This is a genomic window from Leuconostoc miyukkimchii (assembly GCF_019656055.1).
GTDB lineage: Bacteria > Bacillota > Bacilli > Lactobacillales > Lactobacillaceae > Leuconostoc > Leuconostoc miyukkimchii.
This window is the reverse complement of sequence record NZ_BPKY01000003.1, coordinates 57,672-243,452: the sequence shown is the minus strand read 5'-3', so window position 1 is coordinate 243,452 and position 185,781 is coordinate 57,672. Positions and strand designations below refer to the sequence as shown.

The following is a 185,781-nucleotide window of genomic DNA, read 5'->3' as shown; positions in this document are numbered from 1 at the left end:
TAGTTGCCGGATCGCTGGCTGCGAGGATAGGAAGATGCGGTGCCGTACATAATGAGTGCTCTGAGAAGAGTACTTTTTTCGCGTGTCTATAAAATGGTTCATATACTTTCTTAAGGATATTTGTTATAATAGATCTAATGACTATTGACATTTAAGGAGGCAATATTTAATGGTTACACTGTTTTCATCACCTAGTTGCACTTCTTGTCGAAAGGCAAAGCTATGGTTGGAGAGTCACAATATTTCATATACTGAGCGTGATGTGAATAAAGTGCCATTACGGGCAGAAGAAGTAAAAGAAATACTTCGGTTAACAGAAGATGGTACAGAAGAGTTGATTTCTAAGCGATCAAAAGTATTTTCTAAACTAGATTTTGATATTGATACTATCTCGATTAATAATTTTATTCAATTGATTGTTGAAAATCCATCATTACTAAAGCGTCCGATTATTATGGATGATCGCCGTATGCAAGTTGGATATAATGATGATGAGATACGCCGCTTTTTACCACGAGATGTGCGGCAACGTGAACTCATACGTGCAACATTTCGAGCTGATTTGGAAGATCGGGCAAAATGCTAAGTTTGTGCCTTAGAAAAGTAGGTAGTATCACTTTTTTAACTATTTTTAATATTATGACGTTAAAGTATTCTTTATGAAGGGAACTATTAAATTATGGAAATGGAAAGAATTAATGATAATACAATTCGTGTAATGATTGAAAATACTGATTTGAAAGAACGTGGTATTTCTGTTATGGAGTTGTTAGGTGACCATGATAAGATTGAATCTTTCTTCTATAATATCTTATCAGAAGTAGATGTCGATCATGATTTTAGTGATGACGACCAAGTTAGTTTTCAAATATTACCTAATCGCAATGGATTAGAGTTATTTATTTCACGATTGGATAGTGAAAATCAGGTAGGAGACGTCATTAACAATTTAATGAACTATACTAAAAACAAATCAGAGAGTACAGATGAAATTTCTGATGAACGACGTACTGAATTACAACAAAATGATGATGGTGTATTAGTAGATGACTCACCTACTAATACAAGTAATGGTGAGACTGTACAATCCCTAAACACTGATTCTGAAGTGACCATTGTTCTAAAACTGGTTAATTTTGATTCGATCATCTCAATTGCTAAAATGATACAGACTGATAATGTGATTTCTAATCTATATCGATATGAATCTGTCTTTTATCTTACGTTAAGTTTTCCTACAGATTCAATGACTAAAGATATGATTAAAAACAAAATAGCAGTTGCAATTGAATTTGCTGAAGAAAGTAACATGGCTAATGAAGTACTACGAGAACATGCTGATTCAATTATGGAGACGGATGCCCTTGAGCAAATTAATAAAATTTTTTAAAAAAGCGCATAGGTTTGTTTTTTTTGTTATAATATAGAAATTAATGCTATTAGAAGAGGTAAGTTATGAATTTGTTAACAACTGTGATCGTAGTTGTTATTGCTTGGGGGCTTGTTGCCTTAGGTAGTTGGTTATGGATTTTCTTGTCTGCAAAGACAAGTGCTACCCTACTTAAGTCTACGGAATTTTCAGAAAAAATATTAACTGAAAATGGTCAAATTATTGATGTGCGTGAATCTGCAGCGTATAAACGCTCGCATGTCATGGGTGCTCGTAATATTCCGTCAACCAATTTTACGCAAGGTAAATCAGGATTAAGAAAAGACCGTGATATATTTTTATATGACGAGCGTTTACGCGATGTTGCTCGCGTTAGCAAATCTTTAAAAAAGCAGGGATACGATAAAAATAAAATTTTTATTTTGCGTGGTGGCTTTAGTAGCTATGAAGGCAAGAAAACAAATTAATTATTAGAATAAGATCAATATTTGGGAGGTTACTTTGCTCTCCAAGTATTGGTCTTTTTTTTTGAGGTCATCATATATTTAGTGGTGATGTGCACATCTAAAAACAAAGAAAAATCTACGTTAATTTCAGAAAACAGGTGTATAATATGTAATGTAAGCGGTTACAAAAGGAAGGGGGCGGACAATAATGCAATATATAAATTATTTTAATCAAGATGCATATACTAATATAGCTATGGATGCTTGGTTATTGAAAAATTTAAAACCTGAAAAACCAGTTTTTTCTCTATGGCAAAATAAGCGTGCTGTGATTGTTGGTGAAAACCAAAACACATTTTCAGAGGTCAATTCAAATTATATTGACACACATGATGTTCAAGTTGTGCGACGCGTATCTGGTGGTGGGGCTGTCTATCATGATTTAGGAAATATTTGCTTTACATTTTTTGTACCAGTATCTAGTAGTGCGGGTGTTGATTTTAGTCAATTTGTTAAACCTATGGCCGATGCTTTGGAATCACTTGGAATTCATGTAGATATTTCTGGTAGAAATGATTTGGAAATCGCTGGAAAAAAGATTTCTGGGAATGCCCAACGTTATGCTGGTGGTTATTTAATGCACCACGGTACATTACTTTGGAATACTGATGTCGATGCAATGGTTCGTTCACTAAATGTGGCGGATGAAAAGTTTATATCAAAGGCAGCTAAATCTGTTCGTTCACGTGTTGGTAATATAAAGGATTATGCTTCAAAAGACTTAACAATTGATAAATTTATAGCACAACTAAAATTTTATTTAACTGATGAAGACCGAGATGGTGAATATGAATTAAATGCTAATCAAAAGGCTGATATTTTGAAATTACGCGATGAACAGTTTTCACAATGGTCTTGGAATTATGGTAAAAGTCCGGAGTTCATGTATAACAATCATGCAAAATTTGGTGGTGGTAGTATTGATGTTCAGATTGATGTCCATGACGGGGAAATAACAGATATTAATTTTACAGGGGACTTCTTAGGTGTGCGTGATTGGCGAGAAATGAAGTCACAATTTATAGGATTGCCGTTTAAACGTGAAGTGATTGCTAGTATTCTAGAGCAAAATAAAGAGGGGCAATATTTTGGAAGTATTAAAAATAGTGAATTAGTAGAAACCTTTTTTCAGAAAGATGAGGTAGAAAATTATGACTGATATAGCAGTAGCGAATAAGAAAATACTTGATTTTGATGACCAACTTCAAGAACAAAATGATACTTTTCCCACACTCCAAATTTTAAATAGCAGTGGTGAAATTATAGATGATGAATCGTTACAACGCGCTAATTTATCAAGTGATGATTTAATAAACATTATGAAACGGATGATTTTAAGTCGACAGTTGGATATTAGATCGACAAAGTTAGCCAAACAAGGCAGATTTGGTTTTTTTGCACCGACAGCAGGTCAAGAAGCGTCCCAAATGGCATCTTCATATGCGTTCAAAGATGAAGATTGGTTAATGCCTGGATATCGTGATATTCCAGAAATTATTGTCAAAGGTTGGCCAATTTGGAAAGCAATTTTGTGGTCTCGTGGCCATGTCTTGGGAAACGTTTTTACAACAGAAGACGGCAAGCCTGTGAATTCATGGATGCCCCAAATTATTATTGGTGCGCAATATGTTGAAGCGGCAGGTATTGCACTTGGCATGAAAAAACGCCAAAAAGATGCTGTCGCATACGCCTATACTGGTGAGGGTGGTTCATCACAGGGCGATTTTTATGAGGGTGTGAACTTTGCAGGCGCATATAAAGCTAATGCAGTTTTCTTCATACAAAACAATGGATTTGCTATTTCAACACCGCGTGCTATGCAAACAGCAGCAACGCATTTAGCAGCAAAAGGTTGGGCAGCTGGCATACCAAGTCTAGTTGTCGATGGCAATGACCCAATTGCAGTTTATCTAGCTGCCAAGGAGGCACGTGCATGGGCAACGAGTGGGAAGGGACCTGTGTTAATTGAAACGTTGACGAATCGATTAGAACCACATTCAACGGCTGGAGATGATCCATTACGTTATCGTACACAAGAGGACATTGATGAATCTTGGCAAAAAGAACCATTAATTCGGATGAGACATTATATGACGCAACAAGGTATTTGGAATCAAGAGAAGGAAGATACTTATGTTAAAGAAGTTAATGAACATATTGACGAGCAAATTAAAATAGCTGATAAAGTGTCTAAACAAAAAATTTCTGATTTTATTAAAAATACACTTGAAGTACCTGGATTCGCTATGTCTGAACAAATTACCAGATTTGAAAGCGAGGGAAAGTAACATGGCTGTTAAAAGTTATATTGATGCTGTTCGTGAAGCAATGGATTTAGCACTTGAAAAAGATGATAACGTCCTTATTTTTGGTGAAGACGTTGGAAAAAATGGTGGTGTTTTCAGAGCAACGGATGGGTTGCAAGATAAGTATGGCGAGGCGCGTGTTTTTAATACACCCTTAGCTGAATCTGGTATTGGCGGTTTAGCAATAGGATTAACAACGCAAGATTATCGACCAATTATGGAAATTCAATTTTTTGGTTTTGTGTTTGAGGTGATGGATTCGATTGCGGGGCAAATGGCACGAAATCGTTATAGATTCAATGGTACGCGTAGCATGCCGATTGTCTTGCGATCACCATATGGAGGCGGTACGAAAACACCTGAGATGCATGCTGATAATCTAGAAGGTATGGTGGCTCAAATTCCTGGTATACGTGTCGTTATGCCAGCAAATCCTGCTGATGCCAAAGGCTTACTGTTAAGCTCAGTGGAATCAAATGATCCTGTTGTGTTTTTGGAAAATATACACTTATACCGGTCATTAAAAGGCGAAGTTCCCGATGGATATTACACAGTGCCATTAGATAAAGCAGCTATTGCACGTGAGGGAACAGATGTATCAATTATTTCCTACGGTGGAGGCGTACCGGTTGCATTAAAAGCTGCAGAGGAATTGAAGAAAGCCAATATTTCTGCGGAGGTTTTAGATTTGCGAACGGTATCACCACTTGATATTCAAAGTATTGGCAATACTGTTAGTAAAACCGGTCGAGTTGTCGTCGTTCAGGAAGCACAAAGGATGGCTGGAATTGGTGCCAACGTCATGAGTGAAATTTCGGAACGCTTCATATTAAGTCTGAAGGCACCAATTGGACGTATTGCTGCACCAGATTCTGTCTATCCTTTTGGACAGGCAGAAAATGATTGGATGATTAAAGCTGATGATGTTGTGGCAAAAGTAATGGAGGTTGTGAATTATGACTGAGATTTTTAAAATGCCAGATATTGGTGAAGGCATGGCAGAGGGGGATATTACATCATGGTTGATTAAGGTAGGTGATGTAATTGCAATGGACGATCCTGTTGCCGAAGTTCAAAATGATAAAATGATGCAAGAAATTTTATCACCATACAGCGGAAAGGTCACTAAGTTATTTGTTGAGGCGGGCACTACGGTTGAAGTTGGTGACTCACTGATTGAGTTTGATGGTAATGGTGGTGAAACACCTGAACAAGTTGAATCCAAGCCACAAAAAAGTGAAGAAATACAGACAATCGAGACGCCTGTTGAACCAAACGTAGCAGTAAATAGTAGTGATACTTCAAATGTTCAAACGGTAAACGGTCATGTATTGGCAATGCCTTCCGTACGACATCTTGCATTTGAAAAAGGGATTGACTTAACTCAAGTTCCGGCAACTGGTCGACATGGACATGTCACGATAGATGATGTGGTTAACTTCCATGATGTTTTGCCACAGCAAGAACAAGTGACTAACAATACTGTTCCAGAAACGGTATCAGCAACATCGACGCAAGCAGAAGTGACAACGAGTCACGTAACGATAGATGAGCCAGAGCCTCTTCATGAAGGTCGCCAACCTATGACTCCAATTCGTAAGGTTATTGCAAAATCGATGAGCGCACAACATACAACGATTCCCGCAGTGACAAATTTTGACAGTGTTGAAGTGAGCAAGTTAGTAGCGCATCGTCAGCAATTCAAAACGTTGGCTAATGAACAGGGTGTCCGATTGACATATCTTGCTTACGTCGTTAAGGCATTGACGGCAACTGCAAAAAAGTTCCCAGAGATTAACGCTAGCTTGGATATGAAAACTCAAGAAATTATATATCATGATGATGTGAACATGGGTATTGCGGTTAATGCACCATCTGGACTATTTGTTCCGGTGATTGCTCATACTGATAAAAAGTCGATTTTACAAATTGCACAAGAAATTGCTGAACTAGCTGATGCTGTTAGAGATGGTTCAATTAAACCTAAGCAAATGCAAGGTAGCACGATGACAATTTCAAATTTAGGGTCAGCACGAGGCACATGGTTTACACCGATTATTAATGGTCATGAGGTTATTATTTTAGGTCTGGGTTCTATTGTGAAAGAACCGGTTGTTAATAGTGATGGTGAGATTGTTATTGGGCAGAATATGAAACTGTCATTAACTTATGATCACCGTTTGATTGATGGTATGTTAGGGCAAACTGCATTGAATTATTTGAAACAGTTGTTGGCAGATCCAGCGTATATGTTAGTGGAGGTTTAAGATGGTTGTTGGCGCACAAGCACGTGAAATTGACACAGTAATTATTGGCTCAGGACCTGGAGGCTATGTTGCAGCAATTCGTGCAGCAGAATTGGGACAAAAAGTTACTATTATTGAACGTGAAAATATTGGTGGTGTTTGTTTAAATATCGGCTGCATGCCATCTAAAGCTTTAATTAATGTAGGTCATCACTACCGACAAGCACATGAAGATGAAACAGCTCCCTTTGGTTTACATGTTGGTGAACTGACATTAGACTGGCAAAAAACGCAAGAATGGAAACAACATCAAGTGGTGGATACGCTAACAAATGGTGTCAAAATGTTACTAAAAAAACACCACGTTGATATTATTAAAGGGGATGCGACATTTAACGATAACGAGACTCTCAACGTTGTTCAAAAGGATGGTCATGAGTTATTGCAGTTTAACAACGCCATTATCGCTACTGGTTCGCGACCAATTGAAATTCCAACAATGCCATTTGGTGGACGTATCGTTGACTCTACTGGGGCTTTGGAATTTCCGGAAATTCCAAGGCGACTCATTATTGTTGGTGGCGGTGTTATTGGTTCTGAATTGGGTGGCGTGTATGCTAATCTTGGAACTGAGGTAACAATTATTGAAGGTTTGGATCACACGTTAAATGGTTTTGATTCAGAAATGACGAAACCTGTTTTAACTGATTTTAAACAGCATGGCGGTCAAATTGTAACTTCGGCAACAGCAAAGTCGGCAACACAAACAGAAAATAATGTGAGTTTAACTTATGAAGTGAACGGTAAAGAACAAACAATAACAGGTGATTATTTACTTGTTGCTGTTGGACGTCGAGCAAATACGGATGATATTGGGCTAAATAATACTGATGTTAAGCTAAATGATCATGGGTTAGTTGATATTTCAGACAGCATGCAAACGACCGTGGCGCACATTTATGCAATCGGGGATATTACATCAGGACCACAATTGGCGCATAAAGCAAGTTTCCAAGGTAAAATTGCGGCAGCAGCAATTTCTGGTGAACCACAAGCACGAGACATGCATTACTCGCTACCAGCTGTTGCCTATACGCAATATGAACTGGCTACAACAGGTGACACACCTGAATCAGTGAAAGAAAAAAATCTTGATGTGATAATAGCCAAATTCCCATTCGCTGCTAATGGTCGTGCTATTTCAATGATTGAGACAACTGGATTTATTCGATTGATCAGTGACAAGTCAACGCATGCACTACTAGGTGCACAAATTGTTGGACCAAGCGCATCTGATTTAATCTCTGAATTGTCATTGGCTATTGAAAATGGTTTGACAACAAATGATATTTCATTAACAATTCATCCACATCCTACTTTAGGAGAAACCATTATGGATACTGCTGAATTAGCAGATGGCGTGCCAATTCATATTTAGTTGTTTTTAAAAATATAGTTGATAAAATAAAGTTGCCGTACTTTGGTAACTTTATTTCGGATTGGGGATAAAAATGGCAACTTTGACAACGCGTGATGATGTGACATTAGACTATCATACTTATGGACAGGGACAGCCAATTATCTTAATTGCTGGTTATTCTGGTAATCAAGCAACTTGGACCGCACAGATTCATGGCTTAATGGATATGGGATTACAGGTTATTACTTATGATCGCCGTAATCATGGAGCAAGTAGTAGTGTTTCTTATGGCATGCGAATGTCTCGACATGGGCAGGATTTGGCTGAATTAATCAAGATGTTACAATTAAAACGGCCAATTTTATTAGGGCATTCGATGGGAGCCAGTACGATTTGGGCATATTTATCGCTATATGGTGATGATAATATTGCAGCAATCATTACTGAAGACCAAGTACCATTGATGATTAGCCAAAAGGATTGGTCGTATGGTTTATTTGACGTCAATATGGCGGATCTACAAGTTGCTATTGAACGCTTACCTCAAACAAAATTAACACGATTAAAGTTGTCAGATGAGATAAAACTTGTGATTGGTCAAAATTATCAACCATTTGATTTTAAATTTAATCAACCGTTATTATTAAACAGCTTGATACAAGATTGGCGTGATGTTGTGCGTCGCGAGCAGGTTCCTCATTTATTTATTGCTGGTGATGCGTCTCCGTTATGGCCGGCTGATCATGCCAAAGTAGCATCAAACATGGCACCAAAGGGTCGTTATGCGATGGTGAAGGGTGCGGGACACATTCCGCATCTTGAAGATCCAGTGACGTTTAATACTATTGTGAGAAATTTTATTCGGGAGCTTCGTATTTAAAAAGCAAGGGAAATTAAAGAGGTGGTTCTACTATTTGTTAACACCAATTGACACTAATAGTCAGATTGTCAAATCCTATTAATAACTTTAGACATACAAGAGTCATTCTTTGACAGTAACAGTAAATCGGTATAAAATGTAACCGATTATAACTAAACAAGTCATTGGAGGCATAAAATGAGTGACGTACAAAATTTATTTGATTTAACTGGAAAAGTAGCAATTGTAACGGGTGGTGCTTCTGGGCTAGGAAAATATTATTCTCAAGCGTTACTTGATGCTGGTGCAGATGTTTTTGTGGTAAGTCGTTCAAAAAAAGGGTGGCAAGGGCTCCAAGATTTTGCTGCACAACGTGGCAGAAAAGTTGCATTTTTCACGCAAGACTTAACTGCTGATGGCGCAGCAAATCGTGTTATTCGTGAATTTAAGCAAACATTCCCAACGTTAGATATTTTAATTAACAATGCTGGTGTGCAAATTCGTAATGATTTAGTTGCGTATAAGGATGATGATTGGCAAAAAGTCATTGATGTTAACTTGAATGCATTGTACTATCTTTCTCACGAAGCTGCTAAAGTTATGATTGAGCAAAAATCCGGCAAAATAATAAATATTGGTTCAATGCAATCATTTCGAGCAGGAAAATTTATTTATCCATATGCAGCCAGTAAACATGGTGTTATTGGACTCACGAAGGCTTATGCAGACGCGTTGGCACCATATGGCATTCAAGTTAATTCATTGGCACCAGGATACATTGACACAGATATGACTAAAGCATTGCAAGAAGACGATGTACGTAACACAGAAATTTTAAATCATATACCTGCAGGTCATTGGGCAAAGCCATCAGAATTAGTTGGAACGATAGTTTATCTTTCAAGTGCAGCGTCTAATTATGTTACTGGCGCCACGATTCCGGTTGATGGTGGATATTTATTGCGTTAATTTGAAAAAGCAGCTAAAATAATAGCTGCTTTTTGTGTTAACATATGATCTTGTAAATTTGAGCGTAAAAAGTAGGATAGCAAATTAAAAAGCCTGACGTCTATTCCAAGTTTAGAACGTCAGGCTATTATTTTGCTTAATTTATTTAAATTTTAGAAACGTGATTGATGTGCGGCTACACTACGACGAATAGCTTGTTTTGAAACTTCTTCATGGTGTTCTTCTGCTTTTTGTGTTGGTTTAACAACTGTCTGACGGTAACCAAGTGCAGTAGCTGCAGCAATGGCAACTGAACTAAGTACACCAACGATGACACCTGATTTAAATGATTTCATAATATTAATACCCTCTTTCTTAATTTTTATTAAGTTTCCTTAAAGACTATTATCGACTATTTTAGTATATTTGTAAATGAATTTAGTATAATTAAATTATGAATAAAAAAACAGATATTATTGCTCACCGAGGTTATCGTGTTGTAGCACCAGAAAATACAATACCCGCCTTTGAAGCTGCCTTGGCTTATCAACCGGATATGTTAGAAATGGATATTCATCGTACGAAAGATGGCCATTTGGTTGTTATCCACGATGAAAAAGTTGATCGAACAACGAATGGCACGGGATTTGTTAAGGATCTTACTTTGGCTGAAATAAAATCACTTGATGCAGGCAGTTATAAGCAACCGATAATGCAAGATGTTAAAATCCCGACATTCACAGAGTTCTTAACTTTTTTACGTGATATCAATTTTGATCAGACATTATTATTGGAAATTAAAACAGACCATGTGAGTTATCCAGGCATTGAACAAGAAATATTGGAAATGATTACTAGCTTTCGACCAAAGTATCATATTATTTATCAAAGTTTTAACTTAGAAACATTGATAAGATTGCGTAAATTAGATGCTCATGTGACTATTGCGGCACTAGTTTTTTGGGCATCACCCAAAGTTTATTGGTTGAAAATACGGGGCATCTTTGACTATATTCATTCAGATATTCGTATTTTAAAGAAAAAGCCTAAGATGTTTTGGTGGCCAAATATTCATATGCGTATTTGGACTGTTGACAGTGAAGAAGATATGCGACGTGTGTTTCAAGCCGGATTAAAAGGAATGATTACAAATCAAGTTGCCTTGGCGACAAGAATACGTGAAGAAATACAAGGTGATCGACATGGCAAGTGAACCTAAAATATTAGTAATTACTGGACCGACTGCTTCAGGGAAAAGTGATTTAGCAATTGCTATGGCACAGCAATTTAATGGTGAAATTATTTCTGCAGATGCATTGCAGGTTTATCGTGATTTGGATATTGGTACAGCAAAGGTCAGTGTTGAAGAACAACAAATGATACCGCATCATTTGCTTGATATTTTAGATATGACGTCAAGTTTTTCTGTTGCTGAGTTTGTTCAATTAGCTGATCAGACCATTGCAGATATTGTGTCACGTGGTAAGTTACCAGTTATTGCTGGTGGTACAGGGTTTTATGTCAAAGCTTTGGTTGGACATCAGGCTTTAGATTTTGTGGCTAGTGAGCCACAAGAGATAGCGGCACTTCGACAACAATCGTTAGAAAGCCTAGTTACTGAATTAATGACACTTGATGATAGTCTTGCGCAACGAGTAGACCTTCATAATAAACAAAGAGTCATACGTGCAATTGAAATCGCACGTCATGGACAACATCATGATAGTATTGAACGGCCAAAATATGATGCATATATTGTTGCCGTGGACTGGCCACGTGATATTTTGTATGAACGCATTAATGCACGTGCCCATAATATGTTAGATGCTGGTGTATTAGATGAAGCGCGCAATATTCTTATGGCAGGTGGTGAAGAATTACAAGCAGGGAAAGCCATTGGTTATAAGGAGTTTTTTCCATATTTACAGGGATCAGTCTCTTTAGAGACAGCCATTTCAAATTTACAACAAGATTCAAGGCGCTATGCCAAACGTCAATTGACTTATTTACGGCATCAAATACCAGGATTGCTATGGATTCAAGGCGCAACAGCAAAAAATGAGTTAACGCAATTAGTTAAACATTGGCTATCACGTTAATAGTTTCCTTAAAAATAAGCATTGCCATTAATGGCAATGCTTATTTTTAAATTGGCTTGGATAGTTTGTCAGTCATTAAGAGACTGAACTTGTCGTAGTTGTTGTAATTGTAGGGTTTGTGCTTGATTAATTTCATTGTATAAAATGTTAGCAATACTATCAGAAATATGGCTATTCGTAAGCTCTTGTTGGATAAAGTTATATTCTGATTGAAATGCTTTCATATACAAAGCACTGTCTATAGCAGGTGCATCTTTTTTGTAATCACGTTTGATTGCAGAGAAGTAGCGGTCTAATTCACGACGGACATAAACAATATGCTGATTATCTGTCGCATGTTTTTCAAGACGTTGACGTAATAAATCATTTAAGTATGTGTGTACGACTATAATGACCTCGTCATTGAGTTTAAGAAGGGCATTTTTAGTATCCAACCACTGTTGTTGTGTATCTGTATATTTTGTTTGTATATTTTTTTGGAACAATACACCTTTATTGCGTATTTCTTTCCTGTGATGAAAATACCATTTGGTACGTTTATATTTGTTTTTCAGGCGCTGGTTTGTTTGCTTAAATAAATTAATTGGATTACGAGTTTGAACCGGTTTTAAGACACGATTAATGATTTTTTGATAAATATTAACGGTTTTTGCATCGTAACTTGAATTAACATGTTCGGTTTGAAGATAATTTAAAATGAATTGTGTTGTTTGTTCGAATAATTCTTGATAGTTTTTTGTAACTTTGTCACGCTGATTAATAGTTTTTGAAAAGCCTTTTTGTGATTGTAATTGGTCTGTTAATGTTTCGCGAATATTATGATCTTTCACAGTTTCAAGTGCTTCTAAGGTTGCATAGTCAACCATTTGATCGCGCACAGCATCAAGTGTTTCTGCTGTAAAGTTATTCGCTTTTGCAGGTAACATGATTGGTAGCGAAATTGCACTCACTAACATGCTAATTAAGATAACCATTGTGGCAACGATGATTAGTTCCTCACGGTACGGAAAAATTTGACCACCAATTCGATTAGGTAATGAAAATACCATGGCTAAAGTGACAGTCCCGTGAACACCGCTGATAGCAAAAAGCCTAGCATTGAAAATATGGTTTTTATCGCTTTTATCGCCAAAAAAAGTGATAGTATCCCTAGTATCGGCATTTCTCGCCCATAAGAAACGGACAACAAACATAGTTAGATAAATTAAACATGACAATACTAGTAATTGAGCTGAAAGAGAAAAACCAATACGGGCTATTTCATGCCAAACTGCGGGTAGAGACACACCTAAAATTAGAAAAACTATGCTATTTAATATGTTAGCAATGGTTCCCCATACTGTGGATTGCGTTAACTGAACACGGGTAGAAGTTAATCTTAGTTTGCTAGATTCCCAATTATGAACAATACCAGTTGCGACAACGGCAAGAATACCAGATGTACCAAAATATTCCGCCAGTAGGTAGACGGCAAAAGGGGTTAAGAGACTCAGCGGAATAATGGTTGTTTCAGGATCACTGGCTCGAAAATTCAGCATGGTTCGGAGCCAAACAAGCAAAAATCCACTGACAATACCAATAATAACGCCACCAGTAGCAACAAAAACAAAATGTTGCAATCCATTAAAAATAGAAAATGAGCCTTTTTCTAATACCGATAATGCCAAATCTAACATTACTAATCCAGTAGCATCGTTAAATAAAGATTCGAGTTCGAGTGCCTCGTCTACGCCATCTGGCATGTCGGTGCCAGAAGTAAATGATTTGACAGCTACGGCATCAGTCGGTACGACAATGGCAGCTAATGCGATGGCTAGCGGTAGTGTCCATGATACTTCAATATAATTTGCAAGCACACCAACAGCTGCCGCCGAAGCAATTGCCAATATAACAGAGAGGGATAAAATAATATTGAAACGTTTTTTGATTTTTTGAAATGATTGTTTTTGACCATCTAAGAACATCAGTGGTGCAATAACCATTAACATGAAAAATTCTGGTTCGAGTTCAAAATTTTTAAATATTGGTGTTAGAGACAAACATACACCAACAAAAATTAAAATAAATGCCTCAGGTATTTTAGGAATGAATTGTTGAATGATGTTAGTACCTATGACACCAATTAACAACAATGAGAGTGAATATAAAATAGTCATGAATCTATCCCCTATTTAGAATTTTATGATACAAGTATATACTTCAGAAAATTTAAAAGTGTTACCATGCCACAATTATAACAAACGATATTTACGATTGTTAGTCGATGTCTTATTATGAAGCAAAAGTGTATAATGAAATTATTCTAACAGCAGAAGGAGAAATCATGGCAATATTTGAAAGGCTTTATGAAAAATTTCAACCGGAGCATTATAATATATTTTTAGATATTAATCGTCAAACCAAAACGATCAGTGGAAAAACCACGATAACTGGTATCGCAACAACCAATCAAATTGCTTTACATCAAAAGTACTTAACAGTAAGTTCAGTTAAATCAAATGACTTAGAAGTGCCATTTACATTAGATAATGATCTCGACCTGATTAATATTGACCTACCTCAAGCAGGAGAAACAACACTATTAGTTGTATACACTGCACCATTAACAGATACAATGATGGGAATTTACCCTTCTTATTATGAAATAGATGGCGATAAGAAACAACTTATTGGAACGCAATTTGAAACCAATTTTTCTCGTCAAGCATTTCCCGGAATTGACGAACCTGAAGCTAAGGCTGTATTTGATCTTGCAATTAAATTTGATGAACATCCTGGCGAAACAGTACTAGCAAACATGCCAGAAACACGCGTCAATGATGGCGTCCATTATTTTGATACAACGGTACGTATGTCAACATATCTCTTGGCTTTTGCTTTTGGTGAGTTGCAAGACAAGCAAACAAAGACTAAGAGCGGTGTTAACGTGGGTGTTTACGCAACAAAAGCACATAAAGCAAAATCATTGGACTTTGCTTTAGATATTGCTAAGCGTGCCATAGAATTTTTTGAAGATTTTTATCAAACACCTTATCCATTACCCCAATCAAACCAGTTAGCTCTACCAGATTTTTCTGCTGGCGCTATGGAAAATTGGGGATTAGTGACATATCGAGAAGCCTATCTTTTACTTGATCCGGACAACACGTCATTGGATACAAAGCAAGTTGTTGCTACTGTTATTGCGCATGAGTTGGCGCACCAATGGTTTGGTGATTTAGTCACAATGAAATGGTGGGATGATTTGTGGCTCAATGAAAGTTTTGCCAACATGATGGAGTATGTCGCTATTGACGCTATTGAGCCGGATTGGCGTATTTGGGAGACGTTCCAAACGAGTGATGTGCCAGCAGCGCTAAGGCGAGACGCCACAGATGGGGTGCAATCAGTTCATGTTGAAGTAGCGCATCCGGATGAAATTGATTCGTTATTTGATCCGGCTATTGTCTATGCAAAAGGTGCGCGTATGCTAGTTATGGTGCGTTCCTTGATTGGGGATGTTGCTTTACGCAAGGGATTGAAAAATTATTTTGCGGCACATCAGTATGGTAACGCTACTGGCTCAGATTTGTGGCAGGCGTTAGGTGAAGCATCGGGAAAAAATGTCGAAGCCATTATGAATTCTTGGCTGGAACAACCAGGATATCCAGTAATCAATGTAAACGTTGTTAACGACCAATTAACTTTGTCTCAGCAACAATTTTTCATTGGCGATGGGAAGTCTGTTAATCGTCAATGGCAAGTGCCATTGAACAGTAACTACGATGTCGCTGAAGTGATTTTATCGGAAAGTACGACTGTGTTGGGTAATTATAAAAAATTGCGTGCACAATATGGTGAACCATTCCGTGTTAATATTGGTAATGACACACACGCTATTGTCAATTATGATAAATCATTGTTACAGGATATTTTAAGTGAACTGGACCAACTAGACACAGTTTCACAATTACAAATATTGCAGGATTTGCGCTTATTGGCTGAGGGCAGTCAGATTTCTTATGCTGATGTTGTACCATTATTACAACGTTTTGCAAATAGTACATCAACAATTGTTAACGACACTTTGTATCGAACGGTTGGTGATTTACGTCAATTTGTAACACCAGATACAGATGACGAACAAGCACTGAAACAATTCTATAGCAAACTAAGTACAAAGCAGTTTGAACGTCTTGGCTGGCAGTCAAAGCCCCATGAATCAGCAGATGATCAGTTGACACGTCCTTATATTATTTCTGCAGCATTATATTCTGAAAATACGAATGCGATTACACAAGGACATCATATTTTTGAAAATTATGAGAATAAATTGCTGAGTTTACCTGCAGATATACGGTTGTTAGTCTTGCGAAACGAAGTTCAAAACTTCAATAGTGAGTCATTGTTTGAACGGTTGCTGTCTGAATATATTGTTAACTCAGATTCTAGTTATAAACAAGATTTACGTGCTGCTATAACGAGTGTGAAGGAACCAGAATTCATTAAGACGTTAGTGTCTAAATTCGAAAATGCTGACATTATTAAACCACAAGATTTACGTGGTTGGTTTGGTAGTATATTGCACAATGTTCATGGTGAGCAAGCTGCTTGGGATTGGTTAAGGCAGGAATGGGACTGGCTTGAATCTAAAGTTGGTGGTGATATGGAATTTACAACCTATATTACTGTTGTGGCTGGTGCATTAAAGACAGCGACACGACTACAAGAGTTTATAGACTTTTTTGAACCAAAAATTGATCAACCTGGATTAACGCGTGAAATTAAAATGGACAAAACTGTTATTAGTAGCCGTGTGAAATTAATAGAAGCGGAAAAACAAGCTGTTAGAACTGCTATACGTAACAATGTTTAGCGCAAAATAGTGTGAAAAAATTGTGATTAAATATTTAATGTGATATACTAATAAAAAATTATCAAAAGAGGTTGATCCAGTGCGTAACTAAACTATTCATTCAAATTTCACAAACGGAATTGGAGAGAGTAGGATAAGTGCGCAAAAATCGACGGAAAGTCGCCTTTTTGTGGCGTTTACAAAACCAATTCTGTGAAAAACAGAGGAGGTTTTTTTATGTATGCAATGATTTTAAATCAACTTAATTACACTGTTGATGGTCGTAATATATTGACACAAGTTACTCAGCAAATCAAAATTGGTGAGCGTATTGGTATTATTGGCGCTAACGGTTCTGGAAAAACAACGCTAGCTCACCTGATCATAGGTGACTTAATACAAGACAATGGTACGATATCAGTGAACGGAAGAGTCGCTTATGTGCCACAACTATCGATTGATATTAGCAATCAGAGTGGTGGCGAAAAGATGATGCAGCGCATTAATGAATCATTGAACGATCAGCCAGATATTTTAATTTTAGACGAACCAACCGCCAATTTGGATATGACACATCAAAAATGGCTAATCAAACGATTATCACATTTCTATGGCACGCTAATTATAATTTCCCACGACAGCCATTTAGTTAATCAAGTCGTGACAAAAATTTGGTCTATCCAGGGCACTCGTGTTGCTGCATATTCAGGTAATTATGATGACTACATGATGCAAATTAATATGGCAAATGACACCCAAGCACAACTCTATCGTGTAGCTGTTAACAAGAAAAATCAACTTGGGCGGGCAATTGAGAAAGTGCAAACACGTGAAAAACAAGTCACAAAACGTCCAAAAAACATTAGTCCATCTGATGCACGCTTAATAAGTGGTAAAGGAAAAGCATTAAAATCACAGAAAAAATTGGGACAAAATGTCAAATCAATGGCGCGGCGTTTTTCAGAATTAGAAAAAGTTGATAAACCGTTTGCTACAAAACCTCTGAAACTTCAAGCAGTCGTTGATCAAGCCAAGAAATCAAGGGCCATTTTGAAAGTGATTGCTGAGACGGTTCAAATTGGTGACCGCGTATTATTGAAAGACGTGAATTTTAAATTGGATTCTGGTCAACGCTTGGCTATTCTTGGTGATAATGGTAGTGGTAAAACCAGTTTAATCAAACATGTACTGTCAAACTACCAAAAACCAGTGGGCTATTTTACGCAGGATTTGTCAGGCTTAAATGAAAATAGTACAGTCCTAGAAAATGTACTACTTAAATCATCCCAAACATCACAATTAGCGAGGGATTTTCTCGGTGCTTTTGGTATTAAAAGAGATAAGGTTTTCCAAAAAGTCAGGACACTAAGTGGTGGTGAGAAAGTGAAAGTATTATTGTTGCAAGTTCTATTTACGGACACACAATTACTTATTTTGGATGAGCCGACCAATTACTTAGATCTACCAGCACTTGATGCCCTAAATAATTTTTTGACACACTATACTGGTGCTGTTTTGATGGTGGCTCATTATCAGGATTTTGTAGATGCCGTTGCCACACAAAAAATGATAATTAAAGCACAACAATTACTACCAATTTGAAAATCTTGCAACTCTGCTATGACGATGATAAACTAGAATATATTAAAATAAATTGTTGATATAGTGTCGGATATTGGCCGACAGTTTCTACCCAGCACCAACATGTTGGACTATCATAAAATTGTGTGGTTTAATCCGCTCATCGTTTGTGATGGGTGGATTTTTCTATGTCATAGGGAGATAAATACACATGCAGAACTTTTTTCATCTCAAAGAGAATGGGACCAGTATCAAGCGGGAAATTACTGCGGGAATTACGACCTTTGTTTCCATGGCTTATATCTTTTTCTTGAATCCACAAATTCTTGGACAAGCTGGTATTCCTCAACAAGCAGTTTTTCTAGCTGCCATTTTAGTAGCAGTTTTTGGCACGCTGTTTATGGGTTTGTTTGCTAATGTACCCTTTGCTTTGGCACCAGGTATTGGTATGCAAGCCTACTTCACATATACGATTGTATTTGGTTTTGGTTTTAATTGGCAACAAGCCTTAGCAATTGTTTTCTTAGTTGGTGTGGTTGATATCATTATTACTTTAACGCATGGTCGTCGTGCCATTGTCAAAGGTATTCCTGCAGAATTGAAAGCAGCTATAGGTGGTGGAATCGGCATGTTTGTCACTTATATTGGGCTTAAAAATGCTGGTTTTATCAACTTTATTGTTGATTCTGGCAATATTTTGACTTTAAATGGCAAGCCTTTTACCGGAAAAGCGGCAGGTACGATCAATTCTATTTTGGCAAATGGGGGCGTGACACCTGAGCTTTCAAAGTTCAATTCAGCTTCTGTACTTTTAGCACTGATTGGCTTTATCCTATTAGTGATCTTGGTAATGCGGAAAGTGCCCGGTGCGTTCTTGATTACTTTAGTTGCAACGACTTTAATTGGTATACCAATGGGTGTTACGAATACACATATTTCAGCAGGGACATCCATTGGTTCGGCATTTGAATCCTTGGGACATGTTTTTGGGCAAGCACTTGGTAGTAATGGTTTGGGTTCATTATTTACTGATTGGCATCATGCATTGTTAGCGATTATTACAATTTTTGCGATGGGATTGACAGGATTGTTTGATGCAATTGGTACTTTAATTGGTATTGGTAATCAAACAGGTATTTTTTCTGAGTCAGATACCAAGGCGTTTGAAGAAGATAAGGGATTCAATTCAAAAATGGATCGTGCATTAGTTGTTGATACATTCACGACTGCTTTTGCTGGAATTGCTGGAACAAGTAACACGACAACCTTTATTGAATCTGCTGCTGGTGTTGCGGCAGGAGCACGTACAGGGTTAGCCAATATTGTTACGTCCATTGGCTTTGCTTTAATGATTATATTTGCGCCATTTGTTGGCGTAATTCCAACAGCAGCAACAGCACCGTTATTAATTTTGGTGGGAATTATGATGATGGGCGAATTTAAGAAGATTTCATGGGAAAATCTTGAGACAGCTTTACCAGCATTTTTCACTTCTATTTTTATGGCTTTTTCATATTCGATTTCTTATGGTATTGCCGCTGGCTTCTTATTTTTTATCATTGTCAAAGTTACTTTAGGAAAGTATAAGGAAATTTCACCGGTTTTAGTTATCGTGTCAGTATTTTTCTTAATAAACTTTATTGTATTAGCTTTTATCTAAAACAACGTTTAATAAAAAAGTTATCCATATGGATAACTTTTTTTTATGAGAGAGCATAACTTGCTACAAGTTAACGACCCAATTGTTGCTGACATATGCAATATAATGATAAAAAAATGAATGATACAGACCAAAGAGTATCATAAAATGTTAAACGTTTAATTGTAATTGATTGTTATTTATGGTTTAATATTTAACGGACAAAATAAAGGTTGCCAGTGAGCAAGCATTTTGAAAGGGAATATTTAATGATAAAAAGTCAATCCAGTAACATAGAAGAAAATCGTATGTCGAGTAAGATGACGCAGGAGCAGAAGGTGGTATTGGGGTCTACAACGTTAGGTTTTACGTTGGATCATATGGACGCAACGTTCTTGTCATTTGCTTTGGCACCCATGATTGCTGAATTAAACATTACTGGTGCACAGGGTGGTATCATTGCAGCGATGTCAAATTGGGGCGCGCTTTTGGGAAGTGTGTTATTTGGAATTTTAGCAGATCGTATTGGTCGTGTGCGCGTTTTGTCGTATACGGTAATGTTAGTAACGTTTGCGACTGTGATTCTAGCATTTTTGGATAATGCACATACAATTTATGCTTCTCGTTTCTTACTTGGCATGGGTACTGGTGGTGAATATGGTGTCAGTATGGCATTGATTGCTGAAAGTTTCCGGTCAAATCGCGTTGGTAGAATGAGTTCCATTACAGCAATTGGGGGTCAAGTTGGGGCTATTTTGGCGGCAATATTGGCTACTTTGATCATGCCAGCATTTGGTTGGCGCGGTTTGTTTATGATTGGTTTTCTGCCATTAATTGTTGTCTACATCGTCCGTCGCCACTTAAAGGAAACACCAGCCTTTGAGCAGTTACAATCAGATTATAAAACAGGTAAGAAAAAATTCAGCTTCAAATTTATTGCTAATACACCCAAACGTGCTTATACATCATTTGTTTTGATTGTTATGTTAACTATTCAAACATCTGGGTATTACGGCTTAATGAATTGGTTGCCAACAATCATGCGAAAACAGTTAGGTATTACAGCAACTGTTACAGCCGGATATGTTAATCTAGGCATGATTCCCATTATTATGGGAATGGCGGTTGGGATGATGACATTTGGTACTATTTTAGATAAAATTGGTCCACGTCAGGCATTTACAATATTCCTAATTGCTTCTGCGTTAATGATCTATGCTTTCACTTTTGCATATAACATGTGGACTTTGACCATCTTAGGTGCAATTGTTGGTTTCTTTTCAAATGGTATGTATGGTGGATTTGGGGCAGTTATCAGTCGCCTATATCCTGCAGAAATTAGAGCAACAGCAGCTAATACGCTAATGGGATCTGGTCGTGCAATCGGTGCATTCTCTTCAGTAGTTATTGGCTGGATAATGGATAATTATAGTGTGAGTGCAGTTCTAATGAGTTTGGCAGTGATGTATGTCATTAGTCTAGTCTTCATGCTTACTATTCCTGATTTTAAAAAATTAGGATTAAACTCTCAATATTCTGAAACAAACTAAATTTAAATGAAACGTAATCATTGGCATTTATGCTAATGATTACGTTTTTTGTTTAAAAATCATATTTTTAAGATGAAATATTAGTGGGTGTATAATGAGGATAAATGAAAAAGGTGATAAAATGACAAAAATAAATCAGTTTGCACGGCAATCGGTTGATAAGTCAACTGAGATATCAGAATTATCGACAGTTGGCTTCTATGATGCGCAGTGGGAAAATAATATATTTAATCATTTAATTCGTCGTGCGTTACCTGAACATCAAAGTATATCATCTGAAAATGGGTGGCTAGCGGAACATTTGGCAACGCCACACACATCCGTTTTAGATTTTTTAACTCGCCAAATGCCGTTAACTGAGACTGCTTTTTATACAATTGCTGCCCAACTACTTGGGTTTGATGAAGAATTGGTTGCTTATGGTCTTGATGGCCGACAAGTTTTTCAAACAGTTGGTCTTGAGATGGTGAATATATCAGATATTTACCATGCTTGGTATGTATTATTAAATACACATACAAAAAACGGCTTACTTTTTATTGATGATTTAGCCAGTCATGGCTACTTTGAATTGACAAATAAGCGGTTATTATTTAATGACAAATCCTTACCAACTTATGATACGAAAGACTTAATTCAAGAAACTGTATGGGTTGAAACATCAGTTGATTCTGATCAGGATGGTCAGTTTGACCTTGTACAAGTTGATATTCAAAGACCAAAATCTGTTGAAACAATACCCATACTATTGACAGCTTCTCCATATTATCAGGGTATGATGATTAAGGAAAGTGATGCAAAAGTACATGATGTTAACAAGCCATTAGAGCACAAATTATCAAATTCAGTAGTGTATGAATCAATTAAGTACCAAAACAATTCGGTTGTTCAAAATGTCAGTGCTAGAGTGATACAGGGACATACAACGGTGGCTACAAAAAAATTTACGACACTGGCTGGCAGTGCGTGGGATTTGAATAATTATTTTTTGTCACGAGGTTATGCTGTAGCATATGCTTCAGGTGTGGGTACAAGACATTCAGATGGTATGCAGGATACAGGATCACCAGAACAAGTTGAATCAATGAAAAATGTCGTAGAGTGGTTAGCTGGTAATCGTGTGGCTTTTACCGACCGAGATAGTCAAATTGCCATTTCTGCTGACTGGTCCAATCATAATATAGCTATGACAGGACGATCGTATTTAGGCACACTAGCAACTGCAGTTGCTACAACGGGCGTTGCTGGCTTAAAAACAGTTGTTTCAGAGGCAGCTATTTCTGATTGGTATCAATATTATCGTGACAACGGTTTGGTTGTTGCACCTGGCGGTTTTCCTGGAGAAGACATGGACGTACTAGCAGAGCTGGTTTATAGTCGTATTGCAGACACAGCAGATCGCATGCGAACCCAAAAGCAGTGGCAAGATTTTCAAACAAAAACAGTAACCCAGCAAGACCGTCAAAGCGGCAACTATAATCGCTACTGGGACGCTCGAAATTATCTTAATCAAGTTGAAAATATTAAAATTGATATGCTATTGGTTCATGGTTTAAATGATTGGAATGTTAAGCCACGTCAAGTGTATCGCTTATGGCAGGCAATAAATGACAACCAATACGGAAATAAATTAATTTTACATCAAGGGCAACACATTAATATTAGTAACAATCGTTCTTTGGATTTTGCTGATCAAATCAATTTGTGGTTTTCAAAAAAGCTTTTAGGTATCAACAATCATGCTGAAATGTTGTTACCAAATGTTATTTGGCAAGACAATACATCAGCAGAGACTTGGCATCAATTAAGAGAATGGGGTACACAGACTAATCACAAGACATATAATTTGGCACCTGATACATTGGTAACGGAAAGAGCAAATAGTGAAGCTAGTTTTACAGATTATCTACCTGAAACATTGTTCAAAAAATACACAAAAGATTTCAATTATTGGCGTGAGAAAGCAATTGAAGGGGCATCAGAGATAAAACCAACACAATTATCTTTTAAAAGTGAAATTTTAGAAGAATCTTGGACGCTTAGTGGCGAACCAGTCGTTCATTTACGTGTTAAAACTTCGCAAAATATTGGGCTTATCAGTGTCATGTTAGTTGATTATGGCGATGATAATTACTTGAAACCACACTTAACAAGTTACAGCACAATGATTGATAGGGGGATGAATTTTGCTCAAACAAATTTGAACGAATTCGAGATGAAAAAATCGCGATATAAAATGATATCTATTGGTCATACTAATTTGCAAAATCGAACGAATACTTGGCAAAATGATGATTTAGTAGCAAACGAATATGTGACATTGACACTGAAATTACAACCCACATTGTACACCTTAAGAAAAGGGCATCAGATTGGTTTGATTTTGTATGCGACTGACTTTGAAATGACGCTACGTGGTAATCAGAATGTGACGTACACAATTGACTATGGGGATAGTACCCTGATTTTACCCGAATTAAAAAAACTAAGTTAAATTGTATGAGACAAAGTCAATAGTCTAATAAAATTCACCCAGTTTTTTCAAGTTAAATGCTTTTTAGCTTTCAGGATTAGGTGTAGTTAAGGCATTATTGTGAATATAACTACGGAATGTTTTAAATGTGTCTGCAAAAAGTTCTTCGGGTTCAATATTTAACATTTCTTTTGGAAAATAGAAGCGCTTGTCAAAAGATACTTGGCCTTTAATGGCAGCTACTAAAGGTGATAATTCGGATAATTCACGATGTGAACCGTCATCTAATACAAAATCAATCTGTGTGCGTGGTTTTGCTACATTGGGTTTATAGTCATCATAGGGTAGGTCAAATGCGTCGTTACGAGCTGTATAGTACTTAGCATTATAACCGGCAATGCCAACAAGTTTTTCAAGATCTTCTAAGAGCGGAGCAGTTTCATCGTTTATAATAATAGATTTTAATGGTCGACGGTCTAAAAATCGTCGGGATAAGTCTGATAGAATTGGATCTGGATGGTGACGCCACATCGAGATGTAGGTCATGAACACGTGATCATCGATTTGTAAATAATCATAAGTACTGAGTGGATTACCGCTAAATAACGGTGTTAGAAGTGGGCCAACGAAATCACGTTCATTTGGTTGGCTTGCTTGGTATAATTCTTGGGCACGATAGAGTAAATGTTCTAGTAACACTTCCATGCCACGTGATACGGGATGAAAATAGACTTGCAAGTACATTTGATAACGACTGACAACATAGTCTTCAACAGCATGCATACCAGCAATATCAAAGGCGATACCATTTTGAGTTGGCTTCATTGTTCGCAAAATACGGTCAATATCAAATTCACCATACTTCGTACCAGTAAAATAGGCATCACGTAATAAGTAATCCATACGATCAACATCGAGTTGACTAGAAATTAATTGGACAACTTGCGGATTGTCGTAGGTTTTGGCGATAACACTGGCAACTTTATTTGGGAAATCTGATGAAACGCGTGATAATACAGTGTGTATTTCTGTATCCCCAGTAATAATTTCGCGCGTGATTGCTTCATGATCTGTACCAAACAAATGCTCAAAAGTATGCGAAAATGCACCGTGGCCAATGTCATGTAAGAGTGCTGCAACAAGTGTTACTAGACGTTCATTTTTTTGCCACAGTCCATCATTTGGTGTTGTAGACAGATAATATTGTTCAAAGTGCTCTGTAATGCGTCTCGCAATTTCATATGCGCCGACTGAATGTCCAAAGCGTGAATGTTCGGCACCATGAAAAACAGCACCTGTAATACCTAACTGCTGAACTCGTCGTAGTCTTTGAAACTCAGTCGTGTTAATCAAATCCAATATGATACGATCTTGTATGTGAATAAAATTGTGAATAGGATCACGTAGTACCTTTTCGTTCAATAATTTTTCTGTTAACATAATCTGCCCTTTTAGTCTTTCTTATATTATAATAGATTTCTAAAGAAAATAATAACAAAAGTTTTATTTATACGATTTTGTTGAAAATATCGCATACTGAATTTTAAAATAAGAGTTTTTGGCTTAAAAATAAATCACGTGAGGAATACATGGAAAAGAAAACAATCGACAATAATGTTAATATTTATTTAAAAACAACGATTAATCAAGAAAATGATAGTGAAGTGTTTGAGTTTGAAACGCAAGGGCAATTGTTAGTTAAAAATGGTGCTATATTTCTAAGGTATACAGAAATCATTGTTGGTCAAAATCAGACAAAAGTATTAATTAAATTGGAAAATACGACGATGCGGATTAATCGTCATGGTGATAGCTTGACTAAAATGGCTTTCATTGCGGGCAAACGCATGCCGGCACATTATCAGACGCCAGCAGGGCAAATGCAATTGGAAACCTACACGACAACTTTGTCCAGTGATATTAATTTGACACAATTAGTTGGCTCAGCAAAAGTAAGTTATGATCTCTATGCAAATAATGCTATTGTTGGACAATATGATATTTTGTTGCAATTTACTGAAAAATCTAGTAAACTTAATTAGTTAGAAACTCGAAAGGACGTGCACTATGGCACTCACACAATTAGGCAATCACCCAAAAGAAGAATTAGCATTGGTTGAAATTGCATCTGCAATTTTGGCAGAACATAAAGTCGTTATGCCATTTAGCTCATTAGTTCAAGAAATTCAGGACTTTTTGGCAGTCGATGCAGAGACGTTCCAGTCACGTCTCTCACAATTTTATACAGACTTAAACACAGATGGCTCATTTATTTCACTTGGAAACAATGAATGGGGTCTACGCGCTTGGTATCCAGTTGATGCAATTGATGAATCTATTCATGAAATTGACGATGATGATGATACACCAAAACGTAAAAAGGTTGCAAAGAAGGTTAACGTGTTTGCCGATGCCGCAACTGACGATGATGTTATTGATTATAACGATGATGATCCAGAAGATGAAGATTTTGGAGAAGTTAGTGACGAAGAAGTTGATGTGAATGATTCTGAAGTCGAAGTTGAAGACGATGATGAAGATGATATTGCTGTTGGCGATGATGAAAACATTGACGATAATTTGACAGAATTAACTGGTACAAATGATTTAGATGATTTGGGCGATGGCGACATTGAAAAATAAGTTTTAAAAAAAGTTGCGAAAGCGCTTTTTTTTTATCAAAAATACTGTCATATCAACGTTTTTAATAAAATAATACAAAAGTAATCAACGAATTTTAAAAAAGGGGTTGCTTTTTTAGAAGAATGTCTGTAATATATATAAATGTGCTACGGCATGTTTGCTCCTTTAACTCAGTTGGTTAGAGTAGGGGATTTTTAATCCCAAGGTCCTCGGTTCGAGTCCGAGAGGGAGCACTGATTTAACAATCAGGAGACCTTTGGGATATTCCATAAAAAGCAAGTAACTTAAAGTTACTTGCTTTTTATTTGTTGTTTTCATGATTTGCAAAAAAATAATATTCATAGTATTATTGTAATAAGCGTTAAGACGGATAATTAGTGAGATAACTTTTAAAGAGACATCATGTTTGGTGAAAGTGATGACTGTTGCTGGCAAATGAACTACCGTTGATGCATAATATGAGTAGGTATAATGCTGAAACTATTGTCGGTGTAATTGGTCGTTAACCCAGTTGTTTTAAGAAGTACGTACTTGTTACGTCTGAAATTGGGATGGTACCGCGCAAAAGCGCCCCTAGATTAAGTTCTGGGGGCGCTTTTGCGATGTCAAAGTGAAATTAATAAACAGCATGGTGGAGATAATTATGGCAGAGAAACAAAATAGAGAACTAAATAGAGATTTATCGTCTCATCAGATGCAAATGATTGCTCTTGGTGGAACTATTGGTGTAGGTTTATTCATGGGATCTGCTGCCACCATTAAATGGACAGGGGTATCTGTTATCCTTGCCTATGCGCTTGCTGGGTTCGTTTTATACTTAGTAATGAGAGCGCTAGGGGAAATGCTCTATGTTGACCCAGTGGTAGGATCTTTTGCGAATTATGCTACAAAATACATTCACCCGTTGGCAGGCTATTTAACAGTATGGTCAAATGTCTTTCAATGGATAACAGTGGGTATCTCAGAGACAATTGCTGTGGGACTGTACTTGAATTATTGGTTCACAGATCTGCCAGGTTGGGTATCGGCAGTTGTTGTGTTAGCAACACTCACTTTAGCTAATATGACTACTGTCAAGGCATATGGGAACTTGGAGTCGTGGTTCTCAATGATTAAAGTTGTGACAATCATTTTAATGATTATCTTGGGAGCCATGGTCATTGTTTTAGGTTTTGGTAATGGTTGGCATCCGCTGGGATTTTCTAATCTTTGGTCACATGGACCATTTTTTGCTAAAGGATTTAAAGGATTTATGTTTGCGTTGTCAATTGTAATGACATCGTATCAGGGTATTGAAATTATTGGTATTACTGCTGGTGAAACGCAAAATCCTAAGCATGCCATTGTGGCAGCTACAAAATCAATTGTGGCACGTATTTTAATTTTTTATATTGGTGCAATCTTTGTAATCATTACAATTTATCCATGGAATCAATTAGAACAAGTTGGTTCACCCTTTGTTGAAACATTTTCACGGGTGGGTATTACCGCAGCAGCAGGAATTATTAACTTTGTGATGCTAACTGCTGCCATGTCAGCATTGAATTCTGGTATATTTAGCTCTAGTCGTATGCTTTACACTTTGGCGTTGAATAAAGAACTATCACCACGGTTTCTGAAGCTTTCAAAGCATCATGTGCCAACATTACCAGTATTAGGAATTTCTGGGGGCATACTTCTTGGTATTATATTAAATGCCATCCTGCCTTTTTTTTGGAAAAGCAGTTCAAATATATTTGTGCTAGTTTATTCAGCTAGTACGCTACCTGGTATGGTTCCATGGTTTATTATTTTATGGAGTCAAATTAAATTTCGAAAAGAAAACAAAAGTCATATGGCTACACATCCATTCAAAATGCCTTTTTCACCATATAGCAATTATTTTGCAATATTGATGTTGTTTGTTACGCTAGTATATATGGTCATAAATCCAGATACAAGAATCCCATTATTTATTGGCGTAGGATTTTTAATTATAATGTCATGCATATTCTTTTGGACGCGCAGAAATCGTAAAATAAAATAATTCAGGCACGCTAATTATGTTGTTTAGACAAATGGTAAAATAAAGTCATACTGAATGTGGAGGAAATATATTTATCATTAGAAGGACGTGTTAATAATTGATGATAAGTATTTATAAAATGATGAAAATAGCAATAGACGCAATGGGTGGTGATTTTGCACCACTTGAAATTGTTAAGGGTATTGAACTTGCACGTGATCGTTATAATAATATTGAATTTCAATTATACGGTACTGAAAATGAGGTACGTCCATTAGTGAAGTCATGGGAGCGTATCACGTTGATTCCAACGACTGAAGTGATTCAAATGGGTGATGAGCCTGTTAAGGCCATGCGTAATAAAAAGGATTCTTCAATGGTTCGAGCTGCTATGGCAGTTAAAAGTGGTGAGGCAGATGCGCTATTTAGTGCAGGGAATACCGGTGCTTTGTTATCAAGTGCAATCTTTTTAGTTGGTCGTATTAAAGGTGTGGATCGACCTGCATTGGCAACAGCATTACCTAGTTTTGATGGTGTCAATAATCAATTTGTTTTTATGGATTTGGGCGCAAATGCTGAAAGTAAACCATCACACTTGTATCAATATGGTATTTTAGGCAGTTTTTATGCCACACATGTTTTAGGTATAACAAATCCTCGTGTACGATTACTAAATAATGGTGCTGAAGAAGATAAAGGTGACGAAGTTCATAAAACAGCACATATGCTAATGAAAGACTCACCTTCATTTAACTTCTTGGGTAATATTGAGGCCCGTGAGTTACTTGAAGGTACGGCAGATGTTGTCGTGGCTGATGGATTTTCAGGTAATGCTGCATTGAAGGCAACAGAAGGTACAGCTTTGATGATGCTGAAACAACTCAAACAGGCAATTCTATCAACCGGCGTTAAAGGTAAAATAGGTGGTGCGTTACTCAAGCCAGCGTTTAAAGAAGTGCAGAAAAAGTTGGATTACAATGAAGCTGGTGGCGCAGTCATTCTGGGTGTAAAAGCACCTGTTGTTAAAACGCATGGATCTGCAAAAGCTAATGCCGTGGCTAATACAATGGGTCAAATTAAGACCATGATTGATAATCAATTAGTGCCAGATATACAAACATACATTACCAATCATGGCAATGAACTTCAATTTGGCAAAGAATCTTTGAATGCACAGGTTAATGATTAGTGGTATACTATTTACTCGAGATGATTATCAAATAAATTGGAGAACCAGTAATGGCTATTGAAGAAGAAGCAATCTATAATATGATGGCTGACGAAATTTCAGAACGCTTTAATGTCAAGCGTTCTGAAATTACGCCTGACTTGAACTTTTTGACAGATGTTGATGCTGACTCTATTGATTTTGTAGAGTTAGTGTTAGAAGTTGAAGATATGTTTAATGTTAGCATTTCAGATGAGGATGCAGAAAATCTTGTGACGCTAAAACAAACAGTGGATTATATTGTGACGCATCAAAATTAAATAGAAATAACTATGATAGATTATATTTCAATAATAGTTCAGGAGGTGCGTCATAGTAGAAGCATCTCGCGTTCGAATTGACATTGATCTGATAGCGTTTGGCATTGCTGTGCAAATTGAATGTTTGTATGGTGATGCCTTTTTATATGATGATTGATTCAACTTAGACAAAGATTTTTAATTGGTATATTGTTATGGAAAATAAAAAAGGACAATGTTTAGGTGCTGGATTGGTAGAATCGAATTATTTGGATCAGCAACAACAACTTATGACATACGTTACCCATATTTCTACAAAATATTTTAATCGTGCGTTTCAGCATGAGGTACGTTTTAATAATCGTCTTAGAACAACAGGTGGTCGTTACTTGGTCAAGAGTCATAACTTAGAGTTTAATCCGAGGATGGCAAACCTGCCAGAATTTGAGGGAATTGTTAAACATGAGTTGGTTCATTATCACTTACACTTACAAAATCTAGGTTATCAACATAGAGATGCTGATTTTAAGAAACTGTTATCACAAGTGAACGGGTTACGCTTTGCACCAAATTTGAATGCCAAAAAAATACCAAACTATATCTGGCAATATCAATGTGAGAATAAACACGCTATTTTTCGGCAACGGCGGTTTCAAACGGATAATTATCGATGTGGTAAGTGTGGATCAAAAATTCATTTCATTGGTGAAGTTAGCAATACTTAGTTACATTCAGGTATAATGAATAAAGATACAATATGAAAGCGAGATTGATATGATACAATTGATTTTATCTGACCTTGATGAAACACTACTAAATGACGATGGCTCAATTAATCAAAAAAACATTGATGCTATTCAGAAATTCACAAAAAATGGTGGCTACTTTGTACCAAATACTGGTCGTTCTTACAAATCGGTTATTGGTACGCTTAAAGAACTCGGTTTAAATAATCAAACACAGTATGTGGTATCTTATAACGGTGGTGCAATTGTTGCCATTGAACCAGATGGTAGTGAAGAGATTGTTGCTCAACATGATATGTCACTTGATTTGGCTAAAAAAATATTTGATCTTGGACAAATTCAAAAAGATGTCGATACACACATTTATACACTGGATAAGTTGTTTATTTTTAATATTTCTCCTGCAGATAAGCAGTATATGGCTGAGAGAAATGTACCTTATACAGAAATAATTAGTAATGATTTGGCATTCTTAGAAAATGAATTCCCAGTTATGAAAGTGATTTTTGAACATAAAGATAGTGAGGTACGTCAAAAAATTGCTGACGCTGTGACAGCTGAACTAAGAGAGAATGTTTTATTAACGTTTAGTTCTAACCGTTATGTTGAATTCAATCCAAAGGGCGTTGATAAAGGCGTCACAGGTTTAGAGTTAGCAAGTATCCTCGGTGTTAAACGTTCAGAGACTGCTGCGTTAGGCGATAATTTGAATGATGCAGCACAAATTCTTGCTGCAGGAGTGGGTGTTGCTGTTGCCAATGCCAAACAAGAAATCAAAAAAATTGCTGATGTAGTCTTAACAACAACCAATAACGAAGCTGCTGTTGCTGATTTTATTGAAAATTATGCCAAAAAATAGGAAAAGTGTATGAAAAACTTAATAGCATGTATGATATTAAGTATCATAACTATCATATTATTTGTGATTGTTTTTACCTTATCAAATGAGCAACATTGGTCCACTCCTGTGACAATTGGAGTGGTGGGGATTTTATTCATTGTCATTAATCTCTGTTTTACCTGGTTATTTTGGCAATCGCGCAAAAAAATGAAGACAGAAGAGGATGAGTGATATTGCTTGACTTAACACAAAAACCAAATCCAAAGTACTTTTGGCAACGTGGCATAAATTTTTTCATCGTCACACTGTTAGTAATGATAGCGCCAATATTTTTAGCTATTGCTTCTGTTCAAAAGTCAATCTGGTTGCAGTTAGCGTTTGTCCTGATAATGGTTACATTTTATGTGGGTATAGGACTTTATGCCTACCATTTATTAAAAGCAACGACACCTCAACCGATTTTTCACAAACCAAACATCCGTGACTGGCGACATATTTGGTTTATAATTGGTAGTTTTATTGTCATGATAGTGTTAGAAGTCATAATTATCAAATTGCGTTTAAATTTGACTGGCACTCAGACGACCGAAAACCAAATTGCAATTGAACAATTAACAGCACATTTAAATATTACAATGATCGCCACGATCATTTATGGTGTATTTATGGCGCCAATTGTTGAAGAATTAATTTTTCGGGGTTTGGTGGTTAATTATTTTTTTCGAAATTCTTGGTGGTGGTCTAGTATTATTTTGTCAGGTGTGTTGTTTGCATTTCCACATATGGGTATGGTACCAACAAATTTGTCTGATGCACTGAGTTATTTAATATATACAGTAATGGGTATGACTATGGCATTTGTATATAAAAAAACTGGCCACCTTCAGGATAGTATTGCAATCCATTTCATTAACAACGCAGTAACTATGTTGCCATTACTAATTGTTGCTATTAATAAATCTATGTAATAGAAAAAGTTGCCCAGCAAGAACTGAGGGCAACTTTTTATTTTGTATATTAAAAGCTTAGAAGTGATTTGTCTGTATGTGTATAGGAAACGAAACCGTCGTGACTCATATAACCAGAATCCTCAATGCGCACACCAGCAATACCAGGAATATAGATACCAGGTTCAATTGAAAAGACCATGTTTTCTTGCAAAATAATATCATTGCCGGCCATGATTGAGGGGAATTCATGAACTGATGATCCAAGTCCATGACCTAAACGGTGAACAAAATACTGGCCATAGCCTGCTTTTATAATGACATCACGGGCAATTGCATCTAGTTCACTAGCTGTCATGCCAATTTTTGCTTGATTTTGGGCGGCAAGTTGGGCTTCGAGTGTGACAGAATAGATTTCTTTAGCCTTTTGACTCGGTTCACCAAACGCCACAGTACGTGTTGCGTCAGAGGCGTAACCTTGTGTCATTGTGCCTAAATCAAACAGTGCGAGATCACCAGATTGCAGTTGGCGGTTTGAAGTTGAACCATGTGGATCAGCTGCGTGATCACCAAATTGGACCAAAGTTTCAAAACTCATTGATGGCACACCGGATTTTTTGAGTTCATATTCAATCTGTGCAGCTACAGCTAATTCTGATATACCTTCATGCAAAGCATGAAAACCAATTTCAAAGGCTCGATCGGCATCATGACCAGCAGCAATCATTCTTTGAATTTCAGTCGATGTTTTAATTAAACGTTGCTGATTAATTTGATCAGTAATATCTGTATTAAAAGATGCTGAGGGGTAGGCTGACTGTAAAGCTTGAAAGCGTGATACGGTTAAATTATCAGCCTCAATTGCAAAAGAGGTTCCCGGTGTTGCTTTTTTAATATGGCTGACTAATTTTTGCCATGGATTTTCTTGATCCGCATAACCAAAAGCCGAATACTGCCAGCCACTTTCCTTCATACTATTGACTTCTAAAGCAGGTCCAAACAAAAATGGTTCATGTCCTGAAAGAAGAACTAAGGCTAGAACACGTTCAATCGGATCTGATTCAAAACCTGATAGGTAGGCGACACTATGATAATCTGTCAAAATTGCTCCGGAGAGCGAATTTTTTTCAATCCAAGTGGTTAACGTGGCTATTTTTTCCTTATTCATAACAGCTCCTTTTAAGTATAATAATAGATACAGTTTAACACTTTTAATGAAATTTTTCTTTTCTTGTAACAAACAGAAACATCAATGAAAACTTGTAAAATTAACGTTGTAAGCGTTTGCAAATTGTCTTTTTTTTGATATAATAGAAATTAGTATATTATAGTGTAAATTTTTTAATTGAATCCAATAATGTAAAGAAGGTTAAGTTATGAAAAAAAAAAGCTCAGCAACAATTTATGATGTCGCTCACCGTGTCGGCGTATCTTTAGCAACCGTTTCTCGTGTTGTTAATGGTAATAGTAATGTACGTGATAGTACAAAGCAAAAAGTTTTAGAGGCCATTGAGGAATTGGGTTATCATCCAAACGCTGTTGCTCGTGGATTGGCGTCCAAAAAAACAACCACTATTGGTGTTGTGATGCCAGATGTTACAGATGTTTATTATTCAGAACTAGCCCGTGGCATTGATGATGTTGCAAATATGTATCACTACGATGTTTTGTTGACAAATACTGACGAAGATCCAGTGCGTGAAACAATGGCTGTCAATAACTTAGCAAGTAAGCAGGTTGATGGTATTATCTTTATGGGAAACGATTTAGAACGAGAAGTATTAAATACTATTTCAAGTGCTAATGCGCCAGTGGTATTAGCAGGTTCTGTTGAAGGTGAAGGCAGATTGGCAAGTGTTAACATTGATTATATTGAAGCAGTTAAAGAGGCAACTGAAGCAGTCTTGAAAAATGGACATAAACGTGTTGCTATTGTGACTGGACCAATTACACATGCAATTAATGGTTTATATCGGTTGGCGGGTTACAAAAAAGCGTTAGAAGCCAATCAAATTGAGTATGATGACACTTTATTATTTACAACACATCAGGATTACAATGCAGGTCTGCAAGTAGCGCAAAAAATTCTTGCTGCTGGTGCTACAGCAGTTGTGACTTATGATGATGAAGTCGCGGTTGGTATCATGAATTATATACGTGACCAAGGTAAACGAATTCCTGAAGATTTTGAAATTATCACATCAAATGATACTAAATTAACAATTATGACACGGCCTCAAGTAACGTCTATTGGTCAACCCAAGTACGATATTGGTGCTGTTGCAATGCGAATGTTGACAAAATTGATGAATAATGAAGTATTAGATGAAAGTCAAGTTAAGTTACCTCATACATTGGAGCGTCGCGGTACAACAATTAATTAACTTTGTATATTTTAGAAATATAATTGTAATAATTGACATTTAAATGTAAAAAAAGTAAACTATTAGTAGTAGTTTACTTTTTATTTTGAATGATTTTACTGGGGAAGGTTCATGTTTCAAATGAAAGAACGACGTTATATTACAGGCTTGGATGGGTTACGTGCAATTGCTGTTCTTGGGGTTATTTCCTTTCACGTCATGCCAACTAAAATTGTTGGCGGTTGGTTAGGTGTGCCGCTTTTTTTTGTCTTATCAGGTTACCTAATTACTGATTTACTTATTCAAGAGTACGATAGCAAGCAATATATTGCGCCGGTTAAGTTTTATTTAAGGCGTTTGAAACGATTATATCCAGCGCTAGTTGGCATGTTAGTTGTTACGACGACTATTATTTTATTATTTGATAAGCAACTTATTTTCAACCTGAGATACATATTAATCACTAATTTGACCTATGTTTACAATTTCTGGGCTATTAATAATGGTCAATCTTATTTTCAACAGTTTGGCGGTGCATCACCTTTTACACATTTGTGGTCTTTATCAATCGAAGGACAATTTTACCTAGTTTGGCCATTTGTTGTGTGGGCTGTATTGAAGCTTAATATCAAACGACTGTATATGTCTGTTTTCTTATTTTTAATGTCAATAGCAAGTGCTATTTTAATGATGATTTTATATCAACCAGATGCTATTAATCGCGCATATTATGGCACGGATACAAGATTGTTTGCGTTGCTATTAGGTGCTTCGCTTGCATTTATTTGGCCATCAAGTCATTTACGGCAAACAGTTACAAAGAAAACTAAAAAAATGTTGAACGTGACTGGCAGTATAGCTCTAGTGCTGACTGTTTGCGGTTTACTATGGTTAGATGGTCAAAATAGTGCAACGTATTATGGCTTAATGTATCTTTTCACGCTGGTGATTACTGTCTTAATTGCTATAATTGTACATCCGTCTTCTTGGCTGTCAAAGAGACTTAATAATCGATTATTAAATTATATTGGAACACGTAGTTATAGTATTTATTTATATCAATTACCAGTATTTGTTTTTTATGAAAAAATGATACCTCATTACAAAGCATCATTTTTGAACGTCGTTATTGAGGTCCTAATCGTTCTTGGTGTGAGCGAAATAAGCTATCGTTATATTGAAAATAGTTTTCGTCGTAATAATCAAATAAAACGCATGATGAATTTTTTCGTAATGTCAAGCAATAGATTTTTTGCAGGAGTTATTTTGTTAGTGATATTTGTTTTCTTTTTGGGAAGTGGTTTAGCTGATTCAAGGGCAGGAATTGCATTACCGGAAACAAAATTACAAAAAGAACTCAAAAAAAATGAGACTCAGGTTGCTCAACGTAACGCGATTGCGGCAAAAGAATCACAAAACTCAAAAGAACACCAATCAAACAAGAAAACATTAAATGCTGAACAAAAAGTACTTGTTAAGACATATGATTTAAAATCAGACCAATTTCTGGCATTTAAAGATATGCCATTTAAGGCAGTGGGTGATTCTGTTATGCTTGATGCTGCGCCTTATTTGCAAGAAATCAATAACCATATGGTAGTAGATGCAGAAGTTGGTCGGCAATCGTATCAAACACCACAGATCATTGAGCAAATGGCCTCAAAAGGTCAATTAGCACCAAATATGTTGATTGGACTCGGAACAAATGGCGTGATTAAACGCCAAGATTTGGATCGTATGATGGCAACTTTTGGTAAAAAACGTCAGGTGTACTGGGTAAATAATTTTGTACAGAGTCGATCTTGGCAAAATGATAACAACAAAATGTTATCTGAAGCTGATAAACATTATCCAAATTTACATGTGATTGACTGGCACAGCCTTGCCCAACAGCACGTTGATTGGTTTGCAGATGATGGGGTACATCCGGGAGTTGCTGGAGACCATAACTATGTACGTCTTTTAGTTGAAAAAGTATGTCAAGTTAATGGGATTAAATAAAGTTTTGACGGTGATTGCCCGCAAAAAACAAATGAACCTTTACAGTATCATTTTGTTCGCTTAGAATAAGGTTAATATCAGAAATGGAGGAAGTGTGTTGATGATTGACACACAAGTATAAAATGACAAGTTTATTTCAACATGGTACGTTAGCAATGCTCATGGGAAAACAGATGCAAGGCACAATCACAGTCGGAGAACTGTTGCAGCATGGGGATACGGGTATTGGGACACTGAGCGGCTTAGATGGTGAGGTAATCATTTTAAATGGTCAAGTTTATCAAGCACAAAGCGATGGACAAGTGAACCATATTACAGATGAAACAACACTGCTGCCGTTTGCTTCAGTTCACTTTGATAAGCCAACCAAAAAATTACCTTTTAATACAGTAAATTTTGAGACGTTAAGTGACAAATTAAAAGATTCAAAATTACACAACATTTTTTCAGCTATTAACTTTCATGGCGAATTTCCGCATGTTCATGTGAGAATTGTACCAAAACAAATTGAGCCATTTCCAAGTCTTTTGGAATTATCGACTCACCAACCAGAATTTACAAAGGATAACATATCAGGCACTTTAGTTGGTTATTATGCACCAGAAATATTTAACGGACCAACTGCTGCTGGTTGGCATTTACATTTCTTGTCTGATGATAAAACTTTTTCTGGACACTTATTAGATTTTTCAGCAACAAATGTAATTGGTAATTTGCAGGTTTTTGATGAATTTGTGCAACATTTACCACTTGACAATACTGGATTTCGTAACATGGAATTAGATTTGGAAGGGTTACATTCAGGAATTGAAGCTAGTGAGGGTGGAAAAAAATAGTAACTCAAAAATTTCAGATAATTTTTAGTGTGAACGCGTTTCCTCAATGACGTTACGCATTGTGTCAACAACGTTTTGTGTGTTTTTAGATAACTGAGAACCAACAATCGTAAACAAGGTATCAATAATTGTGATTTGTGCAATGAGAGAACTCATTGATTCACTTCGAAAATTGATTTCCTCGGCGAGTGAAAGTAGGACCAGATCTGAAATTTTAGCTAATGGTGAATCTGCAAATGACGTAATTGCAATGACTTTTACGCCATTTTCTTTTAGTTTTCTTGCGATAAGTAGTGTATCTTTATTTCGACCAGAATGAGAAATCACAACAGCAGTATCATCAGAGTCAAGCTTGACGGCTTGCATGAGTTGAATATCATAGTCTGGGTGGGCAATGACATCGAGTGGTGTACGTAAAAATTTATGATAGGCGTTGAATGCAACAATAGAAGATCCGCCAATACCAAAAAAACCAACACGTTTTGCATTGATGAGATAGTGACTAGCAGTATCAAGTAAAACAGCTGTTAAATTATTGATTGTCGCATTGAGTGCATTGCTCGCTCCAGCAAAAACTTTTTTACCTATGGCTGCTGTGTCATCATCGTCAGTTATTTCACCAAAAAAGTCAGTTTTAGAAGATGCAGGAACACTTGCTAAAGCAACTGAGAAATCACGAAAAGAGTCAAAACCTATTTTTTTAGCAAAACGAGAAATTGTAGCTGTAGAAACACCTGACCCTATAGAAAGTTCTTTGATCGTTGCTTCTCTAGCACGCTCACTATCTGTGATAATGTAATCGATGAGTTTGTTCTCGGTTGTATTGTATTGTTTTTTTTGAGCACGAAGTTGCGCTATAATATTGCTTGGCATGAGGTGCAGCCTGCTTTCTAGTTAACATTATTGTCATTGGTATGGCTTTGTTAACAAGCCACGTGGTAATTTATTTCCGATATTAATTATGTTTAGTATACAAGATTAGAAAAAAATTTACAATAAAAGGTTGCAATGTGTAAAAAGTTTTCTTATAATAATAGTGTAGTAAAAAATACAAAAACATATAAGAGGTAAGTAAACCATGAAGTTTGCGATGATCGGCCTTGGTAAGATGGGCTTGAACTTAGTTAAGAACGCTGTTGACAATGGTCATGAAGTTGTTGCATTTGATTTGAATGCTGACTTTGTAAAAGAAGCAACTGACTATTCTGACAAAATTGAAGGTGCATCAGACATCGATGACATGTTAGCAAAGTTACCTTCACCTAAAGCAGTTTGGGTAATGGTTCCAGCGGGCGTGCCAACAAATTCAACAATCGATACATTGATTGCAAAGATGGATAAGGGCGACATCATTATTGATGGTGGTAACTCTAACTATAAAGATAACTTGGAACAAAATAAGCGTACAACTGCTGCAGGTATTAAGTTCTTCGATGCTGGTACATCAGGTGGAATGAACGGTGCTCGTAACGGTGGTAACTTCATGATCGGTGGCGATGATGCTGAAGCTTGGAAGATTATCGAACCATTGTTTGAATCAATCGCTGAAGAAGATGGTTACTTGTATACAGGCCGTTTGGGATCAGGTCATTATTTGAAGATGGTCCACAATGGTATCGAATATGGTATGATGCAAGCTATTGCTGAAGGTTTTGAAGTATTAGAAGCATCTCAATTCGATTACGATTATGAAGCTGTTTCAAAATTGTGGAACCACGGATCAGTTATCCGTTCATGGTTGATGGAGTTAGCTGAAGAGCAATTTGCCAAGGATCCTCACTTGGATGCTATTGCTGGACGTATGCACTCATCTGGTGAAGGAAAGTGGACAGTCCAAGAATCATTGGACTTGGAAGTACCTGCACCAGTTATATACTTGTCATTGGCAATGCGTTACCGTTCATTGCAAGATGATACCTTTACGGGTAAGGTTGTTTCAGCATTGCGTAATGGCTTTGGTGGTCACGCAATGGATTCAGCTAAGTAAAACGATAAAAAACTGTTCGTGTATTGAACAGGAGCTCCCGTTAAGGGAGCTTTTTCTGTATTAAGTAAATATTGTTCAACGATTATCAGGAGGTAAATTAATGGAATATATGATTGGTGTCGACTTAGGGACAACGTCGACAAAAGCAGTTTTATTTGATGACCAAAATCAGGTTGTTATGAGTGTCAGTAAAGGATATAAGTTATATCGTGATGTCTCAGATATGGCTGAAGAAGATTTAGATGAAATTTTTGATGCATTTATAGATGCTTTGCATGAAATTGTCCAAAAAGCTGATTTTCAAAAAACAGATGTTGTTGCGGCAGTATCATTTTCATCTGCAATGCATTCACTCATTGCTTTTGATGAAAATTGGAAACCCTTAACTCGTGTCATTACATGGGCTGATACACGTGCTGTCAAGTACACAGAAGAGCTCAAAAGTTCAGGTATTGGTGATGAGATTTACAAAAAAACTGGTACACCAATTCACCCCATGGCACCGTTATCAAAGTTATTATGGCTAAAGGCTGAACAACCTGATGTCTATGAACGTGCAGCGCATTACTTAGGTATTAAAGAATACTTGTTCCATCGTTTATTTGGTTCTAACAAGATGGATATTTCATTAGCATCAGGTACTGGGTTGTTTAATATTTTTAATCTAGATTGGGACCAACAGGCCTTAGAAGTTACTGGAATTAATAAAGAACAGTTACCACAGCCTGTCGAACCTTACGAATTCGAAACTAACATGGCACCAGAATATGCTGTAACGACTGGTTTACCTAGTAATACGCCATTTGTTTATGGCGCTGGGGATGGCCCATTATCTAATTTAGGCGTTAACGCTGTGAAACCTGGTGTTGCAGCGATTACAATTGGTACATCAGGTGCTATACGTGTTGTATCGGATAAACCAATAATTGATCCTAAGGGTCGTACATTTACTTATGCATTGGACAAAACGCATTGGGTTGTGGGTGGTCCGGTAAACAATGGTGGGGATGTTTTTCGTTGGGCACGTGATAACATGTTTGATGCAGAAAAATCTACTGCAGCTTTGCTTGGAATGGACGATTATGATTTAATGACACAAATTGCATCACGAGTGCCAGCAGGTTCAGAGGGATTAATTTTCCACCCATACTTGGGTGGTGAACGTGCACCGATTTGGGATGCTAATGCACGTGGTTCATTTTTTGGTTTAAATCATGGTCATACACGAGCTCACATGTTACGATCAGTTCTTGAAGGAATCACGTACAATGTGTACATGGTGAGTTTGGCGTTGGAAGAAGTTGTCGGAGATTTGACATCAATTCAAGCAACTGGTGGGTTTGCTCGATCACCATTATGGCGACAAATGTTTGCAGATATTTTTGAACAGCCCGTTACCGTTCCTGAGGCTTTCGAGTCGGGTGCTCTTGCAGCTGTTATTGTTGCACAAAAGGCGTTAGGTAAAATTGATGATCTCTATGAGATAGAAAAGTATGTGGGTTCCTCAACAACATACCAACCACTTCCTGAAAATTTTGAAGCATATCGTGAGTTGGCACCAATATTTATTCGATTATCACGTCAGTTACAAACAGAATATGAAAATATTGCTAATTATCAAAGAAAACATTCTAAAAAGTGATTTTAATAAATTGCGGAAAATAATAGTCATTCACATTTGTTGCTGTCTTTATTTATAGAGTAACAAGCGGTCGTCCAACCAATAAATTTTTATTGTGTTGTTATAATAAATAATCACTAGAGGAGAAAACGGGTTGTTAAATCAATACGTTAAATAAATTAAGATGGAATTCGTCATGTTGATCGTATCAATTTTGATCTTGCTGCTTTTGATCGCCAAGTTCAAGTTGAATACCTTTGTTTCATTAATTATTACAGCTTTCATTCTGGCACTGCTTTTGGGTATGAAGCCAATGGAAATTCCTGATGCTGTATTAGGTTCACAGGGTGTTGGTAATATTTTAGGTCCTAATTCAGTTATCTTCATTTTTGGTGGTATGATTGGGCGCTTAGTTGCAGATGCCGGTGGTTCATATCGTATAGCCAAGACACTTATTGATTGGTTTGGTGTTAAGCGCCTGCAATGGGCTGTTTTGATTGCTTCGTTTATTATTGGTATTTCAATGATTTTCGGTGTCGGTATGGTATTACTTATTCCTATTGTCTTTGCTGTTGCCATTGAGTCAGGCGTACCATTGTTATATCTTGGTGTGTCAATGACTGCTGCGCTATCATCTGCTCAAGGATTTTTGCCACCACAGCCAGCACCAACGGCAGTGGCATCTGCTTTGGGTGCAAATATTGGTATGATGCTCATATTTGGATTAATAGTATCAGTTATCACAGCAATTGTTGCCGGTCCATTATTTACAAAATTAGCACAGAAATACGCGCCCGATGCCTTTCAATTTAAAACTTCAATTGCTGCAGTTGGTCCAGTAAAAGAATATGATTTAAAGGCAACACCGAATTTTGGTTTATCTGTACTAACTTCAGTTTTTCCGTTAATATTTATGATCATTGCAACTATCTATAAGTTGATTTATACGGGAGGTGTGACGCCAAAGAATCCCAATTTGATGGATCAAATTATTGAATTCGCTGCTAATCCAGCTGTTGCAATGACAATTGCCCTTGTATTTGCAATTTTCACAATGGGTATTTGGCAACATAAGTCAATGACTGAAGTTGGTAAATCTTTGAATGAAGGAATGGCAGCTGTAGCTGGAATTCTTTTGATTGTCGGTGGTGGTGGTGCTTTACGTGGTGTCTTAGTGACATCAGGTTTATCTGATAAGATAGCATCTACATTCCAATCTGGCGGTGCCATGAGCCCAATTGCTATTGTGTTGTTTGCATGGGGTGTAGCAGCCATCCTACGTGTCTCAGTTGGTTCTGCTACAGTAGCTGGTATGACAGCAGCAGGAATTGTAACTGGTATATTAGCAGCTAATCCTGGAAATACATTGTTGCCAGTCTTTGTGGCATTAGCTATTGGAGCCGGATCATTGATTGCTTCTCATGTCAATGACGCAGGATTTTGGATATTTAAAGAATTTTTTGATTTGTCAGTAAAACAGACATTCCAAATTTGGACTGTGCTTGAAACCATTATTTCTATCACAGGATTAGTCATTATTTTGATTTTGACATCTATATTTGCATAAAAAGTTAAAACAGAATTCTTATTCTGTTTTTTTATTGACAGTAAGATTAGAAAATGTTAATATTATCAAGTAACTTTTGTCACTTTGGAGGGATAAATATATGTCTGAAACAAAATCAAAAAGTGGATGGTTTCATAAAGCCAAACCATCAAGCTTCGCTACTAGTGATGCACACTTACGAAAGACACTAGGGGTTAAAGAAATGTTGGCGTTAGGCATTGGTACAATTGTATCAACTGCCATCTTCACATTGCCAGGTATTGTTGCGGCTAATCATGCTGGACCAGCCGTAGCAATTTCGTTTGTCATTGCAGCTATCGTTTCTGGTTTGGCTGCCTTTGCGTATTCGGAATTTGCCTCAGCCTTACCATTTGCTGGATCAGCATATTCATGGGCAAACGTTGTTTTTGGAGAAGTATTTGGTTGGATCGCCGGTTGGGCACTACTTGCAGAGTATTTTATTGCCGTAGCCTTTGTCGCTTCAGGCTGGTCTGCTAACTTTAAGTTATTCCTTGCCTCACACAATCTCGTGTTGCCAAAGGCATTAGCTGGTTCGTTTGCAGCAGGTAATGGCGGTGTAATTGATATTTCTGCATTGTTTGCTGTTGTTGTCGTCACACTATTGTTGTGGCGTGGCACGAATACTACTGCACGTGTCGAAAACTTTTTGGTTATTGGTAAAGTATTAGTTATTTTGTTATTTATTGGTGTTGGCTTAACTGCAATTCATCCAGGAAATTATGTACCATTTATTCCTGCACATAAGGCGGGTACAGCATTTGGCGGATGGACTGGTATTTTTACTGGTGCATCTCAAATCTTCCTAGCATATATTGGTTTTGATTCAATTGCTGCAAGCTCAGCAGAAGCTAAAGATCCTGAAAAAACAATGCCACGTGGTATTATTGGCTCACTATTTATTGCAACAATTTTATTTGTAACAGTTGCGTTAGTACTTGTCGGTATGTTCCATTATTCTAGATATGAAAATAATGCAGCGCCAGCGGCATGGGCATTGTTAAATTCTGGTCATGAATTCACTTCAAACTTATTATCTATTGTTGCATTATTAGGTATGTTTACTGCAATTATTGGTATGATGTTGGCTGGTTCACGTTTACTCTATGCGTTTGGTCGTGACGGATTATTACCTAGCTTCTTGGGGAAACTCAATGATAAGGGGTTACCTAACAACGCATTGTTGATACTTTCAATTATTGCAATCTTAATTGGTTCGGTATTTAGCTTTACTGAATTAGCTGGATTAATTTCAGCAGGTACTTTAATTGCATTTATCATTGTATCGCTTGGTATATATGCTTTACGTCCACGTGAAGGAAAGGATATTCCGGTACCAGGGTTTAAAATGCCACTGTACCCAGTGTTACCTGCTTTAGCAGCGCTCGGATCAGGTTTCATATTCTTAATGTTAGATTCACAAGCTAAAATTTATGCCTTTGGATGGTTCCTTATTGGAATAATTATCTATGCAGTTTATGGTGCAAGGCACAGCAAACTTTCTCGTAAGTAAGTTCTTGAAGTCCTGTGAAAGCAGGGCTTTTATTGTAAGCAAAAGGGGTGGGGTGTACAATATGTCGGAAAATAAAGCTATTTTAAATGAAGAAAAGAAACATTTAGCTGATGCTTCTCGCGTCAAGTATTTTGATATTGTGATTGATCGCGGGCAGGGAGCAATAATTACTGATGCAGATGGACATGATTATATTGATCTTTTAGCAAGCGCAAGTGCAACTAACACAGGGCACTCACATCCGAAAGTTGTTGAGGCAATAACTAATCAAGCGCAAAAATTGATACAGTATACACCAGCTTATTTTGCAAATACAACCACAGCCAAATTGGCAAAAAGATTAACGGCATTAGCACCTGGTAACTTTGATAAACAGGTCGTTTTTGGTAATTCTGGATCAGACGCTAATGACGCTATCATAAAATTTGCACGAGGCTATACAGGCCGACCATATGTTGTGAGCTTTACTGGTGCTTATCATGGTTCAACATATGGTTCGCTATCAATCTCTAGTGTGAGTTTGAATATGTCGCGTAAAATTGGGCCACTATTACCAGGTGTGATTAAAGCACCATATCCTGATCAAACACAAAGACTACCAAATGAATCAGATGATGATTTTTCTGAACGTTTGTTTAAACAATTTAAATTACCCTTTGAAACATATTTACCAGCAGAAGAAGTCGCTTTGGTGATTATTGAACCTATTCAAGGAGATGGTGGTATAGTCAAGGCACCGCAGAAATATATGTCCTTGGTTTATGAATTTACTAGGGAAAATGGCATTGTTTTTGCTGTTGATGAAATTAACCAAGGCTTAGGTCGCAGTGGTAAAATGTGGTCTATTGATCATTTTGGCATTGTGCCAGATATAATGAGTATTGGTAAATCACTTGCAAGTGGTTTACCGTTGAGTGCGGTGATTGGGCGCACAGAAATAATGTCTAGTTTAGCATCGCCAGCGAATGTATATACAACTGCTGGCAATCCAGTTACAGCAGCTGCAGCTATGGCAACACTAGATGTTATTGAAAACGAAAATTTGGTCGAACGGTCTGAAAAATTGGGTATCTTGTCCAAAAATTTCTTTGACAACGCAGCAGAACGTTATTCATTTATTGGTGATGTGCGATTATATGGTTTAAACGGTGGTATTGATATTGTCGATTCAAAAAATCTACCAGATATACAAGCCACAACTAAATTGATTTATCGTATCTTTGAGTTGGGAGCAATTATGATTAGCTTGCGTGGAAATATATTACGTTTTCAGCCCCCATTGGTTATTACCGAGACACAATTAGATCAAGCATTTAAAATATTGACGCAAGCCTTTGACGAATTGGAAGCTGGAGAGTTGTCGTTACCAGAAACAGATAATCATATTGGCTGGTAATGTGCTATAATAATTTAAGAAATCTGAATATGCAAAATTTTTAGTACGTCATTTAGAAATGTGTTGGCTAATGTAAAACACACGTCATAAGTTTTGTGCTCTCAGATCATGTTGTAACTGAAAAGTTGCCGCGTCTCAGCGTTATGAGATTATGAAGGTAAAGATTAAAGATCATTACAAATTGCGGTGGTACCACGGTCACGCGTCCGCACTTTGTCATGGTCTTTTTAACGTTAATTGAGGAGAGAATTATGAAAGAATTAAGTTCTGCGCAAGTTCGCCAAATGTTTCTAGACTTTTTTGCATCAAAAGGACATGAAATTGTCCCTTCAAAAAACTTGATTCCACAAGATGATCCAACGCTATTGTGGATTAATTCAGGGGTTGCAACGCTAAAAAACTATTTTGATGGCACGGTTGTTCCTGATAATCCAAGAATCACAAATGCTCAAAAAGCGATTAGAACAAATGATATCGAAAATGTTGGTAAAACTGCACGGCACCATACATTATTTGAAATGATGGGAAATTTTTCAATTGGTGATTATTTCAAAGAAGAAATTATTCCTTGGGCTTGGGAACTATTGACTAGTCCGCAGTGGTATGGTTTGGATAAAGAATTGTTATATGTAACAGTTTATCCTAAAGATCAGGAAGCTAAAAAAATTTGGCAAGAAAAAACTGATATTGCAGATGATCATATTTATGAAGTTGAAGATAATTTTTGGGATATTGGTGAAGGACCTTCTGGACCAGATTCAGAAATTTTCTTTGATCGTGGAAAAGATTTTCAAAATTTACCAGATAGCGATCCAGAAATGTATCCAGGCGGTGAAAATGAACGCTATTTAGAAATATGGAATATTGTCTTTTCTCAATTTAATCACTTACCAGGTTTAACAGATAATTCGCAATATCCCGAATTGCCCCACAAAAATATCGATACTGGTATGGGATTGGAACGTGTTGTTTCAGTTTTCCAGAATGGTCGCACAAATTTTGATACTGATTTATTTTTACCAATCATTCATGCAACAGAGGCATTGACCGACGGGGTAACGTACGACAGTGCTATTGATTCAGACAACAATACAAGTTTTAAAGTCATTGCTGATCATATCCGTGCGATCACATTCGCTATTGGTGATGGTGCATTGCCTTCTAATGAAGGCAGAGGTTATGTTATTCGACGTCTATTGCGACGTGCGGTATTACATGGACAAAAATTAGGTATTCAAGGCGAATTTTTAACCCAATTAGTACCGGTTGTCGGCGAAATTATGAAGAGTTATTATCCTGAAATTTCTGAAAATACTGTTAAAATTCAAAAAACAGTTGCGGCTGAAGAGAAACGTTTTAATGCAACATTAGTTGGTGGTTTGACGCTTCTAAATGATGTTATTAGTCAAGCTAAAAAGGCAGGTAAAACCCAACTTTCAGGCGATGATGCTTTTAAGTTATCAGATACGTATGGTTTTCCTTTGGAATTAACACAAGAACAAGCAGCAGATGCCGGATTGTCTGTGGATACTAAAGGGTTCAACGAGGCACTACAAGCACAACGTACGCGCGCGCGTATGGCTCGTTCTAACGATAAATCAATGGGCGTCCAAAATGCTGTGTTAACGGATTTAAAGTTGGCTTCGAAGTTTGTTGGTTGGTCTGAAACCGTTGTCGATAATGCTAAAGTGATTGCTATTATTGGACAAGATGATCAAGGCGTCGACGCGCTACTTAAGCTGGCAACAGCTGGGCAGCAGTTACAGATTGTATTTGATGAAACACCATTTTATGCTGAAATGGGTGGTCAGGTTGCAGATCACGGGGAAATAATTGATAAAAATGGCGATAAAGTAGCACAAGTGATTGATGTACAACGTGCACCAAATGGGCAACATATCCATAAAGTGACGATTATATCTGATTTTAAATTAGACGATCATGTCACATTACAGGTGGATATGGTACGCCATATTGCAGTATCAAAGAATCATACAGCAACGCATATGCTAGACCAATCATTACGCAATGTTATAGGTGATGATGTACACCAAGCAGGCTCTTTAGTTGAACCAGAGTATTTGCGTTTTGACTTCACGCATGAAGGACCTGTTACTACTGCGGACTTAGATAAAATAGAGGCATTAGTAAATGATGAAATTGCTAAAAATTCACCAGTATCATGGCTAGAAACTGATATCGAATCTGCCAAAAAAATGGGTGCTGTCGCGGTGTTTGGTGAAAAATATGGTTCACTGGTACGTGTTGTAAGCATTGGTAATTTTAACAAAGAATTTGATGGTGGGACACATGCCAATACAACTGCTGAACTTGGTTTATTTAAGATAGTATCTGAATCAGGAATTGGCGCAGGCGTTCGTCGAATTGAAGCTGTTACAGGTCTTCAAGCGTTGGCATTGTACAAAGAAGAAGAAAACGCTTTGAAGAAAATTGCAGCTGATTTGAAAGTGCAAAAATTGACAGAGACCCCAGCTAAAGTAACTGATTTACAAGTGGCATTGAAAAATGCGCAACGTGCAGTGGAGTCACTTGAGTCACAACTTGCCAATGCTGCTGCCGACAAGGTATTTGATGATGTTAAAAAAAGTAATGGTCATTCATATATCACTGCACAATTACAAGTTTCTGGAATGGACGGATTACGCCAAGTTGCAGATAATTGGAAAGTAGATTATCCTTCAGAGGTTTTGGTGCTTGCTTCTGCGGTTGATAACAGAGTGAACTTACTTGTTGTTGCATCGCCAAGTGCAAATGCTGCTGGGATTAAAGCAGGCGATTTAATTAAAGCAATCGCCCCTCATATTGGTGGCGGTGGCGGCGGTCGTCCGGATATGGCACAAGCAGGTGGAAAAAATCCTGCTGGCATTAACGATGCATTTATTGCTGTTGATGCTTTCTTATCAAAAATTTAAGTTACTTTACTTAATTGTTATGTTATGGTTATAATAATTATGTACAATGTAGATATATGATAAGTATCTTGAATTGTAATAATGCTTAAACTATAAATTATATGATGGAAAGGAGCGTGTACTATGTCAGTAGGAGATGAAACAGCCATATTTGATTTTGGTAATCAAATGCCAAAAGACATTCATGAAACATTAGAAATTGTTTATAATGCTTTGGAAGAAAAAGGTTATAATCCAATTAATCAAATTGTTGGTTATTTAATGTCAGGTGACCCAGCTTATATTCCACGTCTCAATGATGCTCGAAATCTAATAAAGCGTCATGAACGTGACGAAATTATTGAAGAACTTGTGCACGCTTATTTAAAAAAATAATGCGGATATTAGGATTAGATGTCGGAAGTCGGACAGTTGGTGTTGCGGTGAGCGACCCAATGGGTTGGACAGCACAGGGTGTTGAAATTATTCGTATTAATGAAGACGCCCAAGAGTTTGGTTTGTTGCGTCTTGGTGAAATTATTAAGGAAAAGCAAGCAAAAGGTGTTGTACTTGGTTTGCCAAAAAACATGAATAATTCCGAAGGCCCACGTGCCGAAGCTGCGCGTAATTACGCAAAGATGGTTGAAGAAAGCTTTGGATTACCAACAGATTTTCAAGATGAACGGCTAACTACTGTTCAAGCTGAACGTATGTTGATTGAAGAGGCTGATGTATCACGAAAAAAGCGTAAGCAAGTGATTGACAAAATAGCTGCTGAATTTATTTTACAAAATTATTTGGATGCTAATGGAAAATTAACTAAATAAGTAAAAGCAACGTTTCTATACGAAACGTTGCTTTTACGTTATAATAGGATTATTAACTTTGAAGGGAACGTGCCAACAGTCTCACTATGATGTTTGATTGTTGGTGCTATAATAATATGGCAAATCCAGAAGAAATACAAAAAATTACATTAGTTGATGAGAATGGTGATGAATCATTATATGAAATTCTTTTCACCTTTCATTCTGATGAATACAGTAAAGACTATATTTTACTTGTACCAGAAGGCGTTGAGGATGACGAAGAAGTCGATATTCAAGCCTATGTCTTTAATCCAGATGAGAATGGTGACGCAACTGAAGAAGACCTCATTCAAATTGAAGATGACAAAGAATGGGACATGGTTGAAGAAGTTTTAAACACATTTTTGGACGACGATAACAACTTCCAATAAAGAATGAGACGCATATTGCGTTTTTTTTGTTACAAAAATTTAACAACTTTTCTCCTTATCAAGTGATAAACTAGAGAACGGAGATGGTACAGGTATTGACCTCAGTATCTTTATTATTTAAAATATATGATCAGTTTGTCCATTAACTTTTTTTGAGGGTGAAAAGAAGGCTGTTCAAAAATTTGGAGGAGCATATGGTTACATTAGTAGGCATTCTGGATTTAGCACGTTTTCAGTTTGCTATGACAACGATATTTCACTTTTTCTTTGTCCCAATGTCAATTGGTTTAGGGTTTGTGGTATCGGTCATGGAAACAATGTATGTCATTAAAAAAGATGACATATATAAAAAAATGGCGCAATTTTGGGGTAAAATATTTTTACTAAGTTTTGCCGTTGGTGTCGTTACTGGTTTGATTCAAGAATTCCAATTTGGTATGAATTGGTCCGCTTATTCACGTTATGTTGGAGATATTTTTGGTTCATTACTGGCTATTGAAGCATTGGTTGCTTTTTTTGCGGAATCAACTTTTATTGGATTATGGTCATTTACTTGGGATCGGTTTAAGCCAGGTATTCATGTCTTGTTTATTTGGATTACAACAATTGGATCAGCACTATCATCACTTTGGATTTTAGCAGCGAACTCATTTATGCATAACCCTGTCGGTTATGCTATTGATAATAAGATGGGGCGAGCTGAATTAGTAAGTTTTGGTGCGTTACTTAAAAACGAACAGCTCTGGATACAGTTCCCCCACGTTGTAGTCGGAACATTAGTGACGGCTGGTTTCTTAATTGCTGGTATGTCAGCATTTAAACTATTGAAGCTCAAAAAAGGTGACAGCGAGATTCTGTTTTTCAGAAAGTCAATAAATATTGCTTTGGTCATTGGTATGATAGGTCTAGGCGGCGCTTTTGTGACAGGTGATAGACATGCATTTGAATTACAATCTATGCAACCTATGAAATATGCTGCTATGGAGGGTGTCGATAAAACACTTAAAGCATCTGATCGTAAAGATAAGGCGCAACCATGGTCATTAATTTCTGTGACTAATCCTGATACACATAGAGTTATTGCTAAAATAGAAATTCCTTACGTACTTTCTATTTTAGGTCATCATTCTTTAACAGGTGGTGATACAGTTGGAACAACTGAATTGGAAAAACAGTTCCAAAAAAAGTATGGAAAAACACATGGTGATATTAAAAACTACTATGTTCCTGAAAACACCTTGTTTTACTCGTTTCGTGTGATGGCAATGGGAGCCGGTGGTTTACTTATGTTGGCGGTTGTTGCTTTATGGATGAATCGTAAAAAATCACAACTTATACTAACACAACGTTGGTTTCTATGGATAATGGGCATTGCAATTTATGTGCCTTTTGCATTAAATACGGCTGGTTGGTTGGTGACTGAACTTGGTCGTTATCCATGGGTAGTTTATGGTTTGATGCCAATTAGTGATGCGGTTTCTCCAAATGTTTCAGCAGCTTCGCTTTTAATTTCTAACATCGTATACTTTTTGACTTTTGCAGCAATTGGTGGTGTGATGGTTTGGTTATCACGACGTGTATTGCATGCAGGACCTTTTGCTGAAGAAGAGGTGCAAGTAGCACAAAATGACCCTTATAATCATTTGTCAGAAGGGAGTGAAGCTTAATGAGTACATTAGAAATTGTTTGGTTTGTTTTAGTTGGCATATTATGGGCAGGTTTTTTCTTCTTAGAAGGATTTGACTTTGGTATTGGAATGCAATTTATTTTTAATGCACGTGATCAAAAAGATCGTGAAGCATTATATCAAGCTATTGGCCCAAATTGGGATGCCAATGAGGTTTGGCTTGTTTCTGCTGGTGGAACGATGTTTGCAGCATTCCCATTTTGGTACGCTTCATTGTTCTCCGGATTTTATCTGATGTTATTTGTTGTACTGCTTTCATTGATCTATCGTGGTGTATCTTTTGAATTTCGTGAACAAATGCCGACCATTCAGGGAACACAGTTTTGGGAACGTTTGATTGGTTTGACTTCATTTTTGATACCTTTTTTCTTAGGTATGATTTTCACAGCCATGGTGTCGGGTACACCAATTGATGCCAATGGTGATTTAAGCGCAGGATTCTTTGATTATGTTACACCATTTACTTTAGTTGGTGGTGTGGCTGTGTCGTTAATGAGCTATGTTCACGGACTAAATTATACGCGTTTGCGTATTGATGGTGAGTTGAGAGTTCGGGCATTAGCGCAGTTAAAATATCTTTATCCTACTTTGTTAGCCGGAGAAGCATTGTTTGCAATATTAGTTTATTTCTATACTGACTTCTTTCAAACGAGAACGGTTATCACAGTGATTATTGTATTATTGATCGTTGTAACTACAGTTATAGGCTGGTTCTTAGCGGTTAAAAAGCAACAAGAAATGTTACCATTTATATTGTCAGGATTAACATTGATTGAAGTAGTAACATTGTTATTTGCAGGTCTTTTCCCACGTGTGATGGTAGCAAATAATCCACTACACACTTTAGATATCATGAATGCATCGTCGTCTCCTTACACCTTAAAAGTGATGACAATTGTCGTGATACTGGCTTTACCTGTTACACTCGTTTATCAAATCTGGAGTTTTTGGGTTTTCCGTAAACGAATTGTGTCGCATAAAGTGGTAGAATAAGATGGATAAAAACGTTTACAATTAAGTGTAGGCGTTTTTTATTTTAACAGATGGTATGTAAATCATGTCATAGACAGCAAAAAAATACAGGAATAAAGTAAAATGATTGATAAAAGGCTTTTCAAACTTAAAGGTATATTTCATACATTAATTAGTTTAATATTTATGACAGGCATTCAAGGCTTAGCTATATTAGCGCAAGGCATATTTTTGGCAAAGGCAATAGTTGATTTTTGGCAAGGAAAAGAAACGATGTCAACCGTTATAAATCTTACTTTCTTTGCTGTTGCTTTTCTTGTGCGTCAATTACTTGTTGTTATTAAAAATCAACATATGTCTTCTTATGCTGATGAGACAGTTGAGACGTATCGCATTCAATTATTAAAAAAATATACAGAACAAGGCACTACAATTGTGAGTGAGCAGGGAACAGGTAATGCTGTTACGACGCTTGGTGTTGGTTTGGATAACGTGAAAAATTATTTTCAACTGCTACTTGTTAAGGTGTTTGATTTGAGCATTATTCCTTGGTTAATTTTTTTATATATTTTCTATATTAAATGGGAACAGGCTGTATTTTTATTACTGATTTTTCCAGTTATTATCATTTTTTTCATTATTTTAGGCTTAGCAGCCCAAAGTAAGGCGGATGCGGAGTTTTTGAATTTTAAAAACTTAAATAATCGGTTTGTTGACGCATTACGAGGTCTACCAACTTTAAAGCAGTTAGGGTTAGCTAAAAAATATAGTGCTGAAATCTACCAAATTTCTGAAGATTACCGAAAAACCACAATGCGTACCTTACGTATTGCAATGATGTCAACGTTTGCCTTAGACTTTTTTACAACGCTTTCAATTGCTGTTGTTGCCGTTTTTTTAGGATTTGATCTTTTAAACGGTAAAATGACGCTTTTGCCAGCTTTAACAATTTTAATTTTGGCACCTGAATATTTTTTACCATTGCGTAATTTTTCAGATGATTATCATGCTACTTTGAATGGTAAAAATGCCTTTACTGATGTGTTGTCAATGATTGAACAACCACAGGTCGAAAATCAAAAGATACTTCAGTTATCTTCTTGGCACACAAAAAATCAGCTTAGTTTGAAAAATATTAATTTTTCTTATGATAATCAACCAGTCCTGAAGAACATCTCTTTTGAGACCAAAGGCTATCAAAAAATTGCCTTAGTTGGGGAAAGTGGTTCAGGTAAGTCGACCTTATTGAATATTATCAGTGGTTTTTTATTACCAAATAGTGGACAAATTAAAATTGATAATCAAGAATTACCTCATTTAGGGCAAGTTGATTGGCAAAAAAACTTTTTTTACATGCCCCAGCATCCTTATATTTTTCATGATACTTTACGTGAAAATATAAAATTTTATGCACAGCAGGCAAATGATGATGAAGTTAATACTGCTGTACAACAAGCAGGATTAACAAATCTTATTGACGAATTACCAGAGGGTCTTGATAGTATCATTGGTGAAAGTGGTCGACAAATATCTGGTGGTCAAGCACAAAGAATTGCCTTAGCACGTATGTTGCTAGATGATCAACGAAAAGTCCTATTCTTTGACGAACCAACGGCACACCTTGATATTGAGACAGAGTATGATTTAAAACAAACAATAGCACCAATCTTATCTAAACATTTGGTCTTTTTTGCGACACATCGTTTACATTGGTTAGATCAAATGGATTATGTTTTGGTAATGAAAAATGGCATGATCGTCGAGCAGGGAACACCAAAACAATTATTATCTGATGAACAAAGCCAATTAAATCAGTTAAGGTATGAACTAGGAGGTATAAAGTGAAACGGGTGAAGCAATTACTACTAAAAGACCGATGGATTGTGCCGTTTTTGAAATTACAAAAATCTGGCTTATTTTGGTCAATCCTGCTAACACTAATGACGATTATTGCTGCTGCTGCATTAATGTTTGTTTCAGGTTATTTAATTTCGCGAGCAGCACAACGTCCTGATAATATTTTAATGATTTATGTACCAATAGTATTAACACGTGGTTTTGGTATTGCCAGACCAATTTTTCGATATGCTCAACGACTCGTGTCTCATAATTGGGTATTACGTTTTGTGTCTCAATCTCGGCGACGCTTGTACGAAAGTGTTGCTAGTACGGCAAGCAACATTCGTGGAAAATTGCAGACAGGTAAAATTTTAAGTTTACTAGCTGATGATTTAGATCAATTGCAAAATTTATATCTGCGGACACTATTTCCTTTGGGTGCTGGTTTGTTGTTATATTTAATTTTTAGCATAGCATTTGGTGTAGTTGATTGGCGATTTATGCTTTGGTGGCTGTTTATGTTGACACTAATCACGATTATAGTGCCATTAATTAGTTTTTTTGCCAATCGCACCAGAGTGTATAAACAAAAACAGTTGCAATCACAGCTTTATACTGATGCGACTGATGCTGTATTAGGGTTACAAGATTGGATTTTATCCGGTCGCCAAAATGATTTAATTGCTAAGCAGGGTCGTATAATGACTCAATTAGCGAAAACAAAAAATGCTGGGATGAGATTTGGTTGGTGGCGTGATTTTTTGATTCAGGTATTGGTACTCGTTTTAGCATTGACAATTTTGATTTGGTCAGGTTTTCATTTTGCTGGGAATCAAACAGCTGTTAATTTCATTGCAGCGTTTACACTAGCTGTTTTCCCGCTTGTTGATAATTTTATAAGTGTTAACCAAGGTGTCAGCGAGATGTCAGTTTATGAGGATAGTATTGAGCGGTTAAATGCTTTGCCCGTTGCAGAAAATAAAGTGTCAAAGTATGAAAAAGTAACGCATACAACGATTAGTTTAAAAAATGTGACGTTTAAATATGATGGCAGATCAGTAATTGACAGTCTAGATTTGAGTATTAAACCAGGTGAAAAAATTGCATTGCTAGGTCGGTCAGGATCCGGCAAGACAACTTTATTAAAATTAATAGCTGGTGATGTCAAACCAATTGCGGGAAGTATCGAAATTGGCAATCAACCTGTGAGTTTGTTACAGGACCATCTGTCAAAAGTCATTGCCGTTTTAGATCAACAATCCTATTTGTTTGATACGACAATTCTAAATAATGTACGAATGGGAAATGTCACAGCCACAGACGATCAGGTTCAGGCAGCGATTGAAAAAACTGGATTAGGACCCTTAATTGATACGCTACCTAACGGTTATCATACACAAATGAAAGAGGCAGGTGCTCGTTTTTCCGGTGGAGAACAACAACGATTTGCTCTGGCCCGTGTCTTGCTACAAGACGCGCCCATTGTTATTTTAGATGAACCAACTGTTAGTTTAGATCCAAAAACAGAAAACGACGTGTTAAAGCAAATTTTTGATGTTTTGAAGGATCGTACGGTGATTTGGGTGACACACCATTTAACTGGTATTGATAATGTTGATCAGGTTTATTTTTTAGAAAACGGGCACTTTGTTTTGGGAGATACACCTGAAAAGCTGCGCACGACCTCAAGCCATTTTCGGCAATTATTAGCAATGGACGGACTTAATTAATGGCAAAAAAAAGAAGAAAAAAGCTAAAAAAAATAAAGAAGAGACTACCGAGATTAAATCTGTGGCTATGGGTTAGCAGTATTTTAATTATAGCGATTGGGGCCACATTTTGGTCTCAAACACTCATATACAACCATCAACAGACACCTAATCAAGATGCTGTGCGGCAACAAAAAATTGCCTGGATTAACCAATTAGCACCATATGCAAGACAAATGCAAGAAAAATATGGCGTAATTGCTTCGATTAGTATCGCACAAGCCATTTTAGAATCAGATTGGCATACATCAACGCTTTCAACACAGTACAATAACTTATACGGTATCAAAGCAGATGCTAGTCAAAAAAGTGTTGTATTGCCAACACAAGAATTTGAAAATGGTCAATGGATCACTATTCAAGGTCGTTTTGCAGCCTATGATACTTGGCAGGACAGTATGAAGGCGCATGCAGAACTTTTGTATCATGGAACAAGTTGGAATTCTGCGCAATACCAACATGTTCTAGCAGCGCGAGATTATAAATCAGCAGCAACAGCATTAACCAAGGACGGTTATGCAACAGATCCAACGTACGCTGAAAAACTTATTGCAATCATACAAGAATGGCATTTATCACGTTTTGATGTACCACAAAATTAAATGAGAGAAATCTCGTTTTTTTTATCGGTATTGCGAACTGATGTTCGTGTCAAAATCTGTTATAATAATAGAAGTTAATTTACACTTTAGGAGCACATATGTCAGTAGAAGAACTTATCAACGGAATGAATGATAAACAAGCCGAAGCGGTGCAAACAACACAAGGGCCACTTTTGATTATGGCGGGTGCTGGATCAGGGAAAACACGCGTTTTAACACATCGAATTGCACATCTTGTTCAAGACTTAAATGTTTTTCCGTGGCGCATACTAGCAATTACGTTTACCAATAAAGCCGCTAAAGAAATGAGAACACGAATTGGGTCATTATTATCTGAAGACGTGGCGCGCGACATCTGGGTATCAACATTTCATGCACTGGCGGTACGTATATTAAGACGTGATGGCGAAAATATTGGGTTATCACGTAATTTTACAATTATAGATACAAGCGCGCAACGAACGTTGATGAAACGTGTTATTAATGATTTAAATCTTGACACAAATCAGTATGATCCACGTACAGTTTTGGGAATGATATCAAACGCAAAAAACGATATGCTACGGCCACGCGACTTTGCAAAACAAGCTGATAATGCTTTTCAAGAGACAGTTGCTGATGTTTATACTGCATATCAAGCTGAATTAAAACGTGCACAAAGTGTTGATTTTGATGATTTAATTATGTTAACAATTGATTTGTTTCAAACTTCTCCTGAAGTCCTTGAACGTTATCAAAATCAATTTGAATATCTTCATGTCGATGAGTATCAGGATACAAACGATGCGCAATATACAATTGTTAACTTATTAGCAAAACGTTCGCAGAATTTAGCGGTTGTAGGTGATGCTGATCAGTCTATTTATGGTTGGCGTGGTGCCAATATGAATAATATTTTGAATTTTGAAAAAGATTACCCTAATGCCCATACTGTGCTATTGGAACAAAATTATCGCTCAACACAAAACATTTTAGATGCTGCTAATGCTGTTATTAACCATAACAATGAACGTGTACCCAAAGAATTGTGGACACAAAAAGGTAAAGGCGATAAGATTGCTTATTATCGTGCACAATCGGAGCATGATGAAGCTAACTTTATCTTATCAAACATCAAAAAAATGCGGGACGAAAACAACATGGCATACAGTGATTTTGCTATTTTGTATCGCACGAACGCGCAATCTCGTAATGTGGAAGAATCATTAGTAAAAGCGAATATGCCTTATACAATGGTTGGTGGTCATAAATTTTATGAGCGTAAAGAAATTCTAGACATTATGTCATATATGAACTTGATTACAAATCCAGATAATAACGCGGCGTTTGAACGGATAGTTAACGAACCAAAACGAGGATTGGGGGCTACGTCTCTATCGAGACTACGTGAATTAGCCAATCGATTGAACGTATCTTACATGACTGCAATTGATAGTATCGAATTGGCTCCAGAAATATCGACGCGGGCGACTTCTAGTTTTTTGGCGTTTGCGGAGATGATGCATGATTTGCGCCAACAATCTGAATTTTTAAATGTGACCGAACTTGCTGAATTGTCGATGACTAGGTCAGGCTATCGACAAATGTTAGCTGGTAAAAACGACCCAGATAGTCAAGCTAGATTAGAAAATTTGGAAGAATTTTTGTCTGTTACGAAAGAATTTGATGACAAGTATAACGCTGAAGATCCAGAAGCAGTGGACCCAATGACTGATTTTTTGGGCACTACTGCTTTGATGAGTGATTTAGATGACTTTGAAGAAGGCGACGGCGCTGTAACATTAATGACATTACACGCAGCTAAGGGATTGGAATTTCCAGTAGTTTTCTTGATTGGCATGGAAGAAGGTATTTTCCCGCTATCACGAGCAATGATGGATGATGATCAACTTGAAGAAGAACGACGCTTAGCTTATGTGGGCATTACACGTGCGATGAAAAAGTTATATTTAACTAATGCGTTTTCAAGATTATTGTACGGCCGAACTCAGGCTAATGAGGCTTCACGTTTCATTAATGAAATTTCACCCGAATTATTAGAAGTAATCGGCAGCAATACTAGAGGAACATTGGGTGATAAGGGAACGTATCCGTTTGATAAAAAAGTGCAACGTGCAACAACCACAACTTATAAAGCGAGTCCAGTTGTCAAAACAACTTCTGGTTCAACTGGTGCTGACAGCACATCTTGGCAAGCTGGAGATAAAGTATCGCATAAAAAATGGGGCATCGGGACAGTTGTGTCAGTGACTGGCAGTTCACAAGATCAAGAGCTAAAAGTGGCTTTTCCTGCTGAGGGTGTGAAACAGCTATTAGCAGCATTTGCACCAATTACGAGAGTGTCATGACGACTTTAATCATTATACGAGGTAATTCGGGCAGTGGAAAAACAACACTCGCTAAGCAATTACGTAGACGATTTACTAACAGTTTGTTAATTTCACAAGATGTTATCCGTCGAGAAATATTACAAGTAGATGATCATGCTGGCAACTTGTCAATTAACTTAATGAACACTTTATTGGAATTTGGTCGATTAAATGTTGATGTGGTAATTATTGAAGGTATATTGCGCCGTGATGTATATGCTGAAATGTTAGTACACCAGGCCGCTTTATTTCATAATGTTATTCCAATTTATTATAATTTATCATTGTCTGAGACACTTAATCGACACAAAACAAAGTCTGTAATTGATTTTACAGATAAGGACGTTAAGCGTTGGTATCGTGCTACTGATTATTTAGGTATTGAAGACGAAATTATTTTTGATCACGCTGTTACAGTGGAGATGGCTATTTATGATATCATAGAGCATATGAACAAATTTTGAGGTAGAAAATGTTTTCAGAATTTACACCAATTGAAAAATTGACAACAGCAGCTGCGCAACAAGAAATTACACATTTACAATCTCAATTAACAACTTATGGGATTGCTTATTATGAAAAAGACGCACCATTAATTGAAGATCATGATTACGATGAGTTATATGCACACTTGGTTGCTTTGGAAGCAGAATTTCCACAGTTTGTCACACCTGATTCACCAACTCAAAATGTTGGTGGCGATAGTATTAAATCCGAACTAGAAAAAGTTGTTCATCCTGCACCCATGTTGTCTTTGGGAGACGTTTTTAGTTTGGCCGAACTTGATGAATGGGATGCCCGTACAACCAAGTCATTAGGATTTCAATCTGATTATAATTTGGAGCTTAAAATTGATGGTCTGGCCGTGGCATTGACATATGTAAATGGTCAATTAATACAAGCGTCAACTCGCGGAAATGGGATCATTGGTGAGGATGTGACACGGAATGTGAAAACAATTAAAACAATTCCGCAGCAATTGACTGAACCGATTACCATTGAAGTTCGTGGCGAAATATATATGCCTAAAACTAGTTTTGCAAAGCTTAATATACAACGTGAAGCTGATGGATTAGAGCCATTTGCCAACCCACGTAATGCCGCTGCAGGATCGTTACGACAGCTAGATGCTAAAATAACAAAGGCACGAGAATTGGCTGCATTTGTGTATTATACGGCTGAACCTGAAGCATTGGGTGCCACAACACAAAGTGAGGCTTTAGAGCGTTTTTCTATACTTGGACTACCAACTAATAGCAAAAATCGTGTCATTTCTAGAATATCTGATATTGCTGATTATATCGCTGAATATACTACTAAACGTGATGAACTTGCATATGGTATTGATGGCGTTGTAGTTAAAGTCAATCAATTGGATTTACAATTCGACTTAGGGAACACTGTTAAAATTCCACGTTGGGCAATTGCCTACAAGTTTCCGCCTGAAGAAGCGTTAACGGTTGTTCGTGATATTGAATGGACAGTCGGTCGTACTGGTGCTGTGACACCAACGGCAATTATGGATCCTGTGAAATTAGCAGGCACGACAGTTCAGCGTGCAAGTTTACATAACCCCGACTACTTAAATTCAAAGGGTATTCGTATTGGTGATACTGTAACTTTGCATAAAGCAGGTGATATCATACCAGAAATTGGCCAAGTCATTTTAGCTAATCGGCCAAGTGATAGTCAAAAATATGATATTCCGCTTAAATGTCCAGCGTGTGACTCAGAACTTGTCCATATTGAAGGTGAAGTGGCTTTGCGTTGTATTAACCCATTTTGTTCCGCGCAAATTCAAGAAGGGTTAACACACTTTGCTTCTCGTAATGCAATGAATATTGAAGGTATGGGCCCAAGAGTTATTGGGCAGCTATTAAAATCCGATCTGATTAAGGATGTTGCATCTATTTATCATTTAAATAGAGAACAACTATTACTGCTAGATAAGTTTAAAGAAAAATCCGTATCGAATTTATTGACGTCAATCGATAAATCAAAAAGTAATTCCCTTGAACGGCTCTTGTTTGGATTGGGTATTCGAATGATTGGGGCAAAAGCAGCACGTTTAATTGCCGAAAAATTTAAGAATATCGAAACTATCGCAACTGCAACGGTAGAAGATATAGCTAATATTGATGGTATTGGTACGACAATCGCACATTCGGTGGTGCAATACTTTGACCTGCCAGAGTCAAAACAGTTAATTCAAGAACTATCTCGTGCAAATGTTAATTTGAAGTTTTTATCTGAGGTAGTTATTGATGAAAATTCTTTTTTCTATAATAAAAAGATTGTCTTAACCGGAAAGCTAGAACAAAGTAGTCGCCCAGTTGCCACAAAATGGTTACAGGATCATGGTGCAATTGTTGCAGGATCGATTTCTGCAAAGACGGATTTACTTATTGCTGGTGAAGATGGTGGTAGTAAATTGCGCAAGGCAAATGAACTTGGTGTGATGATTTGGACTGAACAGCAGTTCGTTGATGCGCAAGCAAAAGAAGGTATTGATAAATGAGACGTATAGGTTTTCGCGGGTACATGGTTATTGCCATAATGATCGTTATTGTTGCGATCGGTGGACTATATTTTTTTAATATAAATCGCGTTGCACCTACTGCCACAAAAAAAGTGAGCGGTGTGCAGATTACACAAAGAGCGCCAGGTCAATATCAGACAGTGATTAAAGATGGCCGCTATTTAGTAAGCGCTGCGCGTGGAATTACAGCAACATCCGAACCAAATAGTTTAGACGTGAAACATTTTGAATCGAATTTACTTGATTTGGCAAAATCACATTTTAAGACTAGTCAATATATTTTCCAAGAAGGTCAGTATTTAACATCGGACACAGTTACTAATTTATTAGGACGTAAGAGCAAAAATAATACTATTGGTTTAAATCCTGAAGATAATGGTAAGACAGACTCATCTCGTGAACCAATTTATGTTCAAACGCTAACTGAGCAAGATTTCATGACAAAACAGGGAAATGATTTAAAACTTGCGGGCATGGTTATTGGTGTGGCGATGAATACACAAGATGAATATCAAAAAGAACGTTATGGGGCAACTTATAATCAAGATATTTCAACTGAAGATCGCATTGCTTATGGTAAAAGAATAGCACCTCAGATCATTCAACAAGTACGTAAGCAATCAGGTGTTTCACAAAATGTACCCATTGTGGTAGCAATGTATGCTAACTCATCGTCAGATTCTCTAGCTCCTGGTAATTTCTATGCTGAATCGCAAAGCGATCAAGGCACTAACCTAACAAACTGGACAGATATAAATGAGCGATCAATTGTTTTGCCAAAAGAAGCTACAGACACATCTCAATTGGGAAACGATGAAAACAATGGCTTTGCTAATTTCCAAAATGACGTATCTAACTTCTTCCCAAATATTGCAGGTGCAACAGCCGTAGCTAATTTTAAAAAGAGTACATTGACTAGCTTAAATGTTACGGTGACAACGCAATTTTATAGTCAAACAGAGATTGATAGTTTTACTACGTATGTATCACAATCAGCTTTAAAGTTTTTGCCAAGTAACGTGCCAGTGCGTATTGTCATACAAACAGCCAACGAATTACAAGCAATTCTTGTTCGTAATGCTAATGATAAAACATTTACGATAACCACACTCGATTAAGCATAGCATGCTATGCTTTTTTGTATATATGCATAGAAATGGTATAATAAAACTATGTCAGAAACACAAAAGTATTTAACAATTAGTGCGTTAACATCCTATTTAAAACGTAAATTTGACGCTGATCCCTATCTAGAAAAAGTTTATATTACTGGTGAAATTTCCAATATTGGTAGGCGACGAGGTAGGCATTTATATTTTTCAATTAAGGATCCAAATGGTAATGCGCTAATTTCAGCTGCCATGTTTTCTTATGCAAGCCGGTTGAAATTTAAGCCGGAAGAGGGTATGAAGGTCAATGCTATCGGTCGTATCCAGATATATGAACCGAGTGGTACTTACGCAATTATCTTAGAACAAATGACACCAGATGGAATTGGCGAATTATTTTTAGCGTATGAGCAACTTAAACAAAAATTAGCTGCAGAAGGATTATTTGACTTACCAAAAAAGCAAATAACAACATTTCCAAAAAAAATTGCAGTTGTAACTTCACCAACAGGTGCGGTCATTGAAGACATTACACGTACCGTACAGAGGCGTTTTCCAAGCGCGCAAGTTGTGCTGTTTCCTGCGGTTGTGCAGGGTGAAAAAGCTGCCGCAACTTTGATTAAACAAATTCTTCGGATTGATAACTCTGGGCAATACGATACATTAATTGTTGGACGTGGTGGTGGTTCTATTGAGGATTTGTGGGCATTTAATGATGAAAAACTAGCGCGGGTGATTGCTGCAACGCATGTGCCAATTATTAGTTCAGTTGGTCATGAAACAGATAATACGTTGGCTGATTTTGTTGCAGATCGCCGTGCGGCAACACCAACTGCTGCCGCCGAGTTGTCTACACCAATTACGCTAGAACAAATAGTTAGCCGATTAAATGAATTACAAATTCGACTTAATTTGCGCATGAAACAAATAATTGATGTACGTCAACAGCGACTGGAACGCGTGGCACGTCATGTGATTTTCCAGCAGCCAGACAGGTTGTACACTGGTTATAATCAACGAGTTGATCAATTAGCTCATATGCTAACACAATCAATACAGCAGCGGTTAACAACAAAGAACCATGAGATTAAAGCTTTAGTTCAACGACAGTTACAAATTCGGAAAATATTGCTACAAGCTCCAAGCCAAAAAGTGAAATTATTGGCCGCTAAGCTTGATTTGATGAGCCCGCTTAAAATATTATCCCGTGGCTATGTCTTAATCGAAAAAGATGATCAACTGGTGCGTACAATTAAAGAGGTACATATCGATGATCATGTTAACTTGCGTTTACAAGATGGCACAGCAGAAGCTAAAATTATAGAAACGAGTGACCTTAAAAATGAGTGAACCAACAACATTTGAAGATAAACTACAACAACTGGAAAGTATTGTGAGCCAATTAGAAAAAGGTGATAGACCACTAGAAGGCGCCTTAATTGATTTTCAAAATGGTGTAGGATTAGTGAAAGAATTGCAGAATACTTTGAAAAATGCTGAAGAAACGTTAGCAAAAGTAATGGCTGATAATGACGAACTAACAGATTTGGAATTAACAAATGACTAAATTATCAGACTTTCAATCAGAGTGGACAGCTAAGATTAACCAACAATTAATAAGTGATTTGACATGCGCGTCGAGAGACAATGATTTTGCTGAGATGATGAAGTATGCCGTATTGAACGGTGGTAAGCGATTAAGACCCATGTTGGTGCTTGCAGTAATAGCCAGTTTTGGAAAAGAAATAACACCAAGTATTTTAAAAGCAGCAACCGCAGTTGAATGGGTGCATTCATATTCGTTAGTACACGATGATTTACCCGCAATGGATAATGATATGCTTAGACGTGGAAAGCCCAGTGTGCATGCGTTGTATGGTGAAGCAGAGGCAATTTTAGTTGGGGATGCTTTATTAACTGGGGCATTTCATGTGTTAAGTACGGCTAACGATAGTGCCAAACAAGATCAACGTATTAATGCTGAAGAACTATTGTTACTCTCAAAAATGCTATCTTTTCAAGCGGGGGGCAATGGTATGGTTATCGGTCAAATGCAGGACATGAAAAATCATGGCGAAAAATTTCAGGTTGATGATGAGTGGTTATTGAGCGAAGTATATGCTCCTAAAACTGCTGCTTTATTAAGCTTTTCTGCGTTGGCTGGTTCAAGGTTGGCACATCAAAATATGGTAGATGAAGATGGCAGTGAAGAATTGGTCCAAAATAGATTTAACACCAATGCAGCTATCTTTAATTTTGGATATAATTTTGGTATCGCTTTTCAAATCCAAGATGATTTAGATGATTTTGATCAAGACGATGATGAAAAAATTATGTCATTACCACATTTAATTGGTAAGCAAGAAGCGATTAATAAACGTGATGAATATATTGCTAGTGCGCATCAAGATTTGGCTGATATTTCTGCACATGATTCACAATTTAACCGTGCGTTATTAGATGATTTTTTAAACTTAATTGGAGATAGGGTATGAGTGCTGTAGAAAAAGAACGCGTTGATATTTTACTAGTTCAGCAAGGCCTTTTTGATTCACGTGAACAGGCAAAACGAGCGATTATGGCTGGTGAGATACTTGGAGAAAATGAAGAGCGCATAGATAAAGCTGGACAGAAAATACCAGTATCAACAGAGCTACATTTTAAAGGTGAAAAGTTAAAGTATGTATCACGTGGTGGCTTAAAACTTGAAAAAGCCTTGAATGATTTTGATATTACAGTGGCCGATAAGGTTGTATTGGATATTGGCTCTTCTACTGGTGGTTTTACTGATGTTGCTTTGCAAAATGGCGCTAAAATGGTTTATGCACTCGATGTAGGAACAAATCAACTTGCTTGGAAACTGCGTTCGGATGAACGTGTTAAAGTTATGGAGAATACAAATTTCCGCTATTCAACTTTAGCTGATTTTAAGTTTGGACAACCAGCATTTGCAACTATCGATGTCTCATTTATTTCTTTAGGGTTAATACTACCACCACTTTCAAAAATTATTAGCAATGGTGGCCATGTTGTTGCTCTGATCAAACCACAATTTGAGGCTGGTAGAGAAAATGTTGGTAAGAATGGTATTATCAAAGACCCAGCTGTCCATAAACAAGTACTACAGTCAGTGACCAAAATAATGGTAACTAATGGATTCAGTATTAAGGCGCTAACGTATTCTCCGATTAAAGGTGGTCAAGGAAATATTGAATTTTTGGCTATTTTAACACGAGATGAGTCTGCAACAGCCATTACTGATACTACTATTGATACATTGTTAGCACAAACGTATGCACAATTAAATCAAACAGGAAGTCATGTTGATGAATAAAAAGATCCGTCAAAAAACGCTACTGGCATTAATTCAAAACCATCAAGTGGGTCGACAAGAAGATATTGTGGCTCATTTTGAAACAATAGGTGAAACAGTTACCCAAGCAACTATTTCACGTGATATTAATGAACTTGGCCTAATAAAGGTACCCAATACACATGGTGGGTTTCATTATCATCTGCCTAAGCAAGATGATCGTCCCTACCTTCAACGTTTACGTCGTACTTTGCAGCAATCATTTTTAAGTCAGCGTGCACAACGTGGACAAATCATGTTAAAAGTTCAGCCTGGTAATGGGCAATTAGTTGCTAATTTATTTGAACAAGTAAAATTTCCAGAAGTTTTTGGTACTTTAAGTGACGATAGCTCAGTACTCGTACTATTAAAAGATGGTGTAGTTACGTCACAAATGACTAATACAATTCAAAAATTACTTGAAAAATAATAGAAAGAAAATGTGCGCACTAGCACAACAATTATTATGTTAGAAAATCTTCTTATTGAAAATTTTGCCATTATTGAAAAAGTGGCGTTACAATTTGATAGTGGTATGAGTGTGTTAACTGGTGAAACAGGAGCTGGAAAGTCAATTATAATCGATGCACTGATGATGTTGACTGGAGGACGCGGTAGTTCAGACATGATTCGTCATGGTAGTAAAAAAGCTGTACTTCAAGCGGTTTTTAGTATACCTCAAAATAAGAGTCTGATTAATCAGTTAAATGAACAGGGAATTGAAATTTCTGATGGTGAGCTAATCATATACCGTGAATTAAAGCACAATGGACGTAGCCTGATTCGTATCAATGGTGTGGTTGTAAGTTTGAAAATGTTGTCAAGTATCGGGCGTCAACTGGTTGACATTCAAGGTCAAAATGATACACAACAATTATTGAACTCAGATGAACATTTGCCACTATTAGATGCTTATGGTGGGAACGAATTATTGGTGACAAAGCAGGCATACCAAGAAATTTTTAATGATTTTCGTAGCATCACGCAACGTATTCGTCGGGTTCAGACTTCTCAACAAGAGATTACGCAACGTCTGGATTTGTTGCAGTTTCAACAACAAGAGTTGGCAGATGCTGATTTGCAGGCAAATGAAGAAGAGGATTTGCTAGATGCTCGCGGAAAGCTGCTTAATTATAAAAAAATTGCTGATCGGTTACAGCGTGCGCAACTAACTTTGAGTGGTGAAGATGGTGGTGCAGTTGATCGTTTGGCAGAATCAATGCAAGCATTACAAGAGATTGCTGAGTATGATGATAACTATGCTGATTTGGCTAGTACAATTGCGGATAGTTATTATGCTGCACAAGAGGTCAGCCGAGATGTTGATGAACAAATCAGTGACTTAACATATGATGAGGCAGAGCTCGTAAGAATTGACGAACGGTTACAACTGATTCACTCATTGGAACGCAAATATGGTACAACTGTTGCGGATGTTTTAATTTTCAAACAAAAAGTTGATAAGGAATTATCAATGAAAGACAATGATGAACTTGACGTGGAACAACTTCAAGTACGGCAAAATAATTTACGGCAAGTATTGCGTAAACAAGCAATTAAATTACGCGAGGTGCGGCAAAAAGTTGCTCGAGAACTTGAACAGGCAATTAATCAGCAGTTAAACGAATTACTTATGGTTGGTGCAGAATTTGAAGTGCATTTTGACCAAATTGAAGGTTTTGTTTCTTCTGGTACGGATAATGTTGAATTTTATGTGCAAACAAATGTGGGGGAAGGTATGGCACCCTTGGTTAAGATTGCATCTGGTGGCGAGACTGCTCGCTTGATGTTAGCTATCAAAACAGCTTTCACGAAACAACAACATATTATATCCATTGTATTCGATGAGGCTGATACTGGTGTTTCTGGACGTGTTGCACAAGCAATTGCCAAGAAAATGCTAACAATCGCTGCAGATTCACAAGTTTTTGCAATAACGCATTTACCTCAAGTGGCTGCGGCAGCAACACATCATTTTTTAATTGCAAAAGTAGCTGAAAATGAGCGCACTGTAACTCAAGTCACACCATTAGATGAAATCGGACGTGAACGTGCAATTGCAATGATGCTTTCTGGAGAAAATATTACTAAAACGGCACTGGCAAATGCACGGGATTTACGCAGAGAAGCCAAAAGTAACAGATAATTAATAAATTAAAAGCGCTTCAGCTTAATTGCTGAAGCGCTTTTAATTTTAAGAACAATATTAATGTGCAACAATTACTAAGAATAGGACAAATAGCACGGCTAGAAAATACATTAAGGGATGTACTTTTTTACCACGACCAGTTGCTATCATTGTTATAGGATACAAAATAAATCCTAATGCAATACCATCTGAGATTGAGTAAGTCAGTGGCATACCTATGATAATTAAGAAGGCAGGTGCAGCAATTGCGATATCATCCCAGTCAATTTTCCGTAAACTTTCTGCCATCAAAACACCAACCACGACTAGAGCAGGTGCAGTAACTTGTGATGTGACAACGCTCAATAGAGGTGAGAAGAATAATGCGAGTAGAAAGAATAATCCGGTGAAAACACTGGTTAATCCAGAACGACCACCGACTGCAATACCTGATGACGATTCAACGTATGCAGACGTTGGGGAAGTGCCAATAACAGCACCAACAGTCATACCAACGGCATCAGCCATTAAAGCACGACCAGCACGTGGCATTTCATTATTTTTCATGAAGCCAGCTTGTGTCGCTAAACCAATCATCGTACCAGCTGTATCAAAAAATGTGACAAGTAAGAATGTCACAACGACTGTGACCATTTGTAATGAATTAATGTCACCGATGTGCATAACGCCAGCACCAAATGTTGGAGCCAATGATGGTGCTGGGGAAACAATAGAGGTAGGTAACTTGATTAAACCAAACACAATACCAACAATTGAGGTAGCAACCATACCAATAAAAATGGCAGCTGGTGTTTTACGTGATAATAAGACAAACGTTAATATAATACCAAAAATTGACAAGAGTGATGTGGGCGTCGTTAATTTACCTAAAGACACCATTGTTGCATCGTTTGCAACAATTAGACCTGCATCATGTAGACCTATAAAAGCGATGAATAGACCAATACCCGCAGCAATTGCTAATTTCAAATTTTGAGGAATAATATTGATGATTTTTTCACGAATTTTAAATAAAGTTAAAACTAAAAAAATCAAAGCAGCAACGAAAACGCCAGCCATGGCTGTTTCCCATTTCACGCCCATACCAATAACTACTGAATAAGCGAAAAATGCGTTAACACCAAGTCCTGGTGCAATAGCAATTGGGTACAACGCTACGATACCCATGAAAAGAGTTGCAACGGCAGAGGCGACAGCAGTTGCTGTGAAAACGGCACCTTTATCCATACCCGCAGCACCTAACACAGAAGGGTTAACGAATAAGATATAGGCCATTGATGTAAATGTCGTCAATCCGGCAATGAATTCTGTACGAACTGATGTGTTTAATTCCTTGAGTTTAAAATAATTTGCAATTGCAAACATAATGATCTCCCAAAAATGTAGTAACGTTAAACGTCCTATTTAATTCTAGCAGTATAAAAGGAAAATTAAAACAAAAAACGGCTATATAAATAAGAAATTCTAATGTTTTTAACAAAAAAGCAAAATGAAAACGCTTTAAACACGAACTTATCATCAAAAAGTAACAATTTATACGCTTAATAATTGTGAGATGAAAAATTAATGATTTTAAAATCATCCAAATTTGTTGCATAGATTATACTAAAATAATTTAATTCAACTGAAGTATTTTTGAGCCGATGACTAGTATTTTGTTTAATTTTTAATGCTATAATAGAAACAACATTGATTTTTAAGGAAGTTAACTTATGGTATCTCAACTTGTTTTGGTTCGTCATGGGGAATCAACTGCTAATCGCGATAATGAATTTACGGGTTGGACAGATGTTCCTTTAACTCTGAAGGGTCGTCAACAAGCAAAAAAAGTTGGTGATATTTTAGCGCAAAAACATTTGTTGTTTGATGTTGTACATACATCTTATCTGCAACGCGCAATTACTACCGCAAATATTATTTTGTTTGAAACGAATCAATCATGGTTACCAATAAATAAAACATGGCGATTAAACGAACGACATTATGGCGCGTTGCGAGGTTTAAATAAAGACGATGCCAGAGAAAAATACGGAGTTGAAGCTGTCGCATTATGGCGTCGTAGCTATACAGAAGTACCGCCGTTGTTGGAAGAAGTATTGCCAAATAGACGTTATCCTAATCAAATTGAGCCACAAGGCGAAAGCTTAAAAATGGCGAGTGAGCGTATGTTGCCTTATTGGTTAGAAGTTATTAAACCCGGACTGCAATCTGGATGTAATCAGCTAATTGTTGCCCATGGTAGTACACTAAGAGCATTAATTAAATATCTGGAAAACATTAGTGATACTGCAATTGATGGTCTAGAAATCGGTAATGGTGAGCCAATTCGCTACACTTTTGATGATCAATTTAACATGAGCGAACGAGAATATTTAAAATAAAAACAGTTGAGTTTGAATTTTATGTAAGAAAGGATAGTTGGTTTTGGATAATAAGACATGGGAACGTATAAAAAAATATACAGAGTTACAAGGCACATCAGGGCAAGAAGTAAATATTAGACAGGCTTTTCGCCAAGAGTTATCACCATTAGTTGATGATATCAAACAAGATGGCCTAGGTGGCGTATTTGGTATCAAGGAAAATCCTAATGTTCATGCACCACGTGTTATGTTTGCGGCACATATGGATGAGGTTGGCTTTATAGTGACTCAAATTTTGCCTAGTGGGGCCTTGAAGGTAGAGGCTATTGGTGGGTGGAATCCTACTGTAGTATCATCACAACGTTTCACATTATTTACGGCCAAGGGGAATTATCCAGTCGTATCAAGTTCCATTTCACCACATCTTTTACGAGGACATGGTGGCGTACCAACGCTCCCTAAGGTAGAAGATATTTTATTTGACGCAGGATTTGTTGATAGGCAGGAAGCACAAAAATTTGGTGTATTTCCCGGTGATTTTATCGTGCCTGAAGTGACAACGATTATGTCTGCAAATAAAAAACGAGTTATTTCAAAAGCTTGGGATAACCGTTTTGGTTTAGTAACTACTTTAGATGCATTGGATGCATTAAAAGATGAGAACACGCCGAATACGTTAATTATGGGTGCCAACGTACAGGAAGAAGTTGGCTTACGTGGTGCTCACGGGGCAGTTAATTTACTGAAGCCAGATATTTTCTTTGCAATTGATTCCAGTGCTGCTGATGATATAGCAGGCAGTGAAGGAAGGCAAGGAATTTTGGATCATGGCACATTACTACGTGTCTTTGATCCAACTGTCATCTTACCATTGCGATTGAAGGAATTTTTGTTATCAGTTGCTGAAGATAACCACATACCATATCAATATTTTGTATCTAAGGGTGGCACAGATGCTGCAGCTGCACAAAGTGAGCATACAGGAATACCTTCTGTTGCTTTAGGCGTAGCGTCAAGATATATTCATACTCATCAAACAGTTTGGTCAATTGCTGATTATGAAGCAGCAAAAGACTTTGTTATTGCTATTGCAAAAAACTTAGATGAGACAAATTTAAAGACAATTTTAGGTGATTAATTTTGCATGTTTAAAAAATTACGAAAACTAGATTATTGGATAGCCATACCTTTTGTGATCCTTAGTATGCTTGGGATTATAATGGTCTTTTCGGCGACTCAGGGAACAACGGCTGCGCTGAGTAATTTTATTAAGCAAGCGATTTTTGTTGTAATGGGGTTAATTGGTGCATTATTTTTATACCATCTTAATCTAAAAAAATTACAGAATTTAATATGGATGAGAAATCTTCAAATATTAGTCATTGGTGCATTAATTGTAGCCAAATTTATCATGCCACCAGTCAATGGCGCACATGGCTGGATTAATTTGGGCGTAATAACGTTACAGCCAGCTGAATTTTTAAAACTTGCGATGATCCTTTACTTTTCAAATTTCTTTGCGCGTTTTCCATGGCAAAGTCGTTTGCGTTTGGCATTACAGCCAGTTAGTCGGTTTAAAGTTTGGGGATTACCAGCCTTTGCGATTTTGTTAGTTTTCATTATGCCGGATAACGGTAATGGCTTGATTATTCTGCTAATACTATTGTCTCTGCTACTAGCTTCAGGTGTTTCACGTCGTATAATTGCCTTAACGGCAGCTTTTATCGGTTTAGGATTTGGATTTTTACAAACAATTATTCGTTTTGCTAATCATTTTTTTGATTTAACAAGTAAAGACCACTATGCAATTGCCAGGTTAACAAGTTTCGTTAATCCGTGGGATCCAAATGCAGTTGATGCTAGTCGGCAGTTACTATACGGTTATTATGCCATAGCGCATGGTGGACTATTTGGGGTGGGTCTTGGTAACTCGCTTATCAAGCCATATTTACCAGAGTCCAATACTGATTTTATTATGGCAGTCATGACAGAAGAACTAGGTGCTGTTACAACAATGACTGTGTTAATTTTGATGTTAATCATGGTTGGACGCATGGTTATTTTAGGTATTCGACAAAAGAGTCAATATTATCGACTCATGTTGTTTGGTATTGCAACTCTCTTGTTTATACAAGTACTCGTGAATTTAGGTGGCGTAATTGGTATTTTACCAATTACTGGTGTGGTCTTTCCTTTCATTTCTGGTGGTGGATCGTCTTACATTGTGTTCAGCGCGGCCGTAGCTTTAACGTTAAATATTGCAGCAACACAAAAAAAGATTGTAGCGATTCATCCTGCTGATGTTATCGCTAGAAAGGATTTGAAATGACATTTGAATTACAACCCCGTCGTGCATTATATATTTATTTAAAAAATAAGCGTCATGCATCGCAATTAAAGAAGTTTGGTCAACTCACATACGTCTCTCAAAAAATGGATTTTGCCATGATTTATGTAGACGATATTAATATTGATCAAAAAATTGATAAAATTAAGCAATACAAATTTGTTAAAGATGTTGTTCAATCACCGCGTCCAGATATTGATCCAGACTTGGGTGATGTGCACGATGACATTTTCTTTGAAAATTATGATGAGGAGAGCGTAAACTGACGCAGTTTTAGTAACTAGCGCCAATTTTATGCATATAAAAAAATGCGAGTAGTATCAGGCCGTTTTCGTGGCACAAAATTAGACGCGGTTTCCGGTGACAGAACGCGACCAACAACAGATAAAGTTAAAGAAGCTATGTTTAGTATGTTGAGACCATATTTAAGTGGCGGATCAGTTCTAGACTTATATGCCGGAACTGGTGGATTAGCAATTGAGGCTGTGTCACAAGGAATGACGCATGCAACGCTGGTTGATCGTCAATTTCAAGCCATTAAAGTGATTGAAAATAATATTAAAAAGACACATGATTTGAATTCATTTACAGTCGTCAAGGCACAATCTCAACAAGCCCTTCAAAAATTTGTGACAGAACAGAAAACTTTTGATCTTGTTTTTTTAGATCCGCCATATGCCAAAGAAACAATTACTGCAGATATGCATTATATGTCTGATAATAATTTGTTAACATCTGGTGCAATTATTCTTGCTGAAAGTGATAATACTGCAAATTTACCTGATGCAGATCAGACATTTGAAATTATTCAGCAAAAAACATATGGTATAACGGTTGTATCCATTTATCGATACAATACTTGATGAGTACATATACAGAGAGGAAATGAACATGAGTATTGCATTGTTCCCAGGTAGCTTTGATCCATTAACGAATGGTCATTTAGATATTATTCGTCGTGCCAGTAAGTTATTTGATACAGTTGTTGTTGGTGTTGGTAATAATACGAGTAAAAAAGCACTATTCACACCGGAAGAAAAAATTGCGCTTATTTCTGCTACAGTAGCTGATTTAAATAATGTTGAAGTTGCCATCATGCATGGTTTAACGGTCCAGTTCATGTCAGAAATTAATGCTAAATTTATTGTCCGTGGTTTACGTAATAGCAAAGATTTTGAATATGAGCGAGATATTGCCGGATTAAACAGTGCTTTGGCTGATGTTGAAACAATCCTGTTACTGGCCAAACCAGAAAATCAAAACATTTCAAGTTCAATGGTTAAAGAGATTGGCAGTATGGGGGCAGATAATATGTCGAAATTCGTACCGCCTATTGTTGTTAAAGCTTTAAAAGAACGTTTGGAGTAATAAATAAATGCGAAGAAAAAGTAAAATAGTTGCAGCCATTGTCACAGTTTTTGTTATTGTTGGCTTGGTATGGCTTGTTCGACCACTTGATGGCTATATTGAAAGTCCTGGTGAGGCAGATGATTTATCAAAATTTGTCAAAATTGATGGGAAGCATGATACCTCAAAGGGGCGCTACAACATCACATCGGTATATTTATCAAAAGCAAATGGTTTTAGTTATTTACAGACAAAAATAAACCCGCATATGTCATATGATAAATCTGAAGATGTTACCGGTGGCGAGAGCTCAGAAGTGTTTAACGATGTTCAGAATTTTTATATGCAAAGCGCAATTGCCAATGCTGAGCAAGTTGCATTTAAAAAAGCAGGGCAAAAAATATCAACAACTTATCGTGGCATCTATGTGCTTAGTGTGAGCGATTCTTCCCACTTCAAAAAATCAATTAAAGTTGGCGACACGATTACAGCTGTTGATGGGCATCATTATGAAAACTCGGATGGCTTCATTAAATATCTTGCAAATAAACAAAAAGGCGTTAAGGTTGCTGTTGATTACTTACGCAATGGTAAACCAGGTCGTACTACTGGTGTCACAATTAAATTACCAAGTAGTAAATCTCCAGAATATCCTAACGGCCGTTCTGGTATTGGCATTGTTTTGACAGATAATGTGGCTGTGACAACATCCAGAAAAATAGATGTTGATCCAGGAAAAATTGGTGGTCCCTCTGGTGGCTTGATGTTTACGCTACAAATTTACGATCAATTGATTGGCGATAAGTTGGCAAAAGATCGTAACATTTCAGGAACTGGCACAATGAATGCAGATGGATATGTTGGTGAAATAGGTGGCATTGATAAAAAAATAATAGCTGCAAAAGAAGCTGGATCAACAATATTTTTTGCACCATATATAGCTCCTAATAAAGAAATCTTAAAGTATGAAGAGCAACACAAAACAAATTATCAACTTGCCCGCGATACAGGCAAAAAATACGCACCAAATATGAAAATTATACCTGTACGGACATTTCAGGATGCTGTGAACTATCTTGAAAACGGAACAGTAATCAAGACGACGGATAAAGCAAAGTGAAAAAGCATAAGTAGATTACTAACATGTAATCTACTTATGCTTTTTTATAACTTATCGATGTATATGCTATTAATCCAACCACTGGCAGCTAATTTGTACCAGATAAGACCATTATCATCATGTTGTTCTTTGATAATTGAAACAAAGTTACCATCCAAAACACTACCTACGGGTAATCCATAAGGTGCCTCGAAAATTTCAGTGGAAAGACCAGGTAAAAAGTTAACTAGCGCGTTTGGTTGACTGTTTTCGATGTCTTCGATGTAGTTAACATTTTCACCACTTGGTGCATCATCTGAGAGGGTCATCAATGATGCATCATAACGCAGCCAATCGTGTGTCCCCACTTGATACCAGAATTGACCATTACCGGAAATGACACGTAGTGGTGTTTCCCAATAACTTTGGGCAGGGAGAATTGTTGAAATGTTAGCATCGTCGTCGGGCTCTGACTGTGCAGCAACCTCTGTAAGTAACATAATGTACATATTGACACGATGAACAGTACGCCAACTAATCGGTTGGTAGTATAGATGGTGCGATTGTGGAAATTCACTAAAGGCACCAGACAAATCATCTGAATTTTCAGAATAAGTATAGTCAGGAATATCAGGTACACTAATTGTATACTTTTCGTCAGGTACACCATCTATACGTTTGGGTGGTAGGATAGTATCGTGTGTGGCAATGTTTTCATAATATATCCAAATGGGGGCACTATTTGTCATAACTTAACCTCTAATATGATTATATCAAAATTACGCAGTCTACTCTAATACAAATGAAGGGTGAACGTTGTATGGAAAATAATAGGCTCTTAAAATCGTTATGTTAGTATTAGTAAAACCAAGTATCATAGATAGTTACTGGTTCGTGTCTTTTATGTGCGCTAGAGAGGTATAACTGTTCAATTTTTTCAGCATCTTTGACTGAGACAGTTTTGCCTTCTAAATAATCATCAATACTGTCATATGTCACACCAAGTGCTATTTCATCTGGTAGTTGCGGGCGATCGTCTTCTAAATCTGCAGTTGGTGTTTTTTCATATAAGGCTGAAGGGGCACCAAGAATGCTTAATAATTGACGTCCTTGGCGTTTGTTCAAACGCCATAGTGGATTAATATCTGTACCACCGTCACCGTATTTTGTAAAAAAACCAGCAAAAGCTTCGGCTGCGTGGTCAGTTCCAATCACGGCACCTTGGTATTCTCGGGCAACTGCATATTGCGCAATCATACGCATTTTCGGTTTAATAGAACCACGGCTCATATCATCGACAATGAGACCTGTTTTTCGCAAGTCTGCGGTCATGGCATCTGTCGATGCTTTAATATTAGTTGTGACAATGTGATCAGGGTGAATAAAGTCTATCGCGGCAAGAGCATCTGATTCATCAAGTTGTTTACCATATGGTTGGCGGACAGCGATTAATTGATAATTGGTTGTTGAATCAGCTCGCAATTCAGTAATTGCTATTTGGGCAATTTTACCAGCCAATGTTGAATCTTGCCCCCCTGAAATAGCGATAACGTAACTTGTATATTGTGGGTTGTGCTGTAAGTATTGTTTTAAAAAATCAACAGATCGTCGAATTTCAGCGCTTGGGTCGATATGTGGTTGTACATGAAGATCAGCAATAATTTTTGCTTGTAATGAGCGCATGTTAATTCTCCTTTAATTTTTGTTTGTTCGTGGCAATTAGGGATGCCTTAGCAGCAGTTAATTGCTTTGATAAAGTCACAGGATATTTTGTTGGGTTGTCAAGTCGCTTAAAAGGGTTTGGCAGTTGTAATAGCGCATTCTTAGCGTATGCTTGTACTTCTTGAACGGCAGGTAAATTATAAACTTTTTGACCGTGAAGAAAAATGTCATGTAATATTGGCTTTCCAATAGCTGCTTCAGTTGAAAATGTTAATAAATCACCTGATCGACTACGCCATATTTGTTTCTTGCCAGGCGTGGATATTTTACCAATATCATTTGACAGTTTAATTGTATCTTGATTATCAATGCTGACCATTTTATAAACGGCACCTAAGGCTGGTTGATCAAATGCAGTGATTAATTTGGTACCGACGCCCCAAACGTCAATCTTTGCACCATGCGCTTTTAAATCTAAAATGGTATATTCGTCTAAATCATTTGATGCATATATTTTAGCGTTCGTAAATCCCGCGTGATCAAGTAGCTGACGAACTGATTGCGATAATGAAACCATGTTACCAGAATCAATTCTTATCCCTTGAAAATTAATTTTTTCGCCAAACTCCTTAGCTACCTTTATTGCAGCCGGCATACCTGATTTTAACGTATCAAAAGTATCTACTAGAAAAACAACATCATGGTGGGTTGTTGCGTAGGCTTTAAAGGCTTCATAATCAGTTTGATAGGCTTGGACGAGTGCATGGGCATGAGTGCCGGATATTGGGATATTGAACAGTTTACCAGCACGGACATTTGAAGTAGCATTGAAGCCGCCAATATAGGCCGCACGCGTACCCCACAAGGCTGCATCAAATTCTTGGGCGCGTCTTGTGCCAAACTCCAGCAGTGGGTCACCATCTGCTACTGAAACAATACGTGAGGCCTTGGTGGCAATTAATGTTTGGAAATTAACAATGTTAAGTAACGCGGTTTCCAATAATTGTGCATCGACTAATGGGCCTTCGACTTGAAGCAATGGTTCATTATTGAACATGACTTCGCCTTCGTGTGGGGAACGTATTGTAGCAGTCAGTTGCCAATTTTTTAAATAAGTTAAAAAATCATCACGATATAAGTTGAGTGAACGCAAATAATCAATATCGCTTTGACTAAATCCTATGTCTGAGAGATAGTGAACGATATGTGCTAGTCCTGCAAAAATAACATAACCATTATTGAAAGGCATGTTTCGAAAATAGGCCTCAAATACAACTGGCTTTTTATCAATACCTGATTGCCAGTAGGTGTAAATCATATTTATTTGGTATAAATCAGTGTGTAGTGTGAATGAATCATCTGAATACAACGTCTTGATTTCCTTTGGAATTAGTAAACTTATTATAGCAAAAATATTGCATGAAAGCCGTGATATAATAAAAAGATGAAAGAAATATTGACAAACAATCGTGATGAAACACAAAAATTTGCAGTACGTGTGGCCAATTTTGCCAAACCCGGATTAGTAATCACCTTAAATGGCGATCTTGGTGCTGGAAAAACGACTTTTACACAAGGCTTTGCAAGAGCACTCGGGGTGACAAGTCGTGTCAAGAGTCCCACATTTAATATTATGAATATGTACACTGCACGTTGTTTTCCAATTTATCATTTTGATGCATACCGTTTGGAAGAATCAGGGGCGCAAGATCAGGGATTTGAAGATTATGTTGGAACAGATGGTGTGACGCTAATTGAGTGGCCACAGTACATGAAAGATTTATTACCAAATAATCGTTTGGATATAACCTTTATACGTGGAGAAGAAGACAATAATCGTAAAATTAAAATTAAAGGTATTGGTGATTTAAAGGATTTGGAGGCGCAAATATGACTTTTGATTTGACCAAGCCAATTACTTTTGAATTAGAAGAAGCAAGTTTAGCGCGTGCTGAAGAATGGCAATATCTCATTCAGGTCTTAATGTCTGAAACTGATACGTTTTTAGTTGCTAGTACACGAGACGGTGATGTCATACCAGAGGTGAGTGATGAACCAGCTATTACTTTGTTGTTGATTGCTGAGCAAGGCACAGTATCACAACCAGTAGGAATCGCATCTATTGAAAACGGTGAGCTTGGTATGGCTATATTAAAACAGTTTCAAGGTGCAGGTCTTGGGACTAATTTAGTTTCAGCTTTACTTGATTGGGCAGGTGTTGTTGGTTTGGAAACGGTGTGGTTGGATGTACAAACAGATAATTCAGTAGCAAAACATATTTATGAAAAGTTTGGTTTCAAAGAAATCGGAGAAGAGGTGATACTAACTTTACCGAGTTCTCGTGTGACTGCATTACAACGTATGGTCAAACAGTTAAATAATCAAGGAGAAAAATAATGAACTTTATAGCAATGGACTTTGAAACAGCAAATCATGAAAAACATTCTGCAGTGTCAATAGCAATTGCGGTAGTTCGAGATAATCAAATAGTGGATAAGTTTTATAGTTTAATCAAACCAGAGACTTATTTTAGTTCACGCAACACTGCGATTCATGGTTTACGGGAGAGTGATGTAATTAATGCACCTAAATTCCCTGAAATTTGGCCTATCATTTCACCTTTATTTAGAGAAGATAAGTTGGTTGTGGCTCATAATGCAGCATTTGATAATAATATTTTAAAAGGCACATTAGCTTATTATGGCATCGAAGAGCCACATTATATGTTGTTGGATACAGTGCGCAGTAGTCGTAAACTATTGCCGAATTTTGAAAATCATAAGTTAAACACAGTAGCTACTAATCTTGGTATTACGTTGGATCATCATCACAATGCACTTGATGATGCTGTCGCGTCAGCTAATATTTTAATTTATGAGGCTGAGCATTTTGGTGTAGATAAGCTAAAGTACTTTGTTCAAAATAAATAAGCCATCACCCTTGTGTTATAGGGGATGGCTTATTTTTTATATATTTATTTCTAGTAGAATAGGTGCATGATCTTGTCGCAAGCCAGTATCTAGGACACCGGTATCTGTCACATGAGTTGCAATGCGATCACTAACTAAATAATAATCAATTCGCCACCCTGAGTTATTAATTTTACTTGTTTTACTGATTTGAGCCCACCATGTGTAAATCCCTGATACGTCTGGATTTTTCATACGTAATGTGTCAGTGAATCCCGCATCTAATAATTCTGAAAATTTTTCACGTTCCTGATTTGTAAATCCAGCAGAATTATGGTTTGTTTTGAAGTTTTTTAAATCAATTTCTTCGTGAGCAACGTTCATATCGCCACTAAATATAACTGGTTTTTGTGCGTCGAGTGTTTTGATATAGTTACGATAAGCATCATCCCAAGCACCTCGTGCTTCGAGACGGGCAAGATTGGCACCAGAATTTGGTGTATAAACCGTGGACAAAAAATAATTTTCAAATTCTAAAGTAATAATTCGGCCTTCGTTATCCATTGTGTCAGGCGCGTCAATTTTTGGAAAATCAATTTGAATGGGTTCAACACGTGACAATACCATTGTCCCAGAATAACCTGAACGTGCAGTACTCGAATTAAGATAGATGTGATAATCCGGAAATAGTTCGGCAATGGTATTTGACTGTTTTGTAGTCATACCTGTTGATTTGAGTTTGGTTTCTTGAATAGAAAAAACGTCAGGCTTGCGTTCAGCTATATCTTTAAGTGTTTGCCATGTCATTTCACCGCGTATAGATTTGTGCTCAACAGCGGCATTGATTGAGTCAATATTCCAAGATATAAATTGCATGTAGGATGTCCTTTATTAAGATATTTTAGTTGTATTTACGAGGTATGATGTTGCTTATTGGGCATACTTTTGCATAAACTGTGGTAAAGCAGCACTGATTTTAGTTGGTAATGTGACATATTGTGTTGCTGACAATTCCTCTGCAATTGCTGAATGTGTGTAGACTGCAGCCAATGTTGCGTCAGCTAATGATAGTTTGAATTGCGCTGTAAAACCAGCAATGATGCCGGCCAGTGTATCACCCATACCACCTGTTGCCTGGTACGGCCCACCGATTGGTAGTTCATATATATCAGTATTCGTGTATATTTGCGTGTGAAATTGTTTCAACACAATAATTGGTTTTATGACAAATTTGTCTTGAGCAAGGATATTGAATGCTTCAAAGGATTGTTGTGCAATGGGAACGCCACTGATACGCTGCCATTCCATTTGATGAGGCGTTAATATCATTTGACTTTCTGGCCAAGATAAATGATGATGAGCTGCTAGGGTCAAAGCTGAGCCGTCAATAATAATGATTTGTTTTTTTGAAATAATAGAAAATGTAGCTTTGACAATATCTACACGATTACCAAGACCAGACCCGATTAATACGACATCACTAGCTCCTATGTATGGTGTTAAATCATCATTATAATCAATCACCATAGCTTCTGGTAAGTGACAATGTAGTGCAGTGAAATTAGATGGATCGGTGGCAACCGTTACTAAGCCTGCACCTGAATTGACAGCTGCAAGCGCGTTCATAATCACTGCGCCACCAAACTGTTTGGTACCTCCGATTATAAGTACACGGCCAAATGTACCTTTGTAAGACTGGTTCACGCGTTTTTTAATCACCTGATAAAGTATTTTTTCAGTTAATAATTTCATGATCTATTACCCATAATTTGATGTCTCACGCATGTTTGAAACGTTATTTTCTTACAAAATATACGTTGAAGTATTAATGTGTGAGGTGATTACGGTTATCCCATAAAGTAGCCACAGCAAGAATGAGAAGTCCTAAGTTAGCAGCTAATATAGCAAACGTTGTCTGATTTACTATCCAACTAACTAATGAGACAAACATTAATATAATGGCAATGATAGTGGCGTATAGTGTTGTTTTGTTCATATGTGATATACCTTTATATACTTGATTTAATGTCTAATCTCACCAAGTAATTCCTAACTTTGTTTTTAAGAGACATTTTCATGACCCTGAAGTATTCACAGTTCATTCTATATGATTAAAACGTTTTTTACAAATAACCGCATTAAAACTGCGTATGATAATGATGGTATTACTTTAAAAACTGAATAATATTATATCAACGCATATGCTTGCTATAATCAAGACAAACAGTATAATTAAGTATATATAATGAGTGAAAGGTTACAAAATACTATGACAATTGATTGGAAACAAGAAACAGCTTCTCGGCAACTTGCTTATCTTGAGGATTTAAAATCGCTACTAGCTGTTGAATCTGTTCGTGATGATACGCAAGCAACTGCAGATGCGCCTGTTGGCCCAGGACCCAAAAATGCTTTGTTGCATGCTTTGGCAATTGCTGAACGTGATGGTTTCACAACAAAGAATATTGATAATGTTGTTGGTTATATAGAGATTGGTCCTGAAACTGCAGATGAATATGTTGCTATTCTATCTCATGTTGATGTTATGCCTGCTGGAGACGGTTGGGAAAGTGATCCATTTGTGCCAATAGTGACTGACGATAAAATTATTGCTCGAGGTGCCTCAGATGATAAGGGACCAGGTATGGCTGCATACTACGCTTTTAAAATCCTATCAGATTTAAATGTACCTTTGAAACGTCGTGTGCGCTTAATTTTTGGTACCGATGAAGAAAACGACTGGATAGGTATGAAACGCTACTTTGAGGTTGAACCTGAACCTGTGTTTGGTTTCTCACCAGATGCGGAATATCCAATTATTAACGGTGAAAAAGGAAATGTTCAAGTTCTAATCAATGATAAAGCGACTAATACTGGGTCAGATACATTGTTATCATTTGAGTCTGGATTGCGAACAAACATGGTACCTGGTTTGGCGACTGCAACTGTGAAATCCGATCAATCTGATAATATAGTTGCTGACTTTCAAACATTTTTGTCAGCAAACACACAAATTTCTGGTTCTGTGTCTGTTCAATCTGACGTAATTAACTTGACATTGAAGGGAAAACAAGTTCACGGAGCAATGCCTGAAACCGGTGAAAATGCCGGTACGTATTTGGCTAATTTCCTACAAAAATTGGATTTTGGTGGTACAGCAAAATCATATCTAACATATCTAGGCACACCTGCACATCAGGATACAATTGGTAAAAAATTTGGTATTAATTATACTGATGACGTCATGGGTGCACTATCAATGAATGTAGGGATTCAAAAATTTGTTGATGGTGGCGAATTGTTTATTAATTTCAACTTCCGTTATCCAAAAGGGATTACACCAGAAGAAATCGTGAATGGTTTGGCATCACAACTTGGTGATTGGGATGTTAAGCCAACGATTGGTGGTCATGCGCAAGTACCACACTATGTAGCGCCATCTGATCCGATTGTTGAAACATTATTAAATGTATATCATGAACAAACAGGATTGCCAGCACATGATCAAGTTATTGGTGGTGGCACGTATGGTCGTTTAATGACGCGTGGTGTGGCTTTTGGTGCGCTATTTCCAGATTCACCAGATACTATGCATCAAGCCAATGAGTTTGCATTACTGGATGATTTATATCGTTCAATTTCAATTTATGCACAGGCAATTGCTGAAATCACAAATCTAGATTAGTAATTTTAACAAAAGCATCCCACAAGTTAATACCCATTGAAAACAGATTTTGTGTGCGTTTTAGCATACTAATCTTTTTTTAAACAAAGTTACCGGAATAATTTATGATACTAATCTGAATGAAAAAGGAAACGATTCATGAAAAAATATACAGATGAAGAACTCAGAAAACGATTAACACCGGAAGAATATGAAGTGACACAACATGCTGCCACAGAGCGTCCTTTTACGGGTAAATATGATCAATGGTGGGATGATGGCATTTTTGTAGATGTTGTCAGTGGTGAACCATTGTTTAGTTCGACTGATAAGTATGATGCGGGTTGTGGTTGGCCATCATTTACAAAAAGTATAGATGATAGTAATGTGCAACGCCATGTTGATCACTCACTTGGTATGACTAGAACTGAAGTTACGTCAAAGGATTCTGGCTCACATTTAGGTCATTTATTTACTGATGGTCCGGTGGACAAGGGCGGTTTACGCTACTGCATCAATTCTGCTAGTATGCGGTTTGTACCAAAAAATGAATTGGCACACGAAGGGTATAGTGAATATCTAACATTGTTCACATCATAAGTTTTTGTCATTTGCATCTTAAATTTTGTTATAATTTAAGAAATACTTTTTGGAGAAGTTAATATGGCAAATGAGATCCGTAGAAATCGTTTCTGGCAATACTTCAATCCTGCTAATATTGCTAGGGAACTATTGTTTGGTTGGACCGTACCGGAAGCACTTTTATTTATTGTGTTAGTCTTGTTACAATGCACCGTCTGGCTTTTTGGTGTTACGCATAGCCACAGCTATGATTGGTTTGGTTTGGCAACAGGACTGATGAATATTATTACGGTAGTTTTGGTAGCTAAAGGTAGAATTACTAACTATTTTTGGGGCTTAATATACTCAGCTATGTACATGCCATTGGCATTTCAATCACAGTTGTTTGGTGAGGTGGCATTAAGTGCTTTTTGGGTTATCATGCAGTTTGTTGGTATTATTGCATGGCTTGGTTTTATGAAACGTGATAAAGATGTTTCAAAAAGTAATCAAGATGTTGTGACTACAAAATACATGTCAACTAAACAGTGGATTTTTGTTATTCCTGTGTTTTTAGTTATTTTAGTAATTGTTGGTCTTATACTGGAACAAGCCGGATCGCGACAACCATATATGGATGGCCTGACAACAACAATATCCATGGGTGCACAGATACTACAAACTGCTAAGTTGGCGGAATCTTGGTATGCTTGGTTGTTGTTTGATATCGTTGAAATTATTTTGTGGGGACGCGCTTGGACAGGTCATGCGGATCCAAGTGCCTTTGCCATGCTGGGCATGAATTTGGCATTAACTGTCAATGCAATTTACGGTATTATACAATGGCGGAAGTTGACGAAGAAATAGTGAATCAGTAGGGGATTACAGTGGTAAGCATGAGAACTTTTGCAGGAAATCTATATACAGATGATTTAGAAGGTGAAAACATTGGGGTGTTTTTTGGCACATTAGCACCAATGCATGTCGGTCATCAGGCAGAGATTTATAAAGCAGCGGCCTTAAATGATGGGGTTGTCGTCATTGCTTCAGGTTATACAGGTGATCGTGGTGATCAAATGGGATTGTCTGTTGAAAAGCGTTTTCGCTACTTACGCGAAGCATTTAGTGATGAGACAGATATTAAAGTTGATTACATTAATGAAGATGACATCCCTCAAATGCCAACTGGATGGGACGAGTGGACACGAATTTTAGTTGAAACTGTCAAACGCAATGTTGTGAATCAAGATGCAAAAATCACATTTTATACTGGTGAAGCGGAATATAAACAGGAATTAGAGAAGCGATTACCACAAACTAATCAATTTAAAGTGAGTTTGATGGATCGTACGGTATTAAAAATATCAGCAACTGCAATTCGTGAGAATCCAATTGGCAATTGGGATTATATTAATCGTGTTTTCCGACGTCATTTTGCCAAAAAAGTAACGATTATGGGCTCAGCATCGACAGGAAAATCTACTTTAGTGCGCCGCTTAGCGCGAACAAGTAATTCACCTTTTTCAGAAGAATATGCACGTGAGTATCAAGAGCGCTCTAATGTGAGTGATGATGAATTGGTAGTAAAAGATTATATTAGATTAATTCAAGGTCAGTATGATGCAAATTCTAGGGAAATAAACTCGCCAGCTAACAACGGTTTAACATTTTTTGATACGGATGCAATGGTTACAAAAGTATATGCTAATTTGTGGCTAAGTGAAGAAGACAATAAGCAGCTTCAGCCATTGTTCGATAATACGGTGAGTGAAGAGTTAATTGATTTAATTCTAATTATTCCACCGGTGACACCTTATGTTAATGACGGTTTTCGTAACATGGAGAATGCTGATGAGGATTCAAGGTGGGCATTTCATAATGAATTAATGCGTGTCATAAGCCATTACGGGTTTATGGATAAAGTAGTACTACTCGATGCCAAGGGAGACAGTGACGATCCTTATGGCTACTATGCGCGTTATCTACAAGCACTTGATGCTATCCAAGAGAGAACTGGATTTAATATTAAACATTTGTAATAGTAAAAAATCTATCTTAATCAAGATAGATTTTTTTGTTGACTATTTAGTGTGGTGATTGACTTATTTAAAGAAAGCGTTTACAATTAATTTGTTAAATAAATCACAAATAAATGTAAGGAGTTTTCTCATGGCAGAAAAAGTAGCAATTATAACAGGTGGTGGACAAGGAATTGGCGAAGGAATTGCTTTACGGTTAGCTAAAGATGGTTATGCTGTTATTGTGAATGGTCGAACAGAAAGTAAGCTAAGTCATGTTGTTGACAAAATTAAAGCTGCAGGTGGTGAAGCCTCACTATTTGTTGGGGATGTTCAATCACGTCAGGTGAATTTTGATTTAGTACAATATGCGATCACGCAGTATGGTCGTTTGGATACTTTTGTTGCTAATGCAGGTATTGACTGGGTAGATACAATTGAAGAAACACCTGAAGAAGAAGTCGATAATATATTAAATATTAATTTAAAATCTCAAATATGGGCACTGCAAGCAGCACCTGAAGCTTTACGTAAAAATGGTAAACAAGGCGGAACAATCATATTAGCTTCATCAATTGCCGGTATGGAAGGTTTTGAAATGTTAGGTATCTATTCGGCAACTAAATTTGCTGCACGTGGTTTAATGCAGGCTGCCGCAAAAGAACTAGCGGTGGATAATATTCGCGTCAACGCCTATAATCCAGGTATTGTCTTAACACCGATGTGGGATGAAATTGATGCACGATTTGCTGAACGGAAAAATGTGCCATTGGGTTCGACACGTCAAGCGTTCATTGATGGTATTTTGTTAGGACGTGGTGAAGAGCCAGAAGATATTGCAAAATATGTTGCTTTCTTAGTATCTGATCAAGCTGACTACATTACAGGACAGTCATTAGCTGTTGATGGTGGGATTAAGTTTCAATAAGCATTTTTATCAAAATTAAGTTGCAAGTCAATTGATTTAAGTATTAATTGACTTTTTATATTGGCTGAAAATACATGAGTTATGTATTAATTTAAATCAGAACAGTATATTTTTTAAAGAGATATGATTGAATTTAAAAAAATAAGACAAAAATGTTGTGATTTAATGGTTTTTAAGATAAAATTAAAAGGTATTTAAAACATTTGGAGGACTTACAATGTCTAACTGGACACCAGCTGCGGATAAAAAAAACCAAGGCACATTAGAATTTGAAATTTCACGCGCACAAGTTGAAGAAGGCTTGGAAAAAGCTTTTCAACGTAATAAGAACGAAGTTTCTATCCCTGGATTCCGTAAGGGTAAAGTGACAAAAGCACTCTTCTTCTCAAAGTTTGGTGAAGAAGCTTTGTATCAAGAAACAATGGATATTGTTTTACCAGCAGCCTATGAAGCAGCTGTTGAAGAAGCTGATGTAACACCAGTTGGACGTCCTAACATTGAACCTGTGTCAATGAATAAAGGCGAAAATTGGACAATGAAGGCCGAAATTACAACTGCCCCAGAAGTAAAATTGGGTGAATATTTGAACCTTGAAGTTGAAGCAACTGATACAGAAGTAACAGATGCTGATGTTGATGCTGAAATTAAGCGTTTGCAAGATGGTCAAGCAGAATTAGTTTTGCAAGAAGCTGAAGTTAAAGCTGAAAATGGCGATACAGTGATTATTGACTTTGATGGTTCAGTTGATGGTGATCATTTCGATGGTGGCCAAGCAGATGACTTTTCATTGGAATTGGGTTCAGGACAATTTATTCCTGGATTTGAAGAACAATTGGTTGGTCATTTGGCAGGTGAAGAAGTATCTGTTACTGTGACATTCCCTGAAGACTATCAAGCGGCTGATCTTGCGGGTAAGGAAGCTTTGTTTGAAGTTAAAATTCATGAATTAAAGCGTAAGGAATTACCTGAATTAGATGATGAATTTGCTAAGGATGTTGACGAAGAAGTTGAAACTTTAGCTGAATTAAAGGAAAAGACAACAAAGAAGTTATCTGAAGAAAAGGCTGCCTCAGCACAAGCTGCTTTTGAAGATGCTGTTATTACCAAGGCAGTTGAAAATGCTTCTGTTGAAGGTGATGAAATTCCTGAAGAAATGATTGATGAAGATGTTCACCGTCAAATTGATCAATACTTGGCACAATTACAACAACAAGGTATTTCACGCGAAATGTTCTTCCAAATTTCAGGTCAAACTGAAGATGATTTGCACAAGCAATTTGAAGAAGGTGCATCTACACGTGTTAAGACTAATTTAGTTCTTGAAGCAATTGTTAAGGCAGAAGCTATTGAACCTACTGAATCTCAAATCGATGAAGAAGTAGCAAGTTTGGCTGCACAATATAACATGGAAGCTGCTCAAGTACGTGAGAGTTTGTCTAATTCATTGTTGAAGCATGATATCGCAATGCGTGAAGTTATCAAGCGCATTACAGACTCTGCAAAAACAAAGTAAATTATATTTAATTTTTTGGAAAATTACTTTACTAAAAAAAGCCGTTAGGCTTTTTTTAATTTCAAAATGTTAAACATGTTGATTGATTTCATATCCCCAAAAATTCTCACTTAAAATAATGACGCAATCTGTTAGAATAGAAGGGTATTTAAATTTAATATAATTGCGTCACTGAAATAAAATGTGAAGGAATATAATATGGCACAAACACCAAATCTTGAAGAAGAAATTTATTGTAGTTTTTGTGGCAAGTCTGCCAGCGAGGTTCAAAAAATCGTTGCTGGACCAAATGGTATTTATATTTGTAACGAATGCGTAGACTTAGCAAAAAATATTATTGACGAGGAATTAGCAGTGGATAAAGGCGAAACAATGACAACGCTATCTTTACCTACACCACATGAAATTGTTGATGAATTAAATGATTATGTGATTGGACAAGATGACGCTAAAAAAACACTTGCGGTAGCGGTCTATAACCACTACAAACGCATTAACGAAAATTATACACCGACAACAGATATTGAACTACAAAAATCAAATATTGCTCTCATTGGACCAACCGGTTCGGGAAAAACTTATCTTGCGCAAAGTTTGGCACGTATTTTAAATGTACCATTTGCTATAGCAGATGCAACAACATTAACTGAGGCTGGCTATGTTGGTGAAGATGTTGAAAATATTGTTTTGAAGTTACTTCAAGCAGCTAATTTTGATATTGAAGCTGCTGAACATGGTATTATTTATGTTGATGAAATTGACAAAATAGCTAAAAAATCAGAAAATGTTTCAATTACGCGTGATGTTTCTGGTGAAGGTGTACAACAAGCACTCTTAAAAATGCTAGAAGGCACAATCGCCAGTGTACCACCACAAGGTGGTCGGAAGCATCCACAACAAGAATTAATCCAGGTCGATACAACAAATATTTTGTTTATTGTGGGTGGTGCTTTTGCTGGAATTGACACGATCATTAAAGAACGACTAGGTGAGCGAGTTATTGGTTTTGGTTCAGATGCAAATGATAACGCGGCAGCCTTAGATTCTGAAAATATTCTTGAACACGTTCAACCAGAGGATATGACAAAATTCGGATTAATTCCCGAGTTCATTGGTAGATTACCTATTGTAACTGTATTAGATGAACTCAAAATAGCGGACTTAACTCGAATATTAACAGAACCAAAAAATGCGTTGATTAAGCAATATACAGCATTGCTTGGTTTGGATGATGTTGTATTAGAATTTCGACCAGATGCTTTAGAGGCCATGGCTGAGTTGGCAATTAAGCGGCATACTGGCGCACGTGGATTGCGATCAATCATTGAACTAACGATGAAAGACGTTATGTATGATATTCCAAGTCGTGATGATGTGGCAAAGGTTGTGATTACAAAAGCCAGTGTTGTTGCTGGTGAACAACCAGAATTACAGTTGAAAAAGGTGAAATAATGGATGTACACAATGTTGATATGGTGATGAGTGCAGTATCGGCTGCGCAATATCCGACTGATGGCAAACCAGAAATTGCTTTAGTCGGTCGTTCAAACGTCGGTAAATCGTCATTAACCAATACCTTAATTCAACGTAAAAATTTTGCACGAACTTCATCACAGCCTGGTAAGACACAAACATTGAATTTTTATAATGTCGAAGATAAATTATATTTTGTCGACGTACCTGGTTATGGTTATGCTAAAGTTTCAAAAAAGCAACGTGAAGCATTTGGCTATATGATTGAAGAATATATTACATCGCGTAAACAGCTACGCGGTGTGGTGAGTTTGGTCGATGCACGTCATGAGCCAAGCGAAGATGATATTTCGATGTATGAATGGCTACATTACTATAATATTCCAATTTTAGTAGTCGCAACAAAGTCCGATAAAATTTCAAAGGGTAAATTTAATAAATTTGAAGCCAATATAAAGCGCACACTCGGATTTGATGAAGAGGGCAGTGATTTTCAGTTTTTTTCATCTGAAACAAAGTATGGAAAAGATCAAGTGTGGGAATGGATAGAATCACATATATGAAAGAGCCGTGATATGTTAATTGGCTCTTTTTTGTTATAATGAATTCAAAAAAGAGATATAGCTATGATTGTGATAAGGAATTTTGAATATAATGATTTATCAAAATTTTGGGAGATGGCGTTTAGTGACCCGCATGCAGAATGGACACAGTGGAACTGGCCCTATTTTCATGACACCTTACCAACACGTTTGGCATTTTTAGGTGAAGAAAATGTTGTAAGATATGTGAATCAAAACTTAAGACAAGCTATTGTCGTGGATGGTGAAATAGTAGGTATGGTGTCTGCACATTTTGAAGATGGTAATTTGCACCAATGGCTCGAGGTAGGAATTGTCATTTATCAACAAAATTTATGGGGAAGGCATATCGGATCAAAAGCGCTCAAAATGTGGCTTGATATATTATTTCAAATGTTTCCTAGTTTACCGCATATTGGTTTTACCACTTGGTCTGGTAACCAACGTATGATGACTGTTGGTAACAAAGTAGGTATGAAATTAGAAGGTCGTATTCGGAAAGTCCGCTTTTGGCAGAATCAGTACTATGATTCAATTAAATATGGTATTTTGCGTGATGAGTTCACTCACTAGACACATTTGATACAATAAGAGTATGACGAAACTACAATATGCACAAATCATTGTTGATGTCCCAACAATGCAAACAAATCAACCCTATACCTACATTGTGCCAGAGACAATGCTAGATACAGTTGTTCCAGGTATGCGTGTTGATGTACCGTTTGGTCATCGACACGTTATGGGTTTTGTGGTGGGATTAAGGGCAACAACTGATGTGGACACGGAACAATTACGCAGCATTACAAATGTATTGGACATGACACCTGTTTTAAATGCTGAGTTATTGAGCTTATCAGATTATATTGCTGATGAAACTTTTGCGTTTCGTATTTCTGTGATGCAAACAATGTTACCAAATGCTTTAAAAGCAAACTATGAACGTATTTTAAAAATTATTGATGATGTAAACGATGATGTACGCTATCGTATTTTTAAAGGTTTAGAAGAGATAACCTATCGCCCACAAGAGATTGATCCTACTGACATTGCCACGCTGACTAAATTACGACGTAATCATAAAATTGATATGTCGATTAACGTTTTGAATCGTGCAAAAATTAAGACACAATTAGCTTATCAATTCACTGATGATATGGAATTTTTGGAAAATGACTATCAAGAATTGAATAAAGCAGCGAAGAAACAGGCTGAATTATTAAAATTTATTCTAGGGCACTTGGGTGAAATTTGGATAAAAAAAGAGCTTCAAGAGATAATTGAGACCAGCGATAGCACACTGAGGCAAGGTGTGAATAAAAAGTGGTTAAAAAAAATACAGGTTGAACAATTACGTGATCCTTTTGCAATGGTTAACATGCCAACAACGACTGCTTTACAACTCAATAGTGAGCAACAAGATGCACTTGATCTTATATTAGCAAGTGCTGATGCAGGTCAGTACCAGCCATTTCTATTAGAAGGAATTACTGGTTCAGGAAAAACAGAGGTCTATTTACAAGCTGCGCAACATGTTTTCGATCAAGGAAAGACTGTTTTGTTTTTAGTGCCTGAAATTGCGTTGACTCCACAAATGGTGCGCCGTGTGAAATCAAGGTTTGGTGCACAGACAGCTGTTTTACATTCTGGATTGTCAGATGGTGAACGTTATGATGAATGGCGTCGTATTGAACGTGGGGATGTCAAAATAGTTGTCGGGGCAAGATCAGCAGTTTTTGCGCCTTTAGATAATATAGGACTGATCATCGTTGATGAAGAACATGAAACAACTTATAAACAAACGGATAATCCACGTTATCACGCGCGTGATGTTGCACTTTGGCGTGCCCAGTATTATCAAATTCCAGTCATTTTAGGTTCAGCAACGCCATCTTTAGAAAGCCGAGCGCGTGCGCAACGTGGTGTTTATGAACTACTACGATTAACACAACGTGCAGGTGGTGCTAAATTACCGACAGTAGAGATCATTGATATGAAAGAAACACTGGCAGATGGTCCTGAAACTAATTTTTCTGAGCAACTTCGTATTAAGTTAAAAGAACGTCTTGATCGTGGTGAACAGTCGGTGCTGATGTTAAATCGCCGAGGATTTTCTAGCTTTGTTATGTGTCGTGATTGTGGTTATGTACCTCGTGATCCTAATTGTAATCTAGCAATGACGCTACATATGGATTCACACACATTGAAATGTCATTACTGTGGTCACGAAGAACCAATTCCTAAAATTTGCGGGCAATGTGGTTCTAACCGTATTCGTTATTATGGCACAGGTACTGAAAAAATTGAAACAGAACTTAAATCTTTGTTGCCTGAAGCTCGTGTTATTCGCATGGACCAAGACACAACTCGGAAAAAAGGCAGCATGGATACTATGCTGCAAAAATTTGGGAATCACGAAGCAGATATTTTACTTGGAACGCAAATGATAGCAAAAGGTCTTGATTTTCCAGATGTCACGCTTGTAGGTGTTTTAAATGCTGATACATCACTAGGTTTACCAGATTTTCATGCAAGTGAGCGAACATTTCAATTATTAACGCAAGTGAGTGGTCGAGCAGGGCGTGCTAAAAAAGCAGGTGAAGTATTAGTTCAGACATTTAATCCACAGCATTATGCTATTGCTTATGCTAAAAATCATGATTATGAAGGATTTTATAAGCAAGAAATGGCAGTGAGACACGCTGGTAATTATGCACCATACTACTACACGGTACAAATCCAGGCTAGTCACACTGAAAAAAATGAAACTGCTAGGCAAATGATTCAAGTTGCGCGTTGGTTACGTTCACGTGTTGGTGATCAAGTCATTATTCTGGGACCCTCACCAAAACCAATTGCAAAATTGCGTAATCGTTATTATTTTCAAATTATTTTGAAATTTAAAAGACGTCAGGAATTAGATATTTTATTAGTAGAACTACAAAATCGTGCTCAGAGGACAAAGAATGGGTTACAATTGAGTATTGATCGTGAGCCTATTTCTTTTATGTGACAAATGTATGACATTATTCTATGATATAATAAAAAGAGCGAAATACTCGTATGATCGAGTATTTTTTAGTGATTAAACGACAGTAGTGTTGGAATTTATAATATAAAATAGAATTTAAATAAAATAATATGTATTTGAAATAGAAAGAGGCAACATTATGACGTATTCAGTTGTATTAATGGGTACCCCAAAATTTGCTGTACCCATTTTGGAAGCATTAATTTCTGATGATCAATATGACGTAAAAGCCGTTGTAACTCAACCAGATAGGCCTCAAGGTCGTAAACACACGTTAACACCAAGTCCAGTTAAAATAGCAGCACTTGCGCACAATTTACCTGTACTACAGCCTGAAAAAATTAGTGGTTCCGATGAAATGAAACAAATCATCTCAATTAATCCGGACTTTATTATAACTGCAGCTTTTGGTCAATTTTTACCAGATAAATTGTTAGAATCAGCTAAAATAGCAGCTGTTAATACACACGCGTCATTGTTACCAAAGTATCGTGGCGGTGCACCGGTTCATTATGCAATTATGAATGGGGATCAAGAAACAGGTGTGTCAATTATGTATATGGTCAAACAAATGGATGCTGGAGATATTATTGATGTGGTAAAAGTACCAATTACAAGTCAAGATAATGTCGGAACGATGTTTGAAAAACTAAGTTTAGCTGGTCGAGATTTGTTAATGGATACTTTACCTAAAATTGCTGCGGGAAATATTTCTCCTGTTAAACAAAAAGCTGAAGATGTGTCATTTTCTCCAAATATTCCACACCATATGCAAAATTTAGATTTTGTAAACGAAACAGCACAACAAATTGATTGGCATGTGCGCGGACTTTTCCCAACGCATCCTGCATATGTTCAGGTCAGTGGCCAAAGAATTAAATTAACAAAGGTAACACCTCTAGATGAAAACACACAGTTACCTGGTGGATATATTGTTGAAAAAACAAAAAAGCAGTTAAAAATAGCAGCAAATAATCATACCGTAGTTAGCATTGATAAACTACAACCAGCTGGTAAATCTGAGATGACGATTGTCGCCTATTTAAACGGTGTTGGTAGCCAGTTACAAACAGGAAATTTATGGGCAGAGGAGCCAATTAATGAGTGACAAACGTGTTTATAGTGATAATCCACGCGTACTAGCAGTACAAACTTTAGCCAAAATCAAAAACGGTGCATATTCTAATTTACAATTAAATCAAGTTATTAAACAACACCAATTAGGAGAAGCTGACAAACGCTTATTAACAACTCTTGTGTATGGTGTTATTCAACATCGTATGACTTTTGAATATTGGCTAGCACCATTTATTGGTGATAAAAAAATTGATGTTTGGGTTCGCGAACTTTTGTATACATCCTTATTTCAGTTAAAGTTTCTAGACAAAATACCAGAACATGCTATTTTTAATGAATCAATTGAGGCAGCTAAGTTATTAGGGCATGTTGGTACTGGAAAATATGTGACGGCAATTTTGCATCGCATTGCTCGCCAAGGTTTGCGAGATATTACTGAAATTACAGATCCTATTCAACGTCTATCTATTGAAGCTAGCTTGCCAGTTTGGTTAATTGAAGAGCTTGTGAAACAAAATGGTGAAGCTACAACACGGCAGATTATTAGTAGTATAAATGATGCACCAATGCAATCTATTCGGGTTAATACTGTCTTGACAACTGATCAAGAAGTTGTCTCAGCACTTGAAAAAGAAAACTTTAAGGTCACCAAATCTGACGTAGCTGAACATGCCTTTATTGTTTCTGGTGGACATGTTGCCAGTTCAAAAGCTTACCATGATGGCTTACTAACATTGCAAGATGAAAGTGCAATGTTGCCAGTTGAGAGTATGTATTTAACAGATGAAGTTAAAACGGTATTAGATGCGGCTGCTGCACCAGGTGGTAAAACGATACAAATAGCACAATACATTTCTAATGATGCGAAAATTACGGCATTAGATGTACATGAGCATAAAATTAAACTAATTAAAAGTAATGCTGAGCGTATGCATGTTTCAGAAAAAATTCAAGCACGTGTATTGGATGCCCGTAAAGTACCAAGTGAAATTGATACAAAGTTTGATCGTATTCTAGTTGATGCACCTTGTTCTGGGTTTGGTTTATTACGACGAAAGCCGGAAATACGTTATGATAAAACCCTAGCAGATGTTGAAAAACTAGCAGAAATTCAATTTGAGTTATTAGATGCTGTGAGTCAAAATATTGCTGATAACGGCATACTTGTTTACAGTACTTGCACAATTTTGCAACAAGAAAATGACGATGTTGTTAAAAAATTTCTGAAGAAGCATCCAGAATTTGAAACAATTCCAACACAAACGTCGCAAAAATTGAAAATAGATCGCGAAGAAGATATACTTCATATATATCCAAATGATTATCATACTGATGGTTTCTTTGTGGCAACATTTCAAAAAAAGTAGTAGCGTATACAATTTGTAGTTAAAATAACGTAAACGGAATAATCTCATTCATAGTATGATACAAAAACTGTGACTGAGGTTGGTAAAAGATAAATAATCCTATGCAGATAGCATTTCATACTGATCCAGGCGTTAAACGTGATGAAAATCAAGACTATGTTGGCGCTTTTACAAATCAACAAAAAATCGTGATGGTTGTTGTAGCCGATGGTGTAACTTCAACTGAAGGTGGCGAAGTTGCCAGCGCTATGGCTGTGGAACATTTTGGCCATGCTTGGGAAGAAAATGATATTGAGACAATCAAGTCAGCAATATTATGGCTAAAAAAGACAACATCTGCTGAAAATAGTATCATGATTGAAGCAGGACAACGATTTAATGACTTGAAGACAATGGCTACAACATTAGTTTTAGCTGTTTTGTTTGATGAACAAGTTGTTATTGGCAATTTGGGTGACTCTAAGGCATTTTTATTACATCATAACAATCTAGAGCAAATATCGTTTGATCATAATCTTAAAAATGAGCTTATACGAACTGGAACTGTTAGTAAAGAAAAAGCAGAAAATGTACCCAATGCAAATAGCGTTACACGTTTTTTGGGTGTGGATAATCACGCAGAAATTGAAATTAGTCAACATGTTTTTGTTGAAAATGATATGTTGCTGCTAACTTCTGATGGTATTACGAAAGTATTAGATGAAGCAACAATAAAACAAATTATGAGAGAAAAAACACCTTTGAATTTGCGTGCGTGCGAATTGATTCAGTCCGCTAATGATAACGGTGCACCAGATAACGTAACGGCGCTTTTGGTGAGTCGCAACAACGAAGAGGACACAAAATAATTATGTTACCAGATACAGTGATAGACAATCGTTATAAAATTATCAAATCGCTTGGCGGGGGTGGCATGGCCAATGTTTATTTGGCGCATGATGAATTTTTGAATCGTGATGTTACCTTCAAAATAATGCGATTAGATATGAAAAATGATGTGGATTTAGCGAAACGATTTAAGCGTGAGGCTATTTCTGCAACAGAGTTAGTTCATGACAATATTGTCCAAGTATATGATACTGGTGAATATGAGGGTACGCAGTATTTAGTGATGGAGTATGTGGCAGGGACAGACTTGAAGTCTTACATTGCTGACCATTTTCCAATTCCTTATCAACAGGTTGTTGATATTATGTTACAAGTTTTAAGTGCGGTTCAAGCAGCCCATGATGCAGATATTATTCATCGTGACTTAAAGCCACAAAATATTTTAATCAATGAAGATGGACAGGTCAAGATAACTGATTTCGGTATAGCAATTGCGAAGTCAGTTCAGGATATGACTCAGACAAATACTGTCATTGGTTCTGTCCACTATTTATCACCAGAACAGACACGTGGCGGTTTTGCTTCGGCGAAATCAGACATATATGCTCTGGGGGTGATGCTCTATGAAATGTTGACAAAACAGGTACCGTACGAGGGAGATACACCTGTTGCAGTGGCGATGAAACATACAACAGCAGACATGCCATCTGTTCGTGATTTTGATCCCCGTATTCCACAAGCCTTAGAAAATGTTATTTTAAAATCAACTGCTAAGCGACCTCAGGATCGCTATTACAGTGCTGCAGCAATGTCTGAAGATTTGCAAACAGCATTATCACCTCGTCGATCTGATGATACACGTTTTGCGCCAATGTCTGACACAATAGACGAGACACGAATCATTCCAATGGCTCAAATTCAAGATCAGCTAAAAACAGGTGTTTCGTCGGATAACCTTTTCCCAAATGACACACCTGAAGAACCATCAGTTCAAGACGTCATTATAGCTCACGGTAAAAAAGGCTATGCTATTAAAGATATTGCACATAAGGTAGACCGTACGCCCAAATATGTGCGCAATGTTCTACGTGAAAACGGTATAAAATTTCGTAAAGCATCTAAATGGCCATGGGTAATGTTAAGCCTTATTCTTGTCGCTACTGCAGTTATTGTTTTTTTGAATTATCAATCAAGTAAAGTAATTGTGCCGGATGTGATTAACTTGACGCAAAATCAAGCAACTGCTAGGATTAAAAAATCCGGCTTAGCCATTGGTACAGTCAGCTCAACACCTTCTAAAACTATTGCAAAAGGCAATGTTGTCCGTTCAATAAGCAAAAGTGGTGTGGAAGTGAAAAAGGGGGATATAATTAACTTAATTATTTCTTCTGGACGAGAGAAAGTGAGATTTGGTGATTATGTCGGCTCTGATTATGATGTGACAGCTGCGCAGCTTAGAGCACAGGGTTATAGTGTGACTAAGCAAGATAGTCCGTCAGATAGTGTATCAGAAGGTAAAATAATTGGACAATCACTTGATGCTAATGGTAAAGTGGATCCCACGTCAACGACAGTCGAATTTACCGTATCTACAGGTGCATTACGGATTAGCGTGCCCGATTTTACTGGCAAAGGCACACAAGAAGAAGTTCAAAGCTGGGCGAGCTCACATGATATTGTTGTAAATTTCAATACACAATACGATGGCAACACTAAAAAAGATCATGTTATTAGTCAATCTATTCGTGGGGGTTCAAGCATTACAAAAGACATGGTGCTGCTTGTGACTATTTCTCAAGGACCACAGGAATCATCTAGTTCATCATCAGATGACGATGATGATGATAGTTCGTCTAGTGACGCGTCATCAAAAAATAGTAGCTCTACTACAAGTAGTAGCTCGGCAACTAGCTCCGAAAATAACTCATCAAGTAGCCGAGGCAGAAACTAAACATATAAAAGTAAAAGTCGATTATAATCGGCTTTTTTGTTACAATAAGAATATGAAAACAGGACGCATTATTCGCTCACTGAGTGGCTACTATGATATACAAATTGAAAATGGTGATGTACAACGAACACGTGCTCGGGGAGAATTCCGTAAATCTGGTCAAAAACCAATTGTCGGTGATTTTGTTGATTTTGAGAGTGAAAATGATGAAGGATTAATCTGGAAAATCCATCCTAGAGATAATTCGCTTGTACGTCCGCCAATTGCAAATATTGATATTGCAGTGATTGTAACTGCGCTTAAGGAACCAGACTTTGCGCCAAACCTATTAGATAGACAATTAGTGGCTTTGGAAGCTGCTTACGTGAAACCACTAATTTACTTTACCAAATCCGATTTATTAACAGCAGCGGAAAGATCTGAGGCTGAAGAAATAGTCGCACGTTATATGAAAATTGGTTACACTGCGATATTACCATCTTTAGAAAATCCCCAGGAAAATCTATCTCAATTGCGAGTTGCTTTGAATAAAAAAGTGGCTGTATTTATGGGACAAACTGGTGCTGGAAAATCAACGCTTTTAAATCAATTATCACCAAAACTCGGACTCGAAACTGGTGTAGTCTCAAAAGCGCTAAGTCGTGGAAAACATACAACACGCCAAGTGACGCTTATTCATGTCGATGATGCTTTGATTGCAGATACACCTGGATTCTCATCGTATGAGGTATTTGACTTTGCAGCAGAAGACTTAGATGATTACTTCCCTGAATTTGTAACTGTGCGTCAAGATTGTCGATTCCGAGGATGCCTTCATCTTAATGAACCTGGCTGTGCCATCAAAGCGAGCATAATCTCTGGCGCTATTTCACAATCAAGGTATAATAGTTATAAGGCGTTCTACGATTTAATTAAGTCGCAAAAGCCAAGATATAGTACAGATAATCGAAACATTTAGGAAGAAGGAAAATCAACATGTCAGGAATTATTGCACCATCAATATTAAGTGCGGATTATACTAACTTAGAGCGGGATGTTAAGCTTGTTGAAGCAGCTGGGGCTGAATATTTGCACATTGATGTGATGGATGGTAGTTTTGTACCATCAATTTCTTACGGTCCAAATTGGGTTAAACAATTACGTCCAGAGACGAATTTGACTTTGGATGTACATTTGATGGTTATTAATCCAGAAAAGATTGTTGATGAGTTTGCAGATGCAGGCGCAGATATTATTGGTGTTCATGTTGAAGCAACGCCACACATTCATCGTGCACTACAAATGATTAAAAATAAGGGTGTTAAAGCTGAAGTTGTTATCAATCCAGGAACACCTGTTTTGGCAATTGAATCTGTTTTAGATATGGTTGATCAAGTGCTTGTTATGACTGTCAATCCAGGATTTGGTGGTCAAAAGTTTTTACCATCTACGGTTGAAAAAATTGCACAGCTCAAAGCTATTCGTGATGAGTTGGGTTATGATTTTGATATCGAAATTGATGGTGGCGTGAATAATGAAACAGTCACGGCTGCCTATGAAGCTGGCGCAAATGTCTTTGTCGCAGGTTCATATGTCTATGACAAGGTAGATCCAGCTGCTAAAATTGCTATATTGAAAGATCTGACGAAGTAATGATAATTAACATTTTAGCTGGTGGGGCAACAACATTGTGGCCAAATAATATATTTGATAGGCCTGGTCTTTGGATTGGTGCTGATAGGGGCGCCTGGCGCCTCTACAAACATGATGTGCCTATGATTATGGCGGTAGGTGACTTTGATTCCTTGACTGTAGACGAATTGGAAATATTGAAGTCCCATCTTAAAACAAATGAGATTACCCATGTAAAGGCTGAAAAAGACGAGACGGATACAGAGCTTGCATTACTATATGCACAAAATCAAAATCCCGATCAGATTAATATATTTGGTGCAACTGGTGGTCGTTTAGATCACTTGTTAAGTAATTTATGGTTATTAGCAGACCCAACTTTCAAAAATATTGTTGAAAAAACAAAAATTATTGATAATGTCAATAATGTTAGTTATTTGACACCTGGATTGAAAGCGATACACAAAAATCAAGAAACAAAGTATTTGGGTTTTATGCCATTAAATGCAGTTTCAAACTTTAAAATAATTGATGCCAAGTATCGGCTGGAATTGTCAGATAATGTTTATAAGATGTGGTCATCAAATGAATTTATTGGCGACACAGTGCATGTGAGTTTTGATACAGGTATTATAATGGTCACGCAAACAAGAGACAAATTATAGCGTGATGACGTTGAAATAATAAAGTATTGTGATATTATAGGAGGATTAATTATGACAGTAAAAGCAGTAGAAGATGCAACATTCGAAAAGGAAACATCTATTGGCGTTTCTATTACTGATTTTTGGGCGACATGGTGTGGTCCTTGTCGCATGCAATCTCCAGTGTTAGAAGCTTTATCTGAAGAAGTGGATAATGTTGAATTTGTGAAAATGGACGTGGACGCTAATCCTGAGACGCCAGCAAAATTTAGTATTCGTGCTATCCCAACATTGCTTGTTCAAAAGGATGGCGAGATTGTGGAGAGACTAACAGGTTTCCACACAAAAGACCAATTGGCAAATGTTTTGGCAAAATATACAAATTAACTTGCTAAAGTGCCGTTAATCTGGTAAAATTTACTAATGTTGTAGAAAGAGCTTTTTTAAAATATTGGCTCGAAAAGGAGGGTCGAACATGGCAAAAGATGCTATTACAGGCGCACGCACACGTTTTGGTAACCAACGTTCACACGCGTTGAACTCAAGTCGTCGTAGCTGGAAGCCAAACTTGCAAAAGGTGACTGTTAAAATTAATGGTGCGCCCGCAAAGAAAGTTTACTTATCAGCGCGTACTTTGAAGTCTGGATTAAAAACTGGTACTATCGAGCGCGTATAAACGAGTAATACGTTTAGAGTTGTATTAGAATAACGTATCTCGTACAACTAACATAAGTTGACCACCACTTTGGTGGTTTTTTTATATCAAATTGGGCCAGTTGCCCAAATACGTTTAGTTGTGAAATATGTTAAAATAATACTAGTAAACCTTTCAAGGAGGAAATGCATTAACTTAAGTAGCTCTCAAATATATAGTTAAGAGCAAAGCGAGTATGGTTGTTTTCGAGTAATCATATTTGAATTTGGATTTTATCTTGGTTAGTGTTTTAAACATTATGGCAATTAAAATTAAAACTAGAAATGGTGACATTACAATCGAAAATGATGTTATCGCAATAATTGTTGGTGGTTCTGCCATTGAAAATCCAGGTGTTGTAGGTATGGCTTCTAAGGCAACGTTTCGGGATGGTATGAATCAAATTTTGAATCGTGAGAATTATGCCAAGGGTGTTGTCATTCATCAAGAAGAAAATGGTGTGAGTGTAGATGTTTATTTAGTTGCGCAATACGGTACAAAATTATCAGAAATTTCTAAATCAGTTCAAGGCAAAGTAAGATATAATCTCGACGCATTGCTCGGCATTCACGCAACGGAAGTTAATGTGATTGTTCAAGGTGTTCGCGTTACGGACTAGGAGTATCATGACTAAGATTACGACAATTACCAATGTTGAATTTGGTAAGATGATTAACGCAGCAGCAGCAGCGTTAGCCGCAAACGCGGATACAATTAATAAATTAAATGTTTTTCCTGTACCAGATGGTGATACCGGAACTAATATGAGTTTGTCTATGGCAAGTGGTGCTCAGTATGAACGTGATGCGTTGGAAACAGATATTGGAACATTAGCCAAAGCAACCTCTAAGGGTCTATTGATGGGAGCACGTGGAAACTCTGGTGTTATCTTATCACAAATTTTCCGTGGTTTTTCTAATTCAGTAGTAGGTAAAGAAACATTATCAGCGCGTGATTTGGCTGACGCATTGATGTCGGGTGCTCAAGTTGCCTATAAGTCTGTTATGAAACCAACAGAGGGAACAATTTTAACTGTTATTCGTGAAGCGGCCTCAAGGGCCAATAAAGTTGCAGACGAGACAGATGATCTAATTGAACTGATGTCTGCTGTAACTGAGTCAGCTCAAATTGCTTTAGATTCAACGCCTGATCTATTGCCAGTACTAAAGCAAGTGGGTGTAGTGGATTCTGGTGGTCAAGGGCTTGTCTTCGTTTTAAAAGCCTTTTATCAGGTGTTGAGTGGCGACTTTAGCGAAGAAGATCTTAAAACACCTGATAACGCTGAATTAGATCAAATGGTAAAAGAACTACATGCTGGTGCACAAGCTAACAGTACATTGAATCCTAGTGACATTGAATATGGGTATTGCACGGAAATTATGGTGCAAATTGCAAAAGGCACGACTTATGATCATGAGTTTGATTATGAAGCCTTTTACGATCATTTAGCAAAGTTAGGTGATTCGTTACTTGTCATTAATGACGATGAAATTGTAAAGGTTCATGTTCATACAGAAAACCCCGGCGAAGTTATTAGTTGGGGCACGCATTTTGGTTCCTTAGTAAAAGTTAAAGTTGACAACATGAGAGATCAGCAACAAGCTGTGATTGATAAACAGCGGACAGAAGAAGTACAGTTGTCTAAGTTGGCTGCTGCAACGTTACCTGCTTCTGATACTGCAGTGATTACTATTGCTGCAGGTGAAGGAATTGCCGAGTTATTCAAAAGTTTAGGTGTCCATACAGTTATTTCTGGGGGACAAACAATGAATCCTGCCACATCTGACATAGTAGATGCCATACAAGCTACAGGTGCTAAGCAGGCTATTATTTTACCTAACAATTCAAATATTTTTATGGCAGCTGAGCAGGCAGCTGAGTTAGTTGATATACCAGTACGTGTTGTTAAATCACGTACCATTCAACAAGGTTTGACAGCGATGATGGGATATAATCCAGAAGCAGATTTGTCAAACATTGCTGATGATATGTCATCGATGATGGCAGATGTCAAATCTGCTCAAATTACACAAGCAGTGAGAGATACGACTCTAAATGATATAGAAATTAAACACGGTGACTGGATGGGTATTTTGGATTCTGGTATTGAAGTGGTGGCCAAGCGTTTATTGGATGCCGCAACGCAATCTGTATCTAAAATGATTGATGATGAATCTGAAATCGTGACAATTATATTTGGTGAGAACGCCAAGGAAAAAGATGCTAAAAAACTTGAAGAAGCTATTTTAGCATTGGATGACGAATTAGAGATTGAAATTCATAATGGTAAACAACCATTATATCCATTCTTGATTGCTGTGGAATAGTTAAATATTGTTAGATTAAAAAATAACACCCCCGTGAACAATTACTCACGGGGGTGTTATTTTTTAATAGTATAAATTAATTACATCCAACCTAACGCGCTAACTGCAGCGTAGAAAACACTACCAACCATTAAAACAACCATGACCCAAGACATCACTAGCGTCATCTTTTCAATTCGAGTACGTGGCTTTTTCTTAGATTTTGGCATACGATGTTGCGCTAATTTTGCGTCAATTTCTGCCTGTAGTTTGGTATTAGAAGGCCGTAATTTTTGTTCATCTGTCATGATACACCTCATTTTGTCATTAAAAAATAGTGTATCATAATAAGTAGTCCATGGGCAACTTATTATGATAATGTGCGCAATTGAAATTACCACTTCAATACTTTTAATCTTGCCTTTTTCGCTGAGGTCGGGTAATCTTATTAAGACAGATAGGTATAAATGAGGTAAAGTTATGCAATGGTGGTTCTGGCCAATAGGTGCCGTAATTATTGTTTTGTTCGTTTTGGGTTTAAATAGATGGACACGTTTTGGTGAATATAAAATTAGTACGTTAGATATTATTGTGGTACCACTTTGGCTGATATTACATTTTACCATGGGTTACAGATTTGGTGTAAGTTGGATTTTCTGGCTATTGCTAGCGTGGTGTTTTGTGGGAATTATTTTATCATGGTTTTTACTTCATAACAAGTGGCATTGGCGAGCATTTTGGCACAAGTATTGGCAATGGAGTGGCTTGCTTAGTATCGTGTTACTGATCAGTGTGACAATTTTTGGGTTACTCTACCACTCATTTTAATACATATAAAAAGACTGTTTTCTAGATGGGAAGCAGTCTTTTTATATGTATTAAAATTTACTAAATTGTGACAAATTGATAATTGAGTGGAGGGAAGTGGAGAAATGTGGTAAATTAGTAGTATAGAATTTTTAATGGAGGTGGTCCCTATGTTTATGGGCGAATATTCACATACGCTCGATGCAAAAGGGCGACTTATTATTCCTGCAAAATTTCGTAATCAATTAGGTGATAAATTTATTGTAACGCGTTGGATGGAACATGCATTACGTGCTATGCCAATATCTGTTTGGGAAAAATTAGAAGAACAACTCAATCAATTACCTTTGGGTAAAAAAGAAGCACGACAGTTTAAACGGTTTGTTCTGGCAGGTGCGATGGAAGCAGAAATTGATAAGCAAGGCCGAATTATCATACCTTCTAATTTAAAAGACTATGCTGGGTTGGAAAAAAGTGTAACCGTAACTGGATCTGGTGATTCATTTGAAATTTGGAGTTCAGAAAATTGGCATGATTACACACTTGCCACAGCTAACGATTTTGATGATATTGCAGAGGGACTAGTTGATTTCGACTTCTAGTTAAAAGGATAAAATTTCATGACTGAATTTGAACATGTCACAGTACTCTTAAAAGAAGCAATTGAATTACTTAAAATAAAACATGATGGTAATTACGTTGATGCAACTTTAGGCGGGGGTGGTCATACTGGTGAAATTCTTAAACAGTTAACGACAGGCACACTGTTTAGTTTTGATCAAGATGACACGGCAATACAATATAATCAGGAACAATATGCTGATGAAATTACAGCTGGTAAGCTCGTTTTGATTCATCAAAATTTTCGAACGTTAACAGCGGCTTTAGAAGAGCGTGGCATCACTCAAGTTGACGGAATTGTTTATGATTTAGGTGTGAGCTCTGTACAATTTGATGATGGGCAGCGTGGTTTTAGCTATAATTATGATGCTGATCTTGATATGCGAATGGATCAACGTCAAACGTTGACAGCCAAAACAATTGTTAATGAATGGCCGTTTAATGATCTTTTACGTATATTAAGCCGATATGGAGAAGACAGATTTCCAAAACAAATTGCACGTAAAATTGAACAGCATCGTGAGAACGCTCCGATTAACACAACATTTGAATTGGTTGACATCATAAAAGAGGCAATTCCAGCACCAGCACGTCGCAAGGGCGGACACCCAGCCAAAAGAACATTTCAAGCGTTACGTATAGCTGTCAACGATGAATTAAAAGCATTAGAGGATTCTTTAACACAGGCGCTTGATTTGCTTGCACCAAATGGTCGAATTAGTGCAATTACATTTCAATCACTTGAGGACCGATTAGTTAAGCAGATGTTTCGTGAACGTGCTACAACACCAGATTTACCAGTCGGTTTACCGGTGCTGCCAGGACAATTTGAAGCAGATTATACTTTACTCACACGCAAACCCATTTTGCCAAGTGAAAATGAAATGATACATAATCATAGGTCTCAGTCTGCTAAGTTACGTGGTATTGAACGCAAAAATTATTAGGAGCTTTAGTCATGGCACAAAACGTATATCATTATTCAACGGCAGCTGAAGCATTACCGTTAACGCAGCCGAAAACACGTATTAAATATAAGGCCGCACGTTGGACTAGAAAAGAACAACTGATGGTGACCTTTGTTTCGGTTGTCATTATGGTATTAATGATTGGTGTAGTGTTTTCTAGTATGCAAACGAATGCTGCACGATCAGATATGGCAACTATGCAATCAGAAACAGAGACGACAAAAGAGGCAAACAATGCTTTACGGAGTGACATCCAAAGCAAGACAAGTAAAAAAAATCTAGATGAGGTTGCAAAAAAATATAATATGACATTGTCGGATAACAATGTTAGAAATATTAACCAATAATTATGAAAAATATAGTGAGACGGATACCAAATAAAAAAGTCACAAAAAACGCCAAAATATTTGGCGTGATATTGTTAGGCGCAATTGTGCTTGTGACTTTAGGACTTGGGGTGCGTCTTTTTATTATCGCCAGTGGTTCTGTTGATGGCCATAATTTAAATGATGCAACGCGTCGTGCATTTATGGCCAATCAAATTGTCCCGGCAAGTCGCGGTAAAATTTATGATGCCAATGGACAAGTCTTAGCAGATAATACGACGGTTTACGACATGTATGCTGTGTTGGATAAAAAAGTAGCACGTGTGAAGGATACTAAAACCGGTAAATATATTAATGGTTCAGGTCACGTAATTGATAAAGAATTAACTGCTGAAAAACTCAGTAAAGTAATCAACATGGATCAAAAAGAAATACTAGACCGTTTAGAGACAAAGGCTTATCAAGTTGAGTTCATCTCTAAAAAAACTCAAGCCAGTAGAAATCTGAGTATTGATCAATATAAAAAAATAAGAGCGTTAGATTTACCTGGTATCAATTTTACGCCACGTCCTTCACGTGTATATCCCAATGATAGTATGGCGTCACATCTAATAGGTGCCATGACAACAGATGATGATCAAAAAACTGGGCAATCTAAACAAGTTGGTTTCATGGGAATAGAAGCATCTGAGAACAAAACGTTGGCGGGAAAGGATGGCATTAAAAAATATGATGGTCAGGTAGAAAATATACAAGACAGTACAACTGTTGAAAATGGTAATGATGTCTATCTGACCCTAGATGATTCGCTTCAAAACACTCTTGAAACTCGAATGGATACTTTGTTTAAATCAACACAGGCCAAGGCCACTGTTGGTGTTCTGATGGAAGCTAAAACTGGACGAATTGTTGCAGCTACACAACGTCCCAATTTTAATCCAAATAGCAAGCCAATTAATCCAGAAATATGGTCAAATCTATTATCTCAAGGTGCGTTTGAGCCTGGTTCAACAATGAAGGGCATTACCTTGGCTGCCGCCATTGATACTGGTAACTGGCACCCAGAGGATACCTATCAATCTGGTACGTTACTAATAGACGGTAAAAAAGTTGTCGATGCTTTTGGTCAAGATCAAGGTATGTTGACCTATCGAGAAGGATTTTGGCGTTCATCAAACGTTGCTTTTGCACGAACGGAACAGCAAATGGGTTCGGCAACTTGGCGTAAATACTTAGAAAAATTTGGTTTCTTACAATCTACTAATTCTGGGTTGAACGAAGAAGAACCTGGAATTATATCGTTTAATTATCCTATTGATCAAGCTAATACGGCGTATGGCCAGGGAATTAGTGTCACACCATTGCAAATGATTCAAGCATTTTCAGCTATTGCTAATGACGGACGTGAAGTTAAACCGTATTTCGTTGATAAAGTAGTTAATCCTGCAAATGGTGCAATTGTTCAGCAAGGAAAAACAGAAAATGTTGCACGACCTATCAAAGCAAGTACAGCTCAGCAAGTTAGAAAAGATATGATTGATGTTGTTAATCAAGAAACCGGTACTGCCAAAGAATTTGATTTGCGTCCATTTGGATATCAAATTGCGGCTAAAACTGGAACTGCTCAAGTATCTGAGAAGGGACAATATTTACAAGGTTTAAACAATGCAATCCATTCTGTGATGGTTTTAGCACCAGAGAAAAATCCAAAATATATTTTTTATATGGCGGTCAAACAACCCAAGGTATTTCCAGATCCAACAATTCAGACAACTATGAATAAAGTATTTCAGCCGTTGATGCTCCAAGCTTTAAATAATAGTGATAGTGCTGTAAAATCTAAAACAACGAAACAAACTGTACCAAATGTGGTTGGAAAATCAATAAAAGATGCTACGCAAGTATTGGCTAAAGCTGGATTTAGAACTGCAGTTATTGGTTCAACTGGAAAAATAAGTAGTCAATCACTGTTACCTGATCAAAAGTCATTAACAAACCAACTTATAATTATAAAAGCTAAAGGTAACACTCATTTGCCTGACATGACAGGTTGGAGTTTAACAGATGCGCAATCTGTTGCTAAAGAGGTCGGTTTTAAATTAACATGGTCAGGATCTGGATTTATATCTGGACAGACGGTTGCTAAAGATCAGTTGGTAGTTAAAAATACGCCTGTAGGCATCACATTAAAAGAGAAGAAGTAGGTAAAAAACATGTCTGAAAATTTATGGGCCTTAGCTCGGGCTATGATTGTAACGGTTATTTTCATGCCATTTTTGATTAAGTTTTTAAAACAATCTAAAGAACAAGCTGTTATTCGTAAGTTGGGCCCAGATCATCAGTCAAAGTCCGGTACACCAAGCATGGGTGGCGCACTTTTTGTTGTAGCTGCATCGTTGAGTGCATTAATTGGTGGTGGCGTTTATAATGGTTGGCAGGGTATTATGGCAGTCGGCCTGCCAGTCGTTGCATTCTTAGCTTATGCACTCATTGGTGGCATTGACGATACATTAAAATTAATTAATCATGCAGATGATGGCTTTGCTTTCAAGCCAAAGCTTGTAGCACAAACAATGAGTGCAGCACTAATTATGATAATTATGTGGCTAGGACACGTCCCGTTTACACTCTATATTCCGATGTTTGGTACTTTTAATCTTGGTATTTTCTACTTTATTTTCTTATGGTTTTGGCTTGTTGGTTGGTCTAATGCTACGAATTTAACCGATGGTTTGGATGGTCTGTTGGCTGGAATAAGTATCATTGTTTATTCAGCATATACAGTATTAGCCATGAATATGCATAACCAAACGTTAGTTATTTTTAATTTCTCGGTTATTGGTGCGTTGATAGGCTTCCTAATTTTTAATAAACCTAAAGCAAAGATATTTATGGGGGATACTGGGTCATTAGCTTTGGGTGCTGGTTTGGCAATTGAATCTATTTTACTTGGTGTACCTTTTTCATTATTGTGGTTCGGATTAATTTTTGTCATTGAAACGCTATCAGTCATTATTCAAACAGTTGGTTATCATTTTTGGCATAAACGTATATTTCCAATGGCTCCGATACATCATTCATTTGAAAAATTTGGCTGGAGTGAATGGCAAATTGGTACGTTGTTTTGGATTTTATCTGCCATTGTAGCTGTTGCTGGTATATTTTATATGAATTAGAGGCGAGTTTACTCGCGTACATAAAAATTTTAGAAATCAGGTTATTATGAAAATACAAGATTTTAATAATAAAAAAGTGCTGGTATTTGGTTGGGCACGTTCTGGAAAGGCTGCAGCTCAACGTTTGTTTGAACTCGGCGCGCAGGTGACTGTTGTTAATGGCGGTGAATATGAAAATGATGCTATCTATCAACAACTGTTAGAGAATCATGTAAAATTCATTAGTCAGGATAGTGATGACTCACTAGACGCAACGTTTGATTATATGGTTAAAAACCCAGGTATTAGCTATGACACACCATTGGTTAAACGAGCTAAAGCGTTAAATATACCTATTCTGACAGAAGTTGAGGTTGCTTTGAGTTCATTTGATGGTAGATTAATTGCGGTTACGGGATCAAATGGCAAAACAACGACAACGTCATTAATTAGGGAGATGTTAAAGGCTGACGGTCAAAATGTCACCACAGCTGGAAATATCGGTACACCAGTGTGTGAAGTTGTCAGACCTCTCACCAAAAAGGACACCTTATTATTAGAATTATCTAGTTTTCAATTAATGGGATTACCTGATATAAAACCAGATATTGCACTAATTACGAATATATTTGCTAATCATTTGGATTATCATGGCACGCGTGAAAATTATGTTGCTGCAAAATTTCAACTGACAAAAAATCAAACACTTGATCAGATCCTAGTGCTAAACTCTGACGGACCAGACACACCTGATTTTAAAAACAAATCGCATGCAAAAGTAGTTGAATTTTCTCGTACGAAAATAGGGTTAACTGTTGAAATTAATGATGGTAATCTTTTTATTTCAAACCAAAACCTTATGCCACTAACGCAAATTAAACTTGTTGGACCGCACAACTTGGAAAATGTTATGGCTGCGACAACAGTTGCAAAACTAGCAGGTGTTGGTAATACCGCAATTCGTAAGGTATTGGAGGAATTTGGCGGCGTACCTCATCGTTTGCAGTATATCTTTACGGCTAATCATGTTAAATTTTATAATGATTCTAAAGCAACAGACATCGAGGCTACACAAACTGCATTGAATAGTTTCCATGAGCCAACTATTTGGTTAGCTGGCGGATTGGACAGGGGGGATGATTTAATGCGATTAATCCCTAATTTGGAAAATGTAAAAGCAGTTATTGCTTTTGGTGAAACGCAACAAAAAATTGTGGCTGTTGCTCGTACTGCTCATAAACCTGTTATCACGGTTGACGATGTTGAGCAAGCTGTGCCAGTTGCAATTAAGTTAGCCGAATCAGGTAATGTCGTGTTACTATCGCCTGCTGCTGCAAGCTGGGATCAATATCAAAGCTTTGAAGAACGCGGTGACAAGTTTGTTGCTAAACTAAAGAAAGTATTGGGGCTATAATATGCGTGTAATTTTGTCAGGTGGCGGCACAGGCGGCCATATTTATCCAGCTTTGGCATTGGCTGAAGTGATTAAGCAGCATGAACCTGATTCTGAATTTTTGTATGTTGGATCAGAACGTGGCGTAGAGTCTAGCATCGTACCGGCAACCGGTATGGCGTTTGAACAACTATCAGTTCAGGGATTTAAACGATCATTATCAGTAGATAATGTAAAAACAGTCAGTTTGTTTTTAAAAGCTGTCAAGCAATCTAAAAAAATTATTAAAGATTTTAAGCCGGATGTTGTCGTAGGAACGGGTGGTTATGTCGCCGGTGCTGTTGTTTATGCAGCACAACGTCTACATATTCCAAATGTGATTCATGAACAAAATTCTGTAGCTGGCGTAACAAATAAGTTTTTGGCACGAGGTGCAAGTAGAATTGGTGTTGCTTTTGATGTTGCAAAACAACAATTTCCTTCTGAAAAAGTAACGCTTGTTGGTAATCCAAGAGCACAACAAGTGGCAAACATTGTTTCAACATTTTCTTGGCAAACTTTAGGCTTAAGAGATGATAAACAAACATTATTAATTTTTGGTGGTTCACAGGGTGCACCAGCAATAAATTTAGCAGCAATTGAGGCAATGGATGCATTCAATGCAAGAAGTTACCAAGTTGTAGTAGTTACTGGACCAAAACGATATGATGCTGTGTTAGCGCAACTAGCACAACGTGGCATCCTAGCAGCTGACAATGTACGTATTCTGCCATATATTGATAATATGCCAGAAGTGTTAGCTAAAACTAGTGCAATTGTATCAAGAGCTGGTGCAACCTCTATTGCAGAAATTACAGTACTTGGTATTCCGTCAATTTTAATTCCTAGTTTGCATGTCACCGGTAACCATCAGACTAAAAATGCTCAAAATTTAGCTGATGATGGTGCGGCACTCATCATACCAGAACCTGATTTAAGTGGTGAATCACTTGTTGAAGCAGCTGATACGTTATTACTGGATGAGACAATCAGTGAAAATATGGCGGCACAGGTAGCCAAGGTAGGAATGCCTGATGCTGGTGATAGATTGTACAAGTTGATACAGGACGCAATTTTAGAAAAGAAAGATTAACACAGTGGATGTCGTCACAAACAAAAGCATATCAAAAGAAAAGCGACCATTACAGCTTTGGTTAAATTTAGCCATTTTTGCTGTAATCATAGCTAGTATTATTTTTGTGCTACAACCATGGCGAACTGTTCAGTCAGTCAAGGTAAATGCAATGATGTTACCTGCAGATAAAATTGAAAAATATGCGAATGTTAGGAAATATACACCATACTGGCGTATAATAGGCCAAACACAATTCATTGCACAACGAATCACTGAGCAAGATGACCAAATTGATTCTGCAAAGGTCACGTTACGAGGAAATCAAGTAACGATTGATATTGTTGAAAAGGTAACAGCAGGCTACGTTAGACAAAGTAAAGGTTGGTATGTCATTAATCGTAAAGGGACGTTTAGTAAAGTAGCAAACCCTGAAGGTAATGCACCAGTCTATTCAGGATTTAAATCGCAACAAAGCGTCAAGAAAATAGCCAAAATTTTTGTCGCATTAGATTTTAGTCTGCGACAAAATATCAGTCAAATTATTTTTTCACCTAATAAAGATAATACTAATCGACTAATAATCATTATGAATGATGGTAACACTGTTTATGCAACGATGGATACATTTGGTAGCAAAATTAATTATTATCCAGGAATTGCGGCTCAAATGCCAACTAAAGGTATTGTTGATTTACAATACGGTGCTTATTCTTATGCTTATGGTACAACACAAACGAACAAAACTACTAAAAATACCGAAAATAACGATAAACAAAAGTGATAAGTTGTGGCTTTAGGGTCATAATTTGTGATATCATTACTATTAGGTATATTTTGTAAAAAATAATTTTGTAAAGGGGCACGACGCATGAATAACTCAGGCGTGACGGTAGGTCTAGACATTGGTACCACATCTATCAAAGTAGTCATTGCGCAAACAACTGGCAATCAATTTAATGTGATTGGTGCAGGAAATGCACCTTCTCAAGGATTGCGTAAAGGTGTCATTGTAGATATTGATGCTACAGCAAGTGCAATTCGCGAAGCAATTGAACAAGCACAAGAAAAAGCAAATTTTAAAATTAATGAAGTAGTTGTAGGAATTCCTGCAAACCAAATTGAAATGATTCATGTTGATGGCCTTGTTTCTATTGCCAATCAAAATAAACGTATTACCTATGCTGACGTGCAAAATGTTGCACAACAAGCGCTATCACATAGTGTTTCATCAGATCATGATGTGATTGATTTGATTGCTGGAGAATTTAGTGTTGATGGATTTGACGGTATCAAAGATCCTCATGAAATGATCGGTGTGCGTCTTGAAATGCGTGGTACTGCTTATGTCGGACCAAGCAAAATTTTGGATAATACACGTATGGCCATTCAAAAGGCTGGTTTGGTATTAAAAGAATTTGTTCTAGCGCCTTTAGCCATTGGTACAAGTATATTAAACGATGGCGAACAAGATTTTGGAACAGTATTGATTGATCTTGGTGGTGGTCAAACAACTACTTCTATTATTCACGATCGGCAGTTAAAATTTAATTATGTTGATTTAGAAGGTGGCGATAATGTCACTAAAGATATTTCAACGGTGTTAGGCATATCTTATAAAAACGCGGAAAAAATTAAGCGTGATTTTGGTTATGCTGACCCAGCACAAGCAAGTGTTGATAAGGAATTTGCAGTTGAAGTGGTTGGGGATCATAAAACAAAGGTGACTAATGAACATTATTTGTCAGAAATCATTGCAGCGAGATTAGAACAAATTTACTCGCGTGCGTTTGAACCTTTAAATACAGTCAATGGCTTGAATATGCCTGGTGGATTTGTCTTAACCGGAGGAAACGCTGCCTTGCCACGTATGGTAGATTTTGCTAAAACTATTTTGGGCGACAACGTTCGGCTGTTTGTACCAGATCAAATTGGTTTACGCCATCCAGCTTATACACGGGCGATGTCGTATGCAATGTTTGCTTCACGTGAAAGTATGACGCAACAAGTCATTAAACAAGTAATTATGTCCCGTAGGGAAGAAGATAGCATACCACCGGTTTCGCAAGCGTCTAGCCAAACCAACGAGTATGTGGAGTCATCTGAATTAAGCACTAAACCATTGTATAATTATAATAGCAATGTGGATGAACAACCGCGGCCAGGTATCTTTAGCCGTTTAACACAAACAATTAAGAATTTATTTCGCGAAGATTAGTATAATTTAAGGAGACAACTCATGGATTTTTCAATTGATGACGCCCAAGAAACCGGTGCAATCATTAAAGTTATCGGTGTGGGTGGGGGTGGATCAAACGCCGTCAACCACATGATCGAAGAAGGTGTTAGCGGTGTTGAATTTATCGTTGCCAATACTGATGTGCAAGCATTGGATAAGTCAAAGGCTGACATTAAAATTCAAATCGGACCAAAGCTAACAGGTGGTTTGGGCGCAGGTTCAAACCCAGAACGTGGTACCAAAGCTGCTGAAGAATCATCTGAAGCTATTGCTACGGCAATTTCAGGTGCCGATATGGTTGTGATCACTGCCGGAATGGGCGGTGGTACTGGAAATGGTGCAGCCCCTGTTGTGGCACGAATCGCAAAAGAACAAGGAGCCTTGACGGTTGCAGTTGTGACACGTCCCTTTAAGTGGGAAGGACCAAAACGTGGTCGTTTTGCTGCTGAAGGACTACAAGCTCTATCTGAGTCAGTGGATTCACTGATTGTTATAACAAACGAACGTTTGAAGGATCGAATTGATCTTAGAACACCGTTATCAGAAGCATTTAAAGTAGTGGATGAAGTTGTTGCGCAAGGTGTCCGTGGTATTTCTGAGCTCATTACAAACCCCGGATTTATCAATTTGGATTTTGCTGATGTGAAGACCGTTATGCAAGATGCTGGTCCTGCTTTGATGGGTGTTGGCCAAGCTAGTGGTGAAACACGTGCTGCCGATGCAACGAAGCAGGCTATATCATCACCATTACTTGAAGTGGATATGTCAGGCGCTGAAGATGTTTTGCTAAATATAACAGGTGGATTGGATATGTCCTTGTTTGAAGCACAAACTGCTTCAGAAGTCATTGCCCAAGAAGCTGGACGCGAAGTCAATGTTATTTTTGGTACCTCTATCGATGAAGATTTAGGTGATTCAATTCGTGTTACAGTAATCGCTACAGGTTTACAAAACGTTACAGCAGATGTAGCAAATAAGAAGTCTGCTGCGACACCTAAAGCTAATGCTGCCAAGATTTTTGGTTCAGCAAATACCAATACCAATTCATCGTCACAAAATTCGTCTGTTTTTGAAAAGCCTGCAACAGAGCCAGTCAAATCAACAACATCAGCTCCAAAAAATGATCCCTTCGCTGATTGGAATATAACTGGCGCGCCTAAAGATGCATTTACTGAAGATGACCGTTTTGATGACATTCAAAAACAATCATTTGATGTGTTTAACACACCAACATCAAATGAACCATCAGTAGATTTTTCAAATAATGAAGATGACAACGAGCAACCACCATTTTTCAAGAAGCGTTAAAAGTTGGGAGTTGTGCACACGTTGATTTTGTTATATATTGGTAGCTAAAGTTAGTATTGGTGAAGTTATTTCAATATGGATAACAATTAATGTGTTTAAGGAGAAGCTATGGCATTAGGTGACACAATCAAACGTCTTTTTAGTAATGAAGAAGATGATTTATATGAGGAAGGCTACGATAGTGGCTATCAAGAACAACCACAATATCAAAAGCCCGTGCAACAAGCGACATATTTTGGGCGCCAATCAGCATCACAATCTACAATGACGGATTCAAGTAGTGAAAGTAGCAAAATTGCACTTTTTGAACCCAAAGTCTATTCTGACTCTAGGGCTATTGCTTCACAAATATTAGGTGGAGAAGCTGTGATTGTTAATTTCACGCAAATTGATGAAGCGCAGGCGAAACGAATACTCGACTTTTTAGGTGGTGCTATTTATGCAGTAAACGGTGAAATTGAACGTATTGGGCAGTCCATTTTTTTGGTTACGCCTGCGACGTTTGAAATTTCAGGGACGTTAACTGATAACTTAGAACCAAATACAAGGTATTAATCGTATGATTGAAATATTAACTTGGATAGTCCGTATAGCACATTACTATGAATATGCAATTATCATTTACGTCTTAATGTCTTGGTTGCCTGGTGCACAACAATCAACAATAGGTCAATGGCTTCATCGTATTGTTTCGCCATATTTGAATTTGTTCCGAATTATTCCGCCAATCGGAGGAATAATCGATATTTCTCCGATTGTTGCGATTATAGCATTAAACTTTGCAATTAATGGTTTGTCTCACTTGGTACTACTCTTTTTCTAACTATGGTAGATGATTTTTCGATAATTGAACAACATTTTAGACCAGAAGAAACACAGTTTATTCAGCAAGCGAGTGATTGGATTCGACAAAGTGAAGATGAATATCGGGGTGTTCTTACGCGTTTTTTAAATCCGCGCGAACAGTATATTTTGCAAACCTTGGTTAATCGATTTGAAGGCTTGAAAGTTCATTACAATGGTGCGACACAAGGAGCTGAAAATCAGCGTGCATTTGTTGCACCTGATTTCTACGTTGTGGATGGGGCAGAGTTTGAATTGGCAATCCTTGAGATTAAATATCCAGTGAAATTTGCTGAGTTACATCATCCAATGATACTAGGGGCATTGACTCATGCGGGAATCAAGCGTGATGTTTTTGGTGATATTTTGTCACATGAAAAGCAATGGCAAATAGTTGTTGATGCAAAAATGATGACTTATGTCCAGCAAACTGTTCAAAAAATAGGGCATGTTAAAATTCAACTGGTTGAACATGATATATCAGATGTCATTGCTGTCCATAATGATTGGGAAGAAGTATTCTTATTGCTTTCGTCATTGCGAATTGATACTGTTATCTCAACAGCGTTTGATATACCACGAAGTATAGCTAAGTCGCTTATTGAACAACAGCAAGTTCGAGTGAACTGGACAACGTTTGTTAAACCTGACCGTGTGGTTGCGATTGGCGATGTTGTATCTGTTCGTAATTATGGTCGTATGCAACTTAAACTATTCGATGGTTTGAGTAAAAAAGATAAAATCAAGTCAATTGTAAATATTATTCGACGTTGATTAACATGAGATATATTAAAATTAGAAGGAGACCGTTATGGTACTGACACCTGAAGAGATTTTAAAACATGAATTTACCAAAAAAGGTTCGCGTGCTTACATTGCTTCTGAAGTTGATGCTTTCTTAGATCAAGTTAATAATGATTATGAAACAATCATTGCAGAACGAGATAAGTTATCACGCGATGTTGAAAAATTACAGGTTAAAGTTGATGCTTTGGAAGCAAAACGTGAACAGGTTAATCAGTCAATTTTTGTTGCACAAGAAGCAGCCGATCGCTTAAAGCAGGAAGCGGATGTTGAAGTTAAAAAGCAACTAACACATGCACAAGAATCTGCAACAAAAATTATCGGTGATGCACGTATAAAGGCAGAGGCTGAAGCAACGAGTTTGGCACAAGAAAATGCTGATTTGATTCAAGAACAAAACGAAATTAGAACGGAAGTTCAATCTTTTAAAGATTCCTTCTTGAAATTATTGACACTTCAGCGTAAACTGTTAGAAACAGATGATTTAGCTGAATCTGTTCATCTTTTGCCAATTGGGCAAGCAACAGCCAATCGTGTTGATAGGATTAAAAATGATGAGACATTTGTCATCAGTGAAGTAGCTGATGAGGAATCAAATGTAGATGAGCAAGCAGATGAAGTAGATGCATCTGAACAGGGACCAATTGTTGTGTTTCCCGAACCAACAGAAAACGAAGATAATAAATTATAAAAAGCATAACATAAAAAGATTGGCATACATACGCGCAGCGAGTCATGGTGGTTAGAGATGATCGTCCCTGTAGTCTTTCAAATCGGTTATGAGTTTGTTGAATTGAATTTTAGTAGGTTCAAACGGTGCAGATCGTTAACACTGGTTTGAGGATTGTTCATTGAACAATTAAATTTGGGTGGTATCACGTGAAGGCGTCCCTGTGTCGAAAGACATGGGGGCGCTTTTGATGTTTTATTTACCTGAATTATCTCGTTAATCAGAACAATATATAGGAGAAAATTTATGAAATACAAAGACACACTTAATCTTGGAAAAACAGCTTTTCCAATGCGCGGATCATTACCAAAGACTGAACCAATCCGACAACAGAAGTGGTATGACAATGATTTGTATAATCAAAGATTAGCACAGAATGAAAACAAACCACATTTTAATTTACATGATGGGCCACCATATGCTAATGGTAATATTCATCTAGGTCACGCTTTAAATAAAATTTCAAAAGATATTATTGTTCGATATAAGAATATGGCAGGATTTTATGCACCCTATATTCCTGGATGGGACACACATGGGTTACCTATAGAACAACAGTTGACAAAAGCTGGACATGATCGTAAATCAATGCCTAAGTCAGCATGGCGAGATCTAGCAAAAGATTTTGCTTTAGAACAAGTTGACAAGCAAAGAAATGATTTCAAACGTTTAGGTATTATGGCCGATTGGCAAAACCCATACATTACATTACAACCAGAATTTGAAGCAGCACAAGTGCGCGTTTTTGGTGAAATGGCAGGCAAGGGTTATATTTTTAAGGGTTCAAAACCTGTTTATTGGTCTTGGTCATCTGAATCAGCCTTAGCTGAAGCTGAAATTGAATATCATGATATTGATTCCACATCACTTTACTATGCAAATAAGGTAAAAGATGGACATGGCATTCTTGATGACAATACATTCCTTGTTGTTTGGACAACAACACCATTTACAGTAACAGCATCACGTGGTATTACACTTGGAGCTGATATAGATTATTCAGTCATTAAACCAGAAGGTGAATCTCGTCAGTTTGTTTTGGCAACAGGTAGACTAGATGCTATCACACCATTATTTGGTTGGGAAAAATATGAAACTGTCGCAACATACAAAGGAAAAGAACTAGATCGTATTACTGCTTATCATCCATGGGATACTGACACTGAAGAATTGGTCATGAACGGTGACCACGTGACACTTGATGCAGGAACTGGATTAGTTCATACAGCTCCTGGATTTGGTGAAGATGACTTTAATGTTGGTAAAGAATATGGCCTTGACGCCGTTGTTACGGTAGATGAAAAAGGCTATATGACTAAGAATGCCGGACCAGATTTTGAAGGCAAATTTTATGATGATGTTGCTGACACTGTTATAACTAAACTAACTGCAGCTGACCTATTCTTAGCTAAAGAAAAAATTAACCATTCATATCCTTTTGACTGGCGTACAAAGAAGCCAATTATTTGGCGTGCTGTGCCACAATGGTTTGCATCAGTTGAAAAATTCCGTGAAAATATCTTGTCAGAATTAGATAATGTGAATTTTATTCCTGATTGGGGTAAAAAGCGATTGTATAACATGATTCGTGATCGTGGTGATTGGGTCATTTCACGCCAACGCGTATGGGGTGTACCATTGCCAATCTTTTATGCAGAAGACCAAACGCCTATTTTAGATCAAAAAATCATTAATCATGTCGCTGATTTATTTGAAACTCATGGTTCTAATTATTGGTTTGAACATGAAGCTAAAGATTTGCTACCTGAAGGTTATACCAATGAGCATTCACCAAACGGTAAGTTCAAAAAAGAAGAAGACATCATGGATGTGTGGTTTGATTCTGGCTCATCTTGGGCGGGTGTGATGAATACTCGTGAGAATGTTGACTATCCAGCTGATTTGTATTTGGAAGGATCAGATCAATACAGAGGTTGGTTTAATTCATCTTTGATTACATCAGTCGCCGCTACTGGACATGCACCATACAAGAATGTACTTTCACAAGGATTTACTTTAGATGGTAATGGCAACAAAATGTCTAAATCACTTGGAAATACGATATCACCACTTGATGTTGCTGACAAAATGGGAATTGAAATTTTACGATTATGGACAATTTCAGTTGATACATCACAAGATATGCCTGTGTCAAACGAGATTTTAAAACAAGTATCTGAAAGTTATCGCAAATTGCGGAATACGCTACGTTTCTTAATGGCTAATACAGCTGATTTTAATAATAAAACTGATAGTATTCCATTTAACGACAGAGCTGCTCATGATCAATATTTCTCAGTGCTGTTAAACAATTTTGTTAAAGACATTCGTGATTCGTATGACAATTATCAATTTAACGATATTTTTAAACGCGTAATTAATTTTGTCAATGTTGATTTGTCTGCATTTTATTTGGATATTGCCAAGGATGTTGTCTATGTTGAAGCACCAACTGGTAATGCTCGACGTTCAATGCAAACGGTCTTCTATGAAACGCTTACAGCGTTAACAAAGTTATTGTTACCAATTTTGCCACATACGGCTGAAGAAGTTTGGGAATATCTACCAAACGAAGACACAGATTATGCTTATCTATCAGAAATGCCTGAGGTGCATAATTTGGGAGATACGAGTCAATTGTTACAAAATTGGGATGTATTTATGTCAATGCGTGACGCAGTGAACAAAGCGCTGGAAGAGGCACGTACAGCAGAGTTGATTGGAAAAAATGCGGAAGCTGCATTAACTTTGTATTTGACAAAGGAACAGCACCAATTATTAACGGATTTGAATGCTAATGTTCGCTTGTTATTAATGGTATCTCAGCTTTATGTTTTGAATGAAGAAGATGCCACAGATGCAACAAATTATGATGGATGGTTGATTGCTGTGAAACATGCTGTAGGTAGTGTATCACCACGTGATCGTATGTATCATGAAGATATCGGCTTGGACGATGCATTTCCGGAACTATCAAAACACGAGGCTGATATTGTACGTGAATTCTATCCAGAGGCCATACAAGAAGGTCTTGAATAAGAATATTAATTGTGTTTAATAGAATTGTCAGGTATAATTCATTTATTGAGTAATGGAGCGGTTACTAAATAAAAATGTAACTGAAAAACTATGACAAATCAAAAAATAAAGTATAATATTGTGGCCACATTATTTGTTGGTATTATTTTGGTACAAATGATTGTGCCTTGGCTTGGTACAATGCCTTTGGGTGCGTTTGTGATAGGTGCAAGTGCAACGATTATTCAGTTTACGGTTGCATTGTCAGGTATATTATTAGGACCAAAGTACGGGGCAGTCGTTGGATTGTTTTGGGGATTAATGTCATTTAGTAATGCTTTAACTCATCCCGGTACAATTGGGTCACTGATGTTTCAAAACCCCTTTACGGCCTTAATACCACGAATTTTAGTTGGATTGCTTATCGGATTGTTGTTTAATTATTTTTTACGTAACAGATCGTTGGCAGTGCGTAGTGTGGGATTAGGAATTTTGGGAGTTATAGCAGCTTTAATTAATACAATTGGGGTTGTGTTACTAACAACAATTGGTTTTACAGTTATGCACACAAATTTCACAGGTATCCCGAACCAAAACATTTTGACTTGGTTGATTGGTATTGTATCATTTAATGCCATTTTTGAGATGATTGTTGGCTTTATACTCGTTACAGTTATTGGGAATATTTTATTACCAATTGCCGAACGTGCTGATATTAAGGGATAATTTGAAAATATAAAAAGCGCTGCGAATTATTCGCAGCGCTTTTTTTAATGCACTAACCCAGACTCGAACTGGGAGCAAAGACTTAGGAGGTCCCCGTTTTATCCTGTTAAACTATTAGTGCGAACTAACATATTATACCGTAATTATTGTAAAAAACAAAATTTGTGCAAGATAAAGTTGAACGTGATATGATATAAGACACTAAAAAACTTTGAGTTGGAGGAAACGTGTTGTTTGCTAATATAAATTTATGTAGTAATCACACGATAATTATCATGACTAATCAGAAAACAAAATATTTAGTCGTTGCCGTTTTTTTTATGGCAATTATTTTATTACAAGTGTTCATTCCGGGACTAGGTTATATACCGTTGGGGGCAATTGTAGTGGGTGCTGCACCGACAATTATTCAAGTTACCGTGGCAGTATCTGGCATTGTTTTAGGACCTCGTTGGGGTGCATTTATTGGCGGATTTTGGGGTGTCATTACGTTACTACAAGCTTGGACGACGCCAGGATCTATCGGATCTTTGATGTTCCAAAATCCACTGACAGCAATTGTGCCTCGCGTATTAATCGGGTTAATAATTGGGTGGTTGTTTAATCGCTTATTACGAGACAAAAATTTAGGATTGCGTACAGCTGGCTTAGCTATCTTGGGTGCCTTGTCTGCGATTATTAATACAGCAGGTGTTGTATTATTAACAACATTTGGTTTTACAGTCATGCATACTAATTTTACTGGTATACCAACACATAATATTCTTGGATGGTTGATTGGTATTGTGTCATTTAATGGCATATTTGAAATTATTACAGCTGCCATTTTGGTTGCTGTAATTGGGAATGTTTTGGTGCCATTGGCTGAAAAATCAGGTATTACAGGTTAAAAATTAATCATTGACAACTAATTATGAATATGGTTTAATAAATATATTAAATTAAAGAGAGAAAATGACATGAGAAAATCAGCTAACACAACAACACAAATTATTATCAGCATTATCATTACGTCGTGATAGGTGCTGACAATTTGTTGTGCCTATCAAATTTATTGATAGGCAGCTGATTATTGTGTAAGAACACGCTGCTAGAAACTAGCAACGTGTTCTTTTTATTTTCATCTAAAAAGAGGAGAGAATTATGACATTAACATTAGAACAATCAAAACTGGCAGAGCAACTATTTGACGCGTTTGTGACAAACGAACCGTTGGATCGTGAAAAATACGTTGGCGTGGTAAGGGATTTCGCTACTGCATATCAAGTACAGGATGCTGTCATGTCACGTAAAGAACAAAAAACGGCGGGTTATAAAGTGTCATTAACATCACCTGAAACACAAGCAATGTTTGCCTCTGATTCACCACTATATGGGGCACAACTCGCTGACAAGTTTTTGACATCAGGATATGAGCTAGATTTAGCCGACTATAATGAACCACTTGTTGAGGTCGAAATGCAATTTACGGCTAAGGTTGATTTAACACCTGAGATGTCCCCTGAAGAACTTTTAGCTAATACAGTGGTTGCCCCCGCTTTAGAAGTTCCGGATGCACGATTTTCAAATTGGTTCCCAAAATTAGATAAATATCTAGTATTAAGCGATTCGGCTGTTGGCGGTGCCGTTGTTGCTGGTACAACAACAGATGGTGCAACATTAAAGGTATCTGATTTGGCAGAAGTAAAAGCGACACTTACGCATGATAACCAACAAGTAGGTCAGGGAACCGGTGCAGAAGTATTAGGGAATCCAGTGCTATCACTACAGTGGCTAGTTAGTAAGTTAGCAGAACAAGGAAAGAATTTTCCAGCTGGAACGCACGCTTCAACAGGCACATTTTTGCTACCACCTAAACTAGTTGCAGGAAAATGGCAGGCATCATTTACAGGTGGCTTTGGCGATGTTGTATTACAAGTTAGAGGGGTTGAGTAATGACTGATAAAAAATTAACATGGCGACAATTGGTTCTTATAGCGTCTTTAATCTTTGGTATGTTTTTTGGGGCAGGAAATCTTATTTTTCCAGTTCAATTAGGCCAGATGTCAGGTGGTAATTGGCTACTGGCGACGTTAGGGTTTTTGGTAACAGGTACAGTTGTACCTTTTCTTGCAATGTTAGCTGTGAGTGTCACACGTAGTCAGAGTGTTTATGATGTTGCACGACCAGTTGGTCATTGGTTTGGGTTAACATTTTTGGTTGCTATTCATTTAACAATCGGACCATTTTTCGGAACACCACGTACTGCAGCAACTGCATTTTCAATGGGTGTTGCGCCGTTTATCTCACCAAAATACCAAGGTGTTGGTATGCTTGTTTTTTCAGCATTGTTCTTTGGATTAGCTTACTTTTTAACAGTTAAACAAGCAGGTTTAACAAAGTGGGTAGGTAAGTATCTCAACCCATTATTCCTAGGTTTATTGTTCGTTGTATTGCTTATGGCATTGTTTATGCCTATGGGTAACACGGCACAATCTGTTAGCACAGCCTATCAAAGTAATGCTGGATTCCAAGGTGTGTTAGATGGTTATAATACAATGGACGGTATTGCATTATTGGCATTAGCAGTGTCCGTTGTTTACGCTGTTAAAGGTTTAGGTTTTCGCGATAGCCAAGTGCCTAAGGTATTGGCTAAAGCTGGATTATTAAGTGTCGTGGCAGAAGCCGTTCTTTATACAATGTTGGTATTACTTGGTGTTTCTAGTCTTGGTCAATTTAAAGCGGCAGCTAATGGTGGCGATGCCTTTGCTCAGATCGTGGCACATTATGCTGGTAATTTTGGTACGGCATTGACTGGTGTTGTTGTGACGTTAGCTGTATTTACAACCGCAATGGGGCTATTTGTCTCATTTGCACAAGATTTACATTTGGCTTTTCCAAAAGTAAGTTACCTATGGTTCTTACGAGTAATCGCCTTTGGTTCATTTGTAACAGCAAATGCTGGATTAACTAATATCGTGGCATGGTCGGTTCCTGTATTGATGTTACTTTATCCATTTGCTTTAGTATTGATCTTGTTATCTCTCACAGCAAAGTATTTCAATCATTCACCACTTGTTTATCGTAGTGTTGTTGGCTTTGTTGCTTTGCCAGCTATGTTGGATGCACTGGCCAGTTCACCATTTATGTCAAGTCAATTAGCACAACAGGTAGTCAATGGTTATCATCAATTTGTACCATTTTCAGCGTTGGGATTTGGGTGGGTTGTCCCGGCTGTAGTTGGTGCAGTTGGTAGTCTAGCCGTACTTGCTACCTCTACTGTATTTAAAAAGCAAAGTGTCACTGCTGGTGTTGAATAGTTTGCATTTAGAATGAGAAAGCCTCCATGAAAGGGCTTTTTTTTGTTATAATAAAATCAGTAACTAACTTGGAAGGAAACGCGTGGTAATTATAAAAAATTACCCGCTTAACATAATTATCATGGGAAAATTTGTCGAAATGGATCATCCTTTGATCCAGCACAAGCTGACAATGATTCGTAACAAGAACGTCGGAACAAAAGATTTTCGTGCGCTCGTTGACGAAATTGCAATGTTGATGACGTATGAAGCTAGTCGCGATTTACAATTGGAAGATGTTGTTGTCGAAACACCAGTTGCTACAACAACAAAAAAACAATTAGCAGGTAAGAAGCTTGCAGTTGTGCCAATTCTGCGTGCTGGATTAGGTATGGTCGATGGCATTGTACAATTAATTCCTGCTGCAAAAATTGGTCACATTGGCATGTACCGTGATGAAGAAACGCTTGAACCAGTGGAATATTTCATTAAGTTACCAGAAGATATTGATCAACGTGATGTTTTATTAGTTGATCCAATGTTGGCAACAGGCGGTTCGGCTAAAGATGCCATTTCAGCTTTGAAAAAACGTGGTGCAAAGCATATTAAATTAATTACACTTGTTTCCGCACCAGAAGGTGTTAAGGCTGTGCAAGATGCGCATCCTGACGTGGACATTTACACAGGATCATTAGATGAGTCATTAAGCGATAATGGTTATATTGTCCCTGGCTTAGGTGACGCTGGTGATCGTCTGTTTGGCACAATGTAATCTAAAAAAATATTAATAAGTTAGGCTATCATTTACTGAAATCGAGTTATGATCGCCTTTTTTAGATAGCATATTTTTGATGTGACTTACCTGTGAAGTATCAAGAGATTGAGTTTATTAACGTGGTGAATCGTCTAGTTATTTTTTGGAGGAATTATGGCAATTTGTGAATATGAAGGTATTAAATATGAAACTTTTGGTACTGGTACTACAATATTGTTTATTCACGGATTGTTTTTAGACCGTGTTTCAACAAGAGAGTTTTTTGAAAAAAATTCAAGCATAAAACAATTTAAGCGAATTTACATTGATTTACCTGGAATGGGAGATTCTATACCAAACGCTATAGCTTCTTCTGATGCTATTTTTAATAAAATCACGAGACTTATTGATCATATCATTGAAGATAATCCTTTTATTGTTTATGGTCACTCGTATGGTGGGTATTTAGCACAAGCTATAGCTCATCAATATCAAAATCAAGTTAGAGCAGTGTTAGTCACTTGCCCAGTAGTAATTGCCAACAGTGAAAAGAGAGTTGTAGCGGCCCACAAGAACAAAGTCATTGAAAAGTTGACGGTTACCAGTAACTCGGATTTTATTGAAGATTTTAAACAAATGAATGTCATTATTGATCAGGATTCTTGGCTATCATATCAAAAACTATTTTTATCAGGAATAAAAAAAGCGGATATCGAATTCTTAAAAAAATTACAGCGTAATGGCTATACATTGAGTTTTGAAGATCAGCTGACACATTTTGGACCAGATACGCAAGTAACTTTTTTGCTTGGACGTTTTGATCATGTTGTTGGTTATAAACAACAAGTTGAACTAATATCAAAAAATGAAAAAGGAGATATTGTGGTGGTCGATGATGCTGGACACAATTTAATGATTGATCAGCCTGATATAGTTAACTTTTATTTTGACCGTTTAATTCAGAAAGTTATTAAATAAGCAAGTACCGCTTAAAAATAGATATTTCATAATTTGATTGCTTGACCAATAATAGCGGCGTTAATATGTATGGATAAACCTCATAAATAGCATATTTTTAGCGTTTATGAGATTATGATTAATTAAAATAAAAGTATTGACATGATAAAATCATTCGTGTATAGTAATACTCATCAAGAAACAAGCAAGTAATTGCTCAAAAGGGAGACAGAATATGACTAAGACATTCAACAAGCAAATTAATAACGCACTTCTCCTCAACCTCCTTCTCATCTGAGTCTAGTTGGTTGTTATTTGAGCAAGATCAGCTACTAGACTTTTAACAAGGTTAGTGGCTGGTTAGGAAAAATACGTGAAAACGTCCTAACGAGCAATCGTTGGGACGTTTTCTTTGTCTTCAATGATTGCACTGCTCAACGGAAGTGTAATTTAAAGGGAGATTAGTATTATGGCACAGAATGCAATTAAAAATGAGCGTCAAATTAACACAGAAAAAATTCAAGAAAAAGTAGTTGAAACCAAAGAATCAGTGCGTGACTTGGTTTATAATACATCAGCAGCAGTTTCAAATGCGATCTTGGTTACATTAGGCATGGGCTTGTTGTTGCAAACTATTGCCGGTTTTATCAATTGGGCGCCAATGGTACAAATGGGTGCAATTACAAAAATCATGTTGCCAGCAGCTTTTGGCGCAGCGGTTGCTTCACAAATGAAGACTAATACAATGGTCATGTTTAGTGCAATGGCTGCTTCAACTGTGGGCGCCAATGCTGTTTTCTTCAGCAACACAGCTGTACAAGGTGTGACAGCAACTGGTTATGCTGGTACACAAGCAGCAGGCTCAACAATTATCACAACTGGACAACCAATATCAGCTGTTATGGCTGCAATTATTGCGGTTTTGTTTGGTAAATGGTTGAGTGGCAAAACGCCATTGGATATGGTTATTGTACCAGCAGCAACAACGATTGTTGGAACAGTGAGCGGCTATTATTTAGCCATGGTAACAACACCAGCGTTAGTTGCAGTGGGACAATTTATTTCTTCTAGTGTGGCTATTAATCCAATTATTGGAACAGCCATCGTGGCAATGGTATTTGGTGCTTTGACAATGACACCGGCTTCAGCAGCAGCATTGGCTGTAGCAATTGGTGCAACAGGTGTTACATCACCTGAAGCAGCAGGTGCAATTTTGATCGGAACAACAGCTGTGTTTGTTGGTTTCCCAGCTATGTCATTCCATGAAAATAAAATTGGGGCAACAATCGCTCAAGGTATTGTGACACCAAAAATTCAGTTTCCTAATTTAACAGAGAACCCAGCATTAATTATTCCACCGATGATTGGTGCAGCCATTGCGGCACCAATTGCAACAATTGTGTTTCATGTGACGGCACCATTTGCTATGGCTGGTATTGGTTTTAATTCATTCATTGTGCCATTGGCGTTGGCTGGTTCAAATCCAGTAGCTTTCACTGCCTATATGGTCGTTGGTGTGGCAGTGCCAGTGATTGTTTCGTTTGTTGGTTACCGTATCATGCGTAAAATGGGTTGGGCAAAGCCAAATCAATTACATTTGGAAATGATTTAAAACATTTAGGAATTTTTTGGAGAAAGTATATGAAAAAGATTATTGCAATTGTTGTTGCCTTTGTTGTTGTGATTGGGGCAGTTATTGGTTTTGGTGTATCAAAAAAATCGGCAGATAAAACCAGTGATGTCATTACAATAGGTGGTGTTTTTGACACATCGGGAAATGCTTCGGCGTATGGCCAAGCTGAGCAAAAAGGCGCTAACTTTGCAGTTAAGCGAATTAACAAGGCTGGTGGCATTAAGATTAATGGTAAGTCATACCAAGTTAAAATTGTTAACAAAGATAGTAAGTCGGATAACACAGAAGCAGCATCAGTAACGACAAGTTTGATTAGTAATACAAAAGTCAACGCGATTGTTGGTCCGGTTACAACAGCAGCAACACAAGCAGCAGTACCAGCAGCAACAAAAGGTCAAACACCAATGATGTCACCAACTGCTGGAGCAGATGATATCACGGTCCAAAAAAATGGTAAGGTGCAACCATATGTTTTCCGTGCACAATTTAAAAATTCATATTTGGGTACGAAAATGGCACAATTTGCCACAGACAATGTTAAAGCTAAGGATGTTGTGATTTTCCAAGATAACTCATCAGATTATGGTACAGGTATTACAAATGCCTTCAAGAAAGCTTATAAAGGTCACGTTGTTGAGACGGATTCATATCAAGCTGGTGACAAAGATTTCCAAGCAATGTTAACAAAAATTAAAAACCAAAAGTTTGATGCTATTGTAATTAATGGTTATTATAATGAAGCTGGTGCGATTTTGAAGCAAGCACGCGATATGGGCATCAATGTACCAGTTATTGGTCCTGATGGTTTGGGAGATCCAAAGTTAGCTGAGATTGCTGGTAATAAGAATACAAGTGATGTTTATTATGCAGCGCATTTTTCAACAAAGGCACCAGCAACAGACGCAGCTGAACCATTTGTGACGGCATACAAAAAAAGTTACAAGCAAGAGCCATCGCAGTTTACAGCTTTGGCATATGATGCAGTGTACATGATTAAGCAAGCTATTGAGAATGAAAAGTCTGCAGATAAAGCAAAAATAACAGCAGGTTTGGCAAAAATCAAAAATTTTGATGGCGTGACTGGAAAAATGACGATGGATGCGTTTCATAACCCTAAAAAATCAATTGTTATGGTTGGTGTAACAAACGGTAAGGACACAACCGCAACGGTTGTCAAGTAAAGGATAAATATCGTGTCAAGTATCATACAACAATTAATTAACGGTCTTATCTTAGGTAGTGTGTACGCGTTGCTTGCGCTGGGATACACGATGGTTTATGGCATTATTAAGTTAATTAATTTTGCTCATGGCGATGTTTATATGTTAGGTGCTTACTTTGGATATTTCTTTATTAAAGTCATGCATTTCAACTTTTTCATCGCATTGGTTCTGTCAATGTTTGTGAGTGCATTACTTGGTATGTTAATTGAATTTATTGCCTATCGACCATTGCGACAATCACCTCGTATTGCGGTATTGATATCAGCTTTAGGTGTGTCCTTTTTGCTAGAAAATGGTATGAGTTATCTATATGGATCTGATAAGAGAGCATTTCCGCAGGCTATCAAGACGATTCAATATCATTTTGGTGGTATTCAAATTTCCAATATTCAATTAATTATTATTTCAACAGCAGTTACTCTGATGATTGTATTAACCATCATCGTTAAAAGAACAAAAATGGGACGTGCAATGCGAGCTGTGTCTGCAGATCAAGAAGCTGCCGTATTAATGGGTATTAATGTTAATCGCACGATTTCATTTACATTTGCTATTGGATCCGCATTGGCTGCTGCTGGTGGCGTTTTGATTGGTTTATATTACAATAATATTGATCCGCTTATGGGAATGACACCAGGAATTAAAGCCTTTGTTGCAGCTGTTTTGGGTGGTATTGGGATTATTCCAGGTGCTGCACTAGGTGGTTGGTTGATAGGTATTTTGGAAACATTGACACAAGCGGTCGGCCTTTCTGACTATAAGGATGCTGTGGTTTATGGCATTTTAATTGTGATACTACTGTTCAAACCAACAGGAATTTTGGGTAAAAACAAGCGAGAAAAGGTATAAATTCATGGACAAAGCGCATATAAAATATACACTAAGTTGGGCAACGCTTGTCTTGATGATTTTCGTTTTCATCTATGTCACAACTATCTTTGATGTGATCGGTCAATATGGCATGACAACCATTGTTTTAATTGGAATTAATTTGATTGCCGCAGTAGGATTAAATTTGGTGATTGGTATGTCGGGTCAATTTTCGCTAGGACATGCTGGTTTTATGGCGATTGGTGCTTACGCAACAGCTCTGGTTTCTTCCGCCATACCAAGTATTTATGGGTTCATTATCAGTTTGATTGTTGGCATTATGGTTAGTGGTGTGATTGCATTAGCTGTTGGTTTGCCAACATTGAGGTTGAGTGGAGACTATCTTGCAATTGCAACATTAGGAGTTGCTGAAATTATTCGAATTATCATTATTAATATGAAAAGCACACGAGGCGCAGCGGGTATTTTTGGCATTCCAAATTTTGTGAATTGGCAAGTTGTTTTTGGCTTAAGTGTTGTAGCAATTGTGTTTGTTGTTAATTTTGTACGAAGTACGACTGGTCAGGCGATTATTGCAGTGCGTGATAACGAAATTGCGGCTGAATCCTTGGGAATTAACACGACTAAATATAAAGTGATTGCGTTTGTATTGGGAGCAATGTTAGCAGCAATTGCAGGTGGTCTAAGAGCAAGTTTTATCCAATCAGTATCGCCACAAGATTACACGTTCATGCAGAGTATTACTATTTTAATTATTGTTGTGTTGGGTGGTATTGGTTCAATTAGTGGCACTGTTGTGACAGCAATTGTGTTAGGCATTTTAGATGTTATTTTACAAAATTTTGGTTCGTTAAGAATGGTGATTTATGCATTGGTGTTAATTATCGTGATGATTTTTAGACCTAAAGGTTTGCTGGGAACATCTGAATTTTCTTTGAAAAAAATATTATTTGATTCAGGAGGCGATCATGGCAACAACAATTCTAAAAACCAATAACCTTAGCATAAAATTTGGTGGTGTTACAGCTGTTGATCAAGTCAATATTGAAGCGCGCGAAAATGAATTAATTGGATTAATTGGACCTAATGGCGCGGGAAAAACAACATTGTTTAACTTACTGACTGGTGTATATCAACCAACAGATGGCGAAGTGTCAATTTACGATGGCACACATTTAAAAAATGTTAATCATGTGCCACCGCATCGTCGAGCGCAGCTCGGTATTGCACGCACGTTTCAAAATATTCGTTTGTTTGAGAGTCGTACAGTGCTTGAAAATGTTTTGATTGCAATGACGACACAGTCTAAGGCGCGCACAGCACAAGCCCTATTTCGCACACCAGGATTTTATAAGGAGACGGCTAAAAAGCGTGCGCGTGCACTGTCATTATTGCAAATTTTTGATATGATTGCGGTAGCAGATGAATTAGCCAGCAATTTGCCTTATGGGCAACAGCGTCGCTTGGAAATTGTGAGGGCGTTGGCAACTCAGCCTAAAATATTATTTTTAGATGAACCTGCCGCAGGTATGAATCCACAAGAGACACAAGTATTGACTGACTTAATCAAACAAATTCAGAAAACATTTAAAATTACAATTATTTTGATAGAGCATGACATGAATTTAGTGATGGCAGTGAGTGAAAGATTATATGTTTTAGAATATGGAAAAGTGTTAGCAACTGGTACACCATCTGACATTCAACAAAATAAGGCAGTGATTAAGGCGTATCTAGGGGAGGAAGGTTGATGGTTGAGGCTGTACTACGAGTTGAAAACTTAAGTGTTAACTATGGTGCTATCAAAGCTGTACAAAATGTTAGTTTTTCGGTTAATCCTGGCGAGATTGTGACATTGATTGGGGCCAACGGTGCAGGAAAAAGTACGATTTTGCGTACAATATCAGGCTTGGAAAAACCAGTAACAGGTAACATGAGTTTTGAAAAACAAAGTATTAATCATATGTCATCTGAAAAACGAGTAAGTAGTGGCATTGTGCATGTGCCGGAAGGGCGACGTGTCTTTCCGGGGATGACTGTACAAGAAAACCTACAACTCGGAGCATTTACAGTAGCAAATAAAAATCAACATAAAGTAGCTTATAACAATGTTTATGAGCAATTTCCAATTTTAAAAACACGACGTCATCAAGATGCAGCAACACTTTCTGGTGGAGAACAACAAATGTTAGCTATTGGTAGGGCTTTAATGGCCAATCCAAAAATTATTTTGTTGGATGAACCCTCAATGGGTTTGGCGCCACTGTATATCAAGAAGATATTTGCTATTATTCAACAGATTCGAGATACAGGTGTGACGGTTCTTGTAATTGAGCAAAATGCAAATCAAGCTTTAAAAATCGCTGATAGAGGTTATGTTATCGAAAGTGGGCAAATTATTGCTACAGGAACTGGGGCAGAGCTATTATCTTCAGATGAAGTTAGGGCATCATATCTTGGTGGTTAGCGATGATTTAATGTGAAAAAATACCTCAGTTTGACTAATATTATCAGACTGAGGTATTTTTTTTAAAGTGTAATTAAAATAACCATTCATATTAATATTTGGTTATCGATTACAAGTTTGTTTTTGAGAGTAGCTTAATTTGTAACTCTCATTTTGGCCAGGAAGCCATTTGAAATTTAACATCGGGTTTGATTTTGTACCCCAGATATCAAGCAATGCTGCAATGCCTATATGGACCGGTGCCTGTGAGTTGAACGTTATTTTAAGTTGGTTATAAATACCATCTGATCGTATTTCAGGCTTGACACTGAGTAGTTTTTTGGTATTGTGGGTAATAAGGTAACGGCCAACTATAAAGTTACCGGAAATTAACCAATTAAGATGGCGAATATAGACAATATCACCGAGATGACCAAGCGAGAGACTAATTGAGCCCACAGTATGTTCGCGGTATTTTATCAAAAAACGTGGTAATATACCAAAAGAGGTTTGTTCGATACGAACGAGTACATTACCAGACATGTCTTGAACATTTAACTCATCATGTTTTTTGCCTGTTCTACCAGACACTAAATAACTTGCCTGAAAATTTTCATCGAATACGATGTTCACGCCATCATCAATACTGTGTCGTTGTCGCATATAATATTTTGTCATGAATGCCTCATTACTATAATTTTAACACGAAAGCTAACTAATTATGCCATTATCACACACTTCTTGGGCGCCTTATTTAAAAAATAGGCTGACACCAGAACAAATTCAAAACATTGATTATTTTTTAAATACAGTTTATCAAGAAAAGACTATCTTTCCCCCACGGGATAAAGTGTTTGCTGCCTTAGAGGCTACAACTTTACAAAATACTAAGGTTGTTATTATGGGTCAAGATCCTTATCATGAGATTTATCAAGCACAAGGATTAAGTTTTTCGGTACCAGACAACATTGTTGCACCGCCATCGTTACGAAACATCCTTAAAGAATTGTCTACTGATATTGGTCTAAGACAATCGCATGATCTGAAATCTTGGTCCGCACAAGGTGTGTTATTATTAAATGCTGTTTTAACTGTACCAAAAGGTCAAGCAAATGCCCATGCAGGATTAGTTTGGGAACCACTAACTGATGCCATTATCCAAACTGTCTCCAGTGATGGTGATCCAACTGTTTTTATTCTGTGGGGGAAATACGCACAATCAAAACGACGATTCATTGACGAATCCAAACATTTAGTTTTGACAGCCGCCCACCCAAGTCCACTATCTGCATATCGTGGCTTTTTTGGTAGTCAACCTTTTTCAAAAGCTAATGCATTCTTAAAAGAAAACAATCGAACAGAAATTGATTGGCTAAATTGAGTGAAAAAATTCACAAATTATACTAAAACAGCAGACAAATGTCATTTAGTTTGTTACAATAAATTTGTAAATTAAATGGCGTTTTTGGATATGTCGGAGGAAGCATTGTGGTTGAACTATTTGAACAATTAAAACATAAAATTAATGGTAAAAATAAAATTATTGTTTTTCCTGAAGGTGAGGACGCACGTATTCAAGGTGCAGCTGTAAGATTAGCATCTGAGGGGTTAATTAAACCAATTTTATTAGGTGATGAAAAATTGATAGCAGCGACAGCCAGTAGTAAAGGTTTTGACCTATCAGAAGTAAAAATTATTAATCCATTAAAATATAATGCCGCCGATTTGGCTGAATTAAATGCTAAGCTAGTTGAACGCCGTAAAGGTAAAACTGACTCTGAAATAGCTGAGAAGTGGTTGCAAGATGTTAATTATTTTGGCACAATGTTGGTATATACAGGCAAAGCCGATGGGATGGTTTCAGGTGCGACACATCCAACCGGTGATACAGTAAGACCAGCATTACAAATCATTAAAACAGCGCCTGGTTCATCACGTATTTCTGGCGCATTTATCATGCAAAAGGGTGATGAACGTTACGTTTTCTCAGATGCTGCAATTAATATTGATATTGATGCACCAACAATGGCTGAAATTGCTGTTCAGTCAGCTCAAACAGCTAAAGTATTCGATATAGAACCGAAAGTTGCTATGCTGTCTTTTTCAACGAAGGGTTCGGCAAAATCGCCATTGGTTGATAAAGTTATTGAAGCAACAAAGTTGGCTAAGAAACTTGCACCAGAATTAGCAGATCAAATTGATGGGGAACTACAATTTGATGCAGCTTTTGTTGAAACAGTAGCGGCTGCAAAGGCACCTGGTTCTCAAGTTGCTGGTCAGGCTAATACTTTTATTTTCCCAAGTTTAGAAGCAGGTAATATTGGCTATAAGATTGCACAACGTTTGGGTGGTTACGAAGCAATTGGTCCTATCTTGCAAGGTTTGGCTCAGCCGGTGTCTGATTTATCACGTGGCGCTAACGAAGAAGATGTTTATAAGGTCGCAATCATTACAGCGGCACAAGCTATTACGCAATAAAAATAAAAACGTCCAAGAACAACAATTGTTCTTGGACGTTTTTATTTTGTTTGAATTGTGACTGCCACATGGTTATGTTCAGTGGCTATCGTGGCATGTTCGTCAGTGGTTAGCTCAGAAATGAGTTTTTGAGCTATTTGATCGCTTAAATCAAAATGTTGCTCACCAAATGTTAAAATGTAGCGATCAGCCATATCATAAAATTTTAGCGTAGCAACTTTGACATGGTGTATAGTCATGAGATTAAAAAGTTCGTTTTTTGTCATAATTACTCAAATTGTGCATCATAGAGATGTTTATAAATGCCATTGGCATTGAGAAGTTCGCTGTGTGTGCCAGTTTCAGCTACCTGGCCGTCATTCATAACAATAATTTTCTCTGCTTTGTGTACAGTGCTTAGTCGGTGAGCAATCACGACTGCTGTTTTAGCTACCATTAAGTTATCAAGTGCACGTTGAATGGCCTTTTCGGATTCATTGTCTAATGCAGCGGTTGCCTCATCTAAGATGACAATCGGAGCATCTTTAAGAAAGGCACGAGCAATGGAAAGGCGCTGTTTTTGACCACCAGATAATTTCACACCACGTTCTCCAACTGTTGTGTTGAGCTGTTCTGGGAGTTGGTTGATAAAATCAGCAATATCTGCTCGTTGTGCAGCTGCCAAAATGTCAGCATTGGTAGCATGCTCTGTGCCATAAGTAATATTATCGGCAATTGTGCCATCAACAATCGTGACATCTTGGCTGACAACTGAAATATGCCTACGTAAATCTGCAAGTCGCAACGTCTTAATATCTATACCATCAAATGTTATTTTGCCACTTGATATGTCATACATGCGTGTTAGTAATTTGATAATTGTTGATTTTCCTGAACCAGAGCGACCTACAAGGGCTGTTGTTTTACCTGATGGAATAGTGATTGAAATGTTTTTTAGGGCTGGTCTTGTGCCAGTTTCGTAATCAAAGACCACATTTGTTAACATGATTTCATTTTGTAGAGGATCTGGAAAATCACTTGGCTGAGGTACCTCTAAGATTGTTGGTTCGTAACTTAAGATATTTTTGATACGATCATAAGAAACTTGAGCAGTTTGGAAAACGTTCATTAACATAGAAAAAGAACGAATAGGATCTTGTAGCATGGCAACATACGCAAGATAAGCGACAAGGTCTCCAACACTCATTTGACCATGCATAACAAATAGTGATCCTAAGAGTAGAACAATTGCTGTACCAATAGTATTAATCAGTGTGACTAAAGGCTGAAAAATAGCTTGCCATTTTGTAGCTGACAATGAATATCCGTTTGATTCGTCAGCCAGTTTTTCAAATTTTTTGGTTTCAATTGTTTCTGTCGTATAGGATTTAATCAGTTCAATTTCAGTAAGTGTTGCCTGTAGTTGATTGTTAATTTTACTTTGGGCATAACGCACATTAGAAAAAGATTCTCGAATATGCCCACGAAAAAATCGAATAGTAATGAATAGGACAGGAAATGTTAAGGAAACAAGAGTAGCTAGTTGCCAACTTTGGAAGAATAAAAAGAGAAGCACGCCAACAAAAGTAAAAATATTACCAATAATACCAAATGTGTTGGCGCTAATGAGCATTTGAAGGTTACTAATATCACTTGTTAAGCGAACCATTAAATCACCAGTTTTCGTATCCTGGAAAAAAGCATAATCTTGTTTTAATATAAAATTATAAGTTTTGATACGTAGTTCTGTAATTGCTCGCTGTGAGAGCATTTGCATCATGTAGGTGGAGGCAAAGTTAACCAAACCCAACACAACAGTTGTTAGTAATAACCCAATAATATTGTTATAGAGTGCATTTTGATTACTGGTGGGCAAAGCATGATCTATAATATTTTTGGTGAATTGTGGCACCAAAAAATTGAGGACAGCCATAACTGTCAGGAGTAAAACATTTAAAATTACTAACCCACGGCGCTTCAAAACTGAGCCAAAAACAAACCGAATCATTTCACCAATCGTTGTTTCTGACTTTGCTAATTGTACTTTTATTTCTGAGGGACTCATTCGACCATTTGCGTTATTCATAATGATTTATTATACGCCAAGTATCATAATTATTGGTAAGTATTTATAGTGACAAACTAGTCAAAATCGTATAAAAGCCATATATCAGCAAACCAGTTAAATATAACCAGCCGATGATACGCCACCATTTAATATGCAGTTGGGAATGAAATCGTTGCATATAGCTTCTCCGTTTATTATTTAATTTTAATATAACGTGAATATATGACGTCTGTGTAACAAAATAACGATTTTTAGAAAACGCTATCAATTTTTATAAATTCTTAATTAAAATCAAACAATAGACACGATTTTTTTATAGTGTCATTATTTAGAGTGATAATAAAAAATCGACAAATCGAGTTTCTTGATTTGTCGATTGATATGCTCATTTTTAACAATGCTGGTACCGTTAAAAGACGACTATACATTATTAAGACACACATTAGTTGTCATAGCAGCAGAGGTTAACACGTAATGCTTTTTCTTTGGAAGAAAAATTAGAAAATGAAATACTTAGATTAGCCACTTATGCAATCGAAATGTATCAAAAAACGGTGCTAGAGGATTGGCATGTTTGATTTAGATTCTAACTATGATATACTTAATGAGTCAGCTCAGTGATTTTATAATCATCATATTTCTTTTATCTAGATTGAAATATATTCCAGGGGCTGATGTACATAGAAAATAAAAACGCCTTAATCAGCGTTTTTATTTTGAGCTCATTTCGTTTTATACGTAAAATCTTTAAAACGAAATCAAGTTCCTTAACTGATATTTTTTTATTGGACAAATATTTGTACATGCATAATATTTGTTTTTATCATATAATAATTTATAGAGGAGAAATATTCATGATCGCATTACATATTTTCTTTGGTTTAATGATATTAGTTGGAGTTATCATAACTTCTGTTTCATTTCAAGGTGATACTGAAAAGCTAACCAAACTGCAAAAGTTTTCGTTGATTTTCACCACTTCATCAATTGGATTAACAGTGGTCGCTGTAACAGCGTTGTCTAGCTCAGTTTATATTGCGTTGGTAATGCTAGTTGCATTAGCTTTGTACGAATACTATGCATTCTTACGTAAAGCTAGCCAAAAATAAATTAAACATCCTTAAAGCTCAATTTTAAAAATAAGTTGAGCTTTTTGTTTGGAGAAATTTATGTATATTAATTTGTAGCACGCGATGCTTATTTCATTATATATTATTGTATTCTATATATATGCCTGAAACCCAATGATACCAACGGTTACAAACAAAAAGACCATCCTACCAACAATGTTGATAAAACGGTCAATATGCCGTTGACAGGAATCGAACCTGCACGAGATTACTCTCATACCGACCTGAACGGTACGCGTCTGCCAATTCCGCCACAACGGCTTTACTGGATATATTATACTAAATTTTTGGTTAAAATAAAAGATTGACTTTTGTTGCTAATATAGTAATATATAAAATAATGGCACGAGAAGAGTCTAATGTTAGGTTTTTCTGCTATTTTTTCTGAATACTAACATGTTTGTTAGCATATATAACAAATTCCTATCTAGTTATATTGATTCTGTTCGTGAAACTCTGTGTTTCTTAAGCTGATAAGTACGTGATTTCAACATCAAACGGAGGTTGTGCTTAAGCACAAAAAATGATGAAAACTTATAATTTTTCTGCTGGACCTGGCGTGCTACCACAAGAAGTCATAACGCAAATTAAACAGGAATTTGAAAAAAATGAATTCAATCAAATGAGTATAGTAGAAATTTCTCATCGCTCAAAACAATTTCAAACAATTGTTGCTGATGCGGAGAAGAAATTACGTACACTCATGCAAATTCCAGATGAATATGCAGTTGTATTTTTGCAAGGTGGTGGCTCTACACAATTTGAAATGATACCATTAAATTTTGCGACAGATCATAGACACATTGCATTATTAGATTCAGGCAATTTCGCTGCAAAGGCAGCAGAGGCAGCAAATGCACTTGGCAGAAAAGTGACAGTACTTAGTAGTACAAAGAATCAACATTATCAAAGTTTACCATTGGAGCCACAAGCCTTTGATAGTAATGCTTATGATTACTTGCACATTGTGACAAATAATACAATCGAAGGAACCACTTTTCATCAAAGCAATTTACCAAAGACAAATGGACGCTTAGTTGCTGATATGAGTTCAAATATATTAGCAGAACCTTATGATGTAACTGATTTTGATGCGATCTTTGCTGGTGGTCAAAAAAATCTTGGACCCGCTGGTGTGACTGTGGCTATTATTAAAAAATCTTGGCTTGCAGAACAAAATTTGACTGGTGTCGGTCCAATGATGCGTTATCAAAATCATATTGATAAACAGTCTATGTATAATACGTCACCGGTGTTTGCCATATATGCTTTGAATCTTGTGCTGGATTGGGTAATACAGCAAGGTGGTGTTACTGAAATGTATCGACGCAATTTAGAAAAATCGCAACGCCTATATACTTACCTTGATCAATCAGATTTTTATTCAGCACCGGTTGCGCAATCAGAACGGTCATTAACAAACATTGTTTTCACTACGGGTGATCTTAAAAGAGACGAAGCTATTGCTAAACGCGCGACAGAAGCAGGACTATTTAATTTAAATGGGCATAGGTCTGTTGGCGGATTTAGAGCTTCACTTTATAATGCACAGTCCATAGCAGCGGTAGACGCGCTAATTACATTTTTGAAGAAAGCGGAACAAGAAGCATGACAACTATCAAAACATACAATGCGATTAGTGCTAAAGGTTTAGACTATTTAAAACAACACGGTTACGATATTAATACAAATGAGGCACCTAAAGGCATACTTTTACGTTCTCAAAACTTACACCAAACAGAAATTGCGGATTCTGTACGCGCTGTTGTACGTGCTGGAGCAGGTTTTAATAATATTCCTGTAGAAGCACTTTCAAAACGTGGTGTCGTTGTCTTCAATACACCCGGTGGCAATGCAAACGCCGTAAAGGAATTAACAATTGCTTCTTTGATTTTAGCTGCACGCCCTGTTATCGGCGCCATCGGTTTTGCTAATGAAACCAGAGGTGGCGATGTTTCATTGCGTACTGAGGTTAGCAAGGGTGGTTATCGTGGCACGGAATTAGCTGGGAAAACTTTAGGTGTCATTGGTTTAGGAAATGTCGGTTCAAAGGTGGCAAATACTGCATTAGCTTTGGATATGGATGTTATTGGTTATGACCCAGGATTGAATGCTAGCACAGCTTGGCGCATTGATCGACATATTGTACATGCCAAAAGTGTAGAAGAAGTCCTAGAACAAGCAGATTACGTGACTGTGCATATTCCGTTTAATGAAAAAAACAAATTTTTTATTGATGCTGATAGTATTGCGCTTATGAAGTCAAATGCAGCTTTGTTGAATTTATCGCGCGGCGGCATTGTTAATGATTTAGCGGCCAAGACAGCCTTGGATAATGGCGATTTACGCGTATATATCACCGATTTTGCTGATGAAGCACTTTTTGATCATCCAAAGGTTATTATTACACCACACATTGGTGGCTCAACAATTGAAGCTGAAGATACAAGTGCATTAATGGCTGCGCGCGAGCTGGATGAATATCTTACCACGGGAAACATTGTTAATTCGGTCAATTATCCAGATATTGACGAACCATTTACCACGAAATATCGTGTTGGCATTATCCATGAAAATGTACCCAACATGATTAGTCAAATTTCAAAATTTTTTGGAGACAATGGTATTAACATTGAGCAACTAAGTAATCGTGCTGTTGGTGATTATGCATACACATTAGTAGCAATTAATGATTTTACTGATGCACAGCAAGAGTATGTCAAAACGGCATTAGATGAGATACCACATGTCATCTTGACTCGTCGATATGCAAACAAAAATTACTAAGAGGATATAACAACATGAAAGATTTACAAGAAGCTGCGATTTCTAAATTATCTCAACGTGGGGTAAACATTGGTGATATTACTGACGGGACACGAACCTTTTTAGTAGGAAAATATCACGATGAAATTGACGATGTTATATTATCACAGGCAGTTTCACGTGTTTTACACAAAGATGAGGTAGCCGATATTATTTTGACGGCTTTATATTTAGATGAGCAAGCTGAAACGATGCCTGACAATCAACCACTCAAGGCACGTTTACAACGTGATGCGAATGGACATAATGTTGATGAAATTTTGGCTATTGCAATCACACAACAGTTCTCTGCGGCAGCAACAGTACATTATGGTTTGCTAGATGATCTTAAGCCAGGATTGATCGGTGAAATTAACGATAAAACTGAAAGTATAAATGTTTACTTAGATGATATATTAGCAGCTTTAATAGCTAGCTCAGCCATGCTTTACTTGGAATTATTAGGTGGAAATAGTTATTAATCGTGTATTTGTAGCATAAAATTGGACTATAATGGTTCCAAAAACTGGTAAGGATAACATTTTTTTGTTATGCTAATATGCAGTAGTTATAAATTCAAGGAGATGTTAAAATGTCAGGACATAGTAAATGGCATAACATACAAGGTCGTAAAAACGCCCAAGATGCTAAGCGTGGTAAAATTTTTCAAAAATTGGCTCATGATTTATATGTGGCAGCTAAAGCTGGTGGTGCGGATCCTGAAATGAATGCATCATTGCGTTTAGTTGTTGAAAAAGCTAAGTCAGCTAATATGCCAAAGGATAATATCCAACGTGCATTAGATAAAGCATCTGGTGCCGGTGGACAAAAGTTTGAAGAAATAACGTATGAAGGTTATGGTACAGCTGGTGTTGCAGTACTAGTTGAAACCTCAACAGACAATATTAACCGAACTGTTTCGAGTGTTCGTAATTCGTTTAAACATTACGGTGGCACACTAGGCACTTCAGGTTCTGTTGCCTTTCAATTTGATCGTAAAGGTTACTTGGCAATCGACAGGTCAGCATTTCCAGAATTAGATGAAGATACGGTTTTAGAGGCAGCTTTAGATGCCGAGGCTGAAGATGTTCAAACACAAGATGAGGTTTTTGAAATCTATACGGAACCAAGCAAGTTTCAAAGTGTTGAGGAAATTTTAACTAAAGCTGGATATATTTTTGATGAAGCTGAAATCACAATGATTGCACAAAATACGATGACAATTAATGACGATGATCGTGAAAAGTTAGATAAATTAATAGATGAATTAGAAGAAAACGAAGATGTTTTGGCTGTATATACCACTGCGGATTAAGTCAAAAGCATGTTTCTACCCAAATTAAAAAAACATCATGTATGCGGCCCTTTTTGAAATTGGGCGTTATATACATGATGTTTTTTAATGCTGTGCATTTTTAATTATTTCAGCAACAAAACTATTTAACACAAGCGCATCTGCATCATTTGGGCGTAAGTTGATTTTAATTCCCTGCGCGCCTTTTTTGGCATTAGTTTTTGAAAACTGCGCTTCGAATTTTGGTACGGCTAGTCCAAAATCAGATCGATAGTAGATATCACCTGATCCTGCAACACCATATGTTACGCCTTCTAAATCAGCGTGAGCTAAATCGTCGAAAAAGTCCAGTCCCTCGTCAGGTAGCGAACCATTATCGTAGGTATAAGGAACCACGATAGCAATATCGGTTTGTTCCAATTCGTCAACTTCTGTCTGTGATATTTCTGTTTTTTTAACGGTCACACTGGCAGCTTTGAGTGCAGAGACAATAATATCAGCAACATCTTCATTGTTACCAGTGATTGTAGCATATACAACATGTGCGTTCATAATTAATTTGGTTTGTGCAGTAATTACATTGAATCAAGTATGGTTCAAAAATACACTGACACGTTTCCTCCAGTCATTCTTTATAGTTCTTATTATAAAGAAATTATTGAGAATTGCACATCATGTTTTTCGTGAAAATTTGCACGAAATATGACGGTTTCTTGACAAAATCAAGAAATGTCTTTACACACTGGGGTTATGGCCTTACTATAAGAAATGGAAATTAAAAATTAAAAACCGCGACTTCTTGATAGATTTGCGACCGCTTAGGAGATTACAAATGATACACCAGTTGTTGGCCGAATTCATGGGCACTGCTCTAATGATTATTTTTGGTGTTGGCGTTCACGCCGATGAAGTTTTGAACCGAACTAAGTTCCATGGGTCAGGGCATATTTTTGCCATTACGACATGGGGTTTTGGTATTTCGGTAGTGCTGTTTGTTTTTGGGGATGTTTTCGTTAATCCTGCTATGGCCTTTGCGCAACTGTTACTTGGAAAAATTAATGTCGTTTATTTTCTTAGTGTCAGTGTTGTTGAGGTATTAGGTGCGATTGTTGGGTCATTGATCGTTTACGTGATGTATGCTGATCAGTTTAAATTATCAGAAAAAGATATTGATCCAGTGATTGTACGCAATATTTTTTCAACTGCCCCTGCAATTCGTAATCTACCACGTAACTTCTTTGTTGAGGCATTTGCGACTTTCGTGTTTCTAACAAGTGTGATGGCTATTTCAGCTAGAACTGAGGATGTGCCAGGAATGTTACCATTAGGTGTTGGTTTCTTAGTATGGGCTATTGGTATGGGTATGGGAGGCACAACGGGATTTGCTATGAATTTAGCACGTGATTTAGGTCCTCGTATAGCCTATACAATTTTACCTTGGAAGCATCGTACGACCTCTGATTTTCAATATGGTTTATTAGTGCCAGGTATTGCACCATTTGTTGGTGCAGTAGCCGCTGCGTTATTTGTAAAATATTACTTGGGTCTTTAATTTAGTCTTGTAATTTATGTTGACTTAGCTATAATAAAGGTATTAAATTTAATAAAGAGGATAGAATAATGGCTCTAACACAAAAGCAGTATGATGCCCTCAAATTGGCATTTGATAATGGTATTTTAGATCACGATGAAGTTGCTAAGGATGCACTTAATATTGTATTAGCAGAAATTTCACCAAAATAACTATTGCGTTATAAAAAAAACAGTGTTAAGATTATATCCAATAACGTCGATAAGGACAACTTAAGTGTTCCAATGATAAAGAGAGCTCATGTTTGGTGAAAATGAGTGATTTGTACACGAAAGACTACCTTTGAGTGATGACGAGTAAATAATGAAAATCATCCGGGTGACACCGTTAACTGTCATTTAAGTAACATGTTTTACGCATGTTAAACTTGGGTGGTACCACGGTGAAACGTCCCTTTGAGTCTATTAGACTCAAAGGGACGTTTTTTAATAATTTATGTGGTAAACGCAATTTAGTTATATGATGAAACAACATTTGAAAGGATATTAAAATGTCAGAACTCAATCTTATATTTCCCGATGGGGCAGTAAAAACATTTCCGGCAGGAACAAAACCATTGACGGTTGCTGAGAGTATTTCAAAATCTTTAGCTAAAAAATCTGTCTCTGCTAAGCTAAATGGTGCTTATGTTGGTATGCAAGATATTATCCCAGCATCTGGAGATTTTCAATTAATTACCACAAGTGATGATGAAGCGTTGTCATTATTACGACACTCAGCGTCTCACTTATTAGCGCAAGCGCTAAAGCGTATTCCAAAATTTGCAGATATGCATTTTGGTGTAGGGCCTTTCATTGACAATGGCTTTTATTACGATACAGATAATGGTGTAGGGAACCAAGTTTCAGTAGAAGATTTTACTGAAATTGAGGCCATGATGCACAAAATTGTCAAAGAAGATTTACCAATTTTATCACGTGAAATTACACGTTCTGAAGCCTTGGAAATGTTTGCTACAGATCCCTATAAAGTTGAATTAATTTCTGACCTACCTGAAGATGAAGTTATAACGATTGCTGTTCAAGGAGATCATGTTGAACTAGATAAGGGTGGTTTGGTACCCTCAACTGGTTGGATTAAACATTTTAAGTTGACATCTGTTGCTGGTGCGTATTGGCGTGGAAAGTCATCAAATCCAATGATGCAACGCATTTACGGTATTGCAGAGTGGAAACAAGCAGATGTGGATGCTGAAATTAAGCGTCGTGAAGAGGCTAAAGAACGCGATCATCGTACTATTGGTCGTGATTTGGATTTGTTCTTTACTAGTCAAGAAGTTGGTTCTGGTTTACCAGTTTGGTTGCCAAATGGTGCAACGATTCGCCGACAGGTTGAACGTTATATCACTGATAAAGAATTGGCTAATGGGTATCAACATGTTTATACACCTGTATTGTCAAATTTGAATCTATACAAAATATCAGGTCATTGGGATCATTATCGTGAAGACATGTTCCCACCAATGGACATGGGAGATGGTGAATTTTTGGCCATGCGTCCTATGAATTGCCCATCGCATATCATGGTGTTTAAGCACAAGCCACGTTCATATCGAGAGCTACCAATGCGTATTGCTGAACTTGGTATGATGCATCGTTATGAGAAATCTGGTGCCTTGACTGGTTTGTCACGTGTGCGTGAAATGACACTAAATGATGGACATACTTTCGTAGAACCAGAAAAGTTAGAAGAAGAGTTTAAAACAATTTTGACTATGATGATGTCAGTGTATCGTGATTTTAATATCACTGATTATCGGTTCCGTTTGTCATATCGCGATCCTAAAAATACTGAAAAATATTTTGATGACAACGATATGTGGGAAAAGTCACAAGCGCAGTTAAAACGCGCAATGGATGACTTGGAATTAGATTACTATGAAGCTGAGGGTGAGGCTGCATTCTATGGTCCAAAGCTTGATGTACAGACTAAAACTGCATTAGGTGGGGAAGAGACAATGTCAACAATTCAATTGGACTTCTTACTTCCTGAGCGCTTTGATTTAACATACATTGGTGCAGATGGTCAAGACAACCATCGCCCGGTAATGTTACACCGCGGTATTGTTGGTACAATGGAACGTTTCACAGCCTACTTAATTGAAATGTACAAGGGAGCATTCCCAACTTGGTTGTCACCTTTACAGGTACAAATCATACCAGTTAATTTGGGTGCACATGGTGAATATGCTAAAAGTATTCAGGAAAAATTGCAAGATGCTGGCTTACGTGCCAATGTTGAGACCAAAGAGGCGAAATTAGGATATCTTATTCGTGAGGCGCAAACCAATAAAATTCCTTATACTTTGGTATTAGGAGACTCTGAAGTTGATGGTAACACGGTTACTGTGCGTCAGTATGGAGAAGAAAAGACAAAAACAATGTCGATAGATGATTTCCAAAAAGCTATCTTGGCAGATGTTGCAAATTATTCTCGTAAAATAGAAACACATTAATTAACGCATAAAGCACCTGACAAGTTGCTCGTCAGGTGCTTTATACATATAGTTAGTAATTTGTGTACGGTTTAAAGTTAAGGGGAAATAAAGTTTTATGAAAGAAACAGCGGAAAACGGTAGTAAACCGCCAAAACGTGGTTTGCAAAATAGGCACGTACAATTAATTGCTATTGGTGGAACCATTGGAACGGGCTTGTTTATGGGTGCCGGTAATTCAATTCATTATGCAGGACCAGTCATTCTACTTGTATATCTGATTATTGGCTTATTCATGTTTGTCATGATGAGAGCAATTGGTGAATTATTGTATGCAGATCCAAAACAACATACCTTTATCACATTTATTACGAGATATATTGATAATCGAGCGGGATTTTTTGCAAGATGGTCATATTGGTTGACTGTCATATTTATGGGAATGGCTGAGCTAACTGCGGTGGCTAAATATATTCAGTATTGGTTGCCTAGCATGCCAGGTTGGCTAATTCAAATTATTATGCTAGTTCTTCTGACCTGCGTTAATTTAGTTGCTGTGGCACTTTATGGTGAGACTGAGTTTTGGTTTTCAATGATCAAAATTGTAGCGATTTTAGCTTTAATTGTTACAGGCATTATGATGGCTGTAACAGGTTTTAAAACGCCTGTTGGTGATGTCTCATTTAGCAATGTTTTTCAACATTTTTCATTCTTCCCAAATGGTATTGGTAATTTTATTAATTCTTTCCAAATGGTGATGTTTGCCTTTGTTGGTATGGAATTTATAGGAATGACAGCAGCGGAAACGGATAATCCACGTGCCGTCTTGCCTAAGGCAATTAATCAAATTCCTTGGCGTATATTATTCTTTTATTTAGGCGCGTTGTTCATTATTATGACAATATATCCTTGGCAAAAGATTCCTGCTGATCAAAGTCCGTTTGTAATGGTCTTTGAATTGGTTGGCATTAAGTGGGCTGCAGCGCTAGTTAACTTTGTTGTTTTAACCAGTGCGGCATCTGCATTAAATTCAGTTTTGTTTAGTGCAAGTCGTAATTTTTATGCATTGGCATTTCAATCGAAGGCACGGTTCTTGCAGCCATTTAGAAAAATGTCAAAAACACAACTGCCTGTTAATGCAGTGTTATTCACAGCTTTAATGGTTGGATTCTCTGCAGTCATTTCTGTGATACCTGCAATTACGAATGCCTTTAGTTTTGTAACCAGTGCTTCAACTGATTTGTTTTTGATGATTTACGTTTTGATTTTAGTTGCTTATATGAAGTATCGTAAATCAAAAGATTATATGCAAGATGGATTTTTAGTTATCGCACCTAGTGTACTAGTACCGATGGCAATTGCATTCTTTAGTTTTGTGTTTATTACACTTTTCTTCAATCCTGATTCACGGGTACCAGCAATTGGTTCAACAATTTGGCTGATTGTTTTTGGTTTTGTAGCCTGGCGTCAACCTAAAAAAGCACTTAAATGAAATAAAAACTATTCAATCTTTTAGACTGAATAGTTTTTATTTTTTATGATACACTATAATCATTGTAAAAAAGGAGTAGCAGATGGAGAATAAAGTTTTAAATATATCAATCATTCATATAATGGTGTTTCTGTTTTTTATATTTGTCTATATGACACCAACACATTTTACGTTTTTGAATTGGAATGTTTTTTTATCGTTACTTCCTTTTGATTTTGCACTTATTGTTGCTGCTTCGCAGTTTAAAACAATTAAAATCATTTTTAGCGTATTATGGTTACTTTTTTTTCCAAACACAATGTACATGATGACTGATTTTATACATCTTTATGCCATTGGTACAGATTTAGACCAAGCGACCCAGTATTTTAATTATGCTGTGCTAGCGACGGGTATATTCATTGGTGTTGGATTAGGAATTTTGAGTTTAGAAATTATAACGGCTGCGATTTTTAAACATCATGTCCATATTGTTTATTTCTTAATTACCGCAATTGTTTCCGTCTTGTCTGCTCTTGGTATCTATCTTGGTCGATATTTGCGCTTAAATTCATGGGATATTTTTACCAATCTTGGTCATGTGATTCGAAATATCATATTATCAATGGGTTATCACATGGTAACTTTTGTTATATTGTTTGCTGGTGCTCAGTTCGCAGTGCTGACTATTTTCCACTATGGCATACGTTTAGTTCAAAAAAATGAGAGTGAAACTTGACAGTTAAACGGCAATAGGGTACAATTATATCTGTTGAACAAGTAGAAGCACCCGCTTCTCGCCATGTGACAAAGTTGCCTGGCAGATACAGTTATCCAAATGGATTGCAAGTGTTGAAGTGGGTGAAGATTAGGTTCTTTATCCACTTTTCTTCTTGGTTCACAAAATAAATTTGGAGGTGCCTGACAATAGCACGTCAACCAAGACAAGTTGATTTAATCAACGATAATATTCGCGCACCTCGCGTACTACTTATCCATGAGGGTAAGCAAACAGAAATGTCTACGCGAGATGCACAACAAATTGCTAACGATTCAAACCAAGATTTGGTGCTGGTACAAGCGAATGCTGAGCCACCAGTTGCTAAAATTATGGATTGGGGAAAAGCTAAGTTCGAAGCACAAAAGAAACAAAAAGAACAACGCAAAAACCAAAAAATCGTTCAAGTTAAAGAAGTCCGTATGTCACCGGTTATTGATTCGGGCGACTTCGAAACACGTAAGAAAGCTGCCATCAAGTTCCTTGGACAAGGAAACAAAGTAAAGCTGAACCTACGTTTTCGTGGTCGTATGATTACACATCAAGACATTGGACGCCAAGTATTGGACCGTATGGCAGCAGAACTTGACGATATTGCCAAGGTTGAGCAACGTGCCAAGATGGACGGTCGCCAAATGTTTTTGGTCTTGGCACCTAAGGATGTCAAGTAATTAAAGGTTTAGCTGCTTGATTACAAGCTTAAACAAAATCACATAGTAGGAGAATTAGTCACATGCCAAAGATGAAGACACACCGCGCATCAGCAAAGCGCTTTAAGAAGACAGCCAATGGTGGTTTGAAGTCAGCTTCAGCTTACACTTCACACCGTTTCCATGGTAAGACAAAGAAGCAACGTCGTCAATTGCGTGGTACACGCATGATGGATTCAACGACGGTTAAAACATACGCTAAGATGTTGTCAAACATCTAATTCGCGTTGCGATAGTTCATCTATCTATATTTTGGATTTTATGTCCAATAATTTATTTTTTAGAATTCTAGGAGGAATTACCCATGCGAGTTAAGGGTGGTACAGTGTCACGTGCACGTCGTAAGAAGATTGTTAAGTTAGCCAAGGGATACCGCGGTCAACGTCGTATTAATTTCAAGGTTGCCAAGCAACAAGTATGGAAGTCATATTTGTATGCATACCGTGATCGTAAGAACACAAAACGTAACTTCCGTAAGTTATGGATTGCGCGTATTAATGCAGCAGCTCGTATGAATGGTTTGTCATACTCAAAGTTGATGCACGGTTTGACACTTGCTGGTGTTGAATTGAACCGTAAAATGTTGGCTGATATTGCTGTAACTGATTTTGATACATTTTCAAAGTTAGCAGATCAAGCAAAAGCTGCATTATCAGCAGATAATGTTTTGGTACAAGAACGTGTAGCTGCAACATTAGAAACAACTGTAAAAGTAGATCGTTAAGACCCACTTTTATTTATAAATATAATTGTAATGCTCCAAAGTTCTGTTTGATATTTTGGAGCTTTTATTATATTCTTATAACATAAAAAATACCGATTGATAATTTCAATCGGTATTTTTTATGTTATTGTAATCCAGTTTGAGATTTATTGCTGGCTACCAGTTGTAAGTTATTACCAGAACCAGTTGGTGTAAATATAATTGAAACCTTTGCACCACTTGTACTCTGCCAAGTAGCATATAATTTATCACTTGCTGTTAGGTAGGTTGGGCTACCATAGGTAGCACGTATTTGATCGTAAGTAGCAGATCCAAGCGCAACGGAATCGTAGGTAGCAGCAGACCAATTACCAAATGAAACTGCTGAACTCGAGCTAGACGATTGTTGTGCCACACTTGAACTAGAAGACTGCTCTTGGGTTGATGATGATGATACGGTGGAACTATCTGTGTCAGGAGTCGAATTATCAGTTATAGGCGTTTGTGTCGCGTCGTTAGTTATAACACTCATTGTTGAGGAAGCACTAGAGCTGTCTGCAGCAGGTACTTCGGTAACAGAGGTTGACTCACTTGCTGTGACTTCAGATGAGCTTGAGTCAGATGTTGAGGATTGTACGTTTGTTGCACGTTTAGTGTGTTTCTTAGTCGCTGATGATGATGTCTCGGAAGAAGTATTCTTACTATTTTCGCGATTATTGTGTCCTAATAAGGAAAAAAAGATAATGGCTATGATAATAAAAATCGAGAGTAGAATAAGTATGTTGCGCAGCTTGTGCGACTTTTTATATGGTTTACGTTGCATAATTACTTGCATGTAGATAAACAGTATCTACATGTTCCTTTCCTACCAATATAATAACAGAAAAGCTTGAAAGTATGTTAAAATAGATATAATTACGTATCGAGACAAAAAATAGGATAACCTCAGCGTTGTAGAAACCAGAAGTGTCCACTTGTTATATTTACGAAAAATAAAGACTTATAATATAAGTTTATTTACAGAGGAAAGAACTATGACAGATTTAAGCATTATTCCCTTTGGCGGTGTACGCGAAAATGGTAAAAACATGTACGCTATCACCGTAGAAGATGAAATTTTTATTTTTGATGCTGGGTTAAAGTATCCAGAAACAGATCAACTTGGTGTTGATGTAGTTGTCCCAGATTTTGAATATTTTATAAAAAATAGTGATAAAATAGCAGGTGTTTTTTTAACACATGGACACGCTGATGCAATTGGCGCATTACCATATTTTTTGCAACAAGTTCAAGCGCCTATATTTGGCTCAGAATTAACAATAGAATTAGCCAAATTAACAATTAAAGAACAAGAAGCATTGAAAGATTATGATGATTACCACATCGTCAATGACAAAACAGAAATTGATTTCGGACATGTAACGGTATCATTTTTCAACACAACACATTCTATACCTGAATCACTAGGAATTGTGCTGGCAACACCATATGGTCAAGTTGTATATACCGGAGACTTTAAGTTTGATCAAACTGCAGATAGCTACTATAGTACCGATATTGCTCGTCTCGTTGAAGTAGGGCAAGGCAAGGTCTTGGCATTATTGGCTGATGCGGCTGGCACAGGAAGTGAATCAGATTCTGTCAATGAATCAAAAATTAGTGAATATATTCTTGAAACTTTCCGAGAAAATAAGCAAAAGCGTATTATCGTCGCTGCTGTTGCCTCTAATATTCAACGAATCCAACAAGTAATAGATGCAACTGTGGCTACAAAACGCCAGTTAGTACTATCAGGTAACGATATTGAAAATGTGGTACGTACCGCATTGCGATTACGAAAGTTAAATTTACCAATTCCTGAAAACAAATTGTTTGTTAATCTGAAACATGCAAAGAACCTACCTGCTTCTGAAACAGTTATTCTAGAAACAGGCCGCATGGGTGAACCGATTAAACATTTGAATCGTATGGCTAATGGCGAAGACCCTTATATCCGTATTGGTGAAAATGACTTAGTGTTTATCACAACAACACCATCAACAGCAATGGAAAGTGTTGTAGCAAAAACACGAGATATGTTGTTTAAAAAAGGTGCAGATGTTAAGCAAATTAGTAGTGATTTGCGTTCCAGTGGTCATGCCTCACGAAATGATTTACAGATTATGTTGAATGTCTTAAAACCTGAATATTTCATGCCCGTTCAGGGAGAATATCGTGTGATGACAACTGCTAAAAATGCAGCACAAGAGGTTAACATTGATCAGGATCATGTATTAATGGCAATGAAAGGCGATCAGTTCAAATGGTTGAAAGATCATTTTGAGCTACAAGATTCCTTTACAGTTGGTGAAACGTTAATTGATGGTTCAGGCATTGGAGATATTGGCAATGTTGTTTTGCGTGATCGTCGTATTCTGTCAGAGGATGGTATTTTTGTCTCAGTTGTGACAATTGATCGTAAAAAAAGGCAAGTCGTTTCAAAGCCAAAACTAACATCGCGTGGATTTGTTTATGTTAAAGCTAATCGCGATTTAATGAAAGAAGCATCTGAGCTAACAGTCAAACAAATTGAAGATTATTTGAATACAACTAAAAGTTTTGACTGGAATGAGCTTAAAAATGGTGTGCGTGAAGTTCTATCGAGATATTTGTTTGAACAAACTCGCCGTCGCCCAATGGTGATGCCTGTTGTGATGGAAGTAAACCAAAACCGCCGACCAACAGTGCACAAACAAGTGCAATCAGGTGCTACAAAATCAACAAATACTAAAAGAAAACAAACCACGACAACAGCTCAAAAAAAGAGTAACAAGCCAGTAGCAAAAGCTGTTGATTAAACTTCTTATTTATTATTTAACTGATTTTAAAATTAAGATTGCCTAGTATAATCTAGAAAGGAATATGCCTTTGACAACAATGTTTGTCGAAGGCATACATATTTTATGGACCAAGAAAACCATATCTCACAAGAATTAAAAGAAAAAATTGATCGCGCACAAACTGAAATGTCTCAAGAAAATTGGCATGATGCAGCAGAAACGCTAACCACAGTATATGATTCGTTATCGACTTTTGAAGTAAATTATCGTTTGGTAACATCGCTGTTTATGGACGAACAATACCAGTTAGCATCATCATATGCAGATGACTTTTTATTGAACTATCTTGAAGAAGAAAGCGACTTTCGTATGATAGTTGCGCTTGCTGTTCAAAATCAAAGTTTTGTTTATGCACAACAATTAGCGATGTTGTGGGACAATTTGGATACGCAAGAAAAAGTACTTCAAGAAATACGTGATGCTGAACAACGAGCAGTGGAAAATATGGCGACAACACTGCAAACAATTTCACGTCAATTTTATCATTTAAGTGATTATAGTATGATTGAGCAACGTGATCGTTATGAATCTGCAAGGCATTTGCCAGTTGATCAATTTATAGTTGGCGCAAAATATTTATTGGTTGATCCATATGCAACGCCTATTATTCGAGCAACCTTACTTGAAGATCTACAAAAATTACAAGTGCCTGGAAAAATCCAATATCGTTGGTTAGATGATGAACTTTATACTGTGGTACTTAGTGAGTTACCATTACTTACCAACTCTAAAATTTTTGAATATATAGCAGATTTACTTGATGAGAAGTTGGGAAATGATGATCCAATTGCGATGGACATATTAGCACAACAGGTTCGTTTTGAATTAACGTTGCTTTATCCACGTGTGGAAGAAATTGTCACAGATCCTGAGAGTTGGGTAGAGGCAAGTGTCAATCGTTACTATGATCGTCAAAACTTATCAGAAACAGAAAAACAAAAAAAATGGCATGATAAAGTTAGAATACTAACTGAAAATTTTTTTGAAAATTAATAAAAAAACTGTTTACATTTTTTTAATAACTCGGTATAATTATTTTTGGCTTCAATAGCCGGAAAAACGCAATTAACTGTTGTCTTTTAACGGCTTGCGTTGTAAAATATACTTATAAACATTTTCCAGATTACTGGTAAATGAATTTTGGAGGAAACTACATTGGCTAAGGAAACATACGTTCGCACTAAGCCCCACGTTAACATTGGTACTATCGGACACGTCGATCACGGAAAGACTACTTTAACAGCTGCAATCTCAAAGGTATTGGCTGAAAAGCAAGGTATCGTTGCTACTGACTTCGCTGAAATCGATAACGCGCCTGAAGAAAAAGAACGTGGTATCACGATCAACACTTCACATATCGAATACGAAACAGAATTACGTCACTATGCGCATATCGACGCCCCTGGTCACGCCGATTACGTTAAGAACATGATTACTGGTGCTGCTCAAATGGACGGTGCTATCTTGGTTGTTGCCGCAACCGATGGTCCAATGCCACAAACACGTGAACATATTTTGTTGGCACGTCAAGTTGGTGTTGATTACTTGGTTGTATTCTTGAACAAGACAGACTTGGTCGACGATGAAGAATTGGTCGAATTGGTTGAAATGGAAGTTCGTGAATTGTTGTCAGAATATGACTTCCCAGGCGATGATATTCCTGTACTTAAGGGATCAGCTTTGAAAGCTCTTGAAGGTGACCCTGAACAAGTTAAGGTTATCGAGGAATTGATGGATACTGTTGATTCATATATTCCAGAACCAAAACGTGAAATTGACAAGCCTTTCTTGATGCCTGTTGAAGATGTATTCACTATTACTGGTCGTGGTACAGTTGCTTCTGGTCGTGTTGACCGTGGTGTGTTAACAACTGGTACTGAAATTGAAATCGTTGGTTTGAAGGACGAAATCCAAAAGACTACAGTTACTGGAATTGAAATGTTCCGTAAGACTTTGGAAGAAGCGCAAGCTGGTGATAACATCGGTGCATTGTTGCGTGGTGTTGATCGTAACGAAATTGAACGTGGTCAAGTTTTGGCAAAGCCAGGTTCAATTAAGACACATAAGAAGTTTAAGGCCGAAGTCTATGTCCTTTCTAAGGAAGAAGGCGGACGTCATACACCATTCTTTACTAACTACCGTCCACAGTTCTACTTCCACACAACTGATGTTACTGGTGTGGTTGAATTACCTGCAGGTGTAGAAATGGTTATGCCTGGTGATCAAGTGACATTCGAAATCGAATTGATCTCACCAGTTGCTATTGAACAAGGTTTGAAGTTTACTGTTCGTGAAGGTGGCCACACTGTTGGTGCCGGTACAGTTACAGAAATCGAAGATTAATAATCACAGTTCTTTGTAAAACACGTGTAAACGTGTTTTTTTATTTTTCACAATAAAATAAAGGCAGTGCATACTAAACTTTATGCACTGCCTTTATTTATTTTCTTTATTATTTTTTGATTCACGACCTAATGATGAGTCATCAACTTTTTGTTCATCAGGAAAGGAAATGAGGCTATCCAATGAATTTTGAAGTTGGTCTTCACGCTTAACTATTTTTGCCATATTTTTACCTCCGTTCCTGATAGTATAACTTATTTTATATGCAATTATATGCAATTATTCAAAATATATTTGTATAATATGTGCATATATAGTGAAATCGTGTATACTTGTATTTAGATATAAAAAGGGAGAGAAACCATGACTGAATTATTAAATATAATTGATTTAAAAAAACAATACGGTGATAAATTAATTTTTGATCATATAAATACAAATGTACAACAAGGCGAAGTAATTGCAATATTAGGACCATCAGGTGCCGGAAAATCAACCTTTTTACGTGCGATTAACTTATTAGATGCACCAACGAGTGGTCAAGTTATATTTGAGGGCAACGAACTGACCAACCTTGGAGAAAAAGAATTAGATATTTTACGTGAGAAAATTGGTATGGTTTTTCAAAGTTTTAATTTATTTCCAAACTTATCGGTTATTGAAAATATTAAATTAGCACCAACAAAGGTCAAAAACTTATCAGAAACAGAAGCAACGCAATTAGCAGAAAAATTATTATCACAAGTTGGTTTATCTGATAAAGCTGATGTTTATCCTGCGAGTTTATCTGGCGGTCAACAGCAAAGAGTCGCCATTGCACGCGCTTTAGCAATGTCTCCTGATGTTTTATTGTTTGATGAGCCTACCAGTGCATTAGATCCAGAGATGGTTGGTGAAGTGTTGACTGTTATGAAACAGTTAGCTGAGCAGGGTATGACGATGTTAGTTGTGACCCATGAAATGGGATTTGCACGTGAAGTGGCTGACACGATTTGGTTTATGGCTGATGGTGGTATACAAGAGACCACGAAGCCGGAAACATTTTTTGATGCACCGAAAACTGAACGCGCAAAAGAGTTTTTACAAAAAATATTGTAATTTCTAAAATCTGAGCAAATTGTTCGGATTTTTTTGTTATGATAAACATATGGATAATAATTTAGAAAAACTGAATGCTGCTATTGCCGCTACAAAACTTATTCAAGATGGCATGATTGTTGGTTTGGGGACAGGATCTACAGTGGCATTTTTTTTAGAAGCACTCGCAGAGCGCATACGCCAAGAAAAATTGCATATTATTGGGGTCACCACTTCGTCTAAAACTGAATTGTCTGCACGACAACTGGGCATTGATATGATGGATATTGATGATGTACCAGTGATTGATATAACCGTTGATGGTGCGGATGAAGTTGACCACAATATGAATGGCATTAAAGGTGGTGGTGCAGCATTTTTAATGGAAAAAATTGTTGCTAAAAATTCTAAGCGCGTTGTTTGGATTGTGGACAGTCAAAAAATACATGATAATTTAGGTTCGATGCCTTTGCCTGTTGAAGTCGTACCATTTGGCAGTGGTAAATTAATTGCAGAATTCAAGCGGAGTCATTTGTACCCGACCCTGCGTAAAGATAATGGCGTACCCGTAATAACAGATATGGGCCACTATATCGTTGATTTAGCGTTGAAACGCATTGACCAGCCCTACGAATTGGAAAAGTATTTAGATGGTCAAATTGGAGTCGTAGAACATGGTTTATTCTTGGATGTTGCTGATGAAATAATCATTGGCACTATAGATGGTGTTAGGCGACTAATATCTGAGGCGTGAAAACAAATTTATAAGCGCTTACATTTCTAATTGATAAGCGTTATAATGAATTTGTAAGAATAAATGTGAAGGAGCATGTCGCGCAACAGTGCGTAGCATAATAATTACTTATGGCATACAATAATATTTTAATAGCAGTTGATGGATCCGAAGTATCAACTTTGCTGATCAAAAAAGTGCATGAATTTGCGCCTGAGGCACATGTCGATATCTTGATTGTAGTGGATACAAGTGGCGGATATTTCGGTACAGTTGTTATGAATGCTGATATCGTCTATCAGATGGAACAAGATGCTGAAGTAGCAATTAACAAAATGTATGATTATGCCAAGTCTATTGGACATGCAAATACAGATATTCATGTGCGTTTTGGTACGCCAAAGCAAGTTATTGCACGTGATTTTCCAAGAGATCATAAAAATGATTTGATAGTTGTTGGTGAAACCGGACTTAGTCGTTTGCAGCGTGCTATGGCTGGTACGATACCATCGTTTGTGACGCAAACTTCAGCTATTGATGTACTGATTATGCGTACAAGTAACAAATAAAAAAAGCGGGTAGATCACTAATTAAGATGATCTACCCGCTTTTTGAGTTGATAGCTATGAAATTGATTTACGGACAAAATTTTAACTTATTGCGCTTCTTTTAATATCTTAATTTGGTTAATCTTCACTGGTGTAACAGGTGTTGATCCTTCACCACCAGATTTAACTTTACCAGCTGCGATTTTATCCACGACATCCATTCCAGAAATGACTTGGCCAAATACGGAATAGCTACCATCAAGCGAAGGATTGCCACCTTTTTTATAGGCATCTACAATTTTTGTTGGATAATTGTTTTTATCAAGTTCCTTTGTTTTGTCATCGGAATTTTGATTGATAAAGAATTGTGAACCATTTGTATCAGGACCAGAATTTGCCATTGATAGTGAACCACGAATGTTATAAAGTGAGGGGCTAATTTCGTTTTTAAAGCCGTTACCACTGTCAATATTCTTATTTTTACCATACCAAATTGAATGACCGCCTGTTCCGTTTCCTTTAGGATCACCACCTTGAATCATAAATCCTGCGATAATACGATGGAATATTGTTTTATCATAATAACCATTCTTAGCATGTGTTAGAAAATTTTCAACTGTCAAAGGGGCATATTGATTGAATAATTTTACAACCACAGTACCAGCTGTTGTTGTGATTTCTACTTCACTTTCATTTTTGGCAATGTTATTATCTAATTGTGGTAAGGCAACTTGATCTAATTGTGGATCTTTTTTGACTTGAGATGAAGTTTCAGTATTTGATGAGGCAGATGTATTGTCCTGATTATCCGTTGTTTTGTTTGGTAATAAAACAATAGTGGCAAAAATTAAGGCAACTAGAGCTGTAGTTGCTGCAGCTAATATGATATATTTCTTTTCTTTATTCATGAGAATGCTTCCTTATATTCGCTCAATGACAAAAGCTTGTACGGTTTGTGTCGTGTAAGCTGCTTGATTGAAATCGCCAATCATCAGATTATTAGTATAATTTCGCCAATCACTTGGTAACGTATCAAACTTAACAATTAACAAACCGCCGTGTGTTAAACGTGGTAAAACAATATCAAGTTGCTTGGTGTAGTTTATTGGCACGTCATGATTATTTTGTGCATCACTTGAATAGTCAAATAGTGCGATACGGGCCTGTTTTTGACGATCTAGTTCAGTATTAAACTGGTCGTCAATACGTTTTCCAAGAATACTCACACGGTCTGAAAGGCCACTCATGAAAAGCGAGGTAGCCGTTGCATTTGCATTATCTTTAGTAGCTGCATAGCTTAAAACATGACCAGTACTGCCAACTCGAGTAGCTAAAAATCTTGTATTCGTGCCATTAGCTGTTGTGCCATCAATTACTGTGTCACCAACATGCACGGATTGTTCAATTAATTGATGTACGAAAGTTTGAGTTGTAGGAATCATTGATTAGAACCTCCAATATGAAATATATATTGTGACGTCATGAGTAAGCCGTATCCAAGTGATAATCCTGCTAAAATGTCGCTTGGGTAATGAACGTTCACATAGATGCGACTGAGTGGGATAAGGATAATTAGAACTGAAAGTGTCAAAAGAATAATATACTTTAGCCAATTATTGTGTAAATAGGCATGTACAATAATGATGAGCGAACCGTATAATAAAATGGCTATCATAGTATGACCTGATGGAAAACTATAGCCTGATTCAGTCACTAATTGTGGCAAAGGACGCGGATTTTGAACGATGCGTTTGATGACTTGTGTCACAATACCAGCAAATAATACAACATTTACTAATAAAAAATAAAGTAAGCGATACTGGCGATGATAAATAAAAATAAGCGCTAAAATTATCGTTAAAATTGATATAAATGTGACATTCCCAAGTTGCGTAGCGTTGATAAAAATGTTGTCTGCAATTGATGAACGATGCTGAATCATTTGTTGACCAATGGTGTTTAAATGTTCTACCCATTGTGCTTGAACTATTACACCAAAAAAAAGTACAAAAAACAAAATAAATGCTGAAATAGTTGAAAAAAGTTGTATTTTCTGTTTAATAATCATAGTATATAGTATACCCGATTTAGATGAAACGTGATATAATTAGGACAATATATTTGGCAGTAGTACATTTCGAGAGGCAGATAGAAAGTAAACGGGTGTTGTGAGTTTACCAATCAACAGATGGAACTTGGCCAGATAATTTGAAAATGAAACACGAGTAGTTGTCGCGTTAAGACATTTGAGACGTATTAATACGTGAACATAGGTGGTACCGCGATAATTCGCCCTGTGTCATACTTTTTAGTGTGATATAGGGGGGATTTTTTAGTTATAAGTGTAACAAATTAACCTAGGAGGAATTGCAGTAATAATCGTCTTGATGAGATGACTTTGGCTGCAAGAAAAATAATATGCCATACGAACATCAAAAAATTGAACAGAAGTGGCAAAAGTATTGGGATGATAATCAAACTTTTGCAACAAATGACGACACCAGCAAACCAAAATATTATGCTGTTGATATGTTTCCTTACCCATCAGGTCAGGGACTTCATGTGGGACATCCGGAAGGTTACACAGCAACAGATATTATGAGTCGTTTCAAACGTTCAAATGGCTACAATGTTTTACACCCTATGGGTTGGGATGCTTTTGGCCTGCCAGCTGAACAGTATGCCATGAAAACTGGACATAATCCGGCAGATTTTACGAATCAAAACGTTGATCATTTCCGCGAACAAATTAAATCATTAGGACTTTCGTATGATTGGAATCGTGAAATTAATACTACTGATCCAAAGTACTACAAGTGGACACAGTGGATTTTTGAAAAGTTGTATGAAAAAGGTCTTGCGTATGAATCAAATATGATGGTCAATTGGGATCCAATTGATCGCGTTGTTTTGGCAAATGAAGAAGTAATTGACGGTAAATCAGAACGTTCTGGTAACAAAGTAGAACGCAAAGCCTTACGTCAATGGGTTTTGAAAATTACTGCTTATGCGGATCGTTTAGTAGATGATTTGGATGATTTGGATTGGCCTGAAGCTATTAAAGAACAACAACGTAACTGGATTGGTCGCTCAAAGGGGGCTGCAGTAGTTTTTAATATCGCAGAATCAGATGAAAAAGTTGAGGTTTATACAACACGCCCTGACACTTTATTTGGTGCATCGTATATGGTATTGGCACCAGAACATAAATTAGTAGATGCAATCGTGACAGATGAACAAAAACAGGCTGTGTTAGATTATCGAACAACCATTTCATCTAAATCCGATTTAGAGCGCACAGATTTAAATAAAGATAAAACAGGTGTATTTACAGGCGCATATGGCATTAATCCAATTAATGGTGATAAACTACCAATTTGGATTGCTGATTATGTGTTGGCATCATATGGTACAGGCGCAATTATGGCTGTTCCTGCTCACGATGATCGTGACTTTGAATTTGCTAAGAAGTTTGGATTAAGCATTAAACCAGTTATCTCAGGTGGTGACGTGACTGAAGCACCATACACAGGTGATGGGTTGCACATTAACTCTGATTTTTTGAATGGTCTTGATAAAGCAACAGCCATTGATAAAACAATTGCATGGCTTGAGGCGAATCAATCTGGACACGCGCAAACTAATTTCCGATTGCGAGATTGGATATTTTCACGTCAACGCTATTGGGGTGAACCTATTCCAGTGATTCACTGGGAAGATGGGACAACAACATTGGTTCCCGAAAATGAATTACCATTACTTCTACCACATGCCACTGAATTAAGGCCATCAGGTAGTGGCGAGTCACCGTTAGCTAATTTGACTGATTGGTTAGAAGTTACGCGTGAAGATGGTGTTAAGGGACGTCGTGAGACTAATACAATGCCTCAGTGGGCTGGGTCATCTTGGTATTTCTTGCGTTACATTGACCCACACAATGAGGAACAGTTAGCTGATCCTGATAAATTAAAGTATTGGATGAATGTTGATCTCTACGTTGGCGGCGCAGAACATGCTGTGTTACACTTATTGTACGCGCGTTTTTGGCACAAATTCTTATACGATTTAGGTGTTGTGTCAACGAAAGAACCATTTCAAAAACTAGTAAATCAGGGCATGATTTTAGGTGCAAACCATGAAAAAATGTCAAAGTCAAAGGGTAATGTTGTTAATCCTGATGATATTGTTGCAGAATTTGGTGCTGATACATTACGTGTGTATGAAATGTTCATGGGTCCATTGACACAGAGCAAACCATGGTCTGAAGAAGGCATTACAGGGTCAAGACGGTGGTTGGATCGTGTGTGGCGTTTACTAATTGATGATGAAGGAAAGCTTCGTGATCATGTCACAACATATAATCCAGGCAATTTGGACAAAATCTATAACCAAACTGTTAAAAAAGTTACCGAAGATTTGGAAAATATGCGCTTTAATACAGCGATTTCTCAAATGATGGTGTTTGTTAACGAGGCATATAAATCTGAAGCACTACCAATTGATTACATGATTGGCTTTATACAGTTGCTTGCACCATTTGCCCCTCATATAGCAGAAGAACTTTGGGTTCGTCTAGGGCAAGATGCGTCAATATCATATGTAACATGGCCTTCATATGATGCAACACAATTAGTGGATGATACTGTTGAAATTATTTTCCAAGTGAATGGTAAAGTTCGTGGGAAAGCAACTGTTACACGTGATGTCGATAAAGACAGCATGATTGCACTAGCAAAAGAAGATGATAACGTTCAGAATTTTATAACAGGTAAAACAGTTCGTAAAATTATTGCTGTGCCAGGCAAATTTGTTAACATTGTCGTTGGATAAATAAAAGTTAATCTCAGAAATAAAATGCTGGTTGTCATGGCCAGCGTACATAATTCAAGAGGAGTATACAAATGACGGATGAACAGCGTCCAGATGATCTTAAAATGCGAGGAAAGCACGTTGATAAAATAAATGTTGACGGTAAAATATTAAGCGCAGACGAAATATTAGCACGTGCACGTCAACGCGTACAAAAAAATGCCCATCCAGAACTAAATAGAAAATCTCAAAAAAATACTTCTCGAGAACTAACAGACGCAGAAATTGAAGCGATTAAAATAAAAAATGAGCAGTCACGTCAACAAATTGTTAAAAAGAAACCACAGCTCATACAATCAAAAAAGTCGACTTCGTTTGTTAAGGCAGATGAAGTTGTTGGGTTATCTGCCAAACAGGATATAAAAAATAACAATCAAGCAACATTGGTCAAAGGATCTGCATGGTTATCTGCAGGAAACATGTTATCACGTATTTTGGGTGCGGTTTATATTGTGCCATGGATGGCTTTATTGGGTTCGAATTCTAATCGGGCGAATGGCTTGTTCGCACAAGGATATACAATTTATGCAATATTTTTGGCAATTGCGACTTTTGGCATACCTGCTGCAATTTCCAAGTTAGTAGCGGAATTTAATGCACGTAATAATGTATACCAATCTCGACAATTAACGCGGCAATCATTAATACTTGGTGTGGTACTTGGTGTCATATTTGGGACAGCAATCTATGTACTAGCGCCTTGGTTGTCCAGGGGGGATGCAAATTTCATTCCAGTTTTACATTCATTAGCACCGGCAGTAGCAATTTTCCCGTTGATGTCCATGCTGCGTGGTATCTTTCAAGGTTACCAGCTCATGAGCATTTCAGCATTGTCACAAGTCGTTGAGCAAATTGCACGTGTGATTTATATGTTAGTTACGGCGGTAGCGATTTTACGTGTTAATCCCGGTAACTGGAGTGGTGTTGTTGTCCAGTCTACGTTTGCTGCATTTATTGGCGCGTTGTTTAGTATGTTGGTACTTGCTTGGGGTTGGGTAAAATATCACCATATTTTAGTTAAACCAGTACGACAAGATATTCAACATGAGAAAGAAACAACATTAGGACTAATCTTTAATATTTTGAAAGAGTCATGGCCATTTATTATTATTGGATCAGCCATCACACTGTTTCAATTAGTTGATCAGTATACTTATTTTGATGTCATGAGTCATTTTTTTGCAAGTACGAATACAGTATTACAAACGAAGTTTGCTTTGTTTAGTGCTAATCCCAATAAGTTAATTATGATTATTGTGCCTTTTTCAACTAGTATTGCTGCTACAGCTTTACCAATGTTATCTGGTAGTAAGGCAACGTTAACTCGAGAGGATATTCAAGATCAGCTAAAACAAGTTATTAAGCTTTTTGCGTTGATTATGTTCCCAAGTGTTTTGGGGATGTTTGCGATTGCAGCACCACTGTACAAAATGTTTTATCCAATTGATGTTTCTAACCAGGAAGGGATACAGTTGTTGCAATATTCAGCAATACTAGCTATTGCATTTAGTTTGTTTATGTTATTAGCATTTGTGTTGCAAGCACTATCTGAAGTATCCATTGTAATTAGAGCCTTTACATTTGGTTTGTTAGTTAAGCTTGCGCTACAAATCCCACTTATTCGTTATTTTGAGGGTATGGGTGCGTTAATGGCTAGTATGGTTGGTATGGTAATTGCAATTGCTTACATGTTAGATTACTTAAACGCTGTCTATGATGTATCACTCAATTCTGTTGGCAGAGAGCTCTGGCAACTGTTTATCGGTGCGGTAATAATGGCGATTGTATCGTACTTGTCAGTATTTATTATGAGTAATTTTGTGTTTACGATGGATACAAAGGTTTCTGTTACTATCACTGCCTTAGTGAGTGCTGGAATTGGTGGTGCTATTGTAATTATATTGTACTTACGGATGGGATTTGGCGACGATTTGTTGGGTAGTAGAATTAATCGCGTACCCGCTATTTTACGTCCAAAACGATGACGATGTCATCGTTTTTTTGTTTTAAAAAGTAGATAAAAAACACTTAACAGGCTATTTTTAGTTGTTTAGTTGGTGTATGCTAAACTAAAAATAAGTTTTGCACGAGATGGAGGCATAAAAATGACAATCCAAGACACACAAACTAGACTGCAGCCAGAGCTTATTACCCAAATAGAACATAAAATTTTTTATTTGCAAAAACTAGAGTCAGCTATTAAAGATAATCGTATTGCGCAAGTTTATCAGTTATTGGATTTGAAAAAAAATCATCAAGATATTGACAAAAAAGATGAAGTTAATGTTGCAGAAAATTTGTCAACAATGCTGATAGACATTAAAGAAAAAATAGCAACGTTTCTGGCGCCTGAGTTGGTAAATTATTTTGCAGAAACATTTAATTTTTTGACTTTGGAAAAGATTATTGATGATCCGATTCACTATGATGTTTACTTGGGTGACTGGTGGGATCACCGTAAGATAGGAATATTAAATGTTTTATCGGTATCTATAGTAATTAATGATGTGATAATTTCTGAGATTATTGCAACGGCAAAACTATCTGAAGGTGAAACACTGAATACTAATCAAATTCAGGAAACAAATAAAATAATTAGTGGTTTAGAAGCGTTTTTATTTGATAACACTAAACGGTCACTGGAGCTACAGGTGATAGAGGATCAATTATCGGAAATAACGAGTAGTAAATCAGGTTTGTTTGGTCGTAGCGACAAGACAACGCGAGAAGCATTAGAAAAAAAACAGGAACTGTTAATAGCGACGCAAAAACGAATACCAGAAGTACAGCAAAAGCTTACTAAGCAAAAAAACGAACTGTTAATACTTGAAAAAGATGATGCATTACGCCAATTAGAATTGCAAGCAATTTTAAAACATTATGAAAATGTACCGGTGTTTGTGACAGCATTAAATAATATATATGATTCGTACGTCATACAATTAGGTTGAAAAAATGCATGATTTTAAAACACAGCTATATAGCAAACAATTAAAAAGTGATTTGAAGCTGTTCAATCGTTGGCAGATTCTAATTGATGCTTTAAGTGTGACTGATAATATGTCAGAATTACTGGAAATTTTACAAAAAATCTTGGTATTTGACATGCATGAAGCTGAAATGATACGTCTTGTCAATGATTATTGGTTTCCAACAACACATTGGGTAACTGTTGCATTTGCAAAATGTGCTAACGTTGCATCATTATCACAAACTGAAATTGTATTACCTCAGGCACAAAAGGTTGCTGAATTACATTTTTCTGAGTGGCCGAATGCAACATTTCGTTTTATGAAAGCCCCGCTTGCAGCAGGTGGGTATTATTTAGAAGAAACATCACAAAATCTAAGAGTATTATATTGGGACATGAATCGCAAACGTTTCTATCTGGATACACAGCAATTCTCTAAATTGGTGCAAACACAAGCCATACAATTGGCTGGCTTAGATGCCTTATCAATCTTTCAAAAGCGCTTGTCAGCAATTGGGGCGCAATTAGTTGAAGAAGAATATGATGTTGTTTTACCAGGGATTGATGGACAAAAGCAGTCAAATTTGTTGATGACTGAGAAAAAAATACCTATAGAGATTTTGGACAGTCTATTTGTCGTTGCTGCAAAACAACAATTTATTCTAAAACGCATGCAAGATGAGCATAATGGCGTAGAAATTACAATTGGTGATGTGTCGTTAAAATTGATACAACGCGATACAAACGGTGGCTATGAACAATGGACTTATGATATCATAGATAGTAATAAGGAAGTGACTATCTATACTTTGTTGCAGCAATTACCGTTCTTTTATCATTGGTACACGAACCATTTAAAGGTAGTGGGATTGAAGGATAAGCGAGAAGTGTTTGTAGATTAATGAATTATTCAAAGCAATAAAGTGTATAAAAAGAAAGAGGTAAATATATGACACTGATAGTTATTATTGGCGTAATCGTATTAATTGCAATTATTTGGGTCGGCATATACAACAGTTTGGTCAAGTATCGCATGCAAACACAGGAGTCTTGGAGTCAAATTGATGTGCAACTCAAGCGTCGAAATGATTTAATCCCAAACTTAGTTAACACTGTTAAAGGTTATGCTGATTTTGAAAAGACAACGTTACAAGCGGTTACAGACGCACGTGCCAACGTTAATAATGCACAAGGACCAGCAGCAACAATGGCTGCGTCTGATCAATTGACTGGTGCATTAACACATTTGTTTGCCGTGGCAGAAGCCTATCCTGATTTGAAAGCAAGTGCAAACTTTACAAAACTACAAGAAGAGTTGACAAATACTGAGAATAAAATTGCTTATTCACGTCAACTATTCAATACGACAACGGCAAACTACAACGCAAAGTTGCAATCTTTTCCTAGTAATATCGTTGCAGGTATTCACCATTTTGAGCCAAGTGAATTTATTGCTGTACCAGAAAATGAAAAAGAAGTACCAACGGTTAAATTTTAATGTTATATGAGCAGATACAATCAAATAAGCGACGAACCATTGTGCTATTGGTTGGTTTTCTCATTTTAGTGGGCGTTGTTGGTGCTGCGGTCGGCTATTTATTACTTGATTCCTTAGAAACAGGTGTTATAGGCGCATTGCTTATTGGTGCTGTTTATACTGTCATCATGATTAGTAACTCGACTAACGTTGTTATGGCAATGAATCACGGTCAAGAAATAACACAAGCAGATCAAGCGCCTGAGTTATGGCATACGGTTGAAGATATGGCAATGGTAGCACAGTTGCCAATGCCTCGCGTGTTTATTATTCAAGATGACAGTCCTAATGCTTTTGCAACGGGAAATAGTCCCAAGAATGCCGCTGTTGCCGCGACGACAGGATTGTTATCGGTTATGGATCGTAATGAGCTTGAAGGTGTTATTGGACACGAAATGAGTCATGTTCGTAATTACGATATTCGCATATCAACAATTGCATTAGCTTTAGCAGCAGCAATTACATTACTCACTAATCTAGGTAGTCACTGGTGGATTTTTGGCAGTGGCGGACGTAGCCGTGATAACCGTGATAACAATAACGGTGGTGGTAATGGCCTGCAAGTATTGTTACTTGTGTTTTCAATCCTCGTGATGGTCTTAGCGCCGTTGGTTGCTGGTATGATACAGATGGCGATATCGCGGAATCGTGAATATTTGGCAGATGCGGGAAGTGTTGAACTGACACGAAATCCCCAAGAGTTGATATCTGCATTACGGAAATTAGGTGCGGCAAAACCAATGCAAGATGTTGATTCTTCATCTGCTGCATTATATATTAGTAATCCATTAAAAAACAAAAAGCATCTCTTTGATACACATCCACCTATTGAAGAGCGTATTGCTCGTTTAGAAAAAATGTAAAACAAAAAACAGACAATGGTTATTGTCTGTTTTTTATTTTAAAAAATTGGTGTTGGTTAGCTTTTTTTTAGTATCCTTGGCATTGTAGTATATTAACAATTATAATCCAATGTTACACGAATTGAGGGTTGATTTTTCTCATAAAAACCGGTAAAGTAATACCAACAACTAAATCATTTGTTTGCAGATATATCGCTGGAAAATGGCCAGCAGTTTCTACCACGTACCAAATCTCGTGACTATTCGCAAATGTCAAGCAACGTTAATGATGTTGCCTAAACATTTGTGGATCTGTGTATCCCAAGTGTTTTTTTGTAGTTAAGTTTCAATTTTAATAACAATTATCTTTCGGCGGATCAGTTAACAATGGTGTTGACAAAAAGGCCAAGCAGACAAAAAAGTGAAAAATAATGATCTATGCATATTTTTCACGTTAAAAATCGGAGGATCTCATGCAAAAATTTTTCTTAGATGATGAAAAACCTAAGTTCAGCTCACGCAACAAGTTTGCAAAAATGGGTTTAACGTTTGATGACATAAAGTTGGTTTATGACCAAGATACAACGGTTAAGGCCGCAGATGCGTTTATTGGTACCAAACTCACGCCAACATTGACATTGAAGATACCGTTAATTTCAGCAGCAATGGATACAGTGACGGAATCACGTTTGGCAATAGAATTGGCTAAGCTTGGTGGTTTGGGTGTTATTCATAAAAATATGACGATTGCTGAACAAGCAGATGAAGTGAAACTAGTCAAAAGTGCTACTTTTGATAGCGCACAGTATCCAAATGCGGCTGTTGATGCGCAAGGTGCGTTAATCGTTGCAGGCGCCGTTGGTGTCACTTCGGATACAGTAAAACGCGTTGAAGCGATGGTGGCTGTTGGTGTAGACGCAATCGTATTAGATTCAGCACATGGGCATTCAGAAGGTGTTTTACGTAAAGTGTCAGAAGTCCGAGATGCTTTCCCAGAGGTCAATATTATTGCTGGTAATATTGCAACAACAGAAGGTGCATCAGCTCTATATGATGCGGGCGCTGATGTGGTCAAAATTGGTATTGGACCAGGCTCTATTTGTACAACACGTGTTGTAGCGGGTATTGGTGTGCCGCAAATATCAGCTGTGCGTGATGCTGCTGAAGAAGCAACTAGGCGTGGAAAATCTATTATTGCTGATGGCGGTGCTAAAACATCTGAAGATATTGTTAAAGCACTTGCAGCTGGTGGCAATGCGGTCATGTTGGGCTCAATGTTTTCAGGTACTGAGGAAACACCAGGTGTCGTATTTGAAGATAATGGTAAAAAGTATAAGACATATCGTGGCATGGGTTCAATCGCTGCAATGGAAGCTGGTTCTAAAGATCGCTATTTCCAAGGCGAAGTCAACGAAGCAAGAAAAATGGTGCCAGAGGGTATTGAAGCACGTGTTCAATACAAAGGATCATTGGCTGATATTGTATCAACAATCACAACAAATATTCGCGAAGAAATGTCAAACATGGGCACAAAAACAATTGCTGATTTGAAGTCACAAAATCATTTTGTTCGTGACATTGATGGTATTGATTATGAGGCAGAATTGTCAAATATTAAAACAGTAGTTAAAATTCCAACGTTTTAAAGATTAATTTGCGGAGAAAAAAATATGTCTGAAAAAAATAACGAAAATCAAGGACTTGGTTACGACCAAGTGCTACTTGTACCTGGTGCTTCAAATGTGTTACCACATACAGTGTCCTTAGCAACAAAATTAGCTGATGATTTCATCTTAAATATCCCACTTATTTCTGAAGCAAATGGGGTAGCAACAGATACACGCGCTGCTGCTACTGCATTAAATGGTGGCTTGGGTGTCATTGCAGAACAAGAAGATATTTCTGGACAGATGGCTGCTGTTTCAGCGGCTAAGGCTACAGAAGTTGACTTGAAAAAATATCCAAATGCTTTCTTGGATTCAAAAGGGCGGGTTCGAATTGCTGCTGAAGTTTGGTTAACGACTGGGGCACAAATTCGTGTTGAAAAGCTTATCGCAGCTGGAGCAGACGCAATATTTTTCTATCTGCATGATACATTAAGTAAACAAACAAATGATATTGTTAAAGCTGTTCGAAAGGCATTTCCAACCGTATTTTTGGCAGTTGGTGTCATTGAAGATGCTGGTATTGCAGGGGCATTATATCAAGATGGTGTAGATGCAGTAATTGCTGGCCGTTCCGTAGATTCCTACTTACCAAATAACACATTTTATCCATTTTTGACCACAACACTGGCGATTGCTGAAGTAGCAGCTGAATTTGATAAGGCAGTGATTTCATCTGGTGGTGTTCATTATTCAGGCGATGTTGTCAAAGCGATCGCTGCAGGAGCGGATGCAACATTAGTTACTGACTTACTCAAGGGTGAAGTTTTGGAGGCTGATGGCACATTCGTTGGTGGTAACATGTCTATTGATGATGCAATATTTCAGTCTGATGGCGGTTTACGCGCTGGAATGGGTTATACAGGTTCATCAACAGTTGCAGATTTAAAGTTAACAGCGCAATTTGTTCAAATTACTGATAATGGTCTTCGTGAATCACATCCACATGATGTTGAAATTACTAAAATAGCACCGAACTACGCCAAATAATCTCTTATGAATTAATAAATCCATTTTTTAGAGTGATTAATTTAAAAGTCGATATGACATGAGCATTATTTTTTAGACATAAAGGAGAATAACATGGCTGATCTAAATGCCGACAAAGTTTTAGTATTGGATTACGGTAGTCAGTATAACCAATTGATTACCAGGCGTATCCGTGAATTAGGTGTTTTTTCTGAATTAAAGTCGCGTAATATGACAGTTGATGAAGTGAAAGCATATAATCCTAAAGCTATTATTTTATCAGGTGGGCCTAAATCAGTATATGAAGATGATTCCTTCACCATTGATGATGAAATTTTTAATCTCGGCGTGCCAGTACTTGGCGTATGTTATGGTATGCAATTAATGGCGCAAAATCTTGGCGGAAAAGTTGAAGCCAACATAGGTAATGGTGAATTTGGTCAAACAATTTTGAACCAAACTGAACAAAGTGGTCGTTTATTTGCTAATACACCCACAAGTCAAACTGTTTTGATGAGTCATTCAGATAATGTTGTTGACTTACCTAGTGGTTTTGTTGTAACTGGTGGCTCCAAAGCGACACCAATTGCAGCGATTGCTAATGAAGAACGTCGCCTTTACGGTGTACAATTTCATGCGGAAACAACACTTTCAGAACATGGTAAGCAAATTTTAAAGAATTTTGTGTTAGACATTGCACAGGCAAATCCTAACTGGGATATGAGTGGTTTTATTGACGAGCAAGTTGCACATATTCGTGAAGTTGTCGGTGATAAAAAAGTATTACTTGGCCTTTCTGGTGGCGTGGATTCATCAGTTGTTGGCGTGTTGCTTCACAAAGCTATTGGGAATCAATTAACTTCAATATTTGTTGACCACGGTTTGTTACGTAAAAATGAAGCTAGCCAAGTCATGGAAATGATGGGTAAGCAATTTGGTCTAAATATTATTAAAGTAGACGCGCAAGAACGTTTTTTGTCAAAGTTAGCAGGTGTAACTGATCCTGAACAAAAGCGTAAAATAATTGGTAATGAATTCATTCAAGTTTTTAATGACGAAGCAACTAAACTAGACGGTATTGAGTTTTTGGCACAAGGTACATTGTATACTGATGTTATTGAATCTGGCACAGATACTGCACAAACAATTAAGTCGCACCATAATGTTGGCGGCTTACCAGAAGACTTACAATTTAAGTTAATTGAGCCCCTTAATAAATTGTTTAAGGATGAGGTTCGCGAGTTGGGTGAGGCATTGGATATGCCACACGAAATGGTTTGGCGTCAACCGTTCCCTGGTCCAGGACTTGGGATTCGTATTTTAGGTGACATTACAGAAGATAAGCTAGAAATTGTTAGAGATTCTGACTGGATTTTACGTGATGAAATTGCTAAAGCCGGACTGGAAGCTGATGTTTGGCAATATTTCACAGTGTTGACAGGTGTTCGCTCAGTGGGTGTTATGGGTGATTACCGTACGTATGATTATACCATCGCTATCCGAGCAATTACTTCTGTTGATGGTATGACAGCTGATTTTGCGCAGTTACCATGGGAGCTATTACAGAAGATATCAGCTCGAATTGTCAATGAGGTTGGTCACATTAATCGTGTTGTCTATGATATTACGGCTAAGCCACCAGCAACAGTTGAGTGGGAATAGTATTTTCAGTCTTATATTAAACCGAGTTCATAACACTATTTTGTGACAGATGACAAGTTTCAACTTGTCATCTTTTTTTATGGTAAAATAGTAAATATATTGGTTTAAATTTAAAGTTGGGGGAATAATGGCAATCAATTATCCTACTGGAACCCACCGTATCAGTGATATCAGTAACACGATGCGTACGGGAAAAACAACTAAAAAAGCTTTGACATTTGGTAAGCGTGGTATGGGTTTAGAGGATGAAATAAATCTTGCAAATGAATACTACCTCGCCAATCATTTAGCAGTGATTCATAAAAAGCCCACCCCAGTTACAATTGTAAAGGTTGATTACCCGGCGCGTTCCGCAGCCAAAATTACCGAAGCTTATTTTAAACAAGCGTCAACAACTGATTATAATGGTGTTTATCAAGGACGCTATATCGATTTTGATGCAAAAGAAACTAAAAACAAAACAAGTTTTCCTCTAAAAAACTTCCATGAACATCAAATTGTACATCTTGCCGGTATTTTATCCCAAAATGGTGTTGGTTTTGTGATTATTAAATTTACAAGTTTAAATGAAACATATGTTTATCCAGCTCAAAATTTAATCACGCAGTGGCAGAAATTAAATGGTAAGCAGTCAATTAGTTACCAGGAAATTGTGCGAGATAGTTATGCTGTACCAAATAGTCTAAACCCAAGTTTAGACTATTTAAAAGCTGTTGATCAATATTTTGAACATTTAAACTAACAATTAGGAGTACGCCAGTAATTATGTCAAATGAGAATAAATGGTCGCGTGTCAATCGTAACCAAAATATGTACGATAATCATCCCGCAACCGAGCCACCAGTTACAAAAAAGCAAAATTATAATGGTGGTGGACCAAAAAAGCCTCGTAAAAAGCGACGATGGTTTCTTACAATAATCCTATGGCTATTTCTTTTGGGTATAATTGCAGGTTTGTCTGGTTTTGCAGTGTTTATTACATATGCTAATGATGCACCTAATATTACAGAGTCTAATTTAGCATCTGAACCTTCTAGTGCTATTTATGATAGTCAAGAAAAAAGCATATGGAAATTGTCAACAGTAGAGCGTGACTATGCCAATTCAAATGAGATTCCTAAACAATTAAAACAAGCGGTTGTAGCGACTGAAGATCGTCGTTTCTACAAGCATAATGGTGTTGACCCTATTCGTATTGCTGGGGCAGCATTGGCTAACGTTAGAGGCTCATCATTAGGTATGCAGGGGGGCTCAACCTTAACACAACAGCTTGTTAAACTTTCCGTGTTTAGCACGTCTACTGCTGATCAAACAATCAAGCGTAAGGCGCAAGAAGCTTGGTTAGCCATGCGAGTAGAAAAGAATTTTTCAAAAAATGAAATACTAACTTTCTATATGAATAAAGTTTATATGGGACATGGTGTTTCAGGTATGAAAACGGCCTCCGAATATTTTTACGGAAAACCGTTAACACAGCTGTCTTTGGGTCAAATTGCATTACTCGCTGGGATGCCACAGTCACCCACCTACTATGACCCATACTTAAAAGATCCTTCGCGAGCAAGAGAGCGGCGTAATACCGTATTATCTGCTATGGTCAAGTATGGCGCAATCACGCAAAATCAAGCAGATGCTGCAATTAAAACACCAGTGACTGATGGATTACAAGATTTAACGGCAAAAATCAATTTAGCAAACAATGGTCGTCGTGTGGCTGACGCTTATGTTCAATCCACGTTAGCTGAGGCTAAAGCACTAGGTTATGATACGACAAAGTCTGGACTGAAAATCTATACAAACATGGATTCAAACATGCAACAGTATATGTATGACACTGCCAACGGCAATACTGTAGCTTTTCCTTCGGCAGATGCACAAATTGGGGCAACAATGACAGATCCAACTAATGGTAAGGTCGTTGCTCAAATCGGTGGTCGTAATACTGACGTATTACAGGCAACTAATCATGCGAAATTGACTGGTCGTTCGGCTGGTTCTTCTATTAAACCACTGCTAGATTATGGACCTGCTATTGAGTATCTGAACTGGCCAACATATCGAACTGTCGAAGATAAAAAATTTAGATATCCTGGTACAGATACAGATGTGTATAGTTGGGATAGGCGTGACATGGGCAACATGACAATGAGATCCGCTTTAACGCAGTCACGTAATGCGCCAGCGGCACGAACTTTGGAAGAGGTTGGTGGTACGAATGCTGCCAAATTTGTTAATGGTCTTGGTATTCCTACGAGCACTGTGCCTGGTGGTCAAGATGCCATTGGTATTCCAGCTTCAACAGAAGAAGAAGCTGGAGCATTTGGAGCTATTGCCAACGGTGGAACGTACTACAAGCCAACTTATATTACAAAAATTGTAACAGCAGATGGCACAACACATAACTATAATGTCACAGGTAAAAGGGCAATGAAGTCCAGCACAGCGTTCATGTTAACTGACATGTTAAAAGGAACTATTAAACCTAACGCTACCGCTAATGATGCAGCAATTCCAGGATTGCATCAAGCGGGTAAGTCTGGTCTGGTTGCTTATGGCGATAATGAAAATATGCCAAGTAGAGCAATCAAAGATTCTTGGTTTACAGGATTCACGAAATCATATACGTTGTCTGTTTGGACTGGCTATGATTGGCCGCGTGATTATATACCTTGGGAATATCAGGACTTGCCCGCACAATATTATCAAAGAGTCATGTCATATGCAATGCAAAACAAACCCAATACTGATTGGACAGCACCCGATACAGTGGTGCCAAAGGTCAGAGGAAACATTGTGGAATACGAAGTACGTGGTCAAAAATGGAGTAATGGTGGCTTGCCACTAGTTAATTCAATACCGCAATCCGGCGAAACACCGGCTGAAGCAGGAATTTCAGGTTCTGCAGCGGTAGGGGCTACATCTGGTAATAATTAATTTGTGTTAGAAGTCTTGCTTAGGCAAGACTTTTATTTTAGAGGTAAATGAGATGTCAAGACTATGGATAACTGGCTATCGTAGCTACGAAATGGGTACATTTGGTGATGCAGATCCAAAAATTAAAGTGATTAAGTATGGTCTAGAACGCACACTAAGAGAACAAATTGATAATGGACTTGAATGGGTTATAACTGGTGGACAATTGGGCGTTGAACAATGGACAATAGAGGTTGTTTCTGATTTAAAAAAAGAGTTTCCAACATTAAAGCTTGCAATCATGATGCCTTTTCAGAAATTTGGGAGCCAGTGGAGTACAGACAACCAAGCTAAACTCAACCGATTACTTGCTCAAAGTGATTTTTCTAAAAGTGTTTCAAATGAAGAGTATAAAGGACCACGGCAATTACAAAATTATCAGCAATTTATGCTTGAACATACTGATGGTGCAGTATTGGTCTATGATGTAGAATTTGAAGGAAAACCGCTGTACGATTATCATGTTATCCAGAAACAACAAAGTGTTACGCCATATCCTCTGACAATGATTAATATGGATCAACTACAAGAGTTTGCAACTGAATATGAAGAAACACAACATGAGTAGAAACATTCAAATAAATGAATAATCAATAAACTTGTAATTTTAGTAATTTATTGGTAATATAGAATGAGTAAAAAAATAAATGAGGTGTGAACTTGTGGAACAAGTAAAGTACACGCAAAAAGATATTCTAGAACGCGTTTTTAAACAAAAGCGAATGGGTGTTGGTTATGATCCCGCTGATGTTGATAGCTTTTTGGATGACATCATCAAGGATTATGGTGCTTATGCTGGTCGTGTTGACCAGTTGCAAAATGAAGTTGCACGTTTGCAGACAGCATTGAAATCTTCACAAGAACAACTGGTTGCTGTAAAACAACAATCACAAGTTGTTCGATCAGAAGTTACTTCTGAGACGCCTGATGTTGTTATACCAGTTGTCGAAGCACCAAAGCCGGCTCAAGTTGTAACTAATTTAGATTTGATTAAACGTGTTGCTAACTTAGAACGTGCTGTATTTGGAAATGATAACGACAATGTGAAGTAAGCATCACGCATTGTTTGACATTAATGTTTTAAAATAATTTGTAAGTATCGGGTAATTGCGCGTTATATTTCTAGCGTGAGGAAGGTCCATGCTCACACAATCTGTGATGATTGTAGTGATTGTGCTGGGATAAAAAATAAACCCAGGGACAGAGATGTTACGGCGGTCGAAAGGGTTAAGGCTTCGGCTATGTCTGAATAGGCTCGAAGGTGCCATAGAAACGTACGCATTAGTGAAAGCTATTGTTTGAGACGAGGTAAACCCCACAAGTGGGCAACCCAAACTTTTGGTAGGGGCGGCTGATCTAGCGAATAGAAGCGATGGTTGGTATGGTTTGATAACAAACTTAGATAGATGATTACCGAAGGTAATATGTGCCTGCATATTACTGGAACAAAACATGGCCTATAGATACTTACAACAGGTGACGTCACTATGTGGCGTTTTTTTATGTCGTTTTATACAAAAAACGTGTAATATACATATTTTTATGAATAACAGCGTGATAATGTTGCATAAAAATTCATAACAGGTTATGATTAATAACGTTAATTAGGATATAGGAGAATTGAAGAAATGATATATAAAACTATAAAAAAATTCGTAATCATGGCTGTAGGGTTGTTATTACTTATTCCCTTACTCTTGTCATTTGTGCCACAAGCACAAGCTGCAGAAACTGATCCAGCATATAGTGCGATTAAAAAGCGTGGTGTAATGATTGTTGGTTTGTCAGCTGATTATGCACCATTCGAGTTTCATACAACAATTAATGGTCGAGATCAAATCGTTGGTTTTGAAGTAGATATGGCCAAACAAATCGCAAAAGATTTGGGCGTTAAACTACAAATTAAGGAAATGGGATTTGATGGATTAATCGGGGCTGTGCAAACAGGTAAGATTGATGTAATTATTTCAGGTATTAATGCAACGCCAGAACGTGAAAAGGTGGTTGATTTTTCAAAATCATATATGTCACCAAAACAGACAGTATTGATTCTCAAAAAAAATGCACCACAATTTACATCTGATGTTAATTCGTTTGTAGGCAAAAAAATTGGTGCACAGCGTCAAACAACGCAAGAAACATTTGTACAAAATAACATGTCTGCATCAAAATTAGTGAGTTTGCAAAAAGTACCAGACTTAGTATCGCAACTGTCAGCTGGAAAAGTTTCAGGTGTTGTTCTTAATGATCCTATTTCTGAAGCCTATGCACAGCAAAATAAAGCATTTCAAGTCATTTATCCAAAGCCTAATGAGGCTGAAGGTGCAGTATCCGTTGCAATGCGCAAAAATTCGCCAGTGTTGCAATCAAAAATTAATACATCAATTGATGACATTGTTAAGTCTGGTAAATTAAAAGCATATCAAAAGAAAGCAAACACATTAATGTTTGCTAAACAATCATTTTGGGCAAAGTATGGTAATTTATTTATTAAAGGTACTGGTATTACCTTGGCGTTAGCTGCGATTGCAGTAATTATTGGTGTCGTACTAGGTACAATAGTTGCGTTATTTAAATTATCACCTAATTTCATTTTTAAATCACTCGGAAATATATATATTGAATATGTACGTGGTACACCTTTGTTGGTACAAGCTTTTATGGTATTTTTCGGTACACAAGTGATCGGATTAAATCTGTCAGCATTTGCAGCTGGTGCATTAGCAATGGGTCTAAATTCAGCGGCATATGTTGCTGAAATAATTCGTTCTGGTATTAATTCTGTCAACTATGGTCAAACAGAAGCAGCTCGTTCACTTGGTCTATCTAAAGGTAAGGCGATGCGTTATATTATTTTACCGCAAGCTATCAAAAATATTCTACCGGCATTGGGTAATGAATTTGTCACAGTAATCAAAGAAGGATCAGTTGTATCTGTTATAGGTGTTGGCGAGTTAATGTTCCAAACAGGTGTTGTACAAGGCGCTAGTTTCCAACCATTTTTCCCACTTCTGATTACCTCCCTTATCTATTTTGTCTTAACATTTACTATTAGTCGTGCGCTAGGATACGCTGAAAAGCGGATGGCTCGTACCAGTCGTTAAATTTAATCTGGAAGATTAATAGAACCGAATATTAGGATTTTATATTTATGAAAGTGCTTACAAAGCAAACGTTCGTAAATAAAGAGAAAAAGTATTGAATCGTTCGTGATAAACGAACGATTTTTTTATTTGTGTGAAATTTCTTATTTAAAAGCGAAGCATTTTTTGTTTTTTTCTGTTAAATTAGAATTGTAAACGAACGAAAAATAATTGTTAATCGTAATTTAGAACAAAAAACGAACAATGGAGAAAAACATGCCACAAGTTGCAGTAGTTATGGGATCAACGAGTGATTGGCCAGCCATGCAAAAAACAACCGCTTTATTAGATAATCTTGATATCGCTTACGAAAAACATATTATTTCTGCTCATCGTATGCCTGAAGAATTACAAAGATTTTCTCAAGAAGCGCAAAATAATGGTTTGCAGGTAATTATTGCCGGAGCAGGTGGTGCGGCACATCTGCCAGGAATGCTTGCTGCTAATACAATTATTCCAGTGATTGGTGTACCAATGCAGTCGCGTGCGTTAAATGGATTGGATTCCCTCTTATCTATCGTACAAATGCCAGCAGGTATTCCAGTTGCCACTGTGGCAATTGGAGAAGCAGGCGCTAAAAATGCAGCGATTCTTGCCGCACAAATTATCGCTTTAAACAATATTGATGTAGCGCATAAACTGGCCGAGTTTCGTAAAAATCAAACGCAACAATCGATTGATAGTGAGGCGAAATTAATATGACAAATATTATATTACCACCTGCAACAATCGGAATTATTGGTGGCGGACAATTGGGTCAAATGATAGCACTTTCAGCAAAGGCAATGGGGTACAAAGTAGGCGTTTTGGATCCAACACCACAGTCACCAGCTGGTCAAGTATCTGACTTTCAAATTGTTGCTGAATATAATGATGATAGAGCTTTAAATGAACTTTCACAACGGAGTGATGTTTTAACATACGAGTTTGAAAATGTTGATACCATAGCATTATCTAAGCAAAACACAGCATTACCACAAGGCACCAAACTACTTGAGATAACAAGTAATCGTTTGGTGGAAAAAAATTTTGTTCGCGATATCGCCAAAGTGCCAGTCGCACAGTTTGCTGCTGTCACATCCATAAAGGATTTCAAAACAGCGATTGAAGAGATACCACTACCAGCGATTTTAAAAACAGTTAGTGGTGGGTATGACGGACATGGTCAATGGTCGGTTGAAAGTGAAGCAGATGTTAATAATATTTTGACAAATTTTCCATCAGGTAACTTAATATTAGAACAAAAAATATCATTTGAAAAAGAAGTGAGTATTATGGTGACTCGCGATGCATATGGTGAAGTTACCATGTGGCCAGTTTCTGAAAACGTACATGTTGATCATATTTTAAAAACAAGCCATGTTCCGGCCACAATGACTAACCTAAATATTGAAAAAATAAAAAAAGTAGCCATAAAAATTGCTGATGCACTTGATTTACGAGGTGTATTAGGTATTGAACTATTCCTTAATGATAACGATATTTGGGTAAATGAATTAGCACCAAGACCACATAACTCAGGTCACTACAGTATTGAAGCAACCAATATATCACAATTTGAAGGACATATCCGTAGTATTACTGGTCTGAAGTTGCCTGAAATCATACAAAAAAAGCCAGCGTTAATGTTAAATTTGTTGGGAAATGAAATTCAACAAGCTAGAGAAGATTTAGTGAATCATCCGGAGTGGCACTTTCATGATTATGGTAAGTCAGAGATTAAACATAATCGAAAGATGGGACACATTACGGTGCTTGGTGAGGAAAATATCAAAAAACTTTATGAATGGAGTCAGGTACATGGACAGTATTGAATATAAAAAAAGTAGTATTTCAAGAACAACACTAGAATATACTGGTAAGGCTAAAAAAGTATATGCAACGGATAATCCAGACATATTGTGGATTCATTACCTTGATCAAGCAACGGCATTAAATGGCAAAGTCAAAGAAACAATTCGTGGAAAAGGTGAATTAAACAGTGCAATTAGTCATTTATTATTTACATACCTCACTAATAATGGCGTAGCCAATCATTATTTATATACTATTTCAAAAACAGATGAACTGGTCACTAAGTTAAATATTTTACCAATTGAAGTTGTTACAAGAAATTATGCATCTGGACATTTTGTTAGTAAGTTCGATGCTGTTGCGATGCAAAAGTTAGACCCTATTGTGCAAGAATTTTATTATAAATCAGATGAATTGGATGATCCGTTTATAAATGATTCTCAAATTCTGGCATTAGGATTTGCTACAGCCGATGAATTAACTCAGCTGCGTCAAGAATCGCAAGTAGTTAATAAAAAGTTAACGCGTTTATTTGAAAAAGTCGGCATAAAACTAATTGATTTTAAACTTGAATTTGGTCGAACAAAGGATGGCAATATTTTATTAGCTGATGAGTTATCGCCCGATAACATGCGTCTTGTCGATATTGAAACCGGGAAATCATTAGACAAAGATGTTTTTAGACAACATTCTGGTGATGTTACAGTTGGCTATCACGAAGTGCTTACACGATTGCAAGAAATTATCTAGGGAGAAAAACATGTACTTGGCAAAAATTTATGTAACTTACAAACCATCAATTTTGGATCCACAAGGAGAAGTGATCAAGGCTGCCCTTAAACGTATGGATTATGCAGGAATCAATCAAGTTGCCCAGGGCAAATATTTTGAAGTTAAGCTCGAGGCTAAAGATGTTGACACAGCAACAGCTGAAGTACAAAGTTTTACAGATGCGCTGCTGATTAATCAAAATACTGAAACCTATCGCTTTGATTTAAGTTTGGTATCAGATGAGGTGTCTATATGAAAGCAGCTGTGATTAGCTTTCCAGGATCAAATTGTGATTTTGATATGTTGTATGCCTTACAAGATTTTGGTGTTGATGCAGAAATTGTTTCTGCTAAACAAAATAGTTTAGCAGAATTTGATGCAATTTTTTTGCCAGGTGGTTTCTCTTATGGAGATTATCTTAGAACTGGTGCCATTGCACGTTTTTCACCAATCATGAGCGCAGTGACTCAAGCAGCTAATGCTGGTAAGTTAGTGGTTGGTATCTGTAATGGTTTTCAAATTTTAACAGAAGCAGGTTTACTGCCAGGGCAATTATTGGGTAATGCTACGACTGGATTCATCTGTGATGATATTGAATTAAGTATTACAAATGGTCAAACAGCATTTACAAACAGTTATGAGTCAGATGAAAAAATCGTCATACCAGTTGCGCATGCCGAAGGAAATTTCTTTGCTGATGAAGATACTTTAAATAAACTTGAAGAAAATAACCAAATTGTCTTTCGATATGTTAACAATCCAAATGGTTCTGCACATGATATTGCTGGTATTATGAACGAACAAGGTAATGTTTTTGGTATGATGCCTCACCCAGAACGTGCGGTTGATGAAGTTTTAGGTAATATTGACGGTCAAAAGTTTTTCAAAAGCATGCTATCTACCATCCTAGCGAAAGCATAAATGTGAATAGATATTTTTCCGAACTCAGTCATATACACATATTTAAGTCGCAACGGAAATGAGTTGTACGAAAGGCAAAAAAATGGCAACAGTCACAAATAACGAGCTCTCACCTGAACAGGTACGCGATTCTAATATTTATAAGCAATGGGGATTAACAGAAATAGAGTATAACCTGATTGTGAAAGAATTAAAGCGGTTACCCAACTTTACAGAAACAGGCATTTTTTCTGGTATGTGGTCAGAACATGTTTCATACAAAAAATCTAAGCCAATTTTACGTAAGTTTTGGTCAAAAAATGAGCGCGTACTACAAGGACCGGGTGAAGGCGCTGGTATTTTAGATATTGGTGATGGTCAAGCAGTAGTGTTTAAAGCTGAAAGTCATAATCATCCCAGTTTTGTAGAACCATACGAAGGTGCTGCTACTGGTGTTGGTGGTATTTTACGAGATATATTTTCTATGGGTGCACAACCAATTGCAGTATTAGATTCACTTCGATTTGGTGAATTAAATGATACACACACAAAGCATATTGTTGATGGTGTCATTGCTGGAATTGCTGGCTACGGTAACGCAATTGGTATTCCAACTGTTGGTGGTGAAATTAGTTTTGATCATGTATACGCTGGTAATCCGTTGGTAAATGTGATGGCTGTTGGATTAATGGATCAATCAGCAATGCAGGTTGGTCAGGCGCATGGTGTTGGTAACTCAATTATTTATGTTGGTGCTAAAACAGGTCGTGATGGTATTAATGGGGCATCGTTTGCATCCGCAGAATTCTCAACAGATCAAGAATCGGATCGATCTGCTGTGCAAGTGGGAGATCCATTTTTAGAAAAGTTAGTGATGGATGCAACGCTTAAGGCAGTTAGAGAATATTCTGATATTATTGTCGGTATTCAAGACATGGGTGCTGCTGGTTTATTATCTTCAAGTTCAGAAATGGCAGCTAAAGCTGGCATGGGTATTACATTAAACTTGGATATGGTGCCGCAACGTGAAACAAATATGACACCATATGAACTAATGTTGTCAGAGTCACAAGAACGTATGGTGTTAGTTGTTAAACGTGGTGAGGAACAGGCGATTATTGACTTGTTCCAAGAATCAGACTTGGATGCAGTTATTATTGGTGAAGTAACTGATAATGGTCGATACATTTTAAATTTCAAAAATAATACTGTAGCGGATGTGCCAATTGATTTCTTAACTCACGCGCCAAAACAAAATTTGATAATGACTGAACCAAAGCGGTTATCAAAGTTTACAAAAACACAATATCAGCCAGATATGTCTGATGTCAAAAATACGATTATATCATTAGTAGCACAAGCAACAATTGCTTCAAAAGCATCATTATTCCGTCATTTTGATTCTATGGTACGCACAGATACTGTGATTAAATCTGGTGGCGATGCAAGTTTGGTTCGTGTCCGTGGTACTCAGAAGGCATTGGCAATGACAACGGATGTTAATGCACGGTACTTATATTTAAATCCAAAAGTAGGGGCACAGATGGCCGTTGCTGAAGCAGCTCGAAATATCACAGCTACTGGTGCAACGCCAATTGGTATCACAGATGGGTTGAATTTTGGTTCACCTGACAATCCAGAAGTTTATTATGAATTAGATCAATCTGTTGCTGGGATAAATGATATGGCTAAGAAACTCAATACGCCAATTATTTCTGGTAATGTGTCACTATATAACGAAACTGATGGTCAGGCAATTTATCCAACACCAATGATTGGCATGGTTGGCTTATTGGATGATGTTTCCAAGGCAACCACAATTGCATTTAAGCATGCTACAGACAGTATTTATGTTATTGGTGAAACAACTGACAGTTTTAATGGTTCTGAAATTCAAAAGTTACAAACTGGTGAAATTGAGGGGCAATTATTTGAATTTGATTCAGACCAAGAATTAGCTTCACAAGCACTTGTGCGTGATGCAATCGCAAATGATTTCATTGCCAGTGCACATGATCTTTCAGAAGGTGGCTTAATTGTTGGTTTACTAGAAAGCAGTTTTGCAGGTCATCTGAGCTTCAATGTGAACACTAACCAAGCAGATAAATATTTGTTTGCCGAAACACCTAGCCGATTTGTTGTCAGTGTACCAGAGGAAAAAGCCAATCTGTTTGAAGAACTTGCTGGTAAACAGGCCACTAAAATTGGTTCGGTAACAGATGGTGATAATATCGTCGTTAACACGACTACGCAAACTGTCACATTATCACGACGCGAAGTGAAAAAAGTCTATCAGGAGAGCATTTCATGGCAATTAGAGGGTTAGAACAACAAAAAATCGATGAAAAATTAGCCCGCCAAACTGAAAAAACACGTGTTAATGTACGTAGTCTTAATGAGGAGTGTGGTATTTTCGGTGTTTGGGGTCGTCAAGATGCTGCACAACTTACTTATTACGGATTGCATGCACTACAACATCGTGGTCAAGAGGGTGCAGGTATTGTCTCTAATAATAATGGTCATTTATGGCAGGAACGTGGATTAGGTTTACTCAGTGATGTTTTCCGAGATCCAGAGCGTATTCGTGCTTTGGTAGGCACAAGCGCAATTGGACATGTACGTTACGCGACTGCAGGGTCACATGGCGTTGAAAATATACAACCACTTATGGTGAATTTTCATGATATGCAAATATCGTTGGCTCATAATGGTAATTTGACAAATGCAATGTCTTTACGAAAAGATTTAGAAGAAGAAGGCGCTATTTTCCAAAGTTCTTCCGATTCAGAAATTTTATTACACCTTATTCGTAGGTCAAAAGCAGCGACGTTTGTTGGTAAGCTAAAAGAAGCACTGAATATAGTTCGTGGAGGATTCGCTTATTTATTGCTGACACCGCATGGTATGTATGCAGCACTTGATCCACATGCTTTTCGACCATTTGTCGTAGGACAAATGCCTGAAGGAAATTATATAGTGACGTCAGAAACAGCAGCATTGGATGTTGTTGGTGCAAGGTTTGTACGAGATGTGCAGCCCGGTGAATTACTTGCAATTGATGATAACGGTCTAACTATTGATACTTTCACTAAGAATACATCTCTAAACATTGATTCAATGGAATACATTTATTTTGCTCGGCCAGATTCAACTATTTATGGGGTGAATGTTCATAAAGC

At 37.1% G+C, this 185,781-nt stretch carries 175 protein-coding genes, 3 tRNA genes, 1 other RNA gene, 2 riboswitches and 2 other annotated features (1 of these 183 cut by a window edge); of the genes, 155 read left to right on the top strand and 24 right to left on the bottom strand.

Features of this window, described 5'->3' with window-relative positions:
- Positions 1–169 precede the first annotated feature (169 nt).
- The 10 genes from spx (at position 170) to K5Q13_RS04445 (ending at position 9,696) form a co-directional block, all read left to right on the top strand.
- Entirely contained in the window at positions 170–586 is a 417-nt protein-coding gene (spx, locus tag K5Q13_RS04490) for a transcriptional regulator Spx (RefSeq protein ID WP_220740366.1), read from the top strand.
- Positions 587–679: 93 nt separating this feature from the next.
- Positions 680–1,390 (top strand): adaptor protein MecA, encoded by a 711-nt coding sequence (locus K5Q13_RS04485; RefSeq protein WP_220740364.1) that lies wholly within the window; start codon positions 680–682, stop codon positions 1,388–1,390.
- A gap of 65 nt (positions 1,391–1,455) precedes the next feature.
- On the top strand, positions 1,456–1,857 hold the full coding sequence (locus tag K5Q13_RS04480; RefSeq protein WP_220740362.1) for a rhodanese-like domain-containing protein: 402 nt from the start codon (positions 1,456–1,458) through the stop codon (positions 1,855–1,857).
- A 187-nt stretch (positions 1,858–2,044) separates the two neighbouring features.
- Entirely contained in the window at positions 2,045–3,055 is a 1,011-nt protein-coding gene (lplA, locus tag K5Q13_RS04475; RefSeq protein ID WP_220740360.1) for a lipoate--protein ligase, read from the top strand.
- Complete coding sequence (locus tag K5Q13_RS04470) at positions 3,048–4,184, top strand: thiamine pyrophosphate-dependent dehydrogenase E1 component subunit alpha (RefSeq protein ID WP_220740358.1); 1,137 nt, start codon at positions 3,048–3,050, stop codon at positions 4,182–4,184. Before lplA ends, K5Q13_RS04470 begins: the two co-directional genes overlap by 8 nt.
- 1 nt (position 4,185) lies before the next feature.
- Positions 4,186–5,166, top strand: coding sequence for an alpha-ketoacid dehydrogenase subunit beta (locus K5Q13_RS04465; protein ID WP_220740356.1), 981 nt, complete (start codon positions 4,186–4,188; stop codon positions 5,164–5,166).
- Positions 5,159–6,469 carry a dihydrolipoamide acetyltransferase family protein gene (locus tag K5Q13_RS04460; RefSeq protein WP_220740354.1) on the top strand — a complete coding sequence of 437 codons (1,311 nt, stop codon included), beginning with the start codon at positions 5,159–5,161 and terminating at the stop codon, positions 6,467–6,469. The genes K5Q13_RS04465 and K5Q13_RS04460 overlap by 8 nt, the downstream gene beginning before the upstream one ends.
- A 1-nt stretch (position 6,470) precedes the next feature.
- Positions 6,471–7,886 carry a dihydrolipoyl dehydrogenase gene (gene lpdA, locus K5Q13_RS04455; protein ID WP_220740352.1) on the top strand — a complete coding sequence of 472 codons (1,416 nt, stop codon included), beginning with the start codon at positions 6,471–6,473 and terminating at the stop codon, positions 7,884–7,886.
- A 73-nt stretch (positions 7,887–7,959) separates the two neighbouring features.
- On the top strand, positions 7,960–8,748 hold the full coding sequence (locus K5Q13_RS04450; protein ID WP_220740350.1) for an alpha/beta fold hydrolase: 789 nt from the start codon (positions 7,960–7,962) through the stop codon (positions 8,746–8,748).
- A gap of 177 nt (positions 8,749–8,925) precedes the next feature.
- A complete protein-coding gene (locus K5Q13_RS04445) occupies positions 8,926–9,696 on the top strand; it encodes an SDR family NAD(P)-dependent oxidoreductase (protein WP_220740348.1) in 771 nt (256 codons plus the stop codon).
- A 152-nt stretch (positions 9,697–9,848) separates the two neighbouring features.
- Here the strand turns inward: K5Q13_RS04445 and K5Q13_RS04440 are convergent, their stop codons facing one another.
- Positions 9,849–10,031 (bottom strand): DUF3042 family protein, encoded by a 183-nt coding sequence (locus tag K5Q13_RS04440; protein WP_220740346.1) that lies wholly within the window; start codon positions 10,029–10,031, stop codon positions 9,849–9,851.
- Between the two features lie 98 nt (positions 10,032–10,129).
- Between K5Q13_RS04440 and K5Q13_RS04435 the strand changes: the two genes are divergently transcribed.
- Together K5Q13_RS04435 and miaA are read left to right on the top strand one after the other, a co-directional pair.
- On the top strand, positions 10,130–10,888 hold the full coding sequence (locus K5Q13_RS04435; protein ID WP_220740344.1) for a glycerophosphodiester phosphodiesterase family protein: 759 nt from the start codon (positions 10,130–10,132) through the stop codon (positions 10,886–10,888).
- Complete coding sequence (miaA, locus tag K5Q13_RS04430; RefSeq protein ID WP_220740342.1) at positions 10,878–11,774, top strand: tRNA (adenosine(37)-N6)-dimethylallyltransferase MiaA; 897 nt, start codon at positions 10,878–10,880, stop codon at positions 11,772–11,774. The genes K5Q13_RS04435 and miaA overlap by 11 nt, the downstream gene beginning before the upstream one ends.
- A gap of 68 nt (positions 11,775–11,842) precedes the next feature.
- On the opposite strand, the gene K5Q13_RS04425 is transcribed toward miaA, so the two are convergent.
- Entirely contained in the window at positions 11,843–13,930 is a 2,088-nt protein-coding gene (locus tag K5Q13_RS04425; protein ID WP_220740340.1) for a cation:proton antiporter, read from the bottom strand.
- Between the two features lie 167 nt (positions 13,931–14,097).
- Here K5Q13_RS04425 and K5Q13_RS04420 point away from each other — a divergent pair, with 167 nt between their 5' ends.
- The 5 genes from K5Q13_RS04420 (at position 14,098) to K5Q13_RS04400 (ending at position 23,872) form a co-directional block, all read left to right on the top strand.
- Entirely contained in the window at positions 14,098–16,629 is a 2,532-nt protein-coding gene (locus K5Q13_RS04420; protein ID WP_220740338.1) for a M1 family metallopeptidase, read from the top strand.
- Positions 16,630–16,845: 216 nt separating this feature from the next.
- Positions 16,846–18,210, top strand: a complete 1,365-nt coding sequence (locus K5Q13_RS04415; RefSeq protein WP_220740336.1) for an ATP-binding cassette domain-containing protein — start codon at positions 16,846–16,848, stop codon at positions 18,208–18,210.
- Between the two features lie 36 nt (positions 18,211–18,246).
- A riboswitch (purine riboswitch) is annotated at positions 18,247–18,343 on the top strand.
- Positions 18,344–18,400: 57 nt separating this feature from the next.
- Positions 18,401–19,849 carry an NCS2 family permease gene (locus K5Q13_RS04410; RefSeq protein WP_220740334.1) on the top strand — a complete coding sequence of 483 codons (1,449 nt, stop codon included), beginning with the start codon at positions 18,401–18,403 and terminating at the stop codon, positions 19,847–19,849.
- Positions 19,850–20,097: 248 nt separating this feature from the next.
- The gene (locus K5Q13_RS04405; protein WP_220740332.1) at positions 20,098–21,378 is read left to right on the top strand and encodes an MFS transporter; all 1,281 of its coding nucleotides are present in this window, start codon (positions 20,098–20,100) and stop codon (positions 21,376–21,378) included.
- Positions 21,379–21,499: 121 nt separating this feature from the next.
- Positions 21,500–23,872, top strand: coding sequence for a Xaa-Pro dipeptidyl-peptidase (locus K5Q13_RS04400; protein WP_220740330.1), 2,373 nt, complete (start codon positions 21,500–21,502; stop codon positions 23,870–23,872).
- A gap of 63 nt (positions 23,873–23,935) precedes the next feature.
- Here the strand turns inward: K5Q13_RS04400 and K5Q13_RS04395 are convergent, their stop codons facing one another.
- A complete protein-coding gene (locus tag K5Q13_RS04395; protein WP_220740328.1) occupies positions 23,936–25,291 on the bottom strand; it encodes an HD domain-containing protein in 1,356 nt (451 codons plus the stop codon).
- A gap of 149 nt (positions 25,292–25,440) precedes the next feature.
- Between K5Q13_RS04395 and K5Q13_RS04390 the strand changes: the two genes are divergently transcribed.
- The 9 genes from K5Q13_RS04390 to K5Q13_RS04350 all read left to right on the top strand — a co-directional run bounded on the left by K5Q13_RS04390 (position 25,441) and on the right by K5Q13_RS04350 (position 32,521).
- Entirely contained in the window at positions 25,441–25,893 is a 453-nt protein-coding gene (locus K5Q13_RS04390; protein ID WP_220740326.1) for a YwiB family protein, read from the top strand.
- A 25-nt stretch (positions 25,894–25,918) separates the two neighbouring features.
- The gene (gene rpoE, locus K5Q13_RS04385; protein WP_220740324.1) at positions 25,919–26,494 is read left to right on the top strand and encodes a DNA-directed RNA polymerase subunit delta; all 576 of its coding nucleotides are present in this window, start codon (positions 25,919–25,921) and stop codon (positions 26,492–26,494) included.
- 159 nt (positions 26,495–26,653) lie between these two features.
- A tRNA-Lys gene (locus K5Q13_RS04380) sits at positions 26,654–26,727 on the top strand.
- Positions 26,728–27,137: 410 nt separating this feature from the next.
- Positions 27,138–28,520 (top strand): amino acid permease, encoded by a 1,383-nt coding sequence (locus K5Q13_RS04375; RefSeq protein ID WP_220740321.1) that lies wholly within the window; start codon positions 27,138–27,140, stop codon positions 28,518–28,520.
- 121 nt (positions 28,521–28,641) lie between these two features.
- Positions 28,642–29,688, top strand: a complete 1,047-nt coding sequence (plsX, locus tag K5Q13_RS04370) for a phosphate acyltransferase PlsX (RefSeq protein ID WP_220740378.1) — start codon at positions 28,642–28,644, stop codon at positions 29,686–29,688.
- Positions 29,689–29,738: 50 nt separating this feature from the next.
- Positions 29,739–29,987, top strand: coding sequence for an acyl carrier protein (locus K5Q13_RS04365; protein ID WP_220740319.1), 249 nt, complete (start codon positions 29,739–29,741; stop codon positions 29,985–29,987).
- A gap of 194 nt (positions 29,988–30,181) precedes the next feature.
- Positions 30,182–30,691 (top strand): SprT family protein, encoded by a 510-nt coding sequence (locus K5Q13_RS04360; protein WP_281420505.1) that lies wholly within the window; start codon positions 30,182–30,184, stop codon positions 30,689–30,691.
- Positions 30,692–30,740: 49 nt separating this feature from the next.
- On the top strand, positions 30,741–31,571 hold the full coding sequence (locus tag K5Q13_RS04355; RefSeq protein WP_220740317.1) for a Cof-type HAD-IIB family hydrolase: 831 nt from the start codon (positions 30,741–30,743) through the stop codon (positions 31,569–31,571).
- A gap of 215 nt (positions 31,572–31,786) precedes the next feature.
- Positions 31,787–32,521: a CPBP family intramembrane glutamic endopeptidase gene (locus tag K5Q13_RS04350; protein WP_220740315.1), complete on the top strand. Its 735-nt coding sequence runs from the start codon at positions 31,787–31,789 to the stop codon at positions 32,519–32,521.
- A 49-nt stretch (positions 32,522–32,570) separates the two neighbouring features.
- Here the strand turns inward: K5Q13_RS04350 and K5Q13_RS04345 are convergent, their stop codons facing one another.
- Entirely contained in the window at positions 32,571–33,668 is a 1,098-nt protein-coding gene (locus tag K5Q13_RS04345) for an aminopeptidase P family protein (protein WP_220740313.1), read from the bottom strand.
- 208 nt (positions 33,669–33,876) lie between these two features.
- Here K5Q13_RS04345 and ccpA point away from each other — a divergent pair, with 208 nt between their 5' ends.
- From ccpA to budA, 3 genes are all read left to right on the top strand, one after another.
- Complete coding sequence (ccpA, locus tag K5Q13_RS04340; protein ID WP_220740311.1) at positions 33,877–34,884, top strand: catabolite control protein A; 1,008 nt, start codon at positions 33,877–33,879, stop codon at positions 34,882–34,884.
- A gap of 120 nt (positions 34,885–35,004) precedes the next feature.
- The gene (locus tag K5Q13_RS04335) at positions 35,005–36,864 is read left to right on the top strand and encodes an acyltransferase family protein (protein WP_220740374.1); all 1,860 of its coding nucleotides are present in this window, start codon (positions 35,005–35,007) and stop codon (positions 36,862–36,864) included.
- Positions 36,865–36,986: 122 nt separating this feature from the next.
- Complete coding sequence (budA, locus tag K5Q13_RS04330) at positions 36,987–37,700, top strand: acetolactate decarboxylase (RefSeq protein ID WP_220740309.1); 714 nt, start codon at positions 36,987–36,989, stop codon at positions 37,698–37,700.
- Between the two features lie 24 nt (positions 37,701–37,724).
- Here the strand turns inward: budA and K5Q13_RS04325 are convergent, their stop codons facing one another.
- The gene (locus K5Q13_RS04325; protein WP_220740307.1) at positions 37,725–38,573 is read right to left on the bottom strand and encodes a MurR/RpiR family transcriptional regulator; all 849 of its coding nucleotides are present in this window, start codon (positions 38,571–38,573) and stop codon (positions 37,725–37,727) included.
- A gap of 205 nt (positions 38,574–38,778) precedes the next feature.
- On the opposite strand from K5Q13_RS04325, the gene gnd reads away from it, so the two are divergent.
- The 24 genes from gnd (at position 38,779) to recN (ending at position 68,338) form a co-directional block, all read left to right on the top strand.
- A complete protein-coding gene (gene gnd, locus K5Q13_RS04320) occupies positions 38,779–39,687 on the top strand; it encodes a phosphogluconate dehydrogenase (NAD(+)-dependent, decarboxylating) (protein ID WP_220740305.1) in 909 nt (302 codons plus the stop codon).
- A 100-nt stretch (positions 39,688–39,787) separates the two neighbouring features.
- Positions 39,788–41,329, top strand: a complete 1,542-nt coding sequence (gene gntK, locus K5Q13_RS04315; RefSeq protein WP_220740303.1) for a gluconokinase — start codon at positions 39,788–39,790, stop codon at positions 41,327–41,329.
- Between the two features lie 163 nt (positions 41,330–41,492).
- Positions 41,493–42,875, top strand: coding sequence for a gluconate:H+ symporter (locus K5Q13_RS04310; protein WP_220740301.1), 1,383 nt, complete (start codon positions 41,493–41,495; stop codon positions 42,873–42,875).
- Between the two features lie 100 nt (positions 42,876–42,975).
- Positions 42,976–44,406, top strand: a complete 1,431-nt coding sequence (locus K5Q13_RS04305; protein ID WP_220740299.1) for an APC family permease — start codon at positions 42,976–42,978, stop codon at positions 44,404–44,406.
- A gap of 61 nt (positions 44,407–44,467) precedes the next feature.
- Positions 44,468–45,802 (top strand): aspartate aminotransferase family protein, encoded by a 1,335-nt coding sequence (locus K5Q13_RS04300; RefSeq protein WP_220740297.1) that lies wholly within the window; start codon positions 44,468–44,470, stop codon positions 45,800–45,802.
- Between the two features lie 251 nt (positions 45,803–46,053).
- Complete coding sequence (alaS, locus tag K5Q13_RS04295) at positions 46,054–48,735, top strand: alanine--tRNA ligase (protein WP_220740295.1); 2,682 nt, start codon at positions 46,054–46,056, stop codon at positions 48,733–48,735.
- A gap of 123 nt (positions 48,736–48,858) precedes the next feature.
- Entirely contained in the window at positions 48,859–49,110 is a 252-nt protein-coding gene (locus tag K5Q13_RS04290; protein ID WP_220740293.1) for an IreB family regulatory phosphoprotein, read from the top strand.
- On the top strand, positions 49,110–49,541 hold the full coding sequence (ruvX, locus tag K5Q13_RS04285; RefSeq protein WP_220740291.1) for a Holliday junction resolvase RuvX: 432 nt from the start codon (positions 49,110–49,112) through the stop codon (positions 49,539–49,541). The genes K5Q13_RS04290 and ruvX overlap by 1 nt, the downstream gene beginning before the upstream one ends.
- Positions 49,542–49,657: 116 nt before the next feature.
- The gene (locus K5Q13_RS04280) at positions 49,658–49,954 is read left to right on the top strand and encodes a DUF1292 domain-containing protein (RefSeq protein ID WP_220740289.1); all 297 of its coding nucleotides are present in this window, start codon (positions 49,658–49,660) and stop codon (positions 49,952–49,954) included.
- Between the two features lie 194 nt (positions 49,955–50,148).
- Positions 50,149–51,621, top strand: coding sequence for a cytochrome ubiquinol oxidase subunit I (locus K5Q13_RS04275; protein WP_220740287.1), 1,473 nt, complete (start codon positions 50,149–50,151; stop codon positions 51,619–51,621).
- Positions 51,621–52,634: a cytochrome d ubiquinol oxidase subunit II gene (cydB, locus tag K5Q13_RS04270; RefSeq protein ID WP_220740284.1), complete on the top strand. Its 1,014-nt coding sequence runs from the start codon at positions 51,621–51,623 to the stop codon at positions 52,632–52,634. The genes K5Q13_RS04275 and cydB overlap by 1 nt, the downstream gene beginning before the upstream one ends.
- A gap of 102 nt (positions 52,635–52,736) precedes the next feature.
- Positions 52,737–54,458 carry a thiol reductant ABC exporter subunit CydD gene (cydD, locus tag K5Q13_RS04265; protein ID WP_220740282.1) on the top strand — a complete coding sequence of 574 codons (1,722 nt, stop codon included), beginning with the start codon at positions 52,737–52,739 and terminating at the stop codon, positions 54,456–54,458.
- Positions 54,455–56,182, top strand: coding sequence for a thiol reductant ABC exporter subunit CydC (gene cydC, locus K5Q13_RS04260; RefSeq protein WP_220740280.1), 1,728 nt, complete (start codon positions 54,455–54,457; stop codon positions 56,180–56,182). Before cydD ends, cydC begins: the two co-directional genes overlap by 4 nt.
- Entirely contained in the window at positions 56,182–56,823 is a 642-nt protein-coding gene (locus K5Q13_RS04255; protein WP_220740278.1) for a glycoside hydrolase family 73 protein, read from the top strand. The genes cydC and K5Q13_RS04255 overlap by 1 nt, the downstream gene beginning before the upstream one ends.
- Before the next feature lie 98 nt (positions 56,824–56,921).
- Positions 56,922–59,171: a DNA helicase PcrA gene (pcrA, locus tag K5Q13_RS04250; protein ID WP_220740276.1), complete on the top strand. Its 2,250-nt coding sequence runs from the start codon at positions 56,922–56,924 to the stop codon at positions 59,169–59,171.
- Positions 59,168–59,656 (top strand): AAA family ATPase, encoded by a 489-nt coding sequence (locus tag K5Q13_RS04245; RefSeq protein ID WP_220740273.1) that lies wholly within the window; start codon positions 59,168–59,170, stop codon positions 59,654–59,656. Before pcrA ends, K5Q13_RS04245 begins: the two co-directional genes overlap by 4 nt.
- An 8-nt stretch (positions 59,657–59,664) precedes the next feature.
- A complete protein-coding gene (gene ligA, locus K5Q13_RS04240; RefSeq protein WP_220740271.1) occupies positions 59,665–61,710 on the top strand; it encodes an NAD-dependent DNA ligase LigA in 2,046 nt (681 codons plus the stop codon).
- A complete protein-coding gene (locus K5Q13_RS04235) occupies positions 61,707–62,849 on the top strand; it encodes a CamS family sex pheromone protein (protein ID WP_220740269.1) in 1,143 nt (380 codons plus the stop codon). The genes ligA and K5Q13_RS04235 overlap by 4 nt, the downstream gene beginning before the upstream one ends.
- A gap of 54 nt (positions 62,850–62,903) precedes the next feature.
- Positions 62,904–64,190: an exodeoxyribonuclease VII large subunit gene (xseA, locus tag K5Q13_RS04230; RefSeq protein ID WP_220740267.1), complete on the top strand. Its 1,287-nt coding sequence runs from the start codon at positions 62,904–62,906 to the stop codon at positions 64,188–64,190.
- Entirely contained in the window at positions 64,183–64,407 is a 225-nt protein-coding gene (locus tag K5Q13_RS04225) for an exodeoxyribonuclease VII small subunit (protein WP_220740265.1), read from the top strand. The genes xseA and K5Q13_RS04225 overlap by 8 nt, the downstream gene beginning before the upstream one ends.
- Positions 64,400–65,335, top strand: a complete 936-nt coding sequence (locus K5Q13_RS04220; protein WP_220740263.1) for a polyprenyl synthetase family protein — start codon at positions 64,400–64,402, stop codon at positions 65,333–65,335. The genes K5Q13_RS04225 and K5Q13_RS04220 overlap by 8 nt, the downstream gene beginning before the upstream one ends.
- Positions 65,332–66,174 (top strand): TlyA family RNA methyltransferase, encoded by an 843-nt coding sequence (locus K5Q13_RS04215; RefSeq protein ID WP_220740260.1) that lies wholly within the window; start codon positions 65,332–65,334, stop codon positions 66,172–66,174. The genes K5Q13_RS04220 and K5Q13_RS04215 overlap by 4 nt, the downstream gene beginning before the upstream one ends.
- Positions 66,167–66,622 carry an arginine repressor gene (locus K5Q13_RS04210; RefSeq protein ID WP_220740258.1) on the top strand — a complete coding sequence of 152 codons (456 nt, stop codon included), beginning with the start codon at positions 66,167–66,169 and terminating at the stop codon, positions 66,620–66,622. Before K5Q13_RS04215 ends, K5Q13_RS04210 begins: the two co-directional genes overlap by 8 nt.
- 36 nt (positions 66,623–66,658) lie before the next feature.
- A complete protein-coding gene (gene recN / locus K5Q13_RS04205; RefSeq protein WP_220740256.1) occupies positions 66,659–68,338 on the top strand; it encodes a DNA repair protein RecN in 1,680 nt (559 codons plus the stop codon).
- A 60-nt stretch (positions 68,339–68,398) separates the two neighbouring features.
- On the opposite strand, the gene K5Q13_RS04200 is transcribed toward recN, so the two are convergent.
- On the bottom strand, positions 68,399–69,706 hold the full coding sequence (locus tag K5Q13_RS04200; RefSeq protein WP_220740254.1) for an NCS2 family permease: 1,308 nt from the start codon (positions 69,704–69,706) through the stop codon (positions 68,399–68,401).
- Between the two features lie 347 nt (positions 69,707–70,053).
- Between K5Q13_RS04200 and K5Q13_RS04195 the strand changes: the two genes are divergently transcribed.
- Genes K5Q13_RS04195 through K5Q13_RS04165 form a run of 7 tightly spaced genes read left to right on the top strand, consistent with a single transcriptional unit; the run spans position 70,054 to position 75,518 of the window.
- Entirely contained in the window at positions 70,054–70,722 is a 669-nt protein-coding gene (locus K5Q13_RS04195) for a 2,3-bisphosphoglycerate-dependent phosphoglycerate mutase (protein ID WP_220740252.1), read from the top strand.
- 43 nt (positions 70,723–70,765) lie between these two features.
- Positions 70,766–71,842, top strand: a complete 1,077-nt coding sequence (pepA, locus tag K5Q13_RS04190; RefSeq protein WP_220740250.1) for a glutamyl aminopeptidase — start codon at positions 70,766–70,768, stop codon at positions 71,840–71,842.
- A gap of 6 nt (positions 71,843–71,848) precedes the next feature.
- Positions 71,849–73,033, top strand: a complete 1,185-nt coding sequence (locus K5Q13_RS04185) for an FtsW/RodA/SpoVE family cell cycle protein (protein WP_220740248.1) — start codon at positions 71,849–71,851, stop codon at positions 73,031–73,033.
- On the top strand, positions 73,030–73,317 hold the full coding sequence (locus K5Q13_RS04180; protein ID WP_220740246.1) for a YlbG family protein: 288 nt from the start codon (positions 73,030–73,032) through the stop codon (positions 73,315–73,317). Before K5Q13_RS04185 ends, K5Q13_RS04180 begins: the two co-directional genes overlap by 4 nt.
- A gap of 42 nt (positions 73,318–73,359) precedes the next feature.
- A complete protein-coding gene (gene rsmD, locus K5Q13_RS04175; protein ID WP_220740243.1) occupies positions 73,360–73,914 on the top strand; it encodes a 16S rRNA (guanine(966)-N(2))-methyltransferase RsmD in 555 nt (184 codons plus the stop codon).
- 28 nt (positions 73,915–73,942) lie between these two features.
- Entirely contained in the window at positions 73,943–74,419 is a 477-nt protein-coding gene (gene coaD, locus K5Q13_RS04170) for a pantetheine-phosphate adenylyltransferase (RefSeq protein WP_220740241.1), read from the top strand.
- Positions 74,420–74,426: 7 nt separating this feature from the next.
- Positions 74,427–75,518 (top strand): SepM family pheromone-processing serine protease, encoded by a 1,092-nt coding sequence (locus tag K5Q13_RS04165; RefSeq protein WP_220740239.1) that lies wholly within the window; start codon positions 74,427–74,429, stop codon positions 75,516–75,518.
- A gap of 44 nt (positions 75,519–75,562) precedes the next feature.
- Here the strand turns inward: K5Q13_RS04165 and K5Q13_RS04160 are convergent, their stop codons facing one another.
- The 3 genes from K5Q13_RS04160 to pncB all read right to left on the bottom strand — a co-directional run bounded on the left by K5Q13_RS04160 (position 75,563) and on the right by pncB (position 78,528).
- Positions 75,563–76,246: a MucBP domain-containing protein gene (locus tag K5Q13_RS04160; protein WP_220740237.1), complete on the bottom strand. Its 684-nt coding sequence runs from the start codon at positions 76,244–76,246 to the stop codon at positions 75,563–75,565.
- Positions 76,247–76,355: 109 nt separating this feature from the next.
- Positions 76,356–77,180: an NAD(+) synthase gene (gene nadE / locus K5Q13_RS04155; RefSeq protein ID WP_220740234.1), complete on the bottom strand. Its 825-nt coding sequence runs from the start codon at positions 77,178–77,180 to the stop codon at positions 76,356–76,358.
- 1 nt (position 77,181) lies between these two features.
- A complete protein-coding gene (gene pncB, locus K5Q13_RS04150; RefSeq protein WP_220740232.1) occupies positions 77,182–78,528 on the bottom strand; it encodes a nicotinate phosphoribosyltransferase in 1,347 nt (448 codons plus the stop codon).
- A 75-nt stretch (positions 78,529–78,603) separates the two neighbouring features.
- Here pncB and tsaE point away from each other — a divergent pair, with 75 nt between their 5' ends.
- Genes tsaE through K5Q13_RS04135 form a run of 3 tightly spaced genes read left to right on the top strand, consistent with a single transcriptional unit; the run spans position 78,604 to position 80,089 of the window.
- On the top strand, positions 78,604–79,053 hold the full coding sequence (tsaE, locus tag K5Q13_RS04145; protein WP_220740230.1) for a tRNA (adenosine(37)-N6)-threonylcarbamoyltransferase complex ATPase subunit type 1 TsaE: 450 nt from the start codon (positions 78,604–78,606) through the stop codon (positions 79,051–79,053).
- Positions 79,050–79,556, top strand: coding sequence for a GNAT family N-acetyltransferase (locus tag K5Q13_RS04140; protein WP_220740228.1), 507 nt, complete (start codon positions 79,050–79,052; stop codon positions 79,554–79,556). The genes tsaE and K5Q13_RS04140 overlap by 4 nt, the downstream gene beginning before the upstream one ends.
- On the top strand, positions 79,556–80,089 hold the full coding sequence (locus tag K5Q13_RS04135; protein WP_220740226.1) for a 3'-5' exonuclease: 534 nt from the start codon (positions 79,556–79,558) through the stop codon (positions 80,087–80,089). The genes K5Q13_RS04140 and K5Q13_RS04135 overlap by 1 nt, the downstream gene beginning before the upstream one ends.
- 36 nt (positions 80,090–80,125) lie before the next feature.
- Here K5Q13_RS04135 and K5Q13_RS04130 read toward each other — a convergent pair whose 3' ends face one another.
- The 3 genes from K5Q13_RS04130 to K5Q13_RS04120 form a co-directional block, all read right to left on the bottom strand.
- Complete coding sequence (locus K5Q13_RS04130; protein WP_220740224.1) at positions 80,126–80,944, bottom strand: exodeoxyribonuclease III; 819 nt, start codon at positions 80,942–80,944, stop codon at positions 80,126–80,128.
- 54 nt (positions 80,945–80,998) lie between these two features.
- Positions 80,999–81,820, bottom strand: coding sequence for an NAD(P)H-hydrate dehydratase (locus tag K5Q13_RS04125; protein ID WP_220740222.1), 822 nt, complete (start codon positions 81,818–81,820; stop codon positions 80,999–81,001).
- A gap of 73 nt (positions 81,821–81,893) precedes the next feature.
- Positions 81,894–82,064, bottom strand: coding sequence for a hypothetical protein (locus K5Q13_RS04120; protein ID WP_220740220.1), 171 nt, complete (start codon positions 82,062–82,064; stop codon positions 81,894–81,896).
- A 273-nt stretch (positions 82,065–82,337) separates the two neighbouring features.
- Between K5Q13_RS04120 and pepV the strand changes: the two genes are divergently transcribed.
- The 21 genes from pepV to fakA all read left to right on the top strand — a co-directional run bounded on the left by pepV (position 82,338) and on the right by fakA (position 104,336).
- Positions 82,338–83,753, top strand: coding sequence for a dipeptidase PepV (pepV, locus tag K5Q13_RS04115; protein ID WP_220740218.1), 1,416 nt, complete (start codon positions 82,338–82,340; stop codon positions 83,751–83,753).
- 138 nt (positions 83,754–83,891) lie between these two features.
- On the top strand, positions 83,892–84,332 hold the full coding sequence (msrB, locus tag K5Q13_RS04110; protein WP_220740216.1) for a peptide-methionine (R)-S-oxide reductase MsrB: 441 nt from the start codon (positions 83,892–83,894) through the stop codon (positions 84,330–84,332).
- A 63-nt stretch (positions 84,333–84,395) separates the two neighbouring features.
- Positions 84,396–85,160, top strand: a complete 765-nt coding sequence (gene pnuC / locus K5Q13_RS04105; protein ID WP_220740214.1) for a nicotinamide riboside transporter PnuC — start codon at positions 84,396–84,398, stop codon at positions 85,158–85,160.
- A 29-nt stretch (positions 85,161–85,189) separates the two neighbouring features.
- Entirely contained in the window at positions 85,190–86,332 is a 1,143-nt protein-coding gene (locus K5Q13_RS04100; RefSeq protein ID WP_220740212.1) for a nicotinamide-nucleotide adenylyltransferase, read from the top strand.
- A gap of 130 nt (positions 86,333–86,462) precedes the next feature.
- Positions 86,463–87,239, top strand: coding sequence for an SDR family NAD(P)-dependent oxidoreductase (locus tag K5Q13_RS04095; RefSeq protein WP_220740210.1), 777 nt, complete (start codon positions 86,463–86,465; stop codon positions 87,237–87,239).
- A gap of 217 nt (positions 87,240–87,456) precedes the next feature.
- Positions 87,457–88,752: a trigger factor gene (tig, locus tag K5Q13_RS04090; RefSeq protein ID WP_220740208.1), complete on the top strand. Its 1,296-nt coding sequence runs from the start codon at positions 87,457–87,459 to the stop codon at positions 88,750–88,752.
- A 198-nt stretch (positions 88,753–88,950) separates the two neighbouring features.
- The gene (gene clpX, locus K5Q13_RS04085; protein ID WP_220740205.1) at positions 88,951–90,204 is read left to right on the top strand and encodes an ATP-dependent Clp protease ATP-binding subunit ClpX; all 1,254 of its coding nucleotides are present in this window, start codon (positions 88,951–88,953) and stop codon (positions 90,202–90,204) included.
- Entirely contained in the window at positions 90,204–90,788 is a 585-nt protein-coding gene (gene yihA, locus K5Q13_RS04080) for a ribosome biogenesis GTP-binding protein YihA/YsxC (RefSeq protein WP_220740203.1), read from the top strand. The genes clpX and yihA overlap by 1 nt, the downstream gene beginning before the upstream one ends.
- 63 nt (positions 90,789–90,851) lie before the next feature.
- Positions 90,852–91,379 carry a GNAT family N-acetyltransferase gene (locus K5Q13_RS04075; RefSeq protein WP_220740201.1) on the top strand — a complete coding sequence of 176 codons (528 nt, stop codon included), beginning with the start codon at positions 90,852–90,854 and terminating at the stop codon, positions 91,377–91,379.
- Positions 91,380–91,401: 22 nt separating this feature from the next.
- Entirely contained in the window at positions 91,402–93,819 is a 2,418-nt protein-coding gene (gene priA, locus K5Q13_RS04070; RefSeq protein ID WP_220740199.1) for a primosomal protein N', read from the top strand.
- A 157-nt stretch (positions 93,820–93,976) separates the two neighbouring features.
- Positions 93,977–94,945, top strand: a complete 969-nt coding sequence (gene fmt / locus K5Q13_RS04065; protein WP_220740197.1) for a methionyl-tRNA formyltransferase — start codon at positions 93,977–93,979, stop codon at positions 94,943–94,945.
- Positions 94,938–96,281, top strand: a complete 1,344-nt coding sequence (gene rsmB, locus K5Q13_RS04060; RefSeq protein WP_220740195.1) for a 16S rRNA (cytosine(967)-C(5))-methyltransferase RsmB — start codon at positions 94,938–94,940, stop codon at positions 96,279–96,281. The genes fmt and rsmB overlap by 8 nt, the downstream gene beginning before the upstream one ends.
- Before the next feature lie 101 nt (positions 96,282–96,382).
- Positions 96,383–97,129 (top strand): protein phosphatase 2C domain-containing protein, encoded by a 747-nt coding sequence (locus tag K5Q13_RS04055; protein WP_220740192.1) that lies wholly within the window; start codon positions 96,383–96,385, stop codon positions 97,127–97,129.
- Between the two features lie 2 nt (positions 97,130–97,131).
- Complete coding sequence (gene pknB, locus K5Q13_RS04050; RefSeq protein ID WP_220740190.1) at positions 97,132–99,060, top strand: Stk1 family PASTA domain-containing Ser/Thr kinase; 1,929 nt, start codon at positions 97,132–97,134, stop codon at positions 99,058–99,060.
- A gap of 52 nt (positions 99,061–99,112) precedes the next feature.
- A complete protein-coding gene (rsgA, locus tag K5Q13_RS04045; protein ID WP_220740188.1) occupies positions 99,113–100,018 on the top strand; it encodes a ribosome small subunit-dependent GTPase A in 906 nt (301 codons plus the stop codon).
- A 17-nt stretch (positions 100,019–100,035) separates the two neighbouring features.
- Positions 100,036–100,692, top strand: coding sequence for a ribulose-phosphate 3-epimerase (gene rpe, locus K5Q13_RS04040; RefSeq protein ID WP_220740186.1), 657 nt, complete (start codon positions 100,036–100,038; stop codon positions 100,690–100,692).
- Positions 100,692–101,336, top strand: coding sequence for a thiamine diphosphokinase (locus K5Q13_RS04035; protein WP_220740184.1), 645 nt, complete (start codon positions 100,692–100,694; stop codon positions 101,334–101,336). The genes rpe and K5Q13_RS04035 overlap by 1 nt, the downstream gene beginning before the upstream one ends.
- A gap of 51 nt (positions 101,337–101,387) precedes the next feature.
- A complete protein-coding gene (gene trxA, locus K5Q13_RS04030; RefSeq protein ID WP_220740181.1) occupies positions 101,388–101,702 on the top strand; it encodes a thioredoxin in 315 nt (104 codons plus the stop codon).
- A gap of 88 nt (positions 101,703–101,790) precedes the next feature.
- Positions 101,791–101,991, top strand: coding sequence for a 50S ribosomal protein L28 (rpmB, locus tag K5Q13_RS04025; protein WP_010017046.1), 201 nt, complete (start codon positions 101,791–101,793; stop codon positions 101,989–101,991).
- A gap of 277 nt (positions 101,992–102,268) precedes the next feature.
- Entirely contained in the window at positions 102,269–102,628 is a 360-nt protein-coding gene (locus K5Q13_RS04020; RefSeq protein ID WP_220740179.1) for an Asp23/Gls24 family envelope stress response protein, read from the top strand.
- Between the two features lie 7 nt (positions 102,629–102,635).
- The gene (gene fakA, locus K5Q13_RS04015) at positions 102,636–104,336 is read left to right on the top strand and encodes a DAK2 domain-containing protein (protein WP_220740177.1); all 1,701 of its coding nucleotides are present in this window, start codon (positions 102,636–102,638) and stop codon (positions 104,334–104,336) included.
- A gap of 80 nt (positions 104,337–104,416) precedes the next feature.
- On the opposite strand, the gene K5Q13_RS04010 is transcribed toward fakA, so the two are convergent.
- Entirely contained in the window at positions 104,417–104,623 is a 207-nt protein-coding gene (locus K5Q13_RS04010; RefSeq protein WP_220740175.1) for a DUF4044 domain-containing protein, read from the bottom strand.
- A gap of 172 nt (positions 104,624–104,795) precedes the next feature.
- On the opposite strand from K5Q13_RS04010, the gene K5Q13_RS04005 reads away from it, so the two are divergent.
- From K5Q13_RS04005 to K5Q13_RS03925, 17 genes are all read left to right on the top strand, one after another.
- Positions 104,796–105,143 carry a DUF3397 domain-containing protein gene (locus tag K5Q13_RS04005; RefSeq protein ID WP_220740173.1) on the top strand — a complete coding sequence of 116 codons (348 nt, stop codon included), beginning with the start codon at positions 104,796–104,798 and terminating at the stop codon, positions 105,141–105,143.
- A 149-nt stretch (positions 105,144–105,292) separates the two neighbouring features.
- Positions 105,293–105,724: a division/cell wall cluster transcriptional repressor MraZ gene (gene mraZ, locus K5Q13_RS04000; protein WP_220740171.1), complete on the top strand. Its 432-nt coding sequence runs from the start codon at positions 105,293–105,295 to the stop codon at positions 105,722–105,724.
- Positions 105,725–105,742: 18 nt separating this feature from the next.
- Positions 105,743–106,690: a 16S rRNA (cytosine(1402)-N(4))-methyltransferase RsmH gene (rsmH, locus tag K5Q13_RS03995; RefSeq protein WP_220740169.1), complete on the top strand. Its 948-nt coding sequence runs from the start codon at positions 105,743–105,745 to the stop codon at positions 106,688–106,690.
- Between the two features lie 11 nt (positions 106,691–106,701).
- Positions 106,702–107,058 (top strand): cell division protein FtsL, encoded by a 357-nt coding sequence (gene ftsL / locus K5Q13_RS03990; protein WP_220740167.1) that lies wholly within the window; start codon positions 106,702–106,704, stop codon positions 107,056–107,058.
- A gap of 2 nt (positions 107,059–107,060) precedes the next feature.
- Entirely contained in the window at positions 107,061–109,241 is a 2,181-nt protein-coding gene (locus tag K5Q13_RS03985) for a PASTA domain-containing penicillin-binding protein (protein ID WP_220740165.1), read from the top strand.
- A 9-nt stretch (positions 109,242–109,250) separates the two neighbouring features.
- Positions 109,251–110,213, top strand: a complete 963-nt coding sequence (gene mraY / locus K5Q13_RS03980; protein WP_220740163.1) for a phospho-N-acetylmuramoyl-pentapeptide-transferase — start codon at positions 109,251–109,253, stop codon at positions 110,211–110,213.
- 46 nt (positions 110,214–110,259) lie between these two features.
- A complete protein-coding gene (gene murD, locus K5Q13_RS03975; RefSeq protein WP_220740161.1) occupies positions 110,260–111,606 on the top strand; it encodes a UDP-N-acetylmuramoyl-L-alanine--D-glutamate ligase in 1,347 nt (448 codons plus the stop codon).
- Between the two features lies 1 nt (position 111,607).
- Positions 111,608–112,717 carry an undecaprenyldiphospho-muramoylpentapeptide beta-N-acetylglucosaminyltransferase gene (gene murG / locus K5Q13_RS03970; protein ID WP_220740159.1) on the top strand — a complete coding sequence of 370 codons (1,110 nt, stop codon included), beginning with the start codon at positions 111,608–111,610 and terminating at the stop codon, positions 112,715–112,717.
- 4 nt (positions 112,718–112,721) lie between these two features.
- A complete protein-coding gene (locus K5Q13_RS03965) occupies positions 112,722–113,480 on the top strand; it encodes a cell division protein FtsQ/DivIB (protein ID WP_220740157.1) in 759 nt (252 codons plus the stop codon).
- Positions 113,481–113,567: 87 nt separating this feature from the next.
- Entirely contained in the window at positions 113,568–114,914 is a 1,347-nt protein-coding gene (gene ftsA, locus K5Q13_RS03960; RefSeq protein ID WP_220740155.1) for a cell division protein FtsA, read from the top strand.
- 21 nt (positions 114,915–114,935) lie between these two features.
- Complete coding sequence (gene ftsZ / locus K5Q13_RS03955) at positions 114,936–116,243, top strand: cell division protein FtsZ (RefSeq protein WP_220740153.1); 1,308 nt, start codon at positions 114,936–114,938, stop codon at positions 116,241–116,243.
- 108 nt (positions 116,244–116,351) lie between these two features.
- Entirely contained in the window at positions 116,352–116,798 is a 447-nt protein-coding gene (locus tag K5Q13_RS03950) for a cell division protein SepF (RefSeq protein WP_220740151.1), read from the top strand.
- Between the two features lie 4 nt (positions 116,799–116,802).
- A complete protein-coding gene (locus tag K5Q13_RS03945) occupies positions 116,803–117,066 on the top strand; it encodes a YggT family protein (protein WP_220740149.1) in 264 nt (87 codons plus the stop codon).
- A 2-nt stretch (positions 117,067–117,068) separates the two neighbouring features.
- A complete protein-coding gene (locus K5Q13_RS03940; protein WP_220740147.1) occupies positions 117,069–117,860 on the top strand; it encodes a YlmH family RNA-binding protein in 792 nt (263 codons plus the stop codon).
- A 37-nt stretch (positions 117,861–117,897) separates the two neighbouring features.
- Positions 117,898–118,581: a DivIVA domain-containing protein gene (locus K5Q13_RS03935; protein WP_220740145.1), complete on the top strand. Its 684-nt coding sequence runs from the start codon at positions 117,898–117,900 to the stop codon at positions 118,579–118,581.
- Positions 118,582–118,866: 285 nt separating this feature from the next.
- Positions 118,867–121,659, top strand: coding sequence for an isoleucine--tRNA ligase (gene ileS, locus K5Q13_RS03930; protein ID WP_220740143.1), 2,793 nt, complete (start codon positions 118,867–118,869; stop codon positions 121,657–121,659).
- Between the two features lie 90 nt (positions 121,660–121,749).
- Positions 121,750–122,364 (top strand): ECF transporter S component, encoded by a 615-nt coding sequence (locus tag K5Q13_RS03925; protein WP_220740141.1) that lies wholly within the window; start codon positions 121,750–121,752, stop codon positions 122,362–122,364.
- Positions 122,365–122,412: 48 nt separating this feature from the next.
- On the opposite strand, the gene K5Q13_RS03920 is transcribed toward K5Q13_RS03925, so the two are convergent.
- Positions 122,413–122,485: transfer RNA gene (locus K5Q13_RS03920), tRNA-Arg, on the bottom strand.
- A 154-nt stretch (positions 122,486–122,639) separates the two neighbouring features.
- On the opposite strand from K5Q13_RS03920, the gene K5Q13_RS03915 reads away from it, so the two are divergent.
- The 11 genes from K5Q13_RS03915 to K5Q13_RS03865 all read left to right on the top strand — a co-directional run bounded on the left by K5Q13_RS03915 (position 122,640) and on the right by K5Q13_RS03865 (position 133,507).
- Complete coding sequence (locus tag K5Q13_RS03915) at positions 122,640–123,254, top strand: ECF transporter S component (protein ID WP_220740139.1); 615 nt, start codon at positions 122,640–122,642, stop codon at positions 123,252–123,254.
- 253 nt (positions 123,255–123,507) lie between these two features.
- A complete protein-coding gene (locus tag K5Q13_RS03910; protein WP_220740137.1) occupies positions 123,508–124,299 on the top strand; it encodes a 2-keto-4-pentenoate hydratase in 792 nt (263 codons plus the stop codon).
- Positions 124,299–125,663, top strand: a complete 1,365-nt coding sequence (gene brnQ / locus K5Q13_RS03905; RefSeq protein ID WP_220740135.1) for a branched-chain amino acid transport system II carrier protein — start codon at positions 124,299–124,301, stop codon at positions 125,661–125,663. Before K5Q13_RS03910 ends, brnQ begins: the two co-directional genes overlap by 1 nt.
- Before the next feature lie 121 nt (positions 125,664–125,784).
- A complete protein-coding gene (upp, locus tag K5Q13_RS03900; protein WP_220740372.1) occupies positions 125,785–126,414 on the top strand; it encodes a uracil phosphoribosyltransferase in 630 nt (209 codons plus the stop codon).
- Positions 126,415–126,570: 156 nt separating this feature from the next.
- The gene (locus K5Q13_RS03895; RefSeq protein ID WP_220740133.1) at positions 126,571–127,374 is read left to right on the top strand and encodes an alpha/beta fold hydrolase; all 804 of its coding nucleotides are present in this window, start codon (positions 126,571–126,573) and stop codon (positions 127,372–127,374) included.
- Between the two features lie 448 nt (positions 127,375–127,822).
- Positions 127,823–128,965 carry a PTS sugar transporter subunit IIC gene (locus K5Q13_RS03890; RefSeq protein WP_220740131.1) on the top strand — a complete coding sequence of 381 codons (1,143 nt, stop codon included), beginning with the start codon at positions 127,823–127,825 and terminating at the stop codon, positions 128,963–128,965.
- A 29-nt stretch (positions 128,966–128,994) separates the two neighbouring features.
- Positions 128,995–130,167, top strand: a complete 1,173-nt coding sequence (locus K5Q13_RS03885; RefSeq protein ID WP_220740128.1) for an ABC transporter substrate-binding protein — start codon at positions 128,995–128,997, stop codon at positions 130,165–130,167.
- Positions 130,168–130,179: 12 nt separating this feature from the next.
- Complete coding sequence (locus K5Q13_RS03880; RefSeq protein WP_220740126.1) at positions 130,180–131,058, top strand: branched-chain amino acid ABC transporter permease; 879 nt, start codon at positions 130,180–130,182, stop codon at positions 131,056–131,058.
- Positions 131,059–131,062: 4 nt separating this feature from the next.
- Entirely contained in the window at positions 131,063–132,037 is a 975-nt protein-coding gene (locus tag K5Q13_RS03875) for a branched-chain amino acid ABC transporter permease (RefSeq protein ID WP_220740124.1), read from the top strand.
- Positions 132,009–132,791: an ABC transporter ATP-binding protein gene (locus K5Q13_RS03870; protein WP_220740122.1), complete on the top strand. Its 783-nt coding sequence runs from the start codon at positions 132,009–132,011 to the stop codon at positions 132,789–132,791. Before K5Q13_RS03875 ends, K5Q13_RS03870 begins: the two co-directional genes overlap by 29 nt.
- A complete protein-coding gene (locus K5Q13_RS03865; RefSeq protein WP_220740120.1) occupies positions 132,791–133,507 on the top strand; it encodes an ABC transporter ATP-binding protein in 717 nt (238 codons plus the stop codon). The genes K5Q13_RS03870 and K5Q13_RS03865 overlap by 1 nt, the downstream gene beginning before the upstream one ends.
- Positions 133,508–133,609: 102 nt before the next feature.
- Here the strand turns inward: K5Q13_RS03865 and K5Q13_RS03860 are convergent, their stop codons facing one another.
- Positions 133,610–134,164: an LURP-one-related/scramblase family protein gene (locus tag K5Q13_RS03860; protein ID WP_220740118.1), complete on the bottom strand. Its 555-nt coding sequence runs from the start codon at positions 134,162–134,164 to the stop codon at positions 133,610–133,612.
- Between the two features lie 43 nt (positions 134,165–134,207).
- Here K5Q13_RS03860 and K5Q13_RS03855 point away from each other — a divergent pair, with 43 nt between their 5' ends.
- Positions 134,208–134,867: a uracil-DNA glycosylase gene (locus K5Q13_RS03855; RefSeq protein ID WP_220740116.1), complete on the top strand. Its 660-nt coding sequence runs from the start codon at positions 134,208–134,210 to the stop codon at positions 134,865–134,867.
- A gap of 107 nt (positions 134,868–134,974) precedes the next feature.
- Positions 134,975–135,964 carry a phosphate acetyltransferase gene (pta, locus tag K5Q13_RS03850; RefSeq protein ID WP_220740114.1) on the top strand — a complete coding sequence of 330 codons (990 nt, stop codon included), beginning with the start codon at positions 134,975–134,977 and terminating at the stop codon, positions 135,962–135,964.
- A gap of 41 nt (positions 135,965–136,005) precedes the next feature.
- Here pta and K5Q13_RS03845 read toward each other — a convergent pair whose 3' ends face one another.
- The gene (locus K5Q13_RS03845; protein ID WP_220740112.1) at positions 136,006–136,230 is read right to left on the bottom strand and encodes a phosphate acetyltransferase; all 225 of its coding nucleotides are present in this window, start codon (positions 136,228–136,230) and stop codon (positions 136,006–136,008) included.
- A 2-nt stretch (positions 136,231–136,232) separates the two neighbouring features.
- Positions 136,233–138,029 carry an ABC transporter ATP-binding protein gene (locus K5Q13_RS03840; RefSeq protein ID WP_220740110.1) on the bottom strand — a complete coding sequence of 599 codons (1,797 nt, stop codon included), beginning with the start codon at positions 138,027–138,029 and terminating at the stop codon, positions 136,233–136,235.
- Positions 138,030–138,865: 836 nt separating this feature from the next.
- Between K5Q13_RS03840 and K5Q13_RS03835 the strand changes: the two genes are divergently transcribed.
- On the top strand, positions 138,866–139,120 hold the full coding sequence (locus tag K5Q13_RS03835) for a hypothetical protein (protein WP_220740108.1): 255 nt from the start codon (positions 138,866–138,868) through the stop codon (positions 139,118–139,120).
- Positions 139,121–139,318: 198 nt separating this feature from the next.
- Here K5Q13_RS03835 and K5Q13_RS03830 read toward each other — a convergent pair.
- Positions 139,319–139,402 (bottom strand) — tRNA-Leu (locus K5Q13_RS03830).
- Between the two features lie 265 nt (positions 139,403–139,667).
- Between K5Q13_RS03830 and serC the strand changes: the two genes are divergently transcribed.
- From serC to K5Q13_RS03810, 4 genes are all read left to right on the top strand, one after another.
- Positions 139,668–140,753 (top strand): 3-phosphoserine/phosphohydroxythreonine transaminase, encoded by a 1,086-nt coding sequence (gene serC, locus K5Q13_RS03825; RefSeq protein ID WP_220740370.1) that lies wholly within the window; start codon positions 139,668–139,670, stop codon positions 140,751–140,753.
- Positions 140,750–141,928 (top strand): 3-phosphoglycerate dehydrogenase family protein, encoded by a 1,179-nt coding sequence (locus K5Q13_RS03820; RefSeq protein WP_220740106.1) that lies wholly within the window; start codon positions 140,750–140,752, stop codon positions 141,926–141,928. The genes serC and K5Q13_RS03820 overlap by 4 nt, the downstream gene beginning before the upstream one ends.
- A 14-nt stretch (positions 141,929–141,942) precedes the next feature.
- Positions 141,943–142,428, top strand: coding sequence for a phosphatidylglycerophosphatase A family protein (locus K5Q13_RS03815; protein ID WP_220740104.1), 486 nt, complete (start codon positions 141,943–141,945; stop codon positions 142,426–142,428).
- Between the two features lie 110 nt (positions 142,429–142,538).
- A complete protein-coding gene (locus K5Q13_RS03810) occupies positions 142,539–143,261 on the top strand; it encodes a YebC/PmpR family DNA-binding transcriptional regulator (protein WP_220740102.1) in 723 nt (240 codons plus the stop codon).
- A gap of 84 nt (positions 143,262–143,345) precedes the next feature.
- On the opposite strand, the gene K5Q13_RS03805 is transcribed toward K5Q13_RS03810, so the two are convergent.
- A complete protein-coding gene (locus K5Q13_RS03805) occupies positions 143,346–143,792 on the bottom strand; it encodes a flavodoxin domain-containing protein (protein ID WP_220740100.1) in 447 nt (148 codons plus the stop codon).
- Positions 143,793–144,072: 280 nt separating this feature from the next.
- On the opposite strand from K5Q13_RS03805, the gene larD reads away from it, so the two are divergent.
- The 8 genes from larD (at position 144,073) to rplT (ending at position 150,948) form a co-directional block, all read left to right on the top strand.
- The gene (gene larD, locus K5Q13_RS03800; protein WP_220740098.1) at positions 144,073–144,792 is read left to right on the top strand and encodes a D/L-lactic acid transporter LarD; all 720 of its coding nucleotides are present in this window, start codon (positions 144,073–144,075) and stop codon (positions 144,790–144,792) included.
- A 68-nt stretch (positions 144,793–144,860) separates the two neighbouring features.
- The gene (locus tag K5Q13_RS09645; protein ID WP_281420499.1) at positions 144,861–144,983 is read left to right on the top strand and encodes a hypothetical protein; all 123 of its coding nucleotides are present in this window, start codon (positions 144,861–144,863) and stop codon (positions 144,981–144,983) included.
- A 37-nt stretch (positions 144,984–145,020) separates the two neighbouring features.
- Positions 145,021–145,229: a binding site (T-box leader), on the top strand.
- Between the two features lie 92 nt (positions 145,230–145,321).
- Complete coding sequence (thrS, locus tag K5Q13_RS03795) at positions 145,322–147,286, top strand: threonine--tRNA ligase (protein WP_220740096.1); 1,965 nt, start codon at positions 145,322–145,324, stop codon at positions 147,284–147,286.
- 97 nt (positions 147,287–147,383) lie between these two features.
- Positions 147,384–148,757: an amino acid permease gene (locus K5Q13_RS03790; RefSeq protein ID WP_220740093.1), complete on the top strand. Its 1,374-nt coding sequence runs from the start codon at positions 147,384–147,386 to the stop codon at positions 148,755–148,757.
- 82 nt (positions 148,758–148,839) lie between these two features.
- A complete protein-coding gene (locus tag K5Q13_RS03785) occupies positions 148,840–149,475 on the top strand; it encodes a DUF1361 domain-containing protein (protein WP_220740091.1) in 636 nt (211 codons plus the stop codon).
- 33 nt (positions 149,476–149,508) lie between these two features.
- Positions 149,509–149,635: a sequence feature (ribosomal protein L20 leader region), on the top strand.
- Positions 149,636–149,645: 10 nt separating this feature from the next.
- Positions 149,646–150,185: a translation initiation factor IF-3 gene (gene infC, locus K5Q13_RS03780; protein ID WP_308443416.1), complete on the top strand. Its 540-nt coding sequence runs from the start codon at positions 149,646–149,648 to the stop codon at positions 150,183–150,185.
- Between the two features lie 62 nt (positions 150,186–150,247).
- A complete protein-coding gene (rpmI, locus tag K5Q13_RS03775) occupies positions 150,248–150,445 on the top strand; it encodes a 50S ribosomal protein L35 (protein ID WP_004900365.1) in 198 nt (65 codons plus the stop codon).
- A gap of 83 nt (positions 150,446–150,528) precedes the next feature.
- Complete coding sequence (gene rplT / locus K5Q13_RS03770; protein ID WP_220740089.1) at positions 150,529–150,948, top strand: 50S ribosomal protein L20; 420 nt, start codon at positions 150,529–150,531, stop codon at positions 150,946–150,948.
- A 124-nt stretch (positions 150,949–151,072) separates the two neighbouring features.
- Here rplT and K5Q13_RS03765 read toward each other — a convergent pair whose 3' ends face one another.
- Positions 151,073–151,750 (bottom strand): hypothetical protein, encoded by a 678-nt coding sequence (locus K5Q13_RS03765; RefSeq protein ID WP_220740087.1) that lies wholly within the window; start codon positions 151,748–151,750, stop codon positions 151,073–151,075.
- Between the two features lie 211 nt (positions 151,751–151,961).
- On the opposite strand from K5Q13_RS03765, the gene K5Q13_RS03760 reads away from it, so the two are divergent.
- From K5Q13_RS03760 to tuf, 3 genes are all read left to right on the top strand, one after another.
- Entirely contained in the window at positions 151,962–153,764 is a 1,803-nt protein-coding gene (locus K5Q13_RS03760) for a ribonuclease J (RefSeq protein WP_220740085.1), read from the top strand.
- A gap of 105 nt (positions 153,765–153,869) precedes the next feature.
- Entirely contained in the window at positions 153,870–154,799 is a 930-nt protein-coding gene (locus K5Q13_RS03755; RefSeq protein WP_220740083.1) for a type I restriction endonuclease subunit R, read from the top strand.
- A gap of 162 nt (positions 154,800–154,961) precedes the next feature.
- A complete protein-coding gene (gene tuf / locus K5Q13_RS03750; RefSeq protein ID WP_220740081.1) occupies positions 154,962–156,149 on the top strand; it encodes an elongation factor Tu in 1,188 nt (395 codons plus the stop codon).
- A 93-nt stretch (positions 156,150–156,242) separates the two neighbouring features.
- Here the strand turns inward: tuf and K5Q13_RS09640 are convergent, their stop codons facing one another.
- On the bottom strand, positions 156,243–156,374 hold the full coding sequence (locus K5Q13_RS09640) for a hypothetical protein (RefSeq protein ID WP_281420496.1): 132 nt from the start codon (positions 156,372–156,374) through the stop codon (positions 156,243–156,245).
- Between the two features lie 138 nt (positions 156,375–156,512).
- On the opposite strand from K5Q13_RS09640, the gene K5Q13_RS03745 reads away from it, so the two are divergent.
- From K5Q13_RS03745 to K5Q13_RS03735, 3 genes are all read left to right on the top strand, one after another.
- Positions 156,513–157,247 (top strand): amino acid ABC transporter ATP-binding protein, encoded by a 735-nt coding sequence (locus tag K5Q13_RS03745; protein WP_220740079.1) that lies wholly within the window; start codon positions 156,513–156,515, stop codon positions 157,245–157,247.
- 49 nt (positions 157,248–157,296) lie between these two features.
- Positions 157,297–157,980, top strand: a complete 684-nt coding sequence (rpiA, locus tag K5Q13_RS03740) for a ribose-5-phosphate isomerase RpiA (protein ID WP_220740077.1) — start codon at positions 157,297–157,299, stop codon at positions 157,978–157,980.
- Positions 157,981–158,090: 110 nt separating this feature from the next.
- Positions 158,091–158,528, top strand: a complete 438-nt coding sequence (locus K5Q13_RS03735; RefSeq protein WP_220740075.1) for a universal stress protein — start codon at positions 158,091–158,093, stop codon at positions 158,526–158,528.
- An 86-nt stretch (positions 158,529–158,614) separates the two neighbouring features.
- Here the strand turns inward: K5Q13_RS03735 and K5Q13_RS03730 are convergent, their stop codons facing one another.
- From K5Q13_RS03730 to K5Q13_RS03720, 3 genes are read right to left on the bottom strand one after another with little or no spacing between them, the layout of a single operon-like run.
- Positions 158,615–159,415: a peptidylprolyl isomerase gene (locus K5Q13_RS03730; protein ID WP_220740073.1), complete on the bottom strand. Its 801-nt coding sequence runs from the start codon at positions 159,413–159,415 to the stop codon at positions 158,615–158,617.
- Between the two features lie 12 nt (positions 159,416–159,427).
- Positions 159,428–159,949 carry an SAM-dependent methyltransferase gene (locus tag K5Q13_RS03725; protein WP_220740070.1) on the bottom strand — a complete coding sequence of 174 codons (522 nt, stop codon included), beginning with the start codon at positions 159,947–159,949 and terminating at the stop codon, positions 159,428–159,430.
- Entirely contained in the window at positions 159,946–160,575 is a 630-nt protein-coding gene (locus K5Q13_RS03720) for a phosphatase PAP2 family protein (RefSeq protein ID WP_220740068.1), read from the bottom strand. The genes K5Q13_RS03725 and K5Q13_RS03720 overlap by 4 nt, the downstream gene beginning before the upstream one ends.
- Positions 160,576–160,925: 350 nt before the next feature.
- On the opposite strand from K5Q13_RS03720, the gene leuS reads away from it, so the two are divergent.
- The 22 genes from leuS to purF form a co-directional block, all read left to right on the top strand.
- Positions 160,926–163,337: a leucine--tRNA ligase gene (leuS, locus tag K5Q13_RS03715; protein WP_220740067.1), complete on the top strand. Its 2,412-nt coding sequence runs from the start codon at positions 160,926–160,928 to the stop codon at positions 163,335–163,337.
- A 71-nt stretch (positions 163,338–163,408) separates the two neighbouring features.
- Entirely contained in the window at positions 163,409–165,361 is a 1,953-nt protein-coding gene (locus K5Q13_RS03710; protein ID WP_220740065.1) for a putative polysaccharide biosynthesis protein, read from the top strand.
- Positions 165,362–165,481: 120 nt separating this feature from the next.
- Positions 165,482–166,327, top strand: a complete 846-nt coding sequence (locus K5Q13_RS03705; RefSeq protein WP_220740063.1) for a hydrolase — start codon at positions 165,482–165,484, stop codon at positions 166,325–166,327.
- Positions 166,328–166,331: 4 nt separating this feature from the next.
- Positions 166,332–167,249 (top strand): hypothetical protein, encoded by a 918-nt coding sequence (locus tag K5Q13_RS03700; RefSeq protein WP_220740061.1) that lies wholly within the window; start codon positions 166,332–166,334, stop codon positions 167,247–167,249.
- 47 nt (positions 167,250–167,296) lie between these two features.
- Positions 167,297–167,845, top strand: a complete 549-nt coding sequence (locus tag K5Q13_RS03695; RefSeq protein WP_220740058.1) for a LemA family protein — start codon at positions 167,297–167,299, stop codon at positions 167,843–167,845.
- On the top strand, positions 167,845–168,747 hold the full coding sequence (gene htpX / locus K5Q13_RS03690) for a zinc metalloprotease HtpX (protein ID WP_220740056.1): 903 nt from the start codon (positions 167,845–167,847) through the stop codon (positions 168,745–168,747). The genes K5Q13_RS03695 and htpX overlap by 1 nt, the downstream gene beginning before the upstream one ends.
- Before the next feature lie 165 nt (positions 168,748–168,912).
- Positions 168,913–169,009: riboswitch (purine riboswitch) on the top strand.
- 190 nt (positions 169,010–169,199) lie between these two features.
- A complete protein-coding gene (gene guaB / locus K5Q13_RS03685; protein ID WP_220740054.1) occupies positions 169,200–170,372 on the top strand; it encodes an IMP dehydrogenase in 1,173 nt (390 codons plus the stop codon).
- A gap of 24 nt (positions 170,373–170,396) precedes the next feature.
- A complete protein-coding gene (locus K5Q13_RS03680; RefSeq protein ID WP_220740052.1) occupies positions 170,397–171,380 on the top strand; it encodes an IMP dehydrogenase in 984 nt (327 codons plus the stop codon).
- Between the two features lie 93 nt (positions 171,381–171,473).
- The gene (gene guaA / locus K5Q13_RS03675; protein WP_220740050.1) at positions 171,474–173,021 is read left to right on the top strand and encodes a glutamine-hydrolyzing GMP synthase; all 1,548 of its coding nucleotides are present in this window, start codon (positions 171,474–171,476) and stop codon (positions 173,019–173,021) included.
- A 127-nt stretch (positions 173,022–173,148) separates the two neighbouring features.
- Complete coding sequence (gene recU / locus K5Q13_RS03670) at positions 173,149–173,763, top strand: Holliday junction resolvase RecU (RefSeq protein ID WP_220740048.1); 615 nt, start codon at positions 173,149–173,151, stop codon at positions 173,761–173,763.
- 23 nt (positions 173,764–173,786) lie between these two features.
- Positions 173,787–175,955 (top strand): transglycosylase domain-containing protein, encoded by a 2,169-nt coding sequence (locus K5Q13_RS03665; RefSeq protein WP_220740046.1) that lies wholly within the window; start codon positions 173,787–173,789, stop codon positions 175,953–175,955.
- A gap of 52 nt (positions 175,956–176,007) precedes the next feature.
- Positions 176,008–176,562, top strand: a complete 555-nt coding sequence (locus tag K5Q13_RS03660) for an SLOG family protein (RefSeq protein WP_220740044.1) — start codon at positions 176,008–176,010, stop codon at positions 176,560–176,562.
- 94 nt (positions 176,563–176,656) lie between these two features.
- Entirely contained in the window at positions 176,657–177,046 is a 390-nt protein-coding gene (locus tag K5Q13_RS03655; RefSeq protein WP_220740043.1) for a DivIVA domain-containing protein, read from the top strand.
- A gap of 43 nt (positions 177,047–177,089) precedes the next feature.
- Positions 177,090–177,459, top strand: an RNA gene (gene rnpB / locus K5Q13_RS03650) — RNase P RNA component class B.
- A gap of 163 nt (positions 177,460–177,622) precedes the next feature.
- Positions 177,623–179,098, top strand: a complete 1,476-nt coding sequence (locus tag K5Q13_RS03645; protein ID WP_220740041.1) for an ABC transporter substrate-binding protein/permease — start codon at positions 177,623–177,625, stop codon at positions 179,096–179,098.
- A gap of 255 nt (positions 179,099–179,353) precedes the next feature.
- The gene (purE, locus tag K5Q13_RS03640) at positions 179,354–179,839 is read left to right on the top strand and encodes a 5-(carboxyamino)imidazole ribonucleotide mutase (protein ID WP_220740039.1); all 486 of its coding nucleotides are present in this window, start codon (positions 179,354–179,356) and stop codon (positions 179,837–179,839) included.
- A complete protein-coding gene (gene purK / locus K5Q13_RS03635) occupies positions 179,836–180,951 on the top strand; it encodes a 5-(carboxyamino)imidazole ribonucleotide synthase (RefSeq protein ID WP_220740037.1) in 1,116 nt (371 codons plus the stop codon). Before purE ends, purK begins: the two co-directional genes overlap by 4 nt.
- A complete protein-coding gene (locus K5Q13_RS03630) occupies positions 180,938–181,681 on the top strand; it encodes a phosphoribosylaminoimidazolesuccinocarboxamide synthase (RefSeq protein ID WP_220740035.1) in 744 nt (247 codons plus the stop codon). Before purK ends, K5Q13_RS03630 begins: the two co-directional genes overlap by 14 nt.
- Positions 181,682–181,691: 10 nt before the next feature.
- Positions 181,692–181,958, top strand: coding sequence for a phosphoribosylformylglycinamidine synthase subunit PurS (gene purS / locus K5Q13_RS03625; protein WP_220740032.1), 267 nt, complete (start codon positions 181,692–181,694; stop codon positions 181,956–181,958).
- Complete coding sequence (gene purQ / locus K5Q13_RS03620; protein ID WP_220740030.1) at positions 181,955–182,623, top strand: phosphoribosylformylglycinamidine synthase subunit PurQ; 669 nt, start codon at positions 181,955–181,957, stop codon at positions 182,621–182,623. Before purS ends, purQ begins: the two co-directional genes overlap by 4 nt.
- A gap of 82 nt (positions 182,624–182,705) precedes the next feature.
- The gene (gene purL, locus K5Q13_RS03615; protein ID WP_220740028.1) at positions 182,706–184,928 is read left to right on the top strand and encodes a phosphoribosylformylglycinamidine synthase subunit PurL; all 2,223 of its coding nucleotides are present in this window, start codon (positions 182,706–182,708) and stop codon (positions 184,926–184,928) included.
- Positions 184,910–185,781, top strand: the 5' portion of a protein-coding gene (purF, locus tag K5Q13_RS03610; RefSeq protein ID WP_220740026.1) for an amidophosphoribosyltransferase. Its footprint extends 748 nt past the window's final position; only the first 872 of its 1,620 coding nucleotides appear in the window; its start codon is at positions 184,910–184,912; its stop codon lies beyond the right edge, outside the window. Before purL ends, purF begins: the two co-directional genes overlap by 19 nt.

What these genes read in the sequence shown, in the direction of transcription:
- K5Q13_RS03790 (WP_220740093.1), top strand. Translation starts at nt 147,384, where the DNA reads ATGAAAGAAACAGCGGAAAACGGTAGTAAACCGCCAAAACGTGGTTTG.
- murG (WP_220740159.1), top strand. Translation starts at nt 111,608, where the DNA reads ATGCGTGTAATTTTGTCAGGTGGCGGCACAGGCGGCCATATTTATCCA.
- K5Q13_RS03810 (WP_220740102.1), top strand. Translation starts at nt 142,539, where the DNA reads ATGTCAGGACATAGTAAATGGCATAACATACAAGGTCGTAAAAACGCC.
- K5Q13_RS03820 (WP_220740106.1), top strand. Translation starts at nt 140,750, where the DNA reads ATGACAACTATCAAAACATACAATGCGATTAGTGCTAAAGGTTTAGAC.
- upp (WP_220740372.1), top strand. Translation starts at nt 125,785, where the DNA reads ATGGGAAAATTTGTCGAAATGGATCATCCTTTGATCCAGCACAAGCTG.
- yihA (WP_220740203.1), top strand. Translation starts at nt 90,204, where the DNA reads ATGGATGTACACAATGTTGATATGGTGATGAGTGCAGTATCGGCTGCG.
- recU (WP_220740048.1), top strand. Translation starts at nt 173,149, where the DNA reads ATGGCAATCAATTATCCTACTGGAACCCACCGTATCAGTGATATCAGT.
- K5Q13_RS04195 (WP_220740252.1), top strand. Translation starts at nt 70,054, where the DNA reads ATGGTATCTCAACTTGTTTTGGTTCGTCATGGGGAATCAACTGCTAAT.
- K5Q13_RS03875 (WP_220740124.1), top strand. Translation starts at nt 131,063, where the DNA reads ATGGACAAAGCGCATATAAAATATACACTAAGTTGGGCAACGCTTGTC.
- budA (WP_220740309.1), top strand. Translation starts at nt 36,987, where the DNA reads ATGACAAGTTTATTTCAACATGGTACGTTAGCAATGCTCATGGGAAAA.
- K5Q13_RS03745 (WP_220740079.1), top strand. Translation starts at nt 156,513, where the DNA reads ATGACTGAATTATTAAATATAATTGATTTAAAAAAACAATACGGTGAT.
- K5Q13_RS04185 (WP_220740248.1), top strand. Translation starts at nt 71,849, where the DNA reads ATGTTTAAAAAATTACGAAAACTAGATTATTGGATAGCCATACCTTTT.
- leuS (WP_220740067.1), top strand. Translation starts at nt 160,926, where the DNA reads ATGCCATACGAACATCAAAAAATTGAACAGAAGTGGCAAAAGTATTGG.
- K5Q13_RS04345 (WP_220740313.1), bottom strand. Translation starts at nt 33,668, where the DNA reads ATGAATAAGGAAAAAATAGCCACGTTAACCACTTGGATTGAAAAAAAT.
- fakA (WP_220740177.1), top strand. Translation starts at nt 102,636, where the DNA reads ATGACTAAGATTACGACAATTACCAATGTTGAATTTGGTAAGATGATT.
- K5Q13_RS04360 (WP_281420505.1), top strand. Translation starts at nt 30,182, where the DNA reads ATGGAAAATAAAAAAGGACAATGTTTAGGTGCTGGATTGGTAGAATCG.
- K5Q13_RS04055 (WP_220740192.1), top strand. Translation starts at nt 96,383, where the DNA reads ATGCAGATAGCATTTCATACTGATCCAGGCGTTAAACGTGATGAAAAT.
- K5Q13_RS03805 (WP_220740100.1), bottom strand. Translation starts at nt 143,792, where the DNA reads ATGAACGCACATGTTGTATATGCTACAATCACTGGTAACAATGAAGAT.
- spx (WP_220740366.1), top strand. Translation starts at nt 170, where the DNA reads ATGGTTACACTGTTTTCATCACCTAGTTGCACTTCTTGTCGAAAGGCA.
- K5Q13_RS03680 (WP_220740052.1), top strand. Translation starts at nt 170,397, where the DNA reads ATGTCTGAAAAAAATAACGAAAATCAAGGACTTGGTTACGACCAAGTG.
- plsX (WP_220740378.1), top strand. Translation starts at nt 28,642, where the DNA reads ATGAAAATAGCAATAGACGCAATGGGTGGTGATTTTGCACCACTTGAA.
- K5Q13_RS04450 (WP_220740350.1), top strand. Translation starts at nt 7,960, where the DNA reads ATGGCAACTTTGACAACGCGTGATGATGTGACATTAGACTATCATACT.
- K5Q13_RS09640 (WP_281420496.1), bottom strand. Translation starts at nt 156,374, where the DNA reads ATGGCAAAAATAGTTAAGCGTGAAGACCAACTTCAAAATTCATTGGAT.
- K5Q13_RS03840 (WP_220740110.1), bottom strand. Translation starts at nt 138,029, where the DNA reads ATGAATAACGCAAATGGTCGAATGAGTCCCTCAGAAATAAAAGTACAA.
- nadE (WP_220740234.1), bottom strand. Translation starts at nt 77,180, where the DNA reads ATGCGCTCATTACAAGCAAAAATTATTGCTGATCTTCATGTACAACCA.
- K5Q13_RS04375 (WP_220740321.1), top strand. Translation starts at nt 27,138, where the DNA reads ATGGCAGAGAAACAAAATAGAGAACTAAATAGAGATTTATCGTCTCAT.
- K5Q13_RS04225 (WP_220740265.1), top strand. Translation starts at nt 64,183, where the DNA reads ATGAGTGAACCAACAACATTTGAAGATAAACTACAACAACTGGAAAGT.
- K5Q13_RS03885 (WP_220740128.1), top strand. Translation starts at nt 128,995, where the DNA reads ATGAAAAAGATTATTGCAATTGTTGTTGCCTTTGTTGTTGTGATTGGG.
- K5Q13_RS04035 (WP_220740184.1), top strand. Translation starts at nt 100,692, where the DNA reads ATGATAATTAACATTTTAGCTGGTGGGGCAACAACATTGTGGCCAAAT.
- K5Q13_RS04440 (WP_220740346.1), bottom strand. Translation starts at nt 10,031, where the DNA reads ATGAAATCATTTAAATCAGGTGTCATCGTTGGTGTACTTAGTTCAGTT.
- gnd (WP_220740305.1), top strand. Translation starts at nt 38,779, where the DNA reads ATGAAGTTTGCGATGATCGGCCTTGGTAAGATGGGCTTGAACTTAGTT.
- tsaE (WP_220740230.1), top strand. Translation starts at nt 78,604, where the DNA reads ATGAAAGAAATATTGACAAACAATCGTGATGAAACACAAAAATTTGCA.
- rsmH (WP_220740169.1), top strand. Translation starts at nt 105,743, where the DNA reads ATGACTGAATTTGAACATGTCACAGTACTCTTAAAAGAAGCAATTGAA.
- K5Q13_RS04140 (WP_220740228.1), top strand. Translation starts at nt 79,050, where the DNA reads ATGACTTTTGATTTGACCAAGCCAATTACTTTTGAATTAGAAGAAGCA.
- K5Q13_RS04200 (WP_220740254.1), bottom strand. Translation starts at nt 69,706, where the DNA reads ATGTTTGCAATTGCAAATTATTTTAAACTCAAGGAATTAAACACATCA.
- coaD (WP_220740241.1), top strand. Translation starts at nt 73,943, where the DNA reads ATGAGTATTGCATTGTTCCCAGGTAGCTTTGATCCATTAACGAATGGT.
- guaB (WP_220740054.1), top strand. Translation starts at nt 169,200, where the DNA reads ATGCAAAAATTTTTCTTAGATGATGAAAAACCTAAGTTCAGCTCACGC.
- rpe (WP_220740186.1), top strand. Translation starts at nt 100,036, where the DNA reads ATGTCAGGAATTATTGCACCATCAATATTAAGTGCGGATTATACTAAC.
- K5Q13_RS04020 (WP_220740179.1), top strand. Translation starts at nt 102,269, where the DNA reads ATGGCAATTAAAATTAAAACTAGAAATGGTGACATTACAATCGAAAAT.
- K5Q13_RS04425 (WP_220740340.1), bottom strand. Translation starts at nt 13,930, where the DNA reads ATGACTATTTTATATTCACTCTCATTGTTGTTAATTGGTGTCATAGGT.
- K5Q13_RS04100 (WP_220740212.1), top strand. Translation starts at nt 85,190, where the DNA reads ATGAGAACTTTTGCAGGAAATCTATATACAGATGATTTAGAAGGTGAA.
- K5Q13_RS04485 (WP_220740364.1), top strand. Translation starts at nt 680, where the DNA reads ATGGAAATGGAAAGAATTAATGATAATACAATTCGTGTAATGATTGAA.
- purL (WP_220740028.1), top strand. Translation starts at nt 182,706, where the DNA reads ATGGCAACAGTCACAAATAACGAGCTCTCACCTGAACAGGTACGCGAT.
- K5Q13_RS03890 (WP_220740131.1), top strand. Translation starts at nt 127,823, where the DNA reads ATGGCACAGAATGCAATTAAAAATGAGCGTCAAATTAACACAGAAAAA.
- xseA (WP_220740267.1), top strand. Translation starts at nt 62,904, where the DNA reads ATGTCAGAAACACAAAAGTATTTAACAATTAGTGCGTTAACATCCTAT.
- K5Q13_RS03725 (WP_220740070.1), bottom strand. Translation starts at nt 159,949, where the DNA reads ATGATTCCTACAACTCAAACTTTCGTACATCAATTAATTGAACAATCC.
- rpmI (WP_004900365.1), top strand. Translation starts at nt 150,248, where the DNA reads ATGCCAAAGATGAAGACACACCGCGCATCAGCAAAGCGCTTTAAGAAG.
- K5Q13_RS03755 (WP_220740083.1), top strand. Translation starts at nt 153,870, where the DNA reads ATGGACCAAGAAAACCATATCTCACAAGAATTAAAAGAAAAAATTGAT.
- K5Q13_RS04130 (WP_220740224.1), bottom strand. Translation starts at nt 80,944, where the DNA reads ATGCAATTTATATCTTGGAATATTGACTCAATCAATGCCGCTGTTGAG.
- K5Q13_RS04305 (WP_220740299.1), top strand. Translation starts at nt 42,976, where the DNA reads ATGTCTGAAACAAAATCAAAAAGTGGATGGTTTCATAAAGCCAAACCA.
- K5Q13_RS04160 (WP_220740237.1), bottom strand. Translation starts at nt 76,246, where the DNA reads ATGACAAATAGTGCCCCCATTTGGATATATTATGAAAACATTGCCACA.
- K5Q13_RS04095 (WP_220740210.1), top strand. Translation starts at nt 86,463, where the DNA reads ATGGCAGAAAAAGTAGCAATTATAACAGGTGGTGGACAAGGAATTGGC.
- K5Q13_RS03895 (WP_220740133.1), top strand. Translation starts at nt 126,571, where the DNA reads ATGGCAATTTGTGAATATGAAGGTATTAAATATGAAACTTTTGGTACT.
- rsmB (WP_220740195.1), top strand. Translation starts at nt 94,938, where the DNA reads ATGAGTGACAAACGTGTTTATAGTGATAATCCACGCGTACTAGCAGTA.
- K5Q13_RS04415 (WP_220740336.1), top strand. Translation starts at nt 16,846, where the DNA reads ATGTATGCAATGATTTTAAATCAACTTAATTACACTGTTGATGGTCGT.
- K5Q13_RS03700 (WP_220740061.1), top strand. Translation starts at nt 166,332, where the DNA reads ATGCATGATTTTAAAACACAGCTATATAGCAAACAATTAAAAAGTGAT.
- K5Q13_RS04405 (WP_220740332.1), top strand. Translation starts at nt 20,098, where the DNA reads ATGATAAAAAGTCAATCCAGTAACATAGAAGAAAATCGTATGTCGAGT.
- rpoE (WP_220740324.1), top strand. Translation starts at nt 25,919, where the DNA reads ATGGCACTCACACAATTAGGCAATCACCCAAAAGAAGAATTAGCATTG.
- alaS (WP_220740295.1), top strand. Translation starts at nt 46,054, where the DNA reads ATGAAAGAATTAAGTTCTGCGCAAGTTCGCCAAATGTTTCTAGACTTT.
- clpX (WP_220740205.1), top strand. Translation starts at nt 88,951, where the DNA reads ATGGCACAAACACCAAATCTTGAAGAAGAAATTTATTGTAGTTTTTGT.
- K5Q13_RS03735 (WP_220740075.1), top strand. Translation starts at nt 158,091, where the DNA reads ATGGCATACAATAATATTTTAATAGCAGTTGATGGATCCGAAGTATCA.
- rpmB (WP_010017046.1), top strand. Translation starts at nt 101,791, where the DNA reads ATGGCAAAAGATGCTATTACAGGCGCACGCACACGTTTTGGTAACCAA.
- K5Q13_RS03785 (WP_220740091.1), top strand. Translation starts at nt 148,840, where the DNA reads ATGGAGAATAAAGTTTTAAATATATCAATCATTCATATAATGGTGTTT.
- K5Q13_RS04005 (WP_220740173.1), top strand. Translation starts at nt 104,796, where the DNA reads ATGCAATGGTGGTTCTGGCCAATAGGTGCCGTAATTATTGTTTTGTTC.
- purE (WP_220740039.1), top strand. Translation starts at nt 179,354, where the DNA reads ATGCCACAAGTTGCAGTAGTTATGGGATCAACGAGTGATTGGCCAGCC.
- K5Q13_RS03910 (WP_220740137.1), top strand. Translation starts at nt 123,508, where the DNA reads ATGACATTAACATTAGAACAATCAAAACTGGCAGAGCAACTATTTGAC.
- K5Q13_RS03940 (WP_220740147.1), top strand. Translation starts at nt 117,069, where the DNA reads ATGGTAGATGATTTTTCGATAATTGAACAACATTTTAGACCAGAAGAA.
- K5Q13_RS03665 (WP_220740046.1), top strand. Translation starts at nt 173,787, where the DNA reads ATGTCAAATGAGAATAAATGGTCGCGTGTCAATCGTAACCAAAATATG.
- K5Q13_RS03865 (WP_220740120.1), top strand. Translation starts at nt 132,791, where the DNA reads ATGGTTGAGGCTGTACTACGAGTTGAAAACTTAAGTGTTAACTATGGT.
- K5Q13_RS03765 (WP_220740087.1), bottom strand. Translation starts at nt 151,750, where the DNA reads ATGCAACGTAAACCATATAAAAAGTCGCACAAGCTGCGCAACATACTT.
- K5Q13_RS04125 (WP_220740222.1), bottom strand. Translation starts at nt 81,820, where the DNA reads ATGAAATTATTAACTGAAAAAATACTTTATCAGGTGATTAAAAAACGC.
- lpdA (WP_220740352.1), top strand. Translation starts at nt 6,471, where the DNA reads ATGGTTGTTGGCGCACAAGCACGTGAAATTGACACAGTAATTATTGGC.
- K5Q13_RS03855 (WP_220740116.1), top strand. Translation starts at nt 134,208, where the DNA reads ATGCCATTATCACACACTTCTTGGGCGCCTTATTTAAAAAATAGGCTG.
- pnuC (WP_220740214.1), top strand. Translation starts at nt 84,396, where the DNA reads ATGGCAAATGAGATCCGTAGAAATCGTTTCTGGCAATACTTCAATCCT.
- K5Q13_RS04300 (WP_220740297.1), top strand. Translation starts at nt 44,468, where the DNA reads ATGTCGGAAAATAAAGCTATTTTAAATGAAGAAAAGAAACATTTAGCT.
- rsgA (WP_220740188.1), top strand. Translation starts at nt 99,113, where the DNA reads ATGAAAACAGGACGCATTATTCGCTCACTGAGTGGCTACTATGATATA.
- tig (WP_220740208.1), top strand. Translation starts at nt 87,457, where the DNA reads ATGTCTAACTGGACACCAGCTGCGGATAAAAAAAACCAAGGCACATTA.
- purK (WP_220740037.1), top strand. Translation starts at nt 179,836, where the DNA reads ATGACAAATATTATATTACCACCTGCAACAATCGGAATTATTGGTGGC.
- ccpA (WP_220740311.1), top strand. Translation starts at nt 33,877, where the DNA reads ATGAAAAAAAAAAGCTCAGCAACAATTTATGATGTCGCTCACCGTGTC.
- K5Q13_RS04390 (WP_220740326.1), top strand. Translation starts at nt 25,441, where the DNA reads ATGGAAAAGAAAACAATCGACAATAATGTTAATATTTATTTAAAAACA.
- htpX (WP_220740056.1), top strand. Translation starts at nt 167,845, where the DNA reads ATGTTATATGAGCAGATACAATCAAATAAGCGACGAACCATTGTGCTA.
- fmt (WP_220740197.1), top strand. Translation starts at nt 93,977, where the DNA reads ATGACGTATTCAGTTGTATTAATGGGTACCCCAAAATTTGCTGTACCC.
- K5Q13_RS04245 (WP_220740273.1), top strand. Translation starts at nt 59,168, where the DNA reads ATGACGACTTTAATCATTATACGAGGTAATTCGGGCAGTGGAAAAACA.
- K5Q13_RS04435 (WP_220740344.1), top strand. Translation starts at nt 10,130, where the DNA reads ATGAATAAAAAAACAGATATTATTGCTCACCGAGGTTATCGTGTTGTA.
- K5Q13_RS04420 (WP_220740338.1), top strand. Translation starts at nt 14,098, where the DNA reads ATGGCAATATTTGAAAGGCTTTATGAAAAATTTCAACCGGAGCATTAT.
- K5Q13_RS03730 (WP_220740073.1), bottom strand. Translation starts at nt 159,415, where the DNA reads ATGAATAAAGAAAAGAAATATATCATATTAGCTGCAGCAACTACAGCT.
- K5Q13_RS03660 (WP_220740044.1), top strand. Translation starts at nt 176,008, where the DNA reads ATGTCAAGACTATGGATAACTGGCTATCGTAGCTACGAAATGGGTACA.
- K5Q13_RS04465 (WP_220740356.1), top strand. Translation starts at nt 4,186, where the DNA reads ATGGCTGTTAAAAGTTATATTGATGCTGTTCGTGAAGCAATGGATTTA.
- K5Q13_RS03860 (WP_220740118.1), bottom strand. Translation starts at nt 134,164, where the DNA reads ATGACAAAATATTATATGCGACAACGACACAGTATTGATGATGGCGTG.
- K5Q13_RS04365 (WP_220740319.1), top strand. Translation starts at nt 29,739, where the DNA reads ATGGCTATTGAAGAAGAAGCAATCTATAATATGATGGCTGACGAAATT.
- K5Q13_RS04280 (WP_220740289.1), top strand. Translation starts at nt 49,658, where the DNA reads ATGGCAAATCCAGAAGAAATACAAAAAATTACATTAGTTGATGAGAAT.
- K5Q13_RS04290 (WP_220740293.1), top strand. Translation starts at nt 48,859, where the DNA reads ATGTCAGTAGGAGATGAAACAGCCATATTTGATTTTGGTAATCAAATG.
- K5Q13_RS03845 (WP_220740112.1), bottom strand. Translation starts at nt 136,230, where the DNA reads ATGACAAAAAACGAACTTTTTAATCTCATGACTATACACCATGTCAAA.
- ileS (WP_220740143.1), top strand. Translation starts at nt 118,867, where the DNA reads ATGAAATACAAAGACACACTTAATCTTGGAAAAACAGCTTTTCCAATG.
- trxA (WP_220740181.1), top strand. Translation starts at nt 101,388, where the DNA reads ATGACAGTAAAAGCAGTAGAAGATGCAACATTCGAAAAGGAAACATCT.
- K5Q13_RS03835 (WP_220740108.1), top strand. Translation starts at nt 138,866, where the DNA reads ATGATCGCATTACATATTTTCTTTGGTTTAATGATATTAGTTGGAGTT.
- K5Q13_RS04445 (WP_220740348.1), top strand. Translation starts at nt 8,926, where the DNA reads ATGAGTGACGTACAAAATTTATTTGATTTAACTGGAAAAGTAGCAATT.
- K5Q13_RS04480 (WP_220740362.1), top strand. Translation starts at nt 1,456, where the DNA reads ATGAATTTGTTAACAACTGTGATCGTAGTTGTTATTGCTTGGGGGCTT.
- rpiA (WP_220740077.1), top strand. Translation starts at nt 157,297, where the DNA reads ATGGATAATAATTTAGAAAAACTGAATGCTGCTATTGCCGCTACAAAA.
- ftsA (WP_220740155.1), top strand. Translation starts at nt 113,568, where the DNA reads ATGAATAACTCAGGCGTGACGGTAGGTCTAGACATTGGTACCACATCT.
- K5Q13_RS03720 (WP_220740068.1), bottom strand. Translation starts at nt 160,575, where the DNA reads ATGATTATTAAACAGAAAATACAACTTTTTTCAACTATTTCAGCATTT.
- K5Q13_RS04180 (WP_220740246.1), top strand. Translation starts at nt 73,030, where the DNA reads ATGACATTTGAATTACAACCCCGTCGTGCATTATATATTTATTTAAAA.
- murD (WP_220740161.1), top strand. Translation starts at nt 110,260, where the DNA reads ATGAAAATACAAGATTTTAATAATAAAAAAGTGCTGGTATTTGGTTGG.
- K5Q13_RS04395 (WP_220740328.1), bottom strand. Translation starts at nt 25,291, where the DNA reads ATGTTAACAGAAAAATTATTGAACGAAAAGGTACTACGTGATCCTATT.
- K5Q13_RS04235 (WP_220740269.1), top strand. Translation starts at nt 61,707, where the DNA reads ATGAGACGTATAGGTTTTCGCGGGTACATGGTTATTGCCATAATGATC.
- K5Q13_RS03815 (WP_220740104.1), top strand. Translation starts at nt 141,943, where the DNA reads ATGAAAGATTTACAAGAAGCTGCGATTTCTAAATTATCTCAACGTGGG.
- K5Q13_RS04165 (WP_220740239.1), top strand. Translation starts at nt 74,427, where the DNA reads ATGCGAAGAAAAAGTAAAATAGTTGCAGCCATTGTCACAGTTTTTGTT.
- ftsZ (WP_220740153.1), top strand. Translation starts at nt 114,936, where the DNA reads ATGGATTTTTCAATTGATGACGCCCAAGAAACCGGTGCAATCATTAAA.
- K5Q13_RS04460 (WP_220740354.1), top strand. Translation starts at nt 5,159, where the DNA reads ATGACTGAGATTTTTAAAATGCCAGATATTGGTGAAGGCATGGCAGAG.
- K5Q13_RS04075 (WP_220740201.1), top strand. Translation starts at nt 90,852, where the DNA reads ATGATTGTGATAAGGAATTTTGAATATAATGATTTATCAAAATTTTGG.
- thrS (WP_220740096.1), top strand. Translation starts at nt 145,322, where the DNA reads ATGTCAGAACTCAATCTTATATTTCCCGATGGGGCAGTAAAAACATTT.
- K5Q13_RS04215 (WP_220740260.1), top strand. Translation starts at nt 65,332, where the DNA reads ATGAGTGCTGTAGAAAAAGAACGCGTTGATATTTTACTAGTTCAGCAA.
- K5Q13_RS03950 (WP_220740151.1), top strand. Translation starts at nt 116,352, where the DNA reads ATGGCATTAGGTGACACAATCAAACGTCTTTTTAGTAATGAAGAAGAT.
- K5Q13_RS03915 (WP_220740139.1), top strand. Translation starts at nt 122,640, where the DNA reads ATGACTAATCAGAAAACAAAATATTTAGTCGTTGCCGTTTTTTTTATG.
- miaA (WP_220740342.1), top strand. Translation starts at nt 10,878, where the DNA reads ATGGCAAGTGAACCTAAAATATTAGTAATTACTGGACCGACTGCTTCA.
- K5Q13_RS04470 (WP_220740358.1), top strand. Translation starts at nt 3,048, where the DNA reads ATGACTGATATAGCAGTAGCGAATAAGAAAATACTTGATTTTGATGAC.
- K5Q13_RS04400 (WP_220740330.1), top strand. Translation starts at nt 21,500, where the DNA reads ATGACAAAAATAAATCAGTTTGCACGGCAATCGGTTGATAAGTCAACT.
- K5Q13_RS03925 (WP_220740141.1), top strand. Translation starts at nt 121,750, where the DNA reads ATGACAAATCAAAAAATAAAGTATAATATTGTGGCCACATTATTTGTT.
- K5Q13_RS03935 (WP_220740145.1), top strand. Translation starts at nt 117,898, where the DNA reads ATGGTACTGACACCTGAAGAGATTTTAAAACATGAATTTACCAAAAAA.
- K5Q13_RS09645 (WP_281420499.1), top strand. Translation starts at nt 144,861, where the DNA reads ATGGCTCTAACACAAAAGCAGTATGATGCCCTCAAATTGGCATTTGAT.
- pcrA (WP_220740276.1), top strand. Translation starts at nt 56,922, where the DNA reads ATGTCAGTAGAAGAACTTATCAACGGAATGAATGATAAACAAGCCGAA.
- purS (WP_220740032.1), top strand. Translation starts at nt 181,692, where the DNA reads ATGTACTTGGCAAAAATTTATGTAACTTACAAACCATCAATTTTGGAT.
- K5Q13_RS04120 (WP_220740220.1), bottom strand. Translation starts at nt 82,064, where the DNA reads ATGAACAAAACAACACTATACGCCACTATCATTGCCATTATATTAATG.
- pknB (WP_220740190.1), top strand. Translation starts at nt 97,132, where the DNA reads ATGTTACCAGATACAGTGATAGACAATCGTTATAAAATTATCAAATCG.
- lplA (WP_220740360.1), top strand. Translation starts at nt 2,045, where the DNA reads ATGCAATATATAAATTATTTTAATCAAGATGCATATACTAATATAGCT.
- K5Q13_RS03870 (WP_220740122.1), top strand. Translation starts at nt 132,009, where the DNA reads ATGGCAACAACAATTCTAAAAACCAATAACCTTAGCATAAAATTTGGT.
- mraY (WP_220740163.1), top strand. Translation starts at nt 109,251, where the DNA reads ATGTCTGAAAATTTATGGGCCTTAGCTCGGGCTATGATTGTAACGGTT.
- K5Q13_RS04310 (WP_220740301.1), top strand. Translation starts at nt 41,493, where the DNA reads ATGGAATTCGTCATGTTGATCGTATCAATTTTGATCTTGCTGCTTTTG.
- K5Q13_RS04010 (WP_220740175.1), bottom strand. Translation starts at nt 104,623, where the DNA reads ATGACAGATGAACAAAAATTACGGCCTTCTAATACCAAACTACAGGCA.
- ruvX (WP_220740291.1), top strand. Translation starts at nt 49,110, where the DNA reads ATGCGGATATTAGGATTAGATGTCGGAAGTCGGACAGTTGGTGTTGCG.
- guaA (WP_220740050.1), top strand. Translation starts at nt 171,474, where the DNA reads ATGGCTGATCTAAATGCCGACAAAGTTTTAGTATTGGATTACGGTAGT.
- K5Q13_RS04210 (WP_220740258.1), top strand. Translation starts at nt 66,167, where the DNA reads ATGAATAAAAAGATCCGTCAAAAAACGCTACTGGCATTAATTCAAAAC.
- brnQ (WP_220740135.1), top strand. Translation starts at nt 124,299, where the DNA reads ATGACTGATAAAAAATTAACATGGCGACAATTGGTTCTTATAGCGTCT.
- K5Q13_RS04335 (WP_220740374.1), top strand. Translation starts at nt 35,005, where the DNA reads ATGAAAGAACGACGTTATATTACAGGCTTGGATGGGTTACGTGCAATT.
- K5Q13_RS04135 (WP_220740226.1), top strand. Translation starts at nt 79,556, where the DNA reads ATGAACTTTATAGCAATGGACTTTGAAACAGCAAATCATGAAAAACAT.
- priA (WP_220740199.1), top strand. Translation starts at nt 91,402, where the DNA reads ATGACGAAACTACAATATGCACAAATCATTGTTGATGTCCCAACAATG.
- K5Q13_RS03705 (WP_220740063.1), top strand. Translation starts at nt 165,482, where the DNA reads ATGACAATCCAAGACACACAAACTAGACTGCAGCCAGAGCTTATTACC.
- pepV (WP_220740218.1), top strand. Translation starts at nt 82,338, where the DNA reads ATGACAATTGATTGGAAACAAGAAACAGCTTCTCGGCAACTTGCTTAT.
- gntK (WP_220740303.1), top strand. Translation starts at nt 39,788, where the DNA reads ATGGAATATATGATTGGTGTCGACTTAGGGACAACGTCGACAAAAGCA.
- K5Q13_RS03710 (WP_220740065.1), top strand. Translation starts at nt 163,409, where the DNA reads ATGACGGATGAACAGCGTCCAGATGATCTTAAAATGCGAGGAAAGCAC.
- K5Q13_RS04410 (WP_220740334.1), top strand. Translation starts at nt 18,401, where the DNA reads ATGCAGAACTTTTTTCATCTCAAAGAGAATGGGACCAGTATCAAGCGG.
- K5Q13_RS04325 (WP_220740307.1), bottom strand. Translation starts at nt 38,573, where the DNA reads ATGCCAAGCAATATTATAGCGCAACTTCGTGCTCAAAAAAAACAATAC.
- rplT (WP_220740089.1), top strand. Translation starts at nt 150,529, where the DNA reads ATGCGAGTTAAGGGTGGTACAGTGTCACGTGCACGTCGTAAGAAGATT.
- ftsL (WP_220740167.1), top strand. Translation starts at nt 106,702, where the DNA reads ATGGCACAAAACGTATATCATTATTCAACGGCAGCTGAAGCATTACCG.
- K5Q13_RS03945 (WP_220740149.1), top strand. Translation starts at nt 116,803, where the DNA reads ATGATTGAAATATTAACTTGGATAGTCCGTATAGCACATTACTATGAA.
- K5Q13_RS04275 (WP_220740287.1), top strand. Translation starts at nt 50,149, where the DNA reads ATGGTTACATTAGTAGGCATTCTGGATTTAGCACGTTTTCAGTTTGCT.
- K5Q13_RS03985 (WP_220740165.1), top strand. Translation starts at nt 107,061, where the DNA reads ATGAAAAATATAGTGAGACGGATACCAAATAAAAAAGTCACAAAAAAC.
- rsmD (WP_220740243.1), top strand. Translation starts at nt 73,360, where the DNA reads ATGCGAGTAGTATCAGGCCGTTTTCGTGGCACAAAATTAGACGCGGTT.
- msrB (WP_220740216.1), top strand. Translation starts at nt 83,892, where the DNA reads ATGAAAAAATATACAGATGAAGAACTCAGAAAACGATTAACACCGGAA.
- ligA (WP_220740271.1), top strand. Translation starts at nt 59,665, where the DNA reads ATGTTTTCAGAATTTACACCAATTGAAAAATTGACAACAGCAGCTGCG.
- purQ (WP_220740030.1), top strand. Translation starts at nt 181,955, where the DNA reads ATGAAAGCAGCTGTGATTAGCTTTCCAGGATCAAATTGTGATTTTGAT.
- K5Q13_RS03630 (WP_220740035.1), top strand. Translation starts at nt 180,938, where the DNA reads ATGGACAGTATTGAATATAAAAAAAGTAGTATTTCAAGAACAACACTA.
- recN (WP_220740256.1), top strand. Translation starts at nt 66,659, where the DNA reads ATGTTAGAAAATCTTCTTATTGAAAATTTTGCCATTATTGAAAAAGTG.
- K5Q13_RS03760 (WP_220740085.1), top strand. Translation starts at nt 151,962, where the DNA reads ATGACAGATTTAAGCATTATTCCCTTTGGCGGTGTACGCGAAAATGGT.
- K5Q13_RS03695 (WP_220740058.1), top strand. Translation starts at nt 167,297, where the DNA reads ATGACACTGATAGTTATTATTGGCGTAATCGTATTAATTGCAATTATT.
- K5Q13_RS03645 (WP_220740041.1), top strand. Translation starts at nt 177,623, where the DNA reads ATGATATATAAAACTATAAAAAAATTCGTAATCATGGCTGTAGGGTTG.
- cydD (WP_220740282.1), top strand. Translation starts at nt 52,737, where the DNA reads ATGATTGATAAAAGGCTTTTCAAACTTAAAGGTATATTTCATACATTA.
- mraZ (WP_220740171.1), top strand. Translation starts at nt 105,293, where the DNA reads ATGTTTATGGGCGAATATTCACATACGCTCGATGCAAAAGGGCGACTT.
- larD (WP_220740098.1), top strand. Translation starts at nt 144,073, where the DNA reads ATGATACACCAGTTGTTGGCCGAATTCATGGGCACTGCTCTAATGATT.
- K5Q13_RS04220 (WP_220740263.1), top strand. Translation starts at nt 64,400, where the DNA reads ATGACTAAATTATCAGACTTTCAATCAGAGTGGACAGCTAAGATTAAC.
- serC (WP_220740370.1), top strand. Translation starts at nt 139,668, where the DNA reads ATGAAAACTTATAATTTTTCTGCTGGACCTGGCGTGCTACCACAAGAA.
- cydB (WP_220740284.1), top strand. Translation starts at nt 51,621, where the DNA reads ATGAGTACATTAGAAATTGTTTGGTTTGTTTTAGTTGGCATATTATGG.
- K5Q13_RS04255 (WP_220740278.1), top strand. Translation starts at nt 56,182, where the DNA reads ATGGCAAAAAAAAGAAGAAAAAAGCTAAAAAAAATAAAGAAGAGACTA.
- K5Q13_RS04355 (WP_220740317.1), top strand. Translation starts at nt 30,741, where the DNA reads ATGATACAATTGATTTTATCTGACCTTGATGAAACACTACTAAATGAC.